The organism is Streptomyces sp. NPDC033178, from assembly GCF_055577685.1.
This window is the reverse complement of record NZ_JBVIPT010000012.1, coordinates 57,672-284,135: the sequence shown is the minus strand read 5'-3', so window position 1 is coordinate 284,135 and position 226,464 is coordinate 57,672. Positions and strand designations below refer to the sequence as shown.

199 protein-coding genes, 6 tRNA genes, 1 other RNA gene, 1 pseudogene and 1 riboswitch (1 of these 208 cut by a window edge) are annotated in these 226,464 nt (G+C 69.9%); of the genes and pseudogenes, 95 read left to right on the top strand and 112 right to left on the bottom strand.

Features of this window, described 5'->3' with window-relative positions; genetic code table 11:
• Positions 1-101 precede the first annotated feature (101 nt).
• The 10 genes from ACZ5VQ_RS28945 (at position 102) to ACZ5VQ_RS28900 (ending at position 13,770) form a co-directional block, all read left to right on the top strand.
• On the top strand, positions 102-1,718 hold the full coding sequence (locus tag ACZ5VQ_RS28945) for a carboxyl transferase domain-containing protein (protein ID WP_469107432.1): 1,617 nt from the start codon (positions 102-104) through the stop codon (positions 1,716-1,718).
• 28 nt (positions 1,719-1,746) lie between these two features.
• Positions 1,747-3,987, top strand: coding sequence for an acetyl/propionyl/methylcrotonyl-CoA carboxylase subunit alpha (locus ACZ5VQ_RS28940; protein WP_469107431.1), 2,241 nt, complete (start codon positions 1,747-1,749; stop codon positions 3,985-3,987).
• The gene (locus ACZ5VQ_RS28935) at positions 3,984-4,940 is read left to right on the top strand and encodes a hydroxymethylglutaryl-CoA lyase (RefSeq protein WP_469107430.1); all 957 of its coding nucleotides are present in this window, start codon (positions 3,984-3,986) and stop codon (positions 4,938-4,940) included. The genes ACZ5VQ_RS28940 and ACZ5VQ_RS28935 overlap by 4 nt, the downstream gene beginning before the upstream one ends.
• 5 nt (positions 4,941-4,945) lie before the next feature.
• On the top strand, positions 4,946-6,112 hold the full coding sequence (locus tag ACZ5VQ_RS28930; protein ID WP_200398013.1) for an acyl-CoA dehydrogenase family protein: 1,167 nt from the start codon (positions 4,946-4,948) through the stop codon (positions 6,110-6,112).
• A 242-nt stretch (positions 6,113-6,354) separates the two neighbouring features.
• Complete coding sequence (locus ACZ5VQ_RS28925; protein WP_469107429.1) at positions 6,355-7,404, top strand: ABC transporter substrate-binding protein; 1,050 nt, start codon at positions 6,355-6,357, stop codon at positions 7,402-7,404.
• A 154-nt stretch (positions 7,405-7,558) separates the two neighbouring features.
• On the top strand, positions 7,559-8,512 hold the full coding sequence (locus ACZ5VQ_RS28920) for a siderophore-interacting protein (protein WP_469107428.1): 954 nt from the start codon (positions 7,559-7,561) through the stop codon (positions 8,510-8,512).
• Between the two features lie 174 nt (positions 8,513-8,686).
• Positions 8,687-10,129: a lysine decarboxylase DesA gene (desA, locus tag ACZ5VQ_RS28915; RefSeq protein WP_469107427.1), complete on the top strand. Its 1,443-nt coding sequence runs from the start codon at positions 8,687-8,689 to the stop codon at positions 10,127-10,129.
• Positions 10,113-11,405: a lysine N(6)-hydroxylase/L-ornithine N(5)-oxygenase family protein gene (locus ACZ5VQ_RS28910; RefSeq protein ID WP_469107426.1), complete on the top strand. Its 1,293-nt coding sequence runs from the start codon at positions 10,113-10,115 to the stop codon at positions 11,403-11,405. The genes desA and ACZ5VQ_RS28910 overlap by 17 nt, the downstream gene beginning before the upstream one ends.
• Positions 11,402-11,962: a GNAT family N-acetyltransferase gene (locus tag ACZ5VQ_RS28905; RefSeq protein WP_362077485.1), complete on the top strand. Its 561-nt coding sequence runs from the start codon at positions 11,402-11,404 to the stop codon at positions 11,960-11,962. Before ACZ5VQ_RS28910 ends, ACZ5VQ_RS28905 begins: the two co-directional genes overlap by 4 nt.
• On the top strand, positions 11,959-13,770 hold the full coding sequence (locus tag ACZ5VQ_RS28900) for an IucA/IucC family protein (RefSeq protein WP_469107425.1): 1,812 nt from the start codon (positions 11,959-11,961) through the stop codon (positions 13,768-13,770). The genes ACZ5VQ_RS28905 and ACZ5VQ_RS28900 overlap by 4 nt, the downstream gene beginning before the upstream one ends.
• A 130-nt stretch (positions 13,771-13,900) precedes the next feature.
• Here ACZ5VQ_RS28900 and ACZ5VQ_RS28895 read toward each other — a convergent pair whose 3' ends face one another.
• Positions 13,901-15,496 carry a beta-N-acetylhexosaminidase gene (locus ACZ5VQ_RS28895; RefSeq protein WP_469107424.1) on the bottom strand — a complete coding sequence of 532 codons (1,596 nt, stop codon included), beginning with the start codon at positions 15,494-15,496 and terminating at the stop codon, positions 13,901-13,903.
• A gap of 62 nt (positions 15,497-15,558) precedes the next feature.
• Here ACZ5VQ_RS28895 and ACZ5VQ_RS28890 point away from each other — a divergent pair, with 62 nt between their 5' ends.
• Entirely contained in the window at positions 15,559-16,437 is an 879-nt protein-coding gene (locus tag ACZ5VQ_RS28890) for a DUF4429 domain-containing protein (protein WP_469107423.1), read from the top strand.
• Between the two features lie 135 nt (positions 16,438-16,572).
• Here ACZ5VQ_RS28890 and ACZ5VQ_RS28885 read toward each other — a convergent pair whose 3' ends face one another.
• Positions 16,573-18,162, bottom strand: a complete 1,590-nt coding sequence (locus ACZ5VQ_RS28885) for a purple acid phosphatase family protein (RefSeq protein ID WP_469107422.1) — start codon at positions 18,160-18,162, stop codon at positions 16,573-16,575.
• A gap of 148 nt (positions 18,163-18,310) precedes the next feature.
• Between ACZ5VQ_RS28885 and ACZ5VQ_RS28880 the strand changes: the two genes are divergently transcribed.
• Together ACZ5VQ_RS28880 and glmS are read left to right on the top strand one after the other, a co-directional pair.
• The gene (locus ACZ5VQ_RS28880) at positions 18,311-18,568 is read left to right on the top strand and encodes a hypothetical protein (protein ID WP_055616059.1); all 258 of its coding nucleotides are present in this window, start codon (positions 18,311-18,313) and stop codon (positions 18,566-18,568) included.
• A gap of 113 nt (positions 18,569-18,681) precedes the next feature.
• Positions 18,682-20,499 (top strand): glutamine--fructose-6-phosphate transaminase (isomerizing), encoded by a 1,818-nt coding sequence (gene glmS / locus ACZ5VQ_RS28875; RefSeq protein WP_469107421.1) that lies wholly within the window; start codon positions 18,682-18,684, stop codon positions 20,497-20,499.
• 170 nt (positions 20,500-20,669) lie between these two features.
• Here glmS and ACZ5VQ_RS28870 read toward each other — a convergent pair whose 3' ends face one another.
• Complete coding sequence (locus ACZ5VQ_RS28870) at positions 20,670-21,239, bottom strand: acetate uptake transporter (RefSeq protein WP_469107420.1); 570 nt, start codon at positions 21,237-21,239, stop codon at positions 20,670-20,672.
• Between the two features lie 236 nt (positions 21,240-21,475).
• The gene (locus ACZ5VQ_RS28865) at positions 21,476-22,000 is read right to left on the bottom strand and encodes a universal stress protein (protein ID WP_055616056.1); all 525 of its coding nucleotides are present in this window, start codon (positions 21,998-22,000) and stop codon (positions 21,476-21,478) included.
• Between the two features lie 347 nt (positions 22,001-22,347).
• Here ACZ5VQ_RS28865 and ACZ5VQ_RS28860 point away from each other — a divergent pair, with 347 nt between their 5' ends.
• The 5 genes from ACZ5VQ_RS28860 to ACZ5VQ_RS28840 all read left to right on the top strand — a co-directional run bounded on the left by ACZ5VQ_RS28860 (position 22,348) and on the right by ACZ5VQ_RS28840 (position 26,162).
• Positions 22,348-22,731, top strand: a complete 384-nt coding sequence (locus ACZ5VQ_RS28860) for a hypothetical protein (RefSeq protein ID WP_469107419.1) — start codon at positions 22,348-22,350, stop codon at positions 22,729-22,731.
• A gap of 377 nt (positions 22,732-23,108) precedes the next feature.
• Complete coding sequence (locus ACZ5VQ_RS28855; RefSeq protein ID WP_469107418.1) at positions 23,109-24,338, top strand: helix-turn-helix domain-containing protein; 1,230 nt, start codon at positions 23,109-23,111, stop codon at positions 24,336-24,338.
• A gap of 150 nt (positions 24,339-24,488) precedes the next feature.
• Entirely contained in the window at positions 24,489-25,091 is a 603-nt protein-coding gene (gene orn / locus ACZ5VQ_RS28850; protein ID WP_362077464.1) for an oligoribonuclease, read from the top strand.
• A 94-nt stretch (positions 25,092-25,185) separates the two neighbouring features.
• Positions 25,186-25,258 (top strand) — tRNA-His (locus ACZ5VQ_RS28845).
• A 256-nt stretch (positions 25,259-25,514) separates the two neighbouring features.
• Positions 25,515-26,162 (top strand): hypothetical protein, encoded by a 648-nt coding sequence (locus ACZ5VQ_RS28840; protein ID WP_469107417.1) that lies wholly within the window; start codon positions 25,515-25,517, stop codon positions 26,160-26,162.
• 46 nt (positions 26,163-26,208) lie between these two features.
• Here ACZ5VQ_RS28840 and ACZ5VQ_RS28835 read toward each other — a convergent pair whose 3' ends face one another.
• Entirely contained in the window at positions 26,209-27,264 is a 1,056-nt protein-coding gene (locus tag ACZ5VQ_RS28835; RefSeq protein WP_469107416.1) for a LacI family DNA-binding transcriptional regulator, read from the bottom strand.
• Positions 27,265-27,759: 495 nt separating this feature from the next.
• Here ACZ5VQ_RS28835 and ACZ5VQ_RS28830 point away from each other — a divergent pair, with 495 nt between their 5' ends.
• The 4 genes from ACZ5VQ_RS28830 to ACZ5VQ_RS28815 all read left to right on the top strand — a co-directional run bounded on the left by ACZ5VQ_RS28830 (position 27,760) and on the right by ACZ5VQ_RS28815 (position 32,569).
• Positions 27,760-29,082, top strand: a complete 1,323-nt coding sequence (locus tag ACZ5VQ_RS28830) for an ABC transporter substrate-binding protein (protein WP_469107415.1) — start codon at positions 27,760-27,762, stop codon at positions 29,080-29,082.
• Positions 29,079-30,107: a carbohydrate ABC transporter permease gene (locus ACZ5VQ_RS28825; protein ID WP_469107414.1), complete on the top strand. Its 1,029-nt coding sequence runs from the start codon at positions 29,079-29,081 to the stop codon at positions 30,105-30,107. Before ACZ5VQ_RS28830 ends, ACZ5VQ_RS28825 begins: the two co-directional genes overlap by 4 nt.
• Complete coding sequence (locus ACZ5VQ_RS28820; protein ID WP_469107413.1) at positions 30,104-31,021, top strand: carbohydrate ABC transporter permease; 918 nt, start codon at positions 30,104-30,106, stop codon at positions 31,019-31,021. Before ACZ5VQ_RS28825 ends, ACZ5VQ_RS28820 begins: the two co-directional genes overlap by 4 nt.
• A gap of 117 nt (positions 31,022-31,138) precedes the next feature.
• A complete protein-coding gene (locus ACZ5VQ_RS28815; RefSeq protein WP_469107412.1) occupies positions 31,139-32,569 on the top strand; it encodes a GH1 family beta-glucosidase in 1,431 nt (476 codons plus the stop codon).
• A 189-nt stretch (positions 32,570-32,758) separates the two neighbouring features.
• On the opposite strand, the gene ACZ5VQ_RS28810 is transcribed toward ACZ5VQ_RS28815, so the two are convergent.
• From ACZ5VQ_RS28810 to ACZ5VQ_RS28800, 3 genes are all read right to left on the bottom strand, one after another.
• Positions 32,759-34,255, bottom strand: a complete 1,497-nt coding sequence (locus ACZ5VQ_RS28810; protein ID WP_469107411.1) for a glycoside hydrolase family 18 protein — start codon at positions 34,253-34,255, stop codon at positions 32,759-32,761.
• Between the two features lie 134 nt (positions 34,256-34,389).
• Positions 34,390-35,793 carry a HAMP domain-containing sensor histidine kinase gene (locus tag ACZ5VQ_RS28805; protein ID WP_469107410.1) on the bottom strand — a complete coding sequence of 468 codons (1,404 nt, stop codon included), beginning with the start codon at positions 35,791-35,793 and terminating at the stop codon, positions 34,390-34,392.
• Positions 35,790-36,503 carry a response regulator transcription factor gene (locus ACZ5VQ_RS28800; RefSeq protein WP_469107409.1) on the bottom strand — a complete coding sequence of 238 codons (714 nt, stop codon included), beginning with the start codon at positions 36,501-36,503 and terminating at the stop codon, positions 35,790-35,792. Before ACZ5VQ_RS28800 ends, ACZ5VQ_RS28805 begins: the two co-directional genes overlap by 4 nt.
• A gap of 110 nt (positions 36,504-36,613) precedes the next feature.
• Between ACZ5VQ_RS28800 and ACZ5VQ_RS28795 the strand changes: the two genes are divergently transcribed.
• Positions 36,614-37,165: a hypothetical protein gene (locus ACZ5VQ_RS28795; protein WP_469107408.1), complete on the top strand. Its 552-nt coding sequence runs from the start codon at positions 36,614-36,616 to the stop codon at positions 37,163-37,165.
• 55 nt (positions 37,166-37,220) lie between these two features.
• On the opposite strand, the gene ACZ5VQ_RS28790 is transcribed toward ACZ5VQ_RS28795, so the two are convergent.
• Entirely contained in the window at positions 37,221-38,111 is an 891-nt protein-coding gene (locus tag ACZ5VQ_RS28790) for a spermidine synthase (protein ID WP_469107407.1), read from the bottom strand.
• 145 nt (positions 38,112-38,256) lie between these two features.
• On the bottom strand, positions 38,257-38,625 hold the full coding sequence (locus tag ACZ5VQ_RS28785; protein ID WP_362077547.1) for a hypothetical protein: 369 nt from the start codon (positions 38,623-38,625) through the stop codon (positions 38,257-38,259).
• A gap of 275 nt (positions 38,626-38,900) precedes the next feature.
• Here ACZ5VQ_RS28785 and ACZ5VQ_RS28780 point away from each other — a divergent pair, with 275 nt between their 5' ends.
• A complete protein-coding gene (locus tag ACZ5VQ_RS28780; protein WP_469107406.1) occupies positions 38,901-40,385 on the top strand; it encodes a hypothetical protein in 1,485 nt (494 codons plus the stop codon).
• A 129-nt stretch (positions 40,386-40,514) separates the two neighbouring features.
• Here ACZ5VQ_RS28780 and ACZ5VQ_RS28775 read toward each other — a convergent pair whose 3' ends face one another.
• Complete coding sequence (locus ACZ5VQ_RS28775) at positions 40,515-41,111, bottom strand: histidine phosphatase family protein (protein WP_362077426.1); 597 nt, start codon at positions 41,109-41,111, stop codon at positions 40,515-40,517.
• A 206-nt stretch (positions 41,112-41,317) separates the two neighbouring features.
• Between ACZ5VQ_RS28775 and ACZ5VQ_RS28770 the strand changes: the two genes are divergently transcribed.
• The 7 genes from ACZ5VQ_RS28770 to ACZ5VQ_RS28740 all read left to right on the top strand — a co-directional run bounded on the left by ACZ5VQ_RS28770 (position 41,318) and on the right by ACZ5VQ_RS28740 (position 48,564).
• On the top strand, positions 41,318-42,313 hold the full coding sequence (locus tag ACZ5VQ_RS28770; RefSeq protein WP_469107405.1) for a phosphatase PAP2 family protein: 996 nt from the start codon (positions 41,318-41,320) through the stop codon (positions 42,311-42,313).
• A gap of 1 nt (position 42,314) precedes the next feature.
• Positions 42,315-43,691, top strand: a complete 1,377-nt coding sequence (locus ACZ5VQ_RS28765) for a hypothetical protein (protein ID WP_469107495.1) — start codon at positions 42,315-42,317, stop codon at positions 43,689-43,691.
• 232 nt (positions 43,692-43,923) lie between these two features.
• Positions 43,924-45,621 carry a hypothetical protein gene (locus tag ACZ5VQ_RS28760; RefSeq protein ID WP_469107404.1) on the top strand — a complete coding sequence of 566 codons (1,698 nt, stop codon included), beginning with the start codon at positions 43,924-43,926 and terminating at the stop codon, positions 45,619-45,621.
• Entirely contained in the window at positions 45,618-46,952 is a 1,335-nt protein-coding gene (locus ACZ5VQ_RS28755) for an AAA domain-containing protein (protein WP_469107403.1), read from the top strand. Before ACZ5VQ_RS28760 ends, ACZ5VQ_RS28755 begins: the two co-directional genes overlap by 4 nt.
• 136 nt (positions 46,953-47,088) lie before the next feature.
• The gene (locus tag ACZ5VQ_RS28750) at positions 47,089-47,454 is read left to right on the top strand and encodes a hypothetical protein (protein WP_143632492.1); all 366 of its coding nucleotides are present in this window, start codon (positions 47,089-47,091) and stop codon (positions 47,452-47,454) included.
• Between the two features lie 302 nt (positions 47,455-47,756).
• Positions 47,757-48,500: a hypothetical protein gene (locus ACZ5VQ_RS28745; protein WP_469107402.1), complete on the top strand. Its 744-nt coding sequence runs from the start codon at positions 47,757-47,759 to the stop codon at positions 48,498-48,500.
• Positions 48,491-48,564: transfer RNA gene (locus ACZ5VQ_RS28740), tRNA-Lys, on the top strand. Before ACZ5VQ_RS28745 ends, ACZ5VQ_RS28740 begins: the two co-directional genes overlap by 10 nt.
• Positions 48,565-48,673: 109 nt before the next feature.
• Here ACZ5VQ_RS28740 and ACZ5VQ_RS28735 read toward each other — a convergent pair.
• Entirely contained in the window at positions 48,674-50,116 is a 1,443-nt protein-coding gene (locus tag ACZ5VQ_RS28735) for a M6 family metalloprotease domain-containing protein (protein WP_469107401.1), read from the bottom strand.
• A 396-nt stretch (positions 50,117-50,512) separates the two neighbouring features.
• On the opposite strand from ACZ5VQ_RS28735, the gene ACZ5VQ_RS28730 reads away from it, so the two are divergent.
• Positions 50,513-52,678 carry a putative bifunctional diguanylate cyclase/phosphodiesterase gene (locus ACZ5VQ_RS28730; protein WP_469107400.1) on the top strand — a complete coding sequence of 722 codons (2,166 nt, stop codon included), beginning with the start codon at positions 50,513-50,515 and terminating at the stop codon, positions 52,676-52,678.
• Here ACZ5VQ_RS28730 and ACZ5VQ_RS28725 read toward each other — a convergent pair.
• The 3 genes from ACZ5VQ_RS28725 to ACZ5VQ_RS28715 all read right to left on the bottom strand — a co-directional run bounded on the left by ACZ5VQ_RS28725 (position 52,669) and on the right by ACZ5VQ_RS28715 (position 55,581).
• The gene (locus ACZ5VQ_RS28725) at positions 52,669-53,811 is read right to left on the bottom strand and encodes an LLM class flavin-dependent oxidoreductase (protein WP_469107399.1); all 1,143 of its coding nucleotides are present in this window, start codon (positions 53,809-53,811) and stop codon (positions 52,669-52,671) included. The two genes, ACZ5VQ_RS28730 and ACZ5VQ_RS28725, sit on opposite strands and share 10 nt — an antisense overlap.
• Positions 53,812-54,064: 253 nt before the next feature.
• Entirely contained in the window at positions 54,065-54,796 is a 732-nt protein-coding gene (locus ACZ5VQ_RS28720; protein WP_469107398.1) for a maleate cis-trans isomerase family protein, read from the bottom strand.
• Positions 54,793-55,581 (bottom strand): maleate cis-trans isomerase family protein, encoded by a 789-nt coding sequence (locus tag ACZ5VQ_RS28715; protein WP_469107397.1) that lies wholly within the window; start codon positions 55,579-55,581, stop codon positions 54,793-54,795. Before ACZ5VQ_RS28715 ends, ACZ5VQ_RS28720 begins: the two co-directional genes overlap by 4 nt.
• 315 nt (positions 55,582-55,896) lie before the next feature.
• On the opposite strand from ACZ5VQ_RS28715, the gene ACZ5VQ_RS28710 reads away from it, so the two are divergent.
• Both ACZ5VQ_RS28710 and ACZ5VQ_RS28705 read left to right on the top strand, forming a co-directional pair.
• A complete protein-coding gene (locus ACZ5VQ_RS28710) occupies positions 55,897-56,871 on the top strand; it encodes a D-2-hydroxyacid dehydrogenase (RefSeq protein WP_469107396.1) in 975 nt (324 codons plus the stop codon).
• A gap of 32 nt (positions 56,872-56,903) precedes the next feature.
• Complete coding sequence (locus ACZ5VQ_RS28705) at positions 56,904-58,316, top strand: amidase (protein ID WP_469107395.1); 1,413 nt, start codon at positions 56,904-56,906, stop codon at positions 58,314-58,316.
• Between the two features lie 106 nt (positions 58,317-58,422).
• Here ACZ5VQ_RS28705 and ACZ5VQ_RS28700 read toward each other — a convergent pair whose 3' ends face one another.
• Positions 58,423-58,923, bottom strand: a complete 501-nt coding sequence (locus ACZ5VQ_RS28700) for a DUF3830 family protein (RefSeq protein ID WP_186001010.1) — start codon at positions 58,921-58,923, stop codon at positions 58,423-58,425.
• Positions 58,924-59,019: 96 nt separating this feature from the next.
• On the opposite strand from ACZ5VQ_RS28700, the gene ehuB reads away from it, so the two are divergent.
• The 6 genes from ehuB (at position 59,020) to ACZ5VQ_RS28670 (ending at position 63,425) form a co-directional block, all read left to right on the top strand.
• The gene (ehuB, locus tag ACZ5VQ_RS28695; RefSeq protein WP_469107394.1) at positions 59,020-59,946 is read left to right on the top strand and encodes an ectoine/hydroxyectoine ABC transporter substrate-binding protein EhuB; all 927 of its coding nucleotides are present in this window, start codon (positions 59,020-59,022) and stop codon (positions 59,944-59,946) included.
• On the top strand, positions 59,943-60,668 hold the full coding sequence (ehuC, locus tag ACZ5VQ_RS28690; protein WP_469107393.1) for an ectoine/hydroxyectoine ABC transporter permease subunit EhuC: 726 nt from the start codon (positions 59,943-59,945) through the stop codon (positions 60,666-60,668). The genes ehuB and ehuC overlap by 4 nt, the downstream gene beginning before the upstream one ends.
• Positions 60,668-61,318 (top strand): ectoine/hydroxyectoine ABC transporter permease subunit EhuD, encoded by a 651-nt coding sequence (ehuD, locus tag ACZ5VQ_RS28685; RefSeq protein ID WP_359714175.1) that lies wholly within the window; start codon positions 60,668-60,670, stop codon positions 61,316-61,318. Before ehuC ends, ehuD begins: the two co-directional genes overlap by 1 nt.
• Positions 61,319-61,328: 10 nt before the next feature.
• Positions 61,329-62,138, top strand: coding sequence for an ectoine/hydroxyectoine ABC transporter ATP-binding protein EhuA (gene ehuA / locus ACZ5VQ_RS28680; RefSeq protein ID WP_469107392.1), 810 nt, complete (start codon positions 61,329-61,331; stop codon positions 62,136-62,138).
• Between the two features lie 339 nt (positions 62,139-62,477).
• The gene (locus ACZ5VQ_RS28675; RefSeq protein WP_469107391.1) at positions 62,478-63,233 is read left to right on the top strand and encodes an IclR family transcriptional regulator; all 756 of its coding nucleotides are present in this window, start codon (positions 62,478-62,480) and stop codon (positions 63,231-63,233) included.
• 118 nt (positions 63,234-63,351) lie between these two features.
• A tRNA-Lys gene (locus tag ACZ5VQ_RS28670) sits at positions 63,352-63,425 on the top strand.
• Positions 63,426-63,517: 92 nt separating this feature from the next.
• Here ACZ5VQ_RS28670 and ACZ5VQ_RS28665 read toward each other — a convergent pair.
• The 6 genes from ACZ5VQ_RS28665 to ACZ5VQ_RS28640 form a co-directional block, all read right to left on the bottom strand.
• Positions 63,518-65,191, bottom strand: a complete 1,674-nt coding sequence (locus tag ACZ5VQ_RS28665; RefSeq protein ID WP_469107390.1) for an AMP-binding protein — start codon at positions 65,189-65,191, stop codon at positions 63,518-63,520.
• A 55-nt stretch (positions 65,192-65,246) separates the two neighbouring features.
• Complete coding sequence (locus ACZ5VQ_RS28660; protein ID WP_469107389.1) at positions 65,247-65,777, bottom strand: DUF3592 domain-containing protein; 531 nt, start codon at positions 65,775-65,777, stop codon at positions 65,247-65,249.
• A gap of 135 nt (positions 65,778-65,912) precedes the next feature.
• Positions 65,913-66,515: a lytic polysaccharide monooxygenase auxiliary activity family 9 protein gene (locus ACZ5VQ_RS28655; protein WP_469107388.1), complete on the bottom strand. Its 603-nt coding sequence runs from the start codon at positions 66,513-66,515 to the stop codon at positions 65,913-65,915.
• A gap of 96 nt (positions 66,516-66,611) precedes the next feature.
• On the bottom strand, positions 66,612-67,334 hold the full coding sequence (locus ACZ5VQ_RS28650; protein WP_469107387.1) for a nucleoside/nucleotide kinase family protein: 723 nt from the start codon (positions 67,332-67,334) through the stop codon (positions 66,612-66,614).
• The gene (locus ACZ5VQ_RS28645) at positions 67,321-68,493 is read right to left on the bottom strand and encodes an SPFH domain-containing protein (protein WP_469107386.1); all 1,173 of its coding nucleotides are present in this window, start codon (positions 68,491-68,493) and stop codon (positions 67,321-67,323) included. The genes ACZ5VQ_RS28650 and ACZ5VQ_RS28645 overlap by 14 nt, the downstream gene beginning before the upstream one ends.
• 96 nt (positions 68,494-68,589) lie before the next feature.
• Positions 68,590-69,969 carry a peptidoglycan-binding protein gene (locus tag ACZ5VQ_RS28640; protein WP_469107385.1) on the bottom strand — a complete coding sequence of 460 codons (1,380 nt, stop codon included), beginning with the start codon at positions 69,967-69,969 and terminating at the stop codon, positions 68,590-68,592.
• 241 nt (positions 69,970-70,210) lie between these two features.
• Between ACZ5VQ_RS28640 and ACZ5VQ_RS28635 the strand changes: the two genes are divergently transcribed.
• The 4 genes from ACZ5VQ_RS28635 (at position 70,211) to glxA (ending at position 75,334) form a co-directional block, all read left to right on the top strand.
• Positions 70,211-70,287, top strand: a tRNA-Lys gene (locus ACZ5VQ_RS28635).
• A gap of 107 nt (positions 70,288-70,394) precedes the next feature.
• Positions 70,395-71,105, top strand: coding sequence for a FadR/GntR family transcriptional regulator (locus ACZ5VQ_RS28630; RefSeq protein WP_200397958.1), 711 nt, complete (start codon positions 70,395-70,397; stop codon positions 71,103-71,105).
• A 315-nt stretch (positions 71,106-71,420) separates the two neighbouring features.
• A complete protein-coding gene (locus tag ACZ5VQ_RS28625) occupies positions 71,421-73,400 on the top strand; it encodes a glycosyltransferase family 2 protein (RefSeq protein WP_469107384.1) in 1,980 nt (659 codons plus the stop codon).
• Positions 73,397-75,334 carry a radical copper oxidase GlxA gene (gene glxA, locus ACZ5VQ_RS28620; RefSeq protein ID WP_469107383.1) on the top strand — a complete coding sequence of 646 codons (1,938 nt, stop codon included), beginning with the start codon at positions 73,397-73,399 and terminating at the stop codon, positions 75,332-75,334. Before ACZ5VQ_RS28625 ends, glxA begins: the two co-directional genes overlap by 4 nt.
• A gap of 107 nt (positions 75,335-75,441) precedes the next feature.
• On the opposite strand, the gene ACZ5VQ_RS28615 is transcribed toward glxA, so the two are convergent.
• On the bottom strand, positions 75,442-76,482 hold the full coding sequence (locus ACZ5VQ_RS28615; protein ID WP_469107382.1) for a glycoside hydrolase family 6 protein: 1,041 nt from the start codon (positions 76,480-76,482) through the stop codon (positions 75,442-75,444).
• 167 nt (positions 76,483-76,649) lie between these two features.
• Between ACZ5VQ_RS28615 and ACZ5VQ_RS28610 the strand changes: the two genes are divergently transcribed.
• The gene (locus tag ACZ5VQ_RS28610) at positions 76,650-77,417 is read left to right on the top strand and encodes a GAF and ANTAR domain-containing protein (protein ID WP_469107381.1); all 768 of its coding nucleotides are present in this window, start codon (positions 76,650-76,652) and stop codon (positions 77,415-77,417) included.
• Between the two features lie 331 nt (positions 77,418-77,748).
• Here the strand turns inward: ACZ5VQ_RS28610 and ACZ5VQ_RS28605 are convergent, their stop codons facing one another.
• From ACZ5VQ_RS28605 to ACZ5VQ_RS28585, 5 genes are all read right to left on the bottom strand, one after another.
• On the bottom strand, positions 77,749-78,414 hold the full coding sequence (locus ACZ5VQ_RS28605; RefSeq protein WP_469107380.1) for a class F sortase: 666 nt from the start codon (positions 78,412-78,414) through the stop codon (positions 77,749-77,751).
• 6 nt (positions 78,415-78,420) lie between these two features.
• Positions 78,421-79,080, bottom strand: a complete 660-nt coding sequence (locus ACZ5VQ_RS28600) for a hypothetical protein (protein WP_469107379.1) — start codon at positions 79,078-79,080, stop codon at positions 78,421-78,423.
• 118 nt (positions 79,081-79,198) lie between these two features.
• Entirely contained in the window at positions 79,199-79,978 is a 780-nt protein-coding gene (locus ACZ5VQ_RS28595) for an HAD-IIA family hydrolase (protein ID WP_469107378.1), read from the bottom strand.
• Between the two features lie 177 nt (positions 79,979-80,155).
• Positions 80,156-80,881: a hypothetical protein gene (locus ACZ5VQ_RS28590; protein ID WP_469107377.1), complete on the bottom strand. Its 726-nt coding sequence runs from the start codon at positions 80,879-80,881 to the stop codon at positions 80,156-80,158.
• A gap of 356 nt (positions 80,882-81,237) precedes the next feature.
• A complete protein-coding gene (locus tag ACZ5VQ_RS28585; RefSeq protein WP_469107376.1) occupies positions 81,238-82,383 on the bottom strand; it encodes an ROK family transcriptional regulator in 1,146 nt (381 codons plus the stop codon).
• Positions 82,384-82,528: 145 nt separating this feature from the next.
• Between ACZ5VQ_RS28585 and ACZ5VQ_RS28580 the strand changes: the two genes are divergently transcribed.
• Both ACZ5VQ_RS28580 and ACZ5VQ_RS28575 read left to right on the top strand, forming a co-directional pair.
• Complete coding sequence (locus ACZ5VQ_RS28580; RefSeq protein WP_469107375.1) at positions 82,529-83,650, top strand: Gfo/Idh/MocA family protein; 1,122 nt, start codon at positions 82,529-82,531, stop codon at positions 83,648-83,650.
• The gene (locus tag ACZ5VQ_RS28575; protein ID WP_469107374.1) at positions 83,647-84,123 is read left to right on the top strand and encodes a heme-degrading domain-containing protein; all 477 of its coding nucleotides are present in this window, start codon (positions 83,647-83,649) and stop codon (positions 84,121-84,123) included. Before ACZ5VQ_RS28580 ends, ACZ5VQ_RS28575 begins: the two co-directional genes overlap by 4 nt.
• Positions 84,124-84,262: 139 nt before the next feature.
• On the opposite strand, the gene ACZ5VQ_RS28570 is transcribed toward ACZ5VQ_RS28575, so the two are convergent.
• From ACZ5VQ_RS28570 to ACZ5VQ_RS28560, 3 genes are all read right to left on the bottom strand, one after another.
• Positions 84,263-85,120 carry a fumarylacetoacetate hydrolase family protein gene (locus tag ACZ5VQ_RS28570; RefSeq protein WP_469107373.1) on the bottom strand — a complete coding sequence of 286 codons (858 nt, stop codon included), beginning with the start codon at positions 85,118-85,120 and terminating at the stop codon, positions 84,263-84,265.
• 146 nt (positions 85,121-85,266) lie between these two features.
• Positions 85,267-86,034 carry a YidC/Oxa1 family membrane protein insertase gene (locus ACZ5VQ_RS28565; protein ID WP_469107494.1) on the bottom strand — a complete coding sequence of 256 codons (768 nt, stop codon included), beginning with the start codon at positions 86,032-86,034 and terminating at the stop codon, positions 85,267-85,269.
• A 179-nt stretch (positions 86,035-86,213) separates the two neighbouring features.
• The gene (locus ACZ5VQ_RS28560; protein WP_469107372.1) at positions 86,214-86,528 is read right to left on the bottom strand and encodes a DUF6412 domain-containing protein; all 315 of its coding nucleotides are present in this window, start codon (positions 86,526-86,528) and stop codon (positions 86,214-86,216) included.
• A gap of 197 nt (positions 86,529-86,725) precedes the next feature.
• Here ACZ5VQ_RS28560 and ACZ5VQ_RS28555 point away from each other — a divergent pair, with 197 nt between their 5' ends.
• From ACZ5VQ_RS28555 to ACZ5VQ_RS28545, 3 genes are read left to right on the top strand one after another with little or no spacing between them, the layout of a single operon-like run.
• On the top strand, positions 86,726-87,574 hold the full coding sequence (locus ACZ5VQ_RS28555) for a hypothetical protein (RefSeq protein WP_469107371.1): 849 nt from the start codon (positions 86,726-86,728) through the stop codon (positions 87,572-87,574).
• Positions 87,571-89,763, top strand: a complete 2,193-nt coding sequence (locus tag ACZ5VQ_RS28550) for an ABC transporter substrate-binding protein (RefSeq protein ID WP_469107370.1) — start codon at positions 87,571-87,573, stop codon at positions 89,761-89,763. The genes ACZ5VQ_RS28555 and ACZ5VQ_RS28550 overlap by 4 nt, the downstream gene beginning before the upstream one ends.
• A 59-nt stretch (positions 89,764-89,822) precedes the next feature.
• Entirely contained in the window at positions 89,823-92,018 is a 2,196-nt protein-coding gene (locus ACZ5VQ_RS28545) for a bifunctional serine/threonine-protein kinase/ABC transporter substrate-binding protein (protein ID WP_469107493.1), read from the top strand.
• A gap of 34 nt (positions 92,019-92,052) precedes the next feature.
• On the opposite strand, the gene ACZ5VQ_RS28540 is transcribed toward ACZ5VQ_RS28545, so the two are convergent.
• Positions 92,053-92,862, bottom strand: coding sequence for a class E sortase (locus ACZ5VQ_RS28540; protein ID WP_469107369.1), 810 nt, complete (start codon positions 92,860-92,862; stop codon positions 92,053-92,055).
• Between the two features lie 209 nt (positions 92,863-93,071).
• On the opposite strand from ACZ5VQ_RS28540, the gene ACZ5VQ_RS28535 reads away from it, so the two are divergent.
• Positions 93,072-94,085 carry an SEC-C domain-containing protein gene (locus tag ACZ5VQ_RS28535; RefSeq protein ID WP_469107368.1) on the top strand — a complete coding sequence of 338 codons (1,014 nt, stop codon included), beginning with the start codon at positions 93,072-93,074 and terminating at the stop codon, positions 94,083-94,085.
• A 22-nt stretch (positions 94,086-94,107) separates the two neighbouring features.
• Here the strand turns inward: ACZ5VQ_RS28535 and ACZ5VQ_RS28530 are convergent, their stop codons facing one another.
• Complete coding sequence (locus tag ACZ5VQ_RS28530) at positions 94,108-95,097, bottom strand: YDG/SRA domain-containing protein (RefSeq protein WP_469107367.1); 990 nt, start codon at positions 95,095-95,097, stop codon at positions 94,108-94,110.
• A 156-nt stretch (positions 95,098-95,253) separates the two neighbouring features.
• Here ACZ5VQ_RS28530 and ACZ5VQ_RS28525 point away from each other — a divergent pair, with 156 nt between their 5' ends.
• Complete coding sequence (locus ACZ5VQ_RS28525; protein WP_469107492.1) at positions 95,254-98,415, top strand: DEAD/DEAH box helicase; 3,162 nt, start codon at positions 95,254-95,256, stop codon at positions 98,413-98,415.
• A gap of 3 nt (positions 98,416-98,418) precedes the next feature.
• Here ACZ5VQ_RS28525 and ACZ5VQ_RS28520 read toward each other — a convergent pair whose 3' ends face one another.
• Complete coding sequence (locus ACZ5VQ_RS28520; protein WP_469107491.1) at positions 98,419-99,063, bottom strand: ATP-binding protein; 645 nt, start codon at positions 99,061-99,063, stop codon at positions 98,419-98,421.
• A 227-nt stretch (positions 99,064-99,290) separates the two neighbouring features.
• Between ACZ5VQ_RS28520 and ACZ5VQ_RS28515 the strand changes: the two genes are divergently transcribed.
• The 3 genes from ACZ5VQ_RS28515 (at position 99,291) to ACZ5VQ_RS28505 (ending at position 102,376) form a co-directional block, all read left to right on the top strand.
• Positions 99,291-100,139 carry a helix-turn-helix domain-containing protein gene (locus tag ACZ5VQ_RS28515; RefSeq protein WP_469107366.1) on the top strand — a complete coding sequence of 283 codons (849 nt, stop codon included), beginning with the start codon at positions 99,291-99,293 and terminating at the stop codon, positions 100,137-100,139.
• A complete protein-coding gene (locus ACZ5VQ_RS28510; protein WP_469107365.1) occupies positions 100,136-100,354 on the top strand; it encodes a DUF397 domain-containing protein in 219 nt (72 codons plus the stop codon). The genes ACZ5VQ_RS28515 and ACZ5VQ_RS28510 overlap by 4 nt, the downstream gene beginning before the upstream one ends.
• 651 nt (positions 100,355-101,005) lie before the next feature.
• Complete coding sequence (locus ACZ5VQ_RS28505; RefSeq protein WP_469107364.1) at positions 101,006-102,376, top strand: HNH endonuclease signature motif containing protein; 1,371 nt, start codon at positions 101,006-101,008, stop codon at positions 102,374-102,376.
• Between the two features lie 47 nt (positions 102,377-102,423).
• Here the strand turns inward: ACZ5VQ_RS28505 and ACZ5VQ_RS28500 are convergent, their stop codons facing one another.
• Complete coding sequence (locus tag ACZ5VQ_RS28500; RefSeq protein WP_469107363.1) at positions 102,424-102,696, bottom strand: DUF1876 domain-containing protein; 273 nt, start codon at positions 102,694-102,696, stop codon at positions 102,424-102,426.
• Positions 102,697-102,902: 206 nt separating this feature from the next.
• Between ACZ5VQ_RS28500 and ACZ5VQ_RS28495 the strand changes: the two genes are divergently transcribed.
• The 5 genes from ACZ5VQ_RS28495 (at position 102,903) to ACZ5VQ_RS28475 (ending at position 106,106) form a co-directional block, all read left to right on the top strand.
• Complete coding sequence (locus ACZ5VQ_RS28495) at positions 102,903-103,478, top strand: SigE family RNA polymerase sigma factor (RefSeq protein ID WP_469107362.1); 576 nt, start codon at positions 102,903-102,905, stop codon at positions 103,476-103,478.
• On the top strand, positions 103,475-103,996 hold the full coding sequence (locus ACZ5VQ_RS28490) for a PASTA domain-containing protein (protein ID WP_469107361.1): 522 nt from the start codon (positions 103,475-103,477) through the stop codon (positions 103,994-103,996). The genes ACZ5VQ_RS28495 and ACZ5VQ_RS28490 overlap by 4 nt, the downstream gene beginning before the upstream one ends.
• A gap of 85 nt (positions 103,997-104,081) precedes the next feature.
• Positions 104,082-104,798, top strand: coding sequence for a hypothetical protein (locus ACZ5VQ_RS28485; protein ID WP_469107360.1), 717 nt, complete (start codon positions 104,082-104,084; stop codon positions 104,796-104,798).
• A 94-nt stretch (positions 104,799-104,892) separates the two neighbouring features.
• Positions 104,893-105,705, top strand: a complete 813-nt coding sequence (locus ACZ5VQ_RS28480) for a rhamnogalacturonan acetylesterase (protein WP_469107359.1) — start codon at positions 104,893-104,895, stop codon at positions 105,703-105,705.
• Between the two features lie 98 nt (positions 105,706-105,803).
• Positions 105,804-106,106, top strand: coding sequence for a hypothetical protein (locus ACZ5VQ_RS28475; RefSeq protein WP_469107358.1), 303 nt, complete (start codon positions 105,804-105,806; stop codon positions 106,104-106,106).
• 99 nt (positions 106,107-106,205) lie between these two features.
• On the opposite strand, the gene ACZ5VQ_RS28470 is transcribed toward ACZ5VQ_RS28475, so the two are convergent.
• The gene (locus ACZ5VQ_RS28470) at positions 106,206-107,159 is read right to left on the bottom strand and encodes a GlxA family transcriptional regulator (RefSeq protein WP_469107357.1); all 954 of its coding nucleotides are present in this window, start codon (positions 107,157-107,159) and stop codon (positions 106,206-106,208) included.
• 164 nt (positions 107,160-107,323) lie between these two features.
• Here ACZ5VQ_RS28470 and ACZ5VQ_RS28465 point away from each other — a divergent pair, with 164 nt between their 5' ends.
• Complete coding sequence (locus ACZ5VQ_RS28465) at positions 107,324-107,893, top strand: protease (protein WP_469107356.1); 570 nt, start codon at positions 107,324-107,326, stop codon at positions 107,891-107,893.
• On the opposite strand, the gene ACZ5VQ_RS28460 is transcribed toward ACZ5VQ_RS28465, so the two are convergent.
• Positions 107,856-108,398 carry a hypothetical protein gene (locus tag ACZ5VQ_RS28460; RefSeq protein ID WP_469107355.1) on the bottom strand — a complete coding sequence of 181 codons (543 nt, stop codon included), beginning with the start codon at positions 108,396-108,398 and terminating at the stop codon, positions 107,856-107,858. The two genes, ACZ5VQ_RS28465 and ACZ5VQ_RS28460, sit on opposite strands and share 38 nt — an antisense overlap.
• A 156-nt stretch (positions 108,399-108,554) precedes the next feature.
• On the opposite strand from ACZ5VQ_RS28460, the gene ACZ5VQ_RS28455 reads away from it, so the two are divergent.
• Positions 108,555-109,643, top strand: a complete 1,089-nt coding sequence (locus tag ACZ5VQ_RS28455) for a PucR family transcriptional regulator (RefSeq protein WP_469107354.1) — start codon at positions 108,555-108,557, stop codon at positions 109,641-109,643.
• A 184-nt stretch (positions 109,644-109,827) separates the two neighbouring features.
• On the opposite strand, the gene ACZ5VQ_RS28450 is transcribed toward ACZ5VQ_RS28455, so the two are convergent.
• The 3 genes from ACZ5VQ_RS28450 to ACZ5VQ_RS28440 all read right to left on the bottom strand — a co-directional run bounded on the left by ACZ5VQ_RS28450 (position 109,828) and on the right by ACZ5VQ_RS28440 (position 114,026).
• The gene (locus ACZ5VQ_RS28450; RefSeq protein ID WP_469107353.1) at positions 109,828-110,778 is read right to left on the bottom strand and encodes an alpha/beta hydrolase; all 951 of its coding nucleotides are present in this window, start codon (positions 110,776-110,778) and stop codon (positions 109,828-109,830) included.
• Positions 110,779-110,961: 183 nt separating this feature from the next.
• Complete coding sequence (locus ACZ5VQ_RS28445) at positions 110,962-112,482, bottom strand: MFS transporter (protein WP_469107352.1); 1,521 nt, start codon at positions 112,480-112,482, stop codon at positions 110,962-110,964.
• 182 nt (positions 112,483-112,664) lie between these two features.
• Positions 112,665-114,026: a DUF445 domain-containing protein gene (locus ACZ5VQ_RS28440; protein WP_469107351.1), complete on the bottom strand. Its 1,362-nt coding sequence runs from the start codon at positions 114,024-114,026 to the stop codon at positions 112,665-112,667.
• 221 nt (positions 114,027-114,247) lie between these two features.
• On the opposite strand from ACZ5VQ_RS28440, the gene ACZ5VQ_RS28435 reads away from it, so the two are divergent.
• Positions 114,248-115,564: an SGNH/GDSL hydrolase family protein gene (locus tag ACZ5VQ_RS28435; protein WP_469107350.1), complete on the top strand. Its 1,317-nt coding sequence runs from the start codon at positions 114,248-114,250 to the stop codon at positions 115,562-115,564.
• A gap of 47 nt (positions 115,565-115,611) precedes the next feature.
• On the opposite strand, the gene ACZ5VQ_RS28430 is transcribed toward ACZ5VQ_RS28435, so the two are convergent.
• The 4 genes from ACZ5VQ_RS28430 to ACZ5VQ_RS28415 are packed head-to-tail and all read right to left on the bottom strand — an operon-like array spanning position 115,612 to position 119,186.
• Positions 115,612-116,499: a DUF1707 SHOCT-like domain-containing protein gene (locus ACZ5VQ_RS28430; RefSeq protein ID WP_469107349.1), complete on the bottom strand. Its 888-nt coding sequence runs from the start codon at positions 116,497-116,499 to the stop codon at positions 115,612-115,614.
• A 10-nt stretch (positions 116,500-116,509) separates the two neighbouring features.
• Positions 116,510-117,511: an ABC transporter ATP-binding protein gene (locus ACZ5VQ_RS28425; RefSeq protein WP_469107348.1), complete on the bottom strand. Its 1,002-nt coding sequence runs from the start codon at positions 117,509-117,511 to the stop codon at positions 116,510-116,512.
• 6 nt (positions 117,512-117,517) lie between these two features.
• Positions 117,518-118,384 (bottom strand): ABC transporter permease, encoded by an 867-nt coding sequence (locus ACZ5VQ_RS28420; RefSeq protein ID WP_469107347.1) that lies wholly within the window; start codon positions 118,382-118,384, stop codon positions 117,518-117,520.
• Positions 118,377-119,186: an ABC transporter permease gene (locus ACZ5VQ_RS28415; RefSeq protein ID WP_469107346.1), complete on the bottom strand. Its 810-nt coding sequence runs from the start codon at positions 119,184-119,186 to the stop codon at positions 118,377-118,379. The genes ACZ5VQ_RS28420 and ACZ5VQ_RS28415 overlap by 8 nt, the downstream gene beginning before the upstream one ends.
• 199 nt (positions 119,187-119,385) lie before the next feature.
• Here ACZ5VQ_RS28415 and ACZ5VQ_RS28410 point away from each other — a divergent pair, with 199 nt between their 5' ends.
• The gene (locus ACZ5VQ_RS28410; RefSeq protein WP_469107345.1) at positions 119,386-121,797 is read left to right on the top strand and encodes a transglycosylase domain-containing protein; all 2,412 of its coding nucleotides are present in this window, start codon (positions 119,386-119,388) and stop codon (positions 121,795-121,797) included.
• A gap of 49 nt (positions 121,798-121,846) precedes the next feature.
• Here the strand turns inward: ACZ5VQ_RS28410 and sugE are convergent, their stop codons facing one another.
• From sugE to ACZ5VQ_RS28395, 3 genes are all read right to left on the bottom strand, one after another.
• Complete coding sequence (gene sugE, locus ACZ5VQ_RS28405) at positions 121,847-122,167, bottom strand: quaternary ammonium compound efflux SMR transporter SugE (RefSeq protein WP_143632603.1); 321 nt, start codon at positions 122,165-122,167, stop codon at positions 121,847-121,849.
• A 42-nt stretch (positions 122,168-122,209) separates the two neighbouring features.
• Positions 122,210-122,279, bottom strand: a riboswitch (guanidine-III (ykkC-III) riboswitch).
• A 72-nt stretch (positions 122,280-122,351) separates the two neighbouring features.
• Positions 122,352-122,654: a GroES family chaperonin gene (locus tag ACZ5VQ_RS28400; protein ID WP_055611843.1), complete on the bottom strand. Its 303-nt coding sequence runs from the start codon at positions 122,652-122,654 to the stop codon at positions 122,352-122,354.
• A 173-nt stretch (positions 122,655-122,827) separates the two neighbouring features.
• Positions 122,828-123,166, bottom strand: a complete 339-nt coding sequence (locus tag ACZ5VQ_RS28395; RefSeq protein WP_469107344.1) for a DUF3618 domain-containing protein — start codon at positions 123,164-123,166, stop codon at positions 122,828-122,830.
• A 156-nt stretch (positions 123,167-123,322) separates the two neighbouring features.
• On the opposite strand from ACZ5VQ_RS28395, the gene bcp reads away from it, so the two are divergent.
• The 4 genes from bcp to ACZ5VQ_RS28375 all read left to right on the top strand — a co-directional run bounded on the left by bcp (position 123,323) and on the right by ACZ5VQ_RS28375 (position 125,405).
• Positions 123,323-123,790, top strand: a complete 468-nt coding sequence (gene bcp, locus ACZ5VQ_RS28390; RefSeq protein ID WP_306939792.1) for a thioredoxin-dependent thiol peroxidase — start codon at positions 123,323-123,325, stop codon at positions 123,788-123,790.
• A gap of 178 nt (positions 123,791-123,968) precedes the next feature.
• Entirely contained in the window at positions 123,969-124,616 is a 648-nt protein-coding gene (locus ACZ5VQ_RS28385) for an HNH endonuclease signature motif containing protein (RefSeq protein ID WP_307523959.1), read from the top strand.
• On the top strand, positions 124,613-125,275 hold the full coding sequence (locus tag ACZ5VQ_RS28380; protein WP_307523958.1) for an HNH endonuclease signature motif containing protein: 663 nt from the start codon (positions 124,613-124,615) through the stop codon (positions 125,273-125,275). Before ACZ5VQ_RS28385 ends, ACZ5VQ_RS28380 begins: the two co-directional genes overlap by 4 nt.
• Positions 125,276-125,327: 52 nt before the next feature.
• Positions 125,328-125,405 (top strand) — tRNA-Leu (locus ACZ5VQ_RS28375).
• A gap of 65 nt (positions 125,406-125,470) precedes the next feature.
• On the opposite strand, the gene ACZ5VQ_RS28370 is transcribed toward ACZ5VQ_RS28375, so the two are convergent.
• Positions 125,471-126,088 (bottom strand): ArsR/SmtB family transcription factor, encoded by a 618-nt coding sequence (locus ACZ5VQ_RS28370; protein WP_469107343.1) that lies wholly within the window; start codon positions 126,086-126,088, stop codon positions 125,471-125,473.
• 103 nt (positions 126,089-126,191) lie between these two features.
• On the opposite strand from ACZ5VQ_RS28370, the gene ACZ5VQ_RS28365 reads away from it, so the two are divergent.
• Positions 126,192-126,974, top strand: a complete 783-nt coding sequence (locus ACZ5VQ_RS28365) for a hypothetical protein (RefSeq protein ID WP_469107342.1) — start codon at positions 126,192-126,194, stop codon at positions 126,972-126,974.
• Between the two features lie 19 nt (positions 126,975-126,993).
• On the opposite strand, the gene rdgB is transcribed toward ACZ5VQ_RS28365, so the two are convergent.
• The 4 genes from rdgB to ACZ5VQ_RS28345 all read right to left on the bottom strand — a co-directional run bounded on the left by rdgB (position 126,994) and on the right by ACZ5VQ_RS28345 (position 129,405).
• Complete coding sequence (rdgB, locus tag ACZ5VQ_RS28360; protein ID WP_469107341.1) at positions 126,994-127,596, bottom strand: RdgB/HAM1 family non-canonical purine NTP pyrophosphatase; 603 nt, start codon at positions 127,594-127,596, stop codon at positions 126,994-126,996.
• A 156-nt stretch (positions 127,597-127,752) separates the two neighbouring features.
• Complete coding sequence (locus ACZ5VQ_RS28355) at positions 127,753-128,157, bottom strand: hypothetical protein (protein WP_055611835.1); 405 nt, start codon at positions 128,155-128,157, stop codon at positions 127,753-127,755.
• A gap of 169 nt (positions 128,158-128,326) precedes the next feature.
• Positions 128,327-129,064, bottom strand: a complete 738-nt coding sequence (gene rph / locus ACZ5VQ_RS28350; protein WP_200397913.1) for a ribonuclease PH — start codon at positions 129,062-129,064, stop codon at positions 128,327-128,329.
• Between the two features lie 107 nt (positions 129,065-129,171).
• Entirely contained in the window at positions 129,172-129,405 is a 234-nt protein-coding gene (locus ACZ5VQ_RS28345; RefSeq protein WP_018517946.1) for a PTS sugar transporter subunit IIB, read from the bottom strand.
• A gap of 228 nt (positions 129,406-129,633) precedes the next feature.
• On the opposite strand from ACZ5VQ_RS28345, the gene ACZ5VQ_RS28340 reads away from it, so the two are divergent.
• Both ACZ5VQ_RS28340 and ACZ5VQ_RS28335 read left to right on the top strand, forming a co-directional pair.
• The gene (locus tag ACZ5VQ_RS28340; protein WP_469107340.1) at positions 129,634-130,920 is read left to right on the top strand and encodes a PTS transporter subunit EIIC; all 1,287 of its coding nucleotides are present in this window, start codon (positions 129,634-129,636) and stop codon (positions 130,918-130,920) included.
• A gap of 263 nt (positions 130,921-131,183) precedes the next feature.
• A complete protein-coding gene (locus ACZ5VQ_RS28335; RefSeq protein ID WP_362077202.1) occupies positions 131,184-132,434 on the top strand; it encodes a PTS transporter subunit EIIC in 1,251 nt (416 codons plus the stop codon).
• Positions 132,435-132,584: 150 nt separating this feature from the next.
• On the opposite strand, the gene ACZ5VQ_RS28330 is transcribed toward ACZ5VQ_RS28335, so the two are convergent.
• On the bottom strand, positions 132,585-133,337 hold the full coding sequence (locus ACZ5VQ_RS28330) for an MBL fold metallo-hydrolase (RefSeq protein WP_362077199.1): 753 nt from the start codon (positions 133,335-133,337) through the stop codon (positions 132,585-132,587).
• Positions 133,338-133,524: 187 nt separating this feature from the next.
• On the opposite strand from ACZ5VQ_RS28330, the gene ACZ5VQ_RS28325 reads away from it, so the two are divergent.
• Positions 133,525-134,031 (top strand): type II toxin-antitoxin system PemK/MazF family toxin, encoded by a 507-nt coding sequence (locus ACZ5VQ_RS28325; protein ID WP_469107339.1) that lies wholly within the window; start codon positions 133,525-133,527, stop codon positions 134,029-134,031.
• 206 nt (positions 134,032-134,237) lie between these two features.
• Here ACZ5VQ_RS28325 and ACZ5VQ_RS28320 read toward each other — a convergent pair whose 3' ends face one another.
• The 7 genes from ACZ5VQ_RS28320 to clpS all read right to left on the bottom strand — a co-directional run bounded on the left by ACZ5VQ_RS28320 (position 134,238) and on the right by clpS (position 139,120).
• A complete protein-coding gene (locus tag ACZ5VQ_RS28320) occupies positions 134,238-135,188 on the bottom strand; it encodes a PLP-dependent cysteine synthase family protein (protein WP_469107338.1) in 951 nt (316 codons plus the stop codon).
• Positions 135,189-135,211: 23 nt separating this feature from the next.
• Entirely contained in the window at positions 135,212-135,490 is a 279-nt protein-coding gene (locus tag ACZ5VQ_RS28315; protein ID WP_189843435.1) for a MoaD/ThiS family protein, read from the bottom strand.
• A gap of 109 nt (positions 135,491-135,599) precedes the next feature.
• A complete protein-coding gene (locus ACZ5VQ_RS28310; RefSeq protein ID WP_313904860.1) occupies positions 135,600-135,701 on the bottom strand; it encodes a putative leader peptide in 102 nt (33 codons plus the stop codon).
• 79 nt (positions 135,702-135,780) lie between these two features.
• Positions 135,781-136,203, bottom strand: coding sequence for a M67 family metallopeptidase (locus ACZ5VQ_RS28305; RefSeq protein WP_359728781.1), 423 nt, complete (start codon positions 136,201-136,203; stop codon positions 135,781-135,783).
• A 99-nt stretch (positions 136,204-136,302) separates the two neighbouring features.
• The gene (locus tag ACZ5VQ_RS28300; protein WP_469107337.1) at positions 136,303-137,781 is read right to left on the bottom strand and encodes an amino acid permease; all 1,479 of its coding nucleotides are present in this window, start codon (positions 137,779-137,781) and stop codon (positions 136,303-136,305) included.
• A gap of 331 nt (positions 137,782-138,112) precedes the next feature.
• Positions 138,113-138,718 carry a DUF2017 domain-containing protein gene (locus ACZ5VQ_RS28295; RefSeq protein ID WP_469107336.1) on the bottom strand — a complete coding sequence of 202 codons (606 nt, stop codon included), beginning with the start codon at positions 138,716-138,718 and terminating at the stop codon, positions 138,113-138,115.
• Positions 138,719-138,802: 84 nt separating this feature from the next.
• Complete coding sequence (clpS, locus tag ACZ5VQ_RS28290; RefSeq protein ID WP_189843437.1) at positions 138,803-139,120, bottom strand: ATP-dependent Clp protease adapter ClpS; 318 nt, start codon at positions 139,118-139,120, stop codon at positions 138,803-138,805.
• A gap of 81 nt (positions 139,121-139,201) precedes the next feature.
• On the opposite strand from clpS, the gene ACZ5VQ_RS28285 reads away from it, so the two are divergent.
• Together ACZ5VQ_RS28285 and ACZ5VQ_RS28280 are read left to right on the top strand one after the other, a co-directional pair.
• Positions 139,202-140,530: a nicotinate phosphoribosyltransferase gene (locus ACZ5VQ_RS28285; protein WP_469107335.1), complete on the top strand. Its 1,329-nt coding sequence runs from the start codon at positions 139,202-139,204 to the stop codon at positions 140,528-140,530.
• A gap of 276 nt (positions 140,531-140,806) precedes the next feature.
• Positions 140,807-141,391, top strand: a complete 585-nt coding sequence (locus tag ACZ5VQ_RS28280) for a nicotinamidase (RefSeq protein ID WP_055617031.1) — start codon at positions 140,807-140,809, stop codon at positions 141,389-141,391.
• 20 nt (positions 141,392-141,411) lie between these two features.
• Here the strand turns inward: ACZ5VQ_RS28280 and ACZ5VQ_RS28275 are convergent, their stop codons facing one another.
• The gene (locus ACZ5VQ_RS28275) at positions 141,412-141,747 is read right to left on the bottom strand and encodes a hypothetical protein (protein WP_143632637.1); all 336 of its coding nucleotides are present in this window, start codon (positions 141,745-141,747) and stop codon (positions 141,412-141,414) included.
• Between the two features lie 121 nt (positions 141,748-141,868).
• Positions 141,869-144,235 carry an immune inhibitor A domain-containing protein gene (locus ACZ5VQ_RS28270; protein ID WP_469107334.1) on the bottom strand — a complete coding sequence of 789 codons (2,367 nt, stop codon included), beginning with the start codon at positions 144,233-144,235 and terminating at the stop codon, positions 141,869-141,871.
• Between the two features lie 472 nt (positions 144,236-144,707).
• Here ACZ5VQ_RS28270 and ACZ5VQ_RS28265 point away from each other — a divergent pair, with 472 nt between their 5' ends.
• On the top strand, positions 144,708-145,004 hold the full coding sequence (locus tag ACZ5VQ_RS28265; RefSeq protein WP_200397904.1) for a hypothetical protein: 297 nt from the start codon (positions 144,708-144,710) through the stop codon (positions 145,002-145,004).
• A gap of 102 nt (positions 145,005-145,106) precedes the next feature.
• Here the strand turns inward: ACZ5VQ_RS28265 and ACZ5VQ_RS28260 are convergent, their stop codons facing one another.
• A complete protein-coding gene (locus ACZ5VQ_RS28260; RefSeq protein WP_469107333.1) occupies positions 145,107-145,814 on the bottom strand; it encodes an RDD family protein in 708 nt (235 codons plus the stop codon).
• Between the two features lie 61 nt (positions 145,815-145,875).
• A complete protein-coding gene (locus tag ACZ5VQ_RS28255; protein WP_469107332.1) occupies positions 145,876-147,507 on the bottom strand; it encodes an RDD family protein in 1,632 nt (543 codons plus the stop codon).
• Positions 147,508-147,838: 331 nt separating this feature from the next.
• On the opposite strand from ACZ5VQ_RS28255, the gene ACZ5VQ_RS28250 reads away from it, so the two are divergent.
• Positions 147,839-148,312, top strand: a complete 474-nt coding sequence (locus tag ACZ5VQ_RS28250; protein ID WP_200397901.1) for an SsgA family sporulation/cell division regulator — start codon at positions 147,839-147,841, stop codon at positions 148,310-148,312.
• Positions 148,313-148,365: 53 nt separating this feature from the next.
• On the opposite strand, the gene ACZ5VQ_RS28245 is transcribed toward ACZ5VQ_RS28250, so the two are convergent.
• The gene (locus ACZ5VQ_RS28245; RefSeq protein WP_200397900.1) at positions 148,366-149,781 is read right to left on the bottom strand and encodes an FAD-binding oxidoreductase; all 1,416 of its coding nucleotides are present in this window, start codon (positions 149,779-149,781) and stop codon (positions 148,366-148,368) included.
• A gap of 268 nt (positions 149,782-150,049) precedes the next feature.
• Between ACZ5VQ_RS28245 and ACZ5VQ_RS28240 the strand changes: the two genes are divergently transcribed.
• A complete protein-coding gene (locus ACZ5VQ_RS28240; RefSeq protein WP_469107331.1) occupies positions 150,050-151,390 on the top strand; it encodes a tetratricopeptide repeat protein in 1,341 nt (446 codons plus the stop codon).
• Between the two features lie 16 nt (positions 151,391-151,406).
• On the opposite strand, the gene hppD is transcribed toward ACZ5VQ_RS28240, so the two are convergent.
• Entirely contained in the window at positions 151,407-152,552 is a 1,146-nt protein-coding gene (gene hppD, locus ACZ5VQ_RS28235) for a 4-hydroxyphenylpyruvate dioxygenase (RefSeq protein WP_469107330.1), read from the bottom strand.
• A 122-nt stretch (positions 152,553-152,674) separates the two neighbouring features.
• On the opposite strand from hppD, the gene ACZ5VQ_RS28230 reads away from it, so the two are divergent.
• The 5 genes from ACZ5VQ_RS28230 (at position 152,675) to ACZ5VQ_RS28210 (ending at position 156,956) form a co-directional block, all read left to right on the top strand.
• Positions 152,675-153,148 (top strand): Lrp/AsnC family transcriptional regulator, encoded by a 474-nt coding sequence (locus ACZ5VQ_RS28230; protein ID WP_055617039.1) that lies wholly within the window; start codon positions 152,675-152,677, stop codon positions 153,146-153,148.
• A 38-nt stretch (positions 153,149-153,186) separates the two neighbouring features.
• On the top strand, positions 153,187-153,834 hold the full coding sequence (locus ACZ5VQ_RS28225) for an ABC transporter permease (RefSeq protein ID WP_362077162.1): 648 nt from the start codon (positions 153,187-153,189) through the stop codon (positions 153,832-153,834).
• Positions 153,827-155,119 (top strand): betaine/proline/choline family ABC transporter ATP-binding protein, encoded by a 1,293-nt coding sequence (locus tag ACZ5VQ_RS28220; protein ID WP_469107329.1) that lies wholly within the window; start codon positions 153,827-153,829, stop codon positions 155,117-155,119. Before ACZ5VQ_RS28225 ends, ACZ5VQ_RS28220 begins: the two co-directional genes overlap by 8 nt.
• Before the next feature lie 98 nt (positions 155,120-155,217).
• The gene (locus ACZ5VQ_RS28215) at positions 155,218-155,991 is read left to right on the top strand and encodes an ABC transporter permease (protein WP_469107490.1); all 774 of its coding nucleotides are present in this window, start codon (positions 155,218-155,220) and stop codon (positions 155,989-155,991) included.
• Positions 155,988-156,956: a glycine betaine ABC transporter substrate-binding protein gene (locus ACZ5VQ_RS28210; RefSeq protein WP_469107328.1), complete on the top strand. Its 969-nt coding sequence runs from the start codon at positions 155,988-155,990 to the stop codon at positions 156,954-156,956. The genes ACZ5VQ_RS28215 and ACZ5VQ_RS28210 overlap by 4 nt, the downstream gene beginning before the upstream one ends.
• A 32-nt stretch (positions 156,957-156,988) precedes the next feature.
• Here the strand turns inward: ACZ5VQ_RS28210 and ACZ5VQ_RS28205 are convergent, their stop codons facing one another.
• The 4 genes from ACZ5VQ_RS28205 to ACZ5VQ_RS28190 all read right to left on the bottom strand — a co-directional run bounded on the left by ACZ5VQ_RS28205 (position 156,989) and on the right by ACZ5VQ_RS28190 (position 162,635).
• Positions 156,989-157,780 (bottom strand): S16 family serine protease, encoded by a 792-nt coding sequence (locus ACZ5VQ_RS28205; RefSeq protein WP_469107327.1) that lies wholly within the window; start codon positions 157,778-157,780, stop codon positions 156,989-156,991.
• Between the two features lie 208 nt (positions 157,781-157,988).
• Complete coding sequence (locus ACZ5VQ_RS28200; RefSeq protein WP_361060129.1) at positions 157,989-158,630, bottom strand: IclR family transcriptional regulator; 642 nt, start codon at positions 158,628-158,630, stop codon at positions 157,989-157,991.
• Positions 158,631-159,086: 456 nt separating this feature from the next.
• Positions 159,087-160,886 (bottom strand): DEAD/DEAH box helicase, encoded by a 1,800-nt coding sequence (locus ACZ5VQ_RS28195; protein WP_200397889.1) that lies wholly within the window; start codon positions 160,884-160,886, stop codon positions 159,087-159,089.
• A 234-nt stretch (positions 160,887-161,120) separates the two neighbouring features.
• Positions 161,121-162,635, bottom strand: coding sequence for an MFS transporter (locus tag ACZ5VQ_RS28190; protein ID WP_469107326.1), 1,515 nt, complete (start codon positions 162,633-162,635; stop codon positions 161,121-161,123).
• Between the two features lie 283 nt (positions 162,636-162,918).
• On the opposite strand from ACZ5VQ_RS28190, the gene ACZ5VQ_RS28185 reads away from it, so the two are divergent.
• Positions 162,919-162,990 (top strand) — tRNA-Cys (locus ACZ5VQ_RS28185).
• A gap of 134 nt (positions 162,991-163,124) precedes the next feature.
• Here ACZ5VQ_RS28185 and ACZ5VQ_RS28180 read toward each other — a convergent pair.
• The 11 genes from ACZ5VQ_RS28180 to ACZ5VQ_RS28130 form a co-directional block, all read right to left on the bottom strand.
• A complete protein-coding gene (locus ACZ5VQ_RS28180) occupies positions 163,125-164,300 on the bottom strand; it encodes an SUKH-4 family immunity protein (protein WP_469107325.1) in 1,176 nt (391 codons plus the stop codon).
• A gap of 292 nt (positions 164,301-164,592) precedes the next feature.
• Positions 164,593-164,715 (bottom strand): hypothetical protein, encoded by a 123-nt coding sequence (locus ACZ5VQ_RS28175; protein ID WP_259333955.1) that lies wholly within the window; start codon positions 164,713-164,715, stop codon positions 164,593-164,595.
• A complete protein-coding gene (locus ACZ5VQ_RS28170; protein WP_469107324.1) occupies positions 164,712-167,021 on the bottom strand; it encodes a xanthine dehydrogenase family protein molybdopterin-binding subunit in 2,310 nt (769 codons plus the stop codon). Before ACZ5VQ_RS28170 ends, ACZ5VQ_RS28175 begins: the two co-directional genes overlap by 4 nt.
• Complete coding sequence (locus ACZ5VQ_RS28165) at positions 167,018-168,598, bottom strand: (2Fe-2S)-binding protein (RefSeq protein WP_469107323.1); 1,581 nt, start codon at positions 168,596-168,598, stop codon at positions 167,018-167,020. The genes ACZ5VQ_RS28170 and ACZ5VQ_RS28165 overlap by 4 nt, the downstream gene beginning before the upstream one ends.
• Entirely contained in the window at positions 168,595-169,488 is an 894-nt protein-coding gene (locus ACZ5VQ_RS28160) for an FAD binding domain-containing protein (protein ID WP_189843456.1), read from the bottom strand. Before ACZ5VQ_RS28160 ends, ACZ5VQ_RS28165 begins: the two co-directional genes overlap by 4 nt.
• 277 nt (positions 169,489-169,765) lie before the next feature.
• On the bottom strand, positions 169,766-171,421 hold the full coding sequence (locus ACZ5VQ_RS28155) for a beta-N-acetylhexosaminidase (protein WP_469107322.1): 1,656 nt from the start codon (positions 171,419-171,421) through the stop codon (positions 169,766-169,768).
• 3 nt (positions 171,422-171,424) lie between these two features.
• Positions 171,425-172,291, bottom strand: coding sequence for a carbohydrate ABC transporter permease (locus ACZ5VQ_RS28150; RefSeq protein WP_362077522.1), 867 nt, complete (start codon positions 172,289-172,291; stop codon positions 171,425-171,427).
• A gap of 14 nt (positions 172,292-172,305) precedes the next feature.
• Positions 172,306-173,262 (bottom strand): carbohydrate ABC transporter permease, encoded by a 957-nt coding sequence (locus ACZ5VQ_RS28145; RefSeq protein ID WP_469107489.1) that lies wholly within the window; start codon positions 173,260-173,262, stop codon positions 172,306-172,308.
• A 212-nt stretch (positions 173,263-173,474) separates the two neighbouring features.
• The gene (locus ACZ5VQ_RS28140) at positions 173,475-174,761 is read right to left on the bottom strand and encodes an extracellular solute-binding protein (RefSeq protein ID WP_469107321.1); all 1,287 of its coding nucleotides are present in this window, start codon (positions 174,759-174,761) and stop codon (positions 173,475-173,477) included.
• Positions 174,762-175,159: 398 nt separating this feature from the next.
• A complete protein-coding gene (locus ACZ5VQ_RS28135; RefSeq protein ID WP_143632673.1) occupies positions 175,160-175,459 on the bottom strand; it encodes a DUF3039 domain-containing protein in 300 nt (99 codons plus the stop codon).
• Positions 175,460-175,488: 29 nt separating this feature from the next.
• Positions 175,489-176,061, bottom strand: coding sequence for a YqgE/AlgH family protein (locus tag ACZ5VQ_RS28130; RefSeq protein WP_469107320.1), 573 nt, complete (start codon positions 176,059-176,061; stop codon positions 175,489-175,491).
• 251 nt (positions 176,062-176,312) lie between these two features.
• On the opposite strand from ACZ5VQ_RS28130, the gene murA reads away from it, so the two are divergent.
• Positions 176,313-177,659 (top strand): UDP-N-acetylglucosamine 1-carboxyvinyltransferase, encoded by a 1,347-nt coding sequence (gene murA, locus ACZ5VQ_RS28125; RefSeq protein WP_362077120.1) that lies wholly within the window; start codon positions 176,313-176,315, stop codon positions 177,657-177,659.
• A gap of 193 nt (positions 177,660-177,852) precedes the next feature.
• On the opposite strand, the gene ACZ5VQ_RS28120 is transcribed toward murA, so the two are convergent.
• The 6 genes from ACZ5VQ_RS28120 to ACZ5VQ_RS28095 all read right to left on the bottom strand — a co-directional run bounded on the left by ACZ5VQ_RS28120 (position 177,853) and on the right by ACZ5VQ_RS28095 (position 185,200).
• Entirely contained in the window at positions 177,853-178,134 is a 282-nt protein-coding gene (locus ACZ5VQ_RS28120; RefSeq protein ID WP_007382399.1) for an HU family DNA-binding protein, read from the bottom strand.
• Between the two features lie 569 nt (positions 178,135-178,703).
• Complete coding sequence (locus tag ACZ5VQ_RS28115) at positions 178,704-180,119, bottom strand: NAD-dependent malic enzyme (protein WP_469107319.1); 1,416 nt, start codon at positions 180,117-180,119, stop codon at positions 178,704-178,706.
• Positions 180,120-180,538: 419 nt separating this feature from the next.
• Positions 180,539-182,992 carry a HelD family protein gene (locus tag ACZ5VQ_RS28110; protein ID WP_469107318.1) on the bottom strand — a complete coding sequence of 818 codons (2,454 nt, stop codon included), beginning with the start codon at positions 182,990-182,992 and terminating at the stop codon, positions 180,539-180,541.
• Positions 182,993-183,074: 82 nt separating this feature from the next.
• Positions 183,075-183,845, bottom strand: a complete 771-nt coding sequence (locus tag ACZ5VQ_RS28105; RefSeq protein WP_362077114.1) for a zf-HC2 domain-containing protein — start codon at positions 183,843-183,845, stop codon at positions 183,075-183,077.
• 38 nt (positions 183,846-183,883) lie between these two features.
• Positions 183,884-184,405 carry a sigma-70 family RNA polymerase sigma factor gene (locus ACZ5VQ_RS28100; protein ID WP_010039908.1) on the bottom strand — a complete coding sequence of 174 codons (522 nt, stop codon included), beginning with the start codon at positions 184,403-184,405 and terminating at the stop codon, positions 183,884-183,886.
• Positions 184,406-184,600: 195 nt separating this feature from the next.
• On the bottom strand, positions 184,601-185,200 hold the full coding sequence (locus tag ACZ5VQ_RS28095) for a CGNR zinc finger domain-containing protein (RefSeq protein WP_469107317.1): 600 nt from the start codon (positions 185,198-185,200) through the stop codon (positions 184,601-184,603).
• Between the two features lie 243 nt (positions 185,201-185,443).
• Here ACZ5VQ_RS28095 and ACZ5VQ_RS28090 point away from each other — a divergent pair, with 243 nt between their 5' ends.
• A complete protein-coding gene (locus ACZ5VQ_RS28090) occupies positions 185,444-186,025 on the top strand; it encodes an anthrone oxygenase family protein (RefSeq protein ID WP_469107316.1) in 582 nt (193 codons plus the stop codon).
• Here ACZ5VQ_RS28090 and ACZ5VQ_RS28085 read toward each other — a convergent pair.
• From ACZ5VQ_RS28085 to ACZ5VQ_RS28070, 4 genes and pseudogenes are all read right to left on the bottom strand, one after another.
• On the bottom strand, positions 185,974-187,191 hold the full coding sequence (locus tag ACZ5VQ_RS28085; RefSeq protein ID WP_469107315.1) for a uroporphyrinogen-III synthase: 1,218 nt from the start codon (positions 187,189-187,191) through the stop codon (positions 185,974-185,976). The genes ACZ5VQ_RS28090 and ACZ5VQ_RS28085 overlap by 52 nt on opposite strands.
• A gap of 216 nt (positions 187,192-187,407) precedes the next feature.
• A complete protein-coding gene (locus tag ACZ5VQ_RS28080) occupies positions 187,408-188,790 on the bottom strand; it encodes a nitrate/nitrite transporter (protein WP_469107314.1) in 1,383 nt (460 codons plus the stop codon).
• 148 nt (positions 188,791-188,938) lie between these two features.
• Positions 188,939-189,892: a hypothetical protein gene (locus ACZ5VQ_RS28075; RefSeq protein ID WP_469107313.1), complete on the bottom strand. Its 954-nt coding sequence runs from the start codon at positions 189,890-189,892 to the stop codon at positions 188,939-188,941.
• Positions 189,893-190,090: 198 nt separating this feature from the next.
• Positions 190,091-190,553, bottom strand: a pseudogene (locus tag ACZ5VQ_RS28070) (ATP-binding protein).
• 230 nt (positions 190,554-190,783) lie between these two features.
• Between ACZ5VQ_RS28070 and ACZ5VQ_RS28065 the strand changes: the two are divergent.
• Together ACZ5VQ_RS28065 and ACZ5VQ_RS28060 are read left to right on the top strand one after the other, a co-directional pair.
• Complete coding sequence (locus ACZ5VQ_RS28065; RefSeq protein ID WP_469107312.1) at positions 190,784-191,638, top strand: helix-turn-helix domain-containing protein; 855 nt, start codon at positions 190,784-190,786, stop codon at positions 191,636-191,638.
• A 12-nt stretch (positions 191,639-191,650) separates the two neighbouring features.
• Positions 191,651-191,845 carry a DUF397 domain-containing protein gene (locus tag ACZ5VQ_RS28060; protein WP_469107311.1) on the top strand — a complete coding sequence of 65 codons (195 nt, stop codon included), beginning with the start codon at positions 191,651-191,653 and terminating at the stop codon, positions 191,843-191,845.
• 138 nt (positions 191,846-191,983) lie between these two features.
• Here the strand turns inward: ACZ5VQ_RS28060 and ACZ5VQ_RS28055 are convergent, their stop codons facing one another.
• From ACZ5VQ_RS28055 to ACZ5VQ_RS28005, 11 genes are all read right to left on the bottom strand, one after another.
• Complete coding sequence (locus ACZ5VQ_RS28055; RefSeq protein WP_469107310.1) at positions 191,984-192,637, bottom strand: hypothetical protein; 654 nt, start codon at positions 192,635-192,637, stop codon at positions 191,984-191,986.
• A complete protein-coding gene (locus ACZ5VQ_RS28050) occupies positions 192,634-193,311 on the bottom strand; it encodes a hypothetical protein (protein ID WP_469107309.1) in 678 nt (225 codons plus the stop codon). Before ACZ5VQ_RS28050 ends, ACZ5VQ_RS28055 begins: the two co-directional genes overlap by 4 nt.
• A 2-nt stretch (positions 193,312-193,313) precedes the next feature.
• On the bottom strand, positions 193,314-193,661 hold the full coding sequence (locus ACZ5VQ_RS28045; protein WP_469107308.1) for a hypothetical protein: 348 nt from the start codon (positions 193,659-193,661) through the stop codon (positions 193,314-193,316).
• Positions 193,662-193,780: 119 nt separating this feature from the next.
• Positions 193,781-195,079 (bottom strand): putative T7SS-secreted protein, encoded by a 1,299-nt coding sequence (locus ACZ5VQ_RS28040; RefSeq protein ID WP_469107307.1) that lies wholly within the window; start codon positions 195,077-195,079, stop codon positions 193,781-193,783.
• Between the two features lie 3 nt (positions 195,080-195,082).
• Positions 195,083-195,397 carry a hypothetical protein gene (locus ACZ5VQ_RS28035; protein ID WP_469107306.1) on the bottom strand — a complete coding sequence of 105 codons (315 nt, stop codon included), beginning with the start codon at positions 195,395-195,397 and terminating at the stop codon, positions 195,083-195,085.
• A 640-nt stretch (positions 195,398-196,037) separates the two neighbouring features.
• The gene (locus ACZ5VQ_RS28030; protein WP_469107305.1) at positions 196,038-197,090 is read right to left on the bottom strand and encodes a hypothetical protein; all 1,053 of its coding nucleotides are present in this window, start codon (positions 197,088-197,090) and stop codon (positions 196,038-196,040) included.
• Complete coding sequence (locus ACZ5VQ_RS28025) at positions 197,078-197,737, bottom strand: hypothetical protein (protein WP_469107304.1); 660 nt, start codon at positions 197,735-197,737, stop codon at positions 197,078-197,080. Before ACZ5VQ_RS28025 ends, ACZ5VQ_RS28030 begins: the two co-directional genes overlap by 13 nt.
• A gap of 255 nt (positions 197,738-197,992) precedes the next feature.
• The gene (locus ACZ5VQ_RS28020) at positions 197,993-199,402 is read right to left on the bottom strand and encodes an acyltransferase family protein (protein ID WP_469107303.1); all 1,410 of its coding nucleotides are present in this window, start codon (positions 199,400-199,402) and stop codon (positions 197,993-197,995) included.
• Positions 199,403-199,578: 176 nt separating this feature from the next.
• Positions 199,579-201,774, bottom strand: coding sequence for a glycosyltransferase (locus ACZ5VQ_RS28015; protein WP_469107302.1), 2,196 nt, complete (start codon positions 201,772-201,774; stop codon positions 199,579-199,581).
• On the bottom strand, positions 201,774-202,883 hold the full coding sequence (locus ACZ5VQ_RS28010; RefSeq protein WP_469107301.1) for a hypothetical protein: 1,110 nt from the start codon (positions 202,881-202,883) through the stop codon (positions 201,774-201,776). Before ACZ5VQ_RS28010 ends, ACZ5VQ_RS28015 begins: the two co-directional genes overlap by 1 nt.
• 475 nt (positions 202,884-203,358) lie before the next feature.
• Positions 203,359-204,330, bottom strand: coding sequence for a LysR family transcriptional regulator (locus ACZ5VQ_RS28005; protein ID WP_469107300.1), 972 nt, complete (start codon positions 204,328-204,330; stop codon positions 203,359-203,361).
• Positions 204,331-204,413: 83 nt separating this feature from the next.
• Here ACZ5VQ_RS28005 and ACZ5VQ_RS28000 point away from each other — a divergent pair, with 83 nt between their 5' ends.
• The 6 genes from ACZ5VQ_RS28000 (at position 204,414) to ACZ5VQ_RS27975 (ending at position 212,543) form a co-directional block, all read left to right on the top strand.
• Positions 204,414-205,790: an MFS transporter gene (locus ACZ5VQ_RS28000; protein ID WP_469107299.1), complete on the top strand. Its 1,377-nt coding sequence runs from the start codon at positions 204,414-204,416 to the stop codon at positions 205,788-205,790.
• Positions 205,791-206,068: 278 nt separating this feature from the next.
• The gene (locus ACZ5VQ_RS27995; RefSeq protein WP_469107298.1) at positions 206,069-207,367 is read left to right on the top strand and encodes an ABC transporter substrate-binding protein; all 1,299 of its coding nucleotides are present in this window, start codon (positions 206,069-206,071) and stop codon (positions 207,365-207,367) included.
• Positions 207,364-208,365, top strand: coding sequence for a carbohydrate ABC transporter permease (locus ACZ5VQ_RS27990; protein ID WP_469107297.1), 1,002 nt, complete (start codon positions 207,364-207,366; stop codon positions 208,363-208,365). The genes ACZ5VQ_RS27995 and ACZ5VQ_RS27990 overlap by 4 nt, the downstream gene beginning before the upstream one ends.
• Positions 208,362-209,183, top strand: coding sequence for a carbohydrate ABC transporter permease (locus tag ACZ5VQ_RS27985; RefSeq protein ID WP_360774352.1), 822 nt, complete (start codon positions 208,362-208,364; stop codon positions 209,181-209,183). Before ACZ5VQ_RS27990 ends, ACZ5VQ_RS27985 begins: the two co-directional genes overlap by 4 nt.
• A 34-nt stretch (positions 209,184-209,217) precedes the next feature.
• Positions 209,218-211,533 (top strand): alpha-xylosidase, encoded by a 2,316-nt coding sequence (gene yicI / locus ACZ5VQ_RS27980; RefSeq protein WP_469107296.1) that lies wholly within the window; start codon positions 209,218-209,220, stop codon positions 211,531-211,533.
• A 2-nt stretch (positions 211,534-211,535) separates the two neighbouring features.
• Positions 211,536-212,543, top strand: a complete 1,008-nt coding sequence (locus tag ACZ5VQ_RS27975; RefSeq protein WP_469107295.1) for a LacI family DNA-binding transcriptional regulator — start codon at positions 211,536-211,538, stop codon at positions 212,541-212,543.
• Positions 212,544-212,692: 149 nt separating this feature from the next.
• Here ACZ5VQ_RS27975 and dacB read toward each other — a convergent pair whose 3' ends face one another.
• From dacB to ftsE, 6 genes are all read right to left on the bottom strand, one after another.
• On the bottom strand, positions 212,693-214,318 hold the full coding sequence (dacB, locus tag ACZ5VQ_RS27970) for a D-alanyl-D-alanine carboxypeptidase/D-alanyl-D-alanine endopeptidase (protein WP_469107294.1): 1,626 nt from the start codon (positions 214,316-214,318) through the stop codon (positions 212,693-212,695).
• A gap of 98 nt (positions 214,319-214,416) precedes the next feature.
• Positions 214,417-214,804: a transfer-messenger RNA gene (ssrA, locus tag ACZ5VQ_RS27965) on the bottom strand.
• A gap of 159 nt (positions 214,805-214,963) precedes the next feature.
• Positions 214,964-215,497, bottom strand: coding sequence for an SsrA-binding protein SmpB (gene smpB, locus ACZ5VQ_RS27960; RefSeq protein ID WP_186001021.1), 534 nt, complete (start codon positions 215,495-215,497; stop codon positions 214,964-214,966).
• A 104-nt stretch (positions 215,498-215,601) separates the two neighbouring features.
• Positions 215,602-216,768 carry a S41 family peptidase gene (locus ACZ5VQ_RS27955; protein ID WP_469107293.1) on the bottom strand — a complete coding sequence of 389 codons (1,167 nt, stop codon included), beginning with the start codon at positions 216,766-216,768 and terminating at the stop codon, positions 215,602-215,604.
• 67 nt (positions 216,769-216,835) lie between these two features.
• Positions 216,836-217,753 (bottom strand): permease-like cell division protein FtsX, encoded by a 918-nt coding sequence (gene ftsX / locus ACZ5VQ_RS27950; protein ID WP_055615826.1) that lies wholly within the window; start codon positions 217,751-217,753, stop codon positions 216,836-216,838.
• A gap of 88 nt (positions 217,754-217,841) precedes the next feature.
• Complete coding sequence (gene ftsE, locus ACZ5VQ_RS27945; protein WP_200397853.1) at positions 217,842-218,531, bottom strand: cell division ATP-binding protein FtsE; 690 nt, start codon at positions 218,529-218,531, stop codon at positions 217,842-217,844.
• A 348-nt stretch (positions 218,532-218,879) separates the two neighbouring features.
• On the opposite strand from ftsE, the gene ACZ5VQ_RS27940 reads away from it, so the two are divergent.
• Positions 218,880-219,074 (top strand): hypothetical protein, encoded by a 195-nt coding sequence (locus ACZ5VQ_RS27940; RefSeq protein ID WP_055615824.1) that lies wholly within the window; start codon positions 218,880-218,882, stop codon positions 219,072-219,074.
• A 169-nt stretch (positions 219,075-219,243) separates the two neighbouring features.
• Here the strand turns inward: ACZ5VQ_RS27940 and ACZ5VQ_RS27935 are convergent, their stop codons facing one another.
• The 4 genes from ACZ5VQ_RS27935 to ACZ5VQ_RS27920 form a co-directional block, all read right to left on the bottom strand.
• Positions 219,244-219,855, bottom strand: a complete 612-nt coding sequence (locus ACZ5VQ_RS27935) for an LPXTG cell wall anchor domain-containing protein (protein ID WP_469107292.1) — start codon at positions 219,853-219,855, stop codon at positions 219,244-219,246.
• A 304-nt stretch (positions 219,856-220,159) separates the two neighbouring features.
• Positions 220,160-221,266, bottom strand: coding sequence for a peptide chain release factor 2 (prfB, locus tag ACZ5VQ_RS27930; protein WP_469107291.1), 1,107 nt, complete (start codon positions 221,264-221,266; stop codon positions 220,160-220,162).
• A 292-nt stretch (positions 221,267-221,558) separates the two neighbouring features.
• On the bottom strand, positions 221,559-222,803 hold the full coding sequence (locus ACZ5VQ_RS27925) for a serine/threonine-protein kinase (protein ID WP_469107290.1): 1,245 nt from the start codon (positions 222,801-222,803) through the stop codon (positions 221,559-221,561).
• A gap of 181 nt (positions 222,804-222,984) precedes the next feature.
• Positions 222,985-224,655, bottom strand: coding sequence for a serine/threonine-protein kinase (locus tag ACZ5VQ_RS27920; RefSeq protein WP_469107289.1), 1,671 nt, complete (start codon positions 224,653-224,655; stop codon positions 222,985-222,987).
• A 438-nt stretch (positions 224,656-225,093) separates the two neighbouring features.
• Here ACZ5VQ_RS27920 and ACZ5VQ_RS27915 point away from each other — a divergent pair, with 438 nt between their 5' ends.
• Positions 225,094-226,464: the start of an FHA domain-containing protein gene (locus ACZ5VQ_RS27915; protein WP_469107288.1), read on the top strand. 2,502 nt of this gene lie beyond the right edge of the window; only the first 1,371 of its 3,873 coding nucleotides appear in the window; it begins with the start codon at positions 225,094-225,096; its stop codon lies beyond the right edge, outside the window.

The window sequence follows — 226,464 nt, the reverse complement described above, 5'->3', positions numbered from 1 at the left end:
GGCCGACGACAACTCGGCTCACGGGCCGACGACAGCTTGATTCACGCACCGACGACCGCTTGGTTCATGGACCGGTGACCACCGGGTGAGGGGACCGCAGAATGCACGAGGCACCGGAGCTGACGACCGCGGGGGACCCCGCGTCGGAGGCCTGGCGGGCCAACGAGGAGGCGCACCGCACGCTCGTCGACGAGCTGCGGCGCAAGCTGGCCGCGGCCCGCCTCGGGGGCGGTGAGCGGGCCCGCGCCCGGCACACCGCCCGCGGCAAGCTGCTGCCGCGCGACCGCGTGGACACGCTCCTCGACCCCGGCTCGCCCTTCCTGGAGCTGGCCCCGCTGGCGGCCGACGGGATGTACGAAGGGCAGGCCCCGGCCGCGGGCGTCATTGCCGGGATCGGCCGGGTGAGCGGCCGCGAGTGCGTGGTGATCGCCAACGACGCCACGGTCAAGGGCGGCACGTACTACCCGATGACCGTGAAGAAGCACCTGCGCGCGCAGGAGGTGGCCCTGGAGAACCGCCTCCCCTGTGTGTACCTGGTGGACTCGGGCGGCGCCTTCCTCCCCATGCAGGACGAGGTCTTCCCCGACCGAGAGCACTTCGGGCGGATCTTCTACAACCAGGCCCGGATGTCGGGCGCCGGGATCCCGCAGATCGCGGCCGTCCTCGGCTCGTGCACGGCCGGCGGGGCGTACGTCCCGGCGATGAGCGACGAGGCCGTGATCGTGCGGAACCAGGGCACGATCTTCCTCGGCGGCCCGCCCCTGGTGAAGGCCGCGACGGGCGAGGTCGTCACGGCGGAGGAGCTGGGCGGCGGCGAGGTCCACTCCCGCGTCTCCGGCGTCACTGACCACCTCGCGGAGGACGACGCGCACGCGCTGCGGATCGTACGGACCATCGTCTCCACCCTCCCCGACCGCGGCCCCCTCCCCTGGTCCGTCACACAGGGCATCGAGCCGAAGGTGGACCCCGCCGGGCTGTACGGCGCGGTGCCGGTGGATTCCCGCACCCCCTACGACGTACGCGAGGTCATCGCGCGCGTGGTCGACGGCTCGCGTTTCGCGGAGTTCAAGTCGGAGTTCGGGCAGACCCTCGTCACCGGATTCGCCCGGATCCACGGCCACCCGGTCGGCATCGTCGCGAACAACGGCATCCTGTTCTCCGAGTCCGCCCAGAAGGGCGCCCACTTCATCGAACTGTGCGACCAGCGCGGCATCCCGCTGGTCTTCCTGCAGAACATCTCGGGCTTCATGGTGGGCCGTCAGTACGAGGCCGGGGGCATCGCCAAGCACGGCGCCAAGATGGTCACGGCCGTCGCCTGCACGCGCGTACCGAAGCTCACCGTGGTGGTCGGCGGGTCGTACGGCGCGGGCAACTACTCCATGTGCGGCCGGGCGTACTCCCCGCGCTTCCTGTGGATGTGGCCGAACGCCAAGATCTCGGTCATGGGCGGCGAACAGGCCGCATCGGTCCTCGCGACCGTCAAGCGCGACCAGTTGGAGGGCCGCGGCGAGTCCTGGCCGGCGGAGGAGGAAGAGGAGTTCAAGGCTCCGATCCGCGCCCAGTACGAGCACCAGGGCAACGCCTACTACGCAACGGCCCGGCTCTGGGACGACGGTGTGATCGACCCGATGGAGACCCGGCAGGTGCTGGGACTGGCTCTGACGACTTGCGCGAACGCCCCGCTGGGTGACCCCCAGTTCGGCGTCTTCCGGATGTGAGGGGACGGATGTGAGGGGACGGACGACGATGTTCGACACGGTACTTGTGGCCAACCGGGGCGAGATCGCCGTACGGGTCATCCGTACGCTCCGGTCCCTGGGCGTCCGCTCGGTGGCCGTCTTCTCGGACGCGGACGCCGACGCCCGGCATGTGCGCGAGGCGGACACGGCGGTACGGATCGGTCCGGCGCCGGCCGCCGAGAGCTATCTGTCGGCGGAACGGCTGCTGGAGGCAGCGGCAAGGACGGGCGCTCAGGCCGTGCATCCCGGCTATGGCTTCCTGGCGGAGAACGCCGACTTCGCGCGCGCCTGCGCCGACGCGGGGCTCGTCTTCATCGGGCCTCCCGCCGACGCCATCTCGCTCATGGGCGACAAGATCCGCGCCAAGGAGACGGTGAAGGCGGCGGGGGTTCCGGTGGTGCCGGGGTCTTCGGGCAGTGGGCTGTCCGATGCCGAACTGGCCGCTGCCGCCCGGGAGATCGGGATGCCCGTACTGCTGAAGCCGTCGGCGGGCGGTGGCGGCAAGGGCATGCGGCTCGTGCGGGACGCCTCCGCGCTGGCGGACGAGATCGCCGCCGCGCGGCGGGAGGCGCGGGCTTCCTTCGGCGACGACACGCTCCTCGTCGAGCGGTGGGTCGACCGGCCGCGGCACATCGAGATCCAGGTCCTCGCGGACGGCCACGGGAACGTCGTACATCTCGGCGAGCGCGAGTGCTCCCTCCAGCGTCGGCACCAGAAGATCATCGAGGAGGCGCCCAGCGTCTTCCTCGACGAGAAGACCCGGGCCGCGATGGGTGAGGCGGCCGTCCAGGCGGCCCGCTCCTGCGGGTACTCCGGCGCGGGCACGGTCGAGTTCATCGTGCCGGGCGTCGATCCCTCCTCCTACTACTTCATGGAGATGAACACCCGCCTCCAGGTCGAGCATCCGGTGACCGAGATGATCACCGGGATCGATCTCGTGGAGTGGCAGCTGCGGGTGGCGGCGGGCGAGCGGCTCGCGTTCGCCCAGGACGACGTCACACTCACCGGGCATGCCGTCGAGGCCCGGATCTGTGCGGAGGATCCGGCGCGGGGGTTCCTGCCGTCCGGCGGTACAGTCCTGCGGCTGCACGAGCCCCAGGGGGACGGCATCCGTACGGACTCGGGGCTGTCCGAGGGCACGGAGGTCGGGTCGTTGTACGACCCGATGCTGTCCAAGGTGATCGCGTACGGGCCGGACCGGGCGACGGCCCTGCGGCGGCTTCGTGGGGCGTTGGCGGGGACGGTGACGTTGGGGGTGCAGACGAACGCGGGGTTCCTGCGGAGGTTGTTGGCCCACCCTGCGGTTGTCGCGGGGGAGTTGGATACGGGGCTGGTGGAGCGGGAGGTCGAGGGGCTGGTCTCGACCGGGGTTCCGCCGGAGGTGTATGTGGTGGGTGGGTTGCTGCGGCAGGCGGCGCTCTTCCCCAACCCCGTCCCTTCCCGAAGCTGGGGGCTGCGCCCCCAGGCCCCCGCTGATCGGCCTGAACGGCCTCGTCCTCAAACGCCGGACGGGCTGAATGAGTCGGGCTGGGTCGATCCGTTCTCCGTGCCCAGTGGGTGGCGGCTCGGCGGCGAACCGGCCTGGACCGTGCACCACTTGCGGGTACCGGGGCACGACCCCGTGACCGTCCGCGTGCGGGGTACGGGGGAGGAGACGGAGTTCCGGCTCGACGGCGTTGACCGCGCAGCCGATTCCCTCACGGGCGCCGAGGGCGCAGCCCGGCGCCATGGCGGGCCTGACGGCGCAGCCGAACCCGTCCACGAGTCCGGTGGCGCAGCCGCCATCTCCTGGCGGTCTGGGGGCCTGCCCCCAGTTTCGGGAAGGGGTGGGTCTGGGGAAGAGAACCGCCTGTCGCAGCCACCCACCGTCACCCTCCACCTCGACGGCATGACCCACACCTTCCACCACACCTCCACCTGGCTGGGCCGCGACGGTGAAGCGTGGAACCTCCTGGACCACGACCCCGTAGCCGCATCCCTCACCGGCGCGGCACACGCGGGCGCGGACTCCCTCACCGCCCCCATGCCCGGCACGGTGACGGTCGTGAAGGTGGCCGTCGGGGACGAAGTGGCCGCCGGGCAGAGCCTGTTGGTGGTGGAGGCGATGAAGATGGAGCACGTCGTCTCCGCCCCGCACGCCGGCACCGTCACCGAACTGGACGTCACCCCGGGCACGACGGTCGCCATGGACCAGATCCTGGCCGTGGTCGCACCGAGCGAGGAAGCGCAGGAGGAGGAGAAGGCATGACGACCCCCGAGCTCGGGCTGCCCATGCCGGTACCGGCCGAGGGGCTCCCGTCCCACGTCCGTATCCACGAGGTCGGCGCCCGCGACGGACTGCAGAACGAGAAGGCGACCGTCCCGACGGAGACGAAGGCGGAGTTCGTACGGCGGCTGGCCGACGCGGGCCTCGGCACCATCGAGGCGACGAGCTTCGTCCACCCCAAGTGGGTGCCCCAACTGGCCGACGCGGAGGAGCTGTTCCCCCTCGTCCGCGACCTGGGCGACCTCTCGGGCACGGCCCTCCCCGTCCTCGTACCGAACGAACGGGGCCTGGACCGGGCGCTGGCTCTCGGCGCGACCCGTATCGCGGTCTTCGCCAGTGCCACGGAGTCCTTCGCCAAGGCCAATCTCAACCGGACCGTGGACGAGGCGCTGGCGATGTTCGAGCCGGTGGTCGCGCGGGCCAAGGCGCAGGACGCCCATGTGCGCGGCTATCTGTCGATGTGCTTCGGCGACCCGTGGGAGGGACCGGTGCCCGTCCCGCAGGTCGTACGGGTCTGCCGTGCGCTCCTCGACATGGGCTGCGACGAGCTGAGCCTGGGCGACACGATCGGCGTGGCGACCCCGGGGCACGTGGGCCGACTCCTCACGGCACTCAACGAACAGAACATCCCCACCTCCTCCCTCGGCGTGCATTTCCACGACACGTACGGCCAGGCGCTCTCCAACACCCTGGCCGCGCTCCAGCACGGCGTCACGACCGTGGACGCGTCCGCGGGCGGCCTCGGCGGCTGCCCGTACGCGAAGAGCGCCACCGGCAACCTCGCCACCGAAGACCTCGTGTGGATGCTGACGGGCCTCGGCATCGACACCGGAGTCGACCTCGACCGTCTCACCGCCACCAGCGTGTGGATGGCCGAACAACTGGGCCGACCCAGCCCGTCCCGCACCGTCCGCGCCCTCTCCCACCAGGAGTGATCCCCATGCCTCTCGACCACCGCCTCTCCCCCGAACTCGACGAACTCCGCCGTACGGTGGCCGACTTCGCCCATGACGTCGTGGCGCCGAAGATCGGCGACTTCTACGAGCGTCACGAGTTCCCGTACGAGATCGTCCGCGAGATGGGCCGCATGGGTCTGTTCGGGCTGCCGTTCCCGGAGGAGTACGGGGGCATGGGCGGCGACTACATGGCCCTCGGCATCGTGCTGGAGGAACTGGCCCGGGTGGACTCGTCGGTGGCCATCACCCTGGAGGCGGGCGTCTCCCTCGGCGCGATGCCGATCCACCTCTTCGGGACCGACGAGCAGAAGGCGGAGTGGCTTCCCCGTCTCTGCTCGGGCGAGATCCTCGGCGCGTTCGGTCTCACCGAGCCGGACGGCGGCTCGGACGCGGGCGCGACCCGTACGACGGCCCGCCTGGACGAGGCGACGAACGAGTGGGTGATCAACGGCACCAAGTGCTTCATCACCAACTCGGGGACGGACATCACGGGCCTGGTCACGGTGACGGCGGTGACCGGCCGTACTCCGGACGGCAAGCCGCTGATCTCCTCGATCATCGTGCCGTCGGGGACCCCCGGCTTCACGGTCGCGGCCCCGTACTCGAAGGTCGGCTGGAACGCCTCCGACACCCGGGAACTCTCCTTCGCCGACGTCCGCGTCCCGGCCGCGAACCTGCTCGGCTCCGAGGGCCGCGGCTACGCGCAGTTCCTCCGCATCCTCGACGAGGGCCGCATCGCCATCGCGGCCCTCGCGACGGGCCTGGCCCAGGGCTGTGTGGACGAGTCGGTGAAGTACGCGAAGGAGCGCCACGCCTTCGGCCGCCCGATCGGAGCGAACCAGGCGATCCAGTTCAAGATCGCGGACATGGAGATGAAGGCCCACACGGCCCGCCTCGCCTGGCGCGATGCGGCCTCCCGCCTGGTGGCGGGCGAACCCTTCAAGAAGGAGGCGGCCCTGGCCAAGCTCCACTCCTCCACCATCGCCGTCGACAACGCCCGCGACGCCACCCAGATCCACGGCGGCTACGGCTTCATGAACGAGTACCCGGTCGCCCGCATGTGGCGCGACTCCAAGATCCTGGAAATCGGCGAGGGCACGAGCGAGGTCCAGCGGATGCTGATCGCGCGGGAGTTGGGGTTGGTGGGCTGACCCGCCGCCGGCCCACCGGCTGAGCCGATGGCCGGAAAGTGCACCCCTGAGACTCAGGACTGAAGCGCACCTCTGGGACTCAGGACCCAGGGGTCACACAGGCCGCTCACAAGGGCCACCGTGGGCCACCTCCGGCATTCCCGCAGGTGAGACCCCGCCCCCTGGACAGACGATGAGGTTAGGCTAACCTACCTTTCGCACTGTCCGATGGGTCATCCGCCCTGTTCGAAAGCAGCCACGCCATGTCCAACGCCCGTGCCACCCACCTCACCCGCCGCGGCATCCTCGCCGCCGGTGGCGCCCTCGGCCTCGGTGCCGTGCTCGCCGCCTGCGGTGACGAAGACTCGAAGAGCGGTGGCTCGGCGGACGCGACGAAAAGCGCCGCCGCGTCAGGCCCGTGGAGCTTCGAGGACGACCGCGGTACGACGGTGAAGCTGGACAAGATCCCGGCCAACATCGTCGCCTTCACCGGTGTCGCCGCCGCCCTCTACGACTACGGCATCGAGGTCAAGGGTGTCTTCGGTCCGACGAAGACCAAGGACGGCAAGGCCGATGTCCAGGCGGGCGACATGGACATCAGCAAGGTGACGGTCCTCGGCAACACGTGGGGCGAGTTCAACATCGAGAAGTACGCGGGGCTCGCCCCCGACGTGCTGCTCTCCACGATGTTCGACGACGCCGGCACCCTCTGGTACGTCCCGGACGAGTCCAAGGACAAGATCCTGAAGCTCGCCCCGAGCGTCGGCATCTCCGTCTTCGACCGTCAGCTGCCCAAGCCGCTGGAGCGCATGCTCGCGCTCGCCGAGTCGCTGGGCGCCGATGTGAAGGCCGCCAAGACCGTCGAGGCGAAGAAGAACTTCGAGGCGGCCGCCGAGCGGCTGCGCAAGGCCGCCAAGGCCCGCCCGGAGATCAAGGTCCTCATCGGCTCCGCGAGCCAGGACATCTTCTACGTCTCCGGCTCGAACCTCTCCATCGACCTGGAGTACTTCAAGGCCCTCGGTGTGAACCTCGTCGAGCCCTCCGCCAAGGCCCTGAAGGCCAGCGGCGGTTGGTTCGAGAACCTGAGCTGGGAGAACGTCGACAAGTACCCGGCGGACATCATCATGATGGACGACCGCACCGCGACCATCCAGCCGGCCGACATCACCAAGGCCACCTGGAAGAAGCTCCCCGCGGTCAAGGCCGACCAGGTCATCCCCCGCACCCCGGAGCCGATCCTCTCCTACGACAAGTGCACCCCCATGCTCAACACCCTCGCCGAGGCCATAGAGAAGGCCAAGAAGGTCGCCTGACCGGCCCCCACTTGAAGGCGCGCCACCTCTTGGGCGGCGCCCTTCAGGGGCGCGGGGAACTGCGCGACAAACCCCCACCGGCCCGCGCCGGCCCCGCACTCCGGACACAACACGAACCACCCGCCCCCCTGACGCAGACTCGGGAGCAAAAACCATGCCAACGGCAGTAGCCGCCCCGTTCCGTTTCTTCACCCTTCAGGTCACACGGACGAGGCGGCTCAGCCCGTCCCTCGTCCGCGTCACCTTCACCGGCCCGGACCTCCACGCCTTCGCCTCGGACGGCCAGGACCAGAGCCTCTCGCTCTTCCTCCCCCGCCCGGGCCAGCAGACCCCCGTCATGCCGATGGAGTACGGCGACGGCTGGCGCCAGGCCTGGATCGACACCCCCGAAGACGCCCGCGCGGTCATGCGCTCGTACACCCTGCGCGCCCTGCGCCAGGACACGAACGGCGCCACCACCGAGATCGACATCGACTTCGTGCTGCACGGCACAGAGCCCGGTGCCGCGACTCCCGCGGGCCCGGCCTCCCGCTGGGCCGCGGACGCCAAGTCCGGTGACCGGGCCGTCCTGCTCGGCCCGTCCGTCGCCGACAACACGGCGATCCGGTTCCGCCCGCCCGCCGACGCCGACCTGATCGTCATCTGGGCCGACGAGACGGCTCTGCCTGCCGCCTCGGCCATCCTGGAGACCCTGCCCGCCGGGACGAAGGCCCGCGTCTGGCTGGAGGTCCCGCACGCCGGCGACCGCGTCGAGCCCACCACATCCGCGGACGCGGAGATCACCTGGCTCGTACGCGACGAGACGCACGACGAAGCACACGGCGACGCACACGACGGCGACCACGGCGACGCACACGACGAGGACCCCGACGGCACCCCCGAAGCCGCACACGCCGAAGCATCCCCCCTCGCCCTGAAAGCCATCCGCACCGCCCAACTCCCCACCGCCCAGGCCCCGTACGCCTGGATCGCGGGCGAGTCCGGCTGCGTGAAGGCGCTGCGGCGCCACCTCGTGCGGGAGCGGGAGATCGACCGCAGGCGGGTCACCTTCGTCGGCTACTGGCGGCGCGGACTGAGCGAGGAGCAGCTGCGCGAGCAAGGCGAGTGACCGGAGAAGCCACAGGGAGAAGCGACGGGCGAAGTGGCCGCAGAGAGGCATAGGTCACAGCGTGACGGGTGGGGCGGACACCCATAGGAAGTTAGGTTAGGCTTACCTAAGTTCAGCGCCGCCCCCCACTTCTCTCACGCGCCCGTTTCTCTCCTGTCCCCGGAGGACTCCCCCATGCGCTCGCACCTGCTCAATGACACGACCGCGGAGCGGTACCGCCGTTCCGTGACCGAAGGAATAGAGCGGGTGGCGGCCAAACTCGCCACCACCGACCGTCCGTTCACAGGCGTCACGGTCGACGCCCTAGCGCCCCGGATCGAGCAGATCGACCTCGACAAGCCGCTGCACGACACGACCGCGGTCCTCGACGAGCTGGAGGACGTCTACCTCCGGGACGCCGTCTACTTCCACCACCCCCGCTACCTCGCGCACCTCAACTGCCCGGTGGTCATACCCGCCGTGGTCGGCGAGGCCGTCCTCTCCGCCGTCAACTCCTCCCTCGACACCTGGGACCAGTCGGCCGGCGGCACCCTCATCGAGCGCCGGCTCATCGACTGGACCAACGAGCGCATCGGGTTCGGGCCCGCCGCCGACGGCGTGTTCACCTCCGGCGGCTCGCAGTCCAACCTCCAGGCGCTGCTGCTGGCCCGCGAGGAGGCCAAGAGCGACTCGCACGCCAAACTGCGGATCTTCGCCTCCGAGGTGAGCCACTTCAGCGTCAAGAAGTCGGCGAAACTCCTCGGCCTCGGCCAGGACTCCGTGGTCTCGATCCCCGTGGGCAACGACAAGCGCATGCAGACGGTCGCGCTCGCCCGCGAGCTGGAGCGCTGCAAGCGCGACGGCCTGGTCCCGATGGCCGTCGTCGCGACCGCCGGCACCACCGACTTCGGCTCCATCGACCCGCTGCCCGAGATCGCCGAGCTGTGCGAGCAGTTCGGTGCCTGGATGCACGTCGACGCCGCGTACGGCTGCGGACTGCTCGCGTCACTGAAGAACCGGCACCGCATCGACGGCATCGAGCGCGCCGACTCGGTGACCGTGGACTACCACAAGTCCTTCTTCCAGCCGGTGAGTTCGTCCGCCGTGCTGGTCCGCGACGCGGCCACCCTGGGCCACGCGACCTACCACGCGGAGTACCTCAACCCGCGCCGCATGGTGCAGGAGCGCATCCCCAACCAGGTCGACAAGTCCCTGCAGACCACCCGCCGCTTCGACGCCCTCAAGCTGTGGATGACGCTGCGCGTGATGGGCGCCGACGGCATCGGCCAGCTCTTCGACGAGGTCTGCGAACTGGCCGAGGAGGGCTGGCGGTTGCTCGCCGCCGACCCGCGCTATGACGTCGTCGTCGCGCCTTCCCTCTCCACCCTCGTCTTCCGCTACATCCCGGCGGCCGTCACCGACCCGGCCGAGATCGACCGCGCCAACCTGTACGCCCGCAAGGCCCTGTTCGCCTCCGGCGACGCGGTGGTCGCGGGCACGAAGGTCGGCGGCCGCCACTTCCTCAAGTTCACCCTGCTCAACCCCGAGACCACGACGGACGACATCTCCGCCGTGCTCGACCTGATCGCCGGCCACGCCGAGCAGTACCTGGGAGAGTCCCTTGACCGCGCTTCCTGAATCCGCGCTTCCTGGATCCGCCGTGAGGATCCACGACTTCATCGGTATCGGGCTCGGCCCCTTCAACCTCGGCCTCGCCTGCCTCACCGAGCCGATCGACGAACTCGACGGTGTCTTCCTGGAGTCCAAGCCGGACTTCGAGTGGCACTCCGGGATGTTCCTGGAGGGCGCACACCTCCAGACCCCGTTCATGTCGGACCTGGTCACCCTGGCCGACCCGACGTCCCCGTACTCCTTCCTCAACTACCTGAAGGAATCGGGCCGTCTGTACTCGTTCTACATCCGCGAGAACTTCTATCCACTGCGCGTCGAGTACGACGACTACTGCCGCTGGGCCGCCTCGAAACTGACCAGCGTCCGATTCAGCACGACGGTCGCGGAGGTCTCGTACGCCGATGACGTGTACGTCGTCCGTACGACGGCCGGTGCCGAGTTCCGCGCCCGGCACCTCGTCCTGGGCACCGGCACTCCCCCGTACATACCGGAGGCCTGCCAGGACCTCGGCGGGGACTTCATCCACAACTCCCGCTACCAGCAGCACAAGCGGGAGCTGCAGGCCAAGAAGTCGATCACGCTGGTCGGCAGCGGGCAGTCCGCGGCCGAGATCTACTACGACCTGCTGAGCGAGATCGACGTCCACGGCTACCGGCTGAACTGGGTCACGCGCTCGCCCCGCTTCTTCCCGCTCGAATACACCAAGCTGACGCTGGAGATGACCTCCCCGGAGTACATCGACTACTTCCACGCGCTGCCCGAGCGGACCCGCTACCGCCTCCAGACGGAGCAGAAAGGGCTGTTCAAGGGCATCGACGGCGAGCTGATCGACTCGATCTTCGACCTGCTCTACCAGAAGAACCTCGGCGGCCCGGTCCCCACCCGTCTGCTCACCAACTCAGCGCTCATCACCGCGAGTTACGAGAACGGCACGTACACCCTGGGCCTGCGCCAAGAGGAGCAGGGCAAGGACTACGAGCTGCACTCCGAGGGCCTGATCCTCGCGACCGGCTACAAGTACGTGGAGCCCGCGTTCCTGAAGCCCGTCCGCGACCGCATCCGCTACGACGAGCAGGGCAATCACGACGTGGCCCGCAACTACGCCATCGACACGACCGGCCGCGGCATCTTCCTGCAGAACGCCGGCGTCCACACCCACTCGATCACGTCACCGGACCTCGGCATGGGCGCCTACCGCAACGCCTACATCATCCGGGAACTACTCGGCACCGAGTACTACCCGGTGGAGAAGTCCATCGCGTTCCAGGAGTTCGCCGTATGAGCGCCGCCGGAACCGGCAACACCGTCGGCACCCTGAGCCTGCGCCCCCTCGACCCCCTCAAGGACGCCGAGCTGCTGCACTCCTGGGTGACGCATCCCAAGGCCGCCTTCTGGATGATGCAGGAGGCGAAGCTCCAGGACGTGGAGCGGGAGTACATGGCCATCACGGCCAACGAGCACCATCACGCGTATCTCGGGTTCCACGACGGACGGCCCGCGTTCCTGATGGAGAAGTACGACCCCCGGTACATCGAGCTGGTCGGGCTGTACGAGCCCGAGCCCGGCGACGTGGGCATGCACTTCCTGGTCGCCCCCACCGACCGGCCCGTGCACGGCTTCACCAGGGCCGTCATCACCGCGGTGATGGACGAGCTGTTCGCCGACCCGCGCACCCGGCGGGTCGTCGTCGAGCCGGATGTCACCAACAAGGCAGTGCACGCGCTGAACGAGGCCGTCGGCTTCGTCCCGGCGCGCGAGATCGACAAGCCGGAGAAGCGCGCGCTGCTGTCCTTCTGTACGCGCGAGCAGTTCTTGGCCACCCGAGGAGTATCCCTGTGACCCTGTCCGACGCCGTGGCGCATCTGTCCCCCCACCGCTGGGCGCGGGCCAACCGCCTCCTCATCCGCAAGGCCCTCGCCGAGTTCGCCCACGAACGGCTGATCACCCCGGAGCCGACCGACGGCGGCGGCGAGGGCGGCAACGCGGGCAACGAGGGCACATACGCCGAGTACGCCATCCGCAGTGACGACGGCCTGACCCGCTACCGGTTCACCGCCGCCCGCCGCGCCCTCGACCACTGGCAGGTCGACGCCGAGTCGATCACCAGGCACCGGGACGGCGGCGAACTCCCCCTGCACGCCCTGGACTTCTTCATCGAGCTGAAGGGCGCGCTCGGCCTGAGCGACGAGGTTCTCCCCGTCTACCTGGAGGAGATCTCCTCCACCCTCGCCGGCACCTGCTACAAGCTCACCAAGCCCCAGCTCACCTCCGCCGAGCTCGCGAAAAGCGGCTTCCAGGAGATCGAGACGGGCATGACCGAGGGCCACCCCTGCTTCGTCGCCAACAACGGGCGACTGGGCTTCGGGGTCCACGAGTACCTCTCGTACGCACCGGAGACCGCCAGTCCCGTACGGCTGGTCTGGCTGGCGGCGCACCGCTCGCGGGCCGCGTTCACGGCGGGCGTGGGCATCGAGTACGAGTCGTTCCTGCGCGACGAACTGGGCGAGGAGACGGTCGCGCGGTTCGACGACACCCTGCGTGCACAGGAGTTGGACCCGGCGGACTTCCTGTTCATCCCGGTCCACCCCTGGCAGTGGTGGAACAAGCTCACCGTCACCTTCGCCGCCGAGGTCGCCCAGAAGCGCCTGGTGTGCCTGGGCGAGGGCGACGACGAGTACCTGGCCCAGCAGTCGATCCGGACGTTCTTCAACAAGAGCGCCCCCGAGAAGCACTATGTGAAGACCGCCCTGTCGGTCATCAACATGGGCTTCATGCGCGGGCTGTCCGCCGCCTACATGGAGGCGACCCCGGCCATCAACGACTGGCTGGCCCAACTCATCGACAACGACCCGGTGTTGAAGTCGACGGGCCTGTCGATCATCCGCGAGCGGGCGGCCGTCGGCTACCGGCACCTGGAGTACGAGGCCGCCACCGACCGCTACTCCCCGTACCGGAAAATGCTCGCCGCCCTGTGGCGCGAGAGCCCGGTCCCCTCGCTCCGGGACGGCGAGTCGCTGGCCACCATGGCCTCGCTCGTGCACGTCGACCACGAGGGCGCGTCGATCGCGGCCACCCTGATCGAGCGCTCGGGGCTGACGCCGGTGGAGTGGCTGCGCCGCTATCTGCGGGCCTACTTCACCCCGCTGCTGCACAGCTTCTACGCGTACGACCTGGTGTTCATGCCGCACGGCGAGAACGTGATCCTCGTACTCAAGGACGGTGTCGTCGAGCGGGCGATCTACAAGGACATCGCCGAGGAGATCGCCGTCATGGACCCCGACGCGGTGCTCCCGCCGACGGTCGAGCGGCTGCGCGTCGACGTCCCCGAGGACAAGAAACTCCTGTCGATCTTCACCGACGTCTTCGACTGCTTCTTCCGCTTCCTCGCCGCGAACCTGGCGAGCGAGGGCGTCCTGGAGGAGGACGACTTCTGGCGGACAGTCGCCGACTGCGTACGCGACTACCAGGCGGCCACCCCCGAACTCGCGGACAAGTTCAAGCAGTACGACATGTTCGCGCCCGAGTTCTCGCTGTCCTGCCTCAACCGTCTCCAGCTGCGCAACAACGAGCAGATGGTGGATCTCGCCGATCCCGCCGGAGCCCTCCAGCTCGTCGGGAACCTCAAGAACCCCATCGCCGGGCTGTAAGCACCGACTACTCACGGACTTACAGCTCCCACAAGCAGGCGGGCGTCCCCCAGAACGGTCCCAGGGGGCGCCCGCCGCCGTGTTCACCTGTCCGGCATCAGCCCGTCGGGCCTCAACCTGCCGGGTTCAACTACTCGGCGGGCCAGGGGACTTGCGACGACCGGTAGTAGCCGGTCCCCATCGCGTCCCACCGCGGCGCCTGTGCCGCGAGCCGCACCTTGTACGTGTCCCAGTCGTGCGTGGCCGCGGGCGACCAGCCGAGTTCGGCCGCCCCGGGCAGCCGCGGGAACGCCATGTAGTCGAGGTTCGCCGAGGTGGCGAGGGTCTCCGTCCACAGCGGTGCCTCGACACCCCGGACCGCCGAACCGGGCACGCCCGCAAGGTAGTTGCCGGGATCCCAGTCGTAGGACCGCTTGACCTCCACCAGGCCGGCCCAGTCGAGGCCGAGCGGGGTGTCCGCGTTGTACTTCATGTCCAGGTACACCCGGTCGGCGGGCGACAGGACGATCCCGGTCCCGTTCCGCGCGGCCGCCGCGACCTGCTCCTTCTCGGCGGCGTTCGTGTCGTCCAGGCCCCAGTACTGGGCCAGCGCGCCCTTCGCGGGGCTCGCCCCGGTCAGCTGGTGCCAGCCCATGACCTTCTTCCCGTACTTGGCGACGACCGGCTGGACCTTGGCCATGAACTCCACGAAGTCCTCGTGGGGCGTCGAGTGCGCCTCGTCGCCGCCGATGTGGATGTACCTGCCGGGCGTGATGGCGGCCAGCTCACGGATCACGTCGTCCACGAAGTCGTACGTCACCGGCTTGCCGACGCACAGCGAGCTGAAGCCGACCTCGGTGCCGGTGTAGAGCGGCGGCGCGACCCCGTCGCAGTTCAGCTCCGCGTACGAGGCGAGCGCCGCGTTGGTGTGGCCGGGCATGTCGATCTCTGGCACGACTTCGAGGAAGCGCGAGGAGGCGTACCGGACGATCTCCTTGTACTGGGCCTTCGTGTAGAAGCCGCCGGGCCCGCCGCCGACCTGCGTGGACCCGCCGTACGAGGCGAGCCGCGGCCAGGAGTCGATCGCGATCCGCCAGCCCTGGTCGTCGCTCAGGTGGAGGTGCAGCGTGTTGACCTTGTAGAGCGCCAACTGGTCGATGTAGCGCTTGACTTGATCGACGCCGAAGAAGTGCCGGGAGACATCGAGCATCGCGCCGCGGTAGCCGTAGCGGGGCGTGTCGGTGATGGTGCCGCCGGCGACCGCCCAGGGTCCGGGCTGTACGGAGTCCTTCTCGACCGCGGCCGGGAGGAGCTGGCGCAGGGTCTGGACACCGTGGAAGAGCCCGGCGGGCTCCCGGGCCGTGATGGTGACGGCGCCCTTGCCGCTCTGCAGCCGGTAGCCCTCCGCGCCGAGCGCGGAGTCCTTACTGGTGAGCCGGAGCCGGATCCCGTCGCGCCCGCCGTCGTCCGTGACCGGCAGCCGATAGCCGGTCGAGGGCCGCAGGACGTCCGCGAGATACGAGCCGATGCGGCGGCCCTCCCGCGAGTCGTCCACACGAATGCGCGTACTGCTGGTGATCCGGTACGGGGATCCGCCCGCGTCGACAGAGGCGGGGGCCGGAATCACCTGGCCGAGCGGAGTAGCGGTTCGGTCGGCGGCGGACGGTGCCGCGCCGACGACGGAGATACCTGCAGCCACCACGAGCAGCAGCGTACCGAGGAGTCGGGGCGTTCTGTGCTGTCTCACATGCGCTCCCTTCGAATGGGTATAGACCACTCTCCCGCACAGCCGGTGAAACAATCCCCCTCATGGCGGAAATCATCCAACGGGACGGTACGTGGACCTTCGACGGCGACGCCCTGCGGCTCGTGCCGGGCCGTGACAAGAACGTGGGACTGCTGCGCAAGACGTTGGGCGAACTCGCGGTCCCGCTGGGCGCGTTGGCGGGGATCTCGTTCGAGCAGGGCAAGAAGTCCGGGCGGCTCAGGCTCCGGCTGCGCGACGGCGCCGACCCGCTGCTGCACGCGACCGGCGGCAGACTCACGGACTCCTCCGACCCCTACCAGATGACCGTCGACTCGGACCGCTACGGCGTCGCCGAGTACTTCGTGGACGAGATCCGCAACGCGCTGCTCCTGGACGAGGTGCCGGCCACCGCCGTCGACCGCTATCTGCTGCCGGGGCCCGCGGTGCCCCTGTCGGTCTCCGCGGGCGACGGCACCGCGAGCTTCGACGGGGAGAACATCCGCCTGGAGTGGAACTGGAAGACGGAGGAGGCCAAGTCGGCGGCCGGGGCCCGCACGCTCGCCCTGGCCGACATCCAGTCCGTGGAGTGGCATCCCGCGGTCGGCCTGGAGAACGGCTTCCTGCGCTTCACCGTCCGGGGCGCGCCCACGAAGGCGCCGCCGAAGTACGACCCCAACTCCGTGGATCTGTGGGGCTTCAAGAAGGACCCGCTGATGGCCCTGGTCGCGGCGGCGGTACAGGCCCGCCTCCCGCACCCGTCGGCCCCGTCCACCACGGACACCCCGCCCAGGCAACTCGCCGCCACGCCGGAGCCTCCCCCGGAGGCCGACCACGACGCCCTCCTGCGCCGCCTCCGCGAACTGGGCGACCTCCACAAGTCCGGCGTCCTCACGGACGAGGAATTCACCTTGGCCAAACAGGCGGTACTGAGGGGCATGTAGCCCTACAAGGGAAGGCGCCCGCGCTCCAGACGGGGGCGCGGGCACCTTCTTCAGGCACGCGGGGGGACCTTTCAGGGGCGCGAGGAACTGCGCAACCAGCCCCCACTCACCCCCACCCGCCGACCCACCACCAGCTCAACGAACCCGCCGCGCCACAGTGAAGTGGTCGACCTCCTCGCCGGTCTCGGCGATCCCCCGCACCCTCAACGTGGCGAGCCGCCCCCGGGACGCCGGCGTCACATCCACCCGCAGGAACGAGTAGTCGAGGTACCGCACCCGCGACCAGGCAACCGTCTCGTTGACCTTGCCGTCCTTGGTGTTGATGAAGGAGGCGACGGACTCGACCTCGTTCTCATGACCCTCGTAGGACAGCGGCGCGGTGAACGCGTACAGACTGCGACCGGCCGCACCCGCCGTCACGTACACCACACCGTCCGTCTCGGGATACGCCGTACCACCGATCGGAAGCTTCTTGGCGACCTTGCCCGCCTTGATGACGTCCGTGCGCTCGTACTGGTGGTTGTGGCCGTTGATGACCAGGTCGACCGTGTACTTCTCGAACAACGGCACCCACTCCTGGCGCACACCCCCCTCCGAGGCGTGCGAGGTGGAGGTGCAGTAGGCGCAGTGGTGGAAGAAGACGACAACGAAGTCGACGTCCTTGGAGGCGCGGAACTTCTTCAGCTGCGCTTCGAGCCACTTGGTCTGCGTACCGCCGGAGATCCCCAGGTTGGCCGGGATCTCGAAGGAGATGTCGTTGGCGTCGAGCGAGATGACCGCCGTGTTGCCGTAGACGAAGGAGTAGACGCCCGGCAGGTTCTTCTTGTCGGGGCCGTTGTCCGGGAGATTCCAGCGGGCGTCCTCGCCGCCGTAGCCGTTGGGCGAGTACCAGGCCTCCATGTCGTGGTTGCCGTAGGCGGGCATCCACGGGACGGACTTGGCGACCGACTCGGTCTGCGCGAGGAACTGGTCCCAGACACGCGAGTCGAACCCGGCGTCGGCACTCTGGCCGGCACCGGCCGGGTCGGCGTACGCGATGTCCCCGGCGTGCAGGTGGAAGGCCGGATTCTGGCCGAGCAGCAGGCTGTTGTTGGCGAGGCCGTGATAGCTGACGCCCTCGTCGCCGAAGGCCGTGAAGGTGAACGGCTCCTTGTGCGCGGGGGCGGTGGTGAAGGTGCCGAGCGTGCCGAGCAGGTGCGCCTCGGCCGGGTCGAAGCCCGCGTGGCCGACTCCGTAGTAGTACGTCCGGCCGGGCCGCAGGTGGGTGAGCTCGGCGTGCGCGTAGTACTGGGTGTGGTTGCCGCTCGCGCCGACGCCGGCCGGGGTGAAGAGGGTGCGGACCTCGGCGTCGATCTTGTGGGAGAGGTCCCAGGGGTGGGCGCCGATGCGGACGAAGGGTTTCTTCACCGCGACCGGGACCTGCCAGGAGACGGTGATCTCCGTACGGGGGTCGCTGCCCCAGGCGAGATGGCGGCCGAAGGGGGCGACGAGCGCGCCGTCGACGCTCTCGGTGCGCGCGGCGGTCCGCGGCGGTACGGAGGTCTTCGTCGCCGCCTGTGCGACGGCGCCGGGCACGAAGGCCCCGCCCGCGACGGCGCCCAGCGTGACGGCGCCGCCCCTGATCATCGTGCGCCGCGAGAATCTGGCGCGAAGGTATTCGTGCTGCTCGGCCATGCTCATGCGCGCGGCGAGCTTCTCCGGTACGCCCATGCGTGGAGTGTCCATGGCCGAAAAGGTGCTCCTGGCAACCATCGCACCGCGGGCCACAGGATGAACAGGCCCCGAACAGCCTCCCATAAGAGTTTCAACAGCCTCGTGCCCGAAATCGGGCAGGATTCTTGCGATTGCCAGCGCTTTACCTCAGGATCGACGGGTGCACGACGAACTTGTTGATCATCTGACGCGCTCCTCGCCCCTCAGCCGGGGCGAGGCACTGCGGGTGATCCAGGACGTCCTCGCCTACTTCGACGAGGCGACCGACGACTACGTCCGTCGCCGCCATCGCGAGCTCCAGGCTCAGGGACTGGTGAACTCGACGATCTTCGAACGCATCGCGGCGGACCTGAAGTACCGCGCGGTCGCACCGCCCGAGCTCACGCTCAGACAGCTGCGCCGCATCGTCTACGGCTGACGGCCGAGGGACGACAGAACCGAACAGAAGCACTGAGCCGAACAGAACGACAGAGCCGGTCACGACGGAGCCGCTTCGGCGCGGCCGGCCGACAGAGGGGAACCGAAGAACGTATGTGCGGAATCGTGGGATACATCGGCAGGCGTGATGTGGCACCGCTCCTCCTCGAAGGCCTGCAGCGCCTCGAGTACCGCGGCTACGACTCGGCGGGCATCGTCGTGACGTCTCCGAAGACGGCCGGCCTGAAGATGGTCAAGGCCAAGGGCCGGGTCCGTGACCTGGAGGCCCGCGTCCCCAAGCGCTTCGCCGGCACCACGGGCATCGCCCACACCCGCTGGGCCACCCACGGCGCCCCCTCCGACGTGAACGCGCACCCGCACATGTCGGCCGACAACAAGGTGGCCGTCGTCCACAACGGCATCATCGACAACGCCTCCGACCTGCGGAAGAAGCTGGAGGCCGACGGCGTCGAGTTCCTCTCCGAGACCGACACCGAGGTCCTCACCCACCTGATCGCCCGTTCCCAGGCCGAGAAGCTGGAGGACAAGGTCCGCGAGACCCTCCGGGTCGTCGAGGGCACGTACGGTATCGCCGTGATGCACGCCGACTTCGCGGACCGCATCGTGGTGGCCCGCAACGGCTCCCCGGTCGTCCTCGGCATCGGCGAGAAGGAGATGTTCGTCGCCTCGGACATCGCCGCGCTCGTCACGCACACCCGCCAGATCGTCACGCTTGACGACGGCGAGATGGCGACGCTGAAGGCCGACGACTTCCGTACGTACACGACCGAGGGCACGCGCACCACGGCCGAGCCGACCACCGTGGAGTGGGAGGCCGCCTCGTACGACATGGGCGGCCACGACACGTACATGCACAAGGAGATCCACGAGCAGGCCGACGCCGTGGACCGTGTGCTGCGCGGCCGGATCGACGACCGGTTCTCGACGGTCCACCTCGGCGGCCTGAACCTGGACGCCCGCGAGGCGCGCCAGATCCGCCGCGTGAAGATCCTCGGCTGCGGCACCTCGTACCACGCGGGCATGATCGGCGCGCAGATGATAGAGGAGCTGGCCCGGATCCCCGCGGACGCCGAGCCCGCCTCGGAGTTCCGCTACCGCAACGCGGTCGTCGACCCCGACACGCTGTACGTGGCGGTGTCCCAGTCCGGTGAGACGTACGACGTCCTGGCCGCCGTGCAGGAGCTGAAGCGCAAGGGCGCGCGGGTTCTGGGCATCGTGAACGTGGTCGGTTCGGCCATCGCCCGCGAGGCCGACGGCGGCATGTACGTGCACGCGGGCCCCGAGGTCTGTGTCGTCTCCACCAAGTGCTTCACCAACACCACGGTCGCCTTCGCGCTGCTCGCGCTGCACCTGGGCCGCACCCGTGACCTGTCGGTCTCCGACGGCAAGCGGATCATCGAGGGCCTGCGCAAGCTGCCCGGCCAGATCACGGAGATCCTCGACCAGGAGGACGAGATCAAGAAGCTCGCCGAGCAGTACGCCGAGGCGCGCTCGATGCTCTTCATCGGCCGGGTCCGCGGCTATCCGGTGGCCCGGGAGGCCTCGCTGAAGCTCAAGGAGGTCTCGTACATCCACGCCGAGGCCTACCCCGCCTCGGAGTTGAAGCACGGGCCGCTCGCGCTGATCGAGCCCGCGCTGCCGACGGTCGCGATCGTCCCGAACGACGACCTCCTGGAGAAGAACCGCGCGGCCCTGGAGGAGATCAAGGCCCGCAGCGGCAGGATCCTCGCCGTGGCCCACGAGTGCCAGGAGAAGGCCGACCAGACCATCGTCGTCCCGAAGAACGAGGACGAACTGGACCCCATCCTGATGGGCATCCCCCTCCAACTCCTCGCCTACCACACGGCGTTGGCCCTGGGCAGGGACATCGACAAGCCGAGGAACCTCGCCAAGTCGGTCACGGTGGAGTAGGCGCTCCCTCACAGGGCGCGGGGCTGTGACACTTGCCGCTCCGCCGCGTGGGCGCGACGAGCCCCCACACCCGCAGAGGCCGAACATGAGGACGGACCCCACGTGTCGCCACCAGAACACGGGGGTCCGTCCACGGGCCGGGGCCGCCCAAAACCCCGGCAGGCTGCCCTTTAGCCGGTTGCCGTCACGCCCCGGCCGGCAGCACGACGCGGCATGGCCGTAGGCCAGTGAGCCAGCGCCGCGGTCGCCGCGTACCAGGCGGCCAGTCCGCCGACGACCGCGAACCACCCACCCACCTTGGCAAGCCCCGCGGAGTCACCGAACTGCGCGATGGCGAGCAGCACCATCGCCACGAAGAGCAGCCCGTACGCTCCCCTGGTGAGCGGCGCCGAGGCGGACGCCCCGAGCGTCAGGCTCAGTGCGACGAGCGCGAAGAGCAGCAGGAACAGCCCCGCCGCGTTGTCGGAGACCTGCGCGTCGGCGCCGACGCCCCAGGTGAACCAGAAAGCCCCGAGCCCGGCGAACGCCGTACCCGTGAACGTGTCGCGGTCGCGGAAGGCCATGAGACCGGCGACGAAGAGGGCGATGCCACCGACATAGGTGGCGAGAGAGACGGAGTCGGCTGCCGTGACGCCGTCGATCACTTCGGTGTGACCGAGGCCGAAGGCCAGCAGGGTGAGTCCGAGTGCGAGGTGGCCGAGGGTCCAGGTGGTGCTTCCCGCAGAGACGTCGTTGTCCACGGCGGGCTCCCTTCGTGCATGTGCTGTTGTGCGGTGACCGGTATATGCCCTTCACAAGCGCACAAACACATCTACGCGCGAGTAGATTTACCCGACACGTAAAGGAAGTTGACCTTTCCCACGGCTCATCTCACCTGGGACAACGCCGAGTTGCGAAACGGCAACACCGAAGGCGTTCGAACAAGGGTCGAAACAGAGGCGATCAGCGGTCGGTCGGGGGAGCGGCCGGAGGCCGATCAGGGGATGACGACCACCGGTCGCTGCGCACGCTTCGCGAGCCGGCCGGCGACGGAGCCGAAGATGCGTCCGACGATGCCGTGGGTCGATCCGACGACGATCGCGTCCGCCTCGTACTCCCGCCCCACCTCTTCGAGTTCGTGGCAGATGTCCCCGCCGCGCTCGACGAGGATCCAGGGGACCTCGGCCAGGTACTCCGCACAGGCGAGTTCGAGCCCGAGCACCTCGGTGCGGTGATCGGGGACGTCGACGAAGACCGGGGGCTCGCAGCCCGCCCACACCGTGGTGGGCAGCCGGTTGGCGACGTGGACGATGATCAGGCCCGAGCCGGAGCGGCAGGCCATCCCGATCGCGTACGCGAGGGCGCGCTCGCTCGATGTCGATCCGTCGAAGCCGACGACGACGCCGTGCTTGAAGGCGGGATCGCAGGACTGACGTGGTTCTTCCGCCGCCAAGGGCTCGGCCGCCGTGGGATCGGCGACGGGGCGCTTGCGGTCCGCGGGTTCGAATTCGTGACCGGCCATGAGTGTCTCGGCGTTCGGATCCTCGTGGGTGGGACGACAGGTGCTACGGAGCTGTGTCCGGGAATCATCTTCCCAACCCCATACCCCCAAGGGTACGGCGGCACGCCTCCTCTGCCCAGATCCCGCTCTCGCCGCGGGAGGGTTCCCCGGAGCATGCACGAGAGCATGCCCGTAACGCAATGGTTGCTGCCCCGTACAGGCGGTTTGCACAGCGTTCACCCAGGCAGGAAGCCCCGGGGCGGGTATTCGGGGCGCCAGGGCACCCCGGGGAAGCTTCCGGCTCCCCGTGACCGGCGGCTCGAACACGCGTTGAACCCCCGTAAGCCACCGCCCCAGGGAGCCCCACCGTGTCCGGACGACCCTCGACCGCGCCCCAGCCCCCCTCCAGGACACCCGCCGCCCGCTCCGCCGCCACCCAGGACACGGTGAGCGACGTGGTCCGCTGGGCGGCCTTCAGCTGTGTCCTGGTTCCGGTCGTCCTCGTCGGGTACGGGACCTCTCTGGCGGGCGCGGCCGGCACGGCCCTCGGCCTGGCCGCGGTGACTGGGGCGTGCCAGGTGCTGCTGCGCCGGTCCGAGCGGGGCGCGGCACGGCTGCGCACGGAGGAGCCGGCACCGCATCATGCGCCCCGCGGCGAGGAGCCGGGGCCGCATCATGTGCCCCGCGGCAGGGTAGGCGCGGGAGCGCACCGGGGCGGTCGGCATGCCGGTGGAAATACGCCGGTTGACTGACCGGTTTCCGCGCACGAGCCCGTTGCTTTTCAGCCAACTTCTGGACACCGCCCACCCCTTGGCCGACCAGGCCCCCAACCCCCGTTCGACCTGCACTTAAAGGGCCCAGTAGGGTGCCCGCACCCTACTGGGACCGGCCACGCGGGGCAGGCGCACTTCCCTGTACGGCCCACGAGTGCAACGCTTCGTGATCGAATGCTTCACGCCAAGTTGCCATGTCGACAATCTGCCGAGTGCTGAACTGGCCACCTCGGCACCACGGGACACAGTAGATTCGATCTTGACGTCTTACGGCGGGGGACTCGTGCAGGACCGAGGGGAAACGTGCAGGAGCGACACAACCGAGGAGCCGCGACCACCGAGGGGGGCTTAGCAGTATGAGCCACGACTCCACTGCCGCGCCGGAAGCCGCGGCCCGGAAACTTTCCGGGCGACGCCGCAAGGAGATCGTCGCGGTGCTGCTGTTCAGCGGCGGCCCCATCTTCGAGAGTTCCATACCGCTTTCGGTGTTCGGGATTGACCGCCAGGACGCCGGCGTGCCGCGCTACCGACTACTGGTGTGCGCCGGCGAGGAAGGCCCACTGCGGACCACAGGAGGCCTGGAACTCACCGCGCCCAATGGGCTGGAGGCGATCGCCCGGGCAGGCACGGTCGTCGTGCCGGCCTGGCGGTCGATCACCTCACCACCACCGGAGGAGGCGCTCGACGCACTGCGCCGGGCCCATGAGGAGGGTGCCCGCATAGTCGGGCTGTGCACCGGCGCCTTCGTACTCGCGGCGGCCGGACTGCTGGACGGCCGTCCCGCGACAACACACTGGATGTACGCGCCGACGCTGGCCAAGCGCTATCCGTCGGTGCACGTCGATCCCCGCGAGCTGTTCGTGGACGACGGCGACGTACTCACGTCGGCGGGCACGGCGGCCGGGATCGATCTCTGCCTGCACATAGTGCGGACGGACCACGGGAACGAGGCAGCCGGAGCGCTGGCCCGCCGTCTGGTGGTCCCGCCCCGGCGCAGTGGCGGTCAGGAGCGCTATCTCGACAGGTCTTTACCAGAGGAGATCGGCGCCGACCCGCTCGCGGAGGTCGTCGCCTGGGCGCTGGAGCACCTCCACGAACAGTTCGACGTGGAGACGCTGGCGGCACGCGCGTACATGAGCAGGCGTACGTTCGACCGCCGGTTCCGCTCGCTCACCGGGAGCGCTCCCCTGCAGTGGCTGATCACGCAGCGGGTGCTCCAGGCGCAGCGGCTCCTGGAGACGTCCGACTACTCGGTGGACGAGGTGGCGGGCCGTTGCGGCTTCCGCTCCCCGGTGGCCCTGCGCGGCCATTTCCGCCGGCAGCTCGGCTCGTCCCCCGCCGCGTACCGGGCCGCCTACCGGGCCCGCCGTCCGCAGGGCGAGAAGCAGTCGGACTCGGACGGTTCCGGCGCGCCACCACCGCCACCGGTGCAGCAGGAGGCACCCGTGCCGCTGCAGACCCGGCGCACGGCGGCCGCTCACGCGGTCGGTCCGGCGACGTCGTCCCTCTCCACCGAGGGACGGGCCGGCGCGGAGATGTACGCGGGCGGCCGGGCGAGCCTGCCCGGTCAGCGGAGCGCGCCCTAGCCGCGACCGTGTCGGAGCGTTGTGTGCCGGCCCCGGACCGTTGTGGTCCGGGGCCGGCGCGGTTTTTGTCCGTCATCGGTGCCGACATCGGTGCCGACTGCCGAGGTCCCGGCCCTGCCCGGGTGCCGGGGCGGGCCGTAGGGTGAGCCCATGAACGATCGCATGGTGTGGATCGACTGCGAGATGACCGGTCTCTCGCTGTCGGACGACGCGCTCATCGAGGTGGCCGCGCTGGTGACCGACTCGGAGCTGAACGTACTCGGCGAGGGAGTGGACATCGTGATCCGCCCGCCGGACGCCTCGCTGGAGACGATGCCGGACGTGGTGCGCCAGATGCACACGTCCTCCGGCCTCCTCTCCGAGCTGGCCGGTGGCACGACCCTGGCGGACGCGGAGGAACAGGTCCTCACCTATATCCGTGAGCACGTCAAGGAACCGGGCAAGGCCCCGCTGTGCGGGAACTCGGTCGGCACGGACCGCGGCTTCCTCCTCCGTGACATGGCGACCCTTGAGGAGTACCTCCACTACCGCATCGTGGACGTCTCCTCGGTCAAGGAGCTGGCCCGCCGCTGGTACCCCCGGGCGTACTTCAACAGCCCGGAGAAGAACGGCAACCACCGCGCGCTCGCCGACATCCGCGAATCCATCGCGGAGCTCCGCTACTACCGCGAGGCGATCTTCGTCCCGCAGCCCGGCCCCGACTCGGACACGGCCCGCAGCATCGCCTCGAAGCACGTCCTACCTGCGGAATAGCCCCCACCGAAACACGGGCGCGAGCACCCCTTCGGACCCTGTACACTTTTTCTCGGCCGGTCGGTGAACCACTCGGAGAACCAACCCGGTCATGGTGGGTGTAGCTCAGCTGGTAGAGCACCTGGTTGTGGTCCAGGATGCCGCGGGTTCAAGTCCCGTCACTCACCCTGAAAGTACTGAGGGCCGATCCGCGTCAGCGGACCGGCCCTCAGGCGTTTCCCGCACCACTCGGCACCACTCGGCACCACTCGGCCACCGGACTGATCGAATTCCCCGGCGGTACTGGACTGCCCCTCCCGCACCCCGTCACAGTTACGAGCATGCTGGAGGCAGTCGTCGGGGTGGTCGGGGTCGTTGTCGGGGTGGCGGGGGTGGTCACGAGCTATGCCGGGCATCGGCACTCCGTGCGGGAGTGCGGCGCGGGTGACGGCCATGGCCCGGGAGGTCGAGGAGCGGGAGCGGGAACTCGCGAGGGAGGCCGAGCGCCGGGCGGAGGTGGTGCAGGCCTCCCTGGTGCAGGTGGTGATGAGGAGCCGGCCGTCGCCGCTGGCCGAGCAGTGGGTCGGCTGGAGTCTGCAGGCGACGAACGGGAGCGACCAGCCGGTCAGGGACGTCGCTCTGCACTACGACGGCCGGCCGCTCCCCACGACCCTCACCGGCGGACTGCTGCACGCCGGGGAGAGCGTCAGCGCCCTGCTGCCCACGAGCGACACGAGCCTCGGTCCCGCCCATCCCTCCCAACCCGCCCTCGGTGTCGTGGAGTTCACGGATGCGGCGGGAGTCCGGTGGCGGCGGTCGGCCACGGGAATGCTGGAACAGCGGTACGGGAGCGGGAGTTGGGACACTCGGCCCCCGCGGGTGGCTCCCTTTCAACCGCCCGCCCAGACGGGGGTGTACGGCCGGCCGGACCCTGCCGGACCTCCGGGCGCGGGCCCGGCACAGCCACAGCCACAGCTGCGGACACGGCCGCGGCCCCGGTCCCGGGAGCCGCTGCCCCGGTCGGTGTCCGCCGTGATGGTGCTGGTCGGCGCGGGCCTGATCGCCTGGGCGGTGTGGTCCCTCACCCGGTAGGGCACACCCGGGGGCCATCACCCGCCCCGGAGTCCCGGACCTCCCCCTACGAAGACGCCCGTGCCACCAGTTCCGTAGGAAGAACCAGCTGCCGCCGCTCCAGCCCCCGGGACACCGCCGGGCGGCGGTCCGCGATCTCGTCGATCAGGAGGCCGAGCATCGCGCGGCCCATGTCCTCGATCGGCTGGCGCACACTCGTCAGGGGCGGGTCCATGTGGCGGGCGATGGCCGAGTCGTCGTAGCCGACGAGGGCCACGTCGTCTGGTATGCGGCGGCCCGCCTCGCGCAGGACCTGGCGGGCACCGGCCGCCATCACGTCGGAGCCGGCGAAGACCGCGTCCAGGGTCGGGCAGACGGAGAGCAGCTCCTTCATCGCCCGGCGGCCGCCCTCCTCCGTGAAGTCACCGGGGACGATGAGGCGGTCGTCGACCTCGCGCCCCGCCTCGCGCAGCGCCTCGCGGTAGCCGTCGACACGGCGCTGGGCACCGAACACGTCCAGGCGTCCCGCCAGGTGGGCTATGGTCCGCCGGCCCTGGGTGATCAGGTGTTCCACGGCGAACCGGCCGCCGCCGAAGTTGTCCGAGTCCACCGACGGCAGCGTCTCGTCGGCCGAGCGCCGGCCGCTGATCACCGCCGGTATCTCCAGCTGGGCCAGCAGGTCGGGCAGCGGGTCGTCCGCGTGGACCGAGACCAGCAGGACCCCGTCCACCCGGTGCGCCGCCAGGTACTGGGCCAGCCGGCGCCGCTCCCGGTCGCTGCCCGCGAAGATCAGCAGGAGCTGCAGCTCGGTGTCGGAGAGCGCCGCGCCCACTCCGCGCAGCATGTCGGAGAAGTACGGCTCGGCGAAGAAGCGGGTCTCGGGCTCGGGGACGACCAGGGCGATCGCGTCCGTACGGTTGGCGGCGAGGGCACGGGCCGCCGTGTTGGGCACGTATCCCAGCTCCGCGACCGCCGCCTCGACGGCCGCGCGGGTGGCGTCGCTGACCCGCGGGGAGCCGTTGATCACGCGGGAGACCGTGCCGCGGCCCACACCCGCGCGCGCGGCGACCTCTTCGAGGGTCGGCCGTCCGCCGCTCCGGCTACGCGCTCCGTGGACTGCCATGGTCCGCCTCCCGTCCGGCACGGCTCTCGCCGTGCTTGGCCTGGAATGTAACAGTCGTGATCGGGACCGGGCTCCCGGAGTCCGGGCCTCCGCACTCCGGCCGTACTCCCCCGGCGCCCGCCCGGGGAGGCCGCCCCGAAGCCGCCACCCGTCCGCCACCCGTCCACGTCACGTCCTGGACGCGTCCGCGGCGAAGGCACTCCGAGGCCGATCCGGAGCCGTCCCGAGGCCGTCCCGAAACCGTCGAAGACCTACTCTCCCGAACCCAACCGCCGTTAGCTAACAGCCCGATAACTGAAGACATATCTCTATGCCCTCTCCCTTGACACCCCCGCGCCGAGCGACGAACCTTCAACACATCACCTGTGGGAGCGCTCCCACAGTACCTGACACATACACATCCCGCACGTTCCCCGCCCGAGCCGCAGCGTGAACTAACGGGCCCAACAATGCAGTTGGCCGGGGGGTCGGCACGTCAGGCAACAGGAGGACGCAATGCGCACGAGTACCCGCGGGTCCCGCAGGCTGATGGCCCTCGCGGCCGTCGCCGCGCTGACGACGGGGCTGCTTGCCGGCTGCGCCGAGGACTCGGACGACGGCTCGTCGAACTCGGACGGCGGTAGCGGCGGAGGCAAGACCACGCTGACCATCGGCACCTTCGGTGTCTTCGGCTACAAGCAGGCCGGCCTCTACGACGAGTACATGAAGAAGAACCCGGACATCACCATCAAGGAGAACGTCACCACCCGTACCGACGTGTACTGGCCGAAGACGCTCACCCGTCTGCAGGCCGGTTCCGGTACCGACGACATCCAGGCGATCGAGATCGGCAACGTCGCCGAGGCGGTGCAGACGCAGGGCGACAAGTTCGTCGACCTCGGCAAGGAGGTCGACAAGTCCCAGTGGCTCGACTGGAAGACGGCGCAGGGCACGACCAAGGACGGCAAGACCATCGCGCTCGGCACCGACATCGGCCCGATGGCCATCTGCTACCGCAAGGACCTCTTCGAGGCGGCAGGTCTTGAGACGGACCGCACCAAGCTCGCCGAGCAGTGGAAGGGCGACTGGTCCAAGTATGTCGACGTCGGCAAGGAGTACATGAAGAAGGCGCCCAAGGGCACCAAGTTCGTGGACTCCGCCTCCTCGGTCTACAACGCGGCACTCGGTGGCGGCAGCGAGCGCTACTACGACGAGGACGGCAACGTCATCTGGGACAAGTCCACGGGAGTGAAGGACGCCTGGGACGCCTCGATGGAGGTGGCGACCAGCAACATGTCGGCGAAGCTGAAGCAGTTCGACAAGCCGTGGGACCAGGCCTTCGCCAACGCCAGTTTCGCGACCGTGGCCTGCCCCGCGTGGATGATCGGCTACATCCAGGAGAAGTCCGGTGAGGCCGGCAAGGGCAAGTGGGACGTGGCGGCCGCACCCACCGCGGCCAACTGGGGAGGCGCGTTCGTCGGTGTGCCCACGGCGGGCAAGCACCAGAAGGAGGCCATCGCGCTCGCGAAGTGGCTGACCGCCCCCGAGCAGCAGGCGAAGGTCTTCGCCAAGCAGGCGAGCTTCCCGTCGACCCCGTCGGCGTACCCGAGCCTGAAGCCGCAGGCCGACACCACGGCGTTCTTCTCGAACGCGCCGATCACGCAGATCTTCTCCGACTCGGCGAAGACCATCCCGACGCAGATCTTCGGCATCAAGGACCAGCCGATCGGCACGGCCATCACGGACATCGGCGTCCTGCAGGTCGAGCAGAAGGGCAAGACCCCTGACCAGGGCTGGGACGCGGCAACCAAGGAGATCAAGGACGTGCTCGGCCAGTGACCAGCTCCAAGCAGGCTCTCGCGCAATCCGCGTCGAGCGCCGACGCCGCGCCCGGCTCCCAGCCGGGCGCGGCGCGCCGTGCTCACGGTCGCGGTACACCGCCCCCGGGCCCCGACTCCTGGCGCAGCCGGCTGTACCGCTGGGACATGAAGGCGTCGCCGTACGCGTTCATCGCCCCCTTCTTCATCTTCTTCGGCGCCTTCGCGCTCGTCCCGCTCCTCTACACGGCCTGGTACTCGCTGCACAACGTGCAGCTGTCCAACCTGGACCAGCAGACCTGGGTGGGCCTGGACAACTACCAGAACCTGATGTCCTCGGACTTCTTCTGGGGAGCGCTGCAGAACACCTTCACCATCGGTGTGATCTCGACCGTGCCGCAGCTGATCATGGCGATCGGCATCGCGCACCTGCTCAACTACAAGCTGCGTGGCTCCACCATGTGGCGCGTCGTGATGCTCACCCCGTACGCCACCTCGGTGGCGGCGGCGACCCTGGTGTTCGTGCTGCTGTACTCCTGGGACGGCGGCATGATCAACTGGCTGCTGGGCTTCGTCGGGGTCGACCCGGTCAACTGGCGTGAGTCCAACTGGGGTTCGCAATTCGCCGTCTCCTCGATCGTGATCTGGCGGTGGACCGGCTACAACGCCCTGATCTACCTCGCGGCGATGCAGGCGATCCCCTCCGACCTGTACGAGTCGGCGGCACTGGACGGCGCGGGCCGCTGGCAGCAGTTCCGCCATGTGACGGTCCCGATGCTGCGGCCGACGATCCTGTTCACGGTGGTCGTCTCCACGATCGGCGCGACGCAGTTGTTCGGCGAACCGCTCCTGTTCGGCGGAGTCAGCGGTTCCAAGGGCGGCTCCGAGCACCAGTACCAGACGCTCGGCCTGTACATGTACGACCAGGGCTGGATCATCGGCAACCTCGGCAAGGCGTCCGCGATCGCCTGGACGATGTTCCTGATCCTGCTGATCGTCGCCGCGGTCAACCTGCTGATCACCCGACGGCTGAGGAAGTCCCAATGACCACTTCGGAACTGACGCCTCCTCAGGCAAAGGCTGACGCGGCGGGCAAGGGCGGCCCGGACGGCACCGGGCGCCGCCGGCTGCTCGGCGCGGGCAAGCAACTGCACGCGGGGCCCCTCACCTATGTCGTCCTGGCCGTCTTCGCCCTCGTCTCGCTGGCGCCGCTGCTGTGGACCGTGGTCGCGGCCTCGCGCACCGACCAGCGGCTCGCCCAGACGCCACCGCCGCTGTGGGTCGGCGGGAACCTGTTCAAGAACCTGGAGACCGCGTGGGAGGAGGCGGGTCTCGGCACCGCGATGCTCAACAGCACGATCGTCGCCTCGACCATCACCGTCGGTACGGTCCTGTTCTCCACGCTCGCCGGGTTCGCCTTCGCCAAGCTGCGGTTCAGGTTCTCCAACGTTCTGCTGCTGCTGACCATCGGCACGATGATGATCCCGCCGCAGCTGGCGGTCGTCCCGCTGTACCTGTGGATGAGCGAGCTGGGCTGGTCCAACCAGCTGCAGACGGTCGTCCTGCCCACCCTGGTCAGCGCGTTCGGTACGTTCTTCATGCGGCAGTACCTGGTACAGGCGCTGCCCAGCGAGCTGATCGAGGCGGCGCGGGTGGACGGCGCGAGCAGTCTGCGCGTCGTGTGGCACGTGGTCTTCCCGGCGGCGCGGCCGGCGATGGCCGTACTCGGGCTGCTGACGTTCGTGATGGCCTGGAACGACTTCCTGTGGCCGATCATCGCGCTCAACCAGCAGAACCCCACCGTGCAGGTCGCCCTCAACTCGCTCGGCACCGGCTACGTACCCGACCAGGCGGTGATCATGGCGGGCGCGCTTCTCGGCACCCTGCCGCTGCTCATCGCCTTCCTGCTGTTCGGCAGGCAGATCGTGGGCGGGATCATGCAGGGCGCGATCAAGGGCTGACCCGCCGCGCCCGGACGAGGGGGCCGAGCCGCCGCTGCCTCGGCCCCTGTTCCTCTCCCCCCTCCGACCCCATATTCCCTGGTCTCCTACGACCTTTCCTCCCATGGGAGCGCTTCCATGTCTGAGCCCGCAACGCCCGTGACCTTCCCGCCCGCCTTTCTCTGGGGCGCGGCCACCTCCGCGTACCAGATCGAGGGGGCGGTGCGGGAGGACGGCCGTACGCCCTCGATCTGGGACACGTTCAGTCATACGCCCGGCAAGACGGCCGGCGGCGAGAACGGCGACATCGCCAACGACCACTACCACCTGTACCGCGACGACGTGGCCCTCATGGCGGAGCTGGGCCTGACCGCGTACCGCTTCTCGGTGTCGTGGTCCCGGGTGCAGCCGACGGGCCGCGGCCCCGCCGTCCAGCGCGGCCTGGACTTCTACCGCCGTCTGGTCGACGAGCTGCTCTCCCACAACATCAAGCCCGCGCTCACCCTCTACCACTGGGACCTCCCCCAGGAGCTGGAGGACGCGGGCGGCTGGCCCGAGCGCGACACGGCACTGCGGTTCGCCGAGTACGCGCAGATCGTCGGTGAGGCGCTGGGCGACCGCGTCGAGCAGTGGATCACGCTCAACGAGCCCTGGTGCAGCGCCTTCCTGGGGTACGGATCAGGGGTGCACGCCCCCGGTCGCACGGACCCGGAGGCCTCCCTGCGTGCCGCTCACCACCTCAACCTGGCGCACGGGCTCGGGACTTCGGCTCTGCGCACCGCGATGCCTGCCCGCAACAGCATCGCGGTGAGCCTCAACTCCTCGGTGGTCAGGCCGCGTTCGCAGGACCCTGCGGACCTGGTGGCGGTCCGGCGCATCGACGACCTGGCCAACGGCATCTTCCACGGCCCGATGCTGCACGGCGCGTACCCGGAGACCCTGCTGGCCGACACGTCGTCGATCACGGACTGGTCGTACGTCCTGGACGGCGATCTCTCCCTGATCAACCAGCCGTTGGACGCGCTCGGCCTCAACTACTACACGCCGACGCTGGTCGGCGCCGCCGAGACCGCCCTGAGCGGCCCGCGCGCGGACGGCCACGGGGCGAGCGACCACTCGCCGTGGCCGGGTGCGGACGATGTGATGTTCCATCAGACTCCGGGCGAGCGTACGGAGATGGGCTGGGCCATCGACCCGTCGGGCCTGCACGAGCTGATCATGCGCTACACGAGGGAGGCCCCCGGGCTCCCCATCCACATCACCGAGAACGGCGCCGCGTACGACGACAAGCCCGACCCGGACGGCCGCGTCCACGACCCGGAGCGCATCGCCTACCTCCACGGCCATCTGTCGGCCGTGCGCCGGGCGATCACCGACGGCGCGGACGTCCGCGGCTACTACCTGTGGTCCCTCATGGACAACTTCGAGTGGGCGTACGGCTACGACAAGCGCTTCGGCGCGGTGTACGTGGACTACGCGACCCAGGCCCGTACGCCCAAGTCGAGCGCACTCTGGTACGGCGAGGCGGCCCGGACCGGGGCGCTTCCGTCGGTGAACACGACCGAATAACCCCTCTCTCAGGGGGGACACGGCGGGCGGGGGACGGGGCGCGGCACTGTGAGGGGAGTGCCGCGCCCCTCCGCGAACCCCGGCCGGGTGGGGGGAAAGGCCGGCCGGGGCGCATGACCCCCGTGCGGAGATGGCTGGTTGGGCTTCCTGCGGGGCTGCCCGCCGGGCTGCTCGGGGCTGCTCGTCGGGCTACTTGTAGGCGGCGAAGGCCTTCGAGAAGGCGTGGGGGTCCTGGAGGATCGAGCTGCAGGTCGCGTCGGCGGAGGGCTTGGTGCCGCCGGGGCACTGCTTGTCGCGGGTGGCGGACCACATGGAGAGCCAGCCGATCCCCTTCGACTTGGCGAAGTTCACGAGCTGGGTGGCGTCGTCGACCTTGAAGATCTCCGTCACCACGTCGTTGACGCCGATCATCGGGGTGACGGCGACCGCCTTCCAGGCCGCGGACTCGGACAGGCCCAGAACTCCCTTGATCTGCGCCTGCGTCGCCGTCGCGGCCTGTTCGGCGTAGGTGCCCATGTCGCCGCTGTACGCCGGGCCGTAGTCCATCGCCATGATGTTGACCGTGTCGATGCCCACGCCGTTCGACTTGGCGTCGGCGAGCAGGTTCACGCCGTCCTGGGTGAGCCCCTCGGGCATGACGGGGAGGGTGAACGAGACGTCCAGGTCCGGGTGTTCGGCCTGGAGCGTGGCTATCGCCTTCGCCCGGCGGGTGTTCGCCGCCGTGTCGGGGAGCGCGCCGCCCTCGACGTCGAAGTCGACCTTCGTGAGCTTGTACGCGTCCACCACCTTCTCGTACGCCGCCGCGAGGGCGTCCGCCGACGAGCAGTTGAGGGCCAGTTCCGAGCCGGCCGCGCCGCCGAAGGAGACGCGGACGTCGCCGCCCTTGGCGCGCAGGGCGCCGATCTGCGCGGCGACCGCGTCGGTGCCGAGGTCCGTCACTCCGCCCCACTTGGGGGTGCAGCCGCCGCCGTCCGTGACGAAGGCGAGGTTGTAGTCCTTCACACCGGTGGCCGTCGCGGCGGCGACCAGGTCGAAGGCGGGGTAGAGGGAGGTGTCGACGTAGGGCGCGAAGCCGGCGGTGGCCGCGGTGCCGCCGCCGGTCGACTCGGAGGGCTCGGAAGGCTTGGAAGGCGAGGCGGTGGGGTCTGCGGTCTGGGAGGAGGTGGCCGTGGGAGTCGCGGTCGGTTTCGGTGTCTCCGTCCCCGTCCCCGTCCCCGTCCCCGTCCCCGTCGGGCGGCCGGTCGGTTCCGGGGTCGCCCCGTCGTCCACCGAGCACTTGGCGTCGTCGATGAGACAGCCGGTGGGGGCACCGGAGCCGTTCACCACGAAGCCGACCGTCACCGACTCGCCCTTGGCCAGCCCGTCCTTGTCCCAGGCGGGCGGCTTCACGATGACGTGCCGGCCGCTCACACTGGACTCGCCGTTCCACAGGGAGCTCAGCCCGGCCCCGGACGGCAGGTCGAACTCCAGCGTCCAGTCCGTCTTCGCCGCACCGGTGTCGTTGGTGACGACGTACTGCGCGGTGTAGCCGGTCGACCAGTCGCTGGTCCTGGTGTAGGCGGCGCCGACCCCGGCCGCCTGCGCCGTACCGGAGAACACGAGGGCCCCACCGCCGACCACGGCCGCGGCGACCACGCCTCCGATCGCCTTGTTCCTGCCGTTGACCGTGCGCCGGTGCGTGCTCATGGCGTGCCTGCCTTCGCTGTTCCGGGAGTCCCCGAGGGGGTCACGGGAGGGGGGTGGGGTGCGGCAGCACGCTAGCGAGCCGGAAACGGGCAAACGGCCTGATCCGGACGGGGGTCGGGGATCTTAGGGTGCGCTTAAGGAAGAGATCGGGACCGGTTAAAGGTCGAGACCAATTTGGCCGATCGGCGGCGGCGCACCGAGCCCCGGTGACCTCGCCGCTCCGGCTCCCGGCCGTCCAGCTGGATCCAGATCCGGACCTCGGTCCCGCCCAGGACGGAGCGTCCGATCCGTACGTCCCCGCCCGTCGACTCCGCGAGCCTGCGCACGATGTCGAGCCCGAGCCCGGTCGAGCCGTCGCTGCCCGATCCGCCGCCCCGCGCCATCGCCGCCTCGGGGTCGGTGATGCCCGGGCCCGCGTCCGAGACGAGCACGATGACGGCGTCCTCGCCGTTGTGCACGTCGACCGCGAAGGCCGTGCCCTCGGCGGTGTGCCGGAACACGTTCCCGAGCAGTGCGTCGAGCGCGGCCACCAGGTCGGCGCGGGCCACGGGTATCCGTACCGGCCGGTCGACCCCGGCCACTCGCACCTTGCGCCCCTCGTCCTCCGCGAGCGCCGACCAGAAGTCCATCCGCTCCCGGACGACCTCGGCCGCGTCGCACCCGGCGCCCACGCCTATCGCCGCGGTCTGCGGTTTGGCGTCCCGGGCGGTCCGGATGATCGTGTCGACCTCGCGCTCCAGCTGCGCGACGGCGGCCCGGGTCTGCTCGGCGGCGGGCCCGTCCCCCAACGAGGCCGCGTTCAGCCGCAGCACCGTCAGCGGGGTACGCAGCCGGTGCGAGAGGTCGGCCGCCAACTCCCGTTCGTTCGCCAGCAGTTGGACGACCTGGTCGGCCATGGAGTTGAAGGCGACCGCCGCGAGCCGCAGTTCGGTCGGCCCCTCCTCGGGCACCCGGGCGCCCAGCTTCCCCTCCCCCAGCTCGTGCGCGCTCTCCACCAGTCGCTGCGCCGGCTGCACCATCCGTACGCCGAGCCGGTCCGCCACCGCGACCGAACCGACGATGAGCGCGATGCCGACCCCGGCGAGCACCGCCCAGGCCGTGGCCACGCCGTTGGTGACCTCCGACTCGGGCACGTACACCTCGACGACGGCGATCTCGCCCGAGCTCAGCGCGACGGGCTGGAGCAGCGTGGAGCCGCCGGGGACCTCGGTCGTGGAGGCCCGGCCCAGCTTCCGGGTGGTGGCGATGTCCTTGCCGACGGCGCGCTGCCGGCCGAGGTCGACCGCCTCCACACCGTCGCTCGCGGGTATGTGGACGGCCATCCCGGCGTCCGAGCCCGCCGAGGCGACGACCTTCTCCAGCTGGCCTCGGTCGGTGGTGATGGAGAGGGCGGGGGCGATGGCCGCGGCCTCCCGCTCGGCGTTCGAGAACGCGCGGTCCCTCGCCATCTCCCTGATGACGAGCCCGAGCGGCACCGCGAAGGCCACCACGACCATGGTGGTCACCGCCACACAGACCTTGACCAGTGCCCATCTCATCGCGGCGGCTCCGCTCCCGACGGCCCGGGCGGCTCCAGCTTCACACCCACTCCGCGCAGGGTGTGCAGATAGCGCGGTCGGGCCGCCGTCTCGCCGAGCTTCCGTCGCAGCCAGGACAGATGGACGTCGATGGTCTGGTCGTCCCCGTACGACTGCTGCCACACCTCGGCGAGCAGTTCCTTACGGGCCACGACGACCCCGGGCCGCCCGGCGAGGAAGGCCAGCAGGTCGAACTCGCGCCGGGTCAGATCGAGTCGTACGCCGTCCAGCTCGGCCTGGCGGCGCAACGGGTCGATGGCCAGACCGCCGACGCGGATCTCCGGCGACGGCGGGGCCTCCCCGGCCGAGGACCGGGCGCGGCGCAGCACCGCCGCCATGCGGGCCGCCAGGTGCTCGACCGAGAACGGCTTGGTCAGGTAGTCGTCCGCGCCGTCGTTCAGCAACCGCACGATCTCCGTCTCGTCGTCGCGGGCGGTCGCGACGATCACGGGCACGTCGGTGATGCCACGCAGCATCTTCAGCGCCTCCGACCCGTCCAGGTCGGGCAGGCCGAGATCCAGGATCACGACGTCGAAACGGAAATGGGCGACCTCGCGCAGCGCCTCAAGTGCCGTACCGACACTGCGCACCGTGTGCGCGGCCTCGGTCAGATGCCGGATGAGGGCCGAGCGCACGAACTGGTCGTCCTCGACCACGAGCACACTTGCCATGGCCCGCACCGTACGCCATAAGGGTTGGGCCGGTCCGGGGCCTGTGGATAACCGTCCGGGCGGCACCGACAGGGGACATGTGTGGGGCGCGTGGGGCAGTATGGCCCGCGATGCGCAGAGGACTCGTACACGGCTTGGCTTGGTCGCTCGCCACGGGCGCGGCGGTCACGCTGTCGTGGTGGGGCGTCCACACCGTGATGGCGGGGACGGCGTACGACCCGCCGCGCGCGCTGCCGATCACGGCGGACGGGACGACCGCGCAGGGCGCGAAGCCGCTTGCCTCCTCGACCAGTCGGCCCGAGTCGGGGCCCGGGTCCGGACCGTCGAAGAGCCGTGAGCCGGGTGCGGGGCGTTCGCCCTCGGCCCCGTCCTCGTCCTCGCCTCCTTCCTCGCCCTCGCCCTCGAAGTCGGCGGGTGCCACTCCTGGCGCGGGCGCCTCCGGCCAGGTGAAGAGTTACGACACCGATGGGGGCCGGGTCGTGTTCGACCTCGGCAAGTCGTACGCGTCGCTGGTGTCCGCGACGCCCGCGTCCGGGTGGTCGATGCAGGTGTGGAAGACCGAGACGTGGATTCGGGTGGAGTTCTCGGCGGGGGCGGATCGGGTTTCGGTGTTCTGTACGTGGCACGACTCTGCGCCGCGGGTTTCTATCAACGATTACTGAGCGCCGCGGGTGGCTCGGTCTGTGGATTGGCCGCGGGTGCGCCTGCGGGGCATTCCTACCGGAACACCGACGGCGGAGGTGCCGGTGAGGCCACTGCTGCCGCGTCCGTCACCGGGGTCGCCCCTCCGGTGAAGTCCCGTAGCGCCTTGCCGTGTTCGACTCTTGCCGGGTGGGGGTCGGAGGCGGCTCGGCGGGTCAGTTCGAGTACGGGGAGGGGTAGGGCCGAGGCGATCAGTACGGCGTTGCCGAAGCGTTTGCCGCGCAGGACCGTCGGGTCGGCGATGAGGGCGAGTTCGGGGAAGACACCGGCGGCGGTGGCGACCTGGCCGCGCAGGTGCGCGAGGGGTGGGCCGTCGGCGAGGTTGGCGGCGTACAGGCCACCGGCGTTGACGACCCGGCGTACGTCGGTGAGGAACTCGCCCGACGTCAGGTGCGCGGGGGTCCGTGCCCCGCTGAACACGTCGGCGATGACCAGGTCCGCCCAGCCGTCCGGCACTTTGGCGAGCCCTTCGCGCGCGTCGACGGACCGTACGCGGATCCGGGCGTTCGGGTCCAACGGCAGTTCGCGGCGGACCAGTTGGACGAGCGCCGCATCGCGTTCGACGACCTGCTGGGTGGAGCGGGGCCGGGTGGCGGCCACGTACCGGGCAAGGGTGAAGGCGCCCCCGCCAAGGTGCACGACCTGTACGGGCCTGCTGGGCGGGGCGACGAGATCGATGACGTGACCGAGCCGGCGCTGGTACTCGAAGCTCAGGTACGAGGGGTCGTCGAGGTCGACGTGCGACTGCGGGGCCCCGTCGATGAGCAGCGTCCAGGCGCGCCCCCGGTCCCGGTCGGGCATGAGCTCGGCAAGCCCCCCGTCCACACTCTCGACGACGGCCGAGGCAGCAACACGTCTGTCCCCGCCCCGCTTGTCGCCCGCCCGCTTGTTCTTAGCCCTCGCCATCCACCCATTATCGACGGCAGCAGACAGTCCGGCTCAGCGACAGCAGCCCCTTGTTTCTTTAGGGGCGCGGGGAACTGCGCGACCAGCCCAAGCGAACCCGCAGACAAAACAGGGACCGCAAACCCCACGAACCCCCCGCCCAACCTCAACGGCAGTTGTCCGCCGCCTCGATCAGACGAGCCGCCTCCCCCAACGCAGCCCGCAGAACCGCAGGATCCGTGGCCAGGTCCGCCTCCCCGGGAGGCAACAGCCAGTCCGACCCCTCCACCGGCGGCTCCGGCGCCAGCCGAAGACCCCGCCCGTCGGTCCGCGTACACGTACTGCCCGGGACGTCCCAGGCAGAAGCCGTCCCCGGCGGCACCAGAAATCCGAGTGTGTCGCAGCTGTCGTCGTGCAGAACGGGGCCGACGGCCTCCGCCGACGCACCGCGCCGCAGGATGTCGACCGCCTCCAGCCCCTGCCGAGCGGGGACGGTCACGAGATCACAAGGATCGACGCTCTGCCTGCTCTCCATCCTGGCCTCCACCACGGAACCCCTCCTCGATCGGGCACACCGCATGGTTCAACGCCGTGTGGCGTCAACGGCTACGGCGAAACTCGGCCGCAAAGGATGGCAGTTCATGGCAGATCAGGGATGAGATATCCGTTTTGTAGCCAAACCCCGCGTGGTGGACTCGTCACAACGGGTACGTTCGTGCCCGCCGGAAACACAGGTACGGCAGGTCGACAACATGATCAACTCGCCCTGCTTCCGGCATGGTTCGACGGTTCGTGAGAGAGGGCCCGGCCATGGCGTCGTCACCGATGACCTCGTCGTCCCAGTCACCTCGGCCGACGCGGCCGAATCTCGCCTTCCGGCGGCTGCGCGGTCAGCGCTCGCCGGGCGAGTTCGCCGCGGCGGTGCGACGGGCCGCCCGGGAGATCGACGAGCAGGTCAGCTGCGACGCGCGCTACATCGGGCGGGTCGAGGCGGGAGAGATCCGGTGTCCCAACTACGCGTACGAGCGGGTGTTCCTGCACATGTTCCCCGGCCGGACTCTGACGGACCTGGGGTTCGTGCCCCGTTCGGCGGTACGCGGCCGGGGGGCGCGCTCCTTCGAGGAGGCGCCCGACCCGCGCACCACGAGCCCGATGTACGCCCCGCATGAGACGGAAGGGGCGTACGAGCCGTATGACACCACGTACGGCACGTACGAACCGAACGACCGGTATCACCCGCACGAGATCGACGACCAGAACCACGAGGAGAGCGACGTGCAACGTCGCGCATTCATGAGCGGCGGTACCGCCACCGTGGCGGCCGCCTCACTGGGCCCCATAGGGCTCGCCTTCAGCGGCGCTGCCGCGGCCGCGGACCGTTCCGTGCGCCGGGCAGGCGAGGCCGAGGCAGGGGCACTGGAAGAGGCCGTACGCAAGATCCGGCTGCTGGACGACCGGCACGGCGCCGACGGGCTGTACCGCAGGGCGTCGACTCCGCTGCGGGCCGCGTACGCCCTGCTGGACGCGGGCGCCGCACGGCAGGCGACCGCCGAGCGGCTGCACACGGGGGCCGGTGAACTGGCCATCTCCGTGGGGTGGCTGGCACACGACTCGGGGCGTTTCGAGGACGCGCGTTCGCACTACGCGGAGGCGCTCGCGACCGCCCGGGTGGCCGGGGACCCGGCCCTGGAGGCGCACGCCTTCTGCAACACGTCCTTCCTCGCGCGTGACGCGGGGCGCCCGCGCGAGGCGGTCCGGGCTGCCCAGGCCGCCCAGTTCGCGGCGCGCCCGCTGGGCTCGGCGCGGCTCCTGTCGCTCCTCTCGCTGCGCGAGGCGGGCGGCTGGGCGGGGCTCGCCGACCGCAGGGGCTGCGAACAGGCGCTGACCCGCGCGCAGGCGCTGTACGGGCGGGGTCCGTGCGACGCCGATCCGGAGTGGATGAGCTTCTACGGAGACGCCGAGTTGGCCGGTCTGGAGGCCCAGTGCTGGTCGACGCTGGGCGACTGGTCGCGCGCGGCCCATCAGGCACGGCGCGCGACCCGGCTCCAGGACCCGCACTTCACCCGCAACCTCGCGCTCTACACCGCCGAGCTGGCCGACGACCTGGCCCGCGCCGGGCATCCCGACGAGGCGGCCGCGGCCGGGCTGCGCGTCCTAGACCTGCTGGACGAGGTCCAGTCGTCCCGCGTGCAGACGATGCTGGCGGGGACGGCGCGCGTACTGCTGCCGCACCGCCGCGCTTCGGGGGTGTCGGACTTCCTGGAGCGGCACGGGGCGCTGCCGCGGTCCGCCTGAGCGGGTGCGCTCCGCCGGGGCGCGTGGTGATCAACCCGCCGTTGGGAGCGTGGTGATCAACCTGCGGGGCGGTGGGCGTCGATCGCGCAGTTCCCCGCGCCCCTCAAGGACGCGGGGTCCCGCGCCGGACTACGTTGCCAGGTGGCCGCAGTCGTTCCACGTCTCGATCGCGGGCTCTCCGTAGGCCCAGCCCAGGACCGAGAGGGACGTCGGGTTGAGGCGGATACGGGCCGCGAAACCGATGTCCAGGCCGAGCCAGCGGGCACCGATGGAGCGCAGGATGTGTCCGTGGGCGAAGACCAGTACGTCACGGTCGGCGGAGCGGGCCCACTCGACGATCTCGTCCGCGCGCGCGGAGACCTCGGCGAGGGTCTCGCCCCTGGGCACCCCGTCCCGCCAGATCAGCCAGTCGGGGCGGTCGGCCCGGATCTCGTCGGGGGTCATGCCCTCGTAGGCGCCGTAGTCCCACTCCATGAGCGTGTCCCAGGGGGTCGCCCGGTCGCCGAAGCCGGCGAGTTCGCAGGTCTCACGCGCGCGTGCCAGCGGACTCGTCCGGATCTCCACCCCGGGCAGGCCGTTCAGCGGGGCCCTGTGCAGGCGCTCTCCGAGCAGTTTGGCACCGCGCCTGCCCTCCTCCAGGAGGGGGACGTCGGTCCTGCCGGTGTGCTTGCCGGACAGCGACCATTCCGTCTGTCCGTGCCGGGCCAGCAGGAAACGCGGTGCCATGGAAGGGGCCTTTCGGGGAAGATCGAGCGGTGAACCGCAGGGGAACGAGGGGTGGATCACTCCATCATCGCTCACTCACAGTTTGAGCAACCCGCTGGGCGATCTCTGCGTCTATGACCACCAGGGGCGCGGCCACGGGGGACGCGCGCAGAACGTAAATTGGGCCAGGTCATTGCGGCCGGGAAAGCAGGAGGGGGAGGGATCGGATGTTGCGGACCGATGCACCGAGCACCGAGGCGGCACCACGCTCCCGCCTCCGCTGGTGGACCGAGCTGCCACTGATCCTGCTGGTGTACGGGGCGTACTCGGCGGGCCGGCTCCTCGCGCGCGGGGACGTGACCAGCGCCGTCGACCACGGTCTGGCGATCCTGCGCGTCGAGAAGTTCTTCTTCCTCAACGCCGAGCACCCGCTGAACCGTCTCTTCACACGCGAGCCCTGGATCGGCATACCGGCCGACTTCTGGTACGCGTCGCTGCACTACATGGTCACGCCCGCCGTCCTGGTCTGGCTCTTCAGGTCCCGTGCCGTGCGCTACAGAGCGGCCAGGACCTGGCTGATGACGTCCACGTTCATCGGTCTGATCGGCTTCACGCTGCTGCCGACCTGTCCGCCGCGGCTGCTGTCCGCGAGCCACGGGTTCGTCGACACGATGGCCCAGTACAGCGACTACGGCTGGTGGGGCGGCGAGGCGAGCGCGCCGCGCGGACTCGGCGGCATGACGAACCAGTACGCGGCGATGCCGAGCCTGCACTGCGGCTGGGCGCTGTGGTGCGGTGTGATGCTCTGGATGTACGGCGGCACGCGGCTCACCAAGGTCGCGGGGGTCCTGTACCCGTTGATCACCACGATCGTGGTGATGGGGACCGCCAACCACTACTTCCTCGACGCGGTCGCGGGATTCGTCGTGATGGGGATCGGCTTCCTGCTGACCCGGCCGGTGCTGCGGCTCGCGGACACGCTCCGGGCGCGGCTGGGGATCCGGCCCTTCGCACCGGTCGCCGGGGGTTCCACAGGCGCCTCGCACGGCGCAGGTTCCTCAATTGTCAGTGCGGGGTGCCAGACTTCGCCGGGTGAGCGAATTCCCCGACAGCGCAAGGTCCCAGCCGTCCCGGGTACCGCCGAGCCGGGAGCCCCGGCAGGAGCCGAACCGGGAGCGAGTCCCCCCGGCGCGGGGGACGGGGCTCCGGCAGCGGCTCGCTGAGCTGCGCGGCCCCGCGGTCCCGCCGCAGCCGCTCGACGCGCGCGCCCTCGCGGCACTCGCCGCGAACCCGGGGTGCAAGCGGCGCGCGATCCTCGACGGGGCGGGGGTGAACAAGACCGCACTGGCGAGCGCGCTCGGCTCGCCCTCGGCCTTCGGTCAGTCGCAGTTCGCGTTCATGCGGGGCAATGCCTTCGAGGCGCGCGTCAAGGCAGACGGCGGCGCGGAACTGCTGCGGCTCGTGCACGAGAAGCTGGACGCGGGGGCCGTACCGCCCACCGCCGGCATTGCTCCCGACCTGTCCGCCGTGGGCCCCGAGGGACGCACCGCGCGTACGGCCCTGGCGCTGCGCGAGGCCACCGACGCGGGCGTCTGGACACTGCTCGACCACCCACTGCTCGCCCTGGACGTCGCGGGCTCCCCCGCCTTCCTTGAGCCGGACGCGGTGGTCGTGCATCCCGACGGAAGCTGGACCGTCGTCGAGATCAAGTCCTTCCCGATGCTGGACGGTTCGGCGGACGCGGCCAAGGTGGGCGCGGCCGCCCGCCAGGCCGCGGTGTACGTCCTTGCACTGGAGCGGGTCGCGGCCCGGCTCGGCGCGGGACCGGAAGGACACACGGGAGACGGGCGACACGCGGGAGACGCGGGAGACGCGGGACACACGGGAGACGCGGGAGACGCGGGACACACGGGAGACGCGGGAGACGCGGCGGCAGCTCCGCTCACGGCGCTCGCCCCGTCGGACCTCCCCGCGGCCGCCGTCGCGACGCCGACGGAGACGCCGACGGAGGCACCGGCAGAGACCCCCGGGACGCGAAGCGCCCGGGACGGCTTCCGCACCCGCCTGCCCGAGGTGCGGCACACGGTGCTGCTGGTCTGTCCGAAGGACTTCTCCAACCTCCCCACCGCGTCCGCCGTCGACGTCCGCAAGCAGCGCTCGGTCACCCGCCGCCAGCTGGACCGCCTCACTCGCATCGAGGACATCGCCGACCTGCTCCCCGAGGGCACCTGCTTCTCCCCCGACCTCCCCACCGCCGACCTTACGGCCGCGGTGGAGTCGGTGCCGGCGACCTACGCCCCCGAGTGCCTCTCCGCCTGCGAGCTCGCCTTCCACTGCCGCGACCACTCCCGGGCGGAGGGGGCGGTGACCTCACTCGGCCGCTCGCTGCGCGCCGAACTGGGCGGCCTGACAACGATCGACGACGTCCTCGCAGCAGCCCACGGCAGGTCCGGCGACCCGACCGACCCGGCGGTCGCGGCCCTGCGCAGAGCGGCAGCCTTGCGGGCGGAAGCCCTGGGCGGCGGGGCAAGGCCGGGGGCCGAGCTGCCGGGCAGTGCGGAAGGATCGCGAGCCGAAGCCTCAGGACGGGCGGCGTGCTGAGGTCCCCCCGGTCCCGATGCACACCGGGCCACCTCGCCCATACGGCGCCGCCCCACACAGAGCGCCCCCCAAGGGGCGCGGGGAACTGCGCGAACACCCCCCACCGACCCGCACACACAACACCGCACCCCGCGGAGCGCCCCGCGAGCAACCCCCACGCACCCTCAGCCCGAACACAACCCGCACAAACACCACCGCACCACCCGGCCCGCCCCTCCCGAGAGGCAGCCCCATGTCTCTGATCACCACCCTCGCCCGCCTGGAAGCCGTGGACACCGGCCGGGCCCAGCCCCTGGCAACCACCCGCCACCGCCACCTCTCCGAGCACCCCCTCGTCTTCGTACCGCTCACCACCGCAGGAGAAGCCGGGGCCCCGCTGGGGGCACTGGTCGGCACGGACCGCGAAGCCCCCCGCCTCCTCGTCGTCCCCCAGCCCCGCGACCGCGACCTCCGTTTCGCGTTCCTCGCCGAGCTGGCGGACATCGTCCTGCCGTACATCGACGCGTACGCCGACGACGTCGAGGCGGCCGAGCGCAACGAGACCGACCCGGAGACCGGCAAGCGGGTCAAGGTCGAGGTCGAACTGTGCGCGGACGCCCCGCAGTTGATCGTCCCGAGCCGCTCGGGCATCGACTTCGTACGGCTGCTCGGCCGCTCCATGCGCTTCCGCCGAACCGCCGAGCAGGACCCGGAGACACCGCATCCGGCACCCCCGCGCGTGCCACTGCTCGGCCGGTGGCTCACGCACTACGGCGAGCGGTCCCGCGTACCCGGCTCCTCGCTCCTCCTCGCGCTCACCGACGTCCTGTCCCGGCACTGGGCGACCGGACAGTCCAGCCTGGAGGACCAGCACCTCGGCGCGCTGCTCGCCTGGATCGACCCGCCGCAGGGCGAGTCCGGCGCCGATGCCGCGCTCCGGGCCGAGCTGCGGCGGGACGGCAGGGGACAGCTCCTCTGCCCGCCGGCCGGGCCCGCCACCGACCCGGCGTTCGACAACAAACTGCTCGCCCCCGCCATCGAGCGCTACGACCGCGCGCGTACGGCACTCGCGGCCGCCGAGGACGGCATCGAGGCGGACGACCGGCTCGGTGAACTCACCGCCGCCGAGCGGCAGATCCGCGACCTCGTGGAGAGCCGCACCCGCCCCACCTGGGACGCGGTGTGGCGCGGCCTCGACCTGCTGCGCGAACTGCCCGAGGGCGCCCACGCGGCCGACCGGTGGACCCGGGACCGCTGGTCGTTCACCGGCCACCGGGACCGGGTCCTGGCCGGCGAGCCCCCGCAGCCGCGCCGCGACGACGCGGTCACGGCGGCGAACAAACTCGCCACGCGTGAGCGCGAACAGGCCCGTCTGGACGCCCAGGAGGCCCTCGACGACCCGCTCGTCATGGCCGGCCGGCGGCTCGCGGGCGAGGCCTTCGCGGGCGAGGTCACGGATGTCGTGATGGCGTACAGCGAGGGCAAACGGCCCAGCCCGCGCCCCCTCGTGACCGTCCGCACGGACGACCGGCCGCACTTCGGCGAGCGCGCCAAGGTCTACCGGTCGCTCGGCGGCAAGGCCCAGGCGGCCGAGTTCGTCGAGTACGTCCGGTACGAGGGCGAAGGCGCCCCCGATGACCACAGCCACGACGACAGCCATGCCCACAGCGACGACCTCGGCCATGACACCGGCGACGACCTCGGCTCCCTGGTCGTGCTGCGCGTCGTCGACAAGATGGGCCGCGGCAAGGAGCCCGAGACCGGATCCGTACCGGAGAAGGGCGATCTCGTCTGCTTCACCCTCTTCGAGCACGAGCAGCGGGGCGGTGCGAAGCTGCCCGACCCGGAAGAGACGCCGTGGACGCACGGCGGGCCGCCCGGCGAGACCGATGCCGCCGCCCCGCAGCTTGAGGTGCAGCCCGACGCCGTGACCGAAGAGGACGTCCTGTGACCACCGTGTTCGATCCGGGCGCCGAGGCCGCCCACGCCACCGGCGCGATCCTGCGCGACACCCTGCACGGGACGCACCGCGGTGTCGTGGTCGACTCCCCGCCCGGTGCAGGCAAGTCCACGCTCGTGGTGCGGGCCGCGCTCGAACTGGCCGAAGCGGGACGCCCGCTGATGGTCATCGCGCAGACGAACGCGCAGGTCGACGACCTGGTGCTGCGGCTCGCCGAGAAGAACCCCGAGCTGCCCGTCGGCCGACTGCACAGCAGCGACGCGGACCCGTACGACAAGGCGCTCGACGACCTTCCGAACGTCCGCAAGTCCGCGAAGGCCGGGGATCTCGCCGGACTCGACGTCGTGATCTCGACGGCCGCGAAGTGGGCGCACGTCAAGGGCGTCGAGCCGTGGCGGCACGCGATCGTCGACGAGGCGTACCAGATGCGGTCGGACGCGCTGCTGGCCGTGGCCGGGCTGTTCGAGCGGGCGCTCTTCGTGGGCGACCCGGGCCAGCTGGACCCGTTCGCGATCGTCGGCAGCGAGCAGTGGGCGGGGCTGTCGTACGACCCCTCGGCCTCCGCCGTGACGACGCTCCTGGCCCACAACCCGGAGCTGCCGCAGCACCGCCTCCCCGTCTCCTGGCGGCTTCCGGCGTCGGCGGCCCCGCTGGTCTCGGACGCGTTCTACCCCTTCACGCCGTTCCGCAGCGGCACGGGCCACGGCGACCGCCACCTCGCCTTCGCCGTCCCGTCGGACGGTTCGGGCCCCGACCGGGTCATCGACGAGGCGGCGGAATCGGGCTGGGGCCTGCTGGAACTGCCGGCCCGGCACACCCCGCGCACGGACCCGGAGGCGATCCACGCGCTCGCCCGGGTCGTACGCCGTCTCCTGGACCGGGGCGGCGCGGCGACGTCCGAGCGCTCCCCCGACCCGGCCCCGCTGACGGCCGACCGCATCGCCGTCGGCACCGCACACCGCGACCAGGCCGCGGCCGTCCGCTCGGCCCTGGCGGAGCTGGGCGTCACGGACGTGACCGTGGACACGGCGAACCGCCTCCAGGGCCGGGAGTACGACGTGACGGTCGTCCTGCATCCCCTGTCGGGCCGCCCCGACGCGACGGCCTTCCACCTCGAAACGGGCCGCCTGTGCGTCCTGGCCTCCCGCCACCGCCACGCCTGCATCGTCGTCTGCCGCGCGGGTGTCACCGACCTCCTCGACGACCACCCGTCCACGGAGCCGGTCCAGCTCGGCGTCACGGTGAAATTCCCCGACGGCTGGGAGGCGAACCACGCGGTGCTCTCCCATCTGGCGGAGCACCGGGTCTCGTGGGAGTCGTGAGGGAGCGCGAAGGGTAGGAGAGAGCGTGCATCAGGGCCGGTCAGCCGCGCCCTGAGGCGCTCTTGCGCAGTCAAGGGACAATGGACGGTGGCCCACCAACAAGGACGGGCCGACCACCGTACGAGGAGGAGAAGTCATGGCGGAGCCCACGCCGCGTCGGAACGAGCCGCGGCTTCGCCCCGCGCCGCTGCTCTTCGAGCCCGCGGAGGCTGCTGCCGATCCCGAGCACTTTTTCGACCTGGAATCGATCGAGGACCCGCAGGCGCTGCTGGACCGGGCCACCGAGCTGACCCTCGCGTTCCGCGCGGCCACCGACCGGGCGGTCGAGTTCCAGGCGATGGCCGCCGCACAGCTCGCCGATCCCCGCCGGTTCGACCGGCTGACGCCCGCGGCGATCGCCGAACGGGCCGAGTGGACCGAGGACTACGCGAAGAAGATGGTGGAGTTCGGCCGCGAACTCCTGCGCGGTGCGGACGCCGAGGGGTACGCGGACCCGGTCTGAGCGCCGGCGCCGCCCGCACCGGCCGCGAGCGTTCAGGCGGCGCGCGGACACCGTACGCGGGCGGGACACCCGGGCCGGGCCCGCGAACCCGGCCGCCGAACCCACTGCTCAAGCCTTACGGGCAACCAGCCCCCGGACAGCCGTGCGTCAACCGCGCGGCAGCCACGTATCCAAGCCACGCCCAGCCGAAAACAACCGATGGCATATGCCAGGCGGGCAAGATACCCCACCCCACACCCCGCTGTCCCCCATTCCCGCAACCCTCAGGGATGGGCCGTTCACCCCCGGTAGCTCTAGATGACATGAGCAGCGATCGGAACCCGGTAAGCATCGTCCCCGACAGCCCCGGCCCAGGCTCCGGCTCAGGCCCCGGCCTCGACACAGGCCACGGCACCGTCGAGCCGCTCCCCGACCGGTTCGACGTCTCGGGGGTCACCTCCGAGGGCGCCGCCTGGCTCGCCTCGACAGGAACGTACCCGCGCGGCACGCTCGCCTTCCGGGAGGACCGGCCCGCCGCCCCGGTGGTCCTGTCCTGCGGATTCGCCTTCGACGTCGTCAACGCGCCCGCGGTCTTCGGCCGCCGCATGCTGGACCGGCTGTGGGACGAGGGCCCGGGCTCCGGCCCTGTCGCCACCTACCGGGGCCGGATGCTCCTGTTCGCCGCGCCCGGCACCGCCCAGCGGCTGCCCGCGCTCCTGGAGTGGGAGGAGTGGGGCTCGGGCGGCGCCTCGGAGCGGGCCCGGTCCGTCCCGCCGCTCCTCTGCCACGGCACCGGTGACGCGGTGACGGTCCCGCCCCCCGCCCCTACCGCCCCGGCCGCTCCCCGCACCGGCTCCCGTCCCCCCGCGGAATCCCGCTGGCTGGTCGCTCCCGACACCCGCCACCCCTGGCTGCCGACCCCGGCGATCCTGCTCTGGGCGGCGATACGAGCGGCCCGGTCAGCGGCCCGCCGACGCATCCCCGAGCCCTCCCCCGACCCCCGGATATCGATTTTTCCTCCCGCCGATCAGGATGCTAAGGTCTACGACGTCAGCAAGCGCCGCTAGCTCAGTTGGTTAGAGCAGCTGACTCTTAATCAGCGGGTCCGGGGTTCGAGTCCCTGGCGGCGCACAGACGGTGAAAGGCCCCTCGCGAGAGCGAGGGGCCTTTCGCATGCCGACATGCCACCCACTCCCCGACGGCCCCGGCGGCCGACCGGTGTGGGACCCCACCCAGGAGGTCAGCCCCCGGCCGAGATCGTCACCGTCCACGCCCCCGACGCCGTCCGGTCCTCCACCTCGACGCGTACGTTCTCGCCCGGCACGGTGAAGGTCTCCCCGAGTCCGACCGGCGCGTCGGCGAGCGGCGGATAGACCGAGTCGTCCCAGCAGGCCGCGGACGACGGGTGCGCGTCGACGACCTCGATCGGGCCGCCGCCGGACCGGGTCCCGCCGCGCACGCGGTAGACGAGCACTCCCTGTGAGCAGACCGCCGCGTCGTTGCCGACCGGCCCGCGCGCCTCGAAGGCGATCGCGGTGTCCCGCCCGGTCCGCACCACCGCCAGTTTCGTCCCGCTCCCGGACCCGAATCCCGTGCCCTCCGACTCCGGCCCGGCACCGGGAACACCCGCCCTCGCGAAGGCCTCCGAACCCGCCGCGGCCACCCCGGGCCCCGCTCCCAGAGACTCCAGCGTCAGCCGCGTACCCCGTCCACCCGCGCCCCGCACACACGCCACCTGGCGTGTTTCCAGCCACCCGAGTTTCCACTTGTGCCAGCCGAACAGGTCGGGTGCCAGGCCGAACTGGCTGCCCATGAGGTCCCAGTCGCCGACGTACGTGTCCCAGTCGCCCTTGCCGTCGGAGGGGCGGTGGTAGAGGTCGGGCAGGTCGAAGACGTGTCCGGTCTCGTGGGCCAGGACCAGCCGGTCCGGCGGATGCTTCTCGAAGACCGTGACGACCCGGCGGATGTCCTTCCCGTCGGCCCGCAGCGGCGTGTCCATGTTCACCACCTTCGTCGCGTCCGAGTCCACGCCGGGCGCGTCCGGGTCGGCGACGAAGTAGACGATGTCGTAGCGGGAGAAGTCGACCCGGTCGTCCGCCGCGGCGAGGGCGTCGCGCAGATACGCCGAGCGCGCCGCCGCGCTCCAGTCGCGCTGTATGGCGTACGAGGTGGAGGCCCGCGGCATCCGGATCCACTCGGTGAGCGGGTGCGGGCGGAGCTGGAACCTGCCGTACGAGGCCCGTTCGAAGAAACGGCTGGTGGCGGGGAAGTAGTCGGCCGTCAGTTCGTCCGGCGTGGTCAGCGGGTCGGCGTCCGGGAACGAGAGGAAGACCATCACCGCGTCGAGGCGGCTGGTGGGGCGCGGGTAGGCGGCGTTCCAGGTGTCCAGGCCCTCCGAGTGGTGCGCGTCGGTGCGCTTGAGGGCGCACGGCATGGAGAGCGGGACGGCGACCGAGGGGCCCGTCACGAGGGAGGTGGCGGCGAGCGCCGTCATGGAGGTGAACACGGCCGCGGGTGCGTGCCACCACCGTTCCCGCCAGGTTTGCCCCCACCATGCCGGTACACGCGGACGAAGACCGGGCCGACCTGGACCGGGCCGACCCGATCCGGGCCGTCCGAGGCCTCGCCAACGGGGTCGGACCCCGCCACGGGTGAGCCCCTTGAGGGGGAGCAGACGCGGCACGTCGACCTCCGGATGCGGAATTCGGGATACCGCAACCAGCCTGTGCCGGTTTGATCGTTTACGCCCTGTTTATCTGAACCAAAGGAGTGAGAGGGCCGACATCCGACCGAGAACATCGGGGAGCGCCAGGGGGGCGCCAGGACGCGGCGACACCCCGAGCACTCACGGAACGTCACAAGTGATCGGCCGGGGAAGGAACCCGTCCAGCTGCGGGCAGAAACGATCTGTCAGAGAGAGGGGTTCATCCGGGACACTGGACAGTAGCTGGAAGGCCCTACGGCCAACCTCTATGATCGGCACACTTTCCTGCGCGGACACGGCTAGAGCGGCCGTCCACCACCGGCCGACCCCCCGACGAGACCTGTACGACGAACGAGTGCACAGCGGGAGCGAACGGTGAGCGGAACGTCCGATGGGCCGGCGCCCGCGGTAGACCTCGTCCGGCCGGCCGTCACAGAGAGTCACATCGCGGCCTCTCGTCGCGTCGGGACCCCACCTCACGAGGAACGGGTCCCACGCGTCGAATCCCTGGTCGCACCCCCTCTGGACCTCTCGGCGGGACTCCCCGCCGAGCTACCGGCCGAGCTACCGGCCGGGCTTCCGGCCGACTTCCTCGCCGGATTCCCGTCCGGTCTGTCGGCGGGACTTCCGGCCCTGCTCTCGGCCGGTTCCCCGGCCGGCCTCGCGCCGCACCCCGGAATCGACTTCGAGGCCGGCGCCCACCCCCACACCGGCACCGATCCCCGTGCCGACGCCCACCCCCAGCCCCACCCCAGTGCCGGCACCGGAGCCCGTGCCGACACCGCCGCCGAGGCCGGTACACGTACATTCCGCGCCACTTTCGCCGCCGCTCCCCTCGCGATGGCCGTCGTGGACCGGGAGGGCCTGGTCGTCACGGCCAACGACACCCTGGGAGCGCTCCTCGGCGCGGGTCCGGAAGGGCTCACCGGCCGGATCGCCGCCGACCTGGTGGACCTCGCCTCGGACGCCCGTACGTGGCACGCCTACCGCGAGGTGCTCCGCGGCCGGCAGGCCAGACTCCGCTGCACCCGACGCCTCAAACACCCCGACGGCCACTCCCTCTGGGCCCAGGTGACGGTCAGTCCGCTGCCCGAGGAGGAGCGCGCGGTGCTGCTCTCGGTCTCCGACATCAGCGCCCGCCGCGAACTCCAGGCCCGGCTGCGCCACTTGCAGATGCACGACCCGGTGACCCGGCTGCCCAACCGCACCCTGTTCTTCGAGCGGCTTTCGGCCGCGCTGGAGGCGGAGGCGTACGAGGAGTCCGGCACCGGCCGGATCGGGCTCTGCTATCTGGACCTGGACGGGTTCAAGGCGGTCAACGACACGCTCGGCCACCGCGTCGGCGACCGGCTGCTCGCGGCCGTCGCCGAGCGGCTGACGCGCTGCGCGAACGAGGCCGGGTACGCGCGACCGGCCACGCCCCTGGTCGCCCGGCTCGGCGGCGACGAGTTCGCGCTGCTGGTCGAGGACTCCACGGGTACGGAGCAGCTCGCGGACCTCGCCGACTCCGTGCTGAAGTCCTTGCAGGTGCCGTTCGACCTCTCCGGGCAGCGGCTCTCGGTCTCGGCCTCGATCGGTGTCGTGGAGCGGCACGCGGCCGGCACCACCGCGACCGGTCTGATGCAGGCCGCCGACACGACGCTGTACTGGGCGAAGGCCGACGGCAAGTCCCGCTGGACGCTCTTCGATCCGGAGCGCAACGCCCACCGGATGACCCGCCAGGCCCTCTCCTCCACGCTCCGCCCGGCCATCGAGAAGGGCGAGTTCGCGCTGGAGTACCAGCCGCTCGTGTGCATGGAGGACGGCGGGGTGCGCGGGGTCGAGGCGCTGGTGCGATGGAACCATCCTCAGTTCGGCACACTGACGCCGAATCGGTTCATCGGACTTGCCGAAGAAGACGGTTCGATCGTGCAGCTGGGCCGCTGGGTGCTGGCCACCGCCTGCCGGCAGGCGCGCCGCTGGCAGCTGGACCACCCGGACGCGGAACCGATCTTCGTCAGCGTGAACGTGGCCGTGCGCCAGGTCTGGGACTCCGACCTGGTGGCGGACGTGGCGGCAACCCTCGCGGAGACGGGCCTCGCCCCGCACCTCCTGCAACTGGAGCTCACCGAGTCCGCGGTGATGGGCTCGGCGGGCCGCCCGCTCCAGGCCCTCCAGGCCCTCAGTGACATGGGCGTACGCATCGCCATCGACGACTTCGGCACCGGGTACTCGAACCTCGCCTACCTCAGCCGGCTGCCGGTCTCGGTGCTGAAGCTCGACGGGTCGTTCGTGCGCGGCTTCCAGTACGAGACCGGCGAGAACGGCGCGGGTCCGGACGCCCGGTCCAACCCGGCGGACGAGGTCATCGTCGAGGCGATGATCCAGCTCGCGCACCGGCTCGGCCTGACGGTCACCGCCGAGTGCGTGGAGACGGCGGGCCAGGCATCACGACTGCGGCGCATCGGCTGCGACACCGGCCAGGGGTGGCTCTACTCCCGGCCGGTGGCGCCGGATCGTATCTCCGCGCTCTTGACGGCGGCGGCCTGCTCTCAGGCCTGAGGCTCCCCGGCCCGGGTCTCTCCGGCCGCGGGCAACCGGTAGGCGTCCGCGATCAGTTCGTAGGAGCGCAGGCGTACGTCGCCGCTGTGGGCGTTGGCGGTGAGCATCAACTCGTCGGCGCCGGTGCGCTTCTGGAGGTCGTCGAGGCCGGAGCGGACCTCGTCGGCGGTGCCGTGGACGACGTTCGTGTTCCAGGAGTCGACGAACTCCCGCTCCATCGGGCTGAACTCGTACGCCTCCGCCTCCTCCGGGGTGGGGACCAGGCCGGGGCGGCCCGTGCGCAGGCGGACCATGTTGAGCGCGGCGGCCATGATCTGGCGGCGGGCCTCCTTCTCGTCGTCCGTCGCGAGGGCGGAGACGCCGATCAGGGCGTAGGGCGAGTCGAGTACGGCCGAGGGCCGGAAGGACTCGCGGTAGAGGTCGAGCGCCGGGACCGTGTTCTGCGCCGAGAAGTGGTGCGCGAAGGCGAAGGGCAGACCGAGGGTGCCCGCGAGGCGGGCGCTGAAGCCGGAGGAGCCGAGCAGCCAGATCGGCGGGCGGTGCGGGGACTGGACGCCGCCGGGGGAGGTCGACTGGATGGGGCCCGGGACCGCGTGGATGCGGGCGTAGGGGTGGCCGGGCGGGAAGTCGTCGTCCAGGAAGCGGGTGAGCTCCGCGAGCTGCTCGGGGAAGTCGTCCGCGCCCTCGTTGAGGCGGTCCGTGCGGCGGAGGGCCGCGGCCGTGGCGCCGTCCGTCCCTGGGGCCCGGCCGAGGCCCAGGTCGACGCGGCCCGGGGCCATCGCCTCCAGGGTGCCGAACTGCTCCGCGATGACCAGCGGGGCGTGGTTCGGGAGCATGACGCCGCCCGAGCCGAGGCGGATGCGGGCCGTGTGGGCGGCGAGGTGGGCGAGGATCACGGCGGGGGAGGTGGAGGCCACGCCCGGCATGGAGTGGTGTTCGGCCACCCAGTAGCGGTGGAAGCCCCTGTCCTCCGCGAGGCGGGAGAGCTTGACGCTGGTGCGGAGGGCGTCCGTCGCGGTGCGGCCGGCGCCTACCGTGACCAGGTCCAGGACGGAGAGGGGCACCTGTGCGGTCCCCTTCGCCTCCGCCCGGATCTCGTCGGGTTCGCTGGGGGTGTGGTCCGGTGCCGCCACGGGGGTCCTCCTGTTTGGTACGACGCGTTGTCCGCGCTGCCGTAACAGGAGGTGGGCTCCGCTTTATTCCCTCGCCCCCGCCGCCCCTACCCGTTCCCTTCCCCTGGGGGCTGACGCCCCCAGACCCCCACTGAAAACCAGCCCCTCCGGCGTTTGAGGAGCGGGGGTTCGGGGGCGGAGCCCCTGAGCAAGGGACGGGAATGGGTAGGGGCGGCGGGGGCGAAAAGCCCTGGCTCCGCCCCCGCCGGGACCGTCACGCCTGGACGATCGGCTCCCTGGTGAAGAGGGTTCCGAGTTCGGGGGCGTTCACGCGGCGGGCTGTGAGGCGTAGGGCTTCCCAGACCGTGACCTGGTTGGCGGTGAGGACCGGCTTGCCGAGTTCCTTTTCCAGGGCCGGGATGTGGGAGGCGGTGTGGAGGGCGGTGTCGGGGAGGAGGACGACCTCCGCCTCCGGGTGGTCGCCCGCGCGGGCCAGGGCCAGCACCTCGGCCTCACTCCACGTGCCCACCTCGGCCGCCGTGATGATCCCGGAACTGCGCACACCGAGGACATCCAGACCCGCGTCCGTCAGGAAGTTCCCGAAGAGAACGGCCACGTCGTCGGGGTACGTCGCGGCGATGGCGACCCGCTTCGCACCCAGCTCCCGTACGGCATGGACGAACGCGAAGGACGTCGAGGATGCAGGCAGCCCCGCCGTCGTGGCCAGCGTGCGGACCTGGTCGTGGGCGCCCTCCCAGCCGTAGACGAAACTGCCGCTCGTGCAGGCCCAGACCACCGCCTCGGCACCGGACAGGCGCAGGTCCTCGATCCCGGCGGCGAGGCGGGCCGCCGAGCCCATCTCCAGCAGTGCGTCCACGCGATGGGCGTCCTCCCCGATGTCCGTGTGGACGACCTGGAGGCGGATGTCGCTGCCGAGGAGCTGCTCCATGCGCGGGTAGTCGTCCTCGGCCGAGTGGCCCGGGTAGAGGAATCCGAGAGCCGTCATGCCCAACCTTCCTGTTCTTCCGGCAGTGCGGGCGGTACGGGCCGCTGTCGCGCCGACTCGTCGATCAGCGCCTGGTACGGCCCTACTGCCCGGGTACCCAGGTGGCGCAGGGCAGCCCACATCGTCACCTGGTTGGCCGAGATCACCGGGATGCGCAGCTCGGCCTCCAGCTGCGGGATGACGTCGTAGGTGGGGAGATTCGTACAGCTGATGAAGAGGGCGTCCGCCTGGCCGCGTACGGCGTCGCGCGCCATGTCGACCACATTGCGGTACGGGACCTTCCAGATGTGCCTGGTCAGGCCCATGTAGGCGCGGCCGGTGACCGTGATGCCCGCCTCGGCGAGGTACTCCTCCAGGGACTGGGTCACGGAGACGGTGTACGGGGTGACGAGCGCGATCCGCCGTGCGCCCAGCTCCTCCAGTGCCGCCAGGAGGGCGCCGGACGTGGTCACGGAGGGGATCTCGCCGGCCCGGGTCATGGCCTCGCACATCGCGCGCTCGCCCGGGATGCCGCCGACGAAGCTGCCGGACGTACAGGCGTACGCGACGATCTCAGGGCCGACGGCGTTCAGCGCGCGCACCGCGTCGCCGAGTGTCTCGTGCTCGCTGACCAGCCGGGCCAGGTCGAGGCTGACCTCCACGGGCACGAACGGGGTACGGGTGAGGTGGAGTGAGACCTCGTCGGGGACCCAGCGCCACAGTTCACGGTCGAGAGCGAAATCGAAGGGAGCGACGACGCCGACACCCCTTTGAGGGTGTGGTCCACCAAGGAAGGAGACGTCCATGAGCAGCCCCAAACTCGGGTCGAACGAGCGGTGGTGACCGGCCGAAAGGCCGGGGGGACACAAGCCGGCGCATGCCGGGACGTCGGGACAGGAGAACGGACGGGACTCCGGGATTCCCACGGAAACCAGCCCTTGTTGACGAAGGTAGGTTCCGGTGCGAGCGTGGTCAATCCGCGCATCTGAGACGGCTGTGCGCCCCCGGCCCGACGGCCGGTCCCAGACGGCTTTGCCGATGTCCCGCACGCACTCAGAGCCCGGCGTCCAGCGTCCAGACACCAGAGAAGCGGACCCTCGTTGCGAAATGGTTTCCCCCCGATGACCTCTGCCACGCCCCCGAACCTGGCCGAAAAGACAACCCTCCTGGTGCTCGACGCCGAGCCGCCGCCCCGGCTCGGCCGGCTCACCGGCCGGGTGCGCGTCGAGCACGCCGACGAGTCGTCGCTGCCCGCGCTCCTGCCCTCCGCGGACGTCCTGCTGGTCTGGGACTTCGCCTCGCACGCCGTGCGCCGGGCCTGGCCGGGCGAGGGCCCGCGGCCGCGCTGGGTGCACACGGCGAGCGCGGGCGTGGACCACCTGATGTGCCCCGAACTCGCCGCGTCCGACACGCTGGTGACGAACGCGCGCGGCGTCTTCGACCAGCCGATCGCGGAGTACGTGGCCGCGCTCGTCCTGGCCATGGCCAAGGATCTGCCGCGCACCTGGGACCTGCAGCGGGCCCGGGAGTGGCGGCACCGCGAGTCGCAGCGGATCGCCGGAAACCGCGCGTGCGTGGTCGGTTCCGGGCCGATCGGACGCGCGATCGAGCGGACGCTCAAGGCGCTCGGTATGACGACGGCGCTCGTCGGACGCGCCGCGCGCGAGGGCGTGCACGGCCCGGAGGACCTCGACCGGCTGATCGCGCGCGCCGACTGGGTGGTGTCCGCGGCACCGCTCACCGAGGACACGTACGGGATGTTCGACGCGCGGCGATTTGGACTGATGCAGCCGTCGGCACGCTTCGTGAACGTCGGACGCGGGCAGCTTGTGATCGAGGAAGCGCTGGCCGAGGCTCTCGCGGGTCGCTGGATCGCGGGGGCGGCGCTCGATGTCTTCGAGCACGAACCGCTGGGCCCCGACAGCCCGTTGTGGGCGGCCCCGGACCTCATCGTGTCGCCGCACATGAGCGGGGACACGGTGGGCTGGCGGGACGAACTCGGCAGGCAGTTCGTGGAGTTGTACGAGCTCTGGGAGACGGGAGAGCCGCTGCCGAACGTCGTCGACAAGCAGCGTGGATATGTTCCTGGCCACTGAGACACGTCCACTGAAGCACGTTGGAGGGGCGGATGACCGAGCTCACCGAGCTGACCGCGGTACGACTCGTCGAGGGATACCGCAAGGGCGAATTCAGCCCCGTGGACGTGGTGCGGGCCGCGCTGCGCAGGGCCGAGGAGGTCCAGCCCGCGGTGAACGCGTTCGTACGCGTCGAGGCGGACGCGGCCCTCTCCCAGGCCGCGGAGTCGGCCGAGCGATGGCGCCGCGGTGAGCCGGCCGGGCTGGTCGACGGGGTGCCGGTCTCGGTGAAGGACATCCTGCTGATGCGAGGCGGACCGACGCTCAAGGGCTCCAGAACGATCTCCCCGCAGGGCCGTTGGGACGAGGACGCGCCCTCCGTGGCCCGGCTGCGCGAACACGGTGCCGTGTTCGTCGGCCGGACGACGACACCCGAGTTCGGCTGGAAGGGCGTCACCGACTCACCCCAGGCGGGGGTGACACGGAACCCGTACGACCTCTCGCGCACCTCGGGCGGGTCCAGCGGCGGCAGCGCGGCGGCCGTGGCACTGGGCGCGGGCCCGCTGTCGCTGGGCACGGACGGGGGCGGCAGCGTTCGTATCCCCGGCGCCTTCTGCGGGATCTTCGCGCTGAAGGCGACGTACGGGAGGGTGCCGCTGTATCCCGCGAGCGCGTTCGGCACGCTTGCGCACGTCGGGCCGATGACACGGGACGCGGCGGACGCGGCACTGATGATGGACGTCATCAGCGGCCCCGACCCACGCGACTGGTCGCAACTCGGCCCGGTGAACGGCTCGTTCGTGGACGGACTGGCCGGCGGTGTACGGGGGCTGCGCGTCGCGTACTCGCCCTCCCTCGGCGGCCAGGTCGCCGTGCAGCCCGGGGTCGCCGCGGCGGTGCGGCGCGGGGTGGAGGGGCTCGCGTCCCTCGGGGCGTACGTCGAGGAGGCCGACCCCGACTTCACGGATCCCGTCGAGGCCTTCCACACACTGTGGTTCGGCGGGGCGGCCCGGGTCACCCAGCGGCTCGGCCCCGACCAGCGGGAACTGCTGGACCCGGGGCTGCGGGAGATCTGCGAGGCTGGGGCCCGGTCCAGCGCGCTGGACTACCTCGCCGCGGTGGACGTACGCATGGAACTCGGCCGCCGCATGGGCCTCTTCCACGAGACCTACGACGTCCTGGTCACCCCGACGATCCCGATCACCGCCTTCGAGGCGGGCGCGGAGGTCCCCCGCGGCTCGGGGCATCGCCGCTGGACCGGGTGGACGCCGTTCACGTACCCGTTCAACATGACCCAGCAGCCCGCGGCAACCGTCCCGGTGGGCACGGATGAGACCGGCCTGCCGGTCGGCCTTCAGATCGTGGGTGCTCGCCACCAGGACGCGCTGGTCCTGCGGACGGCGCACGCGTTGTACGAGGCGGGGGTCGCGGGGATCGCGCCACCGAGCGCTCAGCTGGAGCGGTGATCCGACTGCGGGTCGGTCGTGGCTGGTCGCGCGGTTCCCCGCGCCCCTTCTTCAGGGGCGCGGGTAACCGCGCGATCTTTTAGGGGCGCGGGGAACTGCGCAGCCCTTAGACCCGGGAGAAGCTCAGCGTCTCCCCCAGCGCACCCGCACGCCACAGGTCATTGCACGCCTCCGCCATCGCGTCCAGCCCCTCCACCACCTGCCCCCACACAATCCCGGGCACCCACCCCACATCCCCGTTGAGCAGCAGATTGTTCCGCTCGTAGAACAGGGCGAGGTCGATCACCGGCGTACCCGCCTGCACGCCGGAGGCACCCCCGTACCCGTACGCCTGCGTACCCAGCTGCGTACCGGAGAAGGAGAAATAGCAGAGGTCGCCCGGAATGGGCGTGACGGTCGGGTTCTCCAGCGGCGGCTCGGCCGGCGCGAACGCCGGGAACAGGGCATAGATCTCGTTGCGGGCGTACTTCGCGTGATACACGTCACTGCTCAGCGGCAGTGCGTTCCACACCGCCTCGCAGGTGATCGGCGCACGGTCGTCGAGGAGCTTGGCTGTGCAGTGGACTCCGCGCTTGGACAGGGACACGTCGATGTAGCGGTCGGTCATGATTTCCATGGTCCACCCCGGGTCAAGAGGGCCCTGCCGCAAACGGGGCGCAAACAGATCCGCATAACTCGCATCGTCCCGGGTAGCCGCGCGCCCATGGCTCCACCATTTGGGAACGACGCGAAGGAAGCTTCCGCGAAAGAGGAGAAACGCGGCGCGAGCCGCCGGTCACTGCTGGCCGGCGTCGCGACGTTCGGCGCGCTCGGCGCGGCCGGATGCAGCCGTGTGGCCACGGCGTCCGGCAAGGAAGGCGGTGATCTCCTGGACCGGCTGAAGGCCCAGGGCGTCGTACGCCTCGGCATCGCCGGCGAGATCCCTTTCGGCTACATCGACAAGGACGGCAAGCTCACCGGCGAGGCACCGGAACTCGCGCGGGTCATCTTCAAGCGGCTGGGGGTGGACAGCGTCCAGCCCGTGCCCACGGAGTTCGGCTCGCTCATCCCCGGTCTGAACTCCCAGCAGTTCGACGTCGTCGCCGCCGGCATGTACATCAACGCCGAACGCTGCGAGCAGGTGATCTTCTCCGACCCCGACTACCAGATGCTCGACTCCTTCATCGTGCGCAAGGGCAATCCGAAGAACCTGCACGACTACAAGGACGTCGTGGAGTCGAAGGCGAAGTTCGCGACCGGGACCGGCTACGCGGAGATCCAGTACGCGGTCGACGCCGGGTACAAGGAGAGCGACATCCTGATCGTCCCGGACCAGGTCGCGGGTCTGAACGCCGTCGAGGCGGGCCGTGTCGACGTCTTCGCGGGTACGGCGCTGACCACCCGCGAGGTCGTCAAGAAGTCCCGAAAGACGGAGTCGACCAAGCCGTTCGCGCCACTCGTGGACGGCAAGCCGCACGTCGACGGCGGTGGCTTCGCGTTCCGCCCGACGGAGACCGGGCTGCGGGACGCCTTCAACGTGGAGCTCAGGAAGCTGAAGGAGAGCGGTGAGCTGTTCCGGATCCTCCAGCCCTTCGGTTTCACCAAGAACGAGATGACCGATATGACCGCGAAGGAGTTGTGCGGCGGATGACATCGGGACTCTGGGAACTCGTGCTGAAGGGGATCTGGGTCACGGTCCAGCTGCTGGTGTTCAGCGCTGCGCTGGCCGCGGCCGTCTCCTTCGTGGTGGGCATCGCGCGCACCCACCGGCTGTGGATCGTCCGCTTCCTCGCGGGCTTCTACACCGAGGTGTTCCGCGGCACCTCCGCGCTGATCATGATCTTCTGGGTGTTCTTCGTGCTGCCCCCGGCCTTCGGCTGGCAGCTGGTCCCCATGTGGGCGGGCACCCTCGCACTGGGTCTCACCTACGGGGCGTACGGCTCCGAGATCGTGCGCGGCGCCCTGAACTCCGTCGACCCGGCCCAGCGTGAGGGCGGCATCGCGCTGAGCTTCACGCCCTGGCAGCGGCTGCGGCTGATCCTGCTTCCGCAGGCGGTGCCGGAGATGATCCCGCCCTTCTCCAACCTGCTGATCGAGCTGCTCAAGGGCACGGCCCTGGTGTCCGTGATGGGCATGGGCGACCTGGCGTTCAGCGGCAACCTGGTGCGGCTCGCGCTGCAGGAGAGCGCGGAGATCTACACGTACATCCTGCTGATCTACTTCGTGATCGCCTTCCTGCTCACGCGGGTCATGCGCGGTCTGGAGAAGAAGCTGAAGGCCGGGCTCGGCAGGGTGCCCGAGGGCCGCGGGAAGCTTCCCGCGCCCCGCCCGGAGACCACGGCCGTCGGTGCCGAAGCGGCAGGGGGTCGCTGATGAAATGGGACTGGAGTGCCGTCGGCGACTTCATGCCGCACTTCTGGGACGGACTGCTGGTCACCCTGCAGGCCCTGGTGCTCGGCTCGCTGATCTCCTTCGCCCTCGGGCTGGTGTGGGCGCTGCTGATGCGTGCGCCGAGCCGCTGGGTGCGCTGGCCGGTCGGGGTCGTCACGGAGTTCATCCGGAACACCCCGCTGCTGGTGCAGCTGTTCTTCCTCTTCTACGTGCTGCCCGAGTGGAACATCACGTTCTCCGCGATGACCACCGGTGTCGTCGCGATCGGGCTGCACTACTCGACGTACACGATGCAGGTCTACCGGGCCGGTATCGAGGGCGTGCCGGCCGGCCAGTGGGAAGCGGCCACGGCACTGAACCTGCCCATGACCCGGACGTGGACCGCGGTGATCCTGCCGCAGGCGATCCGCCGGGTGGTGCCCGCGCTGGGCAACTACGTCATCTCGATGCTCAAGGACACGCCGATGCTGATGGCGATCACCGTCCTCGACATGCTCGGTGAGGCTCGGCTGTTCGCGCAGCAGAACTTCCAGTTCACCGAGCCTCTGACGGTCATCGGCGTGGCCTTCATCCTCATTTCCTATCCCGCTTCCCTCCTCATGCGAGCCCTGGAGCGACGTCTTGTCCGCTGACACCCCTCTGATGAAAGAGCCCGACGCCAACTCCGACGCCAACCCGGCGGCGGACGGCAGCGAGCTGATCCGCTTCGACAAGGTCACCAAGCGCTTCGGGGACAACGTGGTCCTCGACGAGCTCGACTTCTCCGTAGCCTCCGGCAAGCACGTCACGTTGATCGGCCCGTCCGGCTCCGGCAAGACGACGATCCTGCGGCTGCTGATGACCCTGGCCAAGCCCGACGAGGGCACGATAAAGGTCAACGGCGACTACCTCTCCCACGAGGAGAAGAACGGCAAGCTGGTCCCGGCCGGCGAGAAGCACATCCGCGAGGTCCGCAAGAACATCGGGATGGTCTTCCAGCAGTTCAACCTCTTCCCCAACATGAAGGTGCTGCGCAACATCACGGAGGCGCCGGTCACCGTGCTCGGCATGTCCAAGGACGCGGCCGAGGAGCGGGCCCGGGAGCTGCTCGAACTGGTCGGGCTGACCGAGCACGTCGACAAGTACCCGAGCCAGCTCTCCGGCGGCCAGCAGCAGCGGGTCGCGATCGCGCGGGCCCTGGCGATGCGGCCGCAGGTCCTGCTCCTCGACGAGGTGACCTCCGCGCTCGACCCCGAGCTGGTCGCGGGCGTCCTCGACGTGCTCAGGGACATCGCCCGCACCACGGACATCACGATGCTCTGTGTGACCCACGAGATGAACTTCGCCCGGGACATCTCCGACCAGGTGCTGATGTTCGACTCGGGGCGTGTCCTGGAGTCCGGTCCGCCGGAGAAGATCTTCGGCGACCCGGAGCACGAGCGGACGCGGGAGTTCCTCGGCGCGGTGCTGTAATCCCTCGGGAGCGTCACCGGCGGTCTTCAAGAAGTGGAGACGGCAAGGTACGGAGGCCGGGCCGATGGGGCATGACTTTGGCATATGCCAGAAGGATGCCCCGCTGTTGAGGGGACTGGAACGAGCCACCAATCTCGCCAACAGCCCCTCCCCGTACGCCTCTTGGCGGTTATCGTGGAGGGGGCCCGGCCGTCCGGGCTGCGTTGAAGTGAAAGCCGGGCCGAAAAGCGCAAGGGGACCCACCGTGGCGCTGCTGCACTATTCCGGGGGACAACCCCCGGACCCCCGGCAGGAAAAACTTCTGCCAGCACCCGGAGCGTCACTGCGAGGTGAGCTTTCGTGAAGGTCGAGCCGACCGTGCCGTACCACTCGGCCCAGGATGCCCTGCGCGTCCTGGAGACCGTGGCGGCGCGGCACACCACCGGTGTCACGGACGCCGAACTCGCCAGCCGCACCGGCCTCGGCACGGAGCGCCTCACCGCGCTCCTGCGGATGCTGCGCCGCGAGGGGTACGTCGAGCAGATCGCCGACGGGGCGTACGTCACCGGGGCGGCGCTCGGCAGGCTGGGTTCCGCCCACGGCCGGGACGAGGCGCTGCGCGCCCAGCTCCAGCGGAACCTCGACCGGCTGCGCGACTCGGTCGGCGCCGCCGTCTACATGAGCCGGTACGTGGACGGCGAGATCCACGTCTCCCAGTGGGCCGACAGCCCGACCGCCCCGGCGGTCAACGAATGGGTGGACTTCCGCTCCTCCGCCCACGCCAGCGCGATCGGCAAGAGCCTTCTCGGCCAGCTCGACCTCAACGCCCGGCGCGACCATCTCTCCCGCCACCGGATGGCCCGCCTCACCTCGCGCACCATCACGAACGAGCGCGCGCTCCTGTCCCGGCTCGACGCCCAGGCACCCACCGTGCCCGTGCTCGACCTCCAGGAGTACGCGGTCGGCACGGTGTGCGCGGCGGTCCCCATCACGGCCGGCTCGGCCGTGGGCTGCCTCGCCCTCTCCCTCCCGGTCTCCCATGCCCACCGGCTGCGCGAGGCTGCGGACACCCTGAACCGGGGCGCGGCGCCGGTACTGCTCTCGCTCGCGATCTGAATCCGCGGGCTGAACCCACGAGCCGCCCGAGCTGCCGGTCGGGTGGTCCGGAGCACCCTCACGGACCAGGTATTATTTTTTCTGTCGCCAGCCGCGAAAAGCGGTTGGCGAGAGTCATGCGCCGCTAGCTCAGTTGGTTAGAGCAGCTGACTCTTAATCAGCGGGTCCGGGGTTCGAGTCCCTGGCGGCGCACAACACGAAGGCCTCCGCGAGAGCGGGGGCCTTTCGCGTGCCCCCTCCCTGAGCCCGGTCGAGGGGCCGTGGCAGGTCCGGCCCCCAGCCCCCTATCTCACCAGCAGTTCCTCGCGCCCCCGCGCCCGGTACCGCGCCATGAGCTCCGCCAGGTCCGCCTCGTCCAGCCGCCGGTACGCGGACTCCCCCGGCGGCCGCCACCACACCGGGTCCCCGCACCGGAACCCCTCCCGCCGCAGCCCGACCCGGTGGATCTTGTTGGTGGCGGTGACCGGCATGCGGTCCACGATCCGTACGAAGCGGGGGGCCATCTTGGTGCCCAGATCCGGCTGGGCCAGCAGGAACTCGGCGAACCGGAGCGGGTCGAAGTCCGCCGCCTCCCTCAGCGCCAGCGTCGCCATCACCTGGTCGCCGGCCACCGGATCCGGCACCGCGTACACGGCGACGGCGGCGGCGTCCTCGTAGCGGGCGAGGATGTTCTCGATCACCGCGGCGGCCAGGTTCTCGCTGTCGACGCGGAGCCGGTCGTCCGTGCGCCCCGCGAAGTACAGGAACCCGTCGGCGTCCCGGTAGAACAGGTCCCCGGTCCAGTACCAGCCGTCGCGCTGCCGGGCCGCCTCCGCCGCCTCGTTGCGCCAGTAGCCCTCGAACGGGTTGGGCCCGCGGTTCACCAGCTCGCCTATGGCGTCACGCCCGTTGAGCAGCCTGCCGTCGGGGCCGAAGGCCGCCGCTGGGCACTCCGTGCGGCTCACCGGGTCGACCACCGCGAGATCGTCGCCGGGCGCGGCCCGCCCGATCGCCCCCTTCGGTGTACCGGGCGTCCGCTGGATCGCCGCCCCGCCCTCGGAGGACCCGTACCCCTCCACCAGCCGCACCCCGAACCGCTTCTCGAAGGCGGCCGCGTCCACCGCCCCCGCCTCCGTCCCGAATCCCGTCCGCAGCGGGTTGTCCCGGTCGTCGGCGCGGGCGGGGGTGGCCAGGATGTACTGCACGGCCCGTCCCACGTACGTGAAGTACGTGGCCCCGTACGCCCGTACGTCCGTCAGGAAGCCCGAGGCCGAGAACCGTCGCCGCAGTGCGACGCCCGCGCCGGCCGCGAGGGCGGGGGCCCAGTCCGCGATGACCGCGTTGCCGTGGAACATCGGCATGCAGATGTAGTGCACGTCGTCCGCCCGCACCCCGAAGTGGCCGACCAGCGACCGCCCGGCCGCCGCGAGCCGCCCCTGCGAGCAGATCGCCGCCTTGGGCGCCCCGGTCGAGCCGGAGGTGAAGTACAGGAGGAGGCGGCTCCCCGGGGTGGCCCGCGTCGGCTCGGGGCGCGCGTCCGCGTACGGCGCGAGCAGTTCCTCGTACGCCTCGGTGTCGGTCACCAGCAGTCGCAGGCCCGGGAGTTCGAGTCCGTCGAGGAGGGGCAGGTGTGCCCGCTCGGTGACCAGGACACGGCACTCGGTGTGCAGGATGTCGCGGGCGAGTTCGGGACCGCGGCGGGTGGGATTGATACCGGCGACGGCCGCGCCCGCCAGGGCCGCCGCGCTCAGCCACAGAGGGAACTCGGGGGTGTTGTCGAGCAGCACGCCCACATGTGGTTCCGCGCCGGGCGGCAGCAGGTCCGACAGCAGCGCGGCCCGCGCCGCCGCGCCCGCGGCCACCTCGTGGTGGGTCAGGGTCCGCTCCTCGAACCACAGCCCCGGCCGGTGGTCGCCCCACCGGTCCTGCACGAGCTCCGCGACGGTCCGTGCGCCGGTCCCCACGCTCCTGGATCCCATGGAGGCGCACCATAATTGACGAGGCGTCAGATGTGGAGGGTCAGGTGCGGAAGGGTCACGGCACCTTGTTGTACGGCCTGTCGTCGATCGAAGGAGGCTCGTCCACCTTGTTCACGGAAGGGTCGTCGTCCATGAAGGAGTTGTCGCCGAAGGCCTCGGTGTACGTGACCATGAAGCCGACGCAGAACACCACGACCACGGAGAGGAACGTCAGGATGCCCACGGTGGAGGCCGTGTTCCTGACGTGGCCCGGCGCCTGGGCCGTGGCCTTCACCATCTCGCCCTCGGCGTAGTGCACGACGACGATGTCGCCCTCGACCGTCGTGCCCGGCCCGCCCTCCTCCTCGAAACGGATGGTGCGCCCGTCCCGGGCCGTGAACTCGTACACGTGGTGCAGCGTCGTGCGCACGGAGGAGTCACCGCTGCCGCCGCTGGTCGTCGTGTACGTGCGCAGGCAGCGCGCCTCCGCGGTCAGCCCGCTGTTCCAGGCACGCCTGAGCTCCAGCGCACGGCGGACCACCCTGACCGCCAGGAAGACGGTCACGGCCATGATCAGGCCCGGCACCGCATAGAACATGAAGTCCATCGACGTCCCCCGATGTTCGGTACAGCTCCACGCACGCCGTCATGGTCATGTCGACGTGCGTGGAACCTACCCGTGGGGGGTGAGCAAGAGCCTCAAGAGATGCTCAGAGTTGCGCGGCGAACGGGTGGCGGGCGCTCAGAACGTCACGTCCGAGCAGGCGTAGAACGCGTTCGCCGTGTCGGCGATCGTCCACACCGCGAGGATGACGTGGTGACCGCTCTTGCCGGTCGGCAGGGTGCCGCTGTGCGAGAGCGTCGCCGGCGGCTGGCCGCTGTAGGGGACGGTCAGGAACGGGGCCGTGACCAGCGCGGACCGGGTCAGCGGAGCGTTCTGGTTCCACCCGTTCTTGGTGATGTAGTACTTGAAGTCGGTCGTGGAGTGCCGGGCCGTGAACTGCCAGCGGAAGGTGTAGCTCTGCCCTCCGCTGACCCTGGTCGTCGGCCAGGCACCGCCCGAGGGCGTCGTCGCCTTGTCGAGCGCGCCGAAGTTGGTGTGGTTCGCGGAGCAGATCTGCCCGTCCGCGGGCCCGGCCGCCGGGAAGCCCTTGGGGCCCTCGACGCTCTGGGGTTCCCACTGGATGGCGCCGCAGTTGGTCACGGAGCCGTTCTGGCAGAGCTTCTGCCGGCTGATGGGGAGGTCGGTGTAGCCGTGGCCGGTGGCACCGCCGCTGGAGAGCACGAGCGCTCCCGTGGTGGCGAGGCCGACCGCGGCGGCGTACAACTTCGTCTTTTTCCGCATGCTGCCGCTCCTGGAGAACGTGGGGGAAGTTCCGTGAGCTGTGCGTGCGCATCGCGATGCGTATGGCGATGATGCAGGTCTAGACCAAGTCCCAGATTATTGCTGACTGTTGAACATGTCCATACCAATAGTGGAGAGGATTCGGTGGCAGCGGTCCCGTGATGTCACCACGAGTTCCCCGTTGGGCTCATCGTTGGTCTCCACCCACTTCCGTGCCTCCCCTTCACTCCTCCCGCCCGCCAACTGCCGCTCCACCAGCCTCACCTGGCGCACGTCCCCGGGCGCCTCGACGTACCAGCACTCCCCCATGAACACATACGCCTCCCGCCATCCCGGCAGGTCGCAGGCGAGGTAGTTCCCCTCCGTGACGATCAGCCGCGCCGCCGGGGGCACCACGTGCCGTGCGGCGACCGGCTCGTGGAGCGTACGGTCGAAGTCCGGTACGTAGATGTCGCGGCCGGTCTCGTCGAGGACCCGGCGCAGCAGGTCGACGTACCCCCACACGTCGAAGCTCGGTTCGGAGCCCTTGCGGGCGGTCAGGCCGAGGCGCTCCAACTGGGCGTTGGAGAGATGGAAGCCGTCGAGCGGCAGATAGGCGGCCCCCTCCCCCAGGTGCGCGACGAGGGCGCGGGCGAGGGTCGACTTGCCGGCGCCGGGCGGGCCTGCGAGGCCCAGCACGGCGCGCGGTGTTCCGTCGGTCAGACTCCAGGCGTCCGAGGCGAGCCCGGCGAGGGTGAGGTGGTCTCCGGCGGGGGTGCGGTGTTCGTCGGCGGGGGTGCGGCGGTCACCGGTGGGGGTGCGGCGGTCAGCGATCTCCATGTCCCGTATAGAACGCCACCGTCAGATCCTTCACCAGAGCCTTGCGCTCGTAGTCGTCGAGTTCGACGAGCCCGCGCACGGTCAGCCGGGTCACCGTGTCCTCGACGGAGTCGACGACCGAGGTGAGGACCTTGTCGCGGTGCTGGGCGTCGAGTGCCGCGATCCGGCGGCGCTGCATCACTGCGGCGACCTCGGGCGCGTACTCGACGCGCAGCGGCTGCGCCGAGAACACCTGGAGGCCGGCCGCCGCCGCGTCCGCGGCCACGATGCGGGTCAGCGAGTCGCCGACGGCCTCGGTGTTGCGCAGGGTCGCGGAGTCGGCGGCCCTCGGCGAGTTGGGCGCGACGTCGGCCGGCAGCTGCGCGAGCACCCGGGCGAGTGCCGCCTCCACGCACTCGCGCAGAAACCGCTGGTGGTCCTCGACGCCGAGCGCGGCGCGCGCGGTGTCGCGCACCCGCCAGACGACGAGCACCACGACCCTGAGCGCGACCCCGTTCGCGTCGACCGCCGGCATCGGGTCGCTGCGCCAGTGCCGCAGGCGTACGTCGATCCGGCGGCGCAGCACCAGCGGGTTCACCCACATGAGCCCGGTGCGCCGGACCGTGCCCCGGTAACGGCCGAAGAGGCCGAGCACCCAGGCGCGTCCGGTACGGCCGCGGGCCAGCCCGCCGAAGCCGAACAGGGTGAGCGCCCCGGCCCCGGCGAGCGCCGCCCACTGCGGCACGCCGAGCCCGGCGCTCATGCTCACCGGCAGCCCCAGCGCGTCCACGGCGAGCCGCGGCAGCACACCCGCCCACCACGACGCGAGGACGCAGCCCGCCGCGCCGACGGCACCGGCCAGTGCCCCGACCGTGCCCGGCAGTACGCCCGCGGGCCGCTCCACCAGGTCGGGGTCGACCTCCACCGCCGGCCGCGGCCGCACCGGGGCGGGCGGCCGCCGGGTGACCCTCGGCTGCTCGCCGGTGCCCCGCCGCCGGCTCACGACGGCGGGCGCGAGCGGCACGGACACCGGCTCGGGCTCGTCGCGGAACAGCAGGTGGACCGGGATCTCGGTGGTCGCCTCGTTGTGGATGAGCCGCGCCCCGCGGCCACCCGTGTCCCGACCGCCCGCCTCTGGGGTCCCCTCGAACTCCGGGGACTGTTCAGTCGTCGTACTCATACGTGCCTCCGTGCCTCCGCGCCAGGAAGAACTGTCATGAGAGAAATGCCGTCAGAAGCCGTCCGAACGGTCCGGCCCCTCAGGAGATCCGGCCCCTCAGGAGAAGAGCCGCCGCCAGGTCTCCGGACCCGGGTAGCCGTCGGCCGCACCGCCGCGCCACCCTTGTGCGCGCTGGAACGCCTCGACGTTGCGCCGGTCGCCCTCGCCCCAGCGCGGTCCCGGCCCCTGCGTGTAGTGCTTGCCGAACCCCTTCTTCACCAGCTGCTTCCCGAGCCGGGTGACGTACTCGTTGCTGGCGCCCGGCCGGAACAACGCCCGCCCGGGGTAGCCGGGGACGCCGTGCGAGGCGACACCTCCGGCCGGGGGCCGCCCGGGCTTGCCGGAACTGCCGCCGCTCGGGGCGACGATGTCCCGCCCCTTGTCACGCACCAGGTACGACCAGGTCGTCGGCCCCGGGAACCCGTCCGCGTCCGCGCCCGTCCAGCCCTGCGCCCGCTGGAACGCCTGGGTGGCCCTGCGGTCCGCCTCCGACCAGCGCGGCCCGGGCCCCGCCGAGTAGTACGCGCTCGCGCCCCGCTCGACGAGCATCCGCCCCAGCCGGGTGACATTGGCGTTGCTCGCTCCGGGCCCGAAGGCCTCCGCACCCGGGTAGGGAACCGCCGTCGGCCTCGTCCCCGGAGAGGTGATGGGGGTGTGCGGAGCGGCCGGGGTCTTCGGGTCGGCCGGAGAAGCCGGATCCGCGCCTTCCGTTCCCCCTTTCAGCCCCTTGTAGCGGTACGCCAGATAGCGGTCCGAATACTTCCAGTAGGCGTACGGAGTGGCCTGCTTGCGGGCGCGCGGGCGGGCCTCCTCGTACGCGATGTAGTAGTCCTGCGTGTAATCCGTCCAGCCCCCGAAAATCACGACGTGCGACCCCTTCTCGGGGTCCGCCGGATTGTGGAACAGGAGAATGTCACCGGGCTCCAGCTGCTCCCGGGGAATCCGGACGCCGAACTTGTCGAGGCTGCCCGTCCATTCGTTCCCGCCGAGGTTCCAGGCCATCGAGACGAAGCCTGAGCAGTCCTGGCGGTACCCGTCGGACCAGTACGCGCTCATGCTGTAGGGCACCTCGGCGGCGACCCATTCCTTGGCCCGGTTGATGATCTCGGACCGGGTCGTCGGGGGTGCCTTGACCTTGGCCGGAACGCCTCCGGGGCCGTGGAGCGGAGCCTTGCCGCCCTGCGGTGTGTCGGGTTCGTCGGCCGCGGGGGCGCCGGGCAGCCGCGGGGCGTGCGCGGCGGTCGCGACGGCCGGTACGACGTGGCCCGCGCCGAGCGCCGTGCCGGCCGCGGCGGCCAGGACGAGCGCTCGGTGGGCCGCCGGATGGCCGCCGAATCCGGTGGCCGCTGAATGTGGCAGCACAAGCCGCCAGTGGATACATCCGGGGCATTCACAGTCGCTCTCGGGATCGAATTCCTCGAATACCGGAGCCGCCATGCGATTCCCCTCACACTCCTGGTGGAAATGTCCGCGCTTCTGCACGTCCGTCAGTTTCTCAACTGTCACCGGGTGTCGCATGTTGACGGTCCAAATGATGTACGGGTTGCCTCCGGCGGTTCAGGAGGGGGTTGTCTTTGCCCTGCGGGTGGATGGGGGCCGGTCGCGCAGTTCCCCGCGCCCCCGAGGCGGCTGGGGCCGGGGCACTCCCCGACACCAGGTAGAGTCTGCGGAGCAGCACGCGCCGCTAGCTCAGTTGGTTAGAGCAGCTGACTCTTAATCAGCGGGTCCGGGGTTCGAGTCCCTGGCGGCGCACCACCGAAGAGGCTCCTCGTCACCGCGAGGAGCCTCTTCGTATCCGGTTCGTATCCGGCCGAAACCTCATCGCGTATGGCCGAACCCTTTCGGCCCGCTACCCTCTGGCCATGGCGCGCGACCTCCAGGAGCGGATCAAGAAGCTCATCATTGACCGCCGGCTGCCCTCGGGCGCCGTACTCCCGACCGAGCCCGAGCTCATGGAGCTGCTCGGCGCCAGCCGCAATTCCGTGCGCGAGGCGCTGAAGGCGCTCCAGGCGATGGGCATCGTCGAGATCCGGCACGGCTTCGGCACCTACGTGGGACCGATGTCCATGGCACCGATGATCGAGGGCCTCGCCTTCCGCACGGTCGCCGGGCACTACCGGGGCGAGGACAGCCTCCTCCAGCTCCTCCAGCTGCGCGAGGCCGTGGAGACCGGGCTGATCGTCCGGCTCGCGGGCCGGGTCCCGGCGGACGATCTCGCCGAACTGGATGCACTGGTGGACCGCATGGACGCGGAGGCGGCCGCGGGCACCGGTCTCGCGGACACCGACCGCGCCTTTCACGCCACCCTCTACCGGGGGCTGGGCAACCTGCTGCTGAGCGAGCTCCTGGAGGCCTTCTGGGACGCCTTCCACCGCGTACGCACGGATCTCGTGGGGCTGCCGCAGGATCCGAAGGTCACCTGCCGGCAGCACCGGGAGATCCTCGACGCGGTGCGCTCCGGCGACGCGACCAGGGCCGAGGACTCGATAAGGGAACACTTCGGCAACATCCGTACACGCTTGACCGCAACCACACCGAACGAGACCATCAGACACCCCAATGAGCGCGTATGACCGGTAAACACCATGTTTCGCATCTTGCGATCATGGTGAACGGCGTAGAACCCTGGGCGACAAGAGGCTGCGGTTACAGGGCAGTTGGGGGCTTGGAACCGGTTGCGTGCGAAGGCGGGGAATAGGGGCCCCGTTCATGAACGGATGTCGAGGGGGGCATCATGCAACCGGAAGGCCGGTGCGCCGTGTCTATAGGGTATGTGGATGATGTGGTGGCGGGGGCCTGCTGTTGATGCGCCTGTGAATGTCTAGGGGGACATGAGCAGGCGAACGGAACAACGAGCACGCGATGGTTCGCGTGTGGGGGGATGACTCATGACGTCGACGCCGACGGGCGCCCGGCAGAACTCCGATCCGTCCGAGACCACCCAACTGAGGGTGCCGTCACAGACTCGGACCGGCAGCTTCCGGAGAATCAAGAAGACACTGCCGAGATACGACTACGAGCACTACAGCAGGCTTGCGGGGCCTCTCACACAGCCCGATCCGACCCAGCCGTACAAGGTGCAGTACCGCTCGCTGCTCTCGCAGGAGCCGCACCGGCTGCGCGCTGCCCTGATGCTGGGTGCCGCGCCGCTGCTCTCGCTCGTCCTGCTCGTCTGGCTGCTCCAGCCGGCGCACTGGACCGAACGCGACTACCCGGCCTTCGACTTCCTGCCGGCGCTCGACATCGTGATGCTGGTCTCGATCGGTCTGATCGAGCTCTTCCGCTGCATGAACGTGCTGTCGAACGCGCACGCCACGCTGGTCGCCCGCGACCCGATCCCGGTGGTGCCCGAGACCGGTACGAGAGTGGCCTTCCTCACCTCCTTCGTGCCCGGCAAGGAGCCGCTGGAGATGGTGACGAAGACCCTCGAAGCCGCGGTCAAGATCCGCCACCGCGGCCTCATGCATGTCTGGCTGCTCGACGAGGGCAACGACCCCGAGGTCCGGGAGGTCTGCGAACGCCTCGGCGTGCACCACTTCTCCCGCAAGGGCGTCGCGAAGTGGAACATGCCCAAGGGCCCGCACCGCGCCAAGACCAAGCACGGCAACTACAACGCCTGGCTGGACGCGCACGGCGACAACTACGACTACTTCGCCTCCGTCGACACCGACCACGTGCCGCTGCCGAACTACCTGGAGCGGATGCTCGGCTTCTTCCGCGACCCGAACGTCGGCTTCGTGATCGGCCCGCAGGTCTACGGCAACTACGACAACCCGATCACCAAGGCCGCCGAGTCGCAGCAGTTCCTGTTCCACGCGCTGATCCAGCGCGCCGGCAACGCCTACGGCTCCCCGATGTTCGTCGGCACGTCCAACGCCGTACGCATCAAGGCGCTGAAGCAGATCGGCGGTCTGTACGACTCGATCACCGAGGACATGGCGACCGGCTTCGAGATCCACCGCCACAAGAACCCGGCGACGGGCAAGAAGTGGCGCTCGGTCTACACGCCGGACGTGCTGGCCGTCGGTGAGGGCCCGAACGCCTGGACGGACTTCTTCACCCAGCAGATGCGCTGGTCACGAGGGACGTACGAGACGATCCTCAAGCAGTACTGGAAGGGCTGGTACTCGCTTCCGCCGAGCAAGCTCTTCAACTACACGATGATGATCATCTTCTACCCGATGTCGGCCCTCAACTGGATCCTGGCGGCGCTGAGCTGTGCGCTGTTCCTGGGCCTCGGCGCCTCGGGTGTGAACATCGACCCGGCGATCTGGCTGATGCTCTACGGCAACGCCTCGGCGCTGCAGATCGGCCTCTACGTCTGGAACCGCCGTCACAACGTCTCGCCGCACGAGCCCGAGGGCTCCGGCGGTGTGGCCGGCATGATCATGTCCGCGCTGTCGGCGCCGCTCTACGCGAAGGCGCTGATCGACTCCGTACTGCGTCGCAAGAGCAAGTTCGTGGTCACCCCGAAGGGCGATTCCGCGAGCCCGGACACCTGGTTCGGCACCTTCCGGTACCACTGGTACTTCATGGCGATCTTCGCCGGTTCGATCGCCGCGGGCTTCGTCTACGGTCACGCCCACCCGGCGATGATCATCTGGGCGACCTTCGCGCTGCTCATCACCGCTTCGCCGATGTTCGCCTGGCGCTGGATGATGCGGCAGGACAAGAAGGGGCGCAAGCACCGGCAGGGCGGCCCCCAGGACCCGCCTCCGCCCCCGCAGGACAGCCGCATTCCCCACCAGCCACAGAGTTCACAGCAGCCTCCGGTCGCACCGCACACGCCCCAGCAGAAGCCGAGCTGGGCGGCAGGCGGAGGCAACGACCAGACAGTGCAGATCGCCCTTGGGGGACGTAAGAAATGAAAGACGGTTCCAGCCGCCGCCGCGCCCGCCGCATCGCGATAGGTGCGGCGGTGGTGCTTGCGCTGGCCGGGATGAACGGACCCGCGCTCTACCGCTTCGGGTCGGACCAGTACCACGAGTACAAGATCAACAGGCCTGAGTACAAGGCCGACAACGGCAAGTGGGACGTCGTCGAGTTCCCCGAGGAGTACCGGCTCAACACCATCCACGCCGCGCTCCTGCACACCGGCAAGATCCTGCTGATCGCGGGCTCCGGCAACAACCAGGACAACTTCGACGCGAAGAAGTTCGACACGCGTGTCTGGGACCCGGTCAAGAAGACGATCAAGAAGGTCCCGACGCCGGCCGACCTGTTCTGCACGGGCCACACGCAACTGCCCAACGGCAACCTGCTGATCGCGGGCGGCACCAAGCGGTACGAGAAGCTCAAGGGCGACATCACCAAGGCCGGCGGCCTGATGGTCGTCCACAACGAGAACCCGGACAAGCCGATCACCCTGCCCGCGGGCACCCGCTTCACGGGCAAGGAGAACGGCCAGACGTTCGTGTCGAAGGACCCGGTCGTCGTCGAGCGGGCCAAGAAGGTCTTCGACCCGGACACCGGCAAGTTCCTGCGCAACGAGCCCGGCCTGGGCCGGATCTACGTCGAGGCGCAGAAGAGCGGCAAGAAGTACGAGACGGGTACGCAGGACAACTACCGCGTGCAGGGCCTGTCGGGCGCCGAGGCGCGCAACACGTACGGCATCGCCGAGAAGCTCGCCCTGGACAAGAAGGACTTCCAGGGCATCAAGGACGCCTACGAGTTCGACCCGGTCGCCGAGAAGTACATCAAGGTCGACCCGATGAACGAGGCGCGCTGGTACCCGACGCTCACCACGCTGTCCGACGGCAAGATCCTCAGCCTCTCCGGCCTCGACGAGATCGGCCAGCTGGTGCCGGGCAAGAACGAGGTGTACGACCCGAAGACCAAGAAGTGGACGTACACCAAGGGCGTCAGGCAGTTCCCGACCTACCCGGCGATCTCCCTGATGCAGAACGGCAAGCTGTTCTACTCGGGTGCGAACGCCGGTTACGGCCCCGACGACGTCGGCCGTGACCCGGGCATCTGGGACCTGAAGACGAACAAGTTCAACAAGCTCAAGGGCATGTCCGACCCGAAGCTCCTGGAGACCGCGGGCACGGTGCTGCTGCCGCCCGCGCAGGACGAGAAGTACATGGTGATCGGCGGCGGCGGGGTCGGCGAGTCCGAACGGTCCAGCAAGAAGACCCGCATCATCGACCTGCTGGCCGACGACCCGAAGTTCGTGGACGGTCCCGAGCTGGAGAAGGGTACGCGCTATCCGCAGTACTCGATCCTGCCCAACGACGACGTGCTGGTGTCCGGCGGCTCGGAGGACTACCGCGGCCGCGGTGACTCCAACATCCTCCAGGCGCGGATGTACGACTCGAAGTCCAACGACTTCAAGCGGGTCGCCGACCCGCTGGTGGGCCGGAACTACCACTCGGGCTCGATCCTGCTGCCCGACGGCCGCGTGATGTTCTTCGGCTCGGACTCGCTCTACGCCGACAAGGCCAACACCAAGCCGGGCAAGTTCGAGCAGCGCGTCGAGATCTACACGCCGCCGTATCTGTACCAGGGTTCGCGGCCCTCGCTCTCGGGTGGTCCCAAGACCATCGAGCGCGGCGGCTCCGGGACGTTCACCTCGCAGCACGCCTCGTCGATCAAGACGGCCCGGCTGATCCGGCCGAGCGCGTCGACGCACGTCACCGATGTCGACCAGCGGTCCATCGCGCTGGACTTCACGAAGACGAAGGACGGCATCGAGGTCACCGTGCCCAAGAGCCGCAACCTCGTCGAGTCCGGCTGGTACATGCTGTTCGTCACGGACGACCAGGGCACCCCGAGCAAGGCCCAGTGGGTCAAGATTCCCTGACCCGCGCAGCGTGACACGACTGGGGGCGCCCTCCTTCGCGGAGGGCGCCCCCAGTCACGTACGGGCTGTTGCCTGCGGTCACCTACGGGCTGTTGCCCGTGGGCCGGCTACTTGGTCGCCTTCGCGAGCTTCAGTGCGTACTCGGGCCACCACTGGCCGGCCTTCGGGCCGCCCTTGCACGTGCCGTCGGACTCGCCGGGCCGCTTGACCCACACGTACGCGTCGACGAGGTCGTCGTCGGTCTTGGTCGTGGGCGTCTCCCCGAGCGCGCGGCCGGGCGGGTTGCACCAGTTCTCCGCCGGATCACCTTCCGTGTACGGGCCGTTGCCGTTGCGGCTGGTGTCGACCACGAACGGCTTGTTGCCCACCTTCGACGACAGCTCCTTGCCGTACTTCGTGCTGTCGGCCGTCGTGTAGAAGTTGGACACGTTGACCGAGAAGCCGTCGGCCTGCTCGACGCCCGCCAGCTTCAACGGCTCGGTGATGTCGTCGGTCTTGCCCCAGCCCGCGTTGCCCGCGTCCAGGTAGACCTTTGTGTTCTTCAGGGACTTGAACTTCTCGACCGCGCCCCGCAGAAGGTCGTAGCGCTCCTCGTGGAACTCGTCCGGGGTGCAGCCGTCCACCATGTGCAGCACGGCGTCCGGTTCCAGGATCACCGTGGTCGCGCGGTCGCCGATGCCCTTGGCGACCTGGTCGATGAAGCCCCGGTACGCGTTGCCGTCGGCGGCGCCGCCGCCGGAGAACTGGCCGCAGTCGCGGTGCGGGATGTTGTAGACGACGAGCAGCGCGTCCCGGTCGGCCTTCGCGGCGGCCTCGGTGAAGCCGCGCGCCTCCTGCTCGGCGTTCTCCGGAGTGAGCCACTCACCGGTGGGCTGCTCGGCGATCTTGCGGATCAGCTCGGCGTCGTCCTTCTTGCCGTCCTTCACATATGAAGCCACCTGCTCGGCGGCGTTCCCATCGGGATTGACCCAATACGGGTCCTTGTCCTTGGGCTGCTGGCTCACCTTGGCGCCCGACGTGTCCTTCTCGCCGTCGCCGTCCGAGGATGAACACCCCGCCAGCAGCAGCACAGCTCCGGCCACCGCCACGGACGCCTTTGCCACCCCTCCAGTGGCGAAAAGAGACACAGCCCCCCTGCTCCCGTACATCAAACTCCCCCTCGGGTGCACCGTCCGAAGTACCAATCCTGACATACGTGTCGGTCCGCCCACGAGCTCGTCCGCCCCTTGTCCACTAGCTGTTACACCCCCTTCTCCACCGGGTAGGCGCCGAACGGACGTGCGAGGGCGGGGCCGAACTCGGAGAGGGCACGCACATGTACCACAGCAGCCGGGAAATCCAGCTGGGGGCCGCCCTCGTGGAAGCCGCGGACACGCTCTTCGAGGCCTTCGACACGGCGGCGTACCTGCGACGGCTCTCCGACCACTGTGTGGCCCTCCTGGACGCCTCTGCGGCCGGCATCATGCTGATCGAGGGCGGCGAGACGGTGTCGTTCGGTGTGAGCAGCCGCCAACAGGAGCTGGCGCTCGACCTGTTGGAGGTCCAGCACCACGGCGGACCCTGCCTGGAGAGCTACGGCAGCGGAGAACCCGTCCCGCAGGTCGCGATCCGCGCGGCCCACGCCTCCTCGCGCTGGCCCGACTTCACGGAACGGGCGCTGCGGTACGACATCGGCAGCACCTTCGCGGTACCGCTGCGCCGGAACGGGACCCCGCTCGGCGCCCTCAACGTCTTCGTGCCGGAGCCGGTCCACCCGCCCCCGGCGCCGGCGGACGGGACGGCGCTGTTCCTCGCGCAGACCCTGGCCGACGCGGCCGCCCTCGGGCTCGCCAACCACCGTGTCCTCAGCCAGTACCGGACACTGACGAGCCAGTTGCAGGAGGCCCTCTCCAGCCGCGTACGCATCGAGCAGGCGAAGGGCGTGCTCGCCGAGCGCCGGCGGACCGGAATGGACGAGGCGTTCATCGCGCTGCGCCGGTACGCGCGCAGTCACCGGCTGCCCATCGACGAGGTCGCCACGGCCGTGATCACGGACTCGCAGGACATCGCCGAGCTGGGCCGCGAGCACCCAGGACCTGCGTAGACCCCGCGCCGAACTGCGCGGATAACGCAGCGCCACCGGTCCGGGACTTGGCGTCAATCAGACCCTAGGCCGGAGCGCTCATCCGAACTAGAGTCTTATCAGACGGCCCCGGCCCCCGGCTGTCGGACCATTCGTGAGGCGCGTGCGTGACGCGCGGACGGGCCCCTGAACCTCCCGTGCCGGCCGCCGGGTTACTCCCGCAGCCCGTGCGCGCACGGTCGAGGACCAGCCCGGTCGACGGCTCCGGGGGGAGCGAGTCGTCGACCGGGCCAGGTGAGGTACGAGGATCACTCGGGTTCGGTACGAGGGTGCGGATGAGGCCGCTCGGGGCTCACAGACCCGTGCCGCTGAGGTACGCGGAGACGACCACGTTCGCCGTGTAGGTGCGGCTGGTCCGGTCGAAGGTGCCGCCACAGGTGATCAGGCGCAGTTCGGCGCGGCCGGTCTGCCGTGTCCCGTACACCTTCCGGGCGTCGAAGCGGTCCCGGGCGAAGACCTGGACGTCCTCGACGGTGAACTCGGCGACCCTGCCGTCGTCGCGGACCACCCGGACCGTCTCGCCCGGCCGCACCTCGCTGAGGTGGTAGAAGACCGCGGGCCGGGTCTCGGTGTCCACGTGCCCGACGAGCAGCGCGGTCCCGGCCGCCCCGGGCCGCGCACCGTCCCCGTACCAGCCGACGGTCCCCGGCTGTCCGTAGGGCGGCGGGTCGATCGCCCCGCGGGGGTCGAGCCCGCGGGTCACCACGGGTGCCTGTACGCCCAGCGCGGGGATGTCCACGCGCTGGGGCCGCGCGTCCCCCAGCGGCTCGGCCGCGGGCGGCAGTTCGACACCGAGGGGCCGTCCGACCGCCGCCACGTCGCCCGTGGTCGGCGCGGATATGCCCTGGCGTACGTCGGTCACCTCGCGGCCCCACAGCCACAGCCCGAGGAGCAGCAGCGCCCAGGCCACGCCCATGAGCAGACGGCCACCGCCTGATGTGTGTTCCCGGTCGGACATGGCGGGTCAGTCCGTACCGCGGGTACTCCCGCGACTGCGACGGGAACTGCGGACCGCCACGGCGACGGCGGCGACACCGGCCAGGACCAGCCCGACCACCGCGTGCCGGGTGCCGGGCCCCTCCGAGCGGGCGTCGACGACGGCGAGCCGAGCGGTACCGCCGCCGCCCGCTTGCACGGGCGCGACGGGGGACGCGGGCGGGACGGGCTGCGCCTCCTGCTGATCTTTCTGTTCCCGCTGTTCCTTCTGCTCCCGCTGTTCCTTCTGTTCCTGCTGATCTTTCTTCTCGTTCTGTTCCTGCTTCTCCTGCTTTTCCTGCTTCTCGCGTTGCTTCTTGTCGAGGACGGTGATGGCGCCCTTGACCTTGTCCTCGAAGCCGTCGCAGGTGACCTTGACGTCGTACGTGCCGGGGTCGAGCGTCGAGCGGACGCGGGTCTCGCCGGTGAGGGCCCCGGGCTTCCCGGTGAGCTGCGCGTCGGCGACGAACGCCTCGGACGCGGCGGTGCCGGACATCCCGGAGCACCCCTTGACCCGCAGCTGGACGTCGCTGCCGGGAGCCGGGGACCCCGGGGTCACGGAGACGCCCCCGTCGGCCGCGTACGCGGTGGGGGCGAGCGCGGCGGCGGCCACCACCCCGGCACAGAGAGTCAGTCGCAGTGAACCCATCGTGAACCTCCAGATATCTGGAGCGTCCTCCTCGGGGCGCGGGGCCGCATCCGGGGAGGGGGTCCGCTGCTCCGTACGGGTGGCGCTCCCACACGGGTGCCGCTCCCGTACCGGTGGCTCAGACGCGGTCGACGAGGTCCGCGATGGAGTCGACGATCGTGGACGGGCGGTAGGGGTATTTCTCGATCTCCGCGGCCGTGGTGAGACCGGTGAGGACGAGGAAGGTCTCCATGCCCGCCTCCAGGCCGGCCAGGACGTCCGTGTCCATGCGGTCGCCGATCATGGCGCTGGTCTCGGAGTGCGCCCCGATGGTGTTGAGTCCCGTACGCATCATCAGCGGGTTCGGCTTGCCCGCGAAGTACGGCTTCTTGCCGGTCGCCTTGGTGATCAGCGCGGCCACGGCTCCGGTGGCGGGCAGCGCGCCCTCGGCGGACGGGCCGGTCTCGTCGGGGTTCGTGGCGATGAACCGGGCGCCGTCGTTGATCAGCCGCACGGCCTTGGTCATGGCCTCGAAGGAGTACGTACGGGTCTCGCCGAGGACCACGTAGTCGGGGTCGTGGTCGGTCAGCACGTACCCGATGTCGTGCAGCGCGGTGGTCAGACCCGCCTCACCGATGACGTACGCGGAGCCGTCGGGGCGCTGGTCGTCCAGGAACTGGGCGGTGGCCAGGGCGGACGTCCAGATGTTCTCGACGGGGACGTCCAGGCCCATCCGCCGCAGCCGGGCGTGCAGGTCGCGGGCCGTGTAGATGGAGTTGTTGGTGAGCACCAGGAAGGGCTTCCCGGACTCCCTGAGCTTCTTTATGAAGGCGTCGGCGCCGGGAATCGGCACACCCTCGTGGATGAGCACCCCGTCCATGTCCGTGAGCCACGATTCGATGGGCTTGCGCTCTGCCATGTGCCGTCTCCTGCCGTACGCGTGCTGCGTGAGCCGTGCGGGTCTGCCGCGGGTGTGGGGGACGCCGTCACAGCTGTGTGCCGGCGCCTCCAGACTAGCCATCCGCCCGATCTTGGTGGCCCGCATCCTGGTGAAGGGGGGGCGGCAGCGGCCCGGGCAGAGAATCCCGCGGCGCCCTCAGCGTCTGCGGCGGGCCGCGAGCAGCGCGCCGAGTCCCGCGCCGAGGAGCAGGAGCGCGCCGGCCGTCGCGGCGAGGACCCCACGGGTCGAGTGCAGCCCCGTCCGGGCCAGCTCCTCCGCGAAGGGAATTCCGTCCGGTACGCGCCCGGAGGCGTCGGCACGGTCCCGGTCGCCCGTGATCCCGGCATCGTCCTTGCCGCCGACCTCGCCCGTCTCATCCCCTTTGCGCTCCCCCTCGCCCTCGCCCTCGCCGAGGATGCGGAAGCGGTAGTCGTTCGACTGTCCGACCCAGTCGCCGTCGTCGCCGTCGTCGCCCTGCCGCTGGACGACTGCGGCGTGCGCGACGACGTCGTTGGCCTCGGCGTCGGAGGTGACGGCGAGCCGCACCTTGACGGAGAGGGTCGCGCCGGGCGCCACGGTGAATCCGGGGAACGGCGCCTCTTCGGCGTCGGATCCGTCGGCCGCACTCGTGGGGGAGCCGAGGACCCCGATGTTCTCGTCCTGCTCGGTCCGCTCGAAGCCGACGGGACGGGGCCGCTCCCCGTCGTAGAACTCGAGCCGCGGCTGCTCCGGCCGCAGCGCCCGCTTCCCGTCCACGAGGACGACTACCGGGTGGATGTTCCCGCAGGTCGCGTCGGTGGTGTTGGTGAGATCGATGTACCAGGTCCGGAACCCGCCCCCGGCGTCGTACTCGGCGGGCCCACCATGAATCCGCGTACGCACGGGAAACTCCCCGCCCCCTGGCTCGGCACAGGTGGGCCGCCCCGGCCGTTGGTCCACCCCTGCCGCGGCATCGGCCGGCACGGGAACGAGGGCGGCTGCAGCACTGACAGCGAGACACACGGGCTTGCTCAGTCGCATGGACACGGGAGCCTGCCACGACACGACCGCCGGCCGGCTCCGGCACGCTGGGGCGGGGGCCGTTCGGGGAGGGGATTGCGCCCGACCGGGGCAGAGCCGAGCCTCCTAGGGGCGCGGGGAACTGCGCAATCTTCTCGCTTTCAGGGGCGCGGGGCTGTGACGTTCTGCGGCTCCACCGCGTGGGCGCGACAAGCCACAACGAACCCGCACCCGACAGCTCACCCCACGGCCCGCCCGAACAACGGCACCAACAGCAACTGAGCCGCCCCCTCGGCCACCCCCCGCACCCCGCCGGAGGCAACCCGTACGGGCACAGGACTGCCCACCCCCTCCCGCCGGGCCCGAGCGTCGAGCACCTCCCCGACCCCCCGCACGAACCGCATCGAGTCCGCGGCGACCGTGCGCCCGCCCAGCAGCACAAGGTCGATGTCCAGGAGCCCCACAAGGTTCGCGGCCCCTTCGCCGAGGACACGTGCCGCCTCGTCCACGTCCCCCCGGGCCACCGCCGCGAGGCACAACGCCTCAATGCACCCGCGGTTGCCGCAGGAGCAGGGCGGCCCGTCCAGCTGGATGACCTGGTGCCCGAACTCCCCCGCCCCGGTACGGGATCCGCGATGCACGGCCCCGCCGAGGACGAGCCCGGCCCCCAGTCCCGTACCGAGATGCAGATAGGCGAAGGCCCCGGCCTCACCCCCGACCGCGAGCCGGAGCGCCGCGGCGTTCGTGTCCTTGTCCAGGACGACCGGCACGCCGAGCCGCCGCGCCAGCGCATCGCGCAGCGGGAACCCGTCCCACTCGGGAAACCCGGTCACCCGGTGCAGCACGCCGTGCGTGTGATCGAGGGGCCCTGGCATGGCGACACCGACCCCGAGAACGGTGGACCCGGCACCAACACCGGACACACCCCCCGGCCCCAGCCCCGCCACCACCTCACCGAACTCCGCCACGACCACGTCCAGCACGGCGTCCGCCCCGGCCCCCAGATCCAGCGGGGCACACCGCTCCCCCACGACCGCCCCCGTGAGATCGACGAGCACGACCCGCAGCTCGTCCCGGTCGAGATGCAGCCCCACCGCATGTCCGGCCTCCGGCACCAGCCGCAGCACCGTGCGCGGCTTGCCGCCAGTGGAGGCCTGCCGCCCGGCCTCGGTCACCAGCCCGTCCTCCCGGAGGCGGGCGGTGATCTTGCTGACGGCCTGAGGCGTCAGCCCCGTACGCTCGGCGAGTTCGAGGCGGCTCATCCCCGTACGCCCGGCCCGTCGCAGCAGATCGAGCAGCAGGGCGGCGTTGTGGCTGCGCAGCGCGAGCAGGTTCACCCCGCCGCCCACCCGGGCCGCTCCGGAACCAGCCCCGATCCCAGCCACTCAGATCCTCCCTGTACCGCGTGCGCCTGTATTACGTGCGCCTGCGCTGCGTGCGTCCGTACTGCGTGCGCCTTTACTGCGTGCTCCACAGCCCCATTGTCCCCCGCGCTTGCACTTTGGCAACAGCGTTGCTTAAGTGGAGGGCATGACTGGTACAGGCACAGGCACCTCCCTCGGCGAAGGCCCCGTCCGCGAGGGCCCCTTCCGCGTAGGCCTCGTCGGCTACGGCCTCGCGGGCTCCGTCTTCCACGCCCCGCTGATCGCCGCGACCGAGGGCCTCACCCTCGACACGGTGGTCACGTCGAACGCGGACCGGCAGCAGCAGGCGAGGGACGAGTTCCCGGACGTACGGATCGCGGCGGCCCCCGACGAACTGTGGCCGCGCGCCCACGAGCTGGACCTGATCGTCATCGCGTCCCCGAACAAGACGCACGTCCCGATCGCCACGGCCGCCCTCAAGGCGGGCCTGCCGGTCGTCGTCGACAAGCCGATCGCGGGCACGGCGGCGGACGCCCGCGAGCTCGCCGCCCTCGCCGACGAGCGCGGACTGCTGCTCTCCGTGTTCCAGAACCGCCGCTGGGACAACGACTTCCTGACCCTCCAGAAGCTGATCACCGAGGGCGCCCTCGGTGACGTCTACCGCTTCGAGTCCCGCTTCGAGCGCTGGCGCCCCGAACTCAAGGGCGGCTGGCGCGAGTCCGGCGACCCGGCAGAGGTCGGAGGTCTACTGTTCGACCTCGGCAGCCACGTGGTCGACCAGGCGCTGGTCCTCTTCGGCCCGGCGGCCGCGGTGTACGCGGAGTCGGACGTACGCCGCGCGGGTGCGGAGGCCGACGACGACACGTTCATCGCGATCACACACACGAACGGCGTCCGCTCCCACCTCTACGTCTCCGCGACGACTGCCCAACTCGGCCCGCGCTTCCGCACGCTGGGCTCGAAGGCCGGTTACGTGAAGCACGGCCTCGACCCCCAGGAGGCCGCCCTGCGCGACGGCGAGCGCCCGGTCGTGGGCAAGGAGAAGGAGTGGGGCGTCGAGCCCGAGGAGCTGTGGGGCCGCGTCGGCTCCGGCGAGTCCCCGGCGACCGGCGGCGGCGCCCCGGTCCCGACCGTTCCGGGCGCCTACCCCGCCTACTACGCGGCCGTCGCCGCCGCTCTGAGCGGCACCGGCGAGAACCCGGTCACCGCGCTGGAGGCCGCCGCCACCCTGGAGGTCCTGGAAGGCGCGCGCCGCTCGGCCCGCGAGAACGTGACGGTGACCCTATGAGCACCCCCACCGCACCGACCGTCGCCGAACTGGAGGAGCAGGAGCGCCGCCTGACGCTCCCTCACTTCACGTACGACGACGCATGGGCCCTCGGCACGCTCCTGGTCGAACTGGCCCGCGAGCGCAGCGCCCCCGTCGCGATCGACATCCGCCGGGGAGGCCAGCAGCTCTTCCACGCCGCACTCCCCGGCTCCACCCCCGACAACGACGCCTGGATCGACCGCAAACGCCGGGTCGTCGACCGCTACGCCGCCTCGTCCCTCCTCATCGGCACCCGCTTCCGAGCCAAGAACACCACCTTCGAGGACACCTCCCGCCTGGACCCCGACGTGTACGCGGCCCACGGCGGAGCCTTCCCGATCACCGTCGAGGGCGCAGGCGTAGTCGGCACGGTGGTGGTCTCGGGCCTCCCCCAACTGGAGGACCACGCAATGGTGGTAGAGGCGCTGGACCGCTTCTCGGCAACGCTTTGAGGCACGGGCGGACTTTTTAGGGGCGCGGGGAACTGCGCAATCTTTTGGCTTTCAGGGGCGCGGGGAACTGCGCAATCTTTTAGCTCTTTTTTGGGGCGCGGGGAACGCACCGCAGTCCCCCGCCCCACCCAGCGGAGCGCTACGCCGGCTTGAATTCCTGCCGCTGCCGCCCCAGCCCCTCGATCTCCAACTCCACAACATCCCCCGCCCGCAAGAACGGCTTGGGCTCGGGCATCCCCAGAGCAACCCCCGCCGGCGTCCCGGTGTTGATGACATCCCCGGGATAGAGAGTCATGAACTGACTCACATACCGCACGACTTCGGCAACGGGGAAGATCTGGTCGGACGTACTGCCGTCCTGCCGCAGCTCCCCGTTGACCCACAACTTCAGCCCCAGCCCCTGCGGATCGGAAACCTCGTCCGCCGTCACGAGCCACGGCCCGAGCGGATTGAACGTCTCGCAGTTCTTCCCCTTGTCCCAGGTCCCGCCCCGCTCGATCTGGAACTCCCGCTCGGACACGTCGTGCGCCACCGCGTACCCGGCGACATGCGCGAGCGCCTCCTCGTGCGAGCCGAGATACCGGGCCGTACGCCCGATGACGACCGCCAGCTCGACCTCCCAGTCGGTCTTCACCGAGCCGCGCGGCACCAGCACGGTGTCGTACGGCCCGACGACCGTGTCCGCCGCCTTGAAGAAGATCACCGGCTCGGCGGGCGGCTCGGCGCCGGTCTCCTTGGCGTGGTCGTGGTAGTTGAGGCCGATGCAGACGACCTTGCCGATCCGGGCGACCGGCGGGCCGACCCGCAGCCCGTCCGCGTCGAGCACGGGCAGTTCCCCGGCCTCGGCGGCGGTACGGATCCGGCGGAGCGCCGCTTCGTCGGCGAGCAGCGCCCCGTCGATGTCCGGCACGACGCCCGACAGGTCCCGCAGGACTCCCTCGGCATCGAGGAGCGCGGGCCGCTCGGCCCCTGTCGTACCGACTCGCAGCAGCTTCATGATCACAATCTCCCTTGATCGCGGGCGGCCCGTCCGACGGGTGCAGCCATCGGAGGACTGGTCGATCGTCCAAGGTCCGCGTCCAGTCCGCAATACCCGGTTCACGGACTGGACCGTAACCGCCCGCCCGGCAGACCTCCTGCGCGTCAGCCGAGTACCGCGGCGGCCGGCGCGGCCCCCGGCATGTCCCGGTACAGCACGGCCCGCTCGACCGCGCTCCACGTCGTACTGGTCACCACGTACAGCGCGGCGGCCAGCGGCACCACCGCCACGGTGAACAGCGTGAGGAAGGACATCAGCGGCATGACCTTGGTGATCGCGCCGAGCCCGGGCACCTGCTGCTCGCCTCGGCCGCCGCCGGTCACCGGGGCCACCGACGCACTGGCGGCCATCATCCGCTTCGTACGCCGGTAGTTGAAGGTGGCGACGGCCGCGACGATCACGAACAGGGCCAGGTACACCAGCCCGGGCGCCCCGAGGGCCCCGCCGTCGCCGAGGGCGTCCGCCCACCTGTCGCCGAGCGGTGCGGCGAAGAGCTGGTGGGCGAGCAGGGAGTTGGCCTCGCCGCCGATCCGCGAGTTGGAGAACAGGTGGTAGAGGAGGAAGAAGGCCGGCAGCTGGAAGAGGCTGGGCAGGCAGCCGGAGAGCGGCGACACCTTCTCCTTGGCGTGCAGCTCCAGCACCGCCTTCTGCAGCTTCTCGGGGTTCTTGCCGTGCTTCTTGCGCAGCGCGGCGATCTGCGGCTGCAGGGCGGCCCGGGCCCGCTGCCCGCGCGCCGAGGCCCGGGACAGGGGATGCACGAGGAGTCGTACGAGCGCGGTGAACAGGACGATCGCGGCGGCCGCCGAGGAGGCCTGGAAGAGCGGTTCGAGCAGCTCGGCGAGCCCCTCGACGAGGCTCGCGAACGCGGACATGAAGGAAGAGAAGAGGGAAGAGAAGCCGGACATGGAGGAGCCCTCCGTGGGTCTCGTCGTGCCGAGGAGATGAGACGTGACGTACGTCGGCATGACGACCCGCGCGGGGGTCTGCTGAGGGTCTCCGGAAATCTCCTGCGGACGCTCCGAGAGCGTTCCCAAGAGTGGTCGGTGGTCCCCTACGCGGCCGTCAGGAGGGAACGGCCGGGTGCTCGGGGACGCCTGCGCCCCCGGGCGTCGGGGTCGCGCTGCGGCAGGAAAGCCGTGCGCTTCTCACGGTCGCGCATCGCCGTACGGACCCGTGTACGAGGTACGGCGGGCGCGAGCCGTGAGGCGATGAGGGAACAGGCGGCGAGCGCGGACCCGGCCGCGGCGGTCGCCGCGAACGTGACGGCGACGGCTCCGGCGAGGCTGCCGGTGTCGAGGAGCGCCACCTGCAGAAGGAGGACGAACAGCAGGACGGTGGGCTTCAGCTGCGCCCAGGTCCGTGTCATCGGCTGCTCTCCTTCCCTTCTGGTCTTCCCGGTCCTTCTGGCTCTGTGGCCTCCTGCCGTTATACAGGATCGGCTCGGAAGGAGCGGCGGACAAGGAGCAGCGGACTCCGCCGGAGCCGTAGTACCCCAGGGGCATAGTCGCTACTCTCCCTGCGGGGGAACACGCGTACACGTGTGGGGAGTTGGGGGTGTCGCTGGTGTACCGAAGACGTGTGCGGCTGTGTGTCGGCGTCTTGTCCGCGGGTCTGTTGTTGGCCGGCTGTTCGGGGGGCAGTGGCGACGGGGCCGCCAAGCCCACCGGGTCGGGATCCACCGGCCCCAAGATCCCGACCGCGAGCGGCGACACACGCTCCGGCGCGACCCTCAGTCCCACCCCCACCCCCAGCGCCAGTACCGCGGGCCTGGGATTCACCCCCGATCCCGGCCGCGTACCCAAGACCCGCGCAGAGGCCTTACGCCTGTCCCGCGCAATCGCCGCGACGCCCGCCAAATGGGGCCCCGGCTACGTCAGGCGCACCCCGTACGAGAGTGACCCCGGTCTCCGGCCCGTGCTCGGCGCGGACTGCGTCTGGCAGCTCAAGCCGCTGCCCGCGACGGTGCTCGCCACCCTCACCCGCTACAGCGAACTTCCCGCGGAGGACGGCAAGGGCCCCCTCCGCGTCGCCGCCGTCGTCACCGTGCACCGGACCGTGAAGGACGCCGACTGGGAGATGGCCGGAACTCTGGAGGAGGCGCTGCGCTGCCCCGACCAGCAGCTCCGCCAGGGTGAACGGATCACCGAGCTGGGTTCCCTGGGCGCGGGCTTCGGCCTGCTGGGCAACCTGACCGCCGAGGACATGCTCACCGAAGGCGGCAAGTACTACAGCGACGACCTCGGCGGCCCCCACCACTACTACTCGACGCAGAGCCGATGGGGCCAGGTCACCATCGCCGCCTTCGGCAAGGGCTCCAAGGGCCGGTCCGCGGACGAGGTCAACACCGCCCTCCTGCAAGGGGCCGGCGCCATGGTGAGTCGTGTCGAAGACGAGCTGGGGGCGTCCCGATGAGCGAACCGCTGCTCCCCACCGACCCCGCGTCGATCGGCGGACACCGGCTCCTGGCCCGCCTCGGCACGGGCGGCATGGGTGTGGTCTACCTCGGCCGTACGGAGGCCGGGACCCTGGCCGCCGTCAAGGTCATCCAGGCCGAGTACGCGGACGAGCCGGACTTCCGCGCCCGGTTCCGCCGTGAGGTCGAGACGGCCCGCCGGGTGACCAGCCCCTGGGCGGTGCCGGTCACCGGCGCGGACCCGGACACGGACGAGCCCTGGCTGGCCACCGCCTTCGTGCCCGGTCCCTCGCTGGAGGAGGCGGTCGCCCGCCACGGGCCGCTGCCCACCCGCAGCGTGCGCGTCCTGGCCAGGATGCTCGCCGCCGCGCTCCGCGAGGTCCACGCGGCCGGGCTGGTCCACCGCGACGTCAAACCCGCCAACGTCCTGCTCGCCGTGGACGGCCCGCGCCTGATCGACTTCGGTATCGCCCGCGCGACGGACGAGACCGCGATCACCTCCGCCGACATGATCGTCGGCACACCCGGCTTCCTCTCCCCCGAGCAGGCCGAGGCACGCGGCGCGGCGGTGGGCCCGGCGAGCGACATCTTCTCGCTGGGCTGTCTGCTGGCATACGCGGCGAGCGGCCGTCCACCGTTCGGCACCGGCACGGCCGACGCCCTGCTCTACCGCACGGTCCACGACGAGCCCGACCTGTCCGGCATCGAGGCCGAGGAGGAGACGGAAGGCGTCGAGCTGCTGACGCTGCTGCACCTGTGCCTGGCGAAGGACCCGGCGGACCGTCCGACGGCCGAGCAGTTCGGCACGGTGCTGCTGGTCGAGGACGCGGTCCCCGAGGGCGGGCAGATCGACTGGCTGCCCGAGGACGTCGTACGGGGAATCGCGGAACGCTCGTCCGAGATGCTGGCGCTTCCGGACATCGAGCCGACCGCCGCCGAAGCACCTGCCGAAGCACCTGCCGGACCACCGGAGGACACAGCGCCGGCGTCACCCGGCCGACGGCGGCTGCTCCTGGCCTCCGGCGCGGCGGTGCTCATGGCGGCGGGCGGAACCGCGGCCTGGGCCGCCCTGCGCGGCGAGGACGACCCGGGCGCGTCGACGCCGCGGGCCCGCCGCTGGGCCATCGGCGTACAGGCGGATCTCAGCGGGACCCGTCGCACGGCGGGACAGGCGCAGGAGCGGGGCGCGCGGCTGGCGGTCGAGCAGTTCAACTCCCGCAAGGACAAGCCCTTCGAGCTCACGCTGAAGACCTCTGACGACGGCGGCAGCGCCGATCGCGCACCGGCCGCGGCCAGGAAGCTGATCCAGGACGAGGACGTGCTCGCCGTACTCGGCCCGCCCAACGACGAAACGGCCCACGCGGTCCTCGCCACGTACGACGAGGCCCTGCTGCCGCTGCTGTCCGTCTCGGTCGGAGGGTTGCTCCTGACCTCGCAGGAATACCGGTCCTTCCTGCAGTGCCGCGCCTCCGACCCGGTCGTCTCCATGGCACTCGCCGTCCGTCTCGCGGGGCAGAAGGGGGCGCGGCTGCCCGGGCTGCTCCAGGACCGCACCGCGCAGACGTATTCCTGGGATTCCGCCCAGAGCACCACCTTCATGCTGCGCAGCCAGGGCCTCCCGCCCTACCCCCGGGTGATCCCGGCGGACACCGAGGACGTCGGGCCCGTCGTCACCGACATGCTGCGGGCCGGGATCGACTCCTTCGTGTACTCCGGCTACGCGCCGGGCGCGGCCCGGGTGGCCCGCGCGCTGGCGACGTCCGGCTTCGACGGGCCGCGGCTCGCGCCGCAGGCCGTACTCGACCCGGAGTTCCTGGAGCGGGCCGGGGACGCGGCCGAAGGCTGGCTGATCACCTCCTCCTTCGTCGACCCTTCCGCCGTACCGGCCGCGAAGGCCTTCACCGCCGCCTTCCGCAAGCGCTACGACGCCGCGCCCGGCTACTACGCCGCCGAGGCGTACGACACCGTCAACCTCGTCCTCCAGGAGGTACTGAAGGCCACGAGGCGCGGACGGCCGCCGACGCGCAAGGAACTGGTGGGCCTGCTGCGCAAGAGCCGCTACAAGGGCATCACCAAGGAGTTCTCCTTCAAGCCGACGGACGGCCAGTTCGCCGGCTGGGGCGTATCCCTGCACCGGGTCGAGGGCGGCCGGTTCCGCTATGTCGGCGAAGCCGCCTCCAAGGTGTAGCGGTGAGCGGGGCACAGTCGGAGGGGCCCGCTCAGGGCCGGACGGGAGTGCGCTCGGGAGTGCGCGCGCTCAAGCCAGGCGACCCGCCCTTCGTCGGCGGCTACCGGCTGCTCGGCCGGCTCGGCGCCGGCGGCATGGGCGTGGTCTACCTGGCCCGTTCGACGGGCGGGGCGCTGGTCGCGCTGAAGGTGATCCGCGCCGAGTACGCGGCCGACCACGACTTCCGGGCGCGGTTCCGGCGCGAGGCCGAGGCGGCGAGCGGGCTCACCGGACAGTGGGTGACACCGGTGACCGCGGCGGAGCCGGCGGCCCGCGAGCCCTGGCTGGCGACCGCGTTCGTACCGGGCCCGTCGCTGGCCGAGGCGGTCACGCTGCACGGGCCGCTGCCGGAGCGTACGGTCCGCGTCCTGGGAGCCCGGCTGGCCGAGGCGCTCACCGAGGTGCACGCCGCGGGCCTGGTGCACCGGGACGTCAAGCCGGGCAACATCCTGCTCGCCCTGGACGGCCCCCGGCTGATCGACTTCGGCATCGCGCGTTCCACCGGTGCCACCGCGCTCACCGCGAGCGACGTGGTGATCGGCTCGCCCGGCTACCTCTCACCCGAGCAGGCGCGAGCGCGGGGCGGTGACATCGGCCCGCCGAGCGACGTCTTCTCGCTGGGCTGCGTCCTGGCGTACGCGGCGACCGGCCGCCGCCCGTTCGGCACCGGCACCGCGGCCGCCGTCATCTTCCGTACGGTCCACGAGGAACCGGACCTGGACGCCGTGCCGTGGACCCTGGTCCCGCTGCTGACCGACTGCCTCGCCAAGGACCCAGGAGCCAGACCCACCGCGCAGGAGGTACGGGACGCCCTGGCCGGTGAGGACGACCGGGAGGGCGACTTGGCGGGCGAACGGGCGAGCGAAGGGGAGGGCAAACGGGCGGACGACTGGCTGCCGCCCTCGCTGCCCCGGCTGATCGCGGAACGCTCGTCCGCCGTCCTGGCCCTGCCCGACCCCGGGCCGGCCACACTCGTGCAGCCGCCGGAGCCGCCCGGCCTCTCCCGGCGCCGCCTGCTGACGCTGGGCTCGGCGGCCGCTGTGGTCCTGACCGGCGGCGGCCTCGCGGCCTGGGCCGCCTCCAGGCCCGCGTCCGGCGGCCACGGCGCGACGAGCTCCGCACCCCTGCCCCGGTACGTCATCGGCCTGCACGCGGACCTGTCGGGCCCGGACAAGGCGATCGGCAGGGCACAGGAGCGGGGCGCCCGGATTGCCGTGGCGGACTTCAACTCCCGCTCCCGCGACGACCGCACCTTCGACCTGGCCCTGAAGGTCCTCGACGACGCGGGCGAGGCGAAGCGGGCCGAGGAGGTGGCCGGAAAGTTCGTCGCGGACCACGACGTGTACGCCGTCATCGGCCCGACCGGCAGTGCCTCGGCCGAGACCGCCGTATCCCGCTACGAGAAGGGCCTGCTGCCCATCGTGACCGTCTCCTCCGGTGACGATGTGTACTCCCAGACGACCACCCGCGCGTACTTCCAGCTCAGGCCCGACGAGAACACCCTGTCGACACCCTTCATCCATTACCTCACCCACGTCGCGAACAGCCGCAGGACCGCCCTCGTGGACGACAGGGCGGCGAGCCGGACCAGTTGGCAGATCGTCAGGACCCTGACCGCGTACCCGCCTTCCAAAGGCACGACCACGACCCATGCCGTCCCCGCGGACAGCGAGGACTTCGACACGGTCGCCGCCGCCGTGCTCGCCTCCGACGCGCAGGCCGTCGTGTACGCCGGCTCCTCACCGCACCGGGCCGCCCGCTGCGCCCGCGCGCTGGAACAGGCCGGGTTCCGGGGCACGCGCATGGCACCGGAACCCGTCCTGCAGACCGCGTTCCTCAAGGAGGCGGGCCGGGCAGCCGAAGGCTGGGTGATGGTGACGACCTACGTCGACCCGGCCGAGCTGCCGGCCGCGGCACGCTTCGTGAAGACGTACAGGAAGCGCTTCGGCGTAGACACGGTCGGGCGCTTCGCGGTGGAGGCATACGACGCACTGCTCTTCGTCGCCCAGGGCATGCGCGAGCTGGGCAGTGCCGAGCCCGATCGGGGCGCCATGGTCCGCAGGCTCCGCGAGACCACCCACAAGGGCCTCACCAAGACCATCGAGTTCGACCCGACGACCGACGAGTTCCGCTGGGTCAACAGCCTCTTCCTCCACCGGGTCCGGAACGGCACCCCGGCCTTCCTCGGCCGCTACGACCGGGTGAAGAAGGCTTGATCCGGCGGAGGCCCGGGCTGCTTGGCGGGGTGACTCAGCGGGGCCGCATGGAGCCGAGCTTCCCCCAGACCACCAGGCGGTACTTGGACGTGTACTCCGGAGTGCACGTGGTGAGCGTGAGGTAGTAACCGGGGTCGGTGTAGCCGTACGAGGGTCTGACCGTGCTGCGAGGGATCTCCCGGATCACTCCGCCGTCTCCCGCCGAGGTCTGCGCCAGCGTCCTGTCGACGACGTACGTGTAAACGGCGGCCGGGGTCTCGACCTCGATCCGGTCCCCCCGCCGGAGCCGGTTGATGTACCGGAACGGCTCCCCATGCGTGTTCCGATGCCCGGCGAGCGCGAAGTTCCCGGCCCGCCCGGGCTGCGCGGTCCCCGGGTAGTGGCCGGCGTACCCCTTGTTGAGCACATTCCCCTTACTGATGCCCTCCGCGACCGGAACGCGGAGGTCGAGGCGGGGGATGGTGAGGATGGCGTAGGCCTGGGTCCAGCGGGGGCGGGGGTTGGTGGCGGCGTCGGCGGCGGAGGCGGAGTCCGGCGCGCGCCGGGAGCCGGAGCCGGAACCGTCATGGGGAGAGCCGGAGTCACCGTCCGAGCCGGACCCGCCGACCGCGGCCGGGCCCTCCCCGTCCCTGGCACCCCAGTCCCCCTCCCACTCGCGCTCCAGAGCCTGGACCTTCCTCTCGGCGCCCTCCCGGGCCTGCCGATTGGTCCACCACAGCTGGTGGACGACGAGCAGCATGAGGACGACACCGAGGGTTACGAGGATCTCGGCGCCGTTCCAGAGGAGGCGGGCGTAGCGGGCACGCCGCCGCCGGGCCTGCTGATGGACGACGGGGACTCGCATGCGGACGCCTGCCTCCTCCCCGCAAGAGCCTCAGCCTGATGTGGCTGCCGCAAGATAAAGGCTGAAGCCCCAACTCACCATCCCCATGACCGCCCCGCTCCTCCCCACCGCCCACGACCACCCACGACTCCTCACGCCCCACCCCCGATCTCACCCCTGGCCTGCCCATACCTCTCCTCCGCCGGGCGGTCGGCAGTACGGTGTCCACCATGCGCCCCGACACGTCTGCCGAGTACGTCGACCACAACGCCGAAGCAGCACGCCTGGAGCGGACCGCCGGCCTCTACCCCGAGGACGCCGAGCACCTGCTGCTGCAGGCTGCGGCCCACCTCGAACTGGCCGACGACCGCCCGCGAGCCACCGCCTTCTACGACCGTCTCCTCTCCAGCGAGACCCCCCTGGAGAACCCGTTCCTGGTACGGGCCCTCAAGGCGGCCAACCTCTGGGAGTACGGCCACGAGGCGGAGGCGAAGGCGATCATCGAGGGCGTCCGCGCGGCGTCACCCCGCGACCCGGCCCCCTGGGTGATCGTGGCCGAGTCCCTGGAGTCCCACGACGAGCTCGAAGCCGCACAGCAGACGTTCACGGAGGCGGCGACCCACCTCCTGACGGACGTCCCCGAACCCCCCTACGCGACCCACCCGGTCCTCTTCGGCCGCCACCGCGTACGCCGCATGCTGGGCCTGCCCCACGACAACTGGGACTCCCTCGCGGACACGCTTCATTCGTCTCCGGTGTCGCTGGACGAACTCCACGACCCGAAGCGCGTCTGGTCCCTGGGCTCGGACAACCCGGCGGAACTGGAGGCGGAGATCTCCCGCCTCCGAGCCGAACTGGGCACATACCGGGAGGCGCTGTCCCGCCCGTTCCCGGTGGCGGTACTGCACTGGCCCGCCTCGGAGCTTTCGGAACTGCTCACGGCGTACCCGTCCTTGGTGGAGGAGTACCCGTCGCATGAGGAGCACCTCGCGACGATAGAGGGGTCGCTGAGGGAACTTGCGGCCTCCGGCACGCCGAACTTGGGGATCGTGACGGGGACGGTTCCTTCGTACGAGGCGTTCGCTGCCTCCGAGGGGGCTTCGCCTGGTGATGCGTCGTTGTTGCCGCAGTATGCGACGACGTTGGCGGCGAGGGGGAGGGCTGAGGCTTGGCCGCCGGAGCGGGGGGCGTCTTGTTGGTGTGGGGCGGGGCGGGGGTATGGGGAGTGCCACGGGACGGAGTAGCCCACCACGATGAGCCCCAGCCCTACTGTTCCTGGCTGGGGCCAGCTTGCTTCTCCCACTGCTCACGGTGATAGCGAACGTAGTCCGGGTGCACTTTGTGCCAGCCCTTCATCGTGAGCTTCGGCAATACATCTGCGCCGAACATCCCCGCGCGCACGATGATCGACCAGTCATCGGCCACGACGACCGCCCCGATATCAAGCCGAACATGACAGTTGGGGCAAAGGCACAGGATATTCGGCTCAACGTCAGGGCCGTTGTGCGGCGTACCTATGGGCTTTATGTGAGCACCCTCACTGTAGGGTTTGCCATCTGGTCCCTCCATGCGGAGACCACACAGCTGGCACTCTCCCGCATAGAGCTTCTTGACGCGCCTGGCTGCCGCGGCATCTCGCACAAGACGCTGCACCTTCGAAGTCCGGACTTCGGGGAACTTTTCCTCTTGCTGCTCGTCGATCTCCTCTAGCATCTCAACGATATGGCGCTCTACGGAGGTAGGTTCCTGGAGAGGGTCGGGGAGACGCTTCAAGTCGAACTGACAGATTTGGATCTCCGAGCCGTCTGGTGCAGGCGACTTCGAAATCGCCGTACGGATCTCTGTGATCTCGTACAGGCCGTCATACCGGTAGTCATCGGGCAACGAGTATCGCGGATCTCCTTCAAAGCCACGGATGACACGGATGGGATATTTGCGCTCATAGCTGCGCTTCAGGGCAGCGTTGTCCTGATACTGCCATGATTGGCTACGCAGAAGCTTCCCGGTTGCCGCATCCTTTTCTTTATCCGGCGAGGCACCTGTGTATCGCACCCACGTCCAGTGATCCTCGTCGTCTTCGTACCCACCATGCAGCACGATGGCGTCGCCGACTTCGCTGCCGTCCTTGTCGGCGAGCCAAGAGATGCCCTTCTGGTTGGCTCGGTGCAGCTTGGCCCGCAGCACATCCATCCTCCGATGGAAGACATCCCCCACCGCGGCACCCTCGACATGACCGATGACTCGTTCGATTTCCACGGCTCCACTGGAGCGAAATCGATCACCGATGTCAAACCTTTATCAAGAGTTGACTGGTTGTGGCGCACGGAGGTTCCGGATCAGCCCTCCTCACCCGGCGTCAGTGGTCTCTGTTACACATGGGCGCAGCTGTCTGAGCGTTCAAGGGGGATCAGCGTGTCTGAGCCGGGAGACCTGTCGCAGCCCGTCGCGGGTGTGTACGAGGAGCTCATCACGCTGCGGTGCGAGCAGAGGTTGAAGGAACTGGCCACCCTGGGATGGCACCCGGTCCACGAGGCTGTGGGAACCGAATCGGTTCCCCACGTGCTGGCAAGACACGTCGCCGGAGCTGTGCGACGCGTACTGAACAACCTCCCAGCCGAAGAGCGGGTGCACGCGGCGAACCACATCCTGGAGTCCATCGGCACTCTTGAGGGGGCGAAGGAATGGGTCGACTTGGTCGCCGACGGACCCCGCCAACTCCTAGCGCTAACGCGACAGGAAGCGCCGGGTGTCTTCGCCGTCCGCCCTGCTATCCCGCTCTCAGACACAGCGCTGATCACCAACTCGCCAGAGGACCCCAGTCTCGGCTTCGAGCTGCGCGCCGAGCTCGCCACCACCGACCGGGTTGACCTCCTCTGCGCCTTCGTGAAGTGGCACGGGCTTCGCATCATCGAGCAGTCCCTCAAAGCAGCCCATGAGCGGGTCGTACCCATACGCGTCATCACGACGACGTACATCGGAGCAACCGAGCGTCGCGCACTGGATCGCTTGGTGCAAGATTTCAACGCCGAGGTCAAGGTCAACTACGAGACGCGGTCGACACGGCTTCACGCCAAGGCGTGGCTATTCCGTCGCAAGAGCGGCTACGACACCGCGTACGTCGGCAGCTCCAACCTCTCCAAGGCAGCCCTGCTCGATGGCCTGGAGTGGAATGTTCGGCTGTCTTCCATCGCCACGCCCGATGTGCTCCGAAAATTCGAGGCAACCTTCGAGGCGTACTGGAGTGACCCATCCTTCGAGACATACGACCCCGAAGCTGACGGAACTCGCCTACAGGAAGCCTTGGCGATCGCGGGAGGCACCTCTTCAAAGCCAGCCGCGGACCGCGGGATCACATTGTCCGGTCTTGAAGTGCGACCCTACGCACACCAGCGCGACATGTTGGAACGGCTAGAAGTAGAGCGGGAGGTGCAGGACCGACACCGAAATCTACTGGTGGCGGCTACTGGCACCGGCAAGACTGTGATGGCGGCACTCGATTACAAGCAGCTGCGTAAGAAGCAGGGGCGTGACCTGCGGCTGCTATTCGTCGCGCACCGCAAGGAGATCTTGCAGCAGTCCTTGCGGACCTACCAAGACGTCTTGGTAGATCCAAATTTCGGCGAGTCACTCCACAGCGGGGAAATCCCAGAGCGCTGGACGCATGTCTTCGCCAGCGTGCAATCGCTGAACTCACGCGCTCTCGACCGGCTTGCCTCTGATCACTTTGACGTGATCGTGATCGACGAGTTCCACCACGGGACGTCGCCGACGTACCGAAAGATCCTCGATCACTTCCAGCCACTGGAGTTGCTTGGTCTGACGGCGACGCCCGAGCGCATGGATGGAAAGAACATCCAAGACGAGTTCTTCGATGGGCGGATCGCTGCCGAGATGCGGCTTTGGGAAGCCTTGGAGAACGACCTGCTCAGCCCCTTCCACTACTTCGGCATCAGCGACAACACCGATCTGAGCACGGTGAAGTGGGGTCGCGGAGCGTACGACGCAAGTGCTCTGAGCAATGTATTGACCGGCAACGACGCGCGGGCACGGCTGGTCGTGAAGGCCGTTGAAGAAAAGGTCGTGGAGCCGGGTGTCATGCGGGCACTGGGCTTCTGCGTATCAGTCGAACACGCGCACTTCATGGCGAAGTACTTCCGCGCCGCCGGCCTCAACGCCATTGCCTTGTCCGGCGAGAGTCCAGCTGAGCAGCGCAAGCAGGCGCTGACCGACCTCAAGTCCGGTGCCCTACAGGTGATCTTCTCCGTCGATCTCTTCAACGAGGGCCTCGACATCCCTGATGTAGACACACTGCTCATGCTCCGCCCCACCTCAAGCGCAACGGTGTTCCTCCAGCAGCTCGGCCGAGGCCTTCGTCGTACCGAGGACAAAGCGGTACTGACTGTGCTGGACTTCATCGGGCAGCATCGCAAGGAATTCCGCTTTGAGAATCAATTCCGAGCGCTCACGAACCTTACCCGCAAGCGACTCCTGGACAACATCGAGCATGACTTCCCGCAGCTTCCGTCCGGCTGCCAGATCCTCCTTGAGGAGAAGGCGAAGAAGAACATCATCGCCAACATCAAGGAACAGATTGGCGTCAACGTTACTGCTCTGGCGCGCGAGGTCGCCGACTATGCCGAGCCGAAGCTGAGCCGCTATCTCCACGAAAGCGGGCGCGAACTCAAAGAACTCTTCCGAGGCAACGGCAACTCATGGACTGGGCTGCTGCGCCGATCTGGCCTATTGAAGGGGGTAGCGCCGGAAGGTGAAGCAGCGCTACTCAAGCGAATCTCCGCCTTCCTCCACGTAGACGACCCGCTCCGAGTGGCGGCGTACACACGGATGTTGGAAGACGACGCCCCCCTCTACAGCGAACTCGACGAGCAGGGGCAGGCCTACGCCCGCATGCTCTTCTTTCAGCTGTGGCCTCTCGGCGGCATCACCCGCAAGGGCTTCGCACACTACGACGCCGGGTTTGCGACTCTGCGCAAACAAGACGCCGTCCGCAGCGAGCTGCGCCAGGTGCTGGCGTACAACCTCGCTCACACCGAGCACATCCCCATCCCGCTGCTAGGGATTGGCGGGCAGAGCGGCGTCCCGCTAACCGTCCACGCCTCGTACAGCCGCGAGGAGATCCTTCCCGCCCTTGGTCAGTCCTACATCGGCGGCTTCATGCCGGGCGACTTCCGTGAGGGCGTGAAGTGGTGCGAGTCGCACCAGACCGACGCTCTCCTCATCACGCTAGAGAAGGACGAGAAGGATTTCTCTCCACAAACCCGCTATCACGACTACGCACTAAGCGAGACCTCATTCCATTGGGAGTCCCAGAACCAGACCTCGAACGCCTCCCCGACCGGCCTCCGCTACCAGCATCACGCCGCTAAGGGCAGTCATGTCCTGCTCTTCGTACGCCGCTACAAGAACACCGATATCGGCGGAGCGCAGCCGTGGATGCTACTCGGCCCAGCCGAGTATGACGGCCACACGGGAAGCAAGCCGATGGCAATCACATGGAAGCTGCGGCACGAGATCCCAGCGGACGTCTGGACGTACTCGGCGATCGTTGCGGGGTAACTCTCACATCGATTCGCCCGCGAGGCCGACTTCAGCCTCGAAGTGCGTCTGGGCTCGGTCGAGCGCTTCATCCGCATCACGGCCATGCGCTCGAAGCCAGTGCAGGAGGTCGGCGATGGCATGGATCGCCACTTCCTCTGCCGTGGCCATGCTCAGCGAACTTGAGACTGCTCTTCGCGGCGACCTTGCTGCCCGATACAGATCGAGCATTCCCTCGGCTCTTGCCACACGGGGGCCTCCGCCGTGCCCGTTAGGTGTGGTCAGGCTGGTAGAGAGCTCGCACCATGTCACCTTGCGGTCAGCCAGGAGCTGGACGCCCCAGCGATCGGCGGTGGCGTCGATGAGCGCCATGCCCCGCCCCGACTCGGCATCGAGGTCCGAGCTGAGGAGCGTTGGAAGAGCTCGTGAGTCGGGGTCGTGGACCTCGATACGCAGATGAGTGCCGTTCATAGACACCACGAGGGTGGTCGGAGTGCCGAGACCAACGTGCGTGATCACGTTGGACACGAGCTCGCTGACGCAAAGTTGGGCTTCGTCGATGACTTCCTGCAAGCCCCAGACTCCCAGGTGCAGCCTCATGATGCGGCGCAGGGCCGCCACCTCCTCGGGTTCGGCCGTGAAGGCCAAGTCCCATGGCTTCCGGTACATGCACGCTTCCTGAATCACCGGGTCCCCTCTCGTCGCTCGCCGTCGCCTCCGGCACCAGGTGCTCGGCGGAGTGTCACGAACGCTCACAGTGAGTGGCGTTGCTTGCCAGGATGACGTTCACACATCCCGCCGTGCAATGTGCACGGCGGGATTCCCACTTCCGAGTGATTGGCAAGCCTGCCCCTTGGCACGAGACTGAACGCCGGTTACCGAGAAGGGTGTTGGGAATGGCAGGTTCACCGACGGCACGCCGTCGTCGTCTCTCGATCGAGCTGAAGAAGCTGCGCGAGGCGAACGCCCTCACCTGCGCCCAAGTCGGTGCGGCACTGGACTGGAGCGGCTCCAAGGTCAACCGGATGGAGACGGGAAGCGGCAGGGTCCAGCCGTCCGACATCGATGCGCTGTGCCGCTTCTACGAGACCGGCGACGACCTGCGGGAGTTCCTGAAGTCGCTTGCGAGGCAGGCCAAGACGCGCGGCTGGTGGCAGGAGCACGGATCGGGGGTTCCCCAGTGGTTCTCCATCTACATCGGCCTGGAGCAGGAGGCCTCCACGTTCCGCCAGTATCAGTGCGAGCTGCTCCCGGGGCTCATGCAGACCCCGGCGTATGCCGGCCAACTTCACAAGACTGGAGCGCATCTGCCCGCCCAGGACATCGATCGGGCGGTGCGTGTACGTATGGAGCGCCAAGTCATGCTGACGCGGCCCGAGGCCCCGGATGCCTGGTTCGTCGTGAACGAAGGCTCCCTCCGCAATGTCATCGGGGAGCGGGCGTTGATGAGAGAGCAACTCGAACGCGTCTTGGAGTCGGCGGAGTTGCCGAGCGTCACCCTGCAGGTGCTCCCGTTCGACTCAGGCACCTACCCGGCCACGGGATCGTTCACCATGCTTGGCTTCCCCGACCAGGAGGACCCGGACATCGTATATCGGGACGGCATCACCGATGCCGTCTACCTGGAAGGGGAGCATCATGTGCGTGAGTACACGAGGGCGTTCGACGGCTTGAGGGCAGCTGCCCTGAGTCCTCAGCGCTCCGCCGAGCTGATCAAGTCCGTTCTTAAGGAATACGCAAGATGAGCATTGCGCGGCCCGCTCCCCAGGACCCCTCCTCGTGGTTCAAGTCCTCTTACAGCAACGGCGCGGGCGGCGAGTGTGTCGAGTGCGCCCACGCCGTCGACGGAGCCCTCGTGCGCGACTCCAAGAACGCTCGTGGCCCCGTGCTCACGATTCGCCTTCACGCTTGGCGGGCCTTCATACGGGCCTTGGATAGCGATGGTCCGGGGGAGCTCTAGACAGCTTCCACGAACATGCTCGGCAGAATCTGGCGAGGGAGTCCGCCCGGCGTGATGTGGTACCGCCGGCTCGCGCAGACTCGGAGCCGTGACCTGTCGACATACACAAATGCGTGGGTTGGCAGTGTCTTGATGGCTTGGTCGAGCCAATGCCTGGGTGGGATGGGGGCGTTGGTGAGCCCGGACTTCGAAGGTGCCATGGGGCCGCCCGCTTCTTTTTCAGTGTCGTGCTTCCGTGGGCCGTGTAAAGGGCGGCCTTCGGCCGTCGCCTGCGGCGATTTCGCTGCGCTTCACCCTTGACTCGGCCCACGGAAGCACGGGTGAGAAGCGAGCGGGCGGCTCGGAAAAGTGGGGTCCCCGGGTAGGGGTGCGCGCGGGTGGGTTTGCGGGTGGGCCGGAGGCTTCGGGCGCGGTTGCGTCTCGCCAGCACGCCGGGGTGGCTTAGCGGCTTTCGGGTAGCGGGGGGTTCTATACGTGCGGGGCGCCTCCGGGGTTCCCTGCTTGGGGTCCTTTCTTTCACCCTTTCGATTACTTGGCTGACCTGGCCTTATCACGTTGAGTGAGGGAGAATTGAAGGAGTCAACTCGCCTGGTGGGGACGGTGAGTTGGTGTCGTCTCGGGGCCCGGCGGGAGGGGGTGAAGGCGTTGACTGTGAGCGAAGTGGGTCAGGGGGGAGTGCCCGTCTCCACGGGAGTGGGCGCGGAGTCTTTGGATGCCTGGGCCGCCCTCTTGCGGGAGCAGGCTCCCAGTGCTGAGACTGCTGCCTCTCTTGATGATTTGAAGGGTGAGTGGCTTTCTCCTCGGGGGCGGGTTGATGCGCTTGCCGTTGTGGAGCGGCATCTGGGGTGGTTGCAGGCCAAGCAAGTTGAGTTGTTGGCCTTGATTTCCGATCACACCGAGGGGCCGGCGCAGGCCGATGTGCCCGGTGTGGGTGCGGATATGGATGCCGTTTTTCTGGGTGAGTGGGACTGTGCTGTTGAAGAAGTGGCCTGTGCTCTGAAGTTGGCCAATTCCACTGCTGCTCAGCGGTTGGAGACTGCTCGGCTTCTCGCTGGGCGGCATCCGGGCACCTTGGGGTTGCTCACCGACGGGGAGATCTCGTATCAGCAGGCCAGGATCGTGGCCGAGCAGTGTGCCGTGTTGGCCGTGGACGTGGCTGGGGAGGTCGAGAGGGCGCTCGTCGAGCGGATGCCTCAGCAAGCCGCGGGGCAGACTCGGGCCGCCGTGCGGCGGCAGGTTCATCGGGTTGATCCCGAGGGGGCCGAAGCTCGGCATCAAGAGCGGGTGCGGGAGCGGAAGTTGTTGTCCTATCCGCAAGAGGATGGGATGGCCTTGTTCGGGGCCGTGTTGCCCGCCCAGCGCGCCGCCGTGATGCAGCAGGTCGTGGAGGCGTACGCCGTTGGGTACGGGGACGACGGGCGTACGTTGGATCAGAAGCGGGCCGATGCGTTGTACGACCTGGTGGTCCACCAGCAGCTCGGCCCCGGAGCACGTGAGAGTGGGAGTGGCTGCAGGGCCATCACCACCGTCGTCCACGTCACCGTTCCGCTCGATGTGCTTATGGGCCTTGATGATGGGCCGGGGGAACTCAAGGGGTACGGGCCCGTCACCGCCGGTCAGGTTCGGGAGATTGCCTTCGCTGCCGGGACCGTATGGCGGCGGCTTCTTGTTCAGCCTGCGAGTGGGCTGCTCGTGAAGACCGATCCCCTTACCTACAAGCCGACCGCAGAGACTGCGCGGCATGTGGTTGCTCGGGATCAGTACTGTGCGTTTCCCAGTTGCCGGATGCCTGCCTCGCGTTGCGATCTCGATCATGTGCGGCCTTTTGACCATGCTCGTCCGGAGCGGGGTGGGCCTACCACTCCCGAGAATCTTCAGCCGCTGTGTCGGCGGCATCATCGGCTCAAGACTCATCATCCGGGGTGGAGAGTCACCCGCGACGCTCACACCGGGGCCGCCGTCTGGACCGCGCCGACCGGGCATACGTATATCAACACCCCGCCCCCCGTATATCGGGAGTGAGCAAGCGCGGGAGTCGGCCTGCCCCTTGTCCTGCCGGTCAGGTCAGGTCAGGTCAGCGGGTGTGACGTTCGGCCCGAGGCCTCGTCTATTTCGTCGTGGGCCTTGGTCAGGAGTTTCATCGCCAGTTCGTTGAGGGCCCTGGCGCCGGCCACTTCCTCGCCCACCCTGGGCTGGTTGGAGTCGGACGGGTGGCGGCTCGCGTAGCCGTGGGCCCGTACCTCGCTTCCGTCGGGGAGTCGTACGAGGGCGGCTGCGCGGGTGCGGTTGTCGTCCTCGTCGAATTCCAGCTCTACGTGCCATCCGACAGCGGTCTTCATCATCACGATCACCTCCGGAGCTGCTGTTTCCAGCCGCTTCCACCGGTTTCCGCCTCATTCCAGAGTGCGCCTGCTCGGCTGCGAATGCACGACGTCCTCGCGAGAAGGCCCTCCCCCCTCCCGACCAGCCTGTGACCCAGGTCTCATCGCCGCCGTGCAGCAGAAAACACGGCTTCCGCGTCGAGGGGGTGACAGGAAGGGAGGAGCGTGTGGATCTGGCAACCGAGTGGAAGCTGAGTGCCGGTCGCGGTGAGGCCGGGGCCGAGTCGGCGGAGATGGACTTTCAGCAGTTCGTCGCCGCCCGGTCGGCTCCGTTGTTCCGCGGCGCCCTCGTTCTGACCGGGAACCGCGAGACGGCGGAGGATCTGGTCCAGGAGACCCTGGAGCGGGTCTGCCGCAAGTGGCGGACGATCGTCGCCAAGGATGCCCCGGACGCGTACGTCCGGCGGATCATGGTGAACCTGGCCAACGACCGTTGGCGGAGGTTCCGTCGCACGGTTCCGCACCAGGACACCGGCGACATGGCTGCTCCGGGTGACGAGTACGGGCGTATAGACAGCAGGGACCAGTTGGTCCGCGCTCTGCAGAGTCTGCCGATGCGGATGCGTACGGTCGTGGTGCTGCGGTACTTCCACGATCTGTCCGACGCCGAGATCGCGGCCGACCTGCGCATCTCGCAGAGCACCGTACGGTCGCAGCTCGCTCGCGGCATGGAAAAGCTCAGAAGCCAGTTTCCCGCGCTCTCCGGCCCTTCACCACGGCAGCCCGAGGAGGGAACCCGATGACCTCGAACGATTCGCGGCCCTTCGGCTGCGCACACCCCACATCCTTCGAAGAGGAACTGGTGAACGCCATGAACAACTTCGCGAACTCCGCCGACGCACCCACCTTCGACGCGCCCGGCATCACGCGCAGGTCCCGTCGCAAGCGGGCCACGGCCATCGCCGGTATCGCGGCCGCCCTCATCGTGGCTGGCGGCGGTACCGCCCTCGCCTCCATCACCGGCGGTTCCGACTCGTCGACACCCGCTCCCGCGGCCGCCATCACCGCAGCGCCCGCCAAGGACGCCGCCACCCTGTTGTTCGCCCACGGCGCGGGCATCACCATCCCCATCGATCTTCTCGGCCGGAGCTTGGACGACGCCAAGGGGCAGATCGCGAAGACCCAGACCAAGCTGGGCAAGGTCGGCGAGGTGGACTGCGGCAAGTACGGCAAGCCGGGCACGGTCATCCAGGTCGACCCCCACAGCCCGAAGACCGTCGCCAAGGGCGACACCGTCGATGTGACGCTCTGCGCCGGCTGATCCGAGGCCCCTGTTCGCGCCCCGCTGCTCCCGGTACCGGTGCCCGGAGGAGCGGGGCGCGGCACGCTCAGGGATGATCTGTCCCATGGGGCATGGGAAAGGGCACGGGGCGGACATGGACGACGCCCGGGCGTGGGACAAGCGGCTGGCATGGGCGTACGGGCTGATCTCGAACGACCCGGCCGAACGGGCCGCCGCGCTCGACCACTTGGCCTCCGCGCGCCGGAGGACCGAGGAGGCTCAGCATCGGTTCAACGAGACGTTGCGGATGCTGCAGGGGCAGGGGGTGATGTATCCGTACGAGGATCCGGCGCTGCGGTCGGCCAACGAGGAGTATCTGTGGGCTCGGAGCCATTCGTTGCCCAGCGGCATGTGGGACAGAGGGCCCGGTGAGGATCTTGCCGAATGGCCCGGGCTGCCCTACGCGCTGCTCTTCCTGGAGTGGGAGGCCCGGTATCCGGAGGAGTGGACCCGGCATGCCAAGGCGTGGGGGACCAAGGAGGGGCTCATCCGCGATCTGGCCACCGACGCCGTCGGGCAGGACCCGGTGGCCCGGACCAAGCTGATCGACCTGGTGGAGATCGTCGTACGGCGTGCCTATCGCTGCAAGGACCGTGAGTACGTGCGCATCGCCCGGGTCGTCGACGGGGACCCGCTGCGGGTACGGCTGGAGGGGGCCCGGCGTTCGGAGAACCCCTGGGCCCAGTTGCACGCCGGGTATGTGCTGTGGATTCTGGACCGTCCCGAGGTGCCCAACAGCCGTCATGTCTGGCGGACTTGGCTGGCGGACGCGCGTCAGTAGGCCCGCCGGTTGCCGGTACGGCCCCGGCAACCTTTCACTTCCCGGCTGCCACCTCTCTCTGACAGTTCCTCAACTCCTGTGCAGGGATGGTCCGATGAGTCGCGATGTCGGTGTGAGCAGTCGTAGACGGTTCCTTGTCGCTGCCGCGGGTGCGGTCGGGGGCGGTGCGGTCGGGGTGCTGGGGGTGCCCGGTGCCGCTGTTGCCGCCGCGGCTGCGACCGGCACCGTGTACGTCGCCAGTGACTCCACCGCCCAGACGTACAACTCCCGCTACTACCCCCAGGCCGGCTGGGGGCAGAAGCTGCCCTCGTTCCTGACCTCGAACATCACCGTCGCCAACCATGCGATCGGCGGGCGGAGTTCGCGGTCCTTCATCGAGCAGGGGCGGCTGGCCGCGATCCATCAAGTGATCAAGGCCGGTGACTACCTGTTCGTGCAGTTCGGGCACAACGACGCCACCGTGAGCAATCCGGAGCGGTACACGTCTCCCGCCGACTACAAGGAGTACCTGCGCAACGACTACATCCGGGCGACCCGGGCGCGGGGCGCGACCCCGGTCGTCGTGACGCCGGTGTCGCGGCGCTCCTACAACGCGTCGACGGGGAAGTTCAACGTCTCCTTCCCTGCGTACGTGGATGCCGCGAAGGCGGTCGCGCGGGAGGAGGGCGCCCCGCTGGTCGATCTCTCGGCTGCCAGCCGGGTCTACCTCGACGGAGTCGGGATCGAGGGGTCCAAGGGGATCTTCCTGTGGCTGGCCGCGGGGCAGTACGCGAACTTCCCGAACGGGGTCCAGGACAACACCCACTTCCAGGAGCGGGGCGCGGTCGAGATGGCCCGGCTGGTCGCACGGGCCGTGGCGGGGCTGGGGCTGCCGCTCTCGGGAGAGGTGGTGCCGGGCGCCCGATAGGGGCGGGTTAGCCTCGGTCGACCGAACGGAATCCCGTATGGAATCCCGTGTGGAATCCCGTATGGAATCCCGTACGGACGCAGCACCAGGAGGCAGTGATGGCGAAGGTACCGGCAGCGGCGGTGGCCGCGGGTGGGCTCATCGGTGGGTACGGGGTCGCTCGCTGGACCGGGAAGCGGCAGCTCGGCGGGGCCGTACTCGCCGTCGCCGGGGCCGCGGCCGCGCAGCGGTGGCGGCAGCAGGCCGGCGGGCGGGCGGCGACCGCGCTGACCGTCGCGTACGTCGCCGGGTTCGCCGGATCGCATCCGCTCGCCAAGAAGGTGGGCGCCTGGCCCGCGGTGTTCGGTGTGGCCGGGGCCGTTGCGCTGGCGTCCTGGGCGGTGGCCGACCGGCGCGGCTGAGGACGTCTTTCCTGTCGGGGCTGTTCCCGGTTCTCGGAGCCGTCCCCGGTTCTCGGAGCCGTCCCCGGTTTTCGGGCCGGCTCCGGGGAGGGACGGACCTTAGCTCACCGGCGCTCCCCGGAACGCCCTCCGGTAGGCCTGCGGGCTCGTTCCCACCACCCTCTTGAAGCGGTCGCGGAAGGCCGTCGGTGAGCCGAACCCCGTCTGGACCGCGATCCGTTCGACCGGGTGGGTCGTGGTCTCCAGGAGGTGCTGGGCGCGGCGCACCCGCGCCAGGTGCAGCCACTGCAGCGGCGTGGTGCCGGTCTGTTCGCGGAACCGGCGGTTGAGCGTACGGGCGCTCATGCCCGCCCGGGCCGCGATGTCGTCCAGGGTCAGATCGCGGTCGGAGTGCTCCTCCAGCCAGCTCAGCAGGGGTTCCATCGTCGTGCCGGCCGGGGCCGGCGGCTGGGCGTGGACGATGAACTGGGCCTGCCCGCCCTCCCGTTCGAGCGGCATGACGGACATCCGGGCCGCGTGCGCGGCGACGGCCGAGCCGTAGTCCAGGCGGATCATGTGCAGGCACATGTCCATCGCCGCGGCGGCGCCGGCCGAGGTGAGGAACTGGCCGTTGTCGACGTAGAGGACGTTCGGGTCGACCGTCACCTTCGGGTACATGGCCGCCAGGTCCGCCGCCGCGATCCAGTGGGTCGTCGCCCGCTGTCCGTCCAGCAGACCGGTGGCGGCGAAGATGAACGCGCCGACGCAGATCGACGCGATACGCGTCCCGTTCGCGGCCGCCGCGCACAGGGCCTCGGCGACGCCCGGCGGCAGCGGCACGGTCGGGTCGGCGGTGCCCGGCACGACGATCGTGTCGGCCTCGGCCAGCACCTCAAGACCGTACGGGGCCCGTATGGCGAACGGGCCCGCGCTCACCTCCTCGGCCACCGAGCAGACCTTGATCCGGTAGGGCGCGCGGCCGTCCGGCAGCCGGGCCCAGTTGAACGTGTCGATCGGCGCGGAGAGGTCGAACGGGATGACCTGGTCGAGTGCCAGTACGGCCACTGTGTGCATGGCGAAAGAGTAGGGGTGGCGCGGGTTCTCGCCAACAGGGGGGTGGCCTGCTGCTGGCCTACTGTCGGTCCACCTACTGCTGAAACAGGTGCTGGCGAGAATCCGTTGAACCCTGGCAATAGCGCCACTTCCACAAGATCCGGTACGCCGCCTACCGTCCCCTCGTGACCAAGTTCTTCCTCGTTCTCCATGTCCTGGCCGCGATCGTCGCCGTCGGGCCCGTCACCGTGGCGGCCAGCATGTTCCCGCCCGGCGCGCGCCGCGCCCTCGCCGATCCGGGGGACCAGCGGGCGGCTGAGACGCTACGGCTGCTGCACCGGATCTGCCGGGTGTACGCGGGCCTCGGCATCGCCGTTCCCGTCCTCGGTCTCGCCACGGCCATGAGCATGGGCGTACTCGGTGACGCCTGGCTGATCGCCTCGATGGCGCTGACCGGGATAGCGGCGGCGGTCCTGCTGGCGCTGGTGCTGCCGCGTCAGGAGGAACTCCTCGAAGCGGTGGAGGCGGCGGCCGGGCCGGACGCGACGGCCGACGTCGCCGGCACAACTGGCGCTGGAGCCACCGCCGGCGCCACGAGCCCCCTCGCCGCCACGGACACCACCACGTCCACCGGCGGCACCGCGAACCCCCGTGCCACCGTCCGGCTCGCCATGTTCACCGGCATCTTCAACCTGCTCTGGGCCACCGTCACGATCCTCATGATCGTCCGCCCTGGTTCCACGACGGGCGCCTGACGGCCGGGGCCGAGGAGCCGCCGCCCGTTCCCGAGGAGGAGTGGGCGAACACCAGCCCGTCCGTCGAGTCCCCCGTGTCCTGCCTGAACTGCCGGGCGACGGACGCGGCGACGAGTACCCCAGCCGCCATCACAAGCGTGGAGAACGCCCAGGTGAGAGGCCACAGGGACGCGTCCGGCGGCTCGGGGTTCGTGCGGAACGAGAGGTACATGAGTGTCGCCGGGGGCGCCGCCACCAACAGCAGGGGCCAGGCGAGGGCGTCGCGGCGGCCGAAGTACACGGCCAGGAGGAGCAGGGTCACGGCAAGGACCGCGACGCCGAGGACGGTCACCGGGGTCGTCTCGGTCGTCGAACCGGGTGACTCGGGGCGGTTGCGCAGATCCCAGGGCAGGCAGAGAAGGTACGCCGCCGAGGACAGGGCGGCACCCAGCAGGCGGGTCAGCCAGCGTTCCGTCCAGGGGCGCTTCGACAGCAGGCCCAGCAGCTTCTCGGTCATGGGGGTCATGGGAACGAGCGTTCCTCAGACGCACACGGGGCCGACAGAGTACGCGTACTCAGATCGCCGGGGCCTTCCTCCCTCCCGGCCGCACAGTCGCACAGCCGTACAACGGGGGCGCACGACCGGCCCGTACGACCCGCCCGCCGCCTAGACTCCCAGGTCATGAAGGGACTGCTGCTACGGCTGTCGGCCCTCGACGCGGACGCTGCGGCGGCGCTGCGGGTCATCGCGCACTTCGAGGCGCTGCTCGGGGCCGGGCGGCTCGACACCGAGTCGCTCGTGCGGTCCACGGCGGGTCTTGCCGAGTGTCCGGCGGGCCTTGAGGTGGGCGGGCGTGTGGTGCGGTTCGGGCCGGCCGGGACCGTACCGGCGGGGCCGGCCGGCACGGTCTCCGGGAGCGCCGAGTTCGCACCGGGCGGCCGGGTGTGGCTGGAGCGGGCGGGGGCGCCGGGGCCCTTCGACGAGCTGGTGCTGGAGTGGATGGCCATCGCCGCGGGCGTCGTGCACGGCAGCCGTGAGCAGGAGAGCGCGCCCCATCAGGTGGCGGACCCGGCGCTGGTCGAGCGGGTGCTTTCGGAGCGCGAGGCCGTCGAGGACCGGGCGCGGGCGCTGCGCCTGCTGGGTCTGGCGCCCGAGCAGCCGCTGCGGGTGGTGGCCGTCGCCGGGGCCTCCTCGGTGGCCGTGCTGGGGCGGCATGAACTGCGGCCCGGTGTGCGGGTCGCAGCGGTCGGTCCGCTCGCGGTGGCGCTGGCGCCGGGTGCCGAGTCGGCCGCCGACGCGCTGCGGGCGTTCCTGCGTGAGCACGGTGCCGACGGCGTACGGATCGGGATCGGCGGCAGTGCTCCCGCCCTGGACGCCTGGGCCTCCTGGGCGCAGGCCAGGCTCGCGCTGCGGTTCGCCGTCGATGTGGCGGGGGTGCCCGACGAGGCCGTCGTGGACCACGACACCCTCGGGCCGGTGGCGTTGCTCGCCGACATCCCCGTCGACCGGCTGCGGGCCCAGCCCGACGTGCGCGCCCTGGCCGAACTCGCCGAGGGCAAGGGCGGCCCGGCGGCCCTGGCCGCCCTGACCGCCTTCCTCCGCACCGGCTCCCTCCGCCACGCCGCCACCGACCTCCACCTCCACCACAGCTCGGTCGCCGCCCGCCTCACAGGAGTGGAAACCGCCCTGGGCTACCACCTGAGCAACCCACAGGACCGCTTCAGGGCCCAACTGGCGCTGTACGCGCTGCGATTGGCGGACGAGGACTAGGGCGCCGGGCGCCGCGCGAGAGCCACGGCGACTCCGACGCTTTTTAGGGGCGCGCAGGGAACTGCGCGAGAGCCACGGCGACACCGGCGCTTTTTAGGGGCGCAGGGAACTGCGCGACCAGCCACGACGCGCCCGCACCCGACAAACAACAGGTACCCGTACCCACCTGGTGCTTCGAAGGGCGCTACCTCAGCGCCCTTCGAAGGACCGCAACCGCCTCGGCCGCATCCCTCTGGGAGACCTCCGCATGGGCGACCATCGCCGAGCCGTGGAACGTACCCGGGAACAGATGCAGCTCAACGCTCACCCCGGCCGCGAGCAGCGCACGGGCATAGTCGATGCCCTCGTCCCGCAGCGGATCGAACTCCATCACCGAGATGTAGGCGGGCGGCAGCCCCGCAAGCTGCTCGGCGGTGGCCCGGGCGGGAGCCGCGTAGATCGGGACGTCCGGGCTGCCCGGCACACCGGTGCCGAGGTAGGCGTCCCAGCTGATGATCGCGTTGGGCCGGTTCCACAGGGGCGTGTCGGTGAAGTCCCGCATGCTGGGCGTGTCGAGCCGGTCGTCGAGCTCGGGGACGCCGAGGTACTGGAAGACGATCGCAGGCCCGCCCCGGTCACGGGCCAGCAGCGCCAGACCGGCCGCGAGACCGCCGCCCGCACTGACGCCGAAGAGGACGACCCTGGCGGGGTCGACACCGAGTTCGGCGGCGTTCTTGGTGAGGTGGACGAGTCCGGCGTACGCGTCTTCGAGGCCAGCCGGGTACGGGTTCTCGGGGGCGAGCCGGTACTCCACGGAGAAGACGGCGGCGCCCAGTTCCCGTGCGAGCGACACGTTGGTGCCATGGTCGAATTCGACACTGCCCAGCATGAAGCCGCCGCCGTGGATGTCGTAGATCACCGGGAGCGGTCCCTCGACGCCCTGCGGGCGGTAGCCGCGCAGGGTGACGTCCGGGGCGCCCTCCGGCCCGGGCGCCACCACGTCGAAGACGTCCACGCCGGTGGCGTCCACGTCCTCCAGGGCCGCGGTGATGCCGACGAGCATCTCGGCCCGGGCTCCTTCGAGGTCCGAGGTGTCGGCCCTGGGCAGCATGGGCACGACCGCGGCAAGCTCCGGGTCCAGGGGGTAGGTCGTCATCTCGTCCTCCGATTCGACGCGCGGTCCCGTCGTCGTCGCGGCTCTGCGTCGTCACGTCGCTGCGTCGTTCCGGAAACGGTGACACGGCGCATCCTCGCAGGTCACCCGACGGGCGTCGGGTAATCCGGGAGGGCGGCCCGACAGCCGTACGGGCCGAGGCTCGGGGACGCGGGAGGGGCGGGCCTACGCCGTCGCCCCGGAAGGCGTGGGCCCGGAAGGCGGCGGCCCTGAAGGCTTCGCCCCGGATGACGGCGAAACCGCCTCCGACAGCGGCCTGGCGATGTCCTCCAGCGACCGGCGTTCCGCCCGTACCGCGAGTGCCGCCGCGACCAGACCCGCCGCGCACATCAGCCCGGCGCCGATCTGGAAGGCGAGCACCGTGTCGCCGACCACGCCCGTGCTGGTCAGGTCGGCGAAGAGCAGCGGCCCGCTGATGCCGCCGGCCGCGGTGCCGATGGCGTAGAAGAAGGCGATGGCCATCGCGCGGGTCTCCATCGGGAAGATCTCGGAGACCGTGAGGTACGCGCTGCTGGCGCCCGCGGAGGCGAAGAACAGGACCACGCACCAGCAGGCGGTCATCGTCGTCGCGCTCAGCGAGCCCCGGTCGAAGAGCCAGGCGGTGGCGAAGAGCAGGATGCCGGAGAGCAGGTAGGTGGACGAGATCATGATCCGGCGGCCCACGGTGTCGAAGAGCTTGCCGAGCAGCAGCGGGCCGAGGAAGTTGCCGGCCGCGATGACGGCGAAGTAGTAGCCGGTGTCGGAGGTCGGCACGTCGAAGAACGTGGTGAGGATCGCGCCGAAGCCGAAGGTGATCGCGTTGTAGAGGAACGCCTGCCCGATGAAGAGGGAGAGGCCGAGCACGGCGCGCTTGCGGTACGTGGAGAAGACCGTGCGCCCGATGGTGAGGAACCCGATGCTCTTGCGCTGGTGGATGGTGATCTCGCCTGCGGGCGGCGGGAGTTCACGTCCGGTCTCCTCCTCGATCTGCCGCTCCACGGAGGCGACGAGGCGTTCGGCCTCCTCTCCTCTGCCGTGGATGAACAGCCACCTGGGACTCTCGGGGACGTTGCGGCGTACGAGCAGGATCACCAGGCCGAGGACGACGCCGAGGAGGAAGGTGAGCCGCCAGCCGACGTCGATCGCGAAGAGGTCCGTGTTCAGGGCGACGATCGACAGGAGCGAGCCGCCGATCGCGCCGAGCCAGAAGCTGCCGTTGATGATGAGGTCGACGCGGCCGCGGTAGTGGGAGGGGATCAGTTCGTCGATCGCCGAGTTGATGGCCGCGTACTCGCCGCCGATACCGAAGCCGGTGAGGAAGCGGAAGAGGAAGAACCACCAGGTGGAGAAGGAGAACGCCGTCATCGCGGTGGCCGCGAGATAGACGGCGAGGGTGATCATGAACAGCTTTTTACGGCCGAAGACGTCCGTCAGCCGGCCGAAGAACAGCGCCCCCGAGCAGGCCCCGGCCACATAGAGCGCGGCCGCGATACCGGTGACCTGTGCGGCCGAGATGGGCAGCCCGCTGCCGGACTCGGAGAGCCGGCCCGCGATGTTGCCGACGACGGTGACCTCCAGGCCGTCGAGGATCCACACGGTGCCGAGCCCGATGACGATCGTCCAGTGCCAGCGCGACCACGGCAGCCGGTCCAGCCGTGCGGGGACCGCAGTGGTGACAGTGCCCGTATCGGCCTCGGTGACGGCCATGGCTCGCCTCCTCCGCCCCCGGGCACGTGCGGCACCGGGGCACACCCCCGAGTCCCCAGATCCGCGCCCCTCTCACCTGCCACCCGTCACGCAGCCCGGGGCTACGCCCCTTTTTGGGGGCGCGGGGAACTGCGCGACCAGCCCCCACCCACCCGCAGACGAACCCCCAGCCCCGCGGAGCGCTACGCCCCCAGCGCCCGGGACACCGCAAAAATCAGAAGGCCCGCCAGCGAGCCGACCACCGTGCCGTTGATCCGGATGAACTGCAGGTCACGCCCGATGTGCGCCTCGATCTTCTTCGAGGTGTGCTCGGCGTCCCAGCCCGCGACCGTGTCCGTGATGAGCGAGGTGATCTCGTCGCGGTATGTCGTCACGACGTACACCGCGGCCCCCTCGACCCAGCCGTCGACCTTGGCCTGGAGCTTCGCGTCGGTGGCCATGCGCGCGCCGAGCGAGAGCAGCGACGCCCGCACGCGCAGCCGCAGTTCACTGCGCTCGTCCTCCGCGGCGGACACGATCATCTGCCGTACGGAGGACCAGGCGGACGCGATCAGGTCCTGGACCTCGCCGCGGCCGAGGACCTCCCGCTTGAGGTTCTCCACCCGGGCGCGGGTGTCGGTGTCGGACTGGAGGTCGGAGGCGAAGTCGGTGAGGAACCGGTCGAGGGCACCGCGGGCCGGGTGGGCGGGCATGTCGCGCATCTCGGTGACGAAGCGCAGCAGTTCCTTGTAGACACGCTCGCCGACCCGCTTGTCGACGAACCGCGGGGTCCAGCCGGGGGCGCCGCCCTGTACGGCGTCCATCACCTGGTCGTTGTGGAGGACCAGCCAGTCGTGGGCGCGGACGCAGATCAGGTCGACGACCCGCCGGTGGCCGCCGTCCGCGACGACCTTCTCCAGCATCTTCCCTATGCCGGGGGCGATCTCCTGGGCGTCGGCCCGCCGGTTGATGGCCTCGCCGACGACGGCCTGCACGTCCGAGTCGCGCAGCACGGCGAGGGCGCCGCGCAGGGCGGTGGCCAGTTCCGCGGTCACCCGGTCGGCGTGCTCCGGATGGGCCAGCCAGGCACCGAGGCGGCTGCCGATACCCACAGAGCGCAGCCGCTGCCGTACGACGTCCTGCGAGAGGAAGTTCTCCCCGACGAACTCGCCCAGGGAGACGCCGAGCTGGTCCTTCTTGGTGGGGATGATCGCGGTGTGCGGGATGGGGATGCCGAGGGGGTGCCGGAACAGCGCGGTGACGGCGAACCAGTCGGCGAGCGCGCCGACCATGCCGGCCTCGGCGGCCGCGGCCACATAGCCCGTCCAGGCGCCCGCGCCGGAGTTCCCGGCCCACTTGGCCAGTACGTACACGACGGCGACGAACAGCAGCATGCCCGTCGCCGTGAGTTTCATCCGGCGCACCCCGCGGAACTTCTCCTCGTCCGCGGGGCTGAACGAGTTCATCGCGCGCCCGGGCACCGTGCGGTTCGCCACACCGCCGGGCCGGGCATGCTGCCCTTCGGGCCCCGCGTCATCCTTTTGATCCGCTTTCGCGCTTTCCATCCACTCCACCCGTTCCCTGTCCCCCACACCCATTGTCCCAACCTGACCGACTACTGGAACGGAACAGGAGTTCCCGGCGTCTTGCCGGGCGGGGCCAGAAAAATCGGATACGGGCGGCGGGGGCAATGGGGGCCCTGTCTGCTTCCCCCCACGCCATGCCTCATCATGGGGTCATCACATCGGAGCCTCGGGCTCCCACTGCCCGAGGAGACTTGCACCGCATGACCAAGCGTCACGGTTATGCCTTGCTGGCCGCGATCGTCGCCGTAGTCGTGGTCATCTCAGCCGCCATATACGTCGGGGTCGCCGCCGACGACGGCGAGGAGAAGCCGCTCGTGGGCGGCGGTACGCCACACAACTCGGCGGCCCCCGCGTCCGTCGGCACCTGGGTCGGCGCCTGGTCGGCGTCCCCGTCCGGGGCGGAGCCCGGCACCGAGGCCAACGGAATGGCCGGCCGTTCGGTCCGCAACGTGGTGCACGTCGGCGTCGGCGGCACCGCGGCCCGGATCACCCTGTCCAACCTCTACGGACAGCAGCCGCTCAGCATCACGCACGCCTCGGTCGCCGTCGCGGCCGCCGCGAACAACCCCGCCGCTGCCGCCGGCACCATGCGCCGCCTCACCTTCCGCGGCAGCCCGTCGGTGATCGTGCCGGCCGGGCAGCAGGTGGTCAGCGACGCCGTGCGCCTGCTCGTCCCGCACGACACGGACGTGCTGGTGACGACGTACTCGCCGACCCCGTCCGGGCCGGTCACCATCCACCCGCAGGCACGGCAGATCTCGTACACCGCCGAGGGCGACCTCACGGAGGACGTGACCGGCACCGCGTACACCGGGCAGACGCCGTACTGGCGCTATGTGACCGCGCTGGACGTGCTGAGCAACGAGTCGGACGGCACGGTCGTCGTCATCGGCGACTCGCTCACCGACGGCTCGACCTCGTCCGTGGGCGAGAACCGGCGCTGGACGGACGTCCTCGCCGACCGGCTGCGCGACAACTCGAACGGGCCCCGCTACAGCGTGGTCAACCAGGGCATCAGCGGAAACCGCGTCCTCGGCAGCGGCCTCGGCCGGCCCGCCGAGAACCCGAGCGGTCTGATCCGCTTCAACCGTGACGTGCTCGGCCGTACGAACGTCAGGGCGGTCGTGGTCGCCCTCGGCGTCAACGACATCCTCCGTACGCCCCAGCAGACCGACGCGAACAAGATCACCGCCGGGCTGCGCGAACTGACGCGCCTGGCCCACGCCCGGGGCCTGCGGGTCGTCGGGGCCACGCTCATGCCCTTCCAGGGCCACCGCGGCTACCGTCCGCACCTGGAGGACACCCGCCAGGCCGTCAACGCCCAGATCCGTGCCGGCAAGGTCTACGACGCCTACGTCGACTTCGACAAGGCACTCCGCGATCCCTACAACCCCCGCCGCCTGCGCTCCGACTACGACTCGGGCGACCACCTCCACCCCAGCGACAAGGGCTACAAGCGCATGGCGGAGGTCTTCGACCTGAAGGACCTGAAGGGCTCGGCCCCGGCCGAGCTGTGATCTTTTAGGGGCGCGGGGAACTGCGCGACGCCCGGCCGGGGCTGGGCTCAGTCCCGGTCCCGCCGCTCGTCCCGCCGCTCGCGGCGTTCCTCCCGCCGAGCCTCCCGATGCTCCCGCATCATCTCCCGGTGCTGCTCCATCGCGGCCCGGTGGATGGACCGCGCGTCATCCAGCGAGTCCCGGTGATCCAGCGCGCCGGAGCCCTCCAGGGCCCGGCGCCGGGACTCCTCCAGCTCCTCCTGCCGCGCGGCCTTCCGCTCCAGCTTCTCCAGCCGCCGCTCCTCCTTCTGGCGGAGCCGTTCGGCCTTGGTCACCTTGCGCTCGACACCGACACCGCCCCAGAAGGCGAACCCGGTGACGACGACACGCGGGGCGCCGGGGTCGCCCTCGACGCCCTCCTCGCTGTGGTCGAAGCCGCCCATGACGCCGATGCCGCGGACGACGACCTCGACGCCGGGCGGCACGATCACGCTCATCCCGCCCATGATCGCGACGCAGTTGACGACGACCTCGCCGTCGGCGAAGTTCGCCTCGCGCAGGTCGATGACACCGCCGCCCCAGAACGCGAAGGAGTTGAACCGCTTCGGCATGGTCCAGCGCCCCTTGCGCTCGAACCCGCCCAGAACCGCGACACCCCACCGGGACGAACCGTCACCGCCGACGATGCGGCCCGCCCAGCCGCCCGCCCCCGCGGGCTGCTTGACCATGGAGACGGTGGGAGCGGGAGGAGTCACCCCGGGCGCGGGCAGATCCCGCGTGATGGGCGCCAGCTCCTTGTACGTACGGGCCTTGTACGTCGCCTCCAGACGCTCCTCGAACTCCTCCATGTCGAGGCGGCCCTCTGCGAGGGCGTCCCTCAGGACTTCGGCGACCTGCTCGCGGTCGGCGTCGGAGGCTCGCAGCTCGGGAAGCCCGTCGGGGAGTTCGTCCGTCATGGACAGAAGCCTACGAGGTTGCCTTCTCCTCGTACATGCGGCTGATGACCGCCTCGATGTCCGGCTCACGTACCGACAGGTCCACCAGCGGATACGCGGCGGCGATCCGCGCCACGAGCGGCGCCGCCGACTCCGCCGCCGGGAACGCGAGCCACTGCCGCGGCCCCTCGACCTTCACCACCCGCGCCGACTCGACCTCGATCGGCGGGAGTTCACGCTCCAGGTCCACCACCAGCGTCCGCTCGCTCTCGCCGATCTCGTGCAGCCCGGTCAGCGGCCCGTCGTACATCAGACGCCCGTGGTCGATGACCATCACGCGCCGGCACAGCTGCTCGATGTCCGTCAGGTCGTGGGTGGTGAGCAGCACGGTCGTGCCGCGCTCGGCGTTGAGGTGCCGCAGGAAGTCCCGCACCTTCGCCTTGCTGATCACATCGAGCCCGATCGTCGGCTCGTCCAGGTACAGCACCTCCGGGTCGTGCAGCAGCGCCGCCGCGATGTCCCCGCGCATCCGCTGCCCGAGCGACAGCTGCCGTACGGGTACGTCCAACAGCTCGCCCAGTTCGAGGAGTTCGACGCACCGGTCGAGGTTCTCGGCGTACCGCGCGTCCGGGATCCGGTACATGCGGTGCATCAGCCGGTACGAGTCGATCAGCGGGAGGTCCCACCACAAGGTCGTCCGCTGCCCGAACACCACCCCGATGCGCTGCGCAAGCCTGGTGCGCTCGCGGGACGGATCGATACCCGCCACGCGGAGCCGGCCGCCGCTGGGGGTGAGGATGCCGGTGAGCATCTTGATGGTGGTCGACTTGCCCGCGCCGTTCGGCCCGATGTAGCCGACCATCTCGCCGCGCGCCACGGCGAAGGAGATCGAGTCGACGGCCCGCACCTGCCGCCGCTCACTGCGCATGAAGCCGGTCTTCTTGCGTACGTCGAAGACCTTCTCGACGCGGTCGAGGCGAATGAAGTCGTCGGCGTGGTCGAAGTCCCTCTGTGTGTCCGTCTGCGTGTTCATGTGCGGCTAACTCCCCGTGCTCCGGTACGAACGAAGACCCGCGCGCCAGGCGACCCCCGAGAGCGCGCAGCAGACGACCGCCACCAGCGGCGGCAGGAACGCGACCCACTCGGGCAGGTCGAGCGGGTAGGGCCGGTCCAGCACGTACAGCGCGGGCAGCCAGTTGACGAAGGCCAGCGGCAGCACGAACGTCACCCCGCGCACCAGGTCCTTCGCGAAGACCGTCGGCGGATACTGCAGCAGCGTGGTGCCGCCGTACGTGAAGGAGTTCTGCACCTGGGACGCGTCCTGCGCCACGAACTGGAAGGCCGCGCCCGCCACGAACACCGACGCGAAGATGGCGGCCCCGCTGACCACCATCACCGGCACCAGCAGCACCTTCAGCGGTGTCCAGGAGATGTCGACCACGACGAGCGCGTACCCGAGGACCAGCAGCCCCTGCGTGATCCGGCCCAGGCGGCGCAGCGCGAACCGGTCCGCGGCGACCTGCGCGAGCACCGGCGCGGGCCGTACGAGCAGCGTGTCGAGCGTGCCGTCGCGCACCCGCTGCCCGAGCCGGTCCACCGAGCCGAGCGCCAGATCGGTGAGTCCGAACGCGGCACTGGACAGCCCGTACAGGAACGCCACCTCGCCCAGCGAGTAGCCGCCGAGCTCGTCGACCCGCGAGAACATCAGCAGGATCGTGACGAAGTCGAGCGCGGTCCCCGCGAAGTTGCCGAAGGCCGTCATCGCGAAGGACGCGCGGTACGCCATCGTCGAGCGGATCCACATCCAGGCGATCAGCCGGTAGGCCCGCAGCCCGTCCACCACTCGCGAGCGACCGGCAGGCGGGAAGCCGCGGTGCGCGTCGTGCCTCTCCCGAAGGTCAGCCACCCTGGACCACCACCCTGCGCGTCGCCGCCGACTGGACCAGGCGGCCCACCGCGAGCAGCCCGACGGCCCACGCTGCCTGGAAGGCGTACGTCCGCAGCAGCGCGAGGCCCGTGCGCTCGCCGAGCAGCACGTCCGCCGGGGCCTGGAGCAGCGCCGACCAGGGCAGCGCCCGGGCCAGCTCGCCGAGGCCGCCCGGGAAGACGTTCAGCGGCAGCGTCATCCCGGAGAAGAAGATCCCCGCGAGCACCGCCAGCTGCTGCACACCCGCCCCGTCCATGAACCAGAACGCCAGCAGCGCGACGAGATAGCGGATCGCGAAACTCACCAGGAGACCGAGGACGACCGCGACGAGGAACGCCAGCCAGGTCCCGACATCCGCCGGAAGCGCGAGATGGAACACGAGCCCCCCGAACGCCATCGGCACCACACCACGCCCCACCAACTGGAACGCGGACCGCCCCGCGTCGGCCGCCAGCCACCACATCTGGAGGTCCGCGGGCCGGTACAGGTCGATAGCGATGTCACCCGTACGGATTCTCTCGATCAGCTCGTCCTCGAAGCCGCCGCCGATCACCGCGACCGCCGCGAGCAGCCCCTGCCCGAGCCACACGTACGTCACCGCCTGGGACTGGTCGTACCCGCCGAGGCCAGGCCTTTCGTCCCACAGCGCGATGTACGTGTACGCCAGGATCAGCCCGAAGACGGTGTTGGTGAACACGCCCGCGGCGGTCGCCACCCGGTAGGTCGCGTACCGCCGGAACGCACCCGTCGCGACGGCCGCGTACAACCGCCATGTCCCCACGTCGGGCCCCCTTCGGCCGGTCCGAACCAAAGCGCAGGAGCCTAGCCCCGGGGCCGTACCGCGTGCCACGCATTTTCTCCCCGGGACGCGTGCCACGTGCGGGGAACGAATCGCCGGGTGCGACAGTCTTCAAGGAGGGGCGCACAAGGCGTACGAGGGCGTACGAGACGTATGACGCGAAACGGGAGTCCGGCACAACATGAACGACCAGCCGCAGCCGCAGCAGCCGAGCGAGGGCTGGGCACCGAGGGAACCGGGACCCGCCACCGCGGCGGCACCCGAGACACCCGGCAAGAAGCCCAAGCGACCGAAACGCACCGGATGGCGACGACTGATCCCGACCTGGCGGATGGTGCTCGGCACGGTCCTCACCGGGCTCCTGCTGCTCATCGGCGCGTTCGCACTCGGCTACTACCTGGTGAAGATCCCAGCCGCGAACTCCGCGGCGATGAAGCAGAGCAACGTCTATCTGTACGCGGACGGCAGCCAGCTCGCCCGTGACGGCGAGGTCAACCGGGAGAACGTGACCCTGGCGCTGATCTCCAAGGACGCCCAGCACGCGGTGCTGGCCGCCGAGGACCGCGACTTCTACAGCGAGTCCGCGGTCGACCCCAAGGCGATGATCCGCGCCGGCTGGAACACCGCGACAGGCAAGGGCAAGCAGTCCGGCTCGACGATCACCCAGCAGTACGTGAAGAACTACTACCTGGCCCAGGAGCAGACGGTCACCCGGAAGGCGAAGGAGTTCTTCATCGCGATCAAGCTGGACCGCGAGAAGAGCAAGGACGACATCCTGGAGGGCTACCTCAACACCAGCTACTTCGGCCGCAACGCCTACGGCATCCAGGCCGCCGCCCAGGCCTACTACGGCGTCGACGCCAAGGACCTGACGGTCGGCCAGGGCGCCTACCTGGCCTCGCTGCTCAACGCGCCGAGCGAGTTCGACGTCGTCGCCCACCCAGAGAACAAGCCCGCGGCGCTGGCCCGCTGGAACTACGTCCTCGACGGCATGGTCAAGAAGAAGTGGATCACCGCGTCGGAGCGCTCGGGCGTCAAGTTCCCCGAGCCGAAGCAGACGGTGATCGCGGCCGGCATGTCCGGACAGCGCGGCTACATCGTGAAGGCCGTGAACGACTACCTGACCGACAACAAGATCCTCGACGAGGACGAGCTGAACGCCGGCGGCTACCGCATCACGACCACCCTGCAGAAGCCCAAGCAGGACGCCTTCGTGAAGGCCGTGAACGACCAGGTGATGGAGAAGCTCGACAAGAAGAACCGCAAGGTCGACAACTACGTCCGCGCGGGCGGCGCCTCCATCGACCCGAAGACCGGCAGGGTCCTCGCGATGTACGGCGGCATCGACTACACGAAGCAGTACTACAACAACGCGACCCGCCGGGACTACCAGGTCGGCTCCACCTTCAAGCCGTTCGTGTTCACCGCGGCCGTGCAGAACGACTCGACCACCCAGGACGGCCGCACGATCACCCCGAACACCGTCTACGACGGCACCAACAAACGCCCCGTACAGGGCTGGGAGGGCGGCACGTACGCCCCGGAGAACGAGGACCAGGTCTCGTACGGGCAGATCTCGGTCCGTACCGCCACGGACAAGTCCGTGAACTCCGTGTACGCCCAGATGGCCGTGGACGTCGATCCGGAGAAGGTCGAGAAGACGGCCGTCGCCCTCGGCATCCCGTCCGACACCCCCGACCTGACGGCGTCCCCGTCGATCGCGCTCGGCCCGGCCACGGCCAGCGTCCTCGACATGGCGGAGGCGTACGCGACCCTCGCCAACCACGGCAAGCGCGGCACGTACACGATGATCGAGAAGATCACCAAGGACGGCGCTGACGTGGTGGACCTGCCCGAGCGGAAGACCTGGCAGGCGGTGAGCCGCGAGGCCGCCGACACCACGACCTCGGTCCTGCAGAGCGTCGTCGACGGCGGCACCGGCACGGCCGCGCAGGCCGCCGGACGGCCCGCGGCAGGCAAGACCGGCACCGCGGAGGAGGACCAGGCGGCCTGGTTCGCGGGCTACACCCCGAACCTCGCCACGGTCGTCGCCATCATGGGCCAGGACCCCGACACGGGCGCGCACAAGCCGCTGTACGGGGCGCTCGGGCAGCCCCGCATCAACGGCGGCGGCTACCCGGCGCAGATCTGGGCCCAGTACACGAAGGCCGCCCTGAAGGGCACCTCCGCCCAGGAGTTCGACCTGCGGCTCCAGGACGGCGCGGAGGAGCAGCAACTGCCGCCGGCCGACCCCGACGAGGACCAGCCGGGCACGGACGCCGGGCAGGACAACGGCGGCACGACCACCGGCGGCGAGGAGACCCCCGCGACCGAGGGTCAGACCAACGGCGGCACCACCACGGACGGGGGCACCACCGGCGACGGCGGGACGACGACCGACGGCGGCACCACGGGCGACGGCGGAACGACCGACGGGGGCGCGGCGACGGGCGGCGGCACCGGCTTCCCCACGGGTGGCACCGACGGGGCAGGCGGCACCACCGGCGACGGCGGAACGACGACCGACGGCGGAACGACGGACGGCGGGGGCGAGGACGGGGGCACGGGGACGACGTTGGGTGGTTTCCCGTAACGGCCCTGGCCCCCGTGACCGTCGGGCCTTCCGGGGGCGGCTTCCGGCTCTAGTGGCCGGAGGTCGCCTTCAGCCCCACCACGGCAACCAGCAGCAGACAGACGAAGAAAATACGGGCGGCGGTCGCAGGTTCACCGAGCACCGCCATGCCGAACACCGCCGCCCCGGCCGCGCCGATGCCGACCCAGACGCCGTAGGCGGTACCGATGGGCAGCGTCTTCGCCGCGTACGACAGCAGGAACATGCTGGCGACGATGCCCGCACCGGTGAGAACGCTCGGCACGAGCCGCGTGAATCCGTCGGTGTACTTCATACCGATCGACCAGCCGACTTCGAGCAGACCGGCGACGACGAGCAGGACCCAGGCCATGAGGCACCTCCGTGAACGGATCAACAGGGGTTGATCAACAGGGGTGCGTCGTCTTTGCGAGTCCCGGTACGGCGCGTCTCGTCGGGGTCCTTCCAAGGTAGCAAAGGCAAGCAGAAGGGGCTGGTGACGATGGTCACCAGCCCCTTCTGTCTCTTTCGACCTCTGTTTCAGAGGTACAGGTGCTTCAGAGGTACAGGCCGGTCGAGTCCTCGGAGCCCTCGAACCGGTCCGCCGCCACGGCGTGCAGGTCCCGCTCGCGCATCAGCACGTACGCGGTGCCGCGCACCTCGACCTCGGCAAGGTCCTCCGGGTCGTACAGGACGCGGTCGCCCGGCTCCACGGTCCGCACGTTCTGCCCGACCGCGACGACCTCGGCCCAGGCGAGCCGCCGGCCCACGGCCGCCGTCGCGGGGATCAGGATGCCGCCGCCGGACCGGCGCTCGCCCTCGGCGGTGTCCTGCCGCACGAGCACACGGTCGTGGAGCATCCGGATGGGCAACTTGTCGTGATGGTTCTTCTCGCTCACGTCTCGAACCTACCTGCCTTCACACGGTTCGTACGTACGTGGGGTGCGGTCGGCCGGACCGGCTCAGTGCCCGGCGTACGGGCGCGGGTGCGGATGCGGGTACTGGTGCGCGTGCGGCAGGGGGTGACGGCGGGTCACCCCCTGCGGCGCCTGGTGCTCAGGGTGAGCAGTCCGACGACTCCGACCACGACGAGGGCGACGGGCACGATACGTTCCAGCCGCGGCGCCCCCTCCTCCGTGACGAACTGCCCCTTCACATCGCCGACGACGCGGTTGACGCCGACATAGGCACGTCCGAGCGTGTGGTCGACGCTGGACGCCAGCTTGGCCTTGGCGTCCCCGACGATGGTCTTCGGATGCACCCGCACACCGATCTCGTCGAGCGTCTCGGCGAGGGTTTCGCGACGGCGCTCGATGTCCGCCTCGATCTGCGCCGGAGTCCTGGTGTCCGGCGTGCTCGACGTGTCCGACACGCGCTGCCTCCGTGGTCGTGGTCGTTTCTTCCCGTGGCCTGTTCTCTTCGGCCTTTGCTCTGGTCGACAGTCTGTCAGCTCCGCACGCCGCGCACCGCCCGGCACCCCCATTACGCTCGGGTGCGTATCCACCACCCCGCAAGGAGACCCCACGAGATGAGCGAGCGACTCCAGCCCGGCGACACCGCCCCCGCCTTCACCCTGCCCGACGCCGACGGCAACGAGGTCTCCCTGGCCGACCACAAGGGCCGCAAGGTCATCGTCTATTTCTACCCGGCCGCCCTGACCCCCGGCTGCACCAAGCAGGCCTGCGACTTCACGGACAACCTCGAACTCCTCGCCGGCGCGGGCTACGACGTCATCGGCGTCTCCCCCGACAAGCCCGAGAAGCTCGCCAAGTTCCGCGACAAGGAAAACCTGAAGATCACCCTGCTCGCCGACCCCGACAAGACGGTCACCGAGTCCTACGCCGCCTACGGCGAAAAGAAGAACTACGGCAAGACCTACATGGGCGTCATCCGCTCCACGATCGTGGTGGACGAGGAGGGCAAGGTCGAACGGGCGCTCTACAACGTCCGGGCCACGGGCCACGTGGCGAAGATCATCAAGGACTTGGGGATCTGAGACCCCTAGCTCCGGGGATCTGAGGACCTGAGGTCCGGCTCCTGCGCATCACCGGCATCAGAACGGCCCGCCCGCGACAAGCGGCGCGGGCCGTTCCGCATTCTGGTCGTGACCATCCGATAAACGGTTCGTTACTCCGTGCGAGGTCGCGAACAGACGACCGGAACGGAGGGGAACCATGCCGGTCAGCCCGTACACCAGGGAGCGCCTGGAGGAGGCGGCGAGTTCGTCGCGGACGTTGTCGGAGGCGTTGGGGAAGTTGGGGGTGGATCCGAAGAGTTCGACGCGGCGGTACGTGCAGGCGCGCATGAAGAAGTTGGGGGTGAACACCTCGCACTTCGAGCGTGAGGGAGCACGGTGGACCAGAGAGATCCTTGCAACAGCAGTCTCCGCGTCGACGAACATGTGTGAAGTCCTGCGCAGTCTCGGGCTTGAGGTCGTCGGCGGACACCACACGCACATCAGCCGTAGGGTCAAAGCGTTGGGCATCGACACCTCACACTTCACCCCGGAGGCCCGCGGGGGCAGGCGGCAACGTACACCTGAGGAACTGCTCGTCGAGCAAGACCCGACACACTCCCGCCGCGAGCAGAGCGCTCGGCTGAAACGAGCGATGCTGGGCAACGGCATCAAGGACTGCTGCACCATGTGCGGCATCGAGGCAGTCTGGCTCGGAGAACCGCTGCCTCTCGAAGTCGACCACATCGACGGCAATTGGCGTAACAATCGAATCGAGAACCTACAGCTGCTGTGCCCCAACTGCCACTCCACGACGGATACTTATCGAGGGCGAGCCAAAGGACGTTACCGGAGCTCCCCCTCATGAGCGGTGGCACGCGATACACGCGCGAGCAGCTGGCTCAGGCTGCCGAACAGTGCTCAAGCATCGACGACGTCATTGCCTACTTCGGCACCCGGCCCTACATCAATCTCCGACGCCATCTGTACAAACGCTTCGAGCACTTCAGCATCGACATCACGCACTTCTCCCGCAAGGGCCGACATGGGCCCAAGGGCCTGCCAACCGAGAGCGAGTTGCGGCGTGCCGTTGCCGAGTCGACTTCTATAGCCGGAACCCTTCAGTTGCTGCAACGCCCGGACAACACGCGCCTGCGCGCGCTGTTCCCGGAGCTGACCGAGAAATACGGAATCGACACCTCGCATTTCCTGGGCCAGGGGCATCGCCGCGGGAAGCCCGGACCGACTCCTTTGAAGCGAGCGGAAGATCTGCTGATCAAGCACAACGGTGAGCGGCGGACAAAGACAGGGCAACTGCGTCGGGCACTTCACGAGATTGGCGTACCTGAGCAATGCGCCCGATGCGGCACCGCACCGGAGTGGCTCGGCAAGCCGATGACGCTGGAGGTGGACCACATCAACGGAGATTGGAGCGACAACCGCCCCGACAACCTCCAGTTGCTGTGCCCCAACTGTCACGCGATCACCAGCACCTGGTGCCGAGGGGGCCGGAGGCGATCCGTGTAGCACCTCGGCCGCCAGCGGTCCGCGGTGGCCAGTAAAGTAGGCAGCGCCGCGGGGGCCCGTATCCCAGCTGGCTAGAGGATGCCGGTTTAGGTCCGGTATGTCGTGGGTTCGAGTCCCACCGGGCCCACCAGCCTGAAGGCCCAGCTCACACCCCGCGAGCTGGGCCTTCGCCGCGCAAGCACCAAGCGGGGACCTTCACTCAGCCGGCAGCGCAAACCACCGCAGCAATACCGGCTTGGCGTCCACTGGCGCATCCTCCGGGCCCCGGGCGAAGCGGGTCAGAAGGTCGAGGTAGGCGTCATGGAAGGCGGTCACCTCTTCCTTGGTGAGGTGGCTGAGGCCCCGGGAGCCGCGCATCCAGCCGTCCGACTCGGCCTGTTCCTCGGTGAAGCGGCGGGCCAGCTCGATGTCCTCGTCCAGCCGCATGCGGTCGAGAGCCCCCGCGACCGCCCGCTCACCGTCGGTCATCTCGTCCTGCGCGGGCCTGCGTACGTCGAGTCCGCGCACCGCCCGCCACCAGCGCTCGCGGCTGTTGGGCCGTTCCGGTACGTCCTCGATGAAGCCGCCGCGCTCCAGGCGGCGCAGGTGGTAGCTGAGGGTGCCGGTGTTCTCGCCGAGGGCGGCGGCGAGGGTCGTGGAAGTCGCCGGGCCGGAGACGGCCAGGTGGCGGAGGATCTTCAGGCGTAGCGGGTGTGCGAGGGCCTTGAGGGCCGCCGGGTCGCCGACCGTGCGTCGTTCGCCACCCGGTTCGGCACCCGCTTCGGCACCCGCGTCGACCTCCTGCCCGGGCTCGGGCTCGCCTTCATCGCTCATGGGGGCAGCCTACCGCCACACAGCCATTACTCTGCAGAGTGAAGTCTGCAGAATTTTCTCTGCAGACCTTCCATTGCAGAGAAATGGCTGCAATCCTTGAGGCGTGGACATCGACATCGCGGGACCCTCCCGCCCGTCCGCCATTCACCTGGAGGCCTTCATGCTTCGCGCCCGACGTCTCGTCATGGCACTGTCCGCCCTGGCCCTAGCCGCCGGCACGGGCGCGGCGACTGTGGGTCCCGTGCACGCCGACGCCGGTGTCGGCCCCGACCTCAGTGTGGACGCACGGCAGCGTGGCTTCGCGGACTGCCCGAACCTCTCCGAGCTTCCCGAAGGCGCGGATCCGGCGGAGTGGCGGTGCGAGGCGATGACCGCCACCGGGCATCTGACCCTCGGTCGCGTCGAGGTGCCGATCGACCAGCCCCTGGCGATCACCTTCGCGGAGGGCAGGGTCGACGGCGAGTTCCGTCAGGTGTTCGGGGCGATGGCCGCCACTCCCCTACGAGTTCGGGGGACACCGCTGTCGGTCACGCCTCGGTACGGCGGGTATTCGGACTTCGAGTCCAACGACGAGCGGCGGGGCGAGCTGGATCTGACGTTCCGTATATCCGGGCCGGGGGTGCCGCGCGGTTGTTCCATAGGCACCGACGCGGCCCCGGTCCACCTGGTGCTCATGGAGACGGATCCGCCGAGGGTCGTCTCGCCGGATCCGCTGGTCGTCGCCTTCGGGGTGGCCGACAACCGCTTTGCGGCGCCGGGTACTTCGGGCTGCGGCCGACTGGGCCCCGTGCTCGACAAGGTGCTGGGGTTGCCGGCGCCGACGGGCGTGAACGGCATCGACCTGGACGCACGGGTGGCGATGCGGTCGTACGGCGGGGTGGAGTAGCCGGGGCCCCGGGAGGGGCTCAGCCCAGCAACTCCCGTACCACCGGTACGAGTCCGCGGAACGCCTTGCCCCGGTGGCTGATCGCGTTCTTCTCGTCGGGGGTGAGTTCCGCGCAGGTGCGGGTGTCGCCGTCGGGCTGGAGGATCGGGTCGTAGCCGAACCCGTTGGAGCCGGTGGGCTCGTGGCGCAACGTACCCCGCAGTTGGCCCTCGACCACGCGTTCCGTTCCGTCGGGGAGGGCCAGTGCGGCGGCGCAGGCGAAGTGGGCGGCGCGGTGTTCGTCGGCGATGTCGCCGAGTTGGGCGAGAAGGAGCCTGAGGTTGGCCTCGTCGTCGCCGTGGGTGCCGGACCAGCGGGCGGAGAAGATGCCGGGGGCACCGCCGAGGACGTCGACGCAGAGGCCCGAGTCGTCGGCGACGGCCGGGAGGCCGGTGGCCTGGGCGAGGGCGTGTGCCTTGAGGAGGGCGTTCTCCGCGAAGGTGACGCCGGTTTCCTTGACGTCGGGGATCTCCGGGTAGGCGTCCGCGCCGACGAGGTCGTGGTGAAGACCTGCGGCGGCGAGGATCGCCCTCAGCTCGGTGATCTTTCCGGGGTTGCGGGTGGCGAGGATCAGGCGGGTCATGGTGCTCACCCTAGCCACGCGGGCGGTGCCGCTCGTGCGATGCCTGCGATCGCCCACCGGTGCCCGTGATCTGATCACCTGCCACCCGCGGATGGGCCGCCCGCCCACCCGCAGCGGGACGGCCGTTGCCACGACCGCGTGCGGCTGCCGCCGCCGCTACGGCGTGCAGACCTTGGTGAGTTCGCCGGCCGCGTCCGTGACGGGGCTGATGTCCGGGGTCTCGTCGCCGTTCTTGATGGAGTCGCGGACGTTGGTGACCGCCTTCTGGAGGTCGTCCACGGCCTTGTTGATGTCGGTGTCGTCGGTCTTGTCGCCGATGGTGTCGAGGTTCTTGTCGATGGAGTCGAGTGCCTCGTCGGCCTGCGTCGGGTCGTTCGCGGCGTTCTCCACGGCCTGCTGGAGGTCGGTGACGCTGTCGGCGATCGTGTCGGCGGTCTGGACGCAGTCCAGGGCCTTGTTGACGGCGTCGCAGCCGGTGGTCAGCCCGGCCGTCAGCGCGACGGCGGCCACGGCGGCGGCGATGGCAGTGGTACGGCGTACTCGGCGGCGACTCGCGGCCATGGAAACGGTCCTCCCGATGCGTCAGGCCCGAGGGCCCCGTTGCGTAGGCCACAAGGCCCCCGTGTGGTGCTGGCCGGGCGTACAGCGGTGTGCCGTACGCCCGTACTCGTAGGGACGCGACGGCCGGTGCCGTGGTTGCCCGTGGCAGGAGGCCGTCTTGGTGTGTCCTTTACCTTTCCAGGACCGTATCAAGCGCCGTGCGCTGGGCGACAGCGAGTTCTGTGCAGCCCAGAACGGCCAGGTCGAGAAGGGAGTTGAGCTCCTCGCGGGCGAACGGTTCGGCCTCGGCGGTGCCCTGGACCTCGACGAATCGGCCGTCGCCGGTGCAGACGACGTTCATGTCGGTGTCGGCGCGGACGTCCTCCTCGTAGCAGAGGTCGAGGAGGGGGACGCCGCCGACGATGCCGACGGAGACGGCGCTGACCGTTCCGGTGAGGGGCTGGCGGCCGGCGCGGATGATCTTCTTGCCCTGGGCCCAGGAGATGGCGTCCGCGAGGGCGACGTACGCGCCGGTGATGGCGGCGGTGCGGGTGCCGCCGTCGGCCTGGAGGACGTCGCAGTCGAGGACGATGGTGTTCTCGCCGAGTGCCTTGTAGTCGATGACGGCGCGCAGGGAGCGGCCGATGAGGCGGCTGATCTCGTGCGTGCGGCCGCCGATCTTGCCGCGGACGGATTCGCGGTCGCCGCGGGTGTTGGTGGCCCGCGGGAGCATGGAGTATTCGGCGGTGACCCAGCCCTCGCCGCTGCCCTTGCGCCAGCGCGGGACGCCCTCGGTCACGGAGGCGGTGCAGAAGACCTTCGTGTCGCCGAAGGAGATGAGGACGGAGCCCTCGGCGTGCTTGCTCCAGCCGCGTTCGATGGTGATCGGGCGGAGCTGTTCGGGCGTGCGGCCGTCGATTCGAGACATGGCGTCGAGCCTAGTCGTATACGGGTGAGGGGCCGCCCCGGGTAACGGAAGCGGCCCCTCAGGAGTGAGTCCTCAGGTCTTCGGGCGGGGGCCCGGAGTCGGAGGGTTCACATCATGTCTTCGATGTCCGCGGCGATCGGGTCCGCGTCGGTGCCGATGACGACCTGGATGGCGGTGCCCATCTTGACGACGCCGTGGGCGCCCGCGGCCTTCAGGGCGGCCTCGTCGACCTTGCTCGGGTCGATGACCTCGGTGCGGAGGCGGGTGATGCAGCCCTCGACCTCTTCGATGTTCTCGATGCCGCCGAGCCCGGCGACGATCTTCTCAGCCTTGCTGGCCATGTCCTACTCCCTGATCCGAACCGCTTTGTCGCAGTAACCCACAGTTGGCCCATCTTCGCGAGCGGTCACGTCACCCGTACCGAATGATGGCGAACACGACAGCGCAACCGTTCGCCGACTGGTCTACACCAGTTTTCAACGGCCGCCAAACCCGGCCCCGTTCCCGGGGGTGCGGGAGGGCGGCGGGAGACCGGTGGAGGGGCGCGGGAGGATGCAGGAGGAACGCAGATGAGTGCCGACAGCGCCGCCGCGCCCGCGCGCGCCCGCTGGAGCAACCTGTTCCAGGGCCTGCAGAAGATGGGCCGCAGCCTCCAACTGCCCATCGCCGTGCTGCCGGCCGCCGGCATCCTCAACCGCCTGGGTCAGCCGGATGTGTTCGGTGACGACGGTCTCGGCTGGACGAACGTCTCGAAGGTGATGGCGGGCGCGGGCGGCGCACTGCTGGACGGCTCGCTCGGCCTGCCTCTGCTGTTCTGCGTCGGTGTGGCCATCGGCATGGCGAAGAAGGCCGACGGTTCGACGGCGCTCGCGGCGGTGGCCGGGTTCCTCGTCTACTACAACGTGCTGCGGCAGTTCCCCGAGGACTGTGCGCAGCAGGCGAAGGTGGTGGCTGCCGGCTGTCAGGCGGACGACGGCTCGGTGGTGGTGTTCACGTACCAGAATCCGGGTGTCTTCGGCGGCATCATCATCGGGCTGATGGCGGCCTACTTCTGGCAGCGCTATCACCGCACCAGGCTGGTGGACTGGCTCGGCTTCTTCAACGGCCGCCGTCTCGTCCCGATCATCATGGCGTTCGTGGCGATCGCGTTCGCGGCGCTGTGTCTGTGGGTGTGGCCGCCGATCGGCCGGGGTCTTGAGGACTTCAGCGACTGGCTGGTGAGTCTGGGAGCGTGGGGTGCGGGAGTCTTCGGTCTCGCCAACCGTGCGCTGCTCGTGATCGGGCTGCACCAGTTCCTGAACGTGCCCATGTGGTTCCAGTTCGGCAGTTACACCAAGCCGGACGGCACGGTCGTGCACGGCGACATCAACATGTTCCTGGCGGGCGACCCGAACGCGGGGCAGTTCACGTCCGGCTTCTTCCCCATCATGATGTTCGCGCTGCCGGCCGCGTGTCTGGCGATGGCGCACTGCGCGAAACCCCACCGCCGCAAGGAAGTTGGGGGCCTGATGCTGTCGATCGCCCTGACGTCGTTCGTCACGGGCATCACGGAACCGATCGAGTACTCCTTCGTGTTCATCGCGCCCGCGCTGTACGCGGTGCACGCTATTCTCACGGGCGCCTCGATGGCGGTGACGTGGGGTCTGGGTGTGCACGACGGGTTCAGTTTCTCGGCGGGTCTGATCGACTACGTCATCAACTGGAATCTGGCCACGAAACCCTGGGCGATCATTCCGATCGGCCTGTGCTTCGCCGTCGTCTACTACGTGGTCTTCCGGTTCGCGATCACGAAGTTCGACCTGCCGACACCCGGCCGGGAGCCGGAGGACGAGGTCGAGGACGTGACGAAGGCGTAGCGCACCACCCGCTACCCGGCACAGCAGGAACGCCACAAAGGGCCCCGGAACTCCCTGTTCCGAGGGCCCTTTGCCGTGTTTGCTCGCACTCGCTCCGCTATGACCCAGGCCACAAAAACTGCGGGTTCCTTATCTCACCTTCACCGTGCTACAACAGGTCTACACCACTGAGTGGTGTAGACCACGTGGATGCTGTCCATCCCCCGTGCAACTCCCTTCCGTTCACTTCCCGTCCCCGGCAGCACCCTGCACATGGAGGAACCATGACCACCGCCACAGCTCCGGCGGCCCCCGCGAAGAAGTGGGGATCCGGCCTGCTCCAGGGCCTGCAGAAGGTCGGCCGCAGCCTGCAGCTCCCCATTGCCGTGCTGCCGGCCGCCGGCATCCTGCTCCGTCTCGGCCAGCCCGATGTGTTCGGCGCCGACGGGCTCGGCTGGAACAAGGTCGCGTCCGTGTTCGCCACCGCCGGCGACGCGGTCTTCGCCAACCTGCCGTTGCTGTTCTGCGTCGGCATCGCCATCGGCTTCGCGAAGAAGTCGGACGGCTCCACCGCGCTCGCGGCGCTCGTCGGTTTCCTCGTCTACAAGAACGTCCTCACCGCGTTCCCGATCACCGAGGCCAAGGTCCAGAAGGGCGCGGACGTCGCCGCGACCTACAACGACCCCAAGGTCCTCGGCGGCATCGTGATGGGCCTGATAGCCGCCGTCACCTGGCAGCGCTTCCACCGCACCAAGCTCCCCGACTGGCTCGGCTTCTTCAACGGCCGCCGTCTCGTGCCGATCCTGATGGCCTTCATCGGCACCGCCGTCGGCGTCTTCTTCGGCCTCGTCTGGGAGCCCATCGGCGACGTCATCACCAACTTCGGCGAGTGGATGACCGGCCTCGGCGCGGTCGGCGCGGGCATCTTCGGCGCCATCAACCGCGCGCTGCTGCCGGTCGGCATGCACCAGTTCGTGAACACCGTCGCCTGGCAGGAGATCGGCACCTACACGGACTCCGCCGGTGCCGTCTGGCACGGTGACCTGCCGCGCTTCTTCCACGGCGACCCGACCGCCGGTCAGTTCATGACGGGCTTCTTCCCCATCATGATGTTCGCGCTCCCGGCCGCCGCCCTGGCGATCACGCACTGCGCCCGCCCCGAGCGCCGCAAGGCCGTCGGCGGCATGATGGTCTCCCTCGCGCTGACCTCCTTCGTCACGGGTATCACCGAGCCGATCGAGTTCGCGTTCATGTTCATCGCGCCGGTCCTGTACGTGATCCACGCGGTCCTCACCGCGATCTCGATGGCGGTCACCTGGGCGCTGGGCGTCCACCACGGCTTCAGTTTCTCCGCCGGTGCCATCGACTACTTCCTGAACTGGAACCTCGCCACCAAGCCATGGATGATCATCCCGATCGGCCTGGTCTTCGCGGCGATCTACTACGCGACCTTCCGCTTCGCGATCATCAGGTTCAACCTCGCGACGCCGGGCCGAGAGCCCGAGGAAGAGGTCGAGGACCTCACCAAGGCGTAAGGAACAAGGCATGAGGACCAAAGTCGTGAAGACCAAGGCGTGAAGACCAAGGCGTAAGCCATGACGAAGGCCCCCGGAGCCGATCGGCTCCGGGGGCCTCGTGCTGCGTAGCCCGCGCAGTGCTGCGTGCAGTGCTGCGTACGGACGACGTCAGATCTCGTACGTGACCCGCGGTGCCGCGAGTTCCACCGGCCCCCCGAACGCCGCTCGGGCGTCCGCCAGGTTCGCCTGGGGGTCCGTCCACGGCGGGATGTGGGTCAGGACCAGGCGGCGGGCCGCGGCGCGGGCCGCGGTCTCGCCGGCCTCGCGGCCGTTGAGGTGGAGATCCGGGATGTTCTCCTTGCCGTGGGTGAACGCGGCCTCGCAGAGGAACAGGTCTGTGTCCCGGGCGAGTTCGTCCAGCGTGTCGCAGACGCCGGTGTCCCCGGAGTACGTGAGCGACCGGCCGCCGTGCTCGACACGGATGCCGTACGCCTCGACGGGGTGACTCACCTTCTCGGTGTGCACCGAGAACGGGCCGATCTCGAACGAGCCCGGCTTGACCGTGTGGAAGTCGAAGACCTCGCTCATGGAGGAGGCGGAGGGAGTGTCCGCGTACGCGGTGGTCAGGCGCTGCTCCGTGCCCTCCGGTCCGTAGACGGGGATCGGATCGCAGCGGCCGCCGTCATGGCGGTAGTAGCGCGCGACGAAGTACGCGCACATGTCGATGCAGTGGTCGGCGTGCAGATGGCTGAGGAAGATCGCGTCAAGGTCGTAGAGACCGCAGTGGCGCTGCAGCTCGCCAAGGGCACCGTTGCCCATGTCGAGAAGCAGCCGGAAGCCGTCGGCCTCGACGAGGTAGCTCGAGCAGGCCGATTCCGCGGACGGGAACGACCCCGAGCAGCCGACGACGGTGAGCTTCATAAAGCAGAAACCTCCGCTGGCGGGGAGTGAAGACGGGGGTCGTGCGGTCCGTCGAGCGTAAGGCGCAAAAGGTCCTGTCGCTCCTCCGTCGAGGGCTGTTGTGGGGGAACTCACCTGCGGTGTCACCGGTTCGGGGGCCAGCGGGGTGGCCGGGCGTGGGCCCCGTCACGCCGGTACCGTCATATCCATGGATACGTCGTGGTGGCTCGCGTTGGTGGCCGTGGTGCTGTTGGCGGGTGTCGCGACGGTGGTGGACGGGTGGGGGCGGCGGGGGTCTTCCGGCGGGCGGGGCCGTTCCCGGGGCCGATCGCCCGGTCGGCGGCCGGACCGCCCTCCGGGGCGGCCGCGGGGCCTGCGTTCTTCCCTTACTTCCCGTACTTCCCGTCCGCGGCCTGCCGAGATCTGGTGGGCGAACGTTCCCTACGAGGACGGGCCCGGGGCGAAGGACCGGCCCTGTCTCGTTCTGTCCGTGCGGGGGCGCACGGCTGTCGTCGCCAAGATCACCAGCAAGAACCACGACGAGCGGCGGGCCGGGGTCATTCCGCTCCCTCCCGGGTCCGTCGGGGATGCGCGGGGGCGGGCCAGTTTCCTCGAAACGGATGAGGTGCGGGGGTTGCCGGTACGGGACTTCCGCCGACGGGTGGGCCCGGTGGACCCCCTGATCTGGGACCAGGTCCGCAACTTGACCCGTTAGGGCTTTTCTCGCCCCCGCCGCCCCTACCCATTCCCGTCCCTTTCGGGGGCTCCGCCCCCGAACCCCCGCTCCTCAAACGCCGGAGGGGCTGACTACCAGCCCGTCCGGCGTTTGAGGACGAGGCCGTTCAGGCCGATAAGCGGGGGTCTCGGGGCGGAGCCCCCAGGGACGGGACGGGTAGGGGCGGCGGGGGCGAGGAAACCCGGCTACGCCCAGAGCTGGCCCTGCAGTGTCTGGATGGCCTCTTCCGTCGTGGCGGCCGTGTAGACGCCGGTGGAGAGGTACTTCCAGCCGCCGTCGGCCACGACGAAGACGATGTCGGCGGGCTCGCCCGACTTCACGGACTTGTTGCCGACGCCGATCGCCGCGTGCAGCGCCGCCCCCGTGGAGACCCCCGCGAAGATCCCCTCCTGCTGCAACAGCTCCCGCGTACGCGTCACGGCATCGGCGGAGCCGACGGAGAACCGGGTGGTCAGGACGGACGCGTCGTACAGCTCGGGCACGAACCCCTCGTCGAGGTTCCGAAGCCCGTACACGAGGTCGTCGTACCGCGGCTCGGCCGCGACGATCTTGACGTCGGGCTTGTGCTCGCGGAGGAAGCGGCCCACGCCCATCAGCGTGCCGGTGGTGCCGAGCCCGGCGACGAAGTGTGTGACCGAGGGCAGGTCGGCGAGGATCTCCGGCCCGGTCGTCGCGTAGTGCGCGCCCGCGTTGTCGGGGTTGCCGTACTGGTAGAGCATCACCCAGTCGGGATGCTCGGCGGCCAGTTCCTTCGCCACCCGCACCGCTGTGTTCGAGCCCCCCGCCGCCGGGGACGGGATGATCTCGGCGCCCCACATGCCGAGCAGTTCGCGCCGCTCCTGGGAGGTGTTCTCGGGCATGACGCACACCATGCGGTAGCCCTTGAGCTTCGCCGCCATGGCGAGCGAGATGCCGGTGTTGCCGGAGGTGGGCTCCAGAATCGTGCAGCCGGGCGTCAACCGGCCGTCCTTCTCCGCCTGTTCGATCATGTGGAGCGCGGGACGGTCCTTGACCGAGCCGGTCGGGTTGCGGTCCTCCAGCTTCGCCCAGATGCGGACGTCGGCGGACGGCGAGAGCCGCGGCAGGCGCACCAGAGGGGTGTTGCCCACCGCGGCCAGCGGGGAGTCGTAACGCATCAGCGATCAGAGCCCGGTGCCGGTCAGACCATGCCGCCGGCCACGGCCGGCAGGATCGTGACGTTGTCGCCGTCGGTCAGCTTGGTGTTGATGCCGTCGAGGAAGCGCACGTCCTCGTCGTTCAGGTACACGTTCACGAAGCGGCGCAGCTCGCCGCCGTCCACGATGCGGGCCTGGATGCCGGTGTGCCGGGTCTCCAGGTCGGCGAAGAGGGCGGCGAGGGTCTCCCCGCCGCCCTCGACGGCCTTCTGGCCGTCGGTGTAGGTGCGGAGGATGGTGGGGATGCGGACCTCGATGGCCATGGCTGTGGGCTCCTGTCGGGAGTGAGTCGGTCGGTGGGCGCGCGGCAGCGCAGAAAGCGGGTTGGTGCATCGTGAGGCGCCGCGGCTCACGGCCGTACGGCGGCAGGGTTCAGCGCGTACAGATGGCGCTTTGCAGCCTGCACAGGTCGACGTGCAACCGTGCCACGAGCAGCATGCCCGGGGTCTTGTCGCTCACGTCGTGGGAAACCATGGGGTCATCGTATCGATTCCCGGTCCGGGTTCTGGAATGTGATCTCAGATACTGGATGAATTCTGACCGAAATACGGGATCAGTACGTCTCCACGACCGTGACCTCCTCCTCCGTCACCTCGCCCTCCAGGATCCGGAAGGACCGGAACTGGAAGGGTCCGGCGTCGTCGGCGTCCGCCGTGGAGACCAGGACGTAGTGCGCGCCGGGCTCGTTCGCGTACGAGATGTCGGTGCGGGACGGGTACGCCTCGGTGGCCGTGTGGGAGTGGTAGATGACGACCGGTTCCTCGTCGCGGTCGTCCAGCTCGCGGTAGAGCTTGAGGAGGTCGCCGGAGTCGAACTCGTAGAACGTGGGCGAGCGCGCGGCGTTGAGCATCGGGATGAACCGCTCGGGGCGGCCGGTGCCCTCCGGGCCGGCGACCACGCCGCACGCCTCGTCGGGGTGGTCCTGGCGCGCGTGCGCGACGATCTGGTCGAACAGGGCCTGGGTAATGGTCAGCATGGTCGTCAGGATAAGCAGAAGGGCCTCCCCGTACCGAGGGGTGGTACGGGGAGGCCCACATGCTGGGCCACGAGCCCGGCACGCTCTGCGTGAGGTCCGTCAGCCGATCTTCTCGAACTCCGGGTCGCGGCGCTCGGTGACCTCCGGGTTCCGCGACTTCAGTACCGTCCAGCCGATGCCCAGTGCCGCCGCCCAGCCCGCCATCACGTAGAGGCAGACGCGGGAGTCGGCGTCGTACGCGATGAGGCAGGTGACGAAGAGCAGGAACACGACCGCGACCCAGCTGAGCTTCGAGCCGCCCGGGGCCGGGAAGGGCGAGGCGGGCAGGCGCCCGGCGTCGACCGCGCGGCGGTACAGGATGTGGCTTGCAAGGATCATCAGCCAGGTCCAGATGCCGGCCGCGGTGGCCACCGAGATGACGTAGCCGAAGGCCTTCTCCGGGACGATGTAGTTCAGGACCACGCCGATGCCCATGAAGAGCATGGAGACGGTGATGCCGAGCGCGGGCGTCTTGGTGGAGGACAGCCTGTTGAAGATCCTGGGGGCCTCGCCGTTGTCCGCCAGGGTGCGCAGCATGCGGCCGGTGGAGTACATGCCGGAGTTGCAGGAGGACAGGGCCGCCGTCAGGACGACGAAGTTCACGATGCCCGCGCCCGCCGGGATGCCGATCTTCGCGAAGGCCTCCACGAAGGGGCTCACCCCTGGTGCGAACTCGGTCCACTTCACGACGCAGAGGATGACGGTGAGGGCGCCGACGTAGAAGAGGGCGATGCGCCAGGGCAGGGTGTTGATCGCCTTGGGGAGGGTCTTCTCCGGGTTCTCGGACTCGCCCGCGGTGACGCCGACGAGTTCGACGGCGAGGTACGCGAACATCACGCCCTGCAGGGTCATCAGGGACGAGCCGATGCCCTTGGGGAAGAAGCCGTCGAAGGCCCAGAGGTTGGAGACGGCCGCCGAGTCGCCCGCGGAGCTGAAGCCGAAGGTGAGTACGCCGAGGCCGATCACGATCATGCCGATGAGGGCGGTGACCTTGACCATCGAGAACCAGAACTCGATCTCGCCGAACAGCTTCACCGAGATCAGGTTGGCCGCGAAGAGGACCAGCAGGAAGACCAGGGCCGTGACCCACTGCGGGATCTGCGGGAACCAGTAGTTGACGTAGATCGCGGCGGCGGTGAGTTCCGCCATGCCGGTGACGACCCACATCAGCCAGTACGTCCAGCCGGTGAAGTAGCCGAAGAACGGGCCGAGGAACTCGCGGGAGTACTCCGCGAAGGAGCCCGAGACGGGACGGTAGAGCAGGAGCTCTCCGAGGGCCCGCATGATGAAGAAGATGATGACGCCCGCGAGGGCGTACATGAGGATGAGACTGGGGCCCGCCTTGGCGATGTTCGCCCCGGCCCCCAGGAAGAGGCCGACGCCGATGGCGCCGCCGATCGCGATCATCTGGACCTGACGGCTGTTGAGACCGCGTTCGTAGCCCTCTTCGGGGGCGTGACCCTCTTCGGGGGCTCCGCCGCCCACGACACCTTTGCGGTCGTGCCCGTCGTCGTTCTTGCCGACCTGCACCGAGGTCATGTCTGGTGCGCCTTTCTCCATGCCGATCAGAGCCGTCGTCGGCTCCGGATCGGGTCCCGATCCCCCCGGATAGATGGAGCTGAGCAGGCTCCCCGGCCCGCTCGTGCCTGGTCGGCGATCCGCCGACGGTGGCGCACCCGACGGGGACATGGGTGGCGTCCCGCCGGGCGGTCGTGAAGATTTATCACGGCCGCACTATTGATCACCCGAGGCGTGTGTAGCGCACACCACAGGGAGAACCGGACAAAGGTCAGACCGCGCCCCATAGGGCGCGGTCACGGTGACGGGATCGTTATTCGGATTTGAGCGTCCGCTGAGCGAACGGAACATGTCAGGACATCAACGTTTCAACCAACGTCTCCTGGAGCCCGCCCAGCCACAGATACGCCATCACCATCGGCTTGCGCGGGTCCTCGTCCGGCAGCCGGTAGAGGAGGTCGGTGTCCTCCTCGTCCACGACGTCGAGGCGGGACCCGATGGCCAGGCGCAGGTCGTTGAGGGCGCGCAGCCACTGCTCGGACTCCTCGGCGGAGAGCTTGAGGACCGCGCCGCCCTCCCCCACGGCCGAGAGCGTGTCCAGGGAGCGGATCACCGTGAGCGCGTTGTCGCGCTTGGCCGCGCGCAGGTCGTTCTCGGTGAAGCGGCGGAACTCCGCGGAGTACGAGCGCTGCTCCTCGGCCTGTTCGGGTGAGTTGGCCTCGACGTCGGGCCCGCTGTACGCGTCAGGGAAGAGCCGTTTCAGCACGGGATCGGAGGGCGGTTCGCTCGGGCCCTCCGCGAACAGCTCGGCGAGCGGGTCGTCGGAGGCGTCCTCGCCCGGTCCCGGTCCGATGAGCTCCAGGAGCTGTACGGCGAGGGAGCGGATGATGGAGATCTCGACCTCGTCGAGCGCGACGGCCGCGCCGCCGCCGGGGAGCGGTTCGAAGTGTCCTGGCATCAGGTGCGTCGCTACTTCCAGTACTGCGCGGGCTTCGGGCAACTGCCGGTCGGGCCGGGTCTCACCGGCCTCTTTCCGGTCGTGCTATTTCCGGTCGTGCTGGAGGGTGGCCCACAGACCGTAGCCATGCATGGCCTGTACGTCGCGTTCCATCTCCTCACGCGTGCCGCTGGAGACCACGGCCCGGCCCTTGTGGTGGACGTCGAGCATCAGCTTGGTGGCCTTGTCCTTCGGATAGCCGAAGTACGTCTGGAAGACGTAGGTCACGTAGCTCATCAGGTTGACCGGGTCGTTGTGGACGATGGTCACCCAGGGGACGTCGGGCTCGGGTACGGCGAAGACCTCCTCCGCCGACTCGGTTTTTTCGGTCTCTAGGGGTGCGGGAGCCGTCACACGGCCCATGCTGCCACCACAGGTGGGTGCCCGGCCAAACGAGCCCCACAAATCGTCAGAGTGACGAGATAGGGGGTACCATCTCTTGCCATGAACACTGCGGACCTAGGGCTGCCGGTTGATGTTCCCTCCACCGCGCTCTTCACGGACCACTACGAGCTGACCATGCTGCAGGCCGCCCTCAAGGGCGGGGCCGCCGACCGGCGCTCGGTCTTCGAGGTCTTCACGCGCCGGCTGCCCGAGGGCCGCCGCTACGGCGTCGTGGCGGGGACCGGACGGGTGCTGGACGCGATCGAGAACTTCCGCTTCGACGCGGACGTGCTCGGCTTCCTGCGCGAGCGCCGCGTGGTGGACGAGCCGACCCTGGAATGGCTGGCCTCCTACCGCTTCAGCGGCGCCGTCTGGGGCTACCCCGAGGGCGAGGTGTACTTCCCCGGGTCGCCGATCCTGCGGGTGGAGGGCTCCTTCGCGGAGTGCGTGCTCCTGGAGACCGTGATCCTCTCCATCCTCAACCACGACTCGGCGATCGCGGCCGCCGCCTCCCGGATGGCCTCGGCCGCCGGGGAGCGCCCGCTGATCGAGATGGGTGCCCGCCGCACCCACGAGCTGGCCGCGGTGGCGGCGTCCCGGGCGGCGTACGTCGGCGGCTTCACGACCACCTCCGACCTGGCCGCGGGCTTCCGCTACGGCATCCCGACCGTCGGCACCAGCGCCCACGCCTTCACGCTTCTCCACGACAGCGAGCGGGAGGCCTTCCAGGCCCAGGTGGACTCGCTCGGCCGGGGCACGACGCTGCTGGTCGACACGTACGACGTCGCCGAGGCCGTCCGGCTGGCCGTCGAGGTGGCCGGACCGGAGCTCGGGGCGGTCCGCATCGACTCCGGCGACCTGCTGCTCGTGGCGCACCGGGTGCGCCAGCAGCTGGACGAGCTGGGCGCCACGGACACCCGGATCATCGTGACCTCGGACCTGGACGAGTACGCGATCGCCTCGCTGGCCGCGGCGCCCGTGGACGCGTACGGCGTGGGCACCCAGCTGGTGACGGGATCCGGCCATCCGACATGTTCGATGGTCTACAAGCTCGTCGCCCGTGCCGAGTCCGCGGACCCGAAGGCTCCGCTGGTGCCGGTGGCCAAGAAGTCGACGGGCGGCAAGACGTCCATCGGCGGCCGCAAATGGGCCGCGCGACGGCTCGACCCGTACGGGGTCGCCGAGGCCGAGGTGATCGGCCTCGGGGCCGTCCCTGCCGAGCTCAGCGACCGTCAGCTCCTCGTGGAGCTCGTCAAGGGCGGCCAGGTCCTCGCCCGCGAGCCCCTGGACGTCGTACGCGACCGGCACGCGGCGGCCCGCGCGAAACTGCCCCTCTCGGCGACCCAGCTCTCCCGCGGGGAAGCCGTCATTCCGACCGAGTACGTATGAGCCAGGTGGGACCGGATCCGAGGAACACCCGGGGGCACACCTCAGGCCACCCCGAGCCCGAACGGGCATGAACGGACGAGGAGCGGGAATGCAACGGCAACAATTGCAACCCTCCCGCCATGCCCTCGAACTCTCTAGGCTCGGTTCCACGGAAGCGCCCCGCCAGGGGCGCGGGACCGTGACATATGCGGCTCCGCCGCGTGGGCGCGATCAGCGCCCACACACCCGCAGACTACGAACCGCTCCCCGCGGAGCGCCTCGCAGAAGGACACCGACATGCGCCGCGCCTTGATCGTCGTAGACGTGCAGAACGACTTCTGCGAAGGCGGCAGCCTCGCCGTGTCCGGCGGAGCCGACGTCGCCGCCGCGATCACGGAGCTGATCGGGCAGGCCCCCGCCGGCTACCGCCACGTCGTGGCGACCCGCGACCACCACATCGCCCCCGGCGGCCACTTCGCCGACAACCCCGACTACGTCCACTCGTGGCCCGCGCACTGTGTGGCGGGCACCGAGGGCGTCGGCTTCCACCCGAACTTCGCCCCGGTGGTCGCCTCCGGCGCGATCGACGCGGTCTTCGACAAGGGGGCGTACGCGGCGGCGTACAGCGGCTTCGAGGGCGCCGACGAGAACGGCGTGACGCTGGGCGACTGGCTGCGCGCCCGCGAGATCACCGAGGTCGACGTGGTGGGCATCGCCACCGACCACTGCGTCCGCGCCACCGCCCTGGACGCGGCCCGCGAGGGCTTCCGTACACAGGTCCTGCTCGATCTCACGGCCGGCGTGGCCGAGGAGACCACCGAGCGGGCCCTGGAGGAGCTGAGCGCGGCGGGCGTGGAGCTGAGCGGCAAGCCGGTGGTGTAGCCCCTCGGGCGCTCTTCGGGCTAGAACCCCTGCGGGGTGGCCGTACGCCGCATCAGCGCCCGGATCGGGTGCCAGAGCTCAGCAGCACACGCGTCCGCGCCCGGTGCCGTGCGCCATATGAGGCCGTCCGGATGGTGCAGGACCGCGGTGATCTCGTCCGGGGTCGGGGGCTCCGCGTTACCGCGCAGGTACACCGCCCGCATGCCCAGGTTGCGCAGTCGCGTCAGGGCGCGGGCGCGGTTCTGGGCGTGCACGAGCACGCGTACCGAGCCGCTGCCCGCGGCGAGTGGTCGTGGCAGGTTCAACGCCACCACCACCGTGCCGTTCGGCAGCTTGCAGAAACCTCCTGCGGCCATGCAGTCACACCCCCGTGAGAACCGGTGTCAATAAGAGAGTCACAGCACGCACCTAAACACGATCGGCCGCAACCCGCCAGAGGGTTGCGGCCGATCATGGTTTGACCTGCGGAAATGCCTTTTACTTCGTCGCGGCCGAGACCTTCACCGTGATCGTCGAGCCGTCGCGCGGCTCCTTCACGATCGCGATCTTGGTGTTGGTGTCAGTGACGCGGACACCGGCGGTCGGGTTGGTCTCGTCGTAGTAGGTGTTCGTGTGGTCGTTGAAGATCCGGTTGCCCGGAAGCGACGGAATCTTCGTGGCGACGTCCGCCTTGTGCAGCCTGAGGGCGTCCGTCCGGTACGTACTGAAGGGCGAGTCGTACGACTGGATGCGGCTGCGCATCAGCGTGCCGTCGGACCACTTCAGCGGCTTCGGGTGGGCGTCCACCGGCAGCAGCAGACCGGAGCCCGCGTGCTGACTGACGTTGTTGTCGTTCTGGGAGGTGTCCCACTTCCAGATCAGCAGACCGTTCTGGTAGGGGAAGTGCTCCACCCAGGACGGGCGCGTGGTCGAGAAGCCGAAGTTGTACGGGCCGGACTTGAGGGTCTTGTCGTACGACACGTACTGGCGGTTCTCGGCGATGTAGTACTGCGCGTAGTCGTCCGTGACGGCCGCGCCGATGCGGGAGAAGCCGGTGGCCTTCCAGGCGGCGTCGGCGGTCTCGGCGTTGTCCGAGAAGACCGGCGAACCGTCGGCCGTCACCGTGATCACGTCGGCCGCGAAGCCCTTCTGGGCCACCCCGCCGTCGGTCTGGTAGCGGAAGCGGAGGTCGAACTTCTTGCCCGCGTAGGCGTCGAGCGGGAACGAGAGCTTCTTGTACGCGTCCACGGTGCCGGTCAGCGCGGGCTTGCCGCTGCCGTCGCGCGGGAGGGCCGCGCCGTCGACCGTGCCGTCCAGCGGCGTCCAGTTGGCGCCGTCGGTCGAGACCTCGGTGTAGAGGTAGTCGAAGTCGGTCTCGATGTCGTACCAGCCGTCGAGGGTCAGCGCGGCCGAGGACTTGCCGGTGAGGTCGACGGAACGGGTCAGCGTGTTCTTGAGGTCGTCACCGCTGCCGCTCCACCACTGGGTGGCGCCCTGCGCCGGGGTGACCACCGGGTTGGTGACCTCCTTCTCGGGCAGTTCGACCACCAGCGCCTGGGCGTTCTTGGTGTTGTACTCCGCCACGCCCAGCTTGTGGGTGGAGCGCGTCGCGGCCTTGGCCGTGTCGTACTTCAGCCAGCCGAGTTGGAGTTTGTCCCAGGCGGTCATGTCGCCGGGCAGGTCACCGATGGTGTTCCTGCCCTCGCCGAGCCAGGACCCGGACGACATCAGCGTCCAGAACCCGGTGGAGTTCTCGGCGGTGTTGGTGGTGTCGTAGTGGTCCGGCAGACCGAGGTCGTGGCCGTACTCGTGGGCGAAGACACCGAGTCCGCCGTTCTCCGGCTGGATGGTGTAGTCGCCGACCCAGATGCCGGAGTCGCCGATCTGCGCCCCGCCCATCTTGTTGCCCGTGGGACCGGTGGCGCCTGCGTCGGTGCCGAACGCGTACCAGCGGTGGGCCCAGATGGCGTCCTCGCCCTGGGCGCCGCCGCCCGCGGACTCGTCCTCGCCGGCGTGCACGATCTGGAAGTGGTCGATGTAGCCGTCGGGCTCGTTGAAGTTGCCGTCGGCGTCGAAGTCGTTTCGGTCCCACTTGTCGTAGGCGGCAAGCTCGGACTTGATGTCGGCGTCGGACTTGCCGGCCGCCTTCTGGGCGTCGACCCAGGCGGTGACACCGTCGGCGACGGCGTTCCACGCGCAGGTGTCGGGCTCGCACTTGTTGGAGCCGTAACGGGCCTCGTTGTAGGGCACCTTGACCCAGTCGGAGACCGCGCCGCCGATGGAGTAGCGGCCCGAGGACTGCTTCTCGTAGTACTTCTTCATCGACTCGACACCCTTGCCGGTGCCGAAGTAGAGCTCTTCGAAGTGCTTCTTGTTGTAGTCCGCCTGCCAGGCCGTGCTGTTGTCCTCGGCGCGGTCCGGCTCGGCTATCTGGTTGTGCAGGGGACCCGGGGTGCCGCCGTAGCGGGGGTCCGTCTTGTCGCCGAACTCCACGAGGATCGTGAAGATCTGGTCGGTCTTCTCCCGGCCGAGCTCGACGTACTTGCCGTCCTGGAGTTTCACGACCTGCGAGCCGCCGTGGTTCCTTACGGTGGCGTCGCCGGATATGACCTGCTTGAGCGCCTCTTCGCGCTGGGCCTCCTGACGCTCGGTCAGCGGGCCCTTCAGGTCGTGCTCACGCTCGGTGTGGTTCTCGGCGCGCGCCGGGTCCTGCCGGTTCGCGGCCGGATCCTGACGGTCCGCCGCCGCGGCCGGCTGGTCGCCGGCAGCGGCCTGCGCCACCGCGAAGGTCGAGAACGTGGCAGCGGCCGCTGCGAGCGACACACCCACCGCGGCTGCTCTGAACGTCCATGGTCTGCTGGTCACTTGATGCAGTCCTCCCCCGCGCCCGGGCGCGCGGAATGGAGGGGTGTCCAGGTCATGGTGTCCGCGCGCGCTCTATGCGCGTCACAAGTGACGACATTCGACCGGAGTTGAAGGAGAAAAGACAGATCTTGACTTGAACAGGTCAAGTGGGCTATGCACCGGCGGTCGTGCGCCGCGCACCGGCATCCGTCCGCTCACAGGAGAACGGTGTACCGCTCAACAGGCGCGTTCGAACGTCCACTTGATGGACGCCATGACTCCGTGCGCCCCCTGTGCACCGGCACCGTGGGTTAGGTCACGCTTACTGCTCGTTCCGCTCGGGCAGACAGCCGATTAGAGTCGGTTGGCGGCTCGCCGGATTTCCGGTGGTTTGCCAACCGGACACCGTTGTCGAACCCCAGATTCTTATCCGCACCCTCCCCCATCGCGAGAGGCACGGGGGGAGACCCCCACCCCGAGGATCGGAATAGCCATGCCTCGTCCGACCGCCGCACAGCTCGCCTACGGTTCCTGCACCGTGATCTTCTCCACGCTCGCCATGCTGCTGCTGTCACAGACGAGTTCGGGCCTGGGAGTCGTGGTGATCGCGCTCTCCGCCCTCGTGCTCGGCCTCCTCGTGGCCATGACGGTTCCCGTACCGAAGCCCGCCGCGCCGACCGTGTCCGTTGCCCGGCCCGCGTCTGTCACTCTCTCGGAACACCGGGTTCCGGTACAGCGCGAGACCGTCGCGGCCGCCAGCGCGCCCGAGCCGGTACGAGAGCGCGCCTGAGCCCGCCCCGAACCACCACACGAACCGGCGGGCCCGTTGACCACGGACCCGCCGGTCGTCTGCGCCGCCTGTGGACTGAGCCCATGCCGACTCCCGTGGAACTCAGCCCGTGCTGACCACCACCGTCTTGGCCGCCTTGTCGTGCAGACCCTGCTTGTAGGGCTTGTCGAAGAAGCTCCAGCCGCCCGCGATCGCGGTCCAGATGCACGCGCAGCAGAACGCGAACGGCAGCCACAGGACCAGCGCGCGGACCAGCGAGGTCTGCACGGAGGGCGTGGAGCCGTTGTCGAGGTTCGCCACCCGCAGGTGCAGCCACTTCTTGCCGAGGGTCTGCCCCGCCCTGGCGGTCATCACGGTGTCGTAGCCGACGTAGAGCACCGCGGCGATCAGTGACTGGCCGAACGACCTGCCGTAGTCGATCTCGTCCGTGTCCACGTCGTACTCGTTGACGTTGAAGGCCCACGTCACCAGCCACACCACGATGACGACGAGGATCATGTCGATGATCCGCGCGAGCGTGCGCTTGCCGCTGTCGGCGAGCGGAGGCATCCCGGCCAGCGGGTCGTTGCCGTACGGGCCGCCGCCGTACGGGTCACCACCACCGCCGCCGTACGGGTCACCGCCGCCGTAGGGCGGTGGCGGCGGGGTGGCGCCGTACGGGGAACCGGTGCCCGGCGGGGGCTCGTTGCCGCGGGAGGGGTCGAACGGCGGGCCCTCGCCGGGCGGCGGCTGCTGTCCGGACGAGCCCTCGTCCGGCGGCTTCTTCCTGAACGGATCGTCATCCGGTGGGGGCGGCGGCTCGGTCGTCATATCCCGAGTCGACCGCGAACCCCCCGACTGCGCAATGGGGGGCGGCCGTCCGGGGGAGCGGTCAGCCCGCGACGAACGTGTGGGCCGCCTTGTCGTGCCAGCACTGGCGCCACGGGCGGTCGAACGCGCCCCACAGGACACCCACGACACCGATGGCGAGAAGCCCGGGAACGCTGTAGACGAGCCAGCGGCGCAGCGCCAGACCGAACGACGGCGAGTCGCCGCCCTCGATGTCCCGCACCTGGAGGCCGCACAGCTTCTTGCCGAGGGTGCGGCCCCACTTGGCGGTGGGCAGCGCCTCGTAGAGGACACCGAAGAGGAGCAGTACGGCGACGATGATGCCGAGGTAGACCGCGGTGGTGCCGTCAATCAGCCAGACCGTGACGGTCTCACCCGACAGCTTGGCCGCGTCGATCTTCTCGTTGACGTGGTCCAGGGCCCTGGTGCCCAGCGGAACGGCGGCCGCGCCGGTGACGGCGGCCAGCACCAGCGTGTCCACGAGCCTGGCCGCCAGGCGCTTGCCGAGTCCCGCCGGGCGCGCGTTCGCCTGCGAGCGGGCGACCGCCTGGAACGGGTCCTCCCGCACCGGCTTCCACGGCACGACGGGCTGGTCGCCCTCCGGCCCCGCCAGGCGGTGCACCTGCTGGGCCCAGGAGGGCTGCCCGCCGCCGGCACCCGCGGCCATGGGCGCGCCGGATCCGGACTGCACAGGGGTGCCGGGGGTGGACTGCTCAGGGGCGGACTGCGGTGCGGCGGACTGCTGGGGGGTCGCGGGGGCGGCCGGGAAGGCGGCTGCGGGGCCCTGGGGGGCGGTCTGGGCGGGGCCGGCCTGAGCCTGGGCCGCGGCCGCCTGGGACGCCGCCGAGGACTGGGCGGCGGAGGGCTCCGCCCCGCGCTGCCGGCCCCCGCGCGGTACGGCCCTGAACGTCATCGTGCCCTCGGAGGCGAGGGGTTCACGCGAGCCGGGGACACCGCCGGAACGGTCGGCGCCCGAGACATGCGCACGCCCGGCGCCCATGGCTCCCGCCACACCCGCTCCCCCGGCCGGCCCGGCGGCCCTGTCCCTGTCCGCGCCCCCGGGGCCTCCGGAGCCCGCCGCTCCGGTCGGCTGTACCGGTCCGGTGGGCCTGCGGAACACCACCGAGCCGCCGGAGCCCGGCGGCTTGAGGGCCCCCGAGCCCCCGTCGGACTCGGCATCGGTGGCTTGTGACTCGTACGAGTGGAACGTGGCCATGCCGTCCGTGTGGTCCGACCTGCCGTCGGGCTGGGACGGCAGGGAAGGCAGGGGAGGCCCCGCCGACTCGGCCGGCTGCTCGGTGGGTACGCGCGGATCGGGCTTGCCCCAGCGGATCCGGCGGTCCGGGTCGCCGCCGAAGCCGGTCTGCCGTGAGCGGTCGGCGCCCCACGCGGTCGCGGGCTCGGGCCGGCTGCCGTGCTGGGCGTCGGCGGACGACGGGCTCGCGGCCGGCGGGTCCTCGTCGAAGAAGTGCGGCCCCGTCTCCTCCGTGGAGGAGGGCACGGACCGTTCGCCCGCGGGCGACGACAGCGGCTCGCCGCCGGACGGCGCCGGCCGGCTGGTGCCCGGCACCCACGCGGCACCGTTCCAGTACCGGACATATCCAGGAATGGAGGGGTCCGGGTAATACCCTTCGCGGGGCCTGTCGTCGCCTGGGGCCGGGGTTGGGGCGCTCATGTCCGTCGTCCCGTATCTGCTCGGGGGTCGTGTTGAGCGTCCACATCTATCAGACGGGCGCAAGGGTCACTGCCGCTCCTGGCGTACCTACCCCCTTCGAGCAAGGTTCCGCCACGTTTTCCGGCCGCCTCCGGCCGCTTCTGGTCGGGTGCCGATCGTCTGGCGGTCGGGTGCTGACCGTGTCTGGTGACCGGGTGCTGACCGTGTCTGCCGGTCGTGTGCCGGTGCTTCGGAAAAAGTTCCGCGAACCCGCGTAATGCTTCGCGGCCCGCGCCCTCTCCACTCGTACGGGCCCGCCCACAGGGCCACCGGACGAGAGGAAACGCACGACATGAACACCGTGGTGGAGCGCGAGCTCGAACTGAAACTGGTCCTGTCCCCCGAGCGCAGCATCCCGGTCCCGGCCCGGCTGAGCTACCGCACCGACGATCCGTACGCCGTCCACATCGCCTTCCACATCGGCTCCGACCACCCCGTGAACTGGACGTTCGCGCGCGAGCTGCTCGTGGAGGGCGTGTTCCGGCCGTGCGGGCACGGGGATGTGCGGGTGTGGCCGACGAAGGTCGCCGGACGGAGCGTGGTCCTGATGGCGCTGAGTTCACCCGACGGGGACGCCCTGCTCGAAGCACCCGCCGCGCAGGTGTCGGCCTGGCTGGAGCGCACCCTGCGGGCGGTGCCCCCGGGCTCCGAGGCCGAGCAGCTCGGTATCGACGACGGCCTCGCCGAGCTGCTCGCGCCCACCCCGGCCGACGATCTCTGGCTGCGCGACCCCTGGCCCTCGGACGAGTCCAAGGACGGGGAGTGAGACGCAGGGGCGCGAGAGGCGGAGGAGGTGGCCGGGAAGAGCTTTCCCGGGTTTCAGAAGAGCTTGCCGGGGTTGAGGATGCCGAGCGGGTCGAACGCCGTCTTGATCGCCCGCTGCATCTCCACGCCCACCGGGCCGATCTCGCGCGCCAGCCACTCCTTCTTGAGGACGCCCACGCCGTGCTCGCCGGTGATCGTGCCGCCGAGTTCCAGGCCGAGGGCCATGATCTCGTCGAAGGACTCGCGGGCGCGCCGGGACTCGTCGGGGTCGCCCGCGTCGAAGCAGACGGTCGGGTGGGTGTTGCCGTCGCCGGCGTGTGCGACGACGCCGATGGTCAGCTGGTACTTCTCGGCGATCCGGTCGACCCCTTCGAGCATCTCGGCGAGCTTCGAGCGCGGCACGCACACGTCGTCGATCATCGTCGTGCCCTTGACCGCTTCGAGGCCGGTGAGGGACAACCGGCGGGCCTGGAGGAGCAGTTCGGACTCGGCCGCGTCGTCCGCCGGAACGACCTGGGTGGCGCCGGCCGCCTCGCAGAGCGCGCCCACGGCCGTCAGGTCGGCGGCCGGGTCGAGGGTGTCGAAGGCGGCGAGGAGCAGGGCCTCGGTGGATTCCGGAAGGCCCATGTTCGCCATGTCGTTGACGGCCTTCACCGTCGTACGGTCCATCAGTTCGAGGAGGGACGGCACATGGCCGCCCTCCATGATCCGGCAGACCGCGTCGCAGGCGGCCGCGGCGGAGGCGAACTCGGCGGCCAGCACGAGCTGTTGGGGCGGCTGCGGCCTGAGGGCCAGAGTGGCCCGTACGACGATGCCGAGGGAGCCCTCGGAGCCGACGAAGAGGCGGGTCAGGTCGTATCCGGCGACGCCCTTCGCCGTACGGCGGCCGGTGGACATCAGGCGCCCGTCGGCGAGGACCACGTCCAGGCCGAGGACGTACTCGGCCGTCACCCCGTACTTCACACAGCACAGGCCGCCGGACGCCGTGCCGATGTTGCCGCCGATCGTGCACATCTCCCAGCTGGAGGGGTCCGGCGGGTAGTAGAGGCCGTGTTCGTTGACGGCGCGGGAGAGCGTGGCGTTGACGACGCCCGGCTCGACGACCGCGATCCGGTCGACCGGGCTGATCTCCAGGATGCGGTCCATCCTGACGAGGGACAGCACGATGCAGCCCTCGGAGGCGTTGGCGGCGCCCGACAGGCCCGTACGGGCGCCCTGCGGGACCACCGGGACGCGCAGTTCGGTGGCGACGCGCATGACGTGCTGGACCTGCTCGACGGTGCGCGGCAGCACCACGACGGCGGGGGTGCCGGCCTCGCAGAAGCTGGCCATGTCGTTGGCGTACGAGACCGTGACGTCCGGGTCGGTGAGGACCGCCTCGGCCGGCAGGCCCGCGAGGAGACGGTCGACGAGGCTGCCCACCGCCACGGTGTCTTCATCGGGTCGGGCTTCGATACGGCTCATGATCACAGCGTCGCACCCGGGGCCATCGGTGTGAACCCCGCCCGCGCGAGGCTTTCCGTGCCGGGGTGGTGGCCGGGTGTGCTCTTCGTATTGGCGCACAGTGAGCCGCATGGAGAGCGGCATGGGAAAAGAGCTGGCCTCGGGTTCGGCGGGCGGTCCTGGGGGTGGCCCGGCGGGCCGTCCGGCGGATTGTTCGGGGGGCGGTTCGGCGGATGGCTCGGCGGATGGCTCGGGGGGCGGTTCGGCCAGGAGGCGGACGGCCGTCGGTGTCGTCGTGGGATGTGCCGTCGTGGGGTGTGCCGTGCTGGGCGGTGTGCTGATGGTGGCGCCCCCTGAGCGCGGCGGGCCGCCGCCGGCGCCCGGTCCGGTGGCTCGGGCCGAGACCGCCGTCGGGGCCGGGGCGCCCGCCTCGCTGCCCGATCTGGTCGCGCTGATCGGGGACCGCGAGGCGCATCTGCGGGCCCATCCGGGTGATGTGCGGTCGTGGGCGGTGCTCGGCGCGGCGTACGCGGAGCGGGGTGAGCGGACCGGCGAGGCGCGGTTCTACCCGAAGGCCGAGAAGGCGCTGCGTACGTCGTTGCGGGCGAAGCCGAAGAAGAACGTGGAGGCGCTCGACGGACTGGCCGCGCTCGCCAATGCCCGGCACGACTTCCGGGCGGCGCGGAAGTGGGGCAAGGCCTCGGTGGCGGCCTCACCGAAGCGGTGGACGGCCTATCCGGCGCTGATCGACGCGTACCGGGGGCTCGGGGAGTTCAAGGCCGCGGACAAGGCGCTGACCAGGCTCGTCCGGCTGCCGTCGGGAGCGGCGGCGCCGAGGGCACGGGTGCTGGCGCGGGCCGCCCTCGTCTACCGCGACCAGGGGCAGCGCGAGGATGCCGCCGCCGCGCTCTGGGACGCGGTGGCGCTCGCCTCCGCTCCGGCCGAGCGGGCGGACTGTCTCGTCGGGGCAGGAGAGCTGGCCTGGGAGCGCGGGGAGCCCACCGAGTCGCTGCGCGCCTTCGAGGCCGCGGTGCGGGCCGATCCCGACGGGCACTCCGCGCTCGCGGGGCAGGGCCGGGCGCTGGCCGCGCTGGGCCGGGCCCCGGAGGCCGTGCGCGCGTACCGGGCCGCGTCGGAGAAGCGGGCGCTGCCTCAGTACGCGTGGGAGCTGGGCGAGTTGTACGAGTCGGTGGGGCTGGGCGACGAGGCGCGCGCTCAGTACGACGTGGTGCGGCAGCGGGTGCGGGCGAGCGCAGCCGGTGGGGTGAACACCGATCTCGTGGCAGGTCTCTTCGAGGCGGACCACGGTGACCCGGAGGCCGCCGTGCGGCTGCTGCGGGACGAGTGGGAGCGGCATCCCTCCGCGGCGGTCGCGGATGCGCTGGGGTGGGCGCTGCATCGCGCCGGGCAGCACGAGGACGCGCTCGTCTTCGCCACGAAGGCGACGGACAAGCAGCACGTGGGCGCGGTCCGCAGCGCGCCCTACGCGTACCACCGGGGCATGATCGAGCGGCGGTTGAAGCTGGAGGGACCCGCGCGCCGCCATCTGGAGGAGGCGCTGCGGATCAGTCCGTACTTCTCGCCGCTGGGCGTTCCGGCGGCGAAGGAGGCGTTGGGGGCGCTGGGTCCGGTGTGAGACCCGTGCCCGTGGACTACAGGTTGCCGCGCTTCTCCTGCTCCCGTTCGATCGCCTGGAAGAGGGCCTTGAAGTTGCCCTTGCCGAAGCCCATCGAGCCATGGCGTTCGATGATCTCGAAGAAGACCGTCGGACGGTCCTGGACCGGCTTGGTGAAGATCTGGAGCAGGTAGCCGTCCTCGTCACGGTCGGCCAGGATCTTCAGTTCGCGCAGGGTGTCGACGGGGACGCGGGTGTCGCCGACCCACTCGCCGAGGGTGTCGTAGTAGGAGTCCGGGGTGTCGAGGAACCGGACGCCGGCCGCGCGCATGGTCCGTACGGTCTCCACGATGTCGTTCGTGTTGAGCGCGATGTGCTGGACGCCGGCGCCGCCGTAGAACTCCAGGTACTCGTCGATCTGGGACTTCTTCTTGGCGATGGCGGGCTCGTTGATCGGGAACTTGACCTTGAGCGTGCCGTCGGCGACGACCTTCGACATCAGGGCGCTGTACTCGGTCGCGATGTCGTCGCCCACGAACTCCTTCATGTTCGTGAAGCCCATGACCTTGTTGTAGAAGGCGACCCACTCGTTCATGCGGCCGAGTTCCACGTTGCCGACGCAGTGGTCGATGGCCTGGAAGGTGCGGTGGGCGGGCGGCTCGACGATCGGGTCCGCGGCCGTGAACCCGGGGAGGTAGGGGCCGTCGTAACCCGTGCGCTCGACCAGGGTGTGGCGGGTCCTGCCGTACGTGGCGATGGCGGCGAGTACGACCGTGCCGTGCTCGTCCTTGAGTTCGTAGGGCTCGGTGACGGGGCGGGCGCCGTGCTCGACGGCGTAGGCGAACGCGGCGCGGGCGTCCGGGACCTCGATGGCGAGGTCGACCACGCCGTCCCCGTGCTCCGCCACGTGCTCGGCGAGGAAGTGGCCCCAGGGGGTGGCGGCCTTGATGACGGAGGTGAGGACGAAGCGGGCGGAGCCGTTCTCCAGGACGTAGCTCGCGGTCTCGCGGCTGCCGTTCTCCGGTCCGGAGTAGGCGACCAGCTTCATGCCGAAGGCGGTGGAGTAGTAGTGCGCCGCCTGCTTGGCGTTGCCCACGGCGAAGACGACCGCGTCCATTCCCTTGACCGGGAAGGGGTCTGCCTGCCGCGCGGTGTCGGGGGTGGTGTGGGTGGTCTGAGTCATGGCCGCAGGCTCTCTCCGTTCCGCAAGGTGCGCAATAGTTTGCGAATCCGCTGGGCAATATGTTCAGTGAATGGCCTACCCCGTCAGGCTTTGTGTACAGGATGACCACCTCGGAGGCCCTCATGGCGATCGATCATCTGGACGGGCGGCTGCTGGTGCTGCTCGCGCGGGAGCCGCGGATCGGTGTGCTGGAGATGTCCCGGCGGCTCGGGGTCGCGCGCGGGACCGTGCAGGCGCGGCTCGACCGGCTTCAGTCGAATGGAGTCATCCGGGGGTTCGGGCCGCAGGTGGATCCCGCGGCCCTGGGGTATCCCGTCACCGCCTTCGCGACGCTGCAGATCCGGCAGGGCCAAGGCACGGACGTACGGGCGCACTTGGCGACCGTGCCCGAGGTGCTGGAGCTGCACACGACGACGGGCGGCGGGGACATGCTGTGCCGGCTCGTGGCGCGGTCCAACGCCGATCTTCAGCGGGTGATCGACCGGGTTGTCGGTTTTGATGGCATCGTCCGGGCCTCCACGGCGATCGTCATGGAGAACCCCGTGCCGCTGCGGATCATCCCGCTGGTGGAGCAGGCCGCGGAGGACGACGACTGAGGCGACGGCGACTGAGGCGACAGTGGGGTGAAAAGCGGGTGAGCTTCTGGGAGTACCTGGGCAGTCGCCATCAGCAGCTCCTCGCCGACGCCTACCAGCACGCCAGCGCCGTCTTCCAGTGCATGGTCGTCGCCACGGTGATCGGCGTGGTGGTCGGTGTCGTCACCTACCGGAGCGAGTGGGCCGGGAGCCTGGCCACGACCACGACGGCGACCCTGCTGACCATCCCCTCGCTCGCCATGATCGGTCTGCTCATCCCGATCGTGGGGCTGGGGGTGCCGCCCACGGTGATCGCGCTGACCCTGTACGGGCTGCTGCCGATCGTGCGCAACTCGATCGTGGGGCTGCGCGGGGTCGATCCCTCGCTCGTCGACGCGGCCACCGGCATCGGGATGTCGCGGCTCGCCCGGCTCCTGCGGGTCGAACTGCCGCTCGCCTGGCCGCCGATCCTGACCGGGATCCGGGTCTCCACCCAGATGCTGATGGGGATCGCCGCCATCGCCGCCTATGCCTCGGGACCGGGTCTCGGCAACGAGATCTTCCGCGGCATCGCCTCCCTGGGCAGCAAGAACGCGCTCAACCAGGTGCTCGCGGGCACGCTCGGGATCATCGTCCTGGCCCTGCTGTTCGACGCCGCGTACGTCCTCATCGGGCGGCTGACCATTCCCAGGGGGATCCGTGTCTGAGCCGACCGCCGGCACCGCGACCACCACCACTGCCGCTGCGACCACCGGCGCGAACGCCACCACCGGCGCCACGATCGAGCTGGAGAACCTCACCAAGCGGTACCCGGGTAGCTCCCACCCCGCCGTCGACAGCGTCAACATGGAGATCAACGCCGGTGAACTCGTCGTCTTCGTCGGCCCCTCGGGGTGCGGGAAGTCCACCACCCTGAAGATGATCAACCGGCTTATCGAGCCCACGGGCGGCCGGATCAGGATCGGCGGCGAGGACGTCACCCACATGGATCCCGTGAAGCTGCGCCGCAAGATCGGGTACGCGATCCAGGCCTCGGGGCTCTTCCCGCACATGACGGTCGCCCAGAACATCGCCCTCGTACCGAGGATGGTGGGGTGGCCGAAGGCGCGGATCAACTCCCGGGTCGAGGAGATGCTGGATCTGGTCGGTCTCGACCCGGGCGAGTTCCACGGGCGCTATCCGCGGCAGCTGTCCGGCGGGCAGCAGCAACGGGTGGGCGTGGCACGGGCGTTGGCCGCCGATCCGCCCGTGCTGCTGATGGACGAGCCGTTCGGGGCCGTGGACCCCATCACCCGTGACCACCTCCAGGACGAGCTGATCCGGCTGCAGCACGAGCTGCACAAGACCATCGTCTTCGTCACCCACGACTTCGACGAGGCGATCAAGCTGGGCGACCGGATCGCCGTGCTGCGGGAGCGGTCGCACATCGCCCAGTTCGACACCCCGGAGGCGATCCTCACCAACCCCGCGGACGACTTCGTGTCCGGGTTCGTGGGCGCGGGGGCCGCGTTGAAGCGGCTCAATCTGTCGCGCGTACGGGATGTGGAGATCACCGGCTATCCGACGGTGACCGTCGACGACCCGCTCCAGGAGATCTTCAACAAGCTGAGGTCGAGCGGTACGAACGAGATCCTGCTGCTCGACCGGCGCGGGCGGCCCTACAAGTGGCTGCGGCGCGGGGACCTGATGCGGGCCAAGGGCTCGCTGGCCCGGGCCGGCACGCTGGTGCACGACACGGTGACCCGGGACGCGACGCTGCGAGACGCGCTGGAGGCGGTACTCATCGACAACGCGGGGCGGGTCGTGGTGACGGGGCGGCGCGGGGAGTACACCGGCGTAGTGGACATGGAGACGCTGATGAACTCCGTACACGAACTGCTGGAGGCCGACCGGCTCGACGCGATGGAGCACCAGCACGAACTGGAGGAGACGCGAGCCGAGCAGACCCATCACGAGCAGGAGGGCACCGCCGGCGGGGAGGCGAAGGCGTGAGGGTCCCGGAGACCGACCACGACACCGGGGCGGACCCGGACGACGAGGGCGCCGGGGCGGGCTCCGGACCGGGCTCCGGACCGGGCTCCGGGTCCGAGGTGGCGAAGGCTCCCCCGGCCGTCAAGTCCCGTGCCTCCCGGGTGACCTGGCAGAAGCTGACCCTGCTGCCGGCCGTGCTCACCGTGGTGCTGCTCACCACCTGGCTCTGGTTCCGGCAGGCGGACCTGGACCCGCTCTCGGAGAACGCGCTGTCCGGCGGCCAGGTGTGGAAGGCGCTGCGGCAGCAGATCGAACTGACCGTGATCTCCACGTTCTTCGTGCTGATCATCGCGATCCCGCTGGGCATCCTGCTGACCCGCAAGGCGTTCCGCAAGGCGACCCCGGCCGCGATGGCCGTCGCCAACATGGGGCAGGCGACCCCTGCCATCGGTCTGCTGGCGCTGCTCGTGATCTGGCTGGGCATCGGGCAGAAGGCGGCGCTGATCGGCATCATCGCGTACGCCGTCCTGCCGGTCCTGTCGAACACGATCGCCGGGCTCAAGGCGAACGACCCGACGCTGCTGGAGGCCGCCCGGGGCATCGGCATGTCCCCCGTGGGCGTACTGGCCCGTGTCGAACTGCCCCTCGCCGTACCGCTGATCCTCGCCGGCGTCCGTACCGCTCTCGTCCTGAACGTGGGCACGGCGACCCTCGCCACCTTCGGCGGGGGCGGCGGTCTCGGCGTACTGATCACGACCGGGATCACCAACCAGCGGATGCCGGTGCTGGTGCTCGGCTCGATCCTGACCGTGGCCCTCGCGCTGCTGGTCGACTGGCTGGCCTCGCTGGCCGAACTGCTGCTCAGCCCGCGCGGGTTGGAGGCGGGGACATGAGACGGCGTACGGGTCTGGCGGCCGCCGGGGCGATGCTGGCGGCCTCGGCCGGGTGCGGGCTGACCAGCGGCTCGCCCATGGTCGACGACGTGGAGCCCGGCTCGATCGGGCAGGGGAAGCCGCTCAAGGGCGCCGATCTCACCGTGACGTCCAAGGAGTTCACCGAGCAGCTGATCCTCGGCGCGATCATGGGCATCGCCTTCGAGGCGGCCGGCGCGAACGTGCTGGACCGCACGGGCATCCAGGGCTCCATCGGCGCCCGCGAGGCCGTCAAGAGCGGGGACGCGGACGGCATGTACGAGTACACGGGCACCGCCTGGATCACGTACCAGGGCAACAGTGATCCCATCACCGACCCGAGCAAGCAGTGGGAGGCCGTGCGCGAGGCCGACCTGAAGAACGGGCTGACCTGGCTGCCCCCTTCTGCCCTGAACAACACCTACGCCCTCGCCATGAACCAGGCCAACTTCAAGAAGTACGGCACGAAGACCCTCTCCGACGTGGCCGCGCTGTCGAAGTCCGACCCGAAGGCGGTCACGCTCTGCGTGGAGAGCGAGTTCGCCAACCGGGCCGACGGGCTGCCGGGCATGGAGAAGGCGTACGGCATGAAGGTGCCCGCCGGGAACGTCACCCAGATGGACACCGGGATCATCTACACCCAGGCGGCGAAGGGGAGTTGCACCTACGGGGAGGTCTTCACCACCGACGGGCGCATCAAGTCCATGAACCTGGTCGTGATGGCGGACGACAAGAAGTTCTTCCCCAACTACAACGTGGCTCCGGAGATCAACTCCAAGGCCCTGAAGAAGTATCCGGCGATCGCGCAGGTCCTCGACCCGATCACCAAACGCCTGAACAACGACGTGGCGCAGGAGTTGAACGCGCGGGTGGACGTGGACGGGGAGGATCCGCACTCGGTCGCGCTGGACTGGATGAAGGACGAGGGGTTCGTGAAGGAGGGCTGAGCGGGGGCTCTCCCGGGGGAGTTCCGGTTCGGCTAGCAGCTCGGGACCGAGCCCTGGTCCTTCTCCAGGGCCACCAGGGCGGTGATCGCGCCCTTCAGAGTGGTCACCGGAATGAGGCGGAGCCCCTTCGGGAGGTCCGTCCTCGCGTCCGAGCACTCCGCCTTCGGGACCAGGAAGACGGTGGCGCCGTCGCGGCGGGCGGCCTGCGTCTTGAGGGCGACACCGCCGACCGCGCCGACCTTCCCGTCGGCGTCGATCGTCCCGGTGCCCGCGATGACACGGCCGCCCGTGAGGTCGCCGCCGCTGCCGTCGCCGTCCAGCTTGTCGACGATGCCGAGGGAGAAGAGGAGCCCGGCGCTGGGCCCACCGACGTCGGCGAGCTTCAGGGTGACCTTGATGTCGTCCGACTGCTCACCGAGGTGGTTCAGGGCCGCCTCGGTGGCGGTGTCCTGGGACTTCTTCATCTCCTCGGCGTTGTGCTCCTCGATCTCCTTCACGGTGTCGCCGCTCGGGTACACGGAGTCGCGCGGCATCACCGCCTGATCCGTACGGAACCAGCCGTCGAGCACATCACCCAGGCTCACGTCCTGGTCGGGGCCCGTCGCCTCGATGGTCGTCATCCGCAGCTGGCCGCGCGTCTTGTGGGTGTCCGCACCGGTGATCGTGATGACCGGCTCGCCCTTGTTCTCGCCGAGGACGTTCGCCGTCATCCCGGGCTGCGCCACCGAGAAGGGCAACGGCGCGAACACCGCCGTGGCGAGCAGGGCCACGACGGGAAGGGCGCAGACGGCGACGGCCTGGGGGCGCGTGAGGCGAGAGAGCACGGGATCAATCTAACGCGAGGCCGATTTCCGGCCGGGGGCCACCCACGGATCACGGGCTGGGCACCCTTTCCTCAGGAGCTGCGGGAAACCGCGCGCTTTTCAGGGGTGCGGGGAACTGCGCGACCAGCCCCCACCACCCCGCAGACGACGTACGACCTCTCCACGGCACCCACCGCACCCCTGGCCCCGCGCTCCCTCTGAACCAGGTTCACCGCAACGCCTCAGCCACTTCCTTGGCCGCATCGACGACACGCGGCCCCACCCGCTCGGGCACGGCATCGGCAAGCATGACCACCCCCACGCTCCCCTCCACCCCGGTCACCCCGAGCAGCGGCGCGGCCGCCCCACTGGCGCCCGCCTCCAGCTCCCCGTGAGTGAGGGTGAAGCCCGGCTCCTCCGCGGAAGCGGCCCGCGCGGCGAGGATCGCCTTGCCGGCGGCCCCCCGGTCGAGCGGATGACGGAACCCGGCGCGATAGGCCACGTGGTAGTCGGTCCACGTCGGCTCGACCACGGCGACGGCGAGCGCCTCCGCACCGTCGACCAGCGTGAGATGGGCGGTCGCCCCTATGTCCTCGGCCAGCGAGCGCAACGCGGGCAGCGCGGCCTCGCGGACCAGCGGATGCACCTGCCGCCCGAGCCGCAGCACACCGAGCCCGACGCGGGCACGGCCGCCCAGGTCACGGCGTACGAGGGCGTGCTGTTCCAGCGTGGCGAGCAAGCGGTACACAACGGTCCGGTTGACTCCGAGTTTGTTGGACAGCTCGGTGACGGTCAGACCGTGGTCGGTGTCGGCGAGCAGTTTGAGGACACGCAGTCCCCGGTCGAGCGTCTGGGAGGTCTCCGCGGTCACGACGCCCACTCCTTAGTGGTGAGAGTCGACGGCCCCCTACGCGGCGGATGCGTCACCGGTCCCATCGGCGACGCGCGTCAGAGGCCGCCGGTTCGGCAGCGTCCCGGGCTCTCCCGGGCGGGCACCGGCTGCGCTCCGCGGCGGCGCTGCCACGGGGCGTGTGCGTAGCGGGACAGTAGCGAGCTGGTTCGCTCAGCGGAAGTCTCCGTCCAGAATCCGGGCGTTCGCAGGTACGGACCGGGTTCGGTTACCCGGAGTTAGGTTCACTTTCGCCCTGATATATCCGGCGCACACCACTGGGCGTGCACGAGCCCTACACAGAGCGCGCACACGCATGAGCGCCGGTGTCGTCACGACACCGGCGCTCACGTGGACGTACCCGGCTCGCGTGGACATACCAGACTCACGTGGACGTACCCGGGCTCGCGAGGGCGTACCCGGGCGGGCGGGGCGCGGTCACCGCATCCGGGTGGCCCACTCCTGCACCTTGGCGATGCGCTGACGCAACTGCCCGGCCGTGGCCTCCGCGCTCGGCGGCCCGCCGCACACCCGGCGCAGCTCGGTGTGGATCACACCGTGCGGCTTGCCGCTCTGGTGGACGTACGCGCCGACCATCGTGTTGAGCTGCTTCCTGAGCTCCAGCATCTCCTTGTGGGAGACCACGGGCCGTCGCTCGGCGGGCAGTTCGAGAAGGTCCGCCTCGTCGTCCGGCTTCTTGCGGCTGTGCGCGATCTGCCGGGCCTGCCGCTTCTGGAGCAGGAGTTGGACCTGGTCGGGCTCCAACAGCCCGGGAATCCCCAGGTAGTCCTGCTCCTCCGCGCTCCCCGGATGGGCCTGCATGCCGAACTCGGCGCCGTCGTAGAGCACCCGGTCGAAGACGGCCTCGGACTCCAGGGCCTCGAAGGAGAACTGCTCCTGCTCCCCGGTGTCCTCGTCCTCCTCCCGGTTCGCCTCCTCCATCTCCTTCTCGGATTCGGCGTACGGGTCCTCCTCGCCCTCCTTCTTGGGCTTGTCGAGGGCGTGGTCGCGCTCGACCTCCATCTCGTTGGCGAAGGTGAGGAGGTCGGGGACCGTCGGCAGGAAGACGGAGGCGGTCTCGCCGCGCCGCCTGGACCGTACGAAACGGCCGACGGCCTGGGCGAAGAAGAGCGGCGTGGAGATGGTGGTCGCGTACACGCCCACCGCCAACCGGGGCACGTCGACGCCCTCGGACACCATGCGGACGGCGACCATCCAGCGGTCGTCGCTGTGGCTGAACTCGTCGATGCGGTTGGACGCGCCCGTGTCGTCGGAGAGGACGAGGGTGGCCTTGCTGCCGGTGATGTCCCGGATGAGCTTGGCGTAGGCGCGGGCGGACTCCTGGTCGGAGGCGATGACGAGGGCGCCGGCGTCCGGGATGCCCTTCCTGACCTCCGTGAGCCGCTGGTCGGCGGCGCGCAGCACGCTCGGCATCCACTCGCCGCGCGGGTCGAGGGCGGTGCGCCAGGCCTGCGAGACCGCGTCCTTGGTCATCGGCTCGCCGAGCCGGGCGGCGATCTCGTCCCCCGCCTTCGTACGCCACCGCATGTTGCCGCTGTAGGAGAGGAAGATGACCGGCCGCACGACGCCGTCGCCGAGGGCGGATCCGTAGCCGTAGGTGTAGTCGGCGGCGGACCGCCGGATCCCGTCGTTCCCCTCCTCGTACGTGACGAAGGGGATGGGGTTGGTGTCGGACCGGAAGGGCGTACCGGTGAGCGCGAGCCGGCGGGTGGCGGGCTCGAAGGCTTCGAGGCAGGCCTCGCCCCAGGACTTGCTGTCACCGGCGTGGTGGATCTCGTCGAGGATCACCAGGGTCTTGCGCTGCTCGACGCGGTTGCGGTGCAGCATGTGCCGCACGCCGACACCGGCGTACGTGACCGCGACGCCCTGGTACTCCTTGCTGAGCGGCCCCGCGCTGTACTCGGGATCCAGCTTGATCCCTATCCGTGCGGCCGCCTCCGCCCACTGTTTCTTCAGATGCTCGGTCGGCGCGACCACGGTCACCTGCTGCACGACATGGTGGTGCAGCAGCCAGGAGGCGAGCGTCAGCGCGAAGGTCGTCTTGCCGGCTCCGGGTGTGGCGACGGCGAGAAAGTCACGCGGCTGCTCCTGGATGTACTTCTCCATGGCACCTTGCTGCCAGGCACGCAGCTTGCTGGCCGTGCCCCAAGGGGCGCGCCCGGGAAACGCGGGTGACAGATGGTGCGAGGAGGTGGCACTGGCGGCGGTGGTAGTCACGGTCTCCGTGGGGTGGTTGAGCGGCTCGGCTACGTATGACATCGGCTGCGTATGACAACCGGGCCACCCTACCGGCGCCCCGAGGGCGTCAACGCGCGGACGACGCGGGGTCACCCTTGGATGGGACTCAGGTCACAGAGAACACCGCCGAACACCGTCGGACGGGTGCGGCTTGTTCTCGTCGGCGGAGGGCGGGACTCGCCGGGTCCGGTGACCACGCGACGCCCTCCGTGCTCAGCGGGACTCCGTCCGCAGCCGCGTGGTCACCCACGCCCCCACCAGCGCCACCCCGGCCATCGGCAGGAACACCGCGGCGAAGGCGGCCGGATGGCCGCCTGAGGCGTCCGTGGCGGCGTGGGTGACCGTGCCACCGCCCAGGGCCGCGAAGGCAGCGCCACCGGCGGCCAGGAGGAGGACGTTCGAGAGGCCGTCGGATATCTGGAGGGCGGCGGAGTTGGTGCCGGCCTCCTCGGGCGCGGAGAGGTGGAGCAGGAGGACGCTGGTGGAGGAGATCACCAGGCCCATGCCGAAGCAGCCGAAGGCCCAGGCCACCGCCACCGTCCACACCGGCACCCCGTCGATCAGCACGCTCGGCGCGGCCGCGATGGAGGCCGCGGTCAGGACCATGCCCAGCATCATCAGCCGGTCCCGGTACGGTTCCACGCGCGCCCTGGACTGCACGAAGGAACCCAGCGCCCAGGTGCCCCCGCCCGCCGCGAGTGAGAATCCGGCCAGCGTCGGCGACAGCCCGCGCTCGGTGACCAGCATCAGCGGCACGAAGGACTCGGCCGCGATGAAGGACCCGGCGGCGATCCCGCGCAGCAGCACGACGGACGGCAGCCCGCGCGCCGCCAGGTAGGTCCCCCTGGGCAGCAGGCCGAGCACCGCCGGGATCAGCAGGGCGACCCCCGCCACGGCCGGGACCACCGACAGCCACCTCAGGTCCTGCGCTCCGTACTGCAACAGCCCGGCGCCCAGCGAGATGCCCAGCGCCAGCCGGATACGCCGCCGGTCGAAGGGCGCGGCCACGGCGCCCTCGGCAGGGCCGGACGCCCGTCGCCGTATCTGTGGCAGCGCGAACGCCAGCGGCAGGAGGACGAGGACCGGTATCCCGACGAACACCCAGCGCCAGCCGAGGTGTTCGGTCACCGCCCCGGAGGCGAGCGGCCCGACCACGGACGGGATCACCCAGCTCGCCGCGAACGCCGCCATGATCGACGGCCGCAACCGCTCCGGATAGGCCCGCCCCACGACCACGTACAGCGCGACGATCACCAGCCCGCCGCCGAGCCCCTGCACGGCCCGCCCGAGGATGAACAGCCACATCACCCCGGCCGTCCCCGACAGCAGCAGCCCCGCCGCGAACGCCCCGATCCCCGCCGTCAGCGACCCCAGCGGGCCCGCGCGGTCCGACCACTGCCCGGCCAGCACCATCCCGAACAGGCTCGTCGTGAAGTACCCGGAGAACGCGAACGCGTACAACGAGACCCCGCCCAGTTCCCGCGCCGCCACCGGCATTGCCGTTCCTATGGCAGTCGCCTCGAAGGCGATCAGCAGCACGACGGACACGATCCCGATACTCAGCGCCCGGTGAGCGCATCCGAGGACACCCTCGCGGGCGTCGGCCTCGGTCGCCGGGATCTGTGCGGTCGGTGCGGCCGGTGTCGCAGGGCCGGCCGAATCAGCCAGGCCGGCCGGGCCGGCCGGGGTCTCAGCGACGCCGATGTCGCTCGGTTCCAGGGTGGTCATGCCCGCCAGAGTAAGGGGCACGACTGACATTGACCCCTGTCGGGAGACTGGACCTCCCCCGGGACCTTGGTCGTACGACCACCCCTACCCGACCTTCCTTCACCCTCCCCCCCACCCCGTCCCCGCCCCCTCCCCGCCTCCTTTCATGAACGCCGTGTGGCAGTCCCATTGCAGCCCCGCCCCGTCCCTTGAGCCCCTGCCGACAGCGCCCTACGGTCGACACAACGAGTCCGGATCACCGGTTGACTGAACACCGGAACCCCGGAACCCCGGACTCAAGCTTGGCCGTGTGCCCGAGTGGCTTAGGGACTCGCCTGCAAAGCGAGGCACGTGGGTTCGATTCCCGCCACGGCCTCTGTTCGGTGTCGGGGTCGGTCGCTGTCAGGCGGTCGGCCCCGACGCGTGTGTGGCGGCCGTGCGCAAGACGCGCCTGCGGCGGCCGTACGCGACTGGTTCAGGCGGGGGCGCCCCTCCGTGCACGGGACGGGCTCACAGCACCCCGCCCGCCTCGTCCTGGAACAGTTCCGTCCAGTAGTGCCAGTCCGCCTGGGAGGCGGAGCCCGTGGGGTCGACCGTCGACAGGGTCTGCGTCATCGTCGTGGCCAGCTGGTCGTAGGCCTCCGTGGTCAGTTCGTGGGACAGGGTGCCGTCGATGGCCTTCTCGCGGTGGAGCAGCCAGAGGGTGAAGGCCAGTGTGGAGACGTCCGTGTTGAGGGCGTGCAGGGTGGCCTCGGGCTCGCTCCAGTTGAGGACCGCGCCCGTCGAGCCGTCCACGACCAGGCTGTTGTCCTCGATGAGGTGACCGAGGCGTATCAAGTGGTCGGATCCGTCGGGGAGTTCGGCGGCGGTGTACTCGCCCGGGCGCTCGTCCTCGTAGTACTCGGCGAGGGTCGGCAGCGGGACGTCCGTGTCCAGCTGGAAGAGGAAGCCGTCCTCCGGCAGGCCCGTGTCGCGCAGGAAGCGGCGGGTCGGCTCGTGCGCCAGCGCCGCCGGGAAGTCGACGTCCTCGAAGCGCACGACCCGGCCCTGGCCGAACTCCTGGTCCAGCAGCCGGGCCGGCAGGTCCAGGGTCAGGGTCTCGTCGGCGGGCGGGCCCGCGACCAGGGCCAGTGGGCGGATCAGCGCCGCCATCCGCCAGAACGGCGGAACCTCGCCGCCGGTGCCCTCCTCGAACACCGCGAGCAGTTGCCGTGACATCGCGGCCACGGCCTTCGGCCCGAACCGGCCCTCGTAGGAGGCGAACCGGCCGCTTCTGGCCGCCATCTCCTCCGTCGCCGCCACGAACTCCGTCAGCGCCTGGAGCGAGGGGGCGAGCGGGCGACGGTCCATCAGGTCGGGGCGGTCGTGGAGGAAGTACGTGCTGGAGACCTCGCCCGTCGCTCCGTCGAGCAGCACCGACTCCGTCTCCGCGTCGGCGGAGCCGCCACGCAGTGCGCCTATCACCAACAGATCCCGCAGGTCGTCCGCGAGCAGGTCCGGGTCGCCGGTCGAGTCCGCCACCGTCCGGGGGCCGTCCGCGCGCAGTGCCTCGAAGGTCAACAGGCCGCCGTCGCCCGGCAGTCCGGGGCCCGCCAGCCAGCGCCGCGTCGCCGCGTGCGTGACGTACGGGTCCAGTTCGTCCTCGGTCAGGGTGATCGTCCTGATGCCGGTGTCCGTCGTGCTCATCGTTCCCCCGCGCATGGTTGTTCACAGTCCCCCGGCAGGACCGGACCGGGCGGCACGCTCAGGGAACTCCACGGGAACACGCGTATGGGACCCGTGGACAGACTCACGGAAAACGCATGGAGAACCCGTGGAGGATGCCCCGCCGCCCAGCGGTCCTCCCCACTGCCCAGAACACTACGCGGCACCACTGACAACGCCCCGGCACCGCCGTGACCAGCGGATTGCCGACAGTGACCGGCCGTAGGCGGACCTCAGCTCGGCCGGATCCCGACCTCACCTCAGCCGAAGGACCTCAGCCGAAGTACACGCCGCCCGCGACGACCACGACCGCCGCCACCACGAACACCAGCACCCACAGCATCAGTTTCCCGACGCCCGGCCCCGGTTCGTAGCGCGGCGGCTCGGGCGGGGTCACTGCGTCGCCGTCACCACGGCCGCCTGCGGCCTTATCGGCAGCCGGTTCACCGGACGCCCCGTGGCCGCCCGTACCGCGGAGGCGACCGCGGCCGGGGACGTGACCACCGGCACCGCGCTGACCGCCTTCGCTCCGAAGGGCGCGACCACGTCACGCTCCTCGACGAGCTTGACGATGCGGATGTCGGGGGTGTCGAGGGCGGTCGGCAGCGAGTACCCCGTGAGGTCGGGGTGGCGCACAAGACCGCGCGCGGTGCGCAGGTTCTCCGTGAGGGCGACACCGATGCCCTGGGTGACTCCGGCCTCGATCCGGGAGGCGAGTTGCGCGGGGTTCAGCACCCGCCCGACGTCCTGGGCGAGCGCCATCTCCACGACGCGCACCGAACCCAGCTCGATGTCGACGTCGACAACCGCGCGGACCGCGCAGAAGGCGAGCCCCACGAAGGCGTCGCCCTGGCCGGTGCCGTCGAGCGGTTCGGTGGGGTGCGGGCGACACTGCGCTGTGGCCCACAGCTCCTTGCCGTCCATCGCCTCCGTGACGGTGGTCGAGAGGACACCGTCGTACGAAGTGATCTTGCCGTCGGTGATCTGGAGGAGTTCGGTGGACATCCCGAACTTGTGGGCCAGGGGCTGCAGCAGCTGCGTACGGACCATCTTGGCGGCCCGTTCGACCGCGCCGCCGGACACCCAGGTGTGGCGGCCGCGGCAGCTGGGCCCCGCGGGGGGCTGGTCGGTGTCCACGGAGGCGACGTGCACCTCTTCGATGCCGAGCGTCTCCTGGACGATCTGCCGGGCCAGCGTGGTGAAGCCCTGGCCGGTCTCCACGGCCGCGCAGAGCACGGTGGCGATGCCGTCGTGGACCTTCACGGTGGCGGTCGAGACCTCGTCGGCGCCCTCGGCGCCGAGCATGTGGACCATGCCCAGGGCGTAGCCGACGCCGCGCCGTACGGCACCGGGTTCGCCGGCACCCTCGGGTCCGCCGGGCAGCAGCCACTCGTCCTCGGGCGTGTCCTTCGGGAGCGCGGGCAGCGGGAAGTCCTGTACGGCCTGCAGCAGTTCGGCGACCGGGGCGGGGCACGTCACGGTCTGCCCGGTGGGGAGCACGTCCCCCGTGGCCATGGCGTTGCTCAGACGCAGTTCGGCCGGGTCGACGCCCAGCTTCTTCGCGAGCTTGTCCATCTGGGCCTCGTAGGCGGCGCACACCTGCATGGCGCCCTCGCCGCGTACGTGCCCGGAGGGCGGGTTGTTGGTGCGGACGGCCCAGCCCTCGATGAAGGCGTTCGGGACGACGTACGGGCCGCAGGCGAAGGAGACGGCGGCGGCGAGGGCCTCGGACGACGTGTCGGCGTACGCGCCCGCGTCGAGCAGGATCTGCGCCTCGACCTTGACGAGCTTGCCCTCGGCGTCGGCGTGATGCCGGTAGCGCAGGAGCGTCGGGTGCCGGTGAGCGTGCCCCAGGAAGGACTCTTCGCGCGTCGCGGTCAGTTTGACCGGACATCCGGTCTTCATGGCAAGCAGCCCGAGAGCGAGCTGGAAGCTCTGGTCCTCGCGGTCGGCGGTGGCGCCGGGCACACCGGTGACGACGACCTTCACGCGCTCCGGTTCCAGGCCGTAGCAGGCGGCGGCCGTGTCGCGGTCGGCGTGCGGGTCGGTGGACGCCACGTAGAGCTCGACCCCGCCGTCGGGGCGGGGCACGGCGAGGCCGGCCTCCGCGCCGATCGGGGCCGGGTCCTGGCGGCCGATGCGGTACAGGCCCTCGACGACGATCTCGCCCGCCGCGTCCGGGTCGCCGTGGCGCAGCGGGATGTGGCGGATCAGGTTGCCGTCGGGGTGCAGGGGTTCGGCCTCGAATGCCTGCTCCGGGTCGGTCACCGGGTCGAGTGCCTCGTACTCGACGATGACGGCGGCCGCGGCCATGCGGGCCGTGTCGGGGTGGTCGGCGGCGACGGCCGCGATGGGCTCCCCGTGGTGGCGTACGACCTCGGAGGCGAACACCGGGCGGTCGGCTCTGCCGCGGCCGTGCAGCGCGGTGCCTGGCACGTCCTCGTGGGTGATGACGGCCCGTACGCCGGGCATCTCACGCGCGTGGGTGGTGTCGATGGACAGGATGCGCGCGTGCGGGTGCGGCGATCTGAGGACGGCGGCCCACAGGAGGCCCTCCGCCCACAGGTCGGCCGCGTACGGGAAGGTGCCCTCCGTCTTGGCGCGTGCCTCCGCGGTCGGCAGGGACACGCCGAGGCCGTGGGGCAGCGGCTCCGGGGCGGTGCCGGGCTCCGCGGTGGTCGCGGTGGCGGTGTCGTTGCTCACGCCTGGCCTCCGTCCTGGCCGTACGGCTGCTCATGCTGCCGTGGGGACTCGAACGCGGACGGGTTGACGCCACCGGCGCCGGGGCCCGCCTGGTGCGGGATACGGGCATCCGCAGAGGGCACAGAGCCCGCGGCGTCCGCGCTGTCCGCGGACGCGTGGGCCTCTCGCTCGGACACGACCTCGCGTACGGCGTTCAGGACGCCCCGGTAGCCGGAGCAGCGGCACAGGTTGCCGCACAGGGCCTGGCGCGTCTCCAGCTCGGTGGGCGCCGGGTTGCCCTCCAGGAGGTCGTGCACGGTCATCGCCATGCCCGGGACGCAGAATCCGCACTGCACCGCACCGCACTTGGCGAGCGCCCGCTGGACGTCGGAGGGCTGCCCGTCGGCGGCGAGCCCCTCGACGGTGCGCACCTCGCTCCCGGCGGCGGTCACGGCGGGCACCAGGCAGGACGCCACGAGCCGGCCGTCCACCTGCACGTTGCAGGCCCCGCACTCGCCCTGTGAACAGCCGTCCTTGGCGCCCGCGAGACCGAGGCGCTCGCGCAGTACGTAGAGCAGCGATTCGCCGATCCAGGCGTCCGTCACGGGCCGTTCGACGCCGTTCACCCGCAGGACGTACGACGCGAGGGGGTGGTCGTTGTGCGCGGGCGTACCCGGGGTGTCGTCGGCCGCGGGTCCCTCGGCGGCGTCGGCAGGTGACTCGGCGGGGTTCTCCGGAGAGTGCGCCCCGGGCTCGGAGGCCGGTTCGTCGGCCCGTTCCGGGGGGCCGTGACCGGCCGGTGCCTCACCCGGCTCGTCGCGCATCGTGCCTTCGCGCATCGATTCTTCGCGGTCCACGGAGACCGCGATCTCGTCGGCGTGCTCTCCGGAGACGTCGATGATCTCGGCCGCTTCGATCTCCGCGGCGCTGGGCCCGACGCTGCCGTGCTCGGCCTGGGCCGCGGACTCCTCGGCGGGCGACTGCTGTCCGGGACCGGGCTGCTGGGCCCAGGGCTCGTTGGCCCAGGGCGCCGCCGCTCCGCCCGGCAGGGTGGCCGGAGGGGTCCCGCCCCACTGCTCGACCAGGGCCGAGGTCGTGAACTCGCCGGACTCGTCGGGCAGATCACCGTCGGCGACGGGAATGGACCACTGTCCGGTCACGTCCTGGCCGGGCGCGCCCTGGTCCCCGTGACCGCCCTGTCCGCCCTGTGCGGGGTCGTCGAAGGTCCACTGGCCGGTGGCCCCCGGGTTGTACGCGAAAGCGTCCTGGGCGCCCTGCCGGTGCTCTTCGGGCAGGGCGTTGGGGTCGGGCCACTGCACGGGCTGCGGCTGCCCGCCCTCGGGGCCCTCGGGCGGCGCGCCCCATGCGCCGGGCGCGGCCGGGTCGGTCCCGTCTTCCGCGGCGGGCGAGGGCGTTATCGGCGGCGGTACGTAGCCGTGGCCGGGCGCGGCGAGCGGCGAGTCGGCCAGGAGTGCGTCGATGCCCCCTTCGGGGAGCTTGACGAAGGCGGTGGCGCCGTCGTCGTAGTCGCCCTGGGGCAGCGGGTCCCAGCGGCTGCCCGACTGGGGGCCGCTCTCTCCGTGCTGGTCGTCGGTCACGAAAGTGCCCTCCCCAGTGCTCGTCGGGCCAGCGCGGCGACGGTGCGCCGCAGGTGCAGTACGGCGGGTGGCAGTTGCTGGACGGAGCCGTCCTCGGCGGGCGCGGGGTCCGGGATGCAGGCCGCGGCGACGTACTCCCCGAAGGCGTGCAGCGCCTCGGGCACGATCGCGCGGTTGTTGTCCCAGTCGATCAGCGAGGCGACCCACTGCTCGGCGTCCAGGGGCCGCAGCGGCATGGGCGCTATGGCGCCCACGGCGCACCGCACTCCGCGCCTGGCGGGGTCGAGGACGAGCGCGACGGACGCGATGGCGCGCCCGGGCCCGGTCCGTCCGGTCGCCTTCAGGAAGACCTGCGGGGCGTGCAGCAGCGGCACGCGCACGTACCCGATGAGTTCGCCGCCGCGGAGCATCTCCATGCCCGCGAGCAGGTGGGAGACGGGGATCTCACGGCGGGCGCCACCCGGGCCCGCGATGATGAGCGTCGCCTCCAGTGCGGCGAGCACGGGAAGCGCGTCCCCCGTGGGGGACGCCGAGGCGATGTTGCCGCCGAGGGTGCCCGCGTTGCGGATCTGCGGCGGTCCCGCGGCTCTCGCGGCGGCCGCGAGGGCAGGGATGAGGGCGGCGAAGTCGGGGCGTCCCATGCGGGCGTGGGTGAGGCCCGCGCCGAGGAGCGCGTGGCCGTCCTGGTACTGCCAGCCGCGGATCTCGCTGATCCGGCCGAGGCCGACGAGCGCGGCGGGCCGCAGTTGCCCGGAGTTGACGGAGGCCATGAGGTCGGTGCCGCCGGCCACGGGAACGGCCGCGGGCATGGCTGCGAGAGCCGCCACGGCCTCGTCCAGCGAGGCGGGCAGCGTCACGGCCTGCGCCGCCTGCGGTGCGTGCGTGGTCAAACCGGCTGCCCCTTCCCGCTGCCCCACCTGGTCCCACCTGTGTTGCCGTACGGTACGTGCTGACAGGGCGGACGTGGCAACTCTGGCACATCTTCCCCGCCCCTCGACGCGGGGGTCCGCTAGGAGGCATTCCTACCCCCACCAGCGGATGGTCCGTTTTCGCACCACATCGCCCGTCAGCGCGAATTGGCAGTCTTCGATGGCCCTTGGGGGCCTTTCTCCTTGAGGGTCACCGTCCCAGGGCAACCGCTTCGGACGACACCCCTTGGGAGGCACCTCACACGTTCGGGGGCGCTCCCTCGATCGGGCGTCCGAGCACTCCTGGACGCTGCTGCCACGGCAACGGCCCGGTGGGCGGCCGGTAGGAGACTCCGAGGGCGTCAAGTCGCCCGTAGTGGGCGCCCATCCGCCGCTCGAAGTCGGCGAAGTCGCGCTCCGCGGGGTCGGGCAGTGCGCTCCAGGCGACCTCGGCGAAGGCCGCGAGCCGGGGGAACGCCTGGTAGTCCACGCGTGTGCGGTCCTCCATGACCTCGGTCCACAGGTTGGCCTGGGTGCCCAGGACGTGCCGCGCCTGATCGGAGGTCAACTCCGGTGGAACGGGCTCGAAGCGGTAGACGTCCTCAAGGGTGCGTACGAACCCGATCGGCACCGGCTCGTCGGGGCCGCCGTGCTGACGGTGGTCCAAGTAGACCTGCTGCTCGGGGCACATGACGACGTCGTGGCCCGCCCGCGCGGCCGTGATGCCGCCCCGGTAGCCGCGCCACGAGGACACGGCGGCGCCCGGGGCGAGGCCGCCCTCCAGGATCTCGTCCCAGCCGATCAGCCGACGCCCGCGCGCGGCCAGCCAGTTGTCGAAGTGCCGGATGAACCACGCCTGGAGTTCGTCCACGTCCGCGAGTCCGAGGTCCACGATCCGTGCCTTCGCGGTCGGCGACGCCTCCCACTGGTCCTTGGCGCACTCGTCGCCGCCGACGTGGACGAACTCCGAGAAGGCGACCGCGTCCGCGGGGAACAGGCCGAGGACTTCCTCGAAGACGCCCTCGTAGAAGCGAAGGACGTTGTCAGTGGGGGCGAGTACGTTTTTCGAGACGCCCCAGGTGTCCCAGACGGAGAGGGAGGTCGTGTCGATGACGTCGGTGTTGCCGAGTTCCGGATATGCGGCGATGGCGGCCTGCGAGTGCCCCGGGATGTCGATTTCGGGGACGACGGCGATATGCCGCTCGGTGGCGTAGGCGACGATCTCGCGGATGTCGTCCTGGGTGTAGAAGCCCCCGTGCGGCTTGTCCTCCCAGAGGGGCGAGGCGCGATGGCCGAATTTGGTGCGCGCCCGCCACGATCCGGTCTCCGTGAGCTTCGGGTACCGCTTGATCTCGATACGCCAGCCCTGGTCGTCCGTGAGGTGGAAGTGGAAGACGTTCAGCTTGTGCGCCGCCATCAGGTCGAGATAGCGCAGGACACCGTCCTTGGGCATGAAGTGCCGCGAGACGTCGAGCATGAGGCCGCGCCAGGCGAATCGCGGGGCGTCCTGGATCTCGGTTTCCGGCAGCGCCCAGCCGGTGCGCCTCAGAGGGGCGCGCCGGAAGGCGTCAGGGCCCAGCAGCTGCCGTAGCGTCTGGGCGCCCCAGAACACCCCGGCCGGGCCGCCTCCGGTGACGAGGGCCCGCCGGTCGCGGACCGTGATCCGGTAGCCCTCGGGCGGCAGTTGCGGGTCGAGGCGTAGTTCGACGGAGTTCTCCGCCGCGTTTCCGGGCGGTCCGGGTTCGCCTTCGCGCAGGGGAAGCCCCGTGGCGGCGACGAGCACCGCGCGCAGCCAGCGTGCCGTGCCGTCGGTCTCCGGCCCCGCGGTGAGGGTCGTCTCCTCGTCGAGCGGGAAAACGCCGTCGCCCCAGGTCGACGTGGTCAGCGGCCCGGGAACCAGTTCCGTGGTGGTCATGTCTCAGTCCTTCACCGCGCCGCCCAGTCCGGAGACCAGCCGTCGCTGTACGAGTACGAAGAAGATCAGTACCGGAATGGTCATCACCGTGGACGCGGCCATCACACCGCCCCAGTCGGGGTCGTCGGGCTTGTAGAAGACAAGGAGTGCCATCGGCAGTGTGGACTGCGAAGTGTCGCTGATGATGAAGGACTTGGCGAAGAGGAAGTCGTTCCACGCGGAGATGAACGAGAACACGCTGGTGGCGACGAGCCCGGGAAAGACCAGCGGGAAAAGGATCTGCCACAGGAACCGCGTCCTGCTCGCCCCGTCGATGTAGGCGGCCTCCTCCAGCGCCTCCGGGACTGCCTTCACAAAGCCGCGCAGCATCCAGATCGCGAAGGGCAGCGAGAAGGCGATGTGCGGCAGGATCAGCGCGCCCAGCGTGTTGAGCTGACCGAAGTCCCGCATCTGGAAGAAGAGGGGGATCGTCAGGGCCTCGACGGGCACCATCTGCGCGATCAGGAACATGATGAGCAGGGTGGTGCGGAAACGGAAGCGGAATCGTGTCACGGCGGTCGCCGCGAGAAACGCGATGAGCGCCGAGACGGCGACCACGGTGACCGCCACGACGAGGCTGTTGAGGAAGTACCGGCCGAATTCCTGCTGCCCGAAGACGCGTCGGAAGGAATCGACCGTCGGGTCCAGCGTCCAGGGCCGCGGCTCGGTCGACTCGATCTCCCCGGCGGGCTTGAAGGCGCTGAGCACCATCCAGTAGAGGGGGAATGCGACGACCGCCGCGATCAGCAGTGCGGATGCCTCGGCCGCCAGCCGCCACGGCCGCTGTACGGAACGGCGTACGAAATCACGTACAAAGCCTTCTGTTTTCACGGGACTTGCGGAACTCACAGCTCCTCCCCCTGCCTTCTGATCAGCCTCAGATATACGAGCGTGACGGCGAGCAGAATCAGCAGCATCACCACTCCGATCGCCGAGCCGAGGCTGTACTGGGAGGACGCGAAGGCCTTCTGGTAGGCGTACACGTTCAGTACGAGGTTCTGGCCGGCGATGCCGCCGCCGCCCGTCATGACGTAGATCTGCGTGAAGACCTTGAAGTCCCAGATGACCGACTGGATGGTGACGACCACGAGGATCGGCCGGAGCATCGGGGCGAGCACCGAGCGCCAGATCCGCCACTGGGAGGCGCCGTCCAGGGACGCGGCCTCCAGCACTTCGGCCGGTACGGCGCGGATGCCGGCGTACACCGTGACCATCACGAACGGGAAGGAGCACCAGACCACTTCGAGCAGGACGAGGGCGAAGGCGCTGTAGCGGCCGTACGTCCAGGAGTGGTCGCCGAGCCCGAGGATTCGGTTGACCGGACCGAAGTCGGGGTCGAAGAGGAGCAGCCACACCGTCGACCCGGTCACCGCGGGTGTCGCCCACGCGCCGAGCGCGGCCAGCATCAGCGCGAGCCGCGGCACGGCACGGACACGTGTCAGGAGGACGGCGAGCGCGCAGCCCACCGCGAGCGTCGACACCACACACGCGGCGGCGAACAGCACGGTGGCCAGCAGGACCTGCCAGAACTGCGGGTCCCCGAAGAGGGTCGCGTAGTTCCCGAACCCCTGGAAGGTGGCCGGCTCCCCGCCGCTGACCTGTGCCTGCGTGTACTCCAGGAACGAGATCAGCCCGAGCTGGTAGACGGGGTAGACGAGCAGCCCGCCGATGACGACGAGCGCGGGGGCGAGGTAGAGCCAGGGCGTCCATCCGCCCCGCGCGAGCGGGGACTTGCGGCCGGTGGCCGCTCGTCGGCCCGGCCGGGGCGCCCGGCGGGCGGCCCCGGCGGGCGCCCCCTTCATCGGCTCGGACCCCGCGGCCCGACGGGTCTCGGTGCGGGCCGCGACCGGGGCCGCGGCCCCGGAAACACCCGCGCCGGGACCGCCGGCCCGCCCGGAGGCGGCCGTGGCCGCCTCCGGCACAGCCGCGGAGGCCGGTTTCCCGGCCCGCTCCGCCGGGACATCGTGGCCCGGCGACGGGCCTGAGCCGCGCAGCGGACGGTTCGTCATCCGGCTCACCCCGCGGAGCTGAACGCGGCGTTCATCTTCTTCGCCGCGTCCTTCGAGGCCGCGTCCACGCTCTTACGCCCGCTGACGACCTCCTGGAACATGGTCGGCAGTACGAGGGACGCGTCGATCTGGGACCAGGCCGGCGAGGCCGGGACGAACTTGGCGCCCGCGCCGAGGGTCTTCACGAAGGGCGCGACGAACGGCTCGCGCTTGGCGACGTCCTGGCGTACGTCCGTGAACGTCGGCAGGAAGCCCATCGCGTCGAAGAGTTCGTCCTGCGTCTTCTTCGAGGCGAGCTGCTCCATCAGGTCGACGGCGAGCGTGCGGTGCGAGGTGCTGTTCAGTACGCCGAGGTTGTTGCCGCCCGCGAACGCGGGAGCGATCTCACCGGACTTCACGCCGGGCAGCGGCACGACCGCGTACTTGCCCTTGACCTTCCCGGCCTCGATCGCCGCGTGGCTGAAGTCGCCGCCGATCGCCATGCCCGCCTTGCCCGAGGCGAACGCGGTGACGGTGTCGTTGCCGCCCATGCCCGCGCACTTGGCGGCCGGACAGTTGTCGTCGCCGAACAGCGAGGTGTACGCCTTGATGCCCTTCTGGGCGTCCGCGCCGTCGATCGTCGAGGCGTACGAGCCGCCCTTGCCCTCGGCGATCTCGCCGCCGTTGGACCAGATGAACGGCATCGCGCCGTACGTGTAGGCGCCGCCGACCGCGAGCCCGTACAGGTCCGGCTTCGCCTGCCGGATCGCCTTGGCGGTGCTGATCAACTCGGCCTGGGTCTTGGGTACTTCGAGGCCCAGCTCCTCGAACACGTCCGTGCGGTAGTAGAGGGCGCGGACGCCGACGAAGTACGGGGCGCCGTAGATCTTGCCGTCGACCGTGACGGACTGCTTGGCGGTCGGGTCGGTGTCCTTGGACTCGTTCCAGTCCGTGAACTCCTTGGTGACGTCGGCGAGCCCGCCGTCCTTGACGTAACCGGCCGTGTCGGTGTTCCCGTACTCGATGATGTCCGGCGCGCTCTTGGGGTCGTTGAAGGCGGCCTTGATCTTCTCGGCGCGGGTCTCGACGGGGATGTACTGGACGTCGACCTTCGTGCCCTTGTGGGCCTTCTCGAAGGCGGCGACGACACCGTCGACCACCTTCTCCTTCGGTGCGGTGTCGACCTCCTGGAAGAGCCACACCCGCAGGGTGCCGCTCTTCTCGTCCTTGCCCCCGGAGTTGTCGGAGGACTCGGGGGCGCAGGCGGTGGCCGTGAGCCCGGCGACGACGAGCGCGGCTATCGGGGCGGCCATTCGGGCAGAGAGTTTCGAGAGCTTCACGGGGCGTCCTCCGGGGGAGCGCGTTGCAGCACGTGCAATGGTGGTTTTGCGCTGCACAACACGTCGGAGGCTATGGAGTACATGAACACGGCCACAAGAGGTCTCAACCACTCTGTGACCACTCGAAGCACTCCGTGCAACGAGTGGCTCGTACACGGGCAGTGCAAAGGCCCCGGAAGCGCCCAAAGAACGCATCCGGGGCCCACGGTCACGACAACCTTGCCCGCCCACCGGAAGGTTGGACGGCCGGAACCGCCGACAAGGCACCACGCGGCGCTGCACCACCCGGCCCGGCGCCACTGCGCCCGGCGGCACCCCGCGCCCGGCGGGAGGTCACCGGGCGGGAAGTCACCGGAGGTACGCCGGGGGCGTTACTTCTTGTCGCCGCCGCCCTTGCCCTCGTCGCCGCCGGCGCCCATGGACTCGTAGATCTCCTTGCACATGGGGCACACGGGGTACTTCTTCGGGTCGCGGCCCGGCACCCACACCTTGCCGCAGAGCGCCACGACGGGCGTGCCGTCCAGCGCGCTCGCCATGATCTTGTCCTTCTGGACGTAGTGGGCGAAGCGCTCGTGGTCCCCGTCGCCGTGCGACGTCTGCGGCGTCGGCTCTACGAGGGTCCCCGTCCCAGTGCCTCGCTGGGGCTGGGTCTCAGGCTCAAGAGTGCTCATAGACGCAAGAGTACTGAAGCCGGGAGGCATCAGTTGAGCGAAGGGTCGTCCGGGTACGTGGCCACCATCGCCAGCTCGTTGCGCTGGCGGCGCAGCACCTCGCGCCACAGCCGTTCCGGAGAGGGCGAGGAGACGTCTCCCGGCTCCGACTCCACCACGTACCAGGCGCCCTCGCCGAGCTCGTCCTCCAGCTGTCCGGGGCCCCAGCCCGCGTATCCGGCGAAGATCCGGAGCGAACCGAGGGCCGAGGCCAGCAGCTCCGGCGGGGCCTCCAGGTCCACGAGCCCGATCGCCCCGTGCACCCGCCGCCAGCCCAGCGGAGCGCGCTCCCCCGACACACCCCCGGGGATCACCGCCACACCTAGCGCGGAGTCGAGCGAGACCGGGCCGCCCTGGAAGACCACACCGGGCTCGCCCGCGAGGTCCGCCCAGCCCGAGAGGATGTCGCTCACATCCACCGGTGTGGGGCGGTTGAGGACGACACCCAGGGAGCCCTCCTCGTCGTGGTCGAGGAGCAGCACCACCGCACGGTCGAAGTTCGGGTCCGCCAGGGCGGGCGTGGCCACGAGCAGTCGCCCTGTGAGCGAGGACACCTCGGTCATGCGAGACATGATCCCGCATCTTCCCCGTGCGGGGGGAGGCAATACCCGTACCCGGGTGAATGCAGCTCAGGGCGTACAGATGCAGGTGGAGCGCACGCCCTCGCCGGTGACCCCGTGTGTCCGTTTAGGAGCGGTTCGTGTTGTGGCAAAGCTATGACGTCCCTGGGGCCCCCTTGGGCTTACTGAACGGGGGTAGGCGGCCATTACGCTTGCTTCTTCGCCCCTGTCCAACCAACCGGAACGCGAGATACATGACCGTCAACGGCTCAGACGACGTACTCCTTGTCCACGGCGGAACCCCGCTGGAGGGCGAGATCCGGGTCCGCGGTGCGAAGAACCTCGTACCGAAGGCCATGGTCGCCGCGCTGCTCGGTAGTGCTCCGAGCCGACTGCGCAACGTCCCCGACATCCGTGACGTGCGGGTCGTACGCGGGCTGCTGCAGCTGCACGGTGTGACGGTCCGTCCGGGCGAGGAACCGGGCGAGCTCGTCATGGACCCGTCGCACGTGGAGAGCGCGAACGTCGCGGACATCGACGCGCACGCGGGCTCCTCGCGTATCCCGATCCTCCTCTGCGGTCCGCTCCTGCACCGCCTCGGGCACGCGTTCATCCCGGGCCTGGGCGGCTGCGACATCGGCGGCCGGCCGATCGACTTCCACTTCGAGGTGCTGCGCCAGTTCGGCGCGACGATCGAGAAGCGCGCGGACGGCCAGTATCTGGAGGCTCCGCAGCGGCTGCGCGGCACGAAGATCACGCTGCCGTACCCGTCCGTGGGCGCGACCGAGCAGGTGCTGCTGACGGCCGTCCTCGCGGAGGGCGTGACGGAGCTGTCGAACGCGGCCGTGGAGCCGGAGATCGAGGACCTGATCTGCGTTCTGCAGAAAATGGGCGCGATCATCGCGATGGACACCGACCGCACCATCCGCGTCACTGGTGTCGACAAGCTCGGTGGCTACACCCATGCGGCCCTGCCGGACCGCCTGGAGGCCGCCTCGTGGGCTTCCGCGGCCCTGGCGACCGAAGGCAACATCTACGTCCGCGGCGCCCAGCAGCGCTCGATGATGACGTTCCTGAACACCTACCGGAAGGTGGGTGGTGCCTTCGAGATCGACGACGAGGGCATCCGCTTCTGGCACCCGGGCGGCCAGCTGAAGTCCATCGCGCTGGAGACGGACGTCCACCCGGGCTTCCAGACGGACTGGCAGCAGCCGCTCGTCGTCGCCCTCACACAGGCGACCGGCCTCTCCATCGTCCACGAGACGGTGTACGAATCCCGCCTCGGCTTCACCTCCGCGCTCAACCAGATGGGCGCGCACATCCAGCTCTACCGCGAGTGCCTCGGCGGCTCCCACTGCCGCTTCGGCCAGCGCAACTTCCTCCACTCGGCGGTCGTGTCGGGCCCCACGAGGCTCCAGGGCGCCGACCTGGTCATCCCCGACCTCCGCGGCGGCTTCTCGTACCTCATCGCCGCGCTGGCGGCCCAGGGCACGTCCCGCGTCCACGGCATCGACCTGATCAACCGCGGCTACGAGAACTTCATGGAGAAGCTCGTGGAGCTGGGGGCGAAGGTCGAGCTGCCCGGCAAGGCGCTCGGCTAGCGGGAATCATCCCGGCCGGCGCCTCTCGGCCCGGCCGGGCACTGTTCGGCCCGGCCCGCTTTCGAGGCCATCGGCAAGCGCAACAGCGATGGGGCGGCACCCGGGATCCGGGTGCCGCCCCATCGCACTTACTACTGCCTACCTACCTGCTACTACCTGCCGAACACCGTCCCGCGAGGTGTAGACGGCAAGGTCACTTGCCCTTGGCGGCTTCCTTGAGCTTGCTGCCCGCGGAGACCTTGACGCTGTAGCCGGCGGGGATCTGGATCGGGTCGCCGGTCTGCGGGTTCCGCGCGGTGCGAGCGGCACGGTGGGTGCGCTCGAAGGTCAGGAAGCCGGGGATGGTGACCTTCTCGTCGCCCTTGGCGACGATCTCACCGACGGTCTCGGCAAAGGCGGCCAGAACGGCGTCGGCGTCCTTGCGGGTCACCTCGGCACGGTCGGCCAGCGCGGCCACCAGCTCACTGCGGTTCATGTTGTTACTCCCGTGTTCTTCTTGCCGTTGAGGCGTGCCACGCGGCGGAGCCGCATATTGGGCACGTCGAAGCCGATGCTGCCAGGTTCCTCGGCGGTCCCCGGACCCGGGTCCGAGGCCGGACCCTCGCGCCCGAAGACGCATCCTGCCCCCACCTGCGGCGGGAAAGCCAATCCGGCACCCCTGGGAGTCACACGAAAAGCGCCACGGCCTCGAATTGGTGACGCTCCGTCGGTTCCCGGCAGCGGACCGCAGGGCCTGAATGGCCTGGTGGGCCCTCAGGGACTGAGCCATGGCCGCCACCCTAGAGGCGGCCTGACGCCCCACGTCCGGCGACGCGCCGGTACGGGGGGCGGGTGGCAACCGTCACAGTCGCCACCGGACGAGGTATTTCCCCGCCCCCGCCTCCCCTACCCAGTCCCGTCACTTTCAGGGGCTCCGCCCCCGAACCCCCGCTCCTCAAACGCCGGAGGGGCTGAAATACCCAAGGGGCGCGGGGAACTGCGCAATCTTTCAGGGGCGCGGAGCGGGGGCCGGGGCGGCAGCCCCCAGGAGTGTCGGGCCGGCGCTCAGGCCGTCGCGCCCGCCGCCTTCGCCGCGGTGCGGACCGCCCCGGCGACCGCGCCCGCGACCTTGTCGTTGAAGACGCTGGGGATGATGTAGTTCGGGTTGAGCTCGTCCTCGGTCACCACGTCCGCCAGGGCGGTTGCGGCCGCAAGCATCATCTCCGTGTTGACCGTGCGGGACTGGGCGTCCAGCAGGCCACGGAAGACACCCGGGAAGACCAGCACGTTGTTGATCTGGTTCGGGAAGTCGGAGCGGCCGGTGGCCACGACGGCGGCGGTCTGGCGGGCGATCGCCGGGTCGACCTCGGGGTCGGGGTTCGCGAGCGCGAACACGATGGCACCCTCGGCCATGGTGGCCACGTCGTCGCCGTCCAGCACGTTCGGGGCCGAGACGCCGATGAAGACGTCCGAGCCGCGCACGGCCTCCTTGAGCGTCCCCGTGACCCCTTCGGGGTTGGTGTTGTCGGCGATCCACCGCAGCGGCGAGTCGGCGGCGGCCTTCACCAGGTCCTCACGGCCCGCGTGCACCACACCGTGGATGTCGGCGACGACGGCGTGCTTGACGCCGGCGGCGAGCAGCAGCTTCAGGATGGCCGTACCGGCCGCGCCCGCGCCGGACATGACGACCCGGATGTCGCCGATCGCCTTGCCGGCCACGCGCAGCGCGTTCGTGAGGGCCGCGAGCACGACGATCGCCGTGCCGTGCTGGTCGTCGTGGAAGACGGGGATGTCGAGGGCCTCACGGAGGCGGGCCTCGATCTCGAAGCAGCGCGGGGCCGAGATGTCCTCAAGGTTGATACCGGCGAAGCCCGGGGCGATCGCCTTGACGATCGCGACGATCTCGTCGGTGTCCTGGGTGTCCAGGCACAGCGGCCAGGCGTCGATGTCGGCGAAGCGCTTGAAGAGCGCCGCCTTGCCCTCCATGACCGGCATGGCGGCCATCGGGCCGATGTTGCCAAGTCCCAGGACCGCCGAGCCGTCCGTCACGACCGCGACGGTGTTGCGCTTGATGGTCAGCCGGCGGGCGTCCTCGGGGTTCTCGGCGATCGCCATGCACACGCGGGCCACGCCCGGGGTGTAGATCATCGAGAGGTCGTCACGGTTGCGGATCGGGTGCTTGGACTGCATCTCGATCTTGCCGCCGAGGTGCATCAGGAACGTACGGTCGGACACCTTGCCGAGCGTCACGTCCTCGATGCCGCGCAGCTGCTCGACGATCTCGTCGGCGTGGGCGGTGGACGACGCCGCGATGGTGACGTCGATCCGGAGCTTCTCGTGGCCGGAGGCCGTCACGTCGAGGCCCGTCACCGAGCCTCCGTGGGACTCCACGGCCGTGGTGATCTGGGAGACCGCGGTTCCGCTCGCGGGCACCTCCAACCGGACCGTAATCGAGTAGGAGACGCTGGGCGCCGTTGCCATGGCCGACTTCCTCTGCTTTCACCGGGGTACTGCGAGCGCTACTGGTTCGCGGGTTTGCCGTCCGATCGTCGCACCTACCGCGGAGTACGTGGTAGCCGCCCTGGATTGCGAACGTTTTGTTCTCAATCAAAGAGAGGCCCCTGTCACTGGGTGACAGGGGCCTCTCGTCCGCTCACGACATGTCGTGAGCGGAATTCGTTCAATGACACCGACCCGCCATGCTCGCCTCGCGGCAAGTGGTCGCTCGTAGCGACGAAGGTTGGGCCCGGGGGCTTGGATCGGGCCGGTGCCACACCAACCGTAACAAACGATCCCCGTAAGGCAATTCCCGTACCGGAGGTTCACAGAGAAGGTTCTTCGGGCGAGGTCCGGTCCGGCTCGCGGGGCGGACCGGAGCCGGACCGCGAGCCGGGGCCCGGTCAGTCCCGCAGCAGGTCCGGCACCCCGTTCGCGTCCGGTTCGTCGCGGTCGGCCGAGACGACGGTGAGCTGCTGGGTGGCCCGGGTCAGCGCCACGTACAGCACGCGCAGCCCGGCCGGCGACTCGTCGGCGATCTCCGCCGGGGAGACGACCACCGTGGCGTCGTACTCCAGTCCCTTCGCCTCCAGGCTGCCGAGCGCCACCACGCGGTCGCCGAGCCCGGCGAGCCAGCGCGCGGCCTCGGCGCGGCGGTTCATGGCGACGACGACACCGACCGTGCCGTCGACCTGGTCGAGCAGCCGCGCGGCCTCCTCCCGCACGGTCTTGGCCAGGGAGTCCCGCACCACCGCGTACCGCGGCCGTACGCCCGTGGAGCGCACCGCGGACGGCGAGGTGGAGCCGGGCATGGCCAGGGCCAGGACCTTGGCGGCGAGCTCGGCGATCTCGGCCGGGTTGCGGTAGTTCACGGTGAGCGTGAAGCGGCGGCGCGGGCGCGTGCCGAGGGCCTCGTCACGGGCCTCGGCGGCCTCGTCCGGGTCCGACCACGAGGACTGGGCGGGGTCGCCGACCACCGTCCACGTGGCGTGCCGTCCGCGGCGGCCGATCATGCGCCACTGCATGGGCGTGAGGTCCTGTGCCTCGTCGACGATGACGTGCGCGTACTCCGTGCGCTCCTGGGCCAGCCGCTCGGCCCGCTCGCGCTGCGTCTCCTCGCGTGCGGGCATGAGCTCCTCCAGGCCCGTCAGCTGGTCGAGCGGGTCGAGGTCGCGCTTCCTGCGGGGGCGGGCCGGCGTGCCGAGGATGGCCTGGAGCTCGTCGAGCATGGCCACGTCGTGCACGGAGAGGCCGTCCCGCTTGAGGGAGCGGGCGACCCGCCGTACCTCACCGGGGTTGAGGATCCGCCGCGCCCAGCGTCCGAGCCGTTTCTCGTCGGCCATCGCCTCCAGAACGGCACTCGGTGCCAGCTCGGGCCACCAGGCGTCGACGAACGCGATGAAGCTGTCCTCGGAGCTGACGTCCTCGTCGAACGAGGAGCGCAGCTCGGCCGCCAGCTCGGGGTCCGTGTGCCGGGTCCCGGCGCCGGACCGCGCCCAGAGGGCGTCGAGCAGCAGCTTGCGGGCACGCGGTCGCAGCAGGTTCACGGGGGCGGTCCCGGAGAGCGCGTTCTGGCGGATCCGGTCCAGCTCGGGCGCCTCCAGCTCCAGCCGGCGCCCGAAGGCGACGACCCGGAGGCGGGTGGTGGATGTGGCGGAGGGGGCTTGAGACTCGTCGTCGAAGCCGTCGGAGTCGGCGAAGCCGTCTTCCAGGTCGCCGAACGCGAGCTGACCGGCCTGACCGTTGTGGCCGTTGCGGCCGGCCTGACCGTTCCGCCTGCCGCGCGCGGGCGCCCGGCCGGGCCCGCCCGGCGCCTCCAGTGCCCCCCGCGCCGCCTTCCGCAGCACCTTGAGCATCCTGTACGAGCCCTTGGCGCGGGCCACCGCCGGTGAGTCGTACAGCGTGGCCTCGGCGCCGTCGACCAGGGAGCCGACCGCGCGGATGGCGACCTGGCCCTCCTCACCCAGGGACGGGAGGACGCCCTCGGTGTACGCGACCAGCAGGGGCGTGGGCGAGACGATCAGGATGCCGCCCGCGTACCGCCTGCGGTCCTGGTAGAGCAGGTAGGCGGCCCGGTGCAGGGCGACCGCGGTCTTGCCGGTGCCCGGCCCGCCCTCCACGTACGTGACGGACGCGGCGGGTGCCCGGATGACCATGTCCTGCTCGGCCTGGATGGAGGCGACGATGTCCCGCATGGTGTGGCTGCGGGCCTGGCCGAGCGCGGCCATCAGCGCGCCGTCGCCGATCACCGGCAGTTCGCGGCCGGAGAGGGAAGCTTTCAGCTCCGGGCGCATCAGGTCGTCCTCGACCCCGAGGACCCTGCGGCCCTTGGAGCGGATGACCCGTCGGCGTACCACCCGGCCGGGGTCGACCGGTGTGGAGCGGTAGAACGGCGCGGCCGCCGGGGCCCGCCAGTCGATGACCAGCGGCGCGTAGTCCGAGTCCAGGACTCCGATACGGCCGATGTGGAGGGTCTCCGCGATCTCGGCGGTGTTGTCGGGCCGTACGGCACCCTCGGCGGGTTCCACCGCCGTGTACGCGCCGTCCGGGCCCTTCTTGCCGTCCTTGCCGCGGAGGAGGTCGATCCTTCCGAAGAGGAAGTCCTCGAACTCGTTGTTCAGGCGGTTGAGGTGGATCCCCGCCCGGAACACCTGCGCGTCACGCTCCGCGAGTGCTCCGGGTGTACCGACCTGGCCGCGCTGGGCGGCGTCGTTCATCAGGAACTCCGCCTCGTGGATCTTTTCCTCAAGGCGCCGGTACACCCGATCCAGGTGTTCCTGCTCGACTCCGACCTCCTGGTCGCGCACGGAGTCGCCCACCGGATCGAACGCCGTTTCCTGCTGAACCTGAGCGGCCACCGGGCCCCCTTCTGACGTGCATGGCAGCCGTCAACCGTACGCGAAGGGGAGCCCGTGAGGCTACGTTTCCGCTCTTGATCGCCTACACGTCGACCTCGACCAGCTTCTTGCCGTCGAAGGTCATGACCTCGAAGTGGTCGATGTCCTCGGGGTTCATGGCGACGCCACCGTGTACGTAGAGCGGGTTCTTGGCCTGCTCCGTCGTGGCGTTCTTGATGCCGTAGCCCCACTTCGGGACCGCCCAGGTGGTGGCCGTCTCCCGCTCGCCGTTCTTGCCGACGGCGATGAGGGAGCACTTCTCGGGCCCCTTGACGTTCTTCAGCTCCAGGACCGAATGGGTGCCCCAGGCCTTGCCCTCCATGCCCACCACGGCGCTGACCTTGGTGCTCGGGTCCGTGGCCTTGACCTTGTCGGTCATGTGCGTGAACGCGTCCTTGGCGGGACTGGCGGACTGCAGGGGCTTGGCCTCCTGGGTCGTCTCGCCGCCGGTGGCCGCGATCGCGGCGATGGGGCCGCCGATGATCAGCGAGGCCGCGAGCCCGAAGAAGAGGCGTCGGCTTCGCTTGGCGCGCACGCGACGCTCCACGACCTCGCCGACCAGCCGGTCCGCGAGCTGTGGGCTCGGTCGGGCGGAAAGCGACTCACCGATGGCCGGTGTGCCCTGGGCCGCGGGCAGATCCGCCAGGGCCGCGAGCATCGGCTCCATGCCGGCGAGTTCGTCGAGTTGCTGGCCGCACCACTCGCAGGTCGCGAGGTGCGCCTCGAAGGCGGTCGCTTCGGCGTCGTCGAGGATGCCGAGCGCATAGGCACCAACCGTCTCGTGCACATCGCCCTGCCCTTGCGAACTTTGCATGGGTCCAGGACTACCCGTTCCGTATCCCCCGTATGTGCTCATGCCGTCACCCCCCGCTCCTCCAGTGCGAGCTTCATCGAACGCAGGGCATAGAACACCCGTGAGCGCACCGTGCCGCTGGGTATCCCCAGGGTTTCGGCGGCCTCGTTTACGGTACGCCCCTTGAAGTACGTCTCGACCAGTACCTCCCGGTGGGCGGGGGTCAGGTCGTCGAGCGCGTCAGAGAGTGTCATCAGCCACAACGCCTTGTCGATCTCGTCCTCCGCGGGAATGACCTCCAGCGGCGACGGGTCCACCTCCTGCGGCCGGGCCTGCCGGCTGCGGTGCCCGTCGATGACGATGCGCCGAGCGACCGTCACCAGCCAGGGGCGTACCGAACCGGTAGCTCGGTTGAGCTGCCCGGCGTTCTTCCACGCACGGATGAGCGTCTCCTGTACGACGTCCTCCGCGCGCTGCCGGTCCCCGGCGACCAGCCGCAGCACATAGGCGAGCAGAGGCCCGGCGTGTTCACGGTAGAGCGCACGCATCAGCTCCTCGTCCGGCTCCGAGGGCTGGGACATACGATGTCGGGCCCTCGGCAATCGTTCATCGGCCACGGCGGAATCCTTGCGCACGCCTACCTCCGGTGTCCGGGGGATCCCCCAGTCGGTCGCTCATCCCGGGATACGGGCGCAGGCGCGGCTGTGTTCAAAGTGACGGGCATTCTTTGTGAGGAGAGTGTGGGGAAGTTGGGGGCTCTCCTTCACGGAGGAACTCTAAGCCCGCGCGAGGGCTGCTCTGCGCCGGTGCCTGGCAACGCGTTCGCGGTTTCCGCACACCTCACTGGAGCACCACCTGCGACGACGCCCTCTGGACGTATCCAGGTACACGATGGGGCAGTTGTCTCCCTCACACTGCCGAATGCTCGCGCGGGCGGCCGGATCCGTCAGCAGCTCCACCGTGTCACGGGCGATGGCCGCGAGCAGCGCGGCGGGGGCCGGCGGGCCGTCCAGGGCGCGTACGAGCGAGCCGCCCGCGTCCCACACCGCGTGCGGCACGGGCGGTGCGGGGCGGGCGAGTTCGTTCACGCGGGCAAGCGCGATGCCGAAGGGCCGGGAGTCCCGGGAGGGCTCCGCACGCACCAACTGGCCTATGTGGCCGCGTAGTTCGCGAAATCCGACGAGCCAGGAGGAGTCGACGGGGGCGAGCGACGTGCCCGCCGGGACGAGTCCGGATCCGGTGATCCAGGCCCGCAACGGCTCCGCCGAGTCGAGCCGTTCCTCGGGGTGCGTGGTCGCCAGGAGATCGAGACAGATCCGTCCGGAGTCGAACCGCAGCTCGTACGGGGCCGTGGCTGTGGCCGTGCCCAGTGCCATGTGCCTGTCACCGCCTTGGGGTTGCCGCCATGCGGGGCCGGTGAGTGGTCGTGAGTGGGGGTACGGGAGGGGGCCGTGCAGGGCCCGTACTCCCTACAGTGCCTTCCCCCGCGCGCGGCGGGAAGCCCCGCGCCGGGCCGTACCCTCCCTCGCGCCGCCCGGCCCTCCCGGCTGGACGTCCGCTTATGCGGGCGCGAGTCCGAAGCATGTCGTCCGCCGGGACCCGCCGGTTGACTGAAAGACATGGCAACCACCACAGAGAGCAACAAGGGGCGGCGTTCGACCGCCGGGGGTGTACTGGTCGCGGCCACGGTCGTCACGGGTCTGGTCGCCGGGCTCTTCTACGCGTACGCGAACAACGTGATGCCGGCGCTGGCCCGCAGCGACGACCGCGTCTACATCGAGGTCATCCAGAACATCAACGACGTCATCCAGAACCCGGTGTTCCTCCTGAGCTTCAACGGCGCCCTGCTGCTCACGGCCTTCTCGGCCTGGCAGTTGCGCGGCTCGCCACGGGTCCGGGTGTGGGTGTTCGCGGCACTCGTCGTGTACGCGCTCGCGTTCCTGGTCACCGTCGTCTTCAACATCCCGCTGAACAACGAGATCATGGACGCCGGGAATCCGGCCACGACGGCCGATCCGGCCGCCGTGCGCGAGAAGTTCGAGGACCCGTGGGTGGCCTGGAACGTCGTACGGGCCCTGCTGCACATCGTGGCGTTCGGCCTGCTCGCGCGGGCTCTGGTGCTGTACGGGCGCCACGGCCGGAGCGGTCGTCAGTCGTCGCCGTACTTGGAGTCGGCCACCGGGTCGAGCGCCAGCCGGTAACCGCGCTTGACGACCGTCTGGATGAGCTTGGGCGCCCCCAGTGCCGTACGCAGCCGGGCCATCGCCGTCTCCACGGCGTGCTCGTCCTTGCCGGCGCCGGGCAGGGCCCGCAGCAGTTCGGCGCGGGCCACCACCCAGCCGGGCCGCCGGGTCAGCGCGCGCAGCAGCGACATTCCGGCGGGCGGCACGGGCCGCAGCATGTCGTCCACCAGCACGGCGTGCCCCCGGATCTCCACCCGGTGACCTGCGATCGGCAACGTTCGCGCCCGGGACGGCAGTTCCTGACACAGCACCTGTACGAGGGGGCCGAGCCGGAAGCGCTCCGGTTGGACCGTGTCGATGCCCCTGGCCTGCAGCGGCAGCGCGGTGACCGGGCCGACGCAGGCGGGCAGCACGTCGTGGTTGAGGGCGGCGAGCAGTTCGGGCAGCAGTCCGCGGTCCTCGGCGCGGCCGAGCAGCGAGGCGGCGGCCGGGGCGCTGGTGAAGGTCAGCGCGTCCACACCGCGGGTGACCGTGGCGTCGAGCAGCCGGTCGACGGGCGCGATGTCCTCCGGCGGCATCCACCGGTACACGGGCACGCCGACGACGTCTCCGCCCGCGGCACGCAGCGACTCGACGAACCCGGGCAGCGGCTCACCGTGCAGCTGGACAGCGATCCGGCGTCCTTCGACTCCCTCCTCCAACAGCCGGTCGAGCACCTCGGCCATGGATTCGGAGGACGGGGACCACTCCTCGGTCAGCCCCTGGGCCCGTATCGCACCTTTGACCTTGGGTCCGCGGGCGAGCAGCTCGACTCCGCGGAGCGTGTCGAGCAGGTCCTCCCCCAGCCCCCACCCGTCGGCGGCCTCGACCCACCCGCGGAACCCGATCGCGGTGGTCGCGACCACGATGTCCGGGGCCTCGTGGAGCAGTTGCTTGGTCGCCGCGAGCAGCTCGCTGTCGTCGGAGAGGGGCACGATACGAAGGGCGGGCGCGTGCATGACGGCGGCGCCGCGCCGCTGGAGCAGGGCTCCGAGTTCGTCGGCACGGCGGGCGGCGGTCACACCGACGGTGAACCCGGCGAGGGGGCCGTGACCGGGCCGGTCGGCTCGCTGCTCGGTCGGCTGCTCGGGTCGCTGTTCAGACCGCTGCTCGGGTCGTTGCTCAGGGCGTTGCTCTTCGTACATGGCTCTCGTCCCGCTCGAGTGGTGTTCGTCCTGCGTCACCCGCTGGGTTGGGGCGTACCGCGTGGAGCCTCCGTGGTGGGGCTCCCGGTCCCAGGGCCGGTGCCTCCTGCTCCGGGGCGTCGGCTGCACGCCCTATTTGCCCGCATCATGGCGGATGACCGAGCCTGTCAATCATGCGTGACAGGCTCGGTTCCGCTTGATGTCATCCGTGTTACGTCACACTTCCGCGTAGCTGAGCTGCGGCTTCGCCTCGGAAGCGGTCACCGCCGGGGACTCGGCGGCCGCCGGGCGGCGAAGGTATACGGCCCAGGTGACCCCGAAGCAGACCGCGTAGAAGGCGAGGAAGGCGACGAAGGCCCCGGTGCCGGATCCCACGCTCAGGAACGACTGCCGGAAGGCGAGGTTGATGCCGAGACCGCCGACCGCGCCCACGGCCCCGATGAGCCCCATCGAGGCACCGGACAGCCGCCGCCCGTAGGACGCGGCTTCCTCCCCTTCCAGCCCCATGGCGACGGCCTTGGCCTGGAAGATGCCGGGGATCATCTTGAACGTGGAGCCGTTGCCGAGCCCGGTCAGCACGAACAGCACGATGAACGCCGTGGTGAACAGGGGCAGGGACTTCTCCATGGAGGCGACCACGATCACGGCGGTCGCCGCGCCCATGGCGACGAAGTTCCACAGGGTGATCTTCGCGCCGCCGTACTTGTCGGCGAGCCAGCCGCCCACGGGCCGGATCAGCGAGCCGAGCAGCGGCCCGATGAAGGTGACGTAGGCCGACTCCAGCGGCGTACGCCCGAACTGCGTCTGAAGCACGAGCCCGAAGGCGAAGCTGTACCCGATGAACGACCCGAACGTCCCGATGTAGAGGAAGGACATGATCCAGGTGTGCGGGTCCTTCACGGCCTCCTTGGCGGCACCGGTGTCGTTCTTCACGGACGTGATGTTGTCCATGTACATCGCGCCGAGAACGGCGGCGACGACGATCAGCGGAATGTAGATCCCGAGCAGCACCCGCGGACCGCCGCTGGCCCCGATGACGGCGAGCGCGACGAGTTGCACGACGGGCACGCCGATGTTGCCGCCCCCGGCATTCAGCCCAAGAGCCCACCCCTTCTTCCGCAGCGGGAAGAAGGAGTTGATGTTGGTCATCGAGGAGGCGAAGTTGCCGCCTCCCACACCGGCGAGCATGGCGCACACGAGGAAGGTCCCGAAGGACGTCCCCGGCTCCATCACGATGAACGCCGCGATCGTCGGGACGAGCAGCATGCTCGCCGCGATGATGGTCCAGTTCCGGCCACCGAAGCGCGCGACCGCGAAGGTGTACGGCACCCGCACGATGGCGCCGACCAGCGTGGCCATGGAGATGATGAAGAACTTGTCGGCCGGGGTGAGCCCGTACTCGGGCCCCATGAAGAGCACCATCACGGACCACAGGGTCCAGATCGAGAACCCGATGTGCTCGGAAAGAACCGAGAAGAACAGGTTGCGCCGGGCGACCTTCTCCCCCGTCTCCTTCCAGAACGTCTCGTCCTCCGGGTCCCACTGCTCGATCCAGCGGCCCCCCTTGCGCGGTGCGATGCTGCTGCTCGGGGCTGTCATCTCACGCCTCCACAATTTCTCCGGCTGGTCCACCCGAAGGTAGGGACGACTCGTTTCCGGCCTGTGGCAACGGGTGACCGCCCGGGAACGTTGCTCTCACCCCGGGGCGGGGGGCGCGGTGAGGGTTTTTTCGGGGGGTGGGGGGTTTCTACTGGTGAGGGGGGTGCCAGGGGGGCGTGTCGGGGGGCACATAGGGAGCGGCTTGGGTACCACCGCACGGGCCCAGGACCTGCTGGCCAGGGTACGGGGCGGGGGCTTGGGGTGGGGCGTACGGACCGGGAGCTTGAGGGGTGGTGTACGGGCCCGGAGCGTAGGGAGCCGCGGTGGGTGGGGGTGCGTAGGGAACTGCGGGGCCAGACTGAGGTGCGTATGGACCCGCGGGGCCGGGCTGGCGTGCGTACGGGCCTGCGGCAGCGGGCTGAGGTGCATACGGAGTTCCCGCGCCGGGCGTTCCGGCTCCGCCGAAGGGGTTCGCGTATCCGGGCGGGGGGTTCGCTTGCCCGGGGACCTGTGCGCCCTGCGGCAGGTAGCGAACCCGCCCGGTCTCGTCCGTCACCGGTGTGAACCCGGCGGCCCGCAACCGCGCTGCGAACTTCGCGTTGCGCTTGCGTGTGACGGCGAACCCGATGCCGAGGGCCCCGAGGAGCAGCGCCCACACGATCCCGGACCCGGCGAAGGCGACGCCGTCACCACCGGTCCGGAGCGCCAGGACCACACATCCGACGGTGCCGCCGAGGGCCGCGTAGAGCATCCGCTTCTCGGCGCTCTTGCCGGTCAGGTCGAAGTTGATCCGCGCCTTGAGCAGCTCCAGGGCGTCGGGCACGAAGGGCGGCAGGGGCCCACCACTGGCGGCCTGCGGAAACTGGGCCCAGTTCTGAGCGGCCCGCTGCCGGGCGTGGGGACTCGGATCGGGCACGATGAGCATCCTCAGCGCACTGTTGTGCCCGCCCCCTTGCCGCACATCCGCGTACTCATACCCGAACTGCTGCGCAACAAAGGCAAGCCGCGCCAACTTCTTCACGGACGCCATGGGGCTGGTGACCTCGACGGCTTCACCACTCGCCATGAGCTGGAACATCTTCTGCACTTGGCGATTACTCATGGCTGTCTACTCCGTTGCCGGCGGGTGATCATCATTCGAGGCAGCCTATCCACGGCGGCTGGGGGCCTGGGGCGGAGCTCCGGCCCTCCACGACCACACCACGGGACTCCACGGAAGACACACAGGACAGGGCCGGTGGCCAGGCTCCCGTTGTCCTCCAAGTTCATTGCGCCGAGCAGATGAGCAGCCCTCGCACGGCTACCAACTGCGACATCCCTGCCCTCCGACCTCGAACCACAGCAGCTTTCCGGCGCCGCGCCCGAGCAGATCCCCACCGAGCGGCCAGCCGCCCCACGAACTCGCGCACTGCTGCACGAGGAACAGCCCGCGCCCTCCTTCCGTGCCCGCCGGGGCGGGCGGGACCCGTTCGCCGGGAGGCTCGTCGAAGGGCGCCGGAAATGTGCGGACTGCTGTCCCACACTCCCACCCGCAACCGCCCGTCCCCCACCGCGGTCAGCCGCAAAGAGGCGGGCCCTCTCGTGTGCCGGTACGCATTGGTGACCAACTCGGACGTCAACAACTCGACCGCGTCGAGGACTTCGGCCATGCCATGCCCGTCCAGCGCGGCCCTCACGGTCATACGTGCGACGCGTGCAGCACGGGGGTCATGCGGCAGGCGAAGGGCGTACGTCCAGGTATCGGGCGGGGCTACGGTGACCATGAATGCCTCCGGATGGAAGGGAAGGGGACTTGGACTCGCTCAACTGCAGCGCCTCGCGGTGGCAATGCCTGAGTGGGTGCGCTTCCGGCTTGTAAGCGCGGGCAGTTGGGCGGTATGTAGCCACCGTAGAGCAGATGGTTAGATGGATCTAACTTTTCAGATGTGAAGCATCAGAACTTCACTCGTGTGAGGGAGAGTAATGCCGCGTCGCGGCCAGGGAAGGAGACGCTTTGCCGCCCACCAGCAATCCGACGTTGCGGCAGCGGAGATTCGGCGCCGAGCTCCGCAAGCTCCGTGAACGAGCCGGGCTCACCGCCACAGGCGCCGCCGAACTGCTCGGCGTCAACCAGGCGCGCGTCAGCATGATCGAGACCGGCCGCACGCCCATCAGCGCCGACCGAGTCCGCTTCATGGCCAACGTGTACGACTGCTCGAACGATCGGCTCATCGATGCTCTGGCCTCAATGACAGGGCGTCGGACTCGCGGGTGGTGGGAGGAATACCGCGAGCACCTACCCGCCGCACTGATCGACCTGGCTGAACTTGAGCACCACGCGGCCAGGTTGCGTGCAGCACTGATCATCCACATTCCGGCCCTGCTCCAGACGACGGACCACGCACGAGCGCTTTTCCGGCAAGTGGCGCCGCCCATGCGGCAGTACGAGATCGAGCACCGCCTCACGTTCCGCATCAAGCGGCAGGGCGTCCTGCACCAGGAGAACCCACCCTCGTACGCGGCGATCATTCACGAGTCGGCACTTCGTATGGGCTTTGGTGGTCCCGTCGTGGCACGCGACCAGCTCAAGCACCTGAACGACATGAGCGAGCTGGCTCATGCCACCGTCAGGGTGGTCCCCTTCGGCACGGACCACTTCCCGACCACGGGCCAGTCGTTCGACTACGTCGACGGCCCTGTCCCGCAGCTCGACACCATCCAGTTGGACTCACACCACGGTGCCTGTGAATTTCTCGACGCGGAGGCACAGTTGAGTAAGTACCGTTCCGTGCTGGACCGCATGGAGTCGTGCGCCCTCAGCCCCGCCAAGTCGCGCGACTTCATCCACCACATCATCCAGGACACGTGAGAGGGACCAACTGTGCATGCCATCGGCTGGCAGAAGTCCACGTACAGCGGCGACGGCTCGAACTGCGTCTACGTCGCTGCCACCCCCACGGGAGCCGTTCACCTCTGTGAGAGCGACGACCCAGGGATCATCCTCTCGACCACACGTCACCACCTGAGCGTACTGATACGCACGCTGAAGCAAAGCCCACCCATGCGCGGCGCCTGATCAATGGGCAGCTCTGGGGCATTCGGGGGCCCTCGACCCTGCACTGACGGCGCCCGCCACAATCTGGCGGATCCGCGCTCACAGTCGCAGGACACTGCGCGCAGGCCATCGCCCTTCACTGTGCATCAACAAGCAGGATCATGAGGACTTCCAGGTATCCGCTTCCTGATCCGGACTGATCCGGATGGTGCGGGCGAATTCGTCGACATCGTCGAGAGCCCGGAGGATCCGGCCGGCGTCGGGATCGGCCAGGATGACCAGGACATCCGCGGCTTCCGTGCCCTTCTCGTAGCGCCAGGCGTAACGGAGGCCGACGTGCACCTCGTTGCTCTCCTCGTCCTGGTAGTAGCGCAGCACCCGCAAGCCGGTTCCAAGATGCGGGGAGTCGAAATCCTCGACGATGGGGGGCTCGACGGCGTAGCTCGTATCGGCGTGGGTCAGCTCACGCAGTGCCGTTTCCCGGTCTTCGCCCTCCTCGACCTCCACCAGGTCGACATAGGCAGGAAGCGGGATCTCTCGAGGGTGCGGGAGATGGAGGAAGACCTCGAAGTCCGGAAAGGCAGCGGGTGCCCTGATGGCGTACATCAACAGGATGTCGGTCAGCAGGTCGACTTCGTCTGATTTTGGCTTCTCCGACGCGAAATCCTCCCACAGACCCTCAGCGAAGTAGCGGGCCCACGCCTCAGGCGTTTGCGCCTCCTCGACGTCCTCAAGACCCGGTTCCGGCCACATGAGCGGGATGCGGATCCAAGGTGACAGGTGCATGGCATACTTGACGTTGAGCCAGCTCACTCATAACTCCATCTGAACGTGCCGACTACCGCGTCGAACAACTCGACCAGCACACCGGTGAATTCGCTGTCGAGATCGCCGTCACCGGGTGTGGAGAAGTTGATGCTGATCCAGCGACCAGGATCGTCTACCACGGGGAGCACATACTCGACCCGCCGCGTCGGCAGGGCGGCCTGCCGTACGGCTTCAGGGGCGGAACTCAGCTTCTCCTCGTCAGGAGTGGAGCGGTAGGCGCGGCGGAGTGCGGGTGCCCCTGCCACGTCAGTCTTTGTCGCCGTTCCGCCGCGGACATCCTCATTGGCCAGTTGATCAATCACTGCCTGCGGAGGAATCGCACGCTCTTGGCCGATCGGCATCTCGGCAACGATGAAAGAGGCCATGAGGAAGATTCCCCCGCGGGGGAGCACCGGAAGGTAGAGGTCAAGGCCGCCGTTTCTCCTGGCCGCACGGGCCTGCTTCTCCAACTGGCGACGCATGTCCAACCGGAAGCGCATCGCGTCGTCCCGGGGGATTCCCTCCGGGACTTGTCCCATGTGCGAGAAGAGGATGCTCTCAAGTGCTTCGTTCGTGCCCTCTCGCAGGGGGATACGGACCCAGCCGGGCGGCAGGACGAGCTCGTAGCCGCGGGGAGCGGTCGCCTCGACGGGGGGTGGCTGTTGCTCCAGATCGGACATGCTCACGCGCGGGCCTGCTTCTTGAGCTGCCAGTCGGCCACCAGGATTGTCAGGGTGGAGAGCACCGAAATCACGGCCAGCCAGCTGTAGCCGAGCGCCAGGAATACGTTCGGAATCAGGAACATGAAGGCAACGATCTTAATCGTCTGGGAAAAGCTGGCACCCTTCCGAGGGTCACGGATCAGCTCTCGGTTCTTGATGAACAGGAGCAGCATCAGAACAGGCCCAATCATCATCGGCCAAGCTGCGTAGCCATCGGTGAGCCAGTCCATCCCTCCATATTCACTTCCGAGATCCTGGAAGGCGAAACAGAGGATCGGCACCAAAGTGAATGCGGCAAGGAATTTCATGGCCCGAGACTCTTCCGGACTTTTCGCCGGGATTGTTGCCACTATCTCCCACTCCAGAAAAATTGGCTTCGAATTTCACTATTTCTGATTACTGCCGATCGCACCTTACGCGGAGTATTTCACCAGCGACTCCCGACTTCACGCGTCAGAACATCCTTGGCATCTCCATACGCGTCCCCGCCAAGTTTTTCCCCGGCCTTGTCTCCGAGGTCTACGGAGGTGGCTGCCAGGTAGTTCAAGCGAAAATTGCTTACGGCCTTGTCCATTGCGTCGGCTGTCGCCCGCACGCCAGCGTTCCCGCCGAACTCGGCCCGCATCGCGTTGGCGAACTTGGATGCGCTGACGACCTCCCCGTCACCGCCCAGCAGCCGTTCTAGTCGGGTAGCGCCAGGCCGTGTTTCCCTTGCCCCGATCTGGCGCAGCGCATCCTTCGCGCGCACCGCTTGCGCGCCGCGGGCCGAGTCCGTGCCGTATCGCATGATGTTCTTGTCGAGCAGCTTGCGCAGATTCGCGTACCGCTGGAACCGTCCCGCTCTACTGGCGGACTTGAGGCTTGTCGCTGCGGCCTTCACGCCCTTCATCGCGATGCTGCCGAACCCCAGCGTCGCCAGCGCGACGACGTCCATGGCGACATCCGCCCAGTTCCCGTCACCGGAGAGGGCCAGCATCGTGTGCCCGACGCCGACGAGCGCAGTGAGACTGAGGGTGGTCACCATGATGAGGGTCGCCAGCCATCCGACCGGCGTGAAGAGCAGGGCGATAACCCCGATAATGGTCGCTGCCCAACTCAGGACTTCAACGATGGTTTTGATCGTATCCGCGTTCTCATGCACCCAGTCCTTGAAGTTCTCCCACCTGCTGTCCTTGATGACATCCGAGATGTCATCGCCGATGTTCCCTGCGTAGTGCTGGGCGCGGGAGTCGCGGTCGGAGATGACCTGGTCGAGCTGCTTGTGGTACGGCGCCAAGTGACTGATGGGGTCGGGCTCCTCCGACGACTCTTTGTCGCCATCTTTGCCGCCCTTCTTCGCCTCAGCTTCCTTCTTCATCTCGGCAGCGCGCTCCTCGTCGGCCTGTTTCGCGGCTCGGAGGACGCCGTCGGCCCGTTCCTGGAAGCCCTCCAGGTCGTTGGCCCAGTTGCCGAGGTCGCCGACCACGCGTTCGTAGCGGCCCGCCGTCTCGCGGAAGCGCTTTTCGAGATCGCCGGACTTCTCGCGAATCTTGTCGGCGTACTTCCCCTGCAGCGCATCGCCGTCGGCAGCCTTGCGCAGGATGCGAGCCTGGTCGCGGAGGGTCGAGGCAAGGTCCTTCATCCTGCGAACCTCATGGCGGATGTCCTCCGGATCGCCGGGGATCGGGTCCTTCTCCGCCAGCGGATGCCAGTCGACCGGTCGAGACCTGCCCTTACCTGCACCCATCGGTCAATTTCCCCCTTTTTGCCCGTGCTTCTTCTCGCTCACGTTCTTGAGGTCGAGGTCCAGTTTCTCGAAGCTTTTGAGCGCGGCCTCTGCTTGCTTGCCCAAGTCCTCGACGTTGTCAAGGAGTTCACGCCGATAGTTGTCCCAGTTACTGACGAACTCGTCCATCTTGCCGGCGATGCTGTCATGGCCCCATATGCCATTGATGTCGGCGCGGTGTTTGTCGATGCCTTTGAGGGCTCTTCTGATATCCCTCAGATTTGTCTTCGAAGACTCCAGAAGTGTGTAGTCGACTACCAGGCGGTCATGCTCCCCCATCGGCCCCTCCATTTGCACTTACGTGGTCAGCATGCTCCCGTTGGGCTCGACCCACCGGTACAGTCACCGCTCCCCAGGAGTAGCAGCCCCTTGTCGGCCAGGCGTGACCGGGATGCCCACGCGATGCGGCCGACCCCGATCCACCGGTCGGTGATCGTGGGTGGCTGGGAGGGTAGAACGCGGAAGTACCTCGCGACCTGCAACGATGAAGGTTCTTCCAGCTTCCAGTACGCAACGATAGACGAGGCGCTTCCGGGTCCGATCCTCTCACGGCCCCGCCCGCCAAAGGGATGCACGGAGTTCGTTCAGCAGTCCTACCCCGTCGTTGCGCCGGAACGGCAGGTGCAGTTCCTGGACGCTCTCATGGACTGGTACAAGCACGTCTTGGCCATCGGAACGCTACTGTACGGAATCGCCTGCGGGCCAATGCGAGAGGAACCCTGAATCCATCGCCAGCTGGCACGTAAAGGCCGGAGTGGTCGACGTTCCCGAGCTTTCGGAAGAACTCGGCATCAGGGCTCTGCTCTCGACGGCGTATAGCTCGCAGACCAATAAGCCGAGTTTCCAAGGGTCATTCACCACAGACTTGGGCATCGGCTTCACCCTCGTCACACAGCCGACGATTCCGCAGGGCACTGGCTCAGCGGTTGACAGCCTGAACCTCCTGGACGATGACGTCTTGGTCGGCGCCGAACTCACCGTCCGGCAGGGCTTGTTCGCCATTTACACCCGTGCCCGTCCAGTGGATCTTCCAGGTCACCGTGGCCTGGAGCTTGTACGAGTCGTCGCCCGAGGAGCGGAGGTATCTCACGCCGCACGGTGGGGTCTCGTCGGACTTGCCCTTGGCGTAGGCCTCGCCGATACGGCCGTTGTTGATCTGGCACTCGCCGGAAGCGGGGTAGGTCTCCGCGTCCGCGGTGCCCGGCTCGATCTTGAGCGAGACCGGTTCGGCGGTCGTGGTCGCCTGGATGCCGATCGCGGGTACGGACGCGGTGACCGAGACCGGCTTGAAGTCGGCACCGTCCAGCCAGGCCCAGGTTGGCAGGTTCACCTTGGTCGTGCCTTCGGGGGCCAGGGTCACCTCGGTGCCGGGGACCCGGATCTCGGCGTACGCGAGTTGGGCGAGTATTTCCGGAGTGACGGCGTTCTCGATGTCGGCCGGCGGAGGATCTCCCTGGTCCACCCAGAAAGGCGGCTCCTCGCACTTGTCCCAGCCCGGCGGATAGCTCTCGTCGACGAACGAGTCCCAGAAGTAGCCCTTGCCGGTCTTGTCCTTGTTGAAGTCCTTGTACGGGTCGCCGTTGACGTATCGGTTGCGCTGCTCGCTGTCCCACCCACTGCCGGTCGATCCGGCTTCCCAAATCGGCTCCATCTGAGCCTGGAGCTGGGCGGGGGTGTACTTCGGGGCGTACCAGCAGGCGGGCGGGGTCCAGTTCGTGGCGGGGCGCACGGCCCCGACGGAACCACCGCTGCCGTTCTTGGAACGGTCGTAGACGATGCCGCCGGCGGCGGAGGAGATGGTGTCGCCGTTGACTTTCCCCGATGGGCCTGTCTCTTTTCCGGAGCCACCACCGATTCCGCCTTTACCGGGAGGATTCTGGGTGGCAACAGCGGAGGGAACGGTGGCCAAACAGGCTGATCCGGCCACCATCGCGATCGCGGCAAGACGAAGAAGTCGGGTCACGGTTGGCACCTGTCAGCCCCCTGGGTGGACGAGATCTTCACGAGTTCCCAGACTCCCTGCTTGTTCTTCTGGAGTTGCACCCCGTAGGCGGTGTAACTGTCCTTGGTGACTTTGGTTCCCTTGAGCTCCTTGGTCTTGATCACCTTGCTGAAGCCCTTGCTCTCGTCACCGCAGTAGCTGAGCGAAGCGCTGTTCTTGGAGTTGACCGTGACCTGTCGGTCGAAGTAGCGCACGGTTCCGGTGACCGTCCAACCTGCGTCCTTGAATGCCCCCACCCAGTCCTGGGCCGCCACCGCACCTTCGCCCTCCGTGTAGTACTCCAGGGCGGGCAGTCGTGGGTTCTGGGCGACGATCGCGGCGTTGAGTGCACGGATGAACTCCGCGTTGTCCTTCAGGACCGCGGTCTGAACAGCGTCACTGGCCTGTTCCGGCGTGAAAGTGAGCGTGATGTCCGACGGCAACTCAATCTTCGGGCGGCCGGCTACAGCTGGCGCACTCGCACTCGGCGAAGCCGACTTCTCCGTGCCTGTGTCGGCGCCCGCGATCTTGTCGTTGTCCTTGTCCTTGGAACTGTCGTCACTGCCGCAGGCGGACAGCGACAGGGCCGCGGCGGCGGTCAGCGCGATCGCTGCGAGCAGTGTGGGGCGGCGGTTCACGGACGGCTCCCGGTGGGGCGAGGGGGACATGAGCCCAGCCACGCTACCGAGGGGGTAACAGACGACACCAGAGCGAATTGCATCAACCGCGTCACGAACTGGGCGTCAAAGTTCGTATTTCGGCGCAAAGAGCGACCGAATGAGCAGCGAGACGACTACGCCAAGTGGCGGGCCAAGTCCCCGACTTGGCCCGCGCAAACAACCGGAAGCGGCAGACACCTCGACGTCGAAGTCCCGTGCCTTCTGCCGCGTCTTCTACCGCGCCCCAGCCCTATGTCCCCGCGAGCCGGCGACCGGCTTCTTCTTCGAGCCCGTCGGCCACAGCTGTGGTCGGCGTTTGGCCGCCAGGTCCTCCGCCCAGCCGAAGGAGAAGACGCAGGCTCCGATGAGGACCCAGGTGAGGGCGAGGACGGGCCAGGGGCTTTCCAGGAGCCAGGGCACGTTCTGCCACAGCACGTCGAAGTTCCACAGGCGGTCCCACTGCGTCGCGGCGATGAGGATGCAGGTGTTGTGCCAGAGGTAGATCGTCACGGCACGGGAGTTGAGCAGGGTGATCGGCTTGTCCCAGCGGCGCAGCCTGCGTGGCCATTCGGACCAGGACGGGCTGAAGTGCAGCAGGAGCATCACGGTGCCGCAGGACCAGAGGGCCTGGGCCAGCGGGATGCTGTCCAGGTCGTGCCCCTCGGTGAAGTTGTGGTTCGTGGCGTACCAGAGGCCCAGCAGGGCGATGGCCGGGGCGACGGAGGGGACCACGTAGCGCGGGAGGCGCTGGAGGATTCCCTCCTGGTGCGCCATGCCGAGGATCCAGCAGGCTCCGAACGTGCTGAAGTCCGTGAGCGCGGACGGGATCCGCTCGCCGGGGAGCGACAGCCACTCGAGCTGGAACGCCGCCGACAGGGCGATCGGCGCCGCGATCGTCGCCAGCGGCAGCGCGCGCAGGGCGCGGAGCAGGAACGGCGACAGCAGTACGTACCAGAGGTACGCGCGGACGTACCAGAGTGGGCCCGCGAGTTCCGCGGCCCAGTCGTCGCCGATGAAGCCGTGGATTCCGGGCAGCCCCTCGGCGTACGGCGGATCGCTGATCGGGAGGATCCAGAAGGTGAGGTGGAGCAGCCACCAGCCCGGGTGGCCGTCCTCGTCCGGGCCCCAGCCCTGGAGGACCATGCCGGTGACACCGATCGCGCCGAGCAGCCAGATCGGGGGGATGAGGCGACGGATGCGGCTGCGGATCACCTGCGGGGCCGGGCGCTTCAGCGAGCGGGCCATCAGGTTGCCGGCCAGCGCGAACATCACGCCCATGGACGGGAACACCAGCGGCAGCCAGGCCCAGCCCGTGAGGTGGTAGAGGACCACTCGGAAGAGGGCGAGCGCGCGGAGCAGGTCGAAGTAGCGGTCCCGGACGGGGCCGGAACGCTTGACGGAGTCCGGAGCAGCGTCCGAAGCGGAGTTCGCCCCCGGGCCCGACCCCGAGTCCGACCCCGAGCCCGACCTCAAGTCCGACCCCGAGTCCGACGCGGCGGCCGAAGTCGCGCCCGGTTCCGAACCCCAGCCCGGCACCGCACCCGCACCCGAACCCGGTCCCGGCCTCGTCGCCGTCGGGCTTCCGTCCGGGTAACCCGGTGCCGTGGCGGGGCCGGGGAGTGTCCCGTCGTACGAGTCCTGCATCGAGGTGTCCTGTCCGGCCCATGTGCCTGTGCCGGTACCGATTCCGGTACCTGTGCCTGTACCCGTACCGACTCCGGTACCTGTCCCTGCTCCTGCGTCCGTGCCCGGCCACGGAGTCCCGGGAGTGCCGGGAGTGCCGGGTGGCCCCGGCCACGGAGTCCCGGGGGGCGGCGTGCTCATCCGACCGGCCTCCGGTCCATCTCCGGTTGCTGCGCGGCGCCGCCGCCCGGGCCCGCGGCGCCGGGAAGCCCGACCGCGCCCGTGCGCCGGAGCTTCTGCCAGCGCAGCCGGCCGCCGGTGAGGGCGGTGATCCAGGACTGGAGCAGCACGACGTACATGAGCTGGCGGTACAGGATCTGTTGGAGTGGGAGGGAGAGGAGGTGGGTCATGCGTTCCTTGTCGAGGCGGAACGCGTACGCCGCGCAGATCGCCTGGACCGCAAGGACGCCGAACCAGGCGAGGATCGTCTGCTCGGTGGGGCCGAAGACGAGTCCGTAGAGGAGGAACACGTCGATCAGCGGGGCCAGGAGCGGGGCCAGGATCATGAAGAGGGACACCAGGGGCATGCCGACCCGGCCGAAGCGGCCCGACGGGCCCCGTTCGATGACCGCCCTGCGGTGCTTCCAGATCGCCTGCATCGTGCCGTACGACCAGCGGTAGCGCTGGGACCACAACTGCTGGACGGACTCGGGGGCCTCGGTCCACGCGCGGGCGTTCTCCGCGTACACGACCCGCCAGCCATCGCGGTGCATCGCGATGGTGATGTCGGTGTCCTCGGCGAGCGTGTCGTCGCTCATGCCGCCGACGCGCTTGAGCGCGGAGCGACGGAAGGCACCGACCGCGCCCGGGATGGTCGGCATGCAGTTGAGCATGTCGTACATCCGGCGGTCGAGGTTGAAGCCCATCACGTACTCGATGTGCTGCCAGGCGCCGATCAGCGAGTCGCGGTTGCCGACCTTCGCGTTGCCCGCGACGGCGCCGACGCTCGGGTCGCCGAAGGGCTGGACCAGCTCGCGGACGGTGGCCGGTTCGAAGACGGTGTCGCCGTCCATCATCACGATGAGGTCGTAACGGGCGTTCGCCACGCCCCTGTTGAGGGCGGCGGGCTTGCCCGCGTTGAGCTGGCGCACGACGCGTACGTTCGGCAGGCGCAGGTTCTCGACGATGCGCGCGGTGCCGTCGCTCGACCCGTCGTCGATGACGATCACCTCGATGGGGTGATCGCTCGCCACGAGCGAGTGGACCGTCTGCTCGATGCACTTCGCCTCGTTGTAGGCGGGCACCAGGACGGAGACCGGTTCGGTGATCGGCCGCCCCCAGCTGAAGCCGCGGCGGCGGACCTTGCGCGCGTGCAGGACGGAGAGCAGCAGCATCAGCCCGAAACGGGCGAGGACGAGGGCACCGATGACGGCGAGGCCGACGACCAGCACGGAGGTCGTGTTCTCGGAGGCCTGGACCGCCACGACCCACGCCTTGCCCTTCCACAGGTCGAGTCCGGTGACCTGGGTGTGCGCGCTGGGCACCTTCAGGGCTGCGGTGAGCGTGTCGAAGCGGTAGCCGTCGTCCTGGAGTCCGGTGATGAACCGGTCGAGCGCGCCCACGGTCTGCGAGCGGTCGCCGCCGGAGTCGTGCATCAGCACGATGGCGCCCTTGCCGCCCTTGGGAGTGGCGTTGCTGATGATCTTCTCGACGCCCGGCCTGCGCCAGTCCTCGCTGTCGGTGTTGTTGACGATCGTGATGTAGCCGCGGCTGCCGATGTACTCGGTCACCGGCCAGGACTTGTTGTCCATCTGGCCCGCGAACGACGAGTACGGCGGCCGGAAGAGAGAGGTCCGGATGCCGGCCGCGCCCGCCAGCGCGAGCTGGTTCTGGGACAGCTCCCAGTCGATCCGGCTCTTGGACTGGAGCGAGAGGTCGGGGTGGTTGAAGGTGTGCAGACCGATCTCGTGGCCCTCGTCGACCATGCGCTGGACGAGGTCCGGGTAGCGCGAGGCCATGGTGCCGGTGATGAAGAAGACGGCGTGCGCGTCGTGCCTCCTGAGCACGTCGAGCACCTTGGGCGTCCACTCGGGATCCGGGCCGTCGTCGAAGGTCAGGACCAGCTTGCGGTCCGGGATGTGCACACTGTCCTCGCGGCCGTTCCGGGTGTCGATCACCGGGCCGCCCTCCAGGATCTCCTTGGGGACCCGGTCGGACGCGGCCGGCGACTGGACGCGGTGGTCGGCGAGGATCTCGCTGTGGACGAAGCCGCGCAGCATCAGCATCGCCATCAGGGCGACGAGGATGAGCGAGGGCAGTAGATAACGCATGGGCAGGCGTCGACGCCGGACGGCGCCCCGCTCTGCACCGCGGCGGCTGGTGCGGGGTGCCATCAGAGGGTGTTCTCCGGGGACTGTGCGGTTGGGGCGGCGCTCGGGTCCGGCGACACGACCGGCCCGGGCGTGAGCGGGTCACCGGCGACCGTGTCGGTGTCGGCCGGCGGATCCGAGGGGTCACTGCTGACGCTGACGCTCGGCTCGGGGTCGGGCGAGACCGGGGGTGTGTTCGACGGCGCGGTGTTCGTCGGCTTCGGCGTGGTGGGCTTCGTGTTGGTCGCCGACGGCTTCGGGTCGGCGCTCTTCCCGGTGCCCGTGGGGCTGGCCGACGGGCCCGTCGAGGTGCCGGCGCCCGGTGCGTTGCTCACCGTGCCACCCGCCGACGGCGTCACGCCGGGCGAGGGGACCACCGAGCCGGACGGGTCCGCGGAGTCGGCGGGCAGCGGCGGGATCTCGACCTTTCCGGCCGGCTTGTCGTCCTGCTCCTGGCCCAGTTCCGGGAGCCAGGGCGCGCTGGAGTTGCCCGACAGGAGCGTGGCGAGGATGACCACCGCGTAGACCGCGCAGGCCATGCCGACGGCCATGCCGATCCTGCGGTACCTGCGGCTGCGGCGGCCCGTCTCGTCGACGAAGACCGGTCCGTCCGAGGCCTCCTTGGTGCTGGGGGCACCCTTGGCCTGCTGGACGAGCCAGTCCTCCAACTGCCGTCCCACACCGTCGAGCTGGACCGTGACCTCGTGCGGGTCATGGGTGTGCTCGGGGTGCTCGGACTCCTGCCAGGAGTCCTGGGCGGCCTCGGAGTCGCCGTCGTCCCAGACGGCGCCGGTGGCTCCGGCGGAGCCGGTGGACACGACAGGACCGAGGGCCCCACCGGACCGGCCGTGCTCCGGCCGGCTCACGCCCGGATCACTGTCTCTCTGTTCCCCACCCTGGTCGAACTCCCCGCCCTGCCCGAACTCGCCGCGCTCGCCGCGGTCCCCGTACTTCCGGTCTTCGCCGTCGCTCCACGGGCCGTCACCGCGCAGGTCGTCACCGCGCAGGTCGTCACCGCGCGGGCCGTCACCGCGCAGATCGTCACCGCGCCGGTCGTCGCTCAGCACGTCGTTGTTCCGCCCGTCGTCGTTCGGCTCGTAGTCGATCGGCTCGTCGTCTCTCTGTCGCGGCACCGACGGCGCCGCGGCACGGCGGAATCGCACGTCGGTGTCACGTCGGTCGGTGTCACGCCGGTCGGAATCCCGCCGGCCGGAATCACCACGGTCGAAGTCCCCACGGCCGGAGGCTCTGCCGCCGAACTCATCCTCATCGCCGTCGGAGTCGCCGCGAAACGACTGATCGGTCTCCCGAGGGGCCGCCTGACCGGCCTCACCACGGAACGACAGAGCGTCCTTACGACGGGCCGACTGATCGGCTCCACCCTCACCCGGATGATCGGAATCGCTCCGACCCGGTTGGGCGTCTTCCCGCCAACTTTCCACGCGCACGCACATCCCCCCACGGGACTGGTTCACAGGGGTGCATGTACGACCCGGGCACTCGTACTCGTCGTCCGGACCGGACCCCCATCCGGCCCGAGCGCCCCCTTTATCACACTGCACCCGGCCCATGAATGTAGCGCACGTAAGCAACAGTGAGGGTTCTGTGTCAGGCCCGGCTCATCATGATGAGTGCATCTGTGGCCGGAATCCAACCCTCCGATGGACGCTCCAGCCACCCTTCCGCCCCCGCAAGCCGCGCCGCCGCAGTGCGCAACGCCTCCACTCCACGATGCATCAGTCCCTTCCGCCACACCAGCGACACCGGTGACAGCGGCACGGGGTCGACCAGGGGCCGGAGGACGGATTTGGGCATGGCCGGAAAATCCATCACGGCCAGAACGGGGTTTCGTTTCTTGGCCATGATCCTTTGGAACTCCTCGGTACCGACGGCGAGCGGTGCCGGCGCCGCGACCTCGATCCCGCGTCCCTCGAAAAGCTGACGGGCGAGGTCGGTCCACTCCAGCGTCCGGGGATTCCCGGCTCCGGCGTACACCTGTTCGCCCGCCAGCGCGTCGAGTGGTATGGCATCCAATCCGGCCAACCGGTGGTCCTCCGGCAGCACGACGGCCATGGGCTCGTACCGCACGGGCTGCTGTTCCAGGCGGGCGCGGACCGCCGGGTCCAGGCCCGCGAACCGCCCGAAGGACGCGTCGAGCCGTCCCGCGAGGAGTTCGGCGGCGGCGCCGGTGAGGCCACTCTCGAAGCGGGTCATCAGCTCACAGTCGGGGGCGAGTTCACGGGCCAGGGCCAGCACGCGTCCGGAGGCCAGGCCGGGGCTGTTCACGTCCACGAGCAGGGGCCGCTCGGCGTCCGGCCGCCCGAAGGCGGAGAGCAGCTCGTCCTGTGCCTCCAGCGCCCGCCGCGCGTAGGGCAGCAGCCGCTCGCCGTCGAGGGTGAGCGTCACCTGCCGGGTGGTGCGTACGAAGAGGGTGGCGCCCAACTCCCGCTCCAGCCGCCGGATGTCACGGCTGAGGGCCTGCTGGGCGACGTACAGCCGGGCGGCCGCGCGGGTGAAGTGCAGGTCCTCGGCGACGGCGAGGAAGGCACGCAGCAGGCGGGGGTCGAGGTGGGCGGGCATCCGGCGAACCTACATCGCGGGTGCGTCAATCGGTACGGAGTAAGTGTTGGACCCCCGCCGACGGCCCGGGCGAACGTTGATCCATGCCGCGACCACCCCGACCACCCCTGCAGCAGCCCCCTCGGCCGTACCCCCGACCCCGCCTCCGCCCCCGCCCCGACGCACGTACGACCGTCCCCGCCGTCACCGCCGACAGCCTGGTGGTGGCCGATTTCGGACCGCGGCGGCGGGCCTCCCGCCCGGAAGGGCCTCGGCGCGAACCCAATCCGTACCGCCGCCTCTTCACCATCCCCGGCACCCGGGCCTTCACCCTCGGGAATCTGATCGCGCGGCTCCCGATGGGCATGTTCAGCGTGAGCGCGGTGATCATGATCGCGGGGGCGCGGGGCTCGTACGCGCTCGCCGGTGCCGTCACGGCGACCGGGCTGGCGGCGACGGCGGTCGTATCGCCCTGGACTGCACGGCTGGTCGACCGGCACGGCCAGGCGCGGATCGCCGTGCCCGCGACGGCGGTCGCCGCGCTCGGCTCGCTCGCGCTGGTGCTCTGCGTCCGGTACGGGGCGCCCGACTGGACCCTGTTCGCCGCGTACGCCGCCACGGCCACCACTCCCAACACCGGGGGTATGTCCCGGGCGCGCTGGGCGCACCTCCTGAAGGGCGATCCGGTACGCCTCCACACCGCGAACTCCTTCGAGCAGGCCGCGGACGAGCTGTGTTTCATGCTCGGGCCGGTACTGGCCGCGTTCCTGTGCGGGGCGCTGTTCCCGGAGGCCGGCACCCTCGTCGGGGTCGTCCTGCTGCTGACCGGCGTGCTCACCTTCGCCGCCCAGCGCTCGACGGAACCGCCCGCCCGGGGCCGTACGGCCACAGCCACCCGGTCGCCGGTCCGGGCGCCCGGGATGCCGCCGCTGCTGGCCGGATTCCTCGCCACCGGTGCGGTGTTCGGCTCGATGGAGGTGGTGACGATCGCGTTCGCCGACGCGCAGGGGCACCGGGCGGCGGCCGGGATCGTCCTCGGGCTCCAGGCGGCCGGATCTTGCGCTGCCGGGCTCCTCTACGGGGCCCTGAAGCCGACGGGCCCGGCCGAGCGGCGCCACCCGTGGAGCCTCGCCGCGATGGCCCTCCTGATCTGGCTGCCGCTGCTGGCCGCCTCCCTCACGGGTTCTCTCGTCGTGCTCGCCGGGGCGCTGCTCGTGGCGGGGATGGCGACCGCCCCCGCGATGGTCACGGGCATGACCCTGGTCCAGCACCGCACTCCCGAGGGCCGCCTGAACGAGGGGATGACCCTGGCGGTGACGGGACTGCTGGGCGGGATCGCCTGCGGGGCGGCGGCCGGCGGATGGGCCGTGGAGCACGTGTCGGCGACCGCCGGCTACGGAGTACCCGTCGCAGCGGCGGCGGCCGCCCTCCTGATCTCCGTCACGGCGACGGCGGGCCGCCCGGCCCCGGCCCACGCCTAGGCCCAGGGCCACACCCAGACCCAGTCCCAGTCCCAGGCCTCGCCCCAAGCCCAAGCCCAGGCCGGGGCCGGGCCGGGGCCCGACGACGAGGACACCCCGTCCGCCCGTCGCCCGTCCGACCCGCCGAACACCCGCCCCAATTCGCGCGCACCCCATTGACGCACTCACAGCCCCCACATACCTTCCCCCGTCGAAGCGCTTCGACGTCGCGCATCGAAACGATTCGATGAACGCTGCGTGATGTCCCGATACCCATCCGACTCCCCTGGAGGCACTGGATGTTGACGGCACGAAGGCGTGTAACGGCCGTGGCCGCGGCGGTGGTGAGCACCACCCTGCTGCTGGCCTCCTGCGGCGGCGACTCGGGCGGCGAGTCCTCCGACGGGAAGACGTTGAAGCTGTGGCACTACGAGGCGCCCAACAGCGCGATGGGTGTGGCCTGGAAGGAGGCCATCAAGGAGTTCGAGAAGACCCACCCGGGCGTCGAGGTGAAGTTCGAGGAGAAGGGCTTCGAGCAGATCCAGAAGACGGCCCCGATGGTCCTCAACTCCAATGACGCGCCCGACCTCATGGAGTACAACAAGGGCAACGCGACGGCCGGGCACCTCTCCCAACAGGGGCTGCTGACCGACCTGTCCGCGGAGGCGGCCAAGCGCGGCTGGGACAAGAAGCTCAGCGCCGGCGTGCGGACCACCAGCCAGTACGACGCCAAGGGCGTGATGGGTTCCGGGAAGTGGTACGGGATCCCCAACTACGCCGAGTACACGATGGTGTTCTACAACAAGGACCTCTTCAAGAAGTACGGGATCGCCGAGCCGAAGACGTTCGACGAACTGACCTCCGCCATGGACAGGTTCGTCGACGAGGGCATCACCCCGCTCGCCAACGCGGGCGCCGAGTACGTGGCCCAGCAGTACCTCTACCAGCTGGCCCTGTCGAAGGCCGACCGCGCCTGGGTGGACTCGTACGAGCTCTACAAGGGCGAGCCCGACTTCCACGACGCCGCCTGGACGTACGGCGCCGAGACCTTCGCGGACTGGGTGAAGAAGGGCTACATCAGCGAGAAGTCCACCGGCACGAAGGCGGAGGACGCCGGGGTCTCCTTCATCCAGGGCAAGAGCCCGATCCTGTTCTCCGGCAGCTGGTGGTACGGCCGCTTCGTCGCGGAGAGCAAGGTCGACTGGGGCACCTTCCTGTGGCCGGAGTCGAACATGACCCTCGGCTCCGGCGGCAACCTCTGGGTGGTCCCCAAGGGCGCCAGGAACAAGGACCTGGCGTACGACTTCATCGACATCACCATGTCGAAGAAGATCCAGAACCTGCTCGGCAACAACGGCGGAGTCCCGGTGGCCGCCGACCCCGCCGCCATCACGGACCCGCGCTCCAAGGCGCTGATCGCCAACTTCAACACCCTCGCCGAGCGGGACGGTCTGGCCTTCTACCCCGACTGGCCGGTCGCCGGCTTCTACGACGTGCTCGTCTCCGAGACCCAGAAGCTGATCACGGGGAGCGCGAAGCCGGACGCCTACCTGGACGCGGTGGAATCGGCGTACGACAAGGGCGTACAGGCCCCATGACGGTCACCGTCGAACGGGGCGGCCGGGGCAGTCGGCGCGGCCCGGGCAGTCGGGGCGGTGATGTCGTCGAAGCGCATCACCGCGCGAAGAAGCCGCGCCGCCCCCGCGACTCGTACGCGCTGTTCCTGCTGCCCGGAGTGCTCGCCTTCTTCGCGATCATCGTCGTGCCGTTCCTGATGAACACGGGCGTGAGCTTCACCGAATGGCAGGGCGTGGGTACGCCGAAGTGGACCGGGCTCGCCAACTACCGGGAGCTGATGGACGACTCGGAGTTCTGGGCGTCCTTCCGGCACAGCCTGTTCATGGTCGTGGCGATGGCGGCCGTGCCGACCGTCGTCGGACTCGTCCTGGCCGCCGCCCTCTTCGACTTCGTCGGCAAGCACTTCGGCAGCAGGACGGTCGCCGTGCTGCGGGCCTGCTTCTATCTGCCGCAGGTACTGCCGATCGCTGTCGCGGGCATCGTGTGGAGCTGGATCCTCGCGCCGGACAACGGCTCGCTGAACGAGCTTCTGAAGGCCATCGGACTCGGCGGCTTCCAGCAGGACTGGCTCGGCGACCCCGACCTCGCCCTCTACACCGTCATGGGCGTGATGGTCTGGGTGCAGATCGGCTTCCCGCTCGTCGTCTTCATGGCGGGCCTGCAACGCGTGGACCCGCAGCTGTACGAGGCCGCCGAGCTGGACGGGGCGGGCTGGTGGCGGCGGTTCTGGCACATCACGCTGCCGCAGATCAGGCCCGAGATCTACGTCGTGCTCCTCTGGTGCACGATCGCCGCGCTCAAGGTGTTCGGGGCGGTGTACGTCCTCACGAAGGGCGGGCCCGGCGGGGCGACGAACGTGCCCTCCTACTTCTCCTTCACCACGTTCTTCGAGAAGACGCAGGTCGGTTACGGGGCCGCGATCTCCACCGTCCTGACCGTGATCATCCTCGTCCTCGCCCTCGTGGGGCTGAAGCTCCAGACCCGCGCCGAGGATGCCGAGGAAGGGCTCCGAGTATGACCGCCGCCCGCCGCTATCCCGTGCTCGTCGCCCTGTTCATCGGGGCCCTCTTCATGGTCCTGCCCTTCCTGATCGTCGCCGTCAACGCGGTGAAGTCGCCCGCCGAGTACTCGTCGAACGGCCCGCTGAGCCTTCCCGAGGGCGTCTACCTCGACGGTCTGAAGGACTTCTGGGAGCGCGTCGACTTCGGGCAGAAGCTGGTCAACTCGGTGCTCATCAGCGGGTCGGTGGCCCTGGGTGCCGTCGTCCTGTCGGTCCTCAACGCCTACGCGATCGGCATCGGCCGGATCAGGGGCCGCACCTGGGTGCTCGCTTTCTTCGTGCTGGCGAACATGCTGCCGCAGGAGGCGCTGGTCTACCCGGTCTACTACCTGAGCAAGGAAGCGGGCCTGTACGACACCAGGCTGAGCGTGATCATCGTCTTCGTCGTGATCCAGGCCGCCTTCGGGACGTATCTCCTCGCCTCGGTCCTCGGGCAGTTCCCGCGCGAGATCATCGAGGCCGCCCGGATCGACGGGGCGAACAAGTGGCAGGTGCTGTGGCGGATCGTGGTGCCGGTCAGCCGCCCCACCATCGGCGTACTCCTCGTCTTCTTCTTCATCTGGACCTGGAACGAGTTCCTGCTCCCCCTGGTCATGCTGATCTCCAACGACAACCAGACCGTGTCGGTGGCGCTCGGCGTCCTCCAGGGCCAGCGCCTGATGGACGCCACGATGACGAACGCGGCCGCGCTCCTGGGGGTCCTGCCCGCCCTCGTCTTCTTCCTCGTCTTCCAGCGGACGCTCACCCGCGGCATCGCCGTGGGCGCGGTCAAGTGACCGCCCTGAGCGCGGCCAACTAAGGGGTGTGCGTGTGAAGTTCACCGACGGCTACTGGATGCTGCGCGAGGGCGTGAGCGCCGCCCATCCGGTCGAGGTCCTCGATGTGACCGCCGGGCAGGGCGCGTTGGCGATCCACGCGCCGACCCAGCCCATCCGCCACCGCGGCGACCTGCTGAAGGGACCGGTCGTGACGATCAGCGCACACGCGCCGATGCCGGACGTCATCGGCGTCACGTTCACGCACTTCGAGGGCGAGGAGCCGCGCGGGCCCCGATTCGAGCTGGGGAAGGAGGACTTCACGGCTCACGCCGAGTACGACGAGGAGTCCGCGACCCTCACCGCGGGAGCCCTGTCCGTGCGGGTGAGCCGCACCGGACCCTGGCACGTCGACTTCCTCGCGGACGGCCGCACCCTGACCACCAGCGGCGCCAAGGGCATGGGCATCATGCGGGACGCGGGCACGGGCGGCCACTATCTGCGCGAGCAGCTCAACCTCGGTGTGGGCACCCAGGTCTACGGACTCGGCGAGCGCTTCGGGCCGCTGGTCAAGAACGGCCAGGTCGTCGACATGTGGAACGCCGACGGGGGCACGGCCACGGAACAGGCGTACAAGAACGTGCCGTTCTATCTGACGGACGCGGGCTACGGAGTGTTCGTCGATCATCCCGGCCGGGTGTCGTTCGAGGTCGGCTCGGAGGCGGTGTCCCGGGTGCAGTTCAGCGCCGAGACACAGCAGTTGACGTACTACGTGATCTACGGCCCGAGCCCGAAGGACATCCTCCGCAAGTACACGGCCCTCACCGGGCGTCCGGCGCTGCCGCCCGCCTGGTCGTTCGGGCTGTGGCTTTCGACGTCCTTCACCACGTCGTACGACGAGACGACCGTGACCTCCTTCATCGACGGCATGAAGGAGCGTGAACTCCCGCTCTCTGTCTTCCACTTCGACTGTTTCTGGATGCGGGAGTTCAACTGGTGCGACTTCGAGTGGGACCCCCGGGTCTTCCCGGACCCTGAGGGGATGCTGGCCCGGCTGAAGGAGCGCGGGCTGCACATCAGCGTCTGGATCAACCCGTACATCGCGCAGCGCTCCCCGCTGTTCGCGGAGGGCAAGGCACTCGGGCACCTGCTGAAGCGGCCGGACGGCAGCGTCTGGCAGTGGGACCTGTGGCAACCGGGCATGGCACTGGTCGACTTCACTAGTCCCGCCGCCCGCGACTGGTACGCGTCGAAGCTGGAGGCGCTGCTCGCGCAGGGCGTCGACTGCTTCAAGACCGACTTCGGGGAGCGGGTCCCGCTCGACGTGGCGTACGCGGACGGCGGCGACCCCGAGCGGATGCACAACTACTACACCTACCTCTACAACCGGACCGTCTTCGACGTGCTGCGCAAGCACCGGGGCGAGGCGGAGGCCGTCGTCTTCGCGCGCTCGGCGACCGCCGGCAGCCAGAAGTTCCCCGTGCACTGGGGCGGCGACTGCGAGGCGACCTACGAGTCGATGGCCGAGTCGCTGCGCGGCGGCCTGTCGCTCGGCCTCTCCGGGTTCGGCTACTGGAGCCACGACATCGGCGGCTTCGAGGGCACCCCGACACCGGCCCTGTTCAAACGGTGGCTCGCCTTCGGCCTGCTCTCCTCCCACAGCCGCCTGCACGGCAGTTCCTCCTACCGGGTCCCCTGGCTCTTCGACGAGGAGGCAGTGGACGTCCTGCGCCTGTTCACCCGGCTGAAGCTGCGCCTCATGCCGTATCTGTACGAGGCCGCCCGCACCGCGCACACCGAGGGCGTGCCGATGATGCGCGCGATGCTCCTGGAGTTCCCGGACGACCCCGGGTGCGCACACCTGGAACGGCAGTACATGCTCGGCCCGGACCTGCTGGTCGCGCCGGTGTTCTCCGACGACGGCGAGGTGTCGTACTACGTGCCCGAGGGCACCTGGACCCACTTCCTGACCGGCCGGCCGGTGACCGGGCCCCGCTGGGTGCGCGAGAAGCACGGCTTCTCCAGCGTGCCGCTCCTCGTCAGGCCGGGCGCGGTGATCCCGGTGGGAGCCGTCGACGACCGGCCGGACTATCCGCACGCGGACGGAGTGACCCTGCACGTGTACGGGCTCGATCGCGGCGCGCAGGTCACGGTGCCCGTGGACGGCGTGACCTTCACCGTCGTACGCGAAGGTGACACACTGCGGGCCTCGTCGAGCGATCCGTCGGCGCCCTGGGCACTGGCGGCCGGGGAACGGGTGGCGCGGGCGAAGGCCGGGACCGGGTTCCTCTCCCTCGAACTGGGCCCCGAGTCGGACCCGAAGTCGGACCCCGAGTCCCTTGAGCCGGGACCCGAGCAGGAGCGGGGCTGAGCATGGTGAAGATCACCGACGTGGCACGGCACGCCGGGGTGTCCCCCAGCACCGTCTCGTACGCGCTGAGCGGCAAGCGCCCGATCTCCGAGGAGACCCGGCAGCGCATCGAGGACAGCATCCGCGAGCTGGGCTACCGGCCGCACGCGGGCGCCCGGGCCCTCGCGAGCAGCCGGTCGAACGTGCTCGCGCTGGTGGTGCCGTTACGCACCGGCATCCATGTGCCGGTGGTGATGCAGTTCGCGGTGTCCGTGGTGACGGCCGCGCGCCGGCACGACCACGATGTGCTGCTGCTCACGCAGGAGGAGGGCGAGGACGGGCTGCGCCGGGTCGCGGACACCGCCCTCGTGGACGCGCTGATCGTGATGGACATCCAACTCCACGACCGGCGCCTGCCGTTGTTGCGCGCCCTGGACCGCCCGTCGGTGCTCATCGGGTTCCCGGCCGAGCCCGCCGGGCTGACCTGCATCGACCTGGACTTCAGGGCGGCGGGCGAGCTGTGCGTCGAGCATCTCGCGGGCCTCGGACACCGGGTGATCGGCCTGGTGGGCTCGCCGCCCGAGGTGTACGTACGGGAGACGGGGTTCGCCCAGCGGGTGGTCCAGGGCTTCACGGCCGCGGCCGACCGAAACGGCCTGTCGTCCTCGGTGCACCCGTGCGAGGCGGCGCCCGCGGCGGCCCGGCAGGTCGCGGAGCAACTCCTGCGGGAGCGGCCCGCGTTGACGGGGGTCGTGGTGCACAACGAGCCGGTTCTTGAGCCGCTGATCGACGCGTTCGAGGCCCTCGGCCTGCGGGTCCCGGGGGATCTGTCGGTCACGGCGATCTGCCCGGACGAGGTGGCCGAGCAGACCCGCGTCCCCGTCACCTCGATCGCCATACCGACCGCCGAGGTGGGCACGGGAGCGGTGGAACTGCTGATGAGGAAGCTCGGTGGCGCCACGGCCGTACCGGAGGCCACGCTGCTGTCGCCCCGGCTGACGGTACGGGCGAGCACGATGCCACGGCCCTGACCGGACCTGACCAGCCCGGACGCGGGACCTGACCGGACCGGACCCCGGGTCCGGACCTGACCGGACCGGACCGGACCGGACCCTGGACCGTACAGGGCTCTGTCCGGTCCAGGGCGTCGAGGAGACGCCCTGGACCGCAGCTCACTCGCTCAGCACTCGACCAGCTTGCGCCACGAGCACTCCAGGTCCCCGTTGCGCTCGGCCGCCCGCGCGCTGCCCGGTTTCACCAGTACGGCCGCGTCCGCCGTGGACCGCGCCAGCGTCACCACGATCGCGTCCTCCAGGGGCTTCACGGAGGAGGCGAGGTAGTTGTTGAGCACGATGCTGTAGACGAGTTCACGTCCGTCCGCGCCCGTCACGTACCCGGAGAGCGCGGACGCCCCGGTCAACGAGCCTGTCTTGGCACGGGCGTTGAGCGCCGCGGGCGTCCCGCACATCCTGGTCCGCAGGGTGCCGCCCACGAACCGGTCGGGGCCGCAGGCGACCGGCAAGGACTTGTACCAGTCGGCGTACCAGGGCTCGGCCCGCACCGCGAGCAGCAGCTTGGCGAACTGGCCGGCGGTGAAGTTGTTCATCCGGGAGAGCCCCGAACCGTCGACCTGCCGCAGCTTGCCCGTGTCGACGCCGACGCCCTTCGCGTAACCGCTGACGGCGGCGAGCCCGGCGCTCCAGCTCCCCTCCCCCGAGACCTTCCGGCCCATGGCCTTGGTGAGGATCTCGGCGTGCATGTTGTTCGACAGCTTCATGAAGGGGATCAGCAGGTCCTTCAACGGCATCGAGGCGTGCGAGGCGAGCTGCCGTGCCCCCGCGGGCGTGGCGCGCCCGAGCCGCGTCGGCCCGGTCACCTTCACCCCGTGCGCGGCGAGCGCGTCCCGGAAGACGGCGGCCGCGTACCCGGTGGGCTCCCACACGCTCACCCACTCCGTGGCGCCGGAGCCGCCCGCGGGTGTCGTACCGCTGACCACGATGGTGTTGGTGCCGTGCTCCCGCTCGACGGTGAGGTCGTTCGAGCCGCCCGCGGCGACGGTCGTGGCCCGGACGTCCAGGTCGACGTAGTCCGTCTTCGGCGTGACGGTGACGGTCGGCTCGTCCCCTGCCGCCGCGCCCGGCGCGACCTCCACGATCACGGTCCCGGTGTCGTAGTCGGTGTCGGGCGCGACGCTCAGCGCGCTGATCTGCGCCGAGTAGTACGCGGACTCGTCGTCGGCGGCCCAGGACCGGCCGAGCCGGGCGCTGTCGAAGCGGGTGTCGTCGGCGAGGAGCCGTCCGTCGACACGGGTGACGCCCGACCCGGCGAGGTCGGCGGCCAGTTTGTCGTAGTCCTTGGCGAGCGCGGTCGGGTCACCGCTGCCGCGCAGATACAGATCGCCGCGCAGGACTGAGCCCTGCCGCCTGCCGTTCGTCAGGACGTCCGTCGTGAACCTGTGGTCGGGGCCGAGGATCTCCATCGCCGCGGCCGAGGTGGGCAGTTTGGTGTTGGAGGCGGGCATCAGCCGCTCGGTCGGCCGGTGCTGGTAGAGCACCTCGCCGCTCGCGGCATCGGCGACCACGACGCTCGCCGCCCCGCCCTCCATCCTGCTGTCCCCGAGGATGGTGTCGATGGCCTCCGGCAGTCCGCTCCGGTCGGCGTTTGCCCCGGCCGGCGAACCCGAACCGAGCGCGGCCGCCGCGAGCCCGATCACGACGGGCCAGATCCACCGTTTCCCACGGGAGTTGACGCGCTCCCCAGAACTCTTCGCGGTTCTACTCACGGGTCTGCTCACGGGTCTACTCATGCCACAGGAGCATCCCGGACGACGCGCCTCGTGGACAGTGGGCAAACACGACAAAGGCCCCGCTGCCTGGGCGGCGGGGCCTTTGTCTAACATGGGATGAGTGGAGATGGCGGGAATCGAACCCGCGTCCACCGGTGCAGAATCAGGGCTTCTCCGTGTGCAGTTCGCTTCGATTTTCTCGGCCCCGGTGATCACGCGAACAAGTCGCCGACGGGCCCAGTCACTGTTTGATTTCCCATCGAACCCCGTGACCGGGCTCGATGGTTTAGTTCCCTAGATTATGCCAGGGTCCGGGTCGGGAACACCCCCGGGCTGACACCCTTTTAGGGTCCTTCAGTCGCTGTTATTAGGCAGCGAGGGCGAAGGACTGGGAATCGCTCTTGGAATTGGCGATTATTGGTTGCGACATATGGTTAACGAGATCATTGCCGCTTCCTCGACACGCTTCCCCTGCTTCAACAGCCGCTGTCGAAACCGATCATCCCCATGTTGATTTTTCAATCCTCTTCGGAACTTCTCCAAGCGAAGAGGTGCGCACCCGCTACGAGGTGCAGTGCCATCGTACGTGACCAACGCTCACCGATGCCACCGTATTCCCGGCGGCCCGGCGGCTGGGCGCCCACCGGCCCGCCACTCGCCCCGCTGCTACTCGCCCCGCTGCTTCCTCTTGGCCGCCGCGATCGCCCGGTCCGACTCCCGCCGGTCCTGCTTCTCGCGCAGGGTCTGCCGCTTGTCGTACTCCTTCTTGCCCCGGGCGAGCGCGATCTCGGCCTTCGCGCGGCCGTCCTTGAAGTAGAGGGCGAGGGGCACGATCGTGTGACCCGTCTCCTCGGACTTCGACGCCAGCTTGTCGATCTCCTCGCGGTGCAGGAGCAGCTTCCGCTTGCGGCGCACGGTGTGGTTGGTCCACGTGCCCTGGCTGTACTCCGGGATGTGGGCGTTGTGCAGCCACGCCTCGTTCCCGTCGATCTGGACGAAGCCGTCGGTCAGCGAGGCACGGCCCTGGCGCAGGGACTTCACCTCCGTGCCGGTGAGGACGAGCCCGGCCTCGTAGGTGTCGATGATGGCGTAGTCGTGCCGCGCCTTCTTGTTCTGCGCGACGATCTTGCGCTTGCCGTCCTTGACCTTGCCGGAGGTGCCCCCTCCCTGCTTCGGCTGGGATTCTTTCGGTACGTACATGCCCTTGCTCATAGTGCTGGCCATTTTCGCACTAGAGGGGCCCACGAGGGAAAGCCGATTACGGGAGACGCGGACCGTCGGCCCAGAATGCCGTGTCCGGTCGGCTACGAGGGGTCGCCGAGCCCGCTCAGTACGGTCTCGGCCCGCTCCAGCGAGCCCTCCTCGGCCTCCAGGTCGGGGGTGATGCCGCGGCCGTCGACGCCGCGTCCGGAGGGGGTGCGGTAGTGCCCGACGGTCAGCTCGGCGACGGAGCCGTCGGGCAGCCGGCTCGGCATCTGGACCGAGCCCTTGCCGAAGGTCCTGGAGCCCACGACGACCGCGCGGCCGCGGTCCTGCAGGCCCCCCGTGAGGAGCTCGGCCGCGCTCATCGTGCCGCCGTCGACGAGCGCGACCAGGGGTCTGGTGGTGTCACCGCCGGGATCGGCGTGCAGGGCACGCTGGTCGCCGTTCACGTCGTACGTGGCGACGAGGCCGCCGTCGAGGAAGGCGGAGGCGGCGGTGACGGCCTCGGTGACCAGGCCGCCGGAGTTGCCGCGCAGGTCCAGGACGACCCCGGTTCCCGTGGGGGCGTCGGCCACGGCGGTCCGTACGAGGTCTCCGGAGCCCTTGGTGAAGGCGGCGACCTTGATCACGGTGACGCCGCCCGGCAGTTCGCGGACCGTCACGGAGTCGGTGGACAGGCGGGCCCTGCGCAGGGTCTCGCGCCACGTGCGCGTGCCGCGCTCAAGGCCGAGTGCGACGGTCGTTCCGGCGCTCGCGTCGGTGGCGTCGCCCCTCAGTAACGAGACGACCTCCGTGACGGGCCTGCCGTCGACCCGGTGGCCGTCGATGCTGCGCAGCCGGTCGCCCCGGCGGATCCCGGCGGCCTGCGCGGGCGAGCCGGACTGCACGCGGGTCACCTCGATACGTCCGTCGCGCTCGCGCCGGGCCCACAGGCCGACGCCGGTGTACTGGCCGTCGAGGGCTTCCTCGAACTCCTCGTACTCGCCCGGGGAGTAGACCGCGCCCCAGCGGTCGCCGCTGCGGCTGACGGCCCGCTCGGCGGCCTCGACCGGGGACTTGCCGTCGGCCATCGCCTCGGCGGCGGCGTCGGCGACGTCCTCCTGGTGGCCCGCGGGGGCCGACCTGGCGGACGGGGAGGCGCTCTTGCGGACGGGGGTGTCGAACGAGCCGGTCGCGGCGCCCGCCGCGAGAACGCTCGCGAAGACCAACGTCAGGGCCGCCCCGCGGCCGAAGCGGCGGGGCTGACAGAACAGGTCACGGCCTGACATGCCGGTGAGTCTAGGACAACGAGAAGGGCCGTACCGGCGCTTGCCGGTACGGCCCTCTTGTCATGCGTCACACCTTCAGGTACTTGCGCAACGCGAAGAACGCGGCAAGCGCGGGCATCAGCAGACTCGTCGCGAGGATGAGCGGCAGCTTCGTGAGAACGGCGTCCCAGCCGATGAAGTTGATCAGATTCAACTTCTCCGACAGGGCCAGACCGTGGTCGATGATGAAGTACCGGGCGATCAGCAGGAAGGCACACGCCACCCCGCCGCCGATCAGTCCGGCGACCGCGGCCTCCATGATGAACGGCGCCTGGATGTAGAAGCCGGAGGCGCCCACCAGGCGCATGATCCCGGTCTCACGCCGACGGCTGAAGGCGGAGACGCGCACCGTGTTGACGATCAGCATCAGCGCGACGACGAGCATCATCGCCATCACCGCGCGGGCGGCCCAGTTCATGCCGTTGAGGAGCCCGAAGAGGTTGTCGAGGATGCCCTTCTGGTCCTGCACGGACTGCACGCCGTCACGGCCGTCGAAGGCGGTCGCGATGACCTGGTACTTCTCCGGGTCCTTGAGCTTGATGCGGAAGGACTCCTGCATCTGGTCCGGGGTGAGCGAGGCGGCGAGCGGGGAGTCGCCGAACTGCTCCTTGTAGTGCTTGTACGCCTGGTCGCTCGACTCGTGCGAGACGGTCTCGACGACGGACATCTTGTCGAGGTCGGTCTCGATCTGCTTCTTCTGCTCGGTGGTGACCGCTCCCTTGGCGCAGTTGGGGTCGGACTCCGCGTCGCTCTTGTTGCAGAGGAAGATCGAGACGTTGACCTTGTCGTACCAGTAGCCCTTCATCGTGTTCACCTGGTCGCTCATCAGGAGCGAACCGCCGAACAGGGCGAGGGACAGGGCGACCGAGACGACGACCGCGAAGGTCATCGTCAGATTGCGGCGGAGACCGACACCGATCTCCGACAGAACGAACTGGGCGCGCATGGCGTCTTCTCAGGCCTTTCCGTGGCGGATGCGTGGGGAGTCCTCCCCGTGCTCTGCGGTGGCGCCGAGAGCATGAGGGAGGTCGCGGTCAGTGCTGGTAGCCGTACACGCCGCGCGCCTGGTCGCGGACTAGTCGGCCCTTCTCCAGCTCGATGACGCGCTTGCGCATCTGGTCCACGATGTTCTGGTCGTGCGTCGCCATCAGGACGGTCGTGCCCGTCCGGTTGATCCGGTCGAGCAGCTTCATGATGCCGACGGAGGTCTGCGGGTCGAGGTTTCCGGTGGGCTCGTCCGCGATCAGCAGCTTGGGCCGGTTGACGAACGCTCTCGCGATCGCCACCCGCTGCTGCTCACCGCCGGACAGCTCACCGGGCATCCGGTCCTCCTTGCCGCCGAGCCCGACGAGGTCGAGCACCTGCGGCACGGACTTGCGGATCTCGCCGCGCGACTTGCCGATGACCTCCTGCGCGAAGGCCACGTTCTCGGCGACCGTCTTGTTCGGCAGGAGGCGGAAGTCCTGGAACACCGTCCCGAGCTGGCGGCGCATCTGCGGCACCTTCCAGTTGGAGATGCGCGCGAGGTCCTTGCCCAGGACGTGCACCTGACCGTGGCTGGTCCGCTCCTCACGGAGGATCAGCCGCAGGAAGGTGGACTTTCCGGAGCCGGAGGACCCCACCAGGAACACGAACTCGCCTCGCTCGACCTCCAGGGAGACATCCCTCAGAGCGGGGCGGGTCTGCTTGGGGTAGACCTTGGACACGTTGTCGAATCGGATCACGGATGCACCACAGGCCGTCGGGGATATCGGGGTTAGATGAGCGTGACCATACGCGACCCGGGTACACGCGCGCAGTCGCCGGGAGAGGTTGCGCAAGGGTTGTGCGCTTTTGTGCGGGGCAACCTCTGAGAGGGGCTGCACCCGGAAGGAGCGTGGGGCTGTATCGGTATGCGGCACCGCCGCGTGGACGCGACCGGCCGCACACGGCCTGTAGTCGCGGGAAAACGCAAGCCGTCCCATCTGAGAGCGAGCCGCGCACCCTCCGGAGGAACCTGGCACAGTGGAGGGGGAACGTATCCGTTCCCGAGAGCGTTGTGTACGTGGAACCGGTGCAAGGAGGGCGAGCGCATGACGTACGACCGGCTGGTGTGCGCGAACTGTGCCGCGCCCGTGAACGAAGGCCGCTGCCCCGTCTGCCGCGCGAACCGTGCGCGGCTGCAGCAGGAGGGCCCCTTCGGAGGCGGCCTCAACCCCATGGCGCTGATCGCACTGCTCGCCATCCTGATCGCGGCAGTGGCCCTGCTGGCCCACCAGACCGCGTAGGACGCGCGCGAGGCACGAGCGGGCACGCACAAGGCACGGCGGCAGCGGGCGGCGAGACGCCGACAAGGCCTGCGGACAAGACATGAGGAAGGGCCCGGAGCTTCAAGCTCCGGGCCCTTCTCACGCACTCACGTCACGCACTCACGCGCGCGTACGCCCATGACGTCCGTCAGGCAGCCGCGCCGCGGCCGTTCATGAGGCGGGGCAGCATACGGAAGCCGATGCCGCCGGCGATCATCGTCGCGGCGCCGATCAGCAGGTACGTGATGTTCTCGGCGGCGCCGGTCTCGGCCAGCTCGCCGCCGGTGCCCTGGGCGGAGGTGTCCGAACCGGTGTCGGTCAGGCTCTCCTTGCCCGCGCCCTGCTCGACCGGCTGGGAGCCGCCGTCGGGGTCGGTGTCGTTGCCACCGGTGCTGCCGCCGTTGTCGTTGCCCGGGTCGCTCGGCTCAACGGTGGGCTCGTCGGTCGGCTCCTCCGTCGGCTCGGTGGGCTCCTCGGTCGGCTCCTCGGTGGGCTCCTCGGTGGGCGGCTCCTCGGTGGGGTCCGTCGGGATCACCGTCGGCTCTTCGGTGGGCTCCTCGGTGGGCTCCTCGGTCGGGTCCTCGACAGCGAGGCCGACCTCGACACCGTTCTTGTCGGCGCTGGCGCCGACGTTCAGACCGCCCACCTCGACACCGACGTCGAGAGCCGAAGCGGCACCGGCGGCGGTCAGCGAAGCACCGGCGGCGATCACCGCGCCGGCGGCTATCCGCGCGATCCGGATACGCGTCTTCTTGGTCATCTGGTTGCTACCCCCAGTAGCTCATCGTCAATGGTGCAGCGCCCGGGGCCGCGACGTCGGGTAAAGCTCGGTGGAGCCCCCGGTTCACATGCGCCCCAGAGATACGCATGCCGCGCGTCAGCTTTCCCACTTTTCAATGCAACGTCAAGGTCGTTGCGACCGCGATGTCCAGATCAAGCTCTTTTGACCGGCACAGCGTCATGTGAGTGTGATGTAAAACCCAGACATCGGCCTACACAAAGGGCAACTGCCGTCCAGTGGATGGCAGTTGCCCTGTCGACAAAGCGACGACTACAAATGTCGCCTACTTCTCCCGCTGCTTGCGCCAGCGAATTCCGGCCTCCAGGAACCCGTCGATCTCGCCATTGAAAACGGCCTCGGGGTTTCCGACTTCGAACTCCGTGCGCAGATCCTTGACCATTTGGTACGGGTGCAGGACGTACGAACGCATCTGGTTGCCCCAGGAGTTGCCGCCGTCGCCCTTGAGGGCGTCCATCTTGGCCTGCTCCTCCTGCCGGCGCCGGTCGAGGAGCTTGGCCTGCAGCACGTTCATCGCGGACGCCTTGTTCTGGATCTGCGACCGCTCGTTCTGACAGGAGACGACGATGCCGGTGGGGAGGTGGGTGAGCCGCACCGCGGAGTCGGTCGTGTTGACGCCCTGGCCGCCGGGCCCGGACGAGCGGTACACGTCCACCCGGAGCTCGGACTCGTCGATCTCGATGTGATCGGTCTGCTCGACGACGGGAAGGATCTCCACACCCGCGAAGGAGGTCTGGCGGCGGCCCTGGTTGTCGAAGGGCGAGATGCGCACCAGCCGGTGCGTGCCCTGCTCCACCGACAGCGTCCCGTACGCGTACGGGATCTGGACGGCGAAGGTGGTCGACTTGATGCCGGCCTCTTCCGCGTACGAGGTCTCGTAGACCTCCGTCTTGTATCCGTGCTGCTCGGCCCAGCGCAGGTACATGCGCTGCAGCTTCTCGGCGAAGTCGGCGGCGTCGACGCCACCGGCCTCCGCGCGGATGTTGACGAGCGCCTCGCGGGAGTCGTACTCCCCGGAGAGCAGTGTCCGGACTTCCATCTCGTCCAGCGCCTTCTTGACGGCGGTGAGCTCGGTCTCGGCCTCGGCCCGGGTGTCCGGGTCGTCCTCCTCCTCGGCCATCTCGAAGAGGACACTGAGATCATCGATACGCCCGCGGAGCGCTTCGGCCTTGCGCACCTCGGCCTGGAGGTGGCTCAGCTTGCTGGTGATCTTCTGCGCCTCGTCCGGGTCGTCCCACAGGGACGGCGCTGCCGCCTGCTCCTCGAGCACGGCGATGTCTGCCCTCAGCTTGTCGAGGTCCAGGACGGCCTCGATCGACTCCATGGTCGAGGAGAGGGACTTGAGCTCTTCGGATACATCGACGACTGCCACGCCTCCAGCGTAACGGCTCCACGAAGTGGCTCCGCCGGTGGAACGGGGGGCTTGCTGGTGGGGGCTCCATTTGTCGTCCGCGGGTGGGTCGGTGCTGGCCGCGCAGTTCCCCGCGCCCCTAAAGACAAAAAGCCAGGGGCGCAGCCCCGCTTTTTAGGGGCGCGGGGAACTGCGCGCTCAGCACCGACCCACCCGCACCCAACACACCACACCAGCCCCCACCCACCCAGGGGCGCGGGGAACTGCGCGGCCAGCCCGAACCAACCCGCGCCCGGAGGACAACCGCCGCCCGTCAGGGCGAAGCCGGCGCCGACGTCTCCGTCTCGGACGGCGTCGCACCCGCGTCGTCGCCCGAGGTGGCGAGCCACGCGCCCACCCCCACCGCGGCGACGAGCGCCACCCCCGCCGCCCCCAGCGTGATCCGCCGGCGCCGAGCCGCGGCGGCCCGATGGCGGGCGGACCCCGGCCGGGGCGTCCCGGCGGCACGCGGAGCGCGGGCCGTGCCGCGGGCGCCGCCCGCGAGCTCGTCGGGCCCCGGCACCCTCATCGACGTATGCGTGTCACGGTTCGAGTCCGGCTTGGCGCCGGGCACGAGGGGAACGGCCCCGCGCCGGACCCGCTCGCGCGGAGCCTGAGGCTCCGCCGGCGCATCGTCGTACCCGCCGCTCCCGTCCTCGTCCCCGTCCGGCTCGTCCACGTCCAGCGGCGGCATCCCCGCCAGTATCGGCAGCTGCTCCCGCAGCCGCTCACCCAGCTCGGACGCCCGCAGGCGGGACGCGGGTGCCTTCGCCAGGCACTGCACGAGCAGCTGCCACAGCTCCTCGGGAATCCCGGGCAGCGGGACGACGGTCTCGGTGACGTGCCGCCGCAGGACCGCCCCCGGATGTCCCCCGCCGAACGGCGTGAACCCCGCGAGGAGTTCGTACAGCACGGTCGCCAGGGCGTAGATGTCGACGGCCGCCCGCGGGGGCAGCCCCTCGATGATCTCGGGCGCCAGGTAGTCGGGTGTACCGATGATCTTCGTCGCGCGCGTCCGGCGCGGTGAGTCGATGAGCTTGGCGACGCCGAAGTCGGTGAGCAGCGCGGGGTGCGAGCCGCCGGGTCCGAGCGGTCCCTGCATGTCGAGCAGCACGTTCTCCGGCTTGACGTCCCGGTGCACGACCCCCGCCGCGTGCGCCGCGGCGAGTCCGTCCGCGACGTCGGCCACGATGGCGACGGCGGCCTCGGGCGCGAGCCGCCGCTCCCGGTCGAGCCGGGTCCGCAGATCCGTACCGCGGACGAGGTCCATGACCAGGGCGAGGTCGTTGCCGTCGACCACGAGGTCGCGTACGGAGACGACGTGCGGGTGATCGAGGCCGAGCAGGGCCGTCCGCTCCTGCACGAAACGGCCCACGAGCTCCTGGTCGGACGCGAGGTCCTCGCGCAGCAGCTTGATGGCGACGGGGCCCTCGGGCCCCTCGCCGAGCCACACCGTGCCGGCGCTGCCCCGCCCCAGAATCTGGTTGGCGGTGTACCGGCTGCCGATCTTCCGTACCAAGACTGCTCCTACGGGCGCGTGTTGCCGATAAAGCTACGCGCCCAGAGCGCCAACCTCCTCTTCGGCGACAGAAATCACCCCCCAGGTGTCGACAAATCCCCAGAACCGCACCGCGGTTCCGGGGATTTGAAGGGGCAATGCTCTGAAATACCTGAAAAGGCTTATTGGCACCCGAGAAGACTTACTTCCCGGAACCGCCGCCCAGGTCCTCGACCCAGCCGGAGACCGTGCCGAACATGTCCGACAGCTGGTCCCAGTAGTTCTTGGACGTGCCGATCCAGCCCTGGAGCGGGCTGAACTCCCAGATCGCCCACCCGGCCAGGAACAGGATGACGACGGTGAACAGGCATCCCTTGAGGCAGCCGAGCCCGGGAATCTTCATCCGGTTGGCGCTGCGCTGCCGGGGCTCGCGCGGCGGCCGCGGCGCGGGCTGCTGAGGCTGCTGGGGCGGAGCGTGCCGCTGCTGAGGCTGGTGCTGGGGCGCGTACCCCTGGGGCTGCTGTCCCTGCTGCGGATAGCCGTACCCGGGCTGGTTCTGGGGCGGTCGCTGCCGGCGCTGCTGCGGCTGCTGGGGCCTCGGCTGCGGCGGTGGCTGCTGCTGGGGCCTGGCGACCTGGCGCTGGGGGCGCCGCCGCAGCGGGTCCTCGTTCGGGTCGAGGTACGGCTGCATCTGCGTCGGCTCGTTGCGGTCGCGGGCCGCCCGCAGCTGGTTCTGCCAGGGGTGCGGATCCTCGGGGCCCGCCCCGGGCTGCCCCGGGGGCACCGGCGGCATCACGGCCGTCGGGTCGGCCGCACCACGGTTGGGCAGTACGGCGGTGGGGTCGGCGGCGCCGGTGTGCGGCAGGACGCTGGTCGCGCCGTTCGGGTCGTACGAGGCGGCGCCCTGCGGGAGCACCTGGGTGGGGTCGGCGGCACCGAAGTCGCCCGGCACGGCGGCGGGCGCCAGGTCCGGGGCGAGCATCACGCCCACGGCCTCGGCGGCGGCGATCTGCGCGGAGTTGGAGTGCACGCCGATGCCCTCGGCGACCGTACGCAGACCTCGGGCGAGGTTCTCGGCGCTGGGCCGCTCGTCGGGGTTCTTGCGCAGGCAGCGCTCTATGACGGTCCACAGCGGGTCGGGGGCCGTGGAGGGCCGGCGCGGCTCGGCGCTCAGATGCTGGTGGAGAACCTCCAGGGCCGATCCGCCGCCGAACGGGGGACGGCCGGTGACCAGCTCGTACAGCATGATTCCGGCGCCGTAGATGTCGACGGCGGAGGTCTGCGGGCGGCCCTCGGCCGACTCGGGCGCGACGTAGGCGGGCGTGCCGACGAACTCGTGGGTGCGGGTCAGGCCCGGGGAGTCGGCGAGGCGCGCGATGCCGAAGTCCGTCAGCATCGGGTGCATCTGGCCGCCGTCCTGCTTGAGCAGGACGTTCGCGGGCTTGAGGTCGCGGTGCACGACGCCGTCGGCGTGGCTGGCGGCGAGCGCGTCGGCGACCTGGGCGGTCAGGAGCGCGGCGGCGACCGGCGAGAACGGGCCGTTCTGGCGCAGGTAGTGATGGAGGTCGGGACCCTCGATCAGGTCCATGACCAGGGCCAGCAGATCGCCCTCGACCACGAGGTCCCGTACGCGCACGATGTTCGGGTGGGTCAGGCGGAGCAGCACGGAGCGCTCCCGCAGGAACCGCATCACGATGTCCGCGTCGTTGGCGAGCTCCTCCTTGAGGACCTTGATCGCCACCGTTTCACCCGGCTGACCGGGTACTGCCGCCTCGGCGCCCGCTGTCTCCCTCTGGCGGGCGCGCCAGACGGTGCCTGTGGCGCCGCGCCCCAGCGGCTCCTCAAGGAGGTACTTGCTCCCTACCGGCCGCACGTCATGCGCTCCCTGCTGCTTGCCTGACTGATCCGTCCACCCTGCTACGGGTGGTTCCGACCCACTGTAGTGCCGTCGAACGTGGCACCGGGCTGTCGTCCCGCTGCGGTTTCCCTCACCCCGCCTGCCCATGCATTACGTAAGCCGTTCCTGTATGTGTTCGATGAAAAGACGCTCGCTTTGGGTGGTTTGGTTGCCGCATCTTGACGTGACCGATCTCAAGCGGACATCGCTCGGGCATTGGTCAGGCACTTTTGCGGGCAGAGCCGACCAATCAAGATCACATGCCGGTGGAGGACGGGCGTGTTGTCAGTGGCAGGTGCGAGGATGCTTTCCGTACTGGCCGACGTGCCCGTGTGCGGTGGGGGGAATCTGCGGTGGGGGACCGCGGGGCAGCCTCGTCACGGGCACCCGCGACAGAAGGGACCGCTGACGGCGATGCAGATCCGGCTGACCGTCGTAGACCCGCTGGGGACGCGCCCCGAGGGACGCCCCGCGTCCTGCGACGTGCTGGTGACAGCACCCGCCGGGACCGCGCTCGCGGCGGTGGCCTCAGGCCTCGCCTCGGCGGTCGGGGGCGAGGGAGCCGGGGTGCTGTACGCGGGGGCGGAGCGGCTCGACGCACAGCGCTGCACGCTGGGTGAGCCACCTCTCATGGACGGCGCCGTGCTGTCGCTCGGCGCCCCCGCGGAGCCGGGCCCCGACCTCGACCCCGCCGCGGCACAGCTGCGCGTGGTGGCCGGACCCGATGCCGGAGGCGTCCATTTCCTGCACGGCGGCCGGATCGACATCGGCCGCTCGGCCGACGCCGACGTGCCGCTGGACGACCCGGACGTCTCCCGCCTGCACTGCGCCGTGACGGTCGCGGCCGACGGCCGCGTCTCGGTGGCGGACCTGGGCTCCACGAACGGCACGACGCTGGACGGCCGGCGCGTGAGCGAGCGCCAGGTGCGGTTCGCGCCGGGGGCACTCCTTCGGGTGGGCGAGTCCGCGCTGCGCCTGGCCCCGGCGGGCGAACCGGCCGTCGTGCGGGAGACCGCACCGGACGGCGAGGGACACATCCGGGTCGTGACGGCATCGGAGACCCCCGAGCGGGAACAGCCGACGGCCACGACCGGTCGTACGGGACAGCAGGCACCGGCGCCGGCACCCGGCGAGGCGGCCGGAGCGGCGAGGGTGCCCCACGCACGCGACGGGGCCGACCGGGGTGACAGGGACGACGGCGGCACTCCGGAGGCGGCCTCCCGTTTCCAGGTCGCACCGCCGACCGCCGAGACGCATCACGGGTACGGCACCGCGGGGTGGGGCTCCGCCGAGGGCGGGCGCTCCCACCGGGCCGCCGGGGCCACGTCCTCGCCCCAGGGGCACACGCCCGCGGACCCGACCGTCGTGCCCGGGCAGGGCCGGGCGCCGCGGATCGAGAGCACGGATGCCGGAGCACCTTCGGCAGCGGCCCCCGAGGAGAACCCGGACGCACCCGCCCCCGGTGAGCGTGATCGAAAAGGCACTCCCCTCCGGGGGACACCCCTGCCGCGTGGTGTGCGCAAGCGCGGCGGACTTTCCGCATGGGCCAGACGGCTGGCGGGCGGCCGGAGCGACGAGCCGGACGCGGAGCACGACGAGGCGTTCGACGACGCGTACGAGACACCGGCCGCCGAGGAGCCGGTCGTCGCGGGCTCGTCCGCTCCCGAGCGGTGGCCCGATCCCGCGGCGCTGCTGCTGGCCGCGCTCGGACCGGGTCCGCGGCTGTGGGAGCGCGGCCCGGGACACCCGGAGACGCTCACGGTGCGGCTCGGCACGGCGGACCGG

Excerpts from the sequence above, each read along its gene's own strand:
- ACZ5VQ_RS28275 (WP_143632637.1), bottom strand. The coding sequence starts at position 141,747 with ATGGCCGCAGGAGGTTTCTGCAAGCTGCCGAACGGCACGGTGGTGGTG.
- ACZ5VQ_RS28085 (WP_469107315.1), bottom strand. The coding sequence starts at position 187,191 with ATGTACGAAGAGCAACGCCCTGAGCAACGACCCGAGCAGCGGTCTGAA.
- ACZ5VQ_RS28855 (WP_469107418.1), top strand. The coding sequence starts at position 23,109 with ATGAGCCACGACTCCACTGCCGCGCCGGAAGCCGCGGCCCGGAAACTT.
- ACZ5VQ_RS28520 (WP_469107491.1), bottom strand. The coding sequence starts at position 99,063 with ATGTACCGGAAGCCATGGGACTTGGCCTTCACGGCCGAACCCGAGGAG.
- ACZ5VQ_RS28080 (WP_469107314.1), bottom strand. The coding sequence starts at position 188,790 with ATGACAGCCCCGAGCAGCAGCATCGCACCGCGCAAGGGGGGCCGCTGG.
- dacB (WP_469107294.1), bottom strand. The coding sequence starts at position 214,318 with ATGAGTAGACCCGTGAGCAGACCCGTGAGTAGAACCGCGAAGAGTTCT.
- ACZ5VQ_RS28605 (WP_469107380.1), bottom strand. The coding sequence starts at position 78,414 with ATGTCCGACCGGGAACACACATCAGGCGGTGGCCGTCTGCTCATGGGC.
- ACZ5VQ_RS28155 (WP_469107322.1), bottom strand. The coding sequence starts at position 171,421 with ATGACCACCACGGAACTGGTTCCCGGGCCGCTGACCACGTCGACCTGG.
- ACZ5VQ_RS28440 (WP_469107351.1), bottom strand. The coding sequence starts at position 114,026 with ATGGAAAGCGCGAAAGCGGATCAAAAGGATGACGCGGGGCCCGAAGGG.
- ACZ5VQ_RS28805 (WP_469107410.1), bottom strand. The coding sequence starts at position 35,793 with ATGAGATGGGCACTGGTCAAGGTCTGTGTGGCGGTGACCACCATGGTC.
- ACZ5VQ_RS27940 (WP_055615824.1), top strand. The coding sequence starts at position 218,880 with ATGACGTACGACCGGCTGGTGTGCGCGAACTGTGCCGCGCCCGTGAAC.
- glxA (WP_469107383.1), top strand. The coding sequence starts at position 73,397 with ATGAAAGACGGTTCCAGCCGCCGCCGCGCCCGCCGCATCGCGATAGGT.
- ACZ5VQ_RS28780 (WP_469107406.1), top strand. The coding sequence starts at position 38,901 with ATGGCGTCGTCACCGATGACCTCGTCGTCCCAGTCACCTCGGCCGACG.
- ACZ5VQ_RS28835 (WP_469107416.1), bottom strand. The coding sequence starts at position 27,264 with ATGGCAGTCCACGGAGCGCGTAGCCGGAGCGGCGGACGGCCGACCCTC.
- ACZ5VQ_RS28560 (WP_469107372.1), bottom strand. The coding sequence starts at position 86,528 with ATGACACGGACCTGGGCGCAGCTGAAGCCCACCGTCCTGCTGTTCGTC.
- ACZ5VQ_RS28040 (WP_469107307.1), bottom strand. The coding sequence starts at position 195,079 with ATGGGTGCAGGTAAGGGCAGGTCTCGACCGGTCGACTGGCATCCGCTG.
- ACZ5VQ_RS28885 (WP_469107422.1), bottom strand. The coding sequence starts at position 18,162 with ATGGACACTCCACGCATGGGCGTACCGGAGAAGCTCGCCGCGCGCATG.
- ACZ5VQ_RS28100 (WP_010039908.1), bottom strand. The coding sequence starts at position 184,405 with ATGTCCCAGCCCTCGGAGCCGGACGAGGAGCTGATGCGTGCGCTCTAC.
- murA (WP_362077120.1), top strand. The coding sequence starts at position 176,313 with ATGACCGTCAACGGCTCAGACGACGTACTCCTTGTCCACGGCGGAACC.
- ACZ5VQ_RS28425 (WP_469107348.1), bottom strand. The coding sequence starts at position 117,511 with ATGAACACGCAGACGGACACACAGAGGGACTTCGACCACGCCGACGAC.
- ACZ5VQ_RS28795 (WP_469107408.1), top strand. The coding sequence starts at position 36,614 with ATGCGCAGAGGACTCGTACACGGCTTGGCTTGGTCGCTCGCCACGGGC.
- ACZ5VQ_RS28310 (WP_313904860.1), bottom strand. The coding sequence starts at position 135,701 with ATGGTTTCCCACGACGTGAGCGACAAGACCCCGGGCATGCTGCTCGTG.
- rdgB (WP_469107341.1), bottom strand. The coding sequence starts at position 127,596 with ATGACCCGCCTGATCCTCGCCACCCGCAACCCCGGAAAGATCACCGAG.
- ACZ5VQ_RS28320 (WP_469107338.1), bottom strand. The coding sequence starts at position 135,188 with ATGCGTTACGACTCCCCGCTGGCCGCGGTGGGCAACACCCCTCTGGTG.
- ACZ5VQ_RS28935 (WP_469107430.1), top strand. The coding sequence starts at position 3,984 with ATGACGACCCCCGAGCTCGGGCTGCCCATGCCGGTACCGGCCGAGGGG.
- ACZ5VQ_RS28385 (WP_307523959.1), top strand. The coding sequence starts at position 123,969 with ATGCCGGTCAGCCCGTACACCAGGGAGCGCCTGGAGGAGGCGGCGAGT.
- desA (WP_469107427.1), top strand. The coding sequence starts at position 8,687 with ATGCGCTCGCACCTGCTCAATGACACGACCGCGGAGCGGTACCGCCGT.
- ACZ5VQ_RS28905 (WP_362077485.1), top strand. The coding sequence starts at position 11,402 with ATGAGCGCCGCCGGAACCGGCAACACCGTCGGCACCCTGAGCCTGCGC.
- ACZ5VQ_RS28630 (WP_200397958.1), top strand. The coding sequence starts at position 70,395 with ATGGCGCGCGACCTCCAGGAGCGGATCAAGAAGCTCATCATTGACCGC.
- ehuA (WP_469107392.1), top strand. The coding sequence starts at position 61,329 with ATGAAAGAGCCCGACGCCAACTCCGACGCCAACCCGGCGGCGGACGGC.
- ACZ5VQ_RS28045 (WP_469107308.1), bottom strand. The coding sequence starts at position 193,661 with ATGAAATTCCTTGCCGCATTCACTTTGGTGCCGATCCTCTGTTTCGCC.
- ACZ5VQ_RS28445 (WP_469107352.1), bottom strand. The coding sequence starts at position 112,482 with ATGGCCGTCACCGAGGCCGATACGGGCACTGTCACCACTGCGGTCCCC.
- ACZ5VQ_RS28210 (WP_469107328.1), top strand. The coding sequence starts at position 155,988 with ATGAGACGGCGTACGGGTCTGGCGGCCGCCGGGGCGATGCTGGCGGCC.
- ACZ5VQ_RS28430 (WP_469107349.1), bottom strand. The coding sequence starts at position 116,499 with ATGACGGACGAACTCCCCGACGGGCTTCCCGAGCTGCGAGCCTCCGAC.
- ACZ5VQ_RS28190 (WP_469107326.1), bottom strand. The coding sequence starts at position 162,635 with ATGACCACCCTGGAACCGAGCGACATCGGCGTCGCTGAGACCCCGGCC.
- ACZ5VQ_RS28255 (WP_469107332.1), bottom strand. The coding sequence starts at position 147,507 with ATGAGCGCCCCAACCCCGGCCCCAGGCGACGACAGGCCCCGCGAAGGG.
- ACZ5VQ_RS27985 (WP_360774352.1), top strand. The coding sequence starts at position 208,362 with ATGACCGCCGCCCGCCGCTATCCCGTGCTCGTCGCCCTGTTCATCGGG.
- ehuD (WP_359714175.1), top strand. The coding sequence starts at position 60,668 with ATGAAATGGGACTGGAGTGCCGTCGGCGACTTCATGCCGCACTTCTGG.
- ACZ5VQ_RS28050 (WP_469107309.1), bottom strand. The coding sequence starts at position 193,311 with ATGTCCGATCTGGAGCAACAGCCACCCCCCGTCGAGGCGACCGCTCCC.
- ACZ5VQ_RS28285 (WP_469107335.1), top strand. The coding sequence starts at position 139,202 with ATGAACACTGCGGACCTAGGGCTGCCGGTTGATGTTCCCTCCACCGCG.
- ACZ5VQ_RS28890 (WP_469107423.1), top strand. The coding sequence starts at position 15,559 with ATGGCGGAAATCATCCAACGGGACGGTACGTGGACCTTCGACGGCGAC.
- ACZ5VQ_RS28485 (WP_469107360.1), top strand. The coding sequence starts at position 104,082 with ATGGGGCATGGGAAAGGGCACGGGGCGGACATGGACGACGCCCGGGCG.
- ACZ5VQ_RS28325 (WP_469107339.1), top strand. The coding sequence starts at position 133,525 with ATGGATACGTCGTGGTGGCTCGCGTTGGTGGCCGTGGTGCTGTTGGCG.
- ACZ5VQ_RS28500 (WP_469107363.1), bottom strand. The coding sequence starts at position 102,696 with ATGATGAAGACCGCTGTCGGATGGCACGTAGAGCTGGAATTCGACGAG.
- ACZ5VQ_RS28380 (WP_307523958.1), top strand. The coding sequence starts at position 124,613 with ATGAGCGGTGGCACGCGATACACGCGCGAGCAGCTGGCTCAGGCTGCC.
- ACZ5VQ_RS28460 (WP_469107355.1), bottom strand. The coding sequence starts at position 108,398 with ATGACCCCCATGACCGAGAAGCTGCTGGGCCTGCTGTCGAAGCGCCCC.
- ACZ5VQ_RS28650 (WP_469107387.1), bottom strand. The coding sequence starts at position 67,334 with ATGGAGATCGCTGACCGCCGCACCCCCACCGGTGACCGCCGCACCCCC.
- ACZ5VQ_RS28230 (WP_055617039.1), top strand. The coding sequence starts at position 152,675 with ATGGCGATCGATCATCTGGACGGGCGGCTGCTGGTGCTGCTCGCGCGG.
- ACZ5VQ_RS28315 (WP_189843435.1), bottom strand. The coding sequence starts at position 135,490 with ATGGCCATCGAGGTCCGCATCCCCACCATCCTCCGCACCTACACCGAC.
- ACZ5VQ_RS28470 (WP_469107357.1), bottom strand. The coding sequence starts at position 107,159 with ATGCACACAGTGGCCGTACTGGCACTCGACCAGGTCATCCCGTTCGAC.
- ACZ5VQ_RS28020 (WP_469107303.1), bottom strand. The coding sequence starts at position 199,402 with ATGCAGGACTCGTACGACGGGACACTCCCCGGCCCCGCCACGGCACCG.
- ACZ5VQ_RS28700 (WP_186001010.1), bottom strand. The coding sequence starts at position 58,923 with ATGACCGACCGCTACATCGACGTGTCCCTGTCCAAGCGCGGAGTCCAC.
- bcp (WP_306939792.1), top strand. The coding sequence starts at position 123,323 with ATGAGCGAGCGACTCCAGCCCGGCGACACCGCCCCCGCCTTCACCCTG.
- ACZ5VQ_RS28945 (WP_469107432.1), top strand. The coding sequence starts at position 102 with ATGCACGAGGCACCGGAGCTGACGACCGCGGGGGACCCCGCGTCGGAG.
- ACZ5VQ_RS27990 (WP_469107297.1), top strand. The coding sequence starts at position 207,364 with ATGACGGTCACCGTCGAACGGGGCGGCCGGGGCAGTCGGCGCGGCCCG.
- ACZ5VQ_RS28640 (WP_469107385.1), bottom strand. The coding sequence starts at position 69,969 with ATGGCGGCTCCGGTATTCGAGGAATTCGATCCCGAGAGCGACTGTGAA.
- rph (WP_200397913.1), bottom strand. The coding sequence starts at position 129,064 with ATGTCTCGAATCGACGGCCGCACGCCCGAACAGCTCCGCCCGATCACC.
- ACZ5VQ_RS28105 (WP_362077114.1), bottom strand. The coding sequence starts at position 183,845 with ATGCAAAGTTCGCAAGGGCAGGGCGATGTGCACGAGACGGTTGGTGCC.
- ACZ5VQ_RS28710 (WP_469107396.1), top strand. The coding sequence starts at position 55,897 with ATGACCTCTGCCACGCCCCCGAACCTGGCCGAAAAGACAACCCTCCTG.
- ACZ5VQ_RS28600 (WP_469107379.1), bottom strand. The coding sequence starts at position 79,080 with ATGGGTTCACTGCGACTGACTCTCTGTGCCGGGGTGGTGGCCGCCGCC.
- ACZ5VQ_RS28115 (WP_469107319.1), bottom strand. The coding sequence starts at position 180,119 with ATGGCAACGGCGCCCAGCGTCTCCTACTCGATTACGGTCCGGTTGGAG.
- ACZ5VQ_RS28095 (WP_469107317.1), bottom strand. The coding sequence starts at position 185,200 with ATGGCACTGGGCACGGCCACAGCCACGGCCCCGTACGAGCTGCGGTTC.
- ACZ5VQ_RS28370 (WP_469107343.1), bottom strand. The coding sequence starts at position 126,088 with ATGAGCGATGAAGGCGAGCCCGAGCCCGGGCAGGAGGTCGACGCGGGT.
- ACZ5VQ_RS28510 (WP_469107365.1), top strand. The coding sequence starts at position 100,136 with ATGAGCATTGCGCGGCCCGCTCCCCAGGACCCCTCCTCGTGGTTCAAG.
- ACZ5VQ_RS28535 (WP_469107368.1), top strand. The coding sequence starts at position 93,072 with ATGCGCCCCGACACGTCTGCCGAGTACGTCGACCACAACGCCGAAGCA.
- ACZ5VQ_RS28410 (WP_469107345.1), top strand. The coding sequence starts at position 119,386 with ATGAACGACCAGCCGCAGCCGCAGCAGCCGAGCGAGGGCTGGGCACCG.
- ACZ5VQ_RS28265 (WP_200397904.1), top strand. The coding sequence starts at position 144,708 with ATGCCTCGTCCGACCGCCGCACAGCTCGCCTACGGTTCCTGCACCGTG.
- ACZ5VQ_RS28305 (WP_359728781.1), bottom strand. The coding sequence starts at position 136,203 with ATGCTGACCATTACCCAGGCCCTGTTCGACCAGATCGTCGCGCACGCG.
- ACZ5VQ_RS28180 (WP_469107325.1), bottom strand. The coding sequence starts at position 164,300 with ATGAGCACGACGGACACCGGCATCAGGACGATCACCCTGACCGAGGAC.
- ACZ5VQ_RS28540 (WP_469107369.1), bottom strand. The coding sequence starts at position 92,862 with ATGCGAGTCCCCGTCGTCCATCAGCAGGCCCGGCGGCGGCGTGCCCGC.
- ACZ5VQ_RS28035 (WP_469107306.1), bottom strand. The coding sequence starts at position 195,397 with ATGGGGGAGCATGACCGCCTGGTAGTCGACTACACACTTCTGGAGTCT.
- ACZ5VQ_RS28075 (WP_469107313.1), bottom strand. The coding sequence starts at position 189,892 with ATGAGTAATCGCCAAGTGCAGAAGATGTTCCAGCTCATGGCGAGTGGT.
- ACZ5VQ_RS28705 (WP_469107395.1), top strand. The coding sequence starts at position 56,904 with ATGACCGAGCTCACCGAGCTGACCGCGGTACGACTCGTCGAGGGATAC.
- ACZ5VQ_RS28355 (WP_055611835.1), bottom strand. The coding sequence starts at position 128,157 with ATGGCCGCGAGTCGCCGCCGAGTACGCCGTACCACTGCCATCGCCGCC.
- ACZ5VQ_RS28930 (WP_200398013.1), top strand. The coding sequence starts at position 4,946 with ATGCCTCTCGACCACCGCCTCTCCCCCGAACTCGACGAACTCCGCCGT.
- ACZ5VQ_RS28715 (WP_469107397.1), bottom strand. The coding sequence starts at position 55,581 with ATGGACGTCTCCTTCCTTGGTGGACCACACCCTCAAAGGGGTGTCGGC.
- ACZ5VQ_RS28920 (WP_469107428.1), top strand. The coding sequence starts at position 7,559 with ATGCCAACGGCAGTAGCCGCCCCGTTCCGTTTCTTCACCCTTCAGGTC.
- ACZ5VQ_RS27975 (WP_469107295.1), top strand. The coding sequence starts at position 211,536 with ATGGTGAAGATCACCGACGTGGCACGGCACGCCGGGGTGTCCCCCAGC.
- ACZ5VQ_RS28745 (WP_469107402.1), top strand. The coding sequence starts at position 47,757 with ATGAGCAGCGATCGGAACCCGGTAAGCATCGTCCCCGACAGCCCCGGC.
- ACZ5VQ_RS28790 (WP_469107407.1), bottom strand. The coding sequence starts at position 38,111 with ATGGCGAGGGCTAAGAACAAGCGGGCGGGCGACAAGCGGGGCGGGGAC.
- ACZ5VQ_RS28785 (WP_362077547.1), bottom strand. The coding sequence starts at position 38,625 with ATGGAGAGCAGGCAGAGCGTCGATCCTTGTGATCTCGTGACCGTCCCC.
- ACZ5VQ_RS28830 (WP_469107415.1), top strand. The coding sequence starts at position 27,760 with ATGCGCACGAGTACCCGCGGGTCCCGCAGGCTGATGGCCCTCGCGGCC.
- ACZ5VQ_RS28005 (WP_469107300.1), bottom strand. The coding sequence starts at position 204,330 with ATGCCCGCCCACCTCGACCCCCGCCTGCTGCGTGCCTTCCTCGCCGTC.
- ACZ5VQ_RS28090 (WP_469107316.1), top strand. The coding sequence starts at position 185,444 with ATGGCAACCACCACAGAGAGCAACAAGGGGCGGCGTTCGACCGCCGGG.
- ACZ5VQ_RS28645 (WP_469107386.1), bottom strand. The coding sequence starts at position 68,493 with ATGAGTACGACGACTGAACAGTCCCCGGAGTTCGAGGGGACCCCAGAG.
- ACZ5VQ_RS28345 (WP_018517946.1), bottom strand. The coding sequence starts at position 129,405 with ATGGCCAGCAAGGCTGAGAAGATCGTCGCCGGGCTCGGCGGCATCGAG.
- ehuC (WP_469107393.1), top strand. The coding sequence starts at position 59,943 with ATGACATCGGGACTCTGGGAACTCGTGCTGAAGGGGATCTGGGTCACG.
- ACZ5VQ_RS28130 (WP_469107320.1), bottom strand. The coding sequence starts at position 176,061 with ATGACCGAGGTGTCCTCGCTCACAGGGCGACTGCTCGTGGCCACGCCC.
- ehuB (WP_469107394.1), top strand. The coding sequence starts at position 59,020 with ATGGCTCCACCATTTGGGAACGACGCGAAGGAAGCTTCCGCGAAAGAG.
- ACZ5VQ_RS28280 (WP_055617031.1), top strand. The coding sequence starts at position 140,807 with ATGCGCCGCGCCTTGATCGTCGTAGACGTGCAGAACGACTTCTGCGAA.
- ACZ5VQ_RS28330 (WP_362077199.1), bottom strand. The coding sequence starts at position 133,337 with ATGAAGCTCACCGTCGTCGGCTGCTCGGGGTCGTTCCCGTCCGCGGAA.
- ACZ5VQ_RS28260 (WP_469107333.1), bottom strand. The coding sequence starts at position 145,814 with ATGACGACCGAGCCGCCGCCCCCACCGGATGACGATCCGTTCAGGAAG.
- ACZ5VQ_RS28000 (WP_469107299.1), top strand. The coding sequence starts at position 204,414 with ATGCCGCGACCACCCCGACCACCCCTGCAGCAGCCCCCTCGGCCGTAC.
- ACZ5VQ_RS28135 (WP_143632673.1), bottom strand. The coding sequence starts at position 175,459 with ATGAGCACTCTTGAGCCTGAGACCCAGCCCCAGCGAGGCACTGGGACG.
- ACZ5VQ_RS28015 (WP_469107302.1), bottom strand. The coding sequence starts at position 201,774 with ATGGCACCCCGCACCAGCCGCCGCGGTGCAGAGCGGGGCGCCGTCCGG.
- ACZ5VQ_RS28925 (WP_469107429.1), top strand. The coding sequence starts at position 6,355 with ATGTCCAACGCCCGTGCCACCCACCTCACCCGCCGCGGCATCCTCGCC.
- ACZ5VQ_RS28140 (WP_469107321.1), bottom strand. The coding sequence starts at position 174,761 with ATGGCCGCCCCGATAGCCGCGCTCGTCGTCGCCGGGCTCACGGCCACC.
- ACZ5VQ_RS28400 (WP_055611843.1), bottom strand. The coding sequence starts at position 122,654 with ATGCTCCACGACCGTGTGCTCGTGCGGCAGGACACCGCCGAGGGCGAG.
- ACZ5VQ_RS28515 (WP_469107366.1), top strand. The coding sequence starts at position 99,291 with ATGGCAGGTTCACCGACGGCACGCCGTCGTCGTCTCTCGATCGAGCTG.
- ACZ5VQ_RS28455 (WP_469107354.1), top strand. The coding sequence starts at position 108,555 with ATGAAGGGACTGCTGCTACGGCTGTCGGCCCTCGACGCGGACGCTGCG.
- hppD (WP_469107330.1), bottom strand. The coding sequence starts at position 152,552 with ATGACTCAGACCACCCACACCACCCCCGACACCGCGCGGCAGGCAGAC.
- orn (WP_362077464.1), top strand. The coding sequence starts at position 24,489 with ATGAACGATCGCATGGTGTGGATCGACTGCGAGATGACCGGTCTCTCG.
- ftsX (WP_055615826.1), bottom strand. The coding sequence starts at position 217,753 with ATGCGCGCCCAGTTCGTTCTGTCGGAGATCGGTGTCGGTCTCCGCCGC.
- ACZ5VQ_RS28435 (WP_469107350.1), top strand. The coding sequence starts at position 114,248 with ATGACCAAGCGTCACGGTTATGCCTTGCTGGCCGCGATCGTCGCCGTA.
- ACZ5VQ_RS27955 (WP_469107293.1), bottom strand. The coding sequence starts at position 216,768 with ATGTCAGGCCGTGACCTGTTCTGTCAGCCCCGCCGCTTCGGCCGCGGG.
- ACZ5VQ_RS28750 (WP_143632492.1), top strand. The coding sequence starts at position 47,089 with ATGGCGGAGCCCACGCCGCGTCGGAACGAGCCGCGGCTTCGCCCCGCG.
- ACZ5VQ_RS28490 (WP_469107361.1), top strand. The coding sequence starts at position 103,475 with ATGACCTCGAACGATTCGCGGCCCTTCGGCTGCGCACACCCCACATCC.
- ACZ5VQ_RS28145 (WP_469107489.1), bottom strand. The coding sequence starts at position 173,262 with ATGAAGGGGGCGCCCGCCGGGGCCGCCCGCCGGGCGCCCCGGCCGGGC.
- ACZ5VQ_RS28575 (WP_469107374.1), top strand. The coding sequence starts at position 83,647 with ATGAGCACCCCCACCGCACCGACCGTCGCCGAACTGGAGGAGCAGGAG.
- ACZ5VQ_RS28820 (WP_469107413.1), top strand. The coding sequence starts at position 30,104 with ATGACCACTTCGGAACTGACGCCTCCTCAGGCAAAGGCTGACGCGGCG.
- ACZ5VQ_RS28475 (WP_469107358.1), top strand. The coding sequence starts at position 105,804 with ATGGCGAAGGTACCGGCAGCGGCGGTGGCCGCGGGTGGGCTCATCGGT.
- ACZ5VQ_RS28810 (WP_469107411.1), bottom strand. The coding sequence starts at position 34,255 with ATGAGCACGCACCGGCGCACGGTCAACGGCAGGAACAAGGCGATCGGA.
- ACZ5VQ_RS28480 (WP_469107359.1), top strand. The coding sequence starts at position 104,893 with ATGAGTCGCGATGTCGGTGTGAGCAGTCGTAGACGGTTCCTTGTCGCT.
- ACZ5VQ_RS28335 (WP_362077202.1), top strand. The coding sequence starts at position 131,184 with ATGACCACCGCCACAGCTCCGGCGGCCCCCGCGAAGAAGTGGGGATCC.
- ACZ5VQ_RS28865 (WP_055616056.1), bottom strand. The coding sequence starts at position 22,000 with ATGGCCGGTCACGAATTCGAACCCGCGGACCGCAAGCGCCCCGTCGCC.
- ACZ5VQ_RS28615 (WP_469107382.1), bottom strand. The coding sequence starts at position 76,482 with ATGTACGGGAGCAGGGGGGCTGTGTCTCTTTTCGCCACTGGAGGGGTG.
- ACZ5VQ_RS28720 (WP_469107398.1), bottom strand. The coding sequence starts at position 54,796 with ATGACGGCTCTCGGATTCCTCTACCCGGGCCACTCGGCCGAGGACGAC.
- ACZ5VQ_RS28775 (WP_362077426.1), bottom strand. The coding sequence starts at position 41,111 with ATGGCACCGCGTTTCCTGCTGGCCCGGCACGGACAGACGGAATGGTCG.
- ACZ5VQ_RS28770 (WP_469107405.1), top strand. The coding sequence starts at position 41,318 with ATGTTGCGGACCGATGCACCGAGCACCGAGGCGGCACCACGCTCCCGC.
- clpS (WP_189843437.1), bottom strand. The coding sequence starts at position 139,120 with ATGGGCCGTGTGACGGCTCCCGCACCCCTAGAGACCGAAAAAACCGAG.
- ACZ5VQ_RS28250 (WP_200397901.1), top strand. The coding sequence starts at position 147,839 with ATGAACACCGTGGTGGAGCGCGAGCTCGAACTGAAACTGGTCCTGTCC.
- ACZ5VQ_RS28570 (WP_469107373.1), bottom strand. The coding sequence starts at position 85,120 with ATGAAGCTGCTGCGAGTCGGTACGACAGGGGCCGAGCGGCCCGCGCTC.
- ACZ5VQ_RS28800 (WP_469107409.1), bottom strand. The coding sequence starts at position 36,503 with ATGGCAAGTGTGCTCGTGGTCGAGGACGACCAGTTCGTGCGCTCGGCC.
- ACZ5VQ_RS28655 (WP_469107388.1), bottom strand. The coding sequence starts at position 66,515 with ATGCGGAAAAAGACGAAGTTGTACGCCGCCGCGGTCGGCCTCGCCACC.
- ACZ5VQ_RS28815 (WP_469107412.1), top strand. The coding sequence starts at position 31,139 with ATGTCTGAGCCCGCAACGCCCGTGACCTTCCCGCCCGCCTTTCTCTGG.
- ACZ5VQ_RS28610 (WP_469107381.1), top strand. The coding sequence starts at position 76,650 with ATGTACCACAGCAGCCGGGAAATCCAGCTGGGGGCCGCCCTCGTGGAA.
- ACZ5VQ_RS28450 (WP_469107353.1), bottom strand. The coding sequence starts at position 110,778 with ATGACGACCTACCCCCTGGACCCGGAGCTTGCCGCGGTCGTGCCCATG.
- ACZ5VQ_RS28625 (WP_469107384.1), top strand. The coding sequence starts at position 71,421 with ATGACGTCGACGCCGACGGGCGCCCGGCAGAACTCCGATCCGTCCGAG.
- ACZ5VQ_RS28300 (WP_469107337.1), bottom strand. The coding sequence starts at position 137,781 with ATGACCTCGGTGCAGGTCGGCAAGAACGACGACGGGCACGACCGCAAA.
- ACZ5VQ_RS27935 (WP_469107292.1), bottom strand. The coding sequence starts at position 219,855 with ATGACCAAGAAGACGCGTATCCGGATCGCGCGGATAGCCGCCGGCGCG.
- ACZ5VQ_RS28580 (WP_469107375.1), top strand. The coding sequence starts at position 82,529 with ATGACTGGTACAGGCACAGGCACCTCCCTCGGCGAAGGCCCCGTCCGC.
- ACZ5VQ_RS28760 (WP_469107404.1), top strand. The coding sequence starts at position 43,924 with ATGTCTCTGATCACCACCCTCGCCCGCCTGGAAGCCGTGGACACCGGC.
- ACZ5VQ_RS28665 (WP_469107390.1), bottom strand. The coding sequence starts at position 65,191 with ATGGGATCCAGGAGCGTGGGGACCGGCGCACGGACCGTCGCGGAGCTC.
- ACZ5VQ_RS28940 (WP_469107431.1), top strand. The coding sequence starts at position 1,747 with ATGTTCGACACGGTACTTGTGGCCAACCGGGGCGAGATCGCCGTACGG.
- ACZ5VQ_RS28550 (WP_469107370.1), top strand. The coding sequence starts at position 87,571 with ATGAGCGAACCGCTGCTCCCCACCGACCCCGCGTCGATCGGCGGACAC.
- glmS (WP_469107421.1), top strand. The coding sequence starts at position 18,682 with ATGTGCGGAATCGTGGGATACATCGGCAGGCGTGATGTGGCACCGCTC.
- smpB (WP_186001021.1), bottom strand. The coding sequence starts at position 215,497 with ATGTACGTACCGAAAGAATCCCAGCCGAAGCAGGGAGGGGGCACCTCC.
- ACZ5VQ_RS28595 (WP_469107378.1), bottom strand. The coding sequence starts at position 79,978 with ATGGCAGAGCGCAAGCCCATCGAATCGTGGCTCACGGACATGGACGGG.
- ACZ5VQ_RS28565 (WP_469107494.1), bottom strand. The coding sequence starts at position 86,034 with ATGTCCGCGTTCGCGAGCCTCGTCGAGGGGCTCGCCGAGCTGCTCGAA.
- ACZ5VQ_RS28340 (WP_469107340.1), top strand. The coding sequence starts at position 129,634 with ATGAGTGCCGACAGCGCCGCCGCGCCCGCGCGCGCCCGCTGGAGCAAC.
- ACZ5VQ_RS28295 (WP_469107336.1), bottom strand. The coding sequence starts at position 138,718 with ATGCCAGGACACTTCGAACCGCTCCCCGGCGGCGGCGCGGCCGTCGCG.
- sugE (WP_143632603.1), bottom strand. The coding sequence starts at position 122,167 with ATGGCCTGGGTCCTGCTCGTCGTCGCCGGTCTGCTCGAAGTCGGCTGG.
- ACZ5VQ_RS27995 (WP_469107298.1), top strand. The coding sequence starts at position 206,069 with ATGTTGACGGCACGAAGGCGTGTAACGGCCGTGGCCGCGGCGGTGGTG.
- ACZ5VQ_RS28120 (WP_007382399.1), bottom strand. The coding sequence starts at position 178,134 with ATGAACCGCAGTGAGCTGGTGGCCGCGCTGGCCGACCGTGCCGAGGTG.
- ACZ5VQ_RS28660 (WP_469107389.1), bottom strand. The coding sequence starts at position 65,777 with ATGGACTTCATGTTCTATGCGGTGCCGGGCCTGATCATGGCCGTGACC.